The sequence below is a fragment of the Nocardioides sp. genome (assembly GCA_037045645.1).
GTDB lineage: Bacteria > Actinomycetota > Actinomycetes > Propionibacteriales > Nocardioidaceae > Nocardioides.
In genome coordinates, this window is record JBAOIH010000001.1 from 170,687 (window position 1) to 401,372 (window position 230,686).

Annotated in this window: 200 protein-coding genes, 4 tRNA genes, 9 pseudogenes and 1 riboswitch; of the genes and pseudogenes, 156 read left to right on the plus strand and 57 right to left on the minus strand. The window is 67.7% G+C overall.

Annotation, left to right across the window (positions count from 1 at the left end; translation table 11 throughout):
* Positions 1-720 precede the first annotated feature (720 nt).
* From V9G04_00890 to V9G04_00910, 5 genes and pseudogenes are all read left to right on the plus strand, one after another.
* A pseudogene (locus V9G04_00890) lies at positions 721-1,161 on the plus strand (type ISP restriction/modification enzyme).
* 161 nt (positions 1,162-1,322) lie between these two features.
* A complete protein-coding gene (locus V9G04_00895; protein MEI2711871.1) occupies positions 1,323-2,039 on the plus strand; it encodes a type ISP restriction/modification enzyme in 717 nt (238 codons plus the stop codon).
* Positions 2,040-2,215: 176 nt separating this feature from the next.
* Positions 2,216-2,809 carry a hypothetical protein gene (locus V9G04_00900; GenBank protein MEI2711872.1) on the plus strand — a complete coding sequence of 198 codons (594 nt, stop codon included), beginning with the start codon at positions 2,216-2,218 and terminating at the stop codon, positions 2,807-2,809.
* A gap of 89 nt (positions 2,810-2,898) precedes the next feature.
* Positions 2,899-4,335, plus strand: coding sequence for a hypothetical protein (locus tag V9G04_00905; GenBank protein ID MEI2711873.1), 1,437 nt, complete (start codon positions 2,899-2,901; stop codon positions 4,333-4,335).
* Between the two features lie 75 nt (positions 4,336-4,410).
* On the plus strand, positions 4,411-5,070 hold the full coding sequence (locus tag V9G04_00910) for a class I SAM-dependent methyltransferase (protein MEI2711874.1): 660 nt from the start codon (positions 4,411-4,413) through the stop codon (positions 5,068-5,070).
* Positions 5,071-5,111: 41 nt separating this feature from the next.
* On the opposite strand, the gene V9G04_00915 is transcribed toward V9G04_00910, so the two are convergent.
* The 3 genes and pseudogenes from V9G04_00915 to V9G04_00925 all read right to left on the minus strand — a co-directional run bounded on the left by V9G04_00915 (position 5,112) and on the right by V9G04_00925 (position 7,579).
* Positions 5,112-5,243: a methionine/alanine import family NSS transporter small subunit gene (locus V9G04_00915; GenBank protein ID MEI2711875.1), complete on the minus strand. Its 132-nt coding sequence runs from the start codon at positions 5,241-5,243 to the stop codon at positions 5,112-5,114.
* Positions 5,240-6,802: a sodium-dependent transporter gene (locus V9G04_00920; GenBank protein MEI2711876.1), complete on the minus strand. Its 1,563-nt coding sequence runs from the start codon at positions 6,800-6,802 to the stop codon at positions 5,240-5,242. The genes V9G04_00915 and V9G04_00920 overlap by 4 nt, the downstream gene beginning before the upstream one ends.
* A 60-nt stretch (positions 6,803-6,862) precedes the next feature.
* Positions 6,863-7,579: pseudogene (locus tag V9G04_00925) on the minus strand (PIG-L family deacetylase).
* A gap of 98 nt (positions 7,580-7,677) precedes the next feature.
* Here V9G04_00925 and V9G04_00930 point away from each other — a divergent pair.
* Both V9G04_00930 and V9G04_00935 read left to right on the plus strand, forming a co-directional pair.
* Entirely contained in the window at positions 7,678-7,926 is a 249-nt protein-coding gene (locus tag V9G04_00930; GenBank protein ID MEI2711877.1) for a hypothetical protein, read from the plus strand.
* Positions 7,927-7,973: 47 nt separating this feature from the next.
* Positions 7,974-8,567, plus strand: a pseudogene (locus tag V9G04_00935) (phosphatase PAP2 family protein).
* A gap of 123 nt (positions 8,568-8,690) precedes the next feature.
* Here the strand turns inward: V9G04_00935 and V9G04_00940 are convergent.
* On the minus strand, positions 8,691-9,644 hold the full coding sequence (locus V9G04_00940; GenBank protein ID MEI2711878.1) for a diacylglycerol kinase family protein: 954 nt from the start codon (positions 9,642-9,644) through the stop codon (positions 8,691-8,693).
* Entirely contained in the window at positions 9,641-11,182 is a 1,542-nt protein-coding gene (locus tag V9G04_00945) for an FAD-binding oxidoreductase (GenBank protein MEI2711879.1), read from the minus strand. The genes V9G04_00940 and V9G04_00945 overlap by 4 nt, the downstream gene beginning before the upstream one ends.
* 17 nt (positions 11,183-11,199) lie before the next feature.
* Between V9G04_00945 and V9G04_00950 the strand changes: the two genes are divergently transcribed.
* The 3 genes from V9G04_00950 to V9G04_00960 all read left to right on the plus strand — a co-directional run bounded on the left by V9G04_00950 (position 11,200) and on the right by V9G04_00960 (position 14,798).
* A complete protein-coding gene (locus V9G04_00950; GenBank protein ID MEI2711880.1) occupies positions 11,200-11,802 on the plus strand; it encodes a TetR/AcrR family transcriptional regulator in 603 nt (200 codons plus the stop codon).
* The gene (locus V9G04_00955; GenBank protein MEI2711881.1) at positions 11,799-13,313 is read left to right on the plus strand and encodes a glycerol-3-phosphate dehydrogenase/oxidase; all 1,515 of its coding nucleotides are present in this window, start codon (positions 11,799-11,801) and stop codon (positions 13,311-13,313) included. The genes V9G04_00950 and V9G04_00955 overlap by 4 nt, the downstream gene beginning before the upstream one ends.
* A gap of 96 nt (positions 13,314-13,409) precedes the next feature.
* Complete coding sequence (locus tag V9G04_00960) at positions 13,410-14,798, plus strand: wax ester/triacylglycerol synthase family O-acyltransferase (protein ID MEI2711882.1); 1,389 nt, start codon at positions 13,410-13,412, stop codon at positions 14,796-14,798.
* Here the strand turns inward: V9G04_00960 and V9G04_00965 are convergent, their stop codons facing one another.
* The 7 genes and pseudogenes from V9G04_00965 to V9G04_00995 form a co-directional block, all read right to left on the minus strand.
* Positions 14,799-15,635 carry a patatin-like phospholipase family protein gene (locus V9G04_00965; GenBank protein ID MEI2711883.1) on the minus strand — a complete coding sequence of 279 codons (837 nt, stop codon included), beginning with the start codon at positions 15,633-15,635 and terminating at the stop codon, positions 14,799-14,801.
* A gap of 21 nt (positions 15,636-15,656) precedes the next feature.
* Complete coding sequence (locus V9G04_00970; protein MEI2711884.1) at positions 15,657-16,349, minus strand: helical backbone metal receptor; 693 nt, start codon at positions 16,347-16,349, stop codon at positions 15,657-15,659.
* A gap of 113 nt (positions 16,350-16,462) precedes the next feature.
* The gene (locus V9G04_00975; protein ID MEI2711885.1) at positions 16,463-16,750 is read right to left on the minus strand and encodes a hypothetical protein; all 288 of its coding nucleotides are present in this window, start codon (positions 16,748-16,750) and stop codon (positions 16,463-16,465) included.
* Positions 16,751-17,005: 255 nt separating this feature from the next.
* The gene (locus tag V9G04_00980; protein ID MEI2711886.1) at positions 17,006-17,497 is read right to left on the minus strand and encodes a methylmalonyl-CoA mutase family protein; all 492 of its coding nucleotides are present in this window, start codon (positions 17,495-17,497) and stop codon (positions 17,006-17,008) included.
* A gap of 232 nt (positions 17,498-17,729) precedes the next feature.
* Positions 17,730-17,891: pseudogene (locus V9G04_00985) on the minus strand (hypothetical protein).
* Positions 17,892-18,638: 747 nt separating this feature from the next.
* Complete coding sequence (locus V9G04_00990; protein MEI2711887.1) at positions 18,639-19,694, minus strand: cobalamin-dependent protein; 1,056 nt, start codon at positions 19,692-19,694, stop codon at positions 18,639-18,641.
* A 49-nt stretch (positions 19,695-19,743) separates the two neighbouring features.
* Positions 19,744-20,253, minus strand: a complete 510-nt coding sequence (locus V9G04_00995; protein ID MEI2711888.1) for a MarR family transcriptional regulator — start codon at positions 20,251-20,253, stop codon at positions 19,744-19,746.
* Between the two features lie 100 nt (positions 20,254-20,353).
* On the opposite strand from V9G04_00995, the gene V9G04_01000 reads away from it, so the two are divergent.
* Positions 20,354-21,778: a WS/DGAT domain-containing protein gene (locus V9G04_01000; protein ID MEI2711889.1), complete on the plus strand. Its 1,425-nt coding sequence runs from the start codon at positions 20,354-20,356 to the stop codon at positions 21,776-21,778.
* Positions 21,779-21,801: 23 nt separating this feature from the next.
* On the opposite strand, the gene V9G04_01005 is transcribed toward V9G04_01000, so the two are convergent.
* The 4 genes from V9G04_01005 to V9G04_01020 form a co-directional block, all read right to left on the minus strand.
* Positions 21,802-24,114, minus strand: coding sequence for a PQQ-binding-like beta-propeller repeat protein (locus V9G04_01005; GenBank protein ID MEI2711890.1), 2,313 nt, complete (start codon positions 24,112-24,114; stop codon positions 21,802-21,804).
* 1 nt (position 24,115) lies between these two features.
* On the minus strand, positions 24,116-26,206 hold the full coding sequence (locus tag V9G04_01010; GenBank protein ID MEI2711891.1) for an Ig domain-containing protein: 2,091 nt from the start codon (positions 26,204-26,206) through the stop codon (positions 24,116-24,118).
* A gap of 176 nt (positions 26,207-26,382) precedes the next feature.
* Positions 26,383-26,745 carry a hypothetical protein gene (locus V9G04_01015; GenBank protein ID MEI2711892.1) on the minus strand — a complete coding sequence of 121 codons (363 nt, stop codon included), beginning with the start codon at positions 26,743-26,745 and terminating at the stop codon, positions 26,383-26,385.
* A 95-nt stretch (positions 26,746-26,840) separates the two neighbouring features.
* Positions 26,841-31,319 carry a putative Ig domain-containing protein gene (locus V9G04_01020; protein ID MEI2711893.1) on the minus strand — a complete coding sequence of 1,493 codons (4,479 nt, stop codon included), beginning with the start codon at positions 31,317-31,319 and terminating at the stop codon, positions 26,841-26,843.
* 193 nt (positions 31,320-31,512) lie between these two features.
* On the opposite strand from V9G04_01020, the gene V9G04_01025 reads away from it, so the two are divergent.
* From V9G04_01025 to V9G04_01045, 5 genes are read left to right on the plus strand one after another with little or no spacing between them, the layout of a single operon-like run.
* Complete coding sequence (locus V9G04_01025) at positions 31,513-34,914, plus strand: pyruvate carboxylase (GenBank protein ID MEI2711894.1); 3,402 nt, start codon at positions 31,513-31,515, stop codon at positions 34,912-34,914.
* Positions 34,911-36,077, plus strand: a complete 1,167-nt coding sequence (locus tag V9G04_01030; GenBank protein ID MEI2711895.1) for an NADH:flavin oxidoreductase — start codon at positions 34,911-34,913, stop codon at positions 36,075-36,077. Before V9G04_01025 ends, V9G04_01030 begins: the two co-directional genes overlap by 4 nt.
* Before the next feature lie 39 nt (positions 36,078-36,116).
* Positions 36,117-37,214, plus strand: coding sequence for a diacylglycerol kinase (locus tag V9G04_01035; protein MEI2711896.1), 1,098 nt, complete (start codon positions 36,117-36,119; stop codon positions 37,212-37,214).
* Positions 37,211-38,059 carry an SDR family oxidoreductase gene (locus tag V9G04_01040; GenBank protein MEI2711897.1) on the plus strand — a complete coding sequence of 283 codons (849 nt, stop codon included), beginning with the start codon at positions 37,211-37,213 and terminating at the stop codon, positions 38,057-38,059. The genes V9G04_01035 and V9G04_01040 overlap by 4 nt, the downstream gene beginning before the upstream one ends.
* A 12-nt stretch (positions 38,060-38,071) precedes the next feature.
* Positions 38,072-39,184 carry an MBL fold metallo-hydrolase gene (locus V9G04_01045; protein ID MEI2711898.1) on the plus strand — a complete coding sequence of 371 codons (1,113 nt, stop codon included), beginning with the start codon at positions 38,072-38,074 and terminating at the stop codon, positions 39,182-39,184.
* Here V9G04_01045 and V9G04_01050 read toward each other — a convergent pair.
* Positions 39,181-40,092 (minus strand): alpha/beta hydrolase, encoded by a 912-nt coding sequence (locus V9G04_01050; GenBank protein MEI2711899.1) that lies wholly within the window; start codon positions 40,090-40,092, stop codon positions 39,181-39,183. The genes V9G04_01045 and V9G04_01050 overlap by 4 nt on opposite strands.
* 196 nt (positions 40,093-40,288) lie before the next feature.
* Positions 40,289-40,395, plus strand: a riboswitch (TPP riboswitch).
* Between V9G04_01050 and V9G04_01055 the strand changes: the two genes are divergently transcribed.
* The 3 genes from V9G04_01055 (at position 40,386) to V9G04_01065 (ending at position 45,147) form a co-directional block, all read left to right on the plus strand.
* Entirely contained in the window at positions 40,386-43,064 is a 2,679-nt protein-coding gene (locus tag V9G04_01055; protein MEI2711900.1) for a thiamine ABC transporter substrate-binding protein, read from the plus strand. (Overlaps the previous riboswitch by 10 nt.)
* Positions 43,065-43,066: 2 nt before the next feature.
* Positions 43,067-44,071 carry an ABC transporter ATP-binding protein gene (locus V9G04_01060; protein MEI2711901.1) on the plus strand — a complete coding sequence of 335 codons (1,005 nt, stop codon included), beginning with the start codon at positions 43,067-43,069 and terminating at the stop codon, positions 44,069-44,071.
* 32 nt (positions 44,072-44,103) lie between these two features.
* Positions 44,104-45,147 (plus strand): phosphatase PAP2 family protein, encoded by a 1,044-nt coding sequence (locus V9G04_01065; protein ID MEI2711902.1) that lies wholly within the window; start codon positions 44,104-44,106, stop codon positions 45,145-45,147.
* Positions 45,148-45,382: 235 nt separating this feature from the next.
* Here the strand turns inward: V9G04_01065 and V9G04_01070 are convergent, their stop codons facing one another.
* Positions 45,383-45,631 carry a hypothetical protein gene (locus V9G04_01070; protein ID MEI2711903.1) on the minus strand — a complete coding sequence of 83 codons (249 nt, stop codon included), beginning with the start codon at positions 45,629-45,631 and terminating at the stop codon, positions 45,383-45,385.
* Between V9G04_01070 and V9G04_01075 the strand changes: the two genes are divergently transcribed.
* The 3 genes from V9G04_01075 to V9G04_01085 are packed head-to-tail and all read left to right on the plus strand — an operon-like array spanning position 45,621 to position 49,419.
* Positions 45,621-46,796: a C40 family peptidase gene (locus tag V9G04_01075; protein ID MEI2711904.1), complete on the plus strand. Its 1,176-nt coding sequence runs from the start codon at positions 45,621-45,623 to the stop codon at positions 46,794-46,796. The genes V9G04_01070 and V9G04_01075 overlap by 11 nt on opposite strands.
* 30 nt (positions 46,797-46,826) lie before the next feature.
* Positions 46,827-48,818, plus strand: a complete 1,992-nt coding sequence (locus tag V9G04_01080) for an acyl-CoA dehydrogenase (GenBank protein ID MEI2711905.1) — start codon at positions 46,827-46,829, stop codon at positions 48,816-48,818.
* Positions 48,819-48,876: 58 nt separating this feature from the next.
* Entirely contained in the window at positions 48,877-49,419 is a 543-nt protein-coding gene (locus tag V9G04_01085) for a hypothetical protein (GenBank protein MEI2711906.1), read from the plus strand.
* A 3-nt stretch (positions 49,420-49,422) separates the two neighbouring features.
* Here V9G04_01085 and V9G04_01090 read toward each other — a convergent pair whose 3' ends face one another.
* On the minus strand, positions 49,423-49,968 hold the full coding sequence (locus tag V9G04_01090; protein ID MEI2711907.1) for an inorganic diphosphatase: 546 nt from the start codon (positions 49,966-49,968) through the stop codon (positions 49,423-49,425).
* Between the two features lie 103 nt (positions 49,969-50,071).
* Here V9G04_01090 and dacB point away from each other — a divergent pair, with 103 nt between their 5' ends.
* The 13 genes from dacB to V9G04_01155 all read left to right on the plus strand — a co-directional run bounded on the left by dacB (position 50,072) and on the right by V9G04_01155 (position 62,823).
* Complete coding sequence (gene dacB / locus V9G04_01095) at positions 50,072-51,484, plus strand: D-alanyl-D-alanine carboxypeptidase/D-alanyl-D-alanine-endopeptidase (GenBank protein MEI2711908.1); 1,413 nt, start codon at positions 50,072-50,074, stop codon at positions 51,482-51,484.
* Between the two features lie 9 nt (positions 51,485-51,493).
* Entirely contained in the window at positions 51,494-52,516 is a 1,023-nt protein-coding gene (locus tag V9G04_01100) for a zinc-dependent metalloprotease (protein MEI2711909.1), read from the plus strand.
* Positions 52,489-53,478, plus strand: a complete 990-nt coding sequence (tilS, locus tag V9G04_01105) for a tRNA lysidine(34) synthetase TilS (protein ID MEI2711910.1) — start codon at positions 52,489-52,491, stop codon at positions 53,476-53,478. Before V9G04_01100 ends, tilS begins: the two co-directional genes overlap by 28 nt.
* Before the next feature lie 221 nt (positions 53,479-53,699).
* The gene (locus V9G04_01110) at positions 53,700-54,629 is read left to right on the plus strand and encodes a hypothetical protein (protein ID MEI2711911.1); all 930 of its coding nucleotides are present in this window, start codon (positions 53,700-53,702) and stop codon (positions 54,627-54,629) included.
* 172 nt (positions 54,630-54,801) lie between these two features.
* Positions 54,802-55,353, plus strand: a complete 552-nt coding sequence (hpt, locus tag V9G04_01115) for a hypoxanthine phosphoribosyltransferase (protein ID MEI2711912.1) — start codon at positions 54,802-54,804, stop codon at positions 55,351-55,353.
* A 47-nt stretch (positions 55,354-55,400) separates the two neighbouring features.
* Positions 55,401-57,452 (plus strand): ATP-dependent zinc metalloprotease FtsH, encoded by a 2,052-nt coding sequence (ftsH, locus tag V9G04_01120; GenBank protein MEI2711913.1) that lies wholly within the window; start codon positions 55,401-55,403, stop codon positions 57,450-57,452.
* Positions 57,449-58,057, plus strand: a complete 609-nt coding sequence (gene folE, locus V9G04_01125; protein ID MEI2711914.1) for a GTP cyclohydrolase I FolE — start codon at positions 57,449-57,451, stop codon at positions 58,055-58,057. Before ftsH ends, folE begins: the two co-directional genes overlap by 4 nt.
* 99 nt (positions 58,058-58,156) lie before the next feature.
* Positions 58,157-58,945, plus strand: coding sequence for a dihydropteroate synthase (folP, locus tag V9G04_01130; protein MEI2711915.1), 789 nt, complete (start codon positions 58,157-58,159; stop codon positions 58,943-58,945).
* A complete protein-coding gene (folB, locus tag V9G04_01135) occupies positions 58,942-59,316 on the plus strand; it encodes a dihydroneopterin aldolase (protein ID MEI2711916.1) in 375 nt (124 codons plus the stop codon). Before folP ends, folB begins: the two co-directional genes overlap by 4 nt.
* Positions 59,313-59,882 carry a 2-amino-4-hydroxy-6-hydroxymethyldihydropteridine diphosphokinase gene (folK, locus tag V9G04_01140; GenBank protein ID MEI2711917.1) on the plus strand — a complete coding sequence of 190 codons (570 nt, stop codon included), beginning with the start codon at positions 59,313-59,315 and terminating at the stop codon, positions 59,880-59,882. The genes folB and folK overlap by 4 nt, the downstream gene beginning before the upstream one ends.
* A complete protein-coding gene (locus tag V9G04_01145) occupies positions 59,879-60,349 on the plus strand; it encodes a DUF3180 domain-containing protein (protein MEI2711918.1) in 471 nt (156 codons plus the stop codon). Before folK ends, V9G04_01145 begins: the two co-directional genes overlap by 4 nt.
* Positions 60,350-60,358: 9 nt before the next feature.
* Positions 60,359-60,928 carry a hypothetical protein gene (locus V9G04_01150; GenBank protein MEI2711919.1) on the plus strand — a complete coding sequence of 190 codons (570 nt, stop codon included), beginning with the start codon at positions 60,359-60,361 and terminating at the stop codon, positions 60,926-60,928.
* 101 nt (positions 60,929-61,029) lie between these two features.
* Positions 61,030-62,823, plus strand: coding sequence for a carboxypeptidase-like regulatory domain-containing protein (locus tag V9G04_01155; GenBank protein MEI2711920.1), 1,794 nt, complete (start codon positions 61,030-61,032; stop codon positions 62,821-62,823).
* 72 nt (positions 62,824-62,895) lie between these two features.
* Here V9G04_01155 and V9G04_01160 read toward each other — a convergent pair whose 3' ends face one another.
* The gene (locus V9G04_01160; GenBank protein ID MEI2711921.1) at positions 62,896-63,060 is read right to left on the minus strand and encodes a hypothetical protein; all 165 of its coding nucleotides are present in this window, start codon (positions 63,058-63,060) and stop codon (positions 62,896-62,898) included.
* On the opposite strand from V9G04_01160, the gene V9G04_01165 reads away from it, so the two are divergent.
* Complete coding sequence (locus V9G04_01165) at positions 63,050-63,355, plus strand: hypothetical protein (GenBank protein ID MEI2711922.1); 306 nt, start codon at positions 63,050-63,052, stop codon at positions 63,353-63,355. The two genes, V9G04_01160 and V9G04_01165, sit on opposite strands and share 11 nt — an antisense overlap.
* A gap of 90 nt (positions 63,356-63,445) precedes the next feature.
* Here V9G04_01165 and V9G04_01170 read toward each other — a convergent pair whose 3' ends face one another.
* Positions 63,446-64,426 (minus strand): ATP-binding cassette domain-containing protein, encoded by a 981-nt coding sequence (locus V9G04_01170; protein ID MEI2711923.1) that lies wholly within the window; start codon positions 64,424-64,426, stop codon positions 63,446-63,448.
* A gap of 31 nt (positions 64,427-64,457) precedes the next feature.
* On the opposite strand from V9G04_01170, the gene V9G04_01175 reads away from it, so the two are divergent.
* The 10 genes from V9G04_01175 (at position 64,458) to V9G04_01220 (ending at position 80,008) form a co-directional block, all read left to right on the plus strand.
* On the plus strand, positions 64,458-65,936 hold the full coding sequence (locus V9G04_01175; GenBank protein ID MEI2711924.1) for an ABC transporter permease subunit: 1,479 nt from the start codon (positions 64,458-64,460) through the stop codon (positions 65,934-65,936).
* Positions 65,923-66,807, plus strand: a complete 885-nt coding sequence (gene ppk2, locus V9G04_01180; GenBank protein ID MEI2711925.1) for a polyphosphate kinase 2 — start codon at positions 65,923-65,925, stop codon at positions 66,805-66,807. The genes V9G04_01175 and ppk2 overlap by 14 nt, the downstream gene beginning before the upstream one ends.
* A gap of 149 nt (positions 66,808-66,956) precedes the next feature.
* Entirely contained in the window at positions 66,957-67,889 is a 933-nt protein-coding gene (locus tag V9G04_01185) for an ABC transporter substrate-binding protein (protein ID MEI2711926.1), read from the plus strand.
* 184 nt (positions 67,890-68,073) lie between these two features.
* A complete protein-coding gene (locus V9G04_01190; protein MEI2711927.1) occupies positions 68,074-71,529 on the plus strand; it encodes a CDP-glycerol glycerophosphotransferase family protein in 3,456 nt (1,151 codons plus the stop codon).
* A gap of 42 nt (positions 71,530-71,571) precedes the next feature.
* Positions 71,572-71,913 (plus strand): hypothetical protein, encoded by a 342-nt coding sequence (locus V9G04_01195; GenBank protein ID MEI2711928.1) that lies wholly within the window; start codon positions 71,572-71,574, stop codon positions 71,911-71,913.
* Complete coding sequence (locus V9G04_01200) at positions 71,910-73,160, plus strand: hypothetical protein (GenBank protein ID MEI2711929.1); 1,251 nt, start codon at positions 71,910-71,912, stop codon at positions 73,158-73,160. Before V9G04_01195 ends, V9G04_01200 begins: the two co-directional genes overlap by 4 nt.
* Entirely contained in the window at positions 73,160-74,875 is a 1,716-nt protein-coding gene (locus V9G04_01205) for a hypothetical protein (protein MEI2711930.1), read from the plus strand. Before V9G04_01200 ends, V9G04_01205 begins: the two co-directional genes overlap by 1 nt.
* Entirely contained in the window at positions 74,863-77,931 is a 3,069-nt protein-coding gene (locus tag V9G04_01210) for a glycosyltransferase (protein ID MEI2711931.1), read from the plus strand. The genes V9G04_01205 and V9G04_01210 overlap by 13 nt, the downstream gene beginning before the upstream one ends.
* Before the next feature lie 13 nt (positions 77,932-77,944).
* Positions 77,945-78,871 carry a hypothetical protein gene (locus V9G04_01215; GenBank protein MEI2711932.1) on the plus strand — a complete coding sequence of 309 codons (927 nt, stop codon included), beginning with the start codon at positions 77,945-77,947 and terminating at the stop codon, positions 78,869-78,871.
* Positions 78,872-78,934: 63 nt separating this feature from the next.
* Complete coding sequence (locus tag V9G04_01220) at positions 78,935-80,008, plus strand: sulfotransferase (protein ID MEI2711933.1); 1,074 nt, start codon at positions 78,935-78,937, stop codon at positions 80,006-80,008.
* Between the two features lie 176 nt (positions 80,009-80,184).
* Here V9G04_01220 and V9G04_01225 read toward each other — a convergent pair whose 3' ends face one another.
* The 3 genes from V9G04_01225 to ispD form a co-directional block, all read right to left on the minus strand.
* On the minus strand, positions 80,185-81,201 hold the full coding sequence (locus V9G04_01225) for a hypothetical protein (GenBank protein ID MEI2711934.1): 1,017 nt from the start codon (positions 81,199-81,201) through the stop codon (positions 80,185-80,187).
* Between the two features lie 114 nt (positions 81,202-81,315).
* On the minus strand, positions 81,316-83,040 hold the full coding sequence (locus tag V9G04_01230) for a stealth family protein (protein ID MEI2711935.1): 1,725 nt from the start codon (positions 83,038-83,040) through the stop codon (positions 81,316-81,318).
* A gap of 5 nt (positions 83,041-83,045) precedes the next feature.
* A complete protein-coding gene (ispD, locus tag V9G04_01235; protein ID MEI2711936.1) occupies positions 83,046-84,476 on the minus strand; it encodes a 2-C-methyl-D-erythritol 4-phosphate cytidylyltransferase in 1,431 nt (476 codons plus the stop codon).
* Positions 84,477-84,525: 49 nt separating this feature from the next.
* Between ispD and V9G04_01240 the strand changes: the two genes are divergently transcribed.
* The 16 genes from V9G04_01240 to V9G04_01315 all read left to right on the plus strand — a co-directional run bounded on the left by V9G04_01240 (position 84,526) and on the right by V9G04_01315 (position 100,602).
* On the plus strand, positions 84,526-85,602 hold the full coding sequence (locus V9G04_01240; GenBank protein MEI2711937.1) for a hypothetical protein: 1,077 nt from the start codon (positions 84,526-84,528) through the stop codon (positions 85,600-85,602).
* 126 nt (positions 85,603-85,728) lie between these two features.
* Positions 85,729-86,652 carry a DUF2520 domain-containing protein gene (locus V9G04_01245; protein ID MEI2711938.1) on the plus strand — a complete coding sequence of 308 codons (924 nt, stop codon included), beginning with the start codon at positions 85,729-85,731 and terminating at the stop codon, positions 86,650-86,652.
* 1 nt (position 86,653) lies between these two features.
* Positions 86,654-87,517 carry a pantoate--beta-alanine ligase gene (gene panC, locus V9G04_01250; GenBank protein MEI2711939.1) on the plus strand — a complete coding sequence of 288 codons (864 nt, stop codon included), beginning with the start codon at positions 86,654-86,656 and terminating at the stop codon, positions 87,515-87,517.
* Positions 87,518-87,572: 55 nt separating this feature from the next.
* The gene (gene panD, locus V9G04_01255) at positions 87,573-87,989 is read left to right on the plus strand and encodes an aspartate 1-decarboxylase (protein MEI2711940.1); all 417 of its coding nucleotides are present in this window, start codon (positions 87,573-87,575) and stop codon (positions 87,987-87,989) included.
* Between the two features lie 14 nt (positions 87,990-88,003).
* Positions 88,004-89,683, plus strand: coding sequence for an L-aspartate oxidase (locus V9G04_01260; protein MEI2711941.1), 1,680 nt, complete (start codon positions 88,004-88,006; stop codon positions 89,681-89,683).
* Positions 89,680-90,579, plus strand: a complete 900-nt coding sequence (gene nadC / locus V9G04_01265; protein ID MEI2711942.1) for a carboxylating nicotinate-nucleotide diphosphorylase — start codon at positions 89,680-89,682, stop codon at positions 90,577-90,579. The genes V9G04_01260 and nadC overlap by 4 nt, the downstream gene beginning before the upstream one ends.
* On the plus strand, positions 90,579-91,367 hold the full coding sequence (locus V9G04_01270; protein ID MEI2711943.1) for a type III pantothenate kinase: 789 nt from the start codon (positions 90,579-90,581) through the stop codon (positions 91,365-91,367). Before nadC ends, V9G04_01270 begins: the two co-directional genes overlap by 1 nt.
* Positions 91,368-91,433: 66 nt before the next feature.
* On the plus strand, positions 91,434-91,763 hold the full coding sequence (locus V9G04_01275; GenBank protein ID MEI2711944.1) for an Lsr2 family protein: 330 nt from the start codon (positions 91,434-91,436) through the stop codon (positions 91,761-91,763).
* Positions 91,764-91,956: 193 nt separating this feature from the next.
* Positions 91,957-93,282 (plus strand): histidine kinase, encoded by a 1,326-nt coding sequence (locus V9G04_01280; protein ID MEI2711945.1) that lies wholly within the window; start codon positions 91,957-91,959, stop codon positions 93,280-93,282.
* A complete protein-coding gene (locus tag V9G04_01285) occupies positions 93,279-93,920 on the plus strand; it encodes a response regulator transcription factor (protein MEI2711946.1) in 642 nt (213 codons plus the stop codon). Before V9G04_01280 ends, V9G04_01285 begins: the two co-directional genes overlap by 4 nt.
* Positions 93,917-94,321 carry a hypothetical protein gene (locus V9G04_01290; GenBank protein ID MEI2711947.1) on the plus strand — a complete coding sequence of 135 codons (405 nt, stop codon included), beginning with the start codon at positions 93,917-93,919 and terminating at the stop codon, positions 94,319-94,321. Before V9G04_01285 ends, V9G04_01290 begins: the two co-directional genes overlap by 4 nt.
* Positions 94,322-94,512: 191 nt before the next feature.
* Positions 94,513-94,974 (plus strand): hypothetical protein, encoded by a 462-nt coding sequence (locus V9G04_01295; GenBank protein MEI2711948.1) that lies wholly within the window; start codon positions 94,513-94,515, stop codon positions 94,972-94,974.
* A complete protein-coding gene (locus tag V9G04_01300) occupies positions 94,971-95,921 on the plus strand; it encodes a hypothetical protein (protein MEI2711949.1) in 951 nt (316 codons plus the stop codon). Before V9G04_01295 ends, V9G04_01300 begins: the two co-directional genes overlap by 4 nt.
* Positions 95,918-97,375, plus strand: coding sequence for a hypothetical protein (locus V9G04_01305; GenBank protein MEI2711950.1), 1,458 nt, complete (start codon positions 95,918-95,920; stop codon positions 97,373-97,375). Before V9G04_01300 ends, V9G04_01305 begins: the two co-directional genes overlap by 4 nt.
* Positions 97,372-97,809 (plus strand): hypothetical protein, encoded by a 438-nt coding sequence (locus V9G04_01310; protein ID MEI2711951.1) that lies wholly within the window; start codon positions 97,372-97,374, stop codon positions 97,807-97,809. Before V9G04_01305 ends, V9G04_01310 begins: the two co-directional genes overlap by 4 nt.
* Before the next feature lie 141 nt (positions 97,810-97,950).
* Positions 97,951-100,602 (plus strand): ATP-dependent Clp protease ATP-binding subunit, encoded by a 2,652-nt coding sequence (locus V9G04_01315; protein MEI2711952.1) that lies wholly within the window; start codon positions 97,951-97,953, stop codon positions 100,600-100,602.
* A 39-nt stretch (positions 100,603-100,641) separates the two neighbouring features.
* Here the strand turns inward: V9G04_01315 and V9G04_01320 are convergent, their stop codons facing one another.
* Positions 100,642-101,529, minus strand: a complete 888-nt coding sequence (locus V9G04_01320; GenBank protein ID MEI2711953.1) for an A/G-specific adenine glycosylase — start codon at positions 101,527-101,529, stop codon at positions 100,642-100,644.
* Positions 101,530-101,640: 111 nt separating this feature from the next.
* A complete protein-coding gene (locus tag V9G04_01325; protein ID MEI2711954.1) occupies positions 101,641-102,201 on the minus strand; it encodes a hypothetical protein in 561 nt (186 codons plus the stop codon).
* A 20-nt stretch (positions 102,202-102,221) separates the two neighbouring features.
* On the opposite strand from V9G04_01325, the gene V9G04_01330 reads away from it, so the two are divergent.
* Positions 102,222-102,362 carry a hypothetical protein gene (locus tag V9G04_01330; protein MEI2711955.1) on the plus strand — a complete coding sequence of 47 codons (141 nt, stop codon included), beginning with the start codon at positions 102,222-102,224 and terminating at the stop codon, positions 102,360-102,362.
* Between the two features lie 7 nt (positions 102,363-102,369).
* On the opposite strand, the gene V9G04_01335 is transcribed toward V9G04_01330, so the two are convergent.
* From V9G04_01335 to radA, 3 genes and pseudogenes are all read right to left on the minus strand, one after another.
* On the minus strand, positions 102,370-103,245 hold the full coding sequence (locus tag V9G04_01335; protein MEI2711956.1) for a hypothetical protein: 876 nt from the start codon (positions 103,243-103,245) through the stop codon (positions 102,370-102,372).
* A 107-nt stretch (positions 103,246-103,352) separates the two neighbouring features.
* Positions 103,353-104,435: pseudogene (gene disA, locus V9G04_01340) on the minus strand (DNA integrity scanning diadenylate cyclase DisA).
* 76 nt (positions 104,436-104,511) lie between these two features.
* Positions 104,512-105,882, minus strand: coding sequence for a DNA repair protein RadA (radA, locus tag V9G04_01345; protein MEI2711957.1), 1,371 nt, complete (start codon positions 105,880-105,882; stop codon positions 104,512-104,514).
* Positions 105,883-105,999: 117 nt separating this feature from the next.
* Here radA and V9G04_01350 point away from each other — a divergent pair, with 117 nt between their 5' ends.
* Positions 106,000-107,025: a LacI family DNA-binding transcriptional regulator gene (locus V9G04_01350; GenBank protein ID MEI2711958.1), complete on the plus strand. Its 1,026-nt coding sequence runs from the start codon at positions 106,000-106,002 to the stop codon at positions 107,023-107,025.
* Between the two features lie 85 nt (positions 107,026-107,110).
* Here V9G04_01350 and V9G04_01355 read toward each other — a convergent pair whose 3' ends face one another.
* The 3 genes from V9G04_01355 to V9G04_01365 all read right to left on the minus strand — a co-directional run bounded on the left by V9G04_01355 (position 107,111) and on the right by V9G04_01365 (position 109,387).
* Positions 107,111-107,818: a class I SAM-dependent methyltransferase gene (locus V9G04_01355; GenBank protein ID MEI2711959.1), complete on the minus strand. Its 708-nt coding sequence runs from the start codon at positions 107,816-107,818 to the stop codon at positions 107,111-107,113.
* An 86-nt stretch (positions 107,819-107,904) separates the two neighbouring features.
* The gene (locus tag V9G04_01360; GenBank protein MEI2711960.1) at positions 107,905-108,543 is read right to left on the minus strand and encodes a VOC family protein; all 639 of its coding nucleotides are present in this window, start codon (positions 108,541-108,543) and stop codon (positions 107,905-107,907) included.
* A gap of 85 nt (positions 108,544-108,628) precedes the next feature.
* The gene (locus V9G04_01365; protein ID MEI2711961.1) at positions 108,629-109,387 is read right to left on the minus strand and encodes a hypothetical protein; all 759 of its coding nucleotides are present in this window, start codon (positions 109,385-109,387) and stop codon (positions 108,629-108,631) included.
* A gap of 24 nt (positions 109,388-109,411) precedes the next feature.
* Here V9G04_01365 and V9G04_01370 point away from each other — a divergent pair, with 24 nt between their 5' ends.
* From V9G04_01370 to proC, 8 genes and pseudogenes are all read left to right on the plus strand, one after another.
* The gene (locus V9G04_01370; GenBank protein MEI2711962.1) at positions 109,412-110,356 is read left to right on the plus strand and encodes a Ppx/GppA phosphatase family protein; all 945 of its coding nucleotides are present in this window, start codon (positions 109,412-109,414) and stop codon (positions 110,354-110,356) included.
* Positions 110,353-111,174 carry a sugar phosphate isomerase/epimerase family protein gene (locus tag V9G04_01375; protein MEI2711963.1) on the plus strand — a complete coding sequence of 274 codons (822 nt, stop codon included), beginning with the start codon at positions 110,353-110,355 and terminating at the stop codon, positions 111,172-111,174. Before V9G04_01370 ends, V9G04_01375 begins: the two co-directional genes overlap by 4 nt.
* Positions 111,171-111,308, plus strand: a pseudogene (locus V9G04_01380) (TetR family transcriptional regulator). Before V9G04_01375 ends, V9G04_01380 begins: the two are co-directional and overlap by 4 nt.
* Positions 111,309-111,564: 256 nt before the next feature.
* The gene (locus tag V9G04_01385) at positions 111,565-111,762 is read left to right on the plus strand and encodes a hypothetical protein (protein MEI2711964.1); all 198 of its coding nucleotides are present in this window, start codon (positions 111,565-111,567) and stop codon (positions 111,760-111,762) included.
* A 163-nt stretch (positions 111,763-111,925) separates the two neighbouring features.
* Positions 111,926-112,636 (plus strand): ABC transporter ATP-binding protein, encoded by a 711-nt coding sequence (locus tag V9G04_01390; protein ID MEI2711965.1) that lies wholly within the window; start codon positions 111,926-111,928, stop codon positions 112,634-112,636.
* A gap of 23 nt (positions 112,637-112,659) precedes the next feature.
* Positions 112,660-113,388, plus strand: a complete 729-nt coding sequence (locus tag V9G04_01395; protein ID MEI2711966.1) for an ABC transporter permease — start codon at positions 112,660-112,662, stop codon at positions 113,386-113,388.
* Positions 113,389-113,398: 10 nt separating this feature from the next.
* Complete coding sequence (locus tag V9G04_01400) at positions 113,399-114,334, plus strand: proline dehydrogenase family protein (GenBank protein ID MEI2711967.1); 936 nt, start codon at positions 113,399-113,401, stop codon at positions 114,332-114,334.
* Between the two features lie 21 nt (positions 114,335-114,355).
* On the plus strand, positions 114,356-115,156 hold the full coding sequence (proC, locus tag V9G04_01405; GenBank protein MEI2711968.1) for a pyrroline-5-carboxylate reductase: 801 nt from the start codon (positions 114,356-114,358) through the stop codon (positions 115,154-115,156).
* Positions 115,157-115,165: 9 nt separating this feature from the next.
* Here proC and trpS read toward each other — a convergent pair whose 3' ends face one another.
* Positions 115,166-116,113 carry a tryptophan--tRNA ligase gene (trpS, locus tag V9G04_01410; GenBank protein MEI2711969.1) on the minus strand — a complete coding sequence of 316 codons (948 nt, stop codon included), beginning with the start codon at positions 116,111-116,113 and terminating at the stop codon, positions 115,166-115,168.
* 205 nt (positions 116,114-116,318) lie between these two features.
* Here trpS and V9G04_01415 point away from each other — a divergent pair, with 205 nt between their 5' ends.
* The 6 genes from V9G04_01415 to V9G04_01440 all read left to right on the plus strand — a co-directional run bounded on the left by V9G04_01415 (position 116,319) and on the right by V9G04_01440 (position 122,241).
* The gene (locus V9G04_01415; protein MEI2711970.1) at positions 116,319-117,503 is read left to right on the plus strand and encodes an acetoin utilization protein AcuC; all 1,185 of its coding nucleotides are present in this window, start codon (positions 116,319-116,321) and stop codon (positions 117,501-117,503) included.
* 168 nt (positions 117,504-117,671) lie between these two features.
* Entirely contained in the window at positions 117,672-117,884 is a 213-nt protein-coding gene (locus V9G04_01420; protein MEI2711971.1) for a helix-turn-helix domain-containing protein, read from the plus strand.
* Between the two features lie 474 nt (positions 117,885-118,358).
* A complete protein-coding gene (locus V9G04_01425) occupies positions 118,359-118,460 on the plus strand; it encodes an AURKAIP1/COX24 domain-containing protein (protein MEI2711972.1) in 102 nt (33 codons plus the stop codon).
* A gap of 27 nt (positions 118,461-118,487) precedes the next feature.
* Positions 118,488-119,537, plus strand: a complete 1,050-nt coding sequence (locus tag V9G04_01430; GenBank protein ID MEI2711973.1) for an NAD-dependent epimerase/dehydratase family protein — start codon at positions 118,488-118,490, stop codon at positions 119,535-119,537.
* Positions 119,534-120,814, plus strand: coding sequence for a lysophospholipid acyltransferase family protein (locus tag V9G04_01435; GenBank protein MEI2711974.1), 1,281 nt, complete (start codon positions 119,534-119,536; stop codon positions 120,812-120,814). The genes V9G04_01430 and V9G04_01435 overlap by 4 nt, the downstream gene beginning before the upstream one ends.
* A gap of 41 nt (positions 120,815-120,855) precedes the next feature.
* Positions 120,856-122,241 (plus strand): aldehyde dehydrogenase family protein, encoded by a 1,386-nt coding sequence (locus tag V9G04_01440; protein MEI2711975.1) that lies wholly within the window; start codon positions 120,856-120,858, stop codon positions 122,239-122,241.
* Here the strand turns inward: V9G04_01440 and V9G04_01445 are convergent, their stop codons facing one another.
* The 3 genes from V9G04_01445 to V9G04_01455 form a co-directional block, all read right to left on the minus strand.
* Positions 122,242-123,486, minus strand: a complete 1,245-nt coding sequence (locus V9G04_01445) for a DUF5667 domain-containing protein (protein MEI2711976.1) — start codon at positions 123,484-123,486, stop codon at positions 122,242-122,244.
* 127 nt (positions 123,487-123,613) lie between these two features.
* Positions 123,614-124,366: a sigma-70 family RNA polymerase sigma factor gene (locus tag V9G04_01450; protein MEI2711977.1), complete on the minus strand. Its 753-nt coding sequence runs from the start codon at positions 124,364-124,366 to the stop codon at positions 123,614-123,616.
* A 79-nt stretch (positions 124,367-124,445) separates the two neighbouring features.
* Entirely contained in the window at positions 124,446-125,375 is a 930-nt protein-coding gene (locus V9G04_01455) for an HAD-IB family hydrolase (GenBank protein ID MEI2711978.1), read from the minus strand.
* A 715-nt stretch (positions 125,376-126,090) separates the two neighbouring features.
* Between V9G04_01455 and V9G04_01460 the strand changes: the two genes are divergently transcribed.
* The 8 genes from V9G04_01460 (at position 126,091) to hemB (ending at position 133,847) form a co-directional block, all read left to right on the plus strand.
* The gene (locus V9G04_01460; GenBank protein ID MEI2711979.1) at positions 126,091-126,303 is read left to right on the plus strand and encodes an ATP-binding cassette domain-containing protein; all 213 of its coding nucleotides are present in this window, start codon (positions 126,091-126,093) and stop codon (positions 126,301-126,303) included.
* Between the two features lie 11 nt (positions 126,304-126,314).
* The gene (locus V9G04_01465) at positions 126,315-127,841 is read left to right on the plus strand and encodes an AMP-binding protein (GenBank protein ID MEI2711980.1); all 1,527 of its coding nucleotides are present in this window, start codon (positions 126,315-126,317) and stop codon (positions 127,839-127,841) included.
* The gene (locus V9G04_01470; protein ID MEI2711981.1) at positions 127,831-128,076 is read left to right on the plus strand and encodes a glutaredoxin family protein; all 246 of its coding nucleotides are present in this window, start codon (positions 127,831-127,833) and stop codon (positions 128,074-128,076) included. Before V9G04_01465 ends, V9G04_01470 begins: the two co-directional genes overlap by 11 nt.
* Positions 128,077-128,260: 184 nt before the next feature.
* A complete protein-coding gene (locus V9G04_01475; GenBank protein ID MEI2711982.1) occupies positions 128,261-128,962 on the plus strand; it encodes a redox-sensing transcriptional repressor Rex in 702 nt (233 codons plus the stop codon).
* Positions 128,959-130,251, plus strand: a complete 1,293-nt coding sequence (locus V9G04_01480; protein MEI2711983.1) for a glutamyl-tRNA reductase — start codon at positions 128,959-128,961, stop codon at positions 130,249-130,251. The genes V9G04_01475 and V9G04_01480 overlap by 4 nt, the downstream gene beginning before the upstream one ends.
* The gene (gene hemC / locus V9G04_01485) at positions 130,248-131,186 is read left to right on the plus strand and encodes a hydroxymethylbilane synthase (protein ID MEI2711984.1); all 939 of its coding nucleotides are present in this window, start codon (positions 130,248-130,250) and stop codon (positions 131,184-131,186) included. The genes V9G04_01480 and hemC overlap by 4 nt, the downstream gene beginning before the upstream one ends.
* A complete protein-coding gene (locus V9G04_01490) occupies positions 131,183-132,844 on the plus strand; it encodes a uroporphyrinogen-III synthase (GenBank protein ID MEI2711985.1) in 1,662 nt (553 codons plus the stop codon). The genes hemC and V9G04_01490 overlap by 4 nt, the downstream gene beginning before the upstream one ends.
* A complete protein-coding gene (gene hemB, locus V9G04_01495; protein MEI2711986.1) occupies positions 132,837-133,847 on the plus strand; it encodes a porphobilinogen synthase in 1,011 nt (336 codons plus the stop codon). The genes V9G04_01490 and hemB overlap by 8 nt, the downstream gene beginning before the upstream one ends.
* A gap of 78 nt (positions 133,848-133,925) precedes the next feature.
* Here the strand turns inward: hemB and V9G04_01500 are convergent, their stop codons facing one another.
* Together V9G04_01500 and V9G04_01505 are read right to left on the minus strand one after the other, a co-directional pair.
* Entirely contained in the window at positions 133,926-134,894 is a 969-nt protein-coding gene (locus V9G04_01500; protein MEI2711987.1) for a type IV toxin-antitoxin system AbiEi family antitoxin domain-containing protein, read from the minus strand.
* Between the two features lie 142 nt (positions 134,895-135,036).
* On the minus strand, positions 135,037-136,254 hold the full coding sequence (locus tag V9G04_01505; GenBank protein ID MEI2711988.1) for a lytic murein transglycosylase: 1,218 nt from the start codon (positions 136,252-136,254) through the stop codon (positions 135,037-135,039).
* A 121-nt stretch (positions 136,255-136,375) separates the two neighbouring features.
* Here V9G04_01505 and hemL point away from each other — a divergent pair, with 121 nt between their 5' ends.
* The 7 genes from hemL to ccsB are packed head-to-tail and all read left to right on the plus strand — an operon-like array spanning position 136,376 to position 142,368.
* Entirely contained in the window at positions 136,376-137,695 is a 1,320-nt protein-coding gene (gene hemL, locus V9G04_01510; protein ID MEI2711989.1) for a glutamate-1-semialdehyde 2,1-aminomutase, read from the plus strand.
* A complete protein-coding gene (locus V9G04_01515; protein ID MEI2711990.1) occupies positions 137,692-138,366 on the plus strand; it encodes a histidine phosphatase family protein in 675 nt (224 codons plus the stop codon). The genes hemL and V9G04_01515 overlap by 4 nt, the downstream gene beginning before the upstream one ends.
* Positions 138,367-138,368: 2 nt before the next feature.
* Positions 138,369-138,926 carry a TlpA disulfide reductase family protein gene (locus V9G04_01520; GenBank protein MEI2711991.1) on the plus strand — a complete coding sequence of 186 codons (558 nt, stop codon included), beginning with the start codon at positions 138,369-138,371 and terminating at the stop codon, positions 138,924-138,926.
* Entirely contained in the window at positions 138,923-139,684 is a 762-nt protein-coding gene (locus V9G04_01525; GenBank protein MEI2711992.1) for a cytochrome c biogenesis protein CcdA, read from the plus strand. The genes V9G04_01520 and V9G04_01525 overlap by 4 nt, the downstream gene beginning before the upstream one ends.
* Entirely contained in the window at positions 139,681-140,631 is a 951-nt protein-coding gene (locus V9G04_01530; protein ID MEI2711993.1) for a cytochrome c biogenesis protein ResB, read from the plus strand. Before V9G04_01525 ends, V9G04_01530 begins: the two co-directional genes overlap by 4 nt.
* A complete protein-coding gene (locus V9G04_01535) occupies positions 140,612-141,346 on the plus strand; it encodes a cytochrome c biogenesis protein ResB (protein ID MEI2711994.1) in 735 nt (244 codons plus the stop codon). Before V9G04_01530 ends, V9G04_01535 begins: the two co-directional genes overlap by 20 nt.
* On the plus strand, positions 141,343-142,368 hold the full coding sequence (gene ccsB, locus V9G04_01540) for a c-type cytochrome biogenesis protein CcsB (protein MEI2711995.1): 1,026 nt from the start codon (positions 141,343-141,345) through the stop codon (positions 142,366-142,368). The genes V9G04_01535 and ccsB overlap by 4 nt, the downstream gene beginning before the upstream one ends.
* Here ccsB and V9G04_01545 read toward each other — a convergent pair.
* On the minus strand, positions 142,344-142,544 hold the full coding sequence (locus V9G04_01545; protein MEI2711996.1) for a hypothetical protein: 201 nt from the start codon (positions 142,542-142,544) through the stop codon (positions 142,344-142,346). The genes ccsB and V9G04_01545 overlap by 25 nt on opposite strands.
* Positions 142,545-142,604: 60 nt before the next feature.
* Here V9G04_01545 and V9G04_01550 point away from each other — a divergent pair, with 60 nt between their 5' ends.
* Positions 142,605-142,871: a DUF4229 domain-containing protein gene (locus V9G04_01550; GenBank protein ID MEI2711997.1), complete on the plus strand. Its 267-nt coding sequence runs from the start codon at positions 142,605-142,607 to the stop codon at positions 142,869-142,871.
* Here the strand turns inward: V9G04_01550 and V9G04_01555 are convergent.
* The 4 genes from V9G04_01555 to V9G04_01570 all read right to left on the minus strand — a co-directional run bounded on the left by V9G04_01555 (position 142,868) and on the right by V9G04_01570 (position 147,064).
* Positions 142,868-144,229 (minus strand): TrpB-like pyridoxal phosphate-dependent enzyme, encoded by a 1,362-nt coding sequence (locus tag V9G04_01555; protein MEI2711998.1) that lies wholly within the window; start codon positions 144,227-144,229, stop codon positions 142,868-142,870. The two genes, V9G04_01550 and V9G04_01555, sit on opposite strands and share 4 nt — an antisense overlap.
* 66 nt (positions 144,230-144,295) lie before the next feature.
* Positions 144,296-144,430 (minus strand): hypothetical protein, encoded by a 135-nt coding sequence (locus V9G04_01560; protein MEI2711999.1) that lies wholly within the window; start codon positions 144,428-144,430, stop codon positions 144,296-144,298.
* Between the two features lie 20 nt (positions 144,431-144,450).
* Positions 144,451-145,323, minus strand: coding sequence for a 1,4-dihydroxy-2-naphthoate polyprenyltransferase (locus V9G04_01565; GenBank protein MEI2712000.1), 873 nt, complete (start codon positions 145,321-145,323; stop codon positions 144,451-144,453).
* A 394-nt stretch (positions 145,324-145,717) separates the two neighbouring features.
* Positions 145,718-147,064, minus strand: a complete 1,347-nt coding sequence (locus V9G04_01570) for an MFS transporter (GenBank protein ID MEI2712001.1) — start codon at positions 147,062-147,064, stop codon at positions 145,718-145,720.
* A gap of 68 nt (positions 147,065-147,132) precedes the next feature.
* Between V9G04_01570 and V9G04_01575 the strand changes: the two genes are divergently transcribed.
* The 6 genes from V9G04_01575 (at position 147,133) to V9G04_01600 (ending at position 154,306) form a co-directional block, all read left to right on the plus strand.
* Positions 147,133-148,194 carry an AMP-binding protein gene (locus V9G04_01575; protein ID MEI2712002.1) on the plus strand — a complete coding sequence of 354 codons (1,062 nt, stop codon included), beginning with the start codon at positions 147,133-147,135 and terminating at the stop codon, positions 148,192-148,194.
* Positions 148,195-148,220: 26 nt separating this feature from the next.
* A complete protein-coding gene (locus tag V9G04_01580; protein ID MEI2712003.1) occupies positions 148,221-149,162 on the plus strand; it encodes an o-succinylbenzoate synthase in 942 nt (313 codons plus the stop codon).
* Positions 149,162-150,772 (plus strand): 2-succinyl-5-enolpyruvyl-6-hydroxy-3-cyclohexene-1-carboxylic-acid synthase, encoded by a 1,611-nt coding sequence (gene menD / locus V9G04_01585; protein ID MEI2712004.1) that lies wholly within the window; start codon positions 149,162-149,164, stop codon positions 150,770-150,772. Before V9G04_01580 ends, menD begins: the two co-directional genes overlap by 1 nt.
* 63 nt (positions 150,773-150,835) lie before the next feature.
* Positions 150,836-151,756 carry an AraC family transcriptional regulator gene (locus tag V9G04_01590; protein MEI2712005.1) on the plus strand — a complete coding sequence of 307 codons (921 nt, stop codon included), beginning with the start codon at positions 150,836-150,838 and terminating at the stop codon, positions 151,754-151,756.
* 12 nt (positions 151,757-151,768) lie between these two features.
* On the plus strand, positions 151,769-153,613 hold the full coding sequence (locus V9G04_01595) for a cation:proton antiporter (protein ID MEI2712006.1): 1,845 nt from the start codon (positions 151,769-151,771) through the stop codon (positions 153,611-153,613).
* Positions 153,614-153,667: 54 nt separating this feature from the next.
* A complete protein-coding gene (locus V9G04_01600) occupies positions 153,668-154,306 on the plus strand; it encodes an MBL fold metallo-hydrolase (GenBank protein MEI2712007.1) in 639 nt (212 codons plus the stop codon).
* 52 nt (positions 154,307-154,358) lie between these two features.
* Here V9G04_01600 and V9G04_01605 read toward each other — a convergent pair whose 3' ends face one another.
* A complete protein-coding gene (locus tag V9G04_01605) occupies positions 154,359-155,618 on the minus strand; it encodes an isochorismate synthase (GenBank protein ID MEI2712008.1) in 1,260 nt (419 codons plus the stop codon).
* A 64-nt stretch (positions 155,619-155,682) separates the two neighbouring features.
* Here V9G04_01605 and V9G04_01610 point away from each other — a divergent pair, with 64 nt between their 5' ends.
* From V9G04_01610 to V9G04_01685, 16 genes and pseudogenes are all read left to right on the plus strand, one after another.
* On the plus strand, positions 155,683-156,372 hold the full coding sequence (locus V9G04_01610) for a demethylmenaquinone methyltransferase (protein MEI2712009.1): 690 nt from the start codon (positions 155,683-155,685) through the stop codon (positions 156,370-156,372).
* A 184-nt stretch (positions 156,373-156,556) separates the two neighbouring features.
* Positions 156,557-156,916, plus strand: coding sequence for an NADH-quinone oxidoreductase subunit A (locus V9G04_01615; protein ID MEI2712010.1), 360 nt, complete (start codon positions 156,557-156,559; stop codon positions 156,914-156,916).
* Positions 156,917-156,987: 71 nt separating this feature from the next.
* Positions 156,988-157,542: an NADH-quinone oxidoreductase subunit B family protein gene (locus V9G04_01620; protein ID MEI2712011.1), complete on the plus strand. Its 555-nt coding sequence runs from the start codon at positions 156,988-156,990 to the stop codon at positions 157,540-157,542.
* A gap of 17 nt (positions 157,543-157,559) precedes the next feature.
* Positions 157,560-158,306, plus strand: a complete 747-nt coding sequence (locus tag V9G04_01625; protein ID MEI2712012.1) for an NADH-quinone oxidoreductase subunit C — start codon at positions 157,560-157,562, stop codon at positions 158,304-158,306.
* The gene (locus tag V9G04_01630; protein MEI2712013.1) at positions 158,306-159,646 is read left to right on the plus strand and encodes an NADH-quinone oxidoreductase subunit D; all 1,341 of its coding nucleotides are present in this window, start codon (positions 158,306-158,308) and stop codon (positions 159,644-159,646) included. The genes V9G04_01625 and V9G04_01630 overlap by 1 nt, the downstream gene beginning before the upstream one ends.
* Entirely contained in the window at positions 159,646-160,380 is a 735-nt protein-coding gene (gene nuoE, locus V9G04_01635) for an NADH-quinone oxidoreductase subunit NuoE (protein ID MEI2712014.1), read from the plus strand. The genes V9G04_01630 and nuoE overlap by 1 nt, the downstream gene beginning before the upstream one ends.
* Positions 160,377-161,693, plus strand: a complete 1,317-nt coding sequence (nuoF, locus tag V9G04_01640) for an NADH-quinone oxidoreductase subunit NuoF (GenBank protein ID MEI2712015.1) — start codon at positions 160,377-160,379, stop codon at positions 161,691-161,693. Before nuoE ends, nuoF begins: the two co-directional genes overlap by 4 nt.
* A complete protein-coding gene (locus V9G04_01645; GenBank protein ID MEI2712016.1) occupies positions 161,690-164,098 on the plus strand; it encodes an NADH-quinone oxidoreductase subunit G in 2,409 nt (802 codons plus the stop codon). The genes nuoF and V9G04_01645 overlap by 4 nt, the downstream gene beginning before the upstream one ends.
* Positions 164,098-165,471 carry an NADH-quinone oxidoreductase subunit NuoH gene (nuoH, locus tag V9G04_01650; protein MEI2712017.1) on the plus strand — a complete coding sequence of 458 codons (1,374 nt, stop codon included), beginning with the start codon at positions 164,098-164,100 and terminating at the stop codon, positions 165,469-165,471. The genes V9G04_01645 and nuoH overlap by 1 nt, the downstream gene beginning before the upstream one ends.
* Positions 165,471-166,037: an NADH-quinone oxidoreductase subunit NuoI gene (gene nuoI / locus V9G04_01655; GenBank protein MEI2712018.1), complete on the plus strand. Its 567-nt coding sequence runs from the start codon at positions 165,471-165,473 to the stop codon at positions 166,035-166,037. The genes nuoH and nuoI overlap by 1 nt, the downstream gene beginning before the upstream one ends.
* Positions 166,038-166,060: 23 nt before the next feature.
* The gene (locus V9G04_01660) at positions 166,061-166,846 is read left to right on the plus strand and encodes an NADH-quinone oxidoreductase subunit J (GenBank protein MEI2712019.1); all 786 of its coding nucleotides are present in this window, start codon (positions 166,061-166,063) and stop codon (positions 166,844-166,846) included.
* A gap of 2 nt (positions 166,847-166,848) precedes the next feature.
* Entirely contained in the window at positions 166,849-167,139 is a 291-nt protein-coding gene (nuoK, locus tag V9G04_01665; GenBank protein ID MEI2712020.1) for an NADH-quinone oxidoreductase subunit NuoK, read from the plus strand.
* Positions 167,140-167,150: 11 nt separating this feature from the next.
* Entirely contained in the window at positions 167,151-169,103 is a 1,953-nt protein-coding gene (gene nuoL, locus V9G04_01670) for an NADH-quinone oxidoreductase subunit L (protein ID MEI2712021.1), read from the plus strand.
* A complete protein-coding gene (locus tag V9G04_01675; protein ID MEI2712022.1) occupies positions 169,100-170,635 on the plus strand; it encodes an NADH-quinone oxidoreductase subunit M in 1,536 nt (511 codons plus the stop codon). Before nuoL ends, V9G04_01675 begins: the two co-directional genes overlap by 4 nt.
* A 68-nt stretch (positions 170,636-170,703) precedes the next feature.
* Positions 170,704-172,286: pseudogene (gene nuoN / locus V9G04_01680) on the plus strand (NADH-quinone oxidoreductase subunit NuoN).
* Between the two features lie 74 nt (positions 172,287-172,360).
* A complete protein-coding gene (locus V9G04_01685) occupies positions 172,361-173,305 on the plus strand; it encodes a polyprenyl synthetase family protein (GenBank protein ID MEI2712023.1) in 945 nt (314 codons plus the stop codon).
* Positions 173,306-173,463: 158 nt separating this feature from the next.
* On the opposite strand, the gene V9G04_01690 is transcribed toward V9G04_01685, so the two are convergent.
* The 4 genes from V9G04_01690 to V9G04_01705 form a co-directional block, all read right to left on the minus strand.
* Positions 173,464-174,432 (minus strand): alkaline phosphatase PhoX, encoded by a 969-nt coding sequence (locus V9G04_01690; GenBank protein MEI2712024.1) that lies wholly within the window; start codon positions 174,430-174,432, stop codon positions 173,464-173,466.
* Positions 174,433-174,493: 61 nt separating this feature from the next.
* Entirely contained in the window at positions 174,494-175,402 is a 909-nt protein-coding gene (gene rarD, locus V9G04_01695) for an EamA family transporter RarD (GenBank protein MEI2712025.1), read from the minus strand.
* Positions 175,403-175,468: 66 nt separating this feature from the next.
* On the minus strand, positions 175,469-176,551 hold the full coding sequence (locus V9G04_01700; protein MEI2712026.1) for a 2-oxoacid:ferredoxin oxidoreductase subunit beta: 1,083 nt from the start codon (positions 176,549-176,551) through the stop codon (positions 175,469-175,471).
* Positions 176,548-178,497: a 2-oxoacid:acceptor oxidoreductase subunit alpha gene (locus V9G04_01705; GenBank protein MEI2712027.1), complete on the minus strand. Its 1,950-nt coding sequence runs from the start codon at positions 178,495-178,497 to the stop codon at positions 176,548-176,550. Before V9G04_01705 ends, V9G04_01700 begins: the two co-directional genes overlap by 4 nt.
* Positions 178,498-178,886: 389 nt before the next feature.
* Here V9G04_01705 and V9G04_01710 point away from each other — a divergent pair, with 389 nt between their 5' ends.
* Entirely contained in the window at positions 178,887-179,750 is an 864-nt protein-coding gene (locus V9G04_01710) for a hypothetical protein (protein MEI2712028.1), read from the plus strand.
* Positions 179,751-179,815: 65 nt separating this feature from the next.
* On the opposite strand, the gene V9G04_01715 is transcribed toward V9G04_01710, so the two are convergent.
* Complete coding sequence (locus tag V9G04_01715; protein ID MEI2712029.1) at positions 179,816-180,307, minus strand: YajQ family cyclic di-GMP-binding protein; 492 nt, start codon at positions 180,305-180,307, stop codon at positions 179,816-179,818.
* Between the two features lie 79 nt (positions 180,308-180,386).
* On the opposite strand from V9G04_01715, the gene V9G04_01720 reads away from it, so the two are divergent.
* Both V9G04_01720 and V9G04_01725 read left to right on the plus strand, forming a co-directional pair.
* A tRNA-Tyr gene (locus V9G04_01720) sits at positions 180,387-180,471 on the plus strand.
* Positions 180,472-180,539: 68 nt separating this feature from the next.
* Positions 180,540-181,880 carry an MFS transporter gene (locus V9G04_01725; protein MEI2712030.1) on the plus strand — a complete coding sequence of 447 codons (1,341 nt, stop codon included), beginning with the start codon at positions 180,540-180,542 and terminating at the stop codon, positions 181,878-181,880.
* A gap of 3 nt (positions 181,881-181,883) precedes the next feature.
* Here V9G04_01725 and V9G04_01730 read toward each other — a convergent pair whose 3' ends face one another.
* The 5 genes from V9G04_01730 to V9G04_01750 all read right to left on the minus strand — a co-directional run bounded on the left by V9G04_01730 (position 181,884) and on the right by V9G04_01750 (position 188,762).
* A complete protein-coding gene (locus V9G04_01730; GenBank protein ID MEI2712031.1) occupies positions 181,884-182,801 on the minus strand; it encodes a metallophosphoesterase in 918 nt (305 codons plus the stop codon).
* Complete coding sequence (fahA, locus tag V9G04_01735) at positions 182,798-184,006, minus strand: fumarylacetoacetase (GenBank protein MEI2712032.1); 1,209 nt, start codon at positions 184,004-184,006, stop codon at positions 182,798-182,800. Before fahA ends, V9G04_01730 begins: the two co-directional genes overlap by 4 nt.
* A complete protein-coding gene (locus tag V9G04_01740; GenBank protein MEI2712033.1) occupies positions 184,003-184,824 on the minus strand; it encodes a hypothetical protein in 822 nt (273 codons plus the stop codon). Before V9G04_01740 ends, fahA begins: the two co-directional genes overlap by 4 nt.
* Before the next feature lie 96 nt (positions 184,825-184,920).
* Positions 184,921-186,843 carry an ABC transporter ATP-binding protein gene (locus V9G04_01745; protein MEI2712034.1) on the minus strand — a complete coding sequence of 641 codons (1,923 nt, stop codon included), beginning with the start codon at positions 186,841-186,843 and terminating at the stop codon, positions 184,921-184,923.
* The gene (locus tag V9G04_01750; GenBank protein MEI2712035.1) at positions 186,840-188,762 is read right to left on the minus strand and encodes an ABC transporter ATP-binding protein; all 1,923 of its coding nucleotides are present in this window, start codon (positions 188,760-188,762) and stop codon (positions 186,840-186,842) included. Before V9G04_01750 ends, V9G04_01745 begins: the two co-directional genes overlap by 4 nt.
* Positions 188,763-188,811: 49 nt before the next feature.
* Here V9G04_01750 and V9G04_01755 point away from each other — a divergent pair, with 49 nt between their 5' ends.
* Entirely contained in the window at positions 188,812-190,047 is a 1,236-nt protein-coding gene (locus V9G04_01755; GenBank protein ID MEI2712036.1) for a homogentisate 1,2-dioxygenase domain-containing protein, read from the plus strand.
* On the opposite strand, the gene nemA is transcribed toward V9G04_01755, so the two are convergent.
* Positions 190,044-191,138, minus strand: coding sequence for an N-ethylmaleimide reductase (nemA, locus tag V9G04_01760; GenBank protein ID MEI2712037.1), 1,095 nt, complete (start codon positions 191,136-191,138; stop codon positions 190,044-190,046). The two genes, V9G04_01755 and nemA, sit on opposite strands and share 4 nt — an antisense overlap.
* A gap of 34 nt (positions 191,139-191,172) precedes the next feature.
* Here nemA and V9G04_01765 point away from each other — a divergent pair, with 34 nt between their 5' ends.
* The 8 genes from V9G04_01765 (at position 191,173) to V9G04_01800 (ending at position 195,642) form a co-directional block, all read left to right on the plus strand.
* Positions 191,173-191,742 carry a DNA-3-methyladenine glycosylase I gene (locus V9G04_01765; GenBank protein ID MEI2712038.1) on the plus strand — a complete coding sequence of 190 codons (570 nt, stop codon included), beginning with the start codon at positions 191,173-191,175 and terminating at the stop codon, positions 191,740-191,742.
* A gap of 32 nt (positions 191,743-191,774) precedes the next feature.
* Positions 191,775-193,199, plus strand: coding sequence for an amidase (locus tag V9G04_01770; GenBank protein MEI2712039.1), 1,425 nt, complete (start codon positions 191,775-191,777; stop codon positions 193,197-193,199).
* 51 nt (positions 193,200-193,250) lie between these two features.
* Positions 193,251-193,323, plus strand: a tRNA-Thr gene (locus V9G04_01775).
* A 35-nt stretch (positions 193,324-193,358) separates the two neighbouring features.
* Positions 193,359-193,432 (plus strand) — tRNA-Met (locus tag V9G04_01780).
* Positions 193,433-193,470: 38 nt separating this feature from the next.
* The gene (gene rpmG, locus V9G04_01785; GenBank protein MEI2712040.1) at positions 193,471-193,641 is read left to right on the plus strand and encodes a 50S ribosomal protein L33; all 171 of its coding nucleotides are present in this window, start codon (positions 193,471-193,473) and stop codon (positions 193,639-193,641) included.
* 144 nt (positions 193,642-193,785) lie between these two features.
* Positions 193,786-194,187, plus strand: coding sequence for a MaoC family dehydratase N-terminal domain-containing protein (locus V9G04_01790; protein MEI2712041.1), 402 nt, complete (start codon positions 193,786-193,788; stop codon positions 194,185-194,187).
* On the plus strand, positions 194,184-194,588 hold the full coding sequence (locus V9G04_01795) for a MaoC/PaaZ C-terminal domain-containing protein (protein ID MEI2712042.1): 405 nt from the start codon (positions 194,184-194,186) through the stop codon (positions 194,586-194,588). Before V9G04_01790 ends, V9G04_01795 begins: the two co-directional genes overlap by 4 nt.
* A complete protein-coding gene (locus tag V9G04_01800; GenBank protein MEI2712043.1) occupies positions 194,581-195,642 on the plus strand; it encodes a UDP-N-acetylmuramate dehydrogenase in 1,062 nt (353 codons plus the stop codon). The genes V9G04_01795 and V9G04_01800 overlap by 8 nt, the downstream gene beginning before the upstream one ends.
* A gap of 39 nt (positions 195,643-195,681) precedes the next feature.
* Here V9G04_01800 and V9G04_01805 read toward each other — a convergent pair whose 3' ends face one another.
* Positions 195,682-196,710, minus strand: coding sequence for an adenosine deaminase (locus V9G04_01805; protein ID MEI2712044.1), 1,029 nt, complete (start codon positions 196,708-196,710; stop codon positions 195,682-195,684).
* Positions 196,711-196,859: 149 nt separating this feature from the next.
* Here V9G04_01805 and V9G04_01810 point away from each other — a divergent pair.
* From V9G04_01810 to V9G04_01910, 21 genes and pseudogenes are all read left to right on the plus strand, one after another.
* Positions 196,860-196,932, plus strand: a tRNA-Trp gene (locus V9G04_01810).
* Between the two features lie 51 nt (positions 196,933-196,983).
* Positions 196,984-197,214, plus strand: coding sequence for a preprotein translocase subunit SecE (secE, locus tag V9G04_01815; GenBank protein MEI2712045.1), 231 nt, complete (start codon positions 196,984-196,986; stop codon positions 197,212-197,214).
* Between the two features lie 54 nt (positions 197,215-197,268).
* Positions 197,269-198,075 carry a transcription termination/antitermination protein NusG gene (gene nusG / locus V9G04_01820; protein ID MEI2712046.1) on the plus strand — a complete coding sequence of 269 codons (807 nt, stop codon included), beginning with the start codon at positions 197,269-197,271 and terminating at the stop codon, positions 198,073-198,075.
* A gap of 205 nt (positions 198,076-198,280) precedes the next feature.
* Positions 198,281-198,709: a 50S ribosomal protein L11 gene (gene rplK, locus V9G04_01825; protein MEI2712047.1), complete on the plus strand. Its 429-nt coding sequence runs from the start codon at positions 198,281-198,283 to the stop codon at positions 198,707-198,709.
* Between the two features lie 69 nt (positions 198,710-198,778).
* Positions 198,779-199,500: pseudogene (gene rplA, locus V9G04_01830) on the plus strand (50S ribosomal protein L1).
* 290 nt (positions 199,501-199,790) lie between these two features.
* Positions 199,791-200,480: a 50S ribosomal protein L10 gene (gene rplJ / locus V9G04_01835; protein MEI2712048.1), complete on the plus strand. Its 690-nt coding sequence runs from the start codon at positions 199,791-199,793 to the stop codon at positions 200,478-200,480.
* 72 nt (positions 200,481-200,552) lie between these two features.
* Positions 200,553-200,945: a 50S ribosomal protein L7/L12 gene (gene rplL, locus V9G04_01840; GenBank protein MEI2712049.1), complete on the plus strand. Its 393-nt coding sequence runs from the start codon at positions 200,553-200,555 to the stop codon at positions 200,943-200,945.
* Positions 200,946-201,309: 364 nt separating this feature from the next.
* Entirely contained in the window at positions 201,310-202,266 is a 957-nt protein-coding gene (locus V9G04_01845) for an ABC transporter ATP-binding protein (protein MEI2712050.1), read from the plus strand.
* 6 nt (positions 202,267-202,272) lie between these two features.
* Positions 202,273-203,055, plus strand: a complete 783-nt coding sequence (locus V9G04_01850; GenBank protein ID MEI2712051.1) for an ABC transporter permease — start codon at positions 202,273-202,275, stop codon at positions 203,053-203,055.
* Positions 203,056-203,058: 3 nt separating this feature from the next.
* Entirely contained in the window at positions 203,059-203,880 is an 822-nt protein-coding gene (locus V9G04_01855; protein ID MEI2712052.1) for an ABC transporter permease, read from the plus strand.
* Positions 203,877-205,142 carry an MCE family protein gene (locus tag V9G04_01860; protein ID MEI2712053.1) on the plus strand — a complete coding sequence of 422 codons (1,266 nt, stop codon included), beginning with the start codon at positions 203,877-203,879 and terminating at the stop codon, positions 205,140-205,142. The genes V9G04_01855 and V9G04_01860 overlap by 4 nt, the downstream gene beginning before the upstream one ends.
* Positions 205,139-206,167 carry an MlaD family protein gene (locus V9G04_01865; GenBank protein ID MEI2712054.1) on the plus strand — a complete coding sequence of 343 codons (1,029 nt, stop codon included), beginning with the start codon at positions 205,139-205,141 and terminating at the stop codon, positions 206,165-206,167. The genes V9G04_01860 and V9G04_01865 overlap by 4 nt, the downstream gene beginning before the upstream one ends.
* Positions 206,164-207,129 carry an MCE family protein gene (locus V9G04_01870; protein MEI2712055.1) on the plus strand — a complete coding sequence of 322 codons (966 nt, stop codon included), beginning with the start codon at positions 206,164-206,166 and terminating at the stop codon, positions 207,127-207,129. The genes V9G04_01865 and V9G04_01870 overlap by 4 nt, the downstream gene beginning before the upstream one ends.
* A gap of 1 nt (position 207,130) precedes the next feature.
* Positions 207,131-208,264, plus strand: a complete 1,134-nt coding sequence (locus V9G04_01875) for an MCE family protein (protein ID MEI2712056.1) — start codon at positions 207,131-207,133, stop codon at positions 208,262-208,264.
* Entirely contained in the window at positions 208,261-209,598 is a 1,338-nt protein-coding gene (locus tag V9G04_01880; GenBank protein ID MEI2712057.1) for an MCE family protein, read from the plus strand. Before V9G04_01875 ends, V9G04_01880 begins: the two co-directional genes overlap by 4 nt.
* Positions 209,595-210,872 carry an MlaD family protein gene (locus tag V9G04_01885; protein ID MEI2712058.1) on the plus strand — a complete coding sequence of 426 codons (1,278 nt, stop codon included), beginning with the start codon at positions 209,595-209,597 and terminating at the stop codon, positions 210,870-210,872. The genes V9G04_01880 and V9G04_01885 overlap by 4 nt, the downstream gene beginning before the upstream one ends.
* Positions 210,830-211,390, plus strand: coding sequence for a hypothetical protein (locus tag V9G04_01890; protein ID MEI2712059.1), 561 nt, complete (start codon positions 210,830-210,832; stop codon positions 211,388-211,390). The genes V9G04_01885 and V9G04_01890 overlap by 43 nt, the downstream gene beginning before the upstream one ends.
* Positions 211,387-212,169 carry a hypothetical protein gene (locus V9G04_01895; GenBank protein MEI2712060.1) on the plus strand — a complete coding sequence of 261 codons (783 nt, stop codon included), beginning with the start codon at positions 211,387-211,389 and terminating at the stop codon, positions 212,167-212,169. Before V9G04_01890 ends, V9G04_01895 begins: the two co-directional genes overlap by 4 nt.
* A 446-nt stretch (positions 212,170-212,615) precedes the next feature.
* Entirely contained in the window at positions 212,616-216,119 is a 3,504-nt protein-coding gene (rpoB, locus tag V9G04_01900) for a DNA-directed RNA polymerase subunit beta (protein MEI2712061.1), read from the plus strand.
* Between the two features lie 14 nt (positions 216,120-216,133).
* Positions 216,134-220,038 (plus strand): annotated as a pseudogene (locus tag V9G04_01905) (DNA-directed RNA polymerase subunit beta').
* A 209-nt stretch (positions 220,039-220,247) separates the two neighbouring features.
* Entirely contained in the window at positions 220,248-221,489 is a 1,242-nt protein-coding gene (locus tag V9G04_01910; protein ID MEI2712062.1) for a geranylgeranyl reductase family protein, read from the plus strand.
* A gap of 37 nt (positions 221,490-221,526) precedes the next feature.
* On the opposite strand, the gene V9G04_01915 is transcribed toward V9G04_01910, so the two are convergent.
* The gene (locus V9G04_01915; protein MEI2712063.1) at positions 221,527-222,540 is read right to left on the minus strand and encodes an acyltransferase family protein; all 1,014 of its coding nucleotides are present in this window, start codon (positions 222,538-222,540) and stop codon (positions 221,527-221,529) included.
* Between the two features lie 34 nt (positions 222,541-222,574).
* Here V9G04_01915 and V9G04_01920 point away from each other — a divergent pair, with 34 nt between their 5' ends.
* The 7 genes from V9G04_01920 to V9G04_01950 all read left to right on the plus strand — a co-directional run bounded on the left by V9G04_01920 (position 222,575) and on the right by V9G04_01950 (position 230,563).
* Positions 222,575-223,453 carry an NUDIX domain-containing protein gene (locus V9G04_01920; protein MEI2712064.1) on the plus strand — a complete coding sequence of 293 codons (879 nt, stop codon included), beginning with the start codon at positions 222,575-222,577 and terminating at the stop codon, positions 223,451-223,453.
* Entirely contained in the window at positions 223,453-224,727 is a 1,275-nt protein-coding gene (locus tag V9G04_01925) for a hydroxyacid-oxoacid transhydrogenase (GenBank protein MEI2712065.1), read from the plus strand. Before V9G04_01920 ends, V9G04_01925 begins: the two co-directional genes overlap by 1 nt.
* 15 nt (positions 224,728-224,742) lie before the next feature.
* On the plus strand, positions 224,743-227,511 hold the full coding sequence (locus tag V9G04_01930) for an FAD-binding and (Fe-S)-binding domain-containing protein (GenBank protein ID MEI2712066.1): 2,769 nt from the start codon (positions 224,743-224,745) through the stop codon (positions 227,509-227,511).
* Complete coding sequence (locus V9G04_01935) at positions 227,483-227,608, plus strand: hypothetical protein (protein ID MEI2712067.1); 126 nt, start codon at positions 227,483-227,485, stop codon at positions 227,606-227,608. The genes V9G04_01930 and V9G04_01935 overlap by 29 nt, the downstream gene beginning before the upstream one ends.
* Positions 227,605-228,810, plus strand: a complete 1,206-nt coding sequence (locus V9G04_01940; protein ID MEI2712068.1) for an SAM-dependent methyltransferase — start codon at positions 227,605-227,607, stop codon at positions 228,808-228,810. Before V9G04_01935 ends, V9G04_01940 begins: the two co-directional genes overlap by 4 nt.
* Before the next feature lie 13 nt (positions 228,811-228,823).
* Positions 228,824-229,849: a hypothetical protein gene (locus tag V9G04_01945; GenBank protein MEI2712069.1), complete on the plus strand. Its 1,026-nt coding sequence runs from the start codon at positions 228,824-228,826 to the stop codon at positions 229,847-229,849.
* A 108-nt stretch (positions 229,850-229,957) separates the two neighbouring features.
* Positions 229,958-230,563: a hypothetical protein gene (locus V9G04_01950; protein MEI2712070.1), complete on the plus strand. Its 606-nt coding sequence runs from the start codon at positions 229,958-229,960 to the stop codon at positions 230,561-230,563.
* Positions 230,564-230,686: the final 123 nt, after the last annotated feature.

A 230,686-nucleotide genomic window follows, 5' to 3' on the forward strand; every position in this document is an offset into this window, starting at 1 on the left:
ACCGACACCTTCCAGTCCTACGAAGACGGCGACCGCGACGACCTGGACATCTTCCCGGAGAACAACGAACGCATCACCCGCCAGCGGGCGCTGCCGATCACCGTGATCGTCGGAAATCCGCCGTATTCGGTCGGGCAAGACTCCGCCAACGACGACAACGCCAACGCGTCGTATCCCACCATCGACAACGCGATCCGGGAGACCTACGCCGCCCGCTCGACGGCGACCAACAAGAACTCGCTCTATGACTCCTACATCCGCGCCATCAAATGGGCATCTCTGCGGATCAAGGACCGTGGCGTCGTCGCCTTCGTCACCAACGGCGGCTGGCTGGACGCCAACACCGCCGACGGGATGCGGCTCTCACTGGCTGACGAGTTCTCGACCATCCACATCTACAACTTGCGCGGCAATCAGCGCACCGCTGGCGAGCAGTCCCGCAAGGAAGGCGGCAAGGTATTCGGTGCGGGCTCGCGCAACACCGTCGCCATCACCATCCTCGTCAAGAACCAACAATCGGTGGTTGAGGAGGGCGCGCAGCGCCCGTCTCGAAACCACGCCACGATCCACTACACCGACATCGGCGACTACCTCACCCGCGAGGAGAAGCTCGCGAAGGTCGTAGTGGCGGTTGGAGTATCGGGACTTGAACCCGTTGCTCTCACCACCAACGAACACGGCGACTGGCTCAACCAGCGGGCCGAAGACTTCGATTCGTTCATGCGCCTTGGGGACAAGCTCGAGTCGTCCGTGTTCGCGGTCTACTCGGGTGGACTCAAGACCAACCGTGACGCTTGGTGCTACAACTCTTCTCGCGAAGCCGTTGAGGCCAACATGCGCCGTTTGATCGGCGCTTACAACAACAGCGTGCTGAGCGGTGAGAGAAGTCCGGACAATCGATCCATCAGTTGGAACCGGGGGTTGATCGCTGACTTCGAGCGAGGGGCTGAACATGACTACCGACCGGAGAGCCTCCGAGAGAGTCAGTACCGGCCGTTCACCAAGCAGATCGCCTACTTCGATCGTCCTCTGAACGACATGGTCTACCGGATGCCTACCTTCTTCCCGGGCGCACCGCACCAGAATGTCGGCATCGACCTGACCGGTGCGGCGTCGCATTACGACTTCTGCCTCATTGCATCCAATCGACTACCTGACCTCCATCTCCTTGACACGGGTCAGTTCTTCCCCCGCTGGACCTGGGAGCCCGTCGACGCCGAGTCTCTCTCTCTCTCTCTCTCTCCTCTGCTGATCCCGCAGGATCTGGCGACGGCGAAATCGTCGACGGCTACCGCCGCATCGACAACATCACCGACACAGCCCTGGCCAAGTGGCGGGCGGCGTACCCTTCGACGGGCTCAGGAACCGATGGGCAGTGGAGCAAGGACGACGTCTTCTTCTATGTCTATGGCCTGCTGCACTCACCCGACTACCGCGAGCGCTATGCCGCGGACCTCAAGAAGATGCTGCCGCGCATCCCGCTTGTCGCGACTGGCGACGACGCCCGCGCCTTCGCCGAGGCAGGTCGCAGGCTCAGCGAGCTGCACATCGGCTACGAGTCTGTGGAGCCTTACCCCCTCGAAGGCCTCGACGCGCAGCCTGGTTTCGAGACGGGACTTCGTCCCTCCTCAACCAGCGAGAGGGACGAGGCGGCGTACGACTTCTATGCCGTCGGCGACAAGAAGATGCGCTTCGGGGTTTCGACAGGCTCAACCGGCGGAGGGCGCTCAGGCAGCGGAGGTCGGGAGAAGGACCGAAGCGTCATCCACTACAACTCCTCGATCACGGTGAGCGGAATCCCGGAGGCGGCCTATCGCTACCAACTCGGCTCGCGCTCGGCGGTGGAGTGGATCATCGATCGGTACTACATCAAGACCGACAAGGCGTCGGGGATCGTCAACGACCCCAACGACTGGTCGCGTGAGGTGGGCGATCCGAGATACATCCTCGACCTGCTCGCCCGCGTCGTGACGGTGTCGGTGGAGACGATGAAGATCGTGGATGCGCTGCCGGCGTTGACGATCAGGGAGGAACAGTGAGCGATCGAGTGGAGGTCCCAACATGGGACCGGACCGCAGAGGTGGAAGCCCTTCTCGCAGAGGACGAGAGCGTGCTTGGCCGACTGTGGGGTTATGAGCAGCGGGGTTTGACACCTCAGGAGATGTCCGAGGAGGAGGGCACGCTGTCGACCGGGTGGGTGTCAAACGCGCGAGCCATGGTTCGGGTGCTTCACGATGGCGAGGTCCCGAACGCGCCCACGGTGGCGCAAGCAGCGGGACGCAAGGTCCGCGCCTGGCTGAAGAACAAGGACTTGAGCCCAGAGCTTCGTGCCGCGCTGATCGAGCAAGAGGCACTCATCGACTCGCGTGCGGCCGATCGCCAGGCCCAGGCCGATGAAGTCGAAGAAGCAGTCGAGGCGTCGAAGAAGGCCGAGGCATCGGGCGTCCCGGGCATCTATGTCTACACACTTCCGCACTACCTGCGACATCCCTATGACCCCGCCAGCGGCAGAACCCTTCTCAAGGTCGGACACTCCGCAGTCGACGCCTATTACCGCGCCAACTCGCAGGGCCGCATTACCGCTCTGCCCGAGGATCCGATCCTGTTGCGGATCTATCCCGTCGATGCGTCGGCCGCAGTCGAGCGCGAGTTTCACGGCTGGCTCCGCGACGCCGACCACCCGGGCTCGCGGACCCGGCGAGGTGGGTCGGAGTGGTTCGTCACCTCCACGAAGTTCTTGGACCGCGTCGCTCGTGCCCTGCAGTTGACCGTGCACGAGGTCAACAACTTCGAGGCAGGGGACGAATAGTTCCATCCTGGCGATGGTTCAGCCGGGGTGCCTGTGGACCAGGACCTCAGTCGAATCTAAATGTCGGTGGTCCCTGGTTGACTCCTTTCATGGAGTTGATCACCGATCTGGAGGCGCTGGCTGATGGCCAGTTGTTGGACCATGCCGGTGATGTCTCGACGCTGCGACAGCGGGTCGAGGTGCAGGAGATCCGGGTCGCGGTCTCGCATGCGATCCGGCACAACAAGGACACGCTGGATCCCGAGATCAGTGCGTTGCCGGGGCGTGAGCGGGCCCGCAGGTTCGGTGGTGTGGGGACTGATGAGGTCGCGGAGTTCTGTTGCGGTGAGCTGGGTGCTCGCATGGGGATCACTTCGTACGCTGCGGCAGCTCTGATCGCCGACGGGCTGGATCTGCTGATCCGGCTGCCACGGTTGTGGGCGCGGGTGCAGACGCTGGAGGTCAAGGCCTCCTATGCCCGCTACGTCGCGAAGAAGACGCGTGACCTTGATGTCGAGCAGGCCGCGTTCGTGGACGCGCGGGTGGTGGAGTCGGCTGATGGGCGGATCCCGTGGTCGCGGTTCGAGGAGTTGGTCGCGGCGGCGATCGTGGCGGCCGATCCCGAGACCGCGGCGGCCAAGGAGGAGGCGGCGGCGCGTGAGGCGTACGCTCGGGCGACTCGTCGTGATGCGCATGGGATGCGCGGGATGTTCATCCGGGCGCAGTTCTTTGTGATCACCAAGTTGGACGCGACCTTGCAGTTGGTCGCCGATGCACTGCTGCTTCAGGGGGTCGGCGACAGCAATGATGAGCGGCGGGTGTTGGCGCTGCTGGTGTTGTGTGACCCGGCGCAGGCTCATGCGTTGCTGCGGGCGTACGCCAACGCGGCTAAGCGGCCCGAGGATGCGCCGGTCGGGGAGTCGGTCGTCCATGACCGGCCCGAGGACACGGTGTGTGCGCTGGACTGGGCTCGGCTGCTGCCGAGTGTGATGGTGACGGTGCACTGCTATCGCAATCAAGCAGAGGGTGAAGGTGTGGCCCGCGTCGAGGGCCAGGGGCCGGTCAGTTCCGATTGGGTGCGCCGATTCCTGGGCGACAAGGCGGCGTTCAAGGTGCTGCCGGTGCTCGACATCGAAGGCCAGGCGCCGGTGGATGCGTACGAGATCCCTGATCGACATAGACGGGCCGTGCATCTGATGACGCCGGCCGATGTCTTCGCGTGGGGGTCGTGCAAGACCCGTTCCCAACAGATCGATCACACCGAGGCCTACCAACCCGGCGCGCCGCCCGGAGCGGGGCAATCGAGGATCGGGAATTACGGACCGATGACCGCGACCCATCACCGCATGAAGACGCATGGTGGGTGGGATGTGAAACAGCCGTTCCCCGGCATCTATCTGTGGCGCGACAAGTACGGCGCGACCTACCTGGTCGACCACACCGGCACCCGACGGGTTGCCAAGCCGTCCGGTGCAGCGGCTCGACCGACTGCTAACCCCGCATCCCGCCTGGAGATCCAATTCGCCGAACTCCTCCTGAGCGCCTGAGAATTCTTCCCAGGTGAGCGCAGCCAGTTGGGCGGCGTGGGTGCGTTGATATGCCGCACGGCCTAGGGTCGCGGCATGGCGCACGACCACCACGACCACAAGCACGATCACGGGCAACGGCACGAACGGTTCGACGATGCGGCTCAAACCTGGGACGACGATCCCAGCCACGAGGCCCGACAGCAGGTGGTGGCGGAACTGATCGCGCACACGGTCGACCTCACGCCGGAGACGAAGGCGCTCGACATCGGCGGCGGCACCGGGCGACTCAGCATCCTGTTGGCCGACCAGGTGGGCAGCGTGCTGATCACCGATCCCTCGGCTGGCATGGTAGCGGTGGCGGTGCAACGGATCGCCGAGTCCGGTGTGGCGGACAGACTCCACGCACGCCAGGCCGACCTGACGCACGACCAACTCGACGAGACGTTCGACGTCGCGTGGAGCTCGCTGGCCTTCCACCACGTCCTCGACCTCGACGCGTTGCTTGCGAACGTCGCGGGTTCGCTGGTCAGTGGTGGCAGGCTCGCCATCGCCGACCTCGAGCGCGATCCGGACGGGGCCTTCCACGCTGACAAGGTCGACTTCGACGGACACCACGGCTTCGACCGGGCGGCACTGGCCGAGCAACTGCAGAGCGCAGGGTTCGAAGACGTACGGTTCGCCGACGCCACCTCGATCGAGAAGCAAGGCCGCGACTTCGGCGTCTTCTTGTGTACGGCGGTCAAGCGCGCCTAGACGGCGCGATCAACAACGCCTTGCCGGAGACCCCCGTCTGATCACAAGTCGCGGTGCATGTCGTCAGCATGCGCGGTGTCGGGACTGCGACGCAGATTGATGATCGCGGCGACCAGGCCGCCCCAGATCACCAGCATCGCCAACAACATCATGAAGATCGCGCTGGCACTCATCGCGCGGACTCCTCTCGCTCGTCGCGTCGATCCGTCGGTGCGGGATGGTCAAGGTCAGGGTCGGCCAGCGAGGTGGTCTCGCGCCACGGCGTGGGCGCGAGCAGGTAGCCCACCAGCGCGACCAACGCGGCCATGCCCCACCCGAAGGTGGCCAGCATCCAGGAGGGGTAGCCCTCGTACGGCGCCTTCACGTCGGTCCAGAAGGCCTGCCCGAGGACATACATCAGCGCGACCGGTGTGAGGAAACCAATCAGCACCTTCCACCAGGTGCCGATCGGGATCGACGAGTTGCGGTTGAGGTGATCGCTCAGCAGCGGCAGCGCGCGGATCGCCCAGGCCACGACGATCATCGAGACGACCGCGACCAGGAGGATGCCGAACTGGTTGATGAAGTGGTCGACGATGTCGAGGACGTAGATGCCACTGGTGCTGGAGAAGAAGACCAGACTCAAGATGGCGCACGGGACGGTGACCACGAGGGTCGCGGCCACGCGGGACAGTTCGAGCTTGTCGCGCACCGCCGAGATCACGACTTCGAGGACCGAGATCAGTGACGTGAAGCCCGCCATCACGAGCGAGGCGAAGAAGAGTACGCCGATCAGCGCGCCCAACGGCGCCTCGCTGATGATCGCTGGGAAGGCCACGAAGGCCAGGCCGATGCCGCCCGTGGCGACCTCGCTGACCTCGACGCCTTGGGCCTGCGCCATGAAGCCGAGGGCCGCGAAGACGCCGATACCGGCAAGCAGTTCGAAGCCGGAGTTCGAGAAGCCGACGACCGCTGCCGAGCCGGGCATGTCGGTCTTCTTTCCGACATAGGAGGCGTACGTGATCATGATGCCGAAGCCGATCGAGAGCGAGAAGAAGATCTGGCCGAACGCCGCGCCCCACACACCGGGATCACCCAGTGACCCCCAGTTGGGGGTGAAGAAGGCATTCAGGCCGTCGATCGCGCCGGGCAGGAAGAGCGAATAGACCACCAGGAAGCCGAAGGCGACCACGAGCACCGGGATGAAGATGACCGACGTCGCGCCGACGCCCTTCTGTACGCCCAGCGCCATCACGACCACGAGTGCGGCCCAGACCAGGATCAGCGGGATCAGCACTCCCCAGACGACCTCCATCTGCAGCCCGGGGTCCCCGGCCTTGAGGTATTCGCCGAAGAAGAACCCGTCGGGCTTGTCGCCCCACTTCTTGCTGACCGAGAAGATCGTGTAGCTCACTGCCCACGCAATGACGGCGGCGTAATAGACCGCGATCATGAAACAGATCGCGACCTGCCACCAGCCGAGCGTCTCCGTCGCGCGGTTGAGCCGTGCGAAGGACAGCGGTGCCGATCCGCGAAAGCGGTGCCCGATGGCGTAGTCGAGCAGCAGGAACGGGATGCCTGCGGTCAGCAGTGCGACGAGATAGGGCAGCATGAACGCGCCGCCGCCGTGCTCGTACGCGACGTAGGGGAAACGCCAGATGTTGCCCAGCCCGACGGCAGAGCCGATCGCAGCCAGGATGAAGACTCGGCGCGAGGTGAACGCCCCGCGATTGTCGGCTTCCACGGAACTCATCGGCACTCCCTCGCCCGGACGATAAAGAGTCCATACTGCCCTACTTTGTCGTGACGCGGGTCACCGGACGCGGGTGAACCACTCCGTGCCGAGCACGAGCGTGGAGAAGGGGCGTGGCAGACGAGCCAGGAGCCCCACCGTCCGGACCGATGCGCCGGTCGCCTGTGACGCATGCGCTCTCAGCGCGCGCTGCTTGTGTCGGACCTGCCTGCGCACGTCGATGCGATGAGTGATCCGGCTGTGCTCGGTGAAGGCGGAGGCGAAGCCATCCGCGGGGACGAGTCGGCGTACTCCTGGGACGAAGCCGAGGATCTTCGCCAGCCGCAGCAGCAGCCGTCGATCGATCGTCGCTTCGAAGACGGCGGGTGTGCCGGCGAGATCTGCGGCGAGAGCGCCGGTGCGGTGGACCTGAAGGTGGTCGGGATGCCCGTAGCCTCCGTGGCTGTCGTACGTCAGCAGGATGTCAGCCTGCTCCTCGCGCAGTACGTCCGCCAGGCGTGCGCTGATCTCAGTAGGCGAGGCGTCGCAGAATCGTGCAGCCCTCGCCTGAAGATCGGGAGACGCATCACCTCGCAGACCCGAGTCCGCGTACCCCAGACGCACCACTCGTGCGACGCCCAACGCCCTGGCCGCGCGCTCGAGTTCGCCGCGGCGGGTCTCTCCGAGGGCACCGGGCTCGGCCGACAATCCCGCTTCGCCATCCGTGGCGACCACCAGCACGACACGCAGTCCGTCGGCCGACGCCTTGGCCAGGGTGCCACCTGTCAGCAGGGATTCGTCGTCTGGATGGACGTCGCCCGTCGTTCTATCGCCCGCCCTATGGAATCACCACGGTCGCGGCTCGACGAGCCGCTCGCGACGTCGGCCTTCGTACGATGTTGTGGTCTGCCTGGGGACGCGACTGGTCGCGTTTCGCGACCCCCGGCACCATCGACGCCATGGTGCGGCGCACCCTTCGCCCCGGTGGGACGGTGCTGCTGCACGACGCCGACACCTACAGCGCACCCGGTTCCTGGCGGCGCACCTACGCCGCCACCGAGCGTCTGCTGGAGCGTTGGGGCCAGGCCGGCGTCGAGGTCGGCACCGTCACCGCACACGAGAGCACTCGAGCCAGGATCGCCTGATGGCCGGCTCGACCACCCCCGACGCGGGCCGCGCCTGGTGGTGGCGAATGTGGGCGCTCGTGGGCGTCTTCTGGGCGGTGGCATTGCTCAGGTCCCGTCACGTCGGCATCCCCGTCCGCGACCCACACGGTGCCTATCTGTGGGGCCGATTGGGGCTGGACATAGCAGTCGTGGTCGCTTTCGCCGTGGTGGTGGCGGCGGTGTCGGCCCGGCGTACGGGATCACCGTGGAGGCAGACCCTGCGAGCACGGTGGACTCGTGAGCGGATCGCGTACGCGGCCAGTGCGCTGCTGGCCTATCAACTGACCTACCTGGCCTATCACAACCTCAAGAGCTGGGACGTGCTCAACGCCCCTCGTGATGAACTGCTGCTGCGCTGGGATCGCTGGTTGTTCTTCGGCCACAGCCCCTACCTGCTGCTGCACGACCTGCTCGGCGTGCATACCTCGATGTTCGTGCTGACCTTCCTCTACGAGGCGTTCAGCACCCTGCTGATCGTCGGCGTGTGCGCCGCCGTCGCGGTATCGCCCGACATCCGCCGCGGGCATGTATTCGTCGTGTCCGGCATCAACGTGTGGATCCTCGGGGTGGCTTGCTATTACCTGATTCCGTCGCTGGGTCCGTTCTGGTCCGCGCCGGAGGAGTTCCGCGGAATGGCGCCCACGGTGGTGCAACGCACCCAGGTGCTGTATCTGGAGCAGCGGGCCCAGTGGCTGGGGGTCTGGTTGGTGGATCCGCGCGGCGATTTCGACGGGCCGCGGTGGCTATCGCCCGGCCGGTGGCGGGGCTGGCAGCAGAACCCGCAGAGCGCCGGCGCGTACGTCCACCCGAGCCGGCTGCCGGCCAGCATCCGGCAGTCGCCCCAACGGCTCCCCGTCGCCGCCGATGTCGAGGGCGGGGCGGCCCGTGAACTCGACTGAGGTCCCGCGCAGGACGTGCACCTCCGGCAGCCGCACGTGGGATCCGTCGTACACCTTGGGGAGCGACCGGATCAGTGCGCGCCGCGACGCCGCCTCGATCACGACCACGTCGAGCAGGCCGTCGCTTACCGAGGCACTGGGCGCGATCCTCATGCCGGAGCCGTAGTAGGCGGAGTTGGCGACGACCACGTTGGCCGCGGTGTAGTCGTACCGCTCGCCGTCGATGACGAGCCGCAGGTCGAGGGGGCGGTAGGTGGCCAGGGCGTGGACTGCTGCGTACGGGTACTGGGCGCGCCGAGGCAGGCGTCGTACCTTGTCGACGATGCGTCCCGCGACGGCGTCGACGCCGCAATAAACCGAGCCGGCTACGACGTGCTCACGCCCGTCGAGGTGCAGGCCCAGGAGGTCGATCGGCGCCGACGGTGCCTGCAGCAACACGTCGGCGACCGCGGCCGGTGAGGTGGGCAGGCCGAGCATCCGCGCGAAGTCGTTGCCACGTCCGGCGGGGACGATGCCGAGGGTGCCGTCGAGGGCGGCTACTCGCCCGGCGATCGACGACAGCATGCCGTCCCCGCCGACTGCGACCACGACATCGCCTCGGTCGACCGCATCCTCGACGAGACCGCGAGACTCGCGCGGACCGGGGGAGTACGTCACGTCGACCCGCGCGCCGGCCTCGCGCAGGATGCGGGCGACCGGCACGACCGCGCCCGGTGCGGCGCCGCCACCCGAGAGCGGGTTGACCAGGAACGCGTACGACCTCACGGTGCGCGCGCCGCGCTCGTCTCCGTCGCTCACGGGATCAACACACCGGGATTGAGTACGCCCGCCGGGTCGACCGCCGCCTTCAATGCGCGCAGCATCGCCACCCCGACGGGTCCGATCTCCTGCGCCAGCCAGGGACGGTGATCTGTGCCCACGGCGTGGTGGTGGGTGATCGTGGCGCCGTGCTCCATCAGCACGTCGTTGACCTTCGCTTTGGCCTGCTCCCACTGCGTCAGTGGGTCGTCACCTTGGCGAGCCGCGATCGTGAAGTAGAGCGAGCACCCGGTCTCGTACACGTGCGAGATGTGGCACAGCACGAGTGTGCCCTCGCCCAAGGAGGTCTCCAGGCAGGCACGGACCGCCAGATAGACCTCGTCGCGACGCGACCAGAACGTGGCGGTCTCTAAGGTCTCCACGAGCACCCCGACGTCGAGCAGCGAGTCGCGCAGGTAGGGCGCATGGAAGCGGCCGTGCTTCCAGCCCGCGGCGCGTTCGGGTCCGAGGCAGGTGCCACCGGCGTCCGTCAGCAGGGCAGCCAACGCGTCCTGCGTGATCGTGCCTTCGTGTCCCACGATCATCAGACAGCCGGTCACACTCTCGCCGCCGATGTCGCTCTGGCTGGCCAGGTTGACCATCGTCTCGGGCTCGTCGGAGAGCCGGAAGACGGTCGGCAGCAGACCAGCCTGCGCCGCCCGGCGCATCGCGTCGGATCCCTCGGAGAAGCTCGGGAAGGTCCAGGCGTCGTACGACTCCTCGGTCGCGAGCGACCGAATCCGTACCGTCACCTCGGTAATGACGCCGAGCGTGCCCTCGGAGCCGAGCACGACCTCGCGCAGATCCGGACCGGCGGCGTTCGCCGGCGACGTCCCGAGTGCCAGATCGCCGATCGGGGTCGCGACCCGCAGGCCCACCACCATGTCGTCGAAACGTCCGAATCCCGCCGAAGCCTGCCCGCTCGATCGGGTCGCGGCGAAGCCGCCGATCGAGGCATGTTCGAACGACTGCGGGAAGTGCCCCAGGGTGAATCCGTGCTGCGCCAACGCGACTTCCGCATCCGGCGCGCGCATGCCGGGCTGGAGTGTCGCGGTCATCGAGATCGAGTCGACGTCCAGGAGTCGGTCGAGCCTCATCAGGTCGAGGGAGACGAGTCCGGCGAAGCCGTCCCGACGCGCGGCCAGGCCGCCAGTGACGCAGGTGCCGCCACCGAACGGCACCACCGCGACGTGGTGCGCCACGGCCCAGGCGAGCACCGTGGTCACCTGAGCGTGGGAGGCGGGGCGCAGCACCGCGTCCGGTGCATCGCACAGATCGCCCGCGCGCGCACGCAGCAGGTCGGGGGTGGACTTCCCGCGAGTACGCAGGCGTCGGGTCTCGTCGTCGGTCATGACCTCGATGCCTGCCGCGCGCAACTCGTCTAGTGGCAGCTCGTGAGCGACAGGCAGGGTGGCAGCCGACGAGGCCGGGGTGTCGCGTACGCCCACGAAGGCGTCCACGAGTGCGCGGGTGGCCTCGGGCAGAGCCTCGGCCTTGGCGGGATCGCCCCAGCGTTGCGGGTGCATCTCAATCGTCATGGGATACAGTGTGACACATGGCGTCACTTCGTAACATCGAGTCGGCCGAGCGCACCACGGCCGACCGACTTCTCGACGCGGCCCGGGAGTCGATCCTCACGGTCGGCTGGAAGCGCGCGACCGTCACCGACGTGGCCCGTCGCGCAGGGGTCTCCCGGATGACCGTCTATCGGACCTATCCCGACATGCCCAGCCTCTTCGGTGACCTGATGACCCGCGAATGGGCCCAGGTCGGACAGCGGGTGATCGGAGTCGAGGACGAGTCGTTGCCCTGGCCCGAACGGATCGCGGTCGGAGTCGTCGATGCGGTGCGGATCTTTCGCGAGGACGGGCTCTTCACGCGCATCCTCGACGTCGATCCTGAACTGGTGCTGCCCTATCTACTCGATCGCCGGGGTCGCTCCCAAGACCTCCTGCTGGAGTTCCTGACCGCGCGGATCAAGCAGGGCCAGGCCGCCCAGGGAGTGCGCAGCGGCAAGCCGGTCGTACTCGCGCGGGCGCTGATCCTCGCGGTGCACGGGTTCGTGCTGTCCGCGCACACCATGGTCGACGACGACGTCTCCCAAGCGCGCCTCGATCGCGAACTGCGCGAGTTCGTCAGCAGGTATCTCGCGCCATGACCATCCGAGCGGGATTGCACGAGATTCCCACGCACGTCGATGTCGTGGTGGTCGGTCTCGGCATCACGGGCGCCGGTGTGGCCCTCGATGCGGCCGCACGCGGACTCAGCGTGCTGGCCGTCGACGCGCACGATCTGGCGTACGGCACCTCGCGCTGGTCGAGCAAACTCGTCCACGGGGGGCTGCGCTATCTCGCGTCCGGGCAGGTCGCGATCGCCAGGGAGAGTGCGATCGAACGCGGCATCCTGATGGAGACCACCGCACCTCATCTGACGCGGGCGATGCCGTGGCTGCTGCCCCTGATGTCGAGTGTCACGCCTGCCCAGGCGGCGCTGGCCCAGGTCGGCTTCCGAGCAGGCGATGCGTTGCGGATATCCGCCGGCACGCATCGCGACACCTTGCCCGCTCCGCGCAAGATCGGGCGTACCGAAGCCCTCGCCTTGGCGCCCGCGCTGCGATCCGCGGGCCTGCGCGGCGGTCTGATCACCTGGGACGGCCAACTCGAGGACGACGCGCGACTGGTCACCTGTGTCGCGCGGACCGCCGTGGCGCACGGCGCGTTCGTACGCACGCGGGCGCGGGTCCTGTCCGCGACGGCGACGGCCGCCAGAATGCGCGATGAACTCACCGGCGAGTCGGTCGAGGTAGCCGCGCGGGCGGTGATCAACGCGACCGGGGTCTGGGCCGGAGACCTGGTCGACGAGGTCAAACTGCGCCCGAGTCGCGGCACCCATGTCGTGCTACGCACCGAGGCGATCCCTGGGCTGAGGTCGGTACTCACCGTGCCGTTGCCGGGCAGCACGAGTCGCTATGTCTTCGCGATGCCACAGCCCGAGGGCCTGATCTATCTGGGCCTCACCGACGAACCCGTCGACGGACCCGTGCCCGACGTGCCCGAACCCACCGAGAGCGAGATCGGCTTCCTGCTCGATGTGGTGGGAGCCGCCCTGGAGCGGCCGTTGCGTCGCAGTGATGTCGTGGGTGCGTACGCCGGGCTCCGGCCGCTGCTCGAAGCGGACGGTTCGACCGCGGACCTCTCGCGCGAGCACGCGGTGCTCACCTCGGCGTCAGGTGTGATCACGGTGGTCGGCGGCAAGCTCACCACCTATCGCAAGATGGCCGAGGACGCGCTCGACGCCACCGAGTTGACCCGCGAGCCCTGCCGGACTCGGGAGCTCCCCCTGTTGGGAGCCGCCTCGCGTGCGGAGCTGGCCGCGCTGGAGGAGCCTGCTCGGCTGGTCCGGCGCTTCGGGACCGAGGCCCGGACGGTGCTCGACAACGCGGTGAGCAGGACTGGACTCTCGGAGGCTGAACTGGCCGCGTCGGGACCCGGTGGTGTCACCCTCGCCGAGCTGATCTTCGGGCTGACTCATGAGGGCGCCCACGACGTCGACGACCTCCTCGACCGGCGTACGAGGGTCGGTCTGGTGCCTGCCGATCGTGCGGCTGCTCTGCCGCTGGCACGCCGTGCGCTGGACCTCGTACGCCGAAATGTGGTGGTCGCCCCTTAACGGAGGCAGACACCGGTGAGCGGCTTGTGCCACATTCGCTGGACGCGACCCTGCGCCGCGTCGATCATATTCACGACCAGCGAAGGGGAGCTCCCGATGGAACGGCTCAGCGGGGCGGACGCCACGTTCATCTACACACAGACTCGGCGTACGCCTGCGGAGATCGGCACCTGCCTGATCCTCGACACCAGCGACGACCCGGACGGCCTCGAGCGGCTGGCCACCTTGCGTGCCCGGATGCTCGCCAAGATGCATCAGGTGCCGAGGATGCGGATGCGCTATCAGCGGGTGCCGTTCGACGTGCATCACCCGGCCTGGGTGGACGACGACCGTTTCGACATCGACTATCACGTGCGCCAGGCGCAACTGCCCGGCCCGGGGACCCGCGAGCAGTTGCTCGAACTGCTCGACCGGCTGCTGTCGTCACCTCTCGACAACTCGCGCCCGCTGTGGGAGATGTACCTGATCAGCGGGCTGGAGCACGGTCGCAGCGTGCTGTTCATCAAGACCCACCACGCCTCGGTCGACGGCATGTCCGGGTTCCAATTGCTGACCACACTGGTCGACTTGGCCCCGGAGCCCGAAGACATCGGCGCACCTGAGCCGTGGACCCCGGCGCGCCGACCCGGCTCGATCGGCATGCTCTGGAATGCCGGCATCGACCACCTCAAGGATCCGCTCGCGGTGCCGCGCGGCGTTGCCCGGCTCACGACCGACCTCGCGTCCACGTTGTTCAGCACCCGCTCTGCCAGCGAGGTGCTCGGGGCCTCCATGGCGCCGCAGAGCCCCTTCAACCGCAAGCTCTCGTCACGTCGCTTCGTACGTTTCTTCGAACTCGACCTCGCGGGCGTACTCGCCGTCAAGAACGCCGCCGGAGTGAAGGTCAACGACGTGGCGATCGGCCTGATCGGCGGTGGACTGCGTCGCCACCTGGAGCGCATCGGCCACCCGACCGATCCGTCGCTGGTGACCTATCTGCCGGTGACGCTGGGCACCGGAGCAGAGACTGCCGGGAACAAGACGACCGTCGTGTCGGCGCGCGTCGGCACCGACGAGCCGGACGCCGCCGCTCGGATCGCGTCCGTCGCGGCGCAGACCAAGGAGGCCAAGGAGCGTGCGGCTGTCAACAATCCGCCGCTGATCCTCGACGTGGCGTCCGTCGCCGGTCCGGCATTCGGGGCGGCCTTGGAGCGTCTGGCCGTGGCGACTCGGGTGACGGAGATATTCCGGCTCGCCGGCAACCTGGCGATCTCGAACGTCGCCAGCATCGCGTTCCCGCTTTTCTCCCTCGGTGCGCCCGTCGAGGAGATTTATCCCATCGGACCGATCTCGGATGGGATGGGGCTCAACTTCACCCTGCTCACCTATCGGGACAAGGTCAGGTTCTCGATGGTGACCGATCCCACCGTGATCGCCGACCCCGACTCCGTGATCGAGGACTGCCTGACGGAGTGGGAGTCGATGCGCGCGAAGGTGCTCGGCTGATCAGGAGGGCCACACCGCGCGTACGCGGGTCGCGAAGAGCCGACCCTGACGCAGCCCGGCTCGTGCTGCTGCGGACTGGCGCGCGGGATTGAGGACGTTGCGCCCGATCGCGTCGCGCGCCTCCTTGTCGGGCCAGATCACCGCTCGTCGCGAGACACCGGCGCGGTCAAGTTGGGCCTTGATGTTGTGGTGGCGCCGGATGTTCATCGGGATCGGCGCGATGACGACGGCCACATCCGGCTGCTGCACCTTGTCGGCATTCGTGGTCGAGCGGACTCCGCCGTCGAAGTAGGGGTGGCCCTGGATCATCACCGCGGGCCACACGAAGGGGACCGCACAACTGGCGGCGATCGCCTCGATGACGTCGACGCCACTCTCCCGATCGAAGATCTTCAAGGCGCCGGTCATGGCACTCATGGCGGTGACCCGCAGGTTGGCATCGCTGGGCCAGTCCTCGATCTCGACCCGCTCGCGGATCACCGCGACCCGGTCCTCGCTGCCGATCGGCACCGCCTGCATCGCCGCACGTCCTACGCGGGCGCGCCGAGCCACGATCGACCCGCCGGGCAGGCCGACCGTAGGCAATGCGCGCGCCATCTTGGAAAGGGAGAAGCGTCCCCCGACCGCAGCATCGGGCGGTTCGAGCTGAGCGTCGTAGAGGTCGTCGATCGGGTGGCTGGAGATCAGCCCTCCCACCACCGACCCGGCGGACGTCCCGAGGATCTCGTCCGCCCCGCCCAACTTGAGCCCGGCCTCGTGGAAGGCCTTCAACATCCCGATCTCCCAGGCGATGCCGGTGATGCCACCGCCGCCGAGTACCAGCGCCGTACGTGTCATGTCTTCAAATGTAGACCCGGGTCATGAAGAGGCGTGCGTCCGCCATGCGTCAACCAGTGACGGGCCGTACCAGGTAAGCAGGCGACCGCTCACCAACTCCGTCTCCAGCGCGAACGCCTCCGGCCCGTCGGCGTCGGTGAAGACGTACGGCTCATCGGGCAGCAGCACGACATCGGGCCCGGCGCCCTCGATGTCGGCGACCTCGACCGTCGGGTAGCGGCTGCGGTCGGCGAAGACATTGGCCCAGCCAAGGCGCCGCATCAAGTCGGAGGTGAAGGTGTCGCCGCCGACGACCATCCACGGGTCGCGCCAGATCGGCACCGCGACGGTGCGGGTCACCGGGGGCAAGGACCCGGTCCACAACTCGCGGGCCTGCTCCAGCCACTCGGGTCGCGGCCAGCCCAGGACGGTGTCGAAGAGTTCGTCGTACGCCGCGATCGCCTGCGGGACGTCGTCGATCTCGCTCACCCACACACGTACGCCCGCCTCTCGCAGACGGCGTACGTCGAGTTCGCGGTTCTCCTCCTTGTTGCACACCACCAGGTCGGGCTGGAGGTCGACGATGGCGGCGACGTCGGGGTTCTTGGTGCCGCGGACCCGAGTGACGTCCAGGTCGGCCGGGTGGGTGCACCAATCGGTCGCCCCCACGACTGCGTCAGGCCGGGCGCTCGCCAGTGCCTCGGTGATCGACGGGACGAGCGAGACGATGCGCATGCTCTCGTTCTACCCCAGCGGACAGGTGGGCTAGACGTTGCGGCGGTACTGCCCGCCGACCTCGAAGAAGGCCTCGGTCACCTGCTGCAGCGAGCAGACCCGAGCCGCATCCATCAGCACCGCGAACACGTTGCTCCCCCTCGACGGCCGCCTGCTTGAGGCGTACCAGCGCAGCCTCGGCCTCGTCGGAGTGCGGAGTCTGGAACGCACGCACCCGAGTCAGTTGGGACTCCTTCTCCATCCTCGGTCGCGCGCGCCAACTCGATCTCGACCGGCTCACGCTCGGAGTCGGGCCGCAGGAACGTGTTGACGCCGATGATCGGCAGCGAGCCGTCGTGCTTGCGGTGCTCATAGAGCAGCGACTCGTCCTGGATCCGGCCGCGCTGATAGCCGGTCTCCATCGCGCCGAGCACGCCGCCGCGTTCGGCTGATCCGGTCGAACTCGGCGAGCACCGCCTCCTCGACCAGGTCGGTGAGTTCGTCGATGATGAACGAGCCCTGGTAGGGGGTTCTCGTTCATCGCCAGGCCCCACTCGCTGGTCGATGATCAGCTGGATCGCCAGCGCCCGGCGCACGGACTGCGCTCGGTCGGCGTGGTGATCGGCCTCGTCGTAGGCGTTGGTGTGCAGCGAGTTGGCGTTGTCGTAGATCGCGCATCAGCGCCTGCAGCGTCGTGCGGATGTCGTTGAAGTCCATCTCCTGCGCGTGCAGTGAACGGCCGCTCGGTCTGGACGTGGTACTTCAGCTTCTGCGACGCGCTCGCCGGCGCCGTACTTCTCCTGCATCGCCACCGCCCAGATGCGGCGCGCGACCCGGCCGAGCACGCGAGTATTCCGGGTCCATGCCGTTGGAGAAGAAGAAACGACAGGTTGGGCGCGAAGTCGTCGATCTTCATCCCGCGTGCGAGATAGGCCTCGACGTAGGTGAACCCGTTGGCCAGCGTGAACGCGAGCTGGCTGATCGGGTTCGCCCCGGCCTCGGCGATGTGATAGCCGCGAGATCGAGACCGAGTAGAAGTTGCGCACGCCGTGCTGGATGAACCATTCCTGGATGTCGGCCATCATCCGCAGCGAGAACTCGGTGGAGAACAGGCAGGTGTTCTGGCCCTGGTCCTCCTTGAGGATGTCGGCCTGGACGGTGCCGCGCACGTTGGCCAGAGCGCCCGGGCCGTGAGTGTCGCGCGCTCCGCCTCGTCGGGCTCGCGGCCGTGCTCGTCGCGGAAGTCGTCGACCTGCTGATCGATCGCGGTGTTGAGGAAGAACGCCAGCACCGTCGGGTGCGGGGCCGTTGATCGTCATCGAGACGCTGGTCGTGGGCGCGACACAGGTCGAAGCCGCCATAGAGCACCTTCATGTCATCCAGCGTCGCCACCGAGACGCCCGAGGTGCCGACCTTGCCGTAGACGTCGGGTCGCGGGTCGGGGTCGCGGCCATAGAGGGTGACCGAGTCGAAGGCGGTGGAGAGCCGGGTGGCCGGCTGGCCTTCGGAGAGCACCTTGAAGCGCCGGTTGGTACGCGCCGGGTCGCCCTCGCCGGCGAACATTCGCGCCGGGTCCTCGTCGTCGCGCTTGAACGGGAAAACGCCGGCGGTGAAGGGGAAGATAGCCCGGCAGGTTCTCGCGGCGCCAGGAAGCGCGACGAGTTCGCCGTGGTCGCTGAAGCGGGGCAGCGCGACTCGCGGGATCTTGTTGCCGCTGAGCGAGTTCCTTGGTCAGCTGGGTGTGGAGTTCTCTGTCGCGCACGACACACGACCTGCTCGTCGCCGGAGTAGGACTCGACGACACTCGGCCAACGCTCGATCTGAGTCGCAATCTCGTCCGGGATGTCCGCACGGGCGGAGGTGAGCAGCGCGTCGAGGGTGGTTTCGAGACGGGCTGCGCCCTCCTCAACCAGCGAGCCACTTCCGGTGGTTGAGGAGCCCGCGGCAGCGGGCGTCTCGAAACCACTCAGTTCGCCCGCCACCAACTCGATCCGCTGCACCCGCGAAGCGGCGGCGGCCAACCGCTCGGTCTCGGCGTGATAACGGCGTACGGTCTCGGTGACCTCGGCCAGGTAGCGCACCCGCTCGGCCGGCACGACCTGACGGATCATGGAGGAGTGGCGTACGTCCACCGGCGCCAGCGTGCCCTCGGCCAGCGGCAACCCGAGCTCGCCCAACGCGTCGCGCAGATGCTGATAGAGCGCAGTGACCCCGTCGTCGTTGAAGGTGGCCGCCGAGGTGCCGAAGACCGGCATGTCGTGGGGCTGCTTGCCGAACGCATCCCGGTTGCGGACCAACTGTCGGCCGACGTCACGCAACGCGTCGGCTGCGCCACGACGCTCGAACTTGTTGATCGCCACGGTGTCGGCGAAGTCGAGCATGTCGATCTTCTCCAGTTGCGACTGCGCGCCGAACTCCGGCGTCATCACATACAGCGAGTGGTCGACCAGCGGCACGATGCCCGGCGTCGCCTTGTCCGATGCCGGGCGTCTCGATGATCACCAGGTCGAAACCCGCTGCCTTGACCACGTCGACCACATCGCCGAGGTGGTCCGGCACCTCGTGCGCGCCGCGGGTCGCCACGGAGCGGAAGAAGATCCGGTCGCCGTCGAGGGCGTTTGCCCGGATCCGGTCGCCCAGCAGGGCGCCGCCGCCCTTGCGCCGGGTCGGGTCGACCGCGAGCACGGCGACTCGCAGTTTGTCCTGCTGGTCCACGCGCAGGCGGCGTACGAGTTCGTCGGTCAGCGACGACTTGCCCGAGCCTCCGGTGCCGGTGATGCCGAGCACGGGAACCGTACGACGGGCCGCCGCCGATCGGATCTCGGCCAGCATCGCGTCGTCGAGTCGACCTGTCTCGGCGCCGGTGATGGCCCGTGCGATCGCAGGGCGGTCGCCGGCGAGGACGGCGTCGAGTGCGGCGGGCGCCACGTCGTAGGGGTCGAAGTCGCACGACTTCACGACGGAGTTGATCATCCCGACCAGGCCGAGCCGCTGGCCGTCTTCGGGGGAGAAGATCGTGACGCCCGACTCACGCAGACGGGCGATCTCGGCGGGCACGATCACCCCGCCGCCACCGCCGACGACCTTGACGTGATCGGCCCCGGCCGCACGCAGGCGCTCGACGAGGTATTCGAAGTATTCGACGTGTCCGCCCTGATAGGAACTGACCGCGACCCCTTGGACGTCCTCCTCCAACGCCGCGTCGACGACCTCCTGGACCGACCGGTTGTGACCCAGATGGATCACCTCGCAACCCTGGCTCTGCAGGATCCGGCGCATGATGTTGATCGAGGCGTCATGACCGTCGAACAGGCTCGACGCGGTGACCAGACGTACGGGGTGCTCGGGGACGTGCAGTTCGGACACGAGTGCTCCTCAGGGTGCGGAATGACGCAATACTAGGACATCCAACTATCTACTTGGAAGTAACAACGTGATCGCCCGCGCTCGACCGCAGCTCGCTGAGCAGTTCGGTTAGTCGTACGACGTCCGTCCCTGACAATCCAGGGTGGGAGAAGACTGCCTCGTTGAGTGCGGCGGTCGCGGCCTCCACGGCCGCCAGGCCGTCGTGGGTCAACGAGGCCAGCACGATGCGACGGTCGCCGTCGGGGCGCAGTCGCTCTACGAAACCCTGCCTGACCAGGCGATCGACGGCGCTTGTGACGCTCGTGGGATGCACCTGCAAGAGCGACCCGAGGCGGGTCATCGGCATCGACTGCGAACGGGTGAACGACAGCAGGCGAAGCACTTCATAGCGCGCGAAGGTGAGCCCATAGGGCCGCAGCACCGACTCGATCCGCTCCATCTGCAACTGGTGGGCGCGCGCCAGAGAGGTCACCATCGCCATCCCGTCGGCGGCCTCGTCCCAGCCGTGTGCACGCCATTGGGCGTGCGCTTCCCGAATGGGATCTCGCTCTGGCGTCATAGCGTTGATCCTAGGCACTTGGACATCCAAGTTCATCTCGAAGCCAGGTCCTTGTCGCGATTCCGGGCCGAGAACTCCCCCCGTACGGCACGATGTGACGATGACCGCCACGCGCATCCCGATCCCCGCCGCAGACCAAACGTGGCTGCACATGGATCGGCCCAACAACCTGATGTACGTCCACTCCGTGGTCTGGTTCGCGCAAGCGCCCGAGTGGTCGGCCTTCGTGGCCGTCCTGGAAGAACGCCTGCTCGCGCGCTTTCCGGTCTTCTCACGGCGCGCCGTTGCGATCGGAGGCGAGTGGTGCTGGGAGAGCGTTCCGGATTTCGATCTGACCAGGCACGTCCGAGCGGTCACCTTGTCCGGCGACGAGACCGACCTGAAGGCCTACATCTCCGGTCGCTTCTCCGACCCGTTCGACGACGACCACCCGCTGTGGGAGGTCGAGTTGATCTCGGGAATCGACGGGCTCCCCGCGGTGATGCTCGCGCGCTTCCACCACGCGCTTGCCGACGGAATCAGGCTGACGCAGTTGATGCTCAGTTTGTGTGACCTGGACAGCGATGCGCTGCCACCGCGCGTGGGCCGCTCGGGTTCTGGACTGCTGAGCGCGACGACGGCACTCGTACGACGCTCGGTCACGGATGGTCTGGACGTGGCTCGCGGAATGGTGGCACTGCCGGCGCGGATGCTCGGAGCGGGTTTCGGTCCCGGCTGGGAACTGCTGACTCGTCCGCGCAGCGTGATCGACGTGCTGGAGCGGCTTGGTTCCGAAGGCAACGCGACGGTGAACACGCTGGCCGAGATCACCCGAGTGCTGACGGCTGCGCGCAGCGTCGAGACCTCGTGGAGTGGGGAGCCCGGCGTGACCAAGACCGTCTCGTGGATTACCGACCTCGACCTGGACCTGATCAAGGCCTTGGGCAGACTCCACGGCGGCACCGTCAACGACGTACTGCTCGCGGTCGTGTCACGCGCTGTGTCGGCGTACCTGGCGGAGAAGGGCGGCGCGGTCGACGAGATCCATTGGATGGTGCCCGTGTCCTTGCAGCCGCTGGATGCCGAGTTGCCCAAGGACCTGGGCAATCACTTCTCGTTGGTGTTCTTGCCGATGCCGCTGACTATCGACGACACCGCCTCCCTGATCGGGGCGATCCGTGAGCGGATGCAGCGGATCAAGAGCAGTGCCGAGCCGGTGATCACTTTCGGAGTGCAGTGGGTGATCGCCGAGTCGCCGAAGTCGGTGGCGGTCGCGCTGACCAACCTCTTCGCCAACAAGGGCGTCGGCGTGCTCACCAACGTCCCCGGTCCACGAGGACCGATGAGTCTGGCGGGGGCACCGGTGGCAGGCACGTTGGGCTGGGCTCCCACCAGTGGTGACCAGCCGTTGAGTCTGTGCCTGTTCAGCTATCACGGCTCGGTGAACATCGGCATCGCCGCCGACGCGGGGCTGATCCCCGACCCGGACCGGATCGCCGAGTTGCTGCGCGACTCGTTCGTGGAGATGATCGCCGACTTGGACTAGTCCCCGAGTGATCAGGGCAGCGGCTATGACGTGCCGAAGGAGATCAGGCGATTGCCGCCGTCCTGCACCCGCCAATAGACGCGCCCCTCGCTGACCTGCGTGTGGATGATCTGGTCGGCGAATCCGTAGTAATGGCTGCTCCAGAGTTCCTCGCCCGTGAGGATGTCCACGGCCGACAAGGTGCCGCCAGCCACGTTCACCAGGGCGGTGTCACCGACCAGAGTCACTGACCCGGCCGTTTGTGAGTCGATGTCTTCTCGCACGACCTCGCCGGTGAGGCGATCGAGCACTTGGAGGGAGAACCAGCAGGAAGTGACGACGCACTGCTCGTTGACCGCGAGGGTATGCCTGGGTTCTCCGCTGACGCCCTCGCAACCCTGGCGGCTCCACAGTTGCTGACCCGTGCTCGGGTTGAAAGCTCGATAGCGACTGCCGTCGAGGAGATAGACGCCGCCGTCGTGGACCACCGGTGGCTCGAGCCCCACGTTGCAGTCGGCCAGAGTCTGGCCCCAGAGCTTGACTCCATCTGATGCTCGACGAGCTTGCAGTTCGCAACCCTCGATCGAGAGCAGGGTGGCGCCGTCGCTGCTGACGCCTCGCGCCTGGCCCGCTGGCACCGACCACGCCACCGCGTGAGTGCTCAGGTCGTACGCCGTGAGTGCCCCGGCACTTCGTACGACCAGTCGGCCACCGGCCAGGATCGGCGCGGTCTGCCAGAACTGGCCGTTCGTGCCTGCGGTCGTACGCCAAAGGATCGCGCCGGTGCTCGGATTGAGTGCCGCCGCGGAGCCATCGCTGAGCAGCGCATAGAGAGTCGCGCCACTGCCGGTGCCCGACAAGGTGGTGCCGCCCATCCACGTGACGCCCGATGGCGCAGGCGTACTCCACGCTGTCGTGCCGGACGTCCCGGCCGTCGTGTAGGCGGCGAGCGCGTTGCCGCCGTCGACGATGACGTACGCACGGCCGCCACCGATCGCGAACCCTTCGGAGGGTGTGGCGCCGGCTGGCAGCGCGGCAGACCAACGTTGGGAGAAACCGGTGAACTCCGGCTTGCCGAGCGGCATCGTCAGTACAGTCGGGTTGTGGCCGTCGGTGCCGAACGGTCGCAGCCATTGCGCTGGAGCGATCGCTCGCACGGTGATCGCAGTCCGAGCTGTCGCGGTGAGTCCGAACGAATCGGTGACCTTGACGGTGAAGTAGGACGTTGCGGCTGCCGTCGGTGTCCCCGAGAGGGTCCCGTCCGCCGCCATCGTCACTCCGGTCGGGAGCGCACCCGCCGTCACCTGCCATGTGAAGGGGCCTTCCCGCCGTCGGCCTTGAGGGACGCCGAATAGTCCCGCCCGGTGAAGGTGCTGGGCAACGCCGGACGAGGCAAGGACAATTGCCGCGGACCGACACCGAGCACGTACGTGCGGTACGCGGTCGGCGCGATCACGTGTCCTGCGCTCGCCAGCGTCCGACTGGCGCCGGGATAGGGCAACTCCACCTGCGTGAGCTTTCCCGGTCGCGGCGTCGAGTCCCACGAACCCGGACTTGCCGCCATAGCGGATCAGGCCGCTGGAGTACCCCCAGACCATCCCGTTGGTGACCGCCGGCTTGGCCCAGACCCGTTCGTTCAGCCTGGTCGTCCACAACTGTTGGGCGTCGCTGTGCCGGATCGCGAAGATCCCGCCGACGCCCCTCCCGCTGTAACACTGGCTGGACATCGAGACGTACGCCCGCTGGTCGTCGGCCGAGACGGCCATCGTGGACCAGGCGGCATCGCCCCAACCGCGCAACTGTGCGCCGGTGGAGGTCGAGCGCCAACTCACGCCGTTGGCCGAACCGAGGAGCAACTCGTTGCGGTTGGGAAGGATGACGATGTTGCCTACAGAGACCGCTTGGCTCCACGAGATCGCCCCGCCGGCCAGGGCTCGCGCGACGAGCTTGCCGCCCTCGGCGAGGTACACCCGAGTTGCGTCGGCGGCCCAGTCGGCGACGTCGCCGGAGAGGGCCACCTTCCACTGCAATGCGCCGTCGCTGAGGCGATAGCTGATCAGTTCGCCACCGGATCGGACGAGGACGTTGCTGCCGGCGATCAAGAACGCCTGCACGGAATGACCGGGGTGGGACGTCGCGGTGTCCCAGGCCACGGCGCCGTCTCCTCGGGCGCGGGCCCGGAGGCCCGAGGTGCCAGCTCGCAGCACCAGGCTCGGGGTCAGCCGCACCTGGGTATAGCACTCGTCGTCGGCACGACTCCAGGACTGCGCGCCGGTGCCGAGGCTCGACAGCCGGACCACTTGCTGTCCGTCGACTCGTAGGCACTCCACCAGGGAATTGCCTCGGACATCGATCACATCACCGGCTGAGGCGCGTTCCTGCTCGATCCCGAACAGGTCGAGGTTGTCCTTGGTGATGGTCTGTTCGTACGGTGCCCAGTTGCGCTGGGTGGCGTCGGTGATCCACTCGCTGGTCGTGTTGGGCGCGGTCACCGCGAGCGTGAGGTTGCCCGTAGAGCTCTTGCCGGTCGCGTCCGTCACCTTGACGGTGAAGTTGGTGGTTCCCGCAACGGAAGGTGTGCCGGTGATCAGCCCACGGGCGGTGAGGGAGAGGCCGGCGGGGGGCGTTCCTGTCGTCACACTCCAGGTGTACGGCGCGGTGCCCCCGGCAGCCTTGATCCCGTACGCGTAGTTCCATCCCCACCTGTCCACTGGGCAACGTGGTGTCGAGCACCACCGGGTCCGTTGGCCGGGTGATCTTGATGTTGATTTCGGCGAACACAGTGACGAAACGGCCGCGCGCCGTAAAGGTGGCCAGGAAGGTGCCGGTCTTGGTCGGGCGACCCTTGAGCCGACCATCTGGTGTGAAACTCAACCCCGGGGGGAGTCCGAAGGCGCCCCACGACTCCACGGTGATGGCCCCGACCGTGGTGAGTTGGGCGGCGTACGGCACATCCTGGAGACCATCGGGCGGCGGCAGGATCGCCATCCCGCCATCGGCGCCGCTCTCGACGACTTGGAGCGGGGCTTCCAGACTTGCGTAGTGGGTGCCGTCAGTCGCCATCACCGTGAATCTGGTGGTCCCGACGACGGTCGGTGTGCCCGAGAAGATCCCGTCGGGTCGCAACGTCATCCCAGCGGGCAGGTTGCCGAAGGAACTGAACGTGGCCTCGCGACCGTCGTGGGTGCTGAACCGCGCCCCGAAAACCTCGTTGACGTTCGCGGTGCGCATGTCGGTGGTGATGTAGAGCATCTCGGCTCCGGCAGGGAGCACCTGGAGTCGATAGGCCACCTCGGCCGTACGCGAGCCGTCGGCCGCTCTGAGCGTGAACGTGAAATCCCCCGCGGCAGTCGGGGTGCCGTTGATCCACGCGGAACCGCTGCCGGGGCTGAACGTCAGCCCGGCCGGAATCGTGCCGCTGACGACGGACCAGGTCAGGTTGCTGCTTGGCTCACTGGACGCGATCGTGTAGTTGGAGACCTGACCGACCTGTGCGTCGGCCAGCCGTGCGGGCGTGATCAGGGTCAGCGGCACGTACGCCACTACCTGCAGCGGCAGTGTCCGCGAGGCCTTGCGCCCCCCGGCGTCGGTGACCTCGAACGTCGGGTTGCTGGTGCCTGGCGTGGTGGCGGTGCCGGTGATCTGTCCGGCAGCAGAGATGGACAGTCCCGGAGGCAGTCCGACCGCGGTCCAGACCAACGGCGCCGTCGCGCCGGCCGCGGCCAGGCTCGCGGCGTACGGCTGGCCCACCGAGGCTGGCGACAGCGCCGTGGTGGTGATGCTCATGGCCCCCCGAATGGTGAGTCCGAACGTCGCGGAGTCTGCCCCATAACTGTTGAGGGCCCGGACCGTGATCTCGCCGTCGAACTGCGATCCGGTCCTCCCCGAGATCCGCCCGTCGCTATCGAGAGTGAAGTTCCTCGGGAGTTCGCCCGAGGCCAACTCCCAGGTGATCGGCTTGGTGCCGGTCGCCTGCAAGGTCGTGGAGTAGAAGACCCCCACGGTGCCGAGGGGCAGCGACCGGGTCGTGATCTCGGGAGGAGTTGGTGTGCCGGTCGAAACGGTCAATCTGACTGGCTTAGAGACGCTGGGCTTGTAGCCCGGCGAGCCTTTGAACTTGGCGCGGAAGTCAGCGGTCTTCTTCTGGCCCGATTGCCGGAACTTCCATTTGCCTTTCTTGTTGGTCTTGACCTTGCCTACGGTGACGAATTTCCTGCTGCCCGCGACCTTGCGCTGCACGAGCACCTTTCGCTTGGCCAGTGGCGACTTGCCGGCCTTCAACGTGCCTTTCAGCCGTGCTTCGCCGCCGCTGGGCACGGTCGTGCTCACCAGCTTGGCCACCAGTTTCGTACGCACGGCAGCCTGCGCGGCCTGGCCCGCCACGGGTGCCACCAACGCTGTGGGAAGCAGCAGGGCCAGCAGTGCGAGCAGCAGTCGGCGCACAGTCATCAACACTCCCCATCGGGTGACGGGCAGCAGGTGCGCCCGGGCCTCTCGGCAGGCTAAGTCGCGGGCGTCGGGGCTCGGAGGCGAATCCGTGATTTTGCTATCCGGTCTAGACCAGGGCTCGGTGCGGCAGATGGCACATGCAGGCACTCACGCCACGTCCACGGTCGCGGTCCAGGCTAGTTCTTGGACTTGGCCTTCGGGCTCTGCTTGTTCTTCTTGCGCTTGCCCAACTTGCCGTCGGCCTTGTTCTTCTTCTTCTTCTTCTTGGCCTTGGTCTTCTTGCTCTCCTTCTCGGCAGCAGGAGCCTCGGCTTCGGCGAGCAGCGGAGCGAGGGCTCGGGCCACCGCGCCGTCGACCAGACTACGCAACTCACGTACGACCGACGCCACCGCCTGCTCGGCGGCTTCGCGCGCGATCGCGGTCGTGTCCACGGGAGCCGCGGGGGCTGACGCTGCCTGCTTGGCGGGCGCCTTCTTGGCCGGCGCCTTCTTCGCAGGCGCCTTCTTGGCGGGCGTCGTGCTGGATGCAGGTGTACTCATGGAGGGTCCTTCGAGGCCGTGAATCTGGATGCGCCAGTCTTTCACCCGGCCCACCCGCTCGCCTGACCCGAAGGTAGGGGTCGAATCCCGTGCGGCTACGGCGGCCCGAACGCGAGCAATCGACCTGTGGTGCCGTCACCCTGCTCGCGGTAATACAGCCGACCTCCGCTCACCTGGACGTGCTGCATGGAGTAGCCCAGAGCGGGGCTCTCCCACAGCTTGGTCCCGCTCACGATGTCCGTGGCGACGATCGTGTTGGCGCTCGTGGTCAGCGCCGTGTCGCCGACCAGTGTGAGGGTGCCAGCAGTGACGTTCTCCACGAAGTTGGCGAGTTCGCCCGTGCGCCGGTCGAGCACGTCGAAACCGCCGTAGTTCCCGAAGCCCGGAGCGACAAGGTATTGCTCGTTCACCGCAAACTTCGCGGATGCAGTGAGGTAGCCGCGACGACTCCACAATGGTGTACCGGTGGTCGCGTTGAAGGCCCGATAGAGGTAACCGTCGTGCAAGTAGACCGCGTCGCCAAAGACAACTGGCGGATCCTCGCCCAGATAACACTGGCCCAGCGACTGCGACCACACCTTCACACCGTCGGCGGCGCGTCTGGCTTGGAGTTCGCAACCCTCATAGGTGAACACCCGGGTGCCATCGCTGCTGGCGCCTCGGTCATCGGTCATCGGGATCGACCACGCGGGGGCGTGGGTGCTCAGGTCGTACCCCGTCAGTGCCGCCCTGGTACGCGTGATCAGGCGCCCTCCGGCCAGCAGCGGAGCGGTGTTCTCGGACAACCGGTTATCACCGACTGCGGGTCGGGTGCGCCACAGGATCGTGCCATTGGTGGGGTCCAATGCCGCCACCGTGCCATCGGTCAGTTGCGCATACAGTCGCGCTCCGACTCCTGTGCCGGATAGCACCGTGCCGCCGATCCAATACTGGCCGTCTGGACCAGGCGTGCTCCATGCGGCGGTGGCGGTGCTGCCCGCCGTCGGGTACGCCTCGAGACGACTGAAATTGTCCGTGATCACGTACGCCCGCCCGTCGCCGATGGCGAATCCTTTGGACGAATAGGAGTAGGGCGTCGTGGCCGACCAGCGCTGCGAGAAGGTCGCGAGTTCACCGTCCCCCAGGCGCATCGTCAGGGTGGACGGATTCTGAGCGTCGGTGCCATAAGGACGCAGCCACTGCGCGGGTGCGACCGAACGCACTGTGACGGTCGTCGACACCGTCTTGGACAGTCCGAGCGCGTCGGTCACCTTCGCGGTGAAGTCGTAGACCCCGGCAGTGGTTGCCGTGCCCCCGAGTGTGCCGTCGGCCGCGAGCGTCACGCCGGGCGGGAGTGTGCCTGCCGTACGCACCCAGGTGAGAGGTGCTTTCCCGCCTGACGCGGACAGCGACGCGGCGTACGGCTGACCGGTGAATGTGCCGGGCAGATTCTGACGCGGCACGACCAGCTGACTCGGCCCGGTGCCGAGCACGAACGTCTTGTAATAGGTGGGCGCGACGAGGTGGCCCGCCCCCGCCAGCGTGCGGTTGGCACCCGGGTGGGGAAGTTCGACGTGCGCCAACTCGGCACCGGTGGCGGTGTCCCAGCCGTAGAACTGACTGGTGCCGCCGTTGCGGATGAGACCGCTGACCGAACCCCAGACGATGCCGTCGGTGACTGCGGGCTTGCCCCAGATCCGCTCGCCGAGATCATGACTCCAAGCCTTGGTGGCATCAGCATGTCGGATCGCGAAGATCGCACCGGAACAAACGCCCCACGAGCAGTCGGTGTACGTCGCCACATAGGCCCGCTGATCGTCGGCCGACAGCGCGTTGGCGCCTTCGTCGTTGTTGGTCCACGAGCGCACCTCGGCGCCGGTCGAAACGGACCGCCAACTCAGGCCTGCCCCGGCAGTCACGACCACCTCGTCGCGGTTGGGCAGTGCCACGATGTTGCCGAGGCCGGCGAGCGGCCGACTCCACGCGACTGCGCCGTTCCCGGCCAAGGAGCGGGCAACGAGGTTGTCCTCCTCCTTCAGATAGACCCGTGCAGCGTCGGCGGCCCAGTCGCCGATGCTTCCCGTGAGTGTGCGTTTCCACTGGAACGCGCCGTCGGAGAGGCGATAACTGACGAGAGCATCTCCATATTGGGTCAGGACGCTGGTGCCGGTGATCAGCAGGCGGCCGGCGGCCTGCCCGGAGTTGGTGGTGGCGGTGTCCCAGACCAAGGAACCGTCGCTGAGCGCGCGCGCTTGGATTCCGTTGTAGTTCGAGATCACGACCAGGCTCGGCGTCATCTTGATCTCGGTGCACTCGGCGTCATTGCGACGCCACACCTGCGCCCCGGAGTTCAGTTTGGCGACGCGCACGCTCGGCAGGCCGTCGAGGGAGACACATTCGGCGAGGTTGTTGCCTCGCACGTCGAGGCGATCGCCCGACGCCTCCCTGTCGTACTCAATGCCGAGGAGTTCGACGTTGTCGCCGGTGATGGTCTTCTCGTAGGGCGCCCAGTTGCGTTGGGTGCCGTCGGTGACCCACTGCGTGGTGGTGCTCGGCGCGGTGACGGTCAGGGTCACGGTCGCGGTGCCGGTCGCGGCGCTCGCGTCGGTGACCTTGACGGTGAAGGTCGCCGTGCCGGTGGCGGTGGGCGTGCCGGACAGGAGACCCTGCGCATTGAGCGTCAGCCCTGCCGGTGGCGCACCGCTCGTGATCGACCAGGTGTGAGGGGCGGTGCCGCCCGCGACCTTGAGGACGTACGCGTACTCGACCCCGACCTGGGCTCCGGGAAGGGTGCTGTCGACAGCCAACGGAGTGGGCGACTCGGTGATCTTGATGGTGAAGGTGGCATTGGCGTACGCGTTCTGGCCGTCGTTGACGAAGACCCTGCTCTCGTAGGTGCCCGTGGTGGAGGGGCGACCGAAGATCCGCCCGGTCGAACTGAGCGTGAGACCTGGTGGGAGTGCTTCGCCCGACCAGTTGAGCGTGCCACCGCCCCCCACAGCGCCGAGTTGAGCCGAGTAGGGCGCCCCCCGCAACCCGTCGGGCGGGGTGCCGGTGATGGCGATGCTGCCCGAGCCCCCATCCGCGACGACGAAGGTCACCTCCTGCTGGGCCAAGCGATCGGCCGTCGTTGCGGTGACCGCGAAGGTGGTGTTGCCAGTCGTGGTGGGCGTGCCGCGCAGAATGCCGTCGACGCCCAGGCTCATGCCGGGAGGAAGCGCGCCGACGGAGCCGAAAGTGACCGGCGTGGTGGCGTTGGTGGTGAAGCGGAATCCGTACGGCTGGTTGGTCTTGGCCAAGGGCAGGTTGGTGTCGATGGTCAGCATGTCCCCGGCCGGGAGCACGCGCAGTTTGAAGGTGCGCGACGCGGTGCGTACGCCATCGGTGGCGGTGACGGTGAAGGTGAAGTCGCCAGCAGTGGTGGCGTACCCCCTCATCACGGCGTTCTCGCTGATGGTGTCCAGCCTGAGGCCTGGAGGCAGGGTGTCGCTGGAAGTCCACGTGAGTTTGGAGTCGGGTTCGTTCGACTCGATCGTGATGTAGGGGGTGGCGTCGACCGCGAGGTCGGGCAAGCGTTCGGCGGTGATGATGGTGAGCGGGCCAGTGCCCGCGACCGAGAGTCCGAAGAGTTTCCCAGCGAGGTCGCCGTCGCTGCTACTGACGATGATGCGCAACGGGTAGATGGTGACCTTCGTCGGGGTGCCGGTGATGCGCCCTGCCGAACTCAGGCTGAGCCCGGCCGGCATCTCCTCCGCTGACCACTGCAGCGGCGCCACCCCACCGGTCGCCGTGAGGGTGAAGTCGTAGGGCTGGCCCTTCGTGGCAGGGGGCAGGGCAGTAGTGGTGATGACAAGGTCACCCGGCTCGACCGTCGGTGTGGTGGTCGGCGTGGCGGTCGCGGACGTTGTCGGCGATGCCGTGGACGTGGGGCTTGTGCCTTGCAGGATCGTGAGTTTGAGGGTGGCGGACGCGCTGCCCGCGGAGTTGCTGACGGAGACACCGAACGTGTTGGAGAACGTCTGAGTGGGAGTGCCCGAGATGACACCAGCAGAACTGAGCGTCAGTCCGCGCGGAAGGCTCCCCGACGTCAGCAGCCACGTCAGCGGCGCCGTGCCCTCGGCCTTCAGAGTGGCTGAGTAGGCCGCTCCCACCATGCCGTTGAGCAAGGTGCTGGTGGTGATGGTCGGGGCAGTGCCGGTGCCTTGCACGGTGAGGGTGACCTGCTTCGACCGGCTCGGTTTGTACCCGCCTCCACCCTTGAACTTGGCCCGGAAGGTCGCGGTCCTCTGCTGGTTGGTCTGCTTGAACTTCCACTTGCCCTTGCGGTTGGTCTTGACCACGCCGACCTTGCGGAACTTCGTGGTGCCGTCGAGCCGGCGCTGCACGATGACCTTGCGTCGTGCCAGCGGCTTCCTGCCTGCTTTGAGGGTGCCCTGGATGCGGGCCTCGCCCCCGGGCGCCACCGATGAGGTGATCAGTTTGGCGACGAGTTTCGTACGAATTGCCGCGGCCGCGGGTTCACCGGAGACCGGTGCGATCAAGGCGACCGGTAGCAGCAACGACAGCAAAGCGAGTACGAGGCGGCGCAGACTCATCGATTCCCCTGGCAAGCGGGCCGAGAGCCGGGTGCTCCCGGGCCTCTCGGCAGGCTAAGTCGCGGCGTCGGGAGCCGGAGGCGAATCCGTGATTTTGCCGTCCGGTCTAGACCGGGTTGACCGCGTCGGCCCGTGCCTGACCGATCTGTGATCGACCAGGGGTGAGCGTGGCCACCCGTGGAAGTCTGGACCCATGACGTTCCGCAAGATCCTGGTCGCCAACCGTGGCGAGATCGCGATCCGTGCTTTCCGTGCAGCGGCCGAGGTCGGTGCGAAGACGGTCGCGGTCTTCCCGCACGAGGATCGCGGCAGCGAGCACCGACTGCGCGCCGACGAGGCGTACGAGATCGGCGAGGTTGGCCACCCCGTGCGTGCCTACCTCGATCCCGGGGAGATCGTGGCCGCGGCCAAGAAGGCCGGTGCGGACGCGATCTATCCGGGCTATGGCTTCCTCTCGGAGAACCCGCAGCTGGCCGCTGCGTGCGCCGAGGCCGGCATCACCTTCGTCGGACCGCCGCCCAGTGTCCTCTCCCTGACCGGGAACAAGGCACGTGCCATCGCCGCGGCCAAGGCGGCCGGTGTCCCGACGCTGAGGTCGGTCGACCCCGGCACCGACGTGGACGCACTCATGGACCAGGCCGCCGAGATCCCGTACCCCCTCTTCGTCAAAGCTGTCGCGGGCGGTGGCGGTCGCGGCATGCGCCGCGTCGAACGTCGGGGCGATCTGCGCGACGCCATCGAAACCTGCATGCGCGAAGCAGAGGGGGCGTTCGGCGACCCGACCGTCTTCATCGAGCAGGCCGTCGTCGAACCGCGCCATATCGAGGTGCAGATTCTCGGGGACCTCGAGGGCAACGTCATCCACCTGTACGAGCGGGACTGCTCCCTGCAGCGACGCCACCAGAAGGTCATCGAGATCGCGCCCGCGCAGAATCTCGATCCCGAACTGCGCGATCGGATGTGCGCCAGCGCAGTGGCCTTCGCCCAGGAGATCGGCTACCAGAACGCCGGCACCGTCGAGTTCCTGGTCTGGAACACCGACGGTGCGCCCGGTGCCAAGGGAAGTGACTACGTCTTCATCGAGATGAACCCGCGCATCCAGGTCGAGCACACGGTGACCGAAGAGGTCACCGACGTCGACCTCGTGCAGTCGCAGCTGCGCATCGCGGCGGGGGAGACCCTGGCCGACCTCGGGCTGAGCCAGGACAGGATCGCGACCAAGGGCGCGGCTTTGCAGTGCCGCATCACCACCGAGGACCCTGCGAACGGCTTCCGGCCCGACACCGGCAAGATCACCACCTACCGTTCGCCCGGCGGGCCCGGCGTACGCCTCGACGGCGGCACCACCTACACCGGCGCCGAGGTCAACGCCCACTTCGACTCGATGCTGGCCAAGCTGACCTGTCGGGGCCGGACCTTCGAGATGGCCGTGGAACGAGCCCGCCGGGCGGTGGGTGAGTTTCGCATTCGCGGCGTGGCCACCAACATCCCCTTCCTCGAAGCAGTGCTCCACGACCCCGACTTCGTCGAGGGACGGGTGACGACGAGCTTTATCGAGACCCACCCGCAATTGCTCCAGGTGCGCAGCGGCGGCGACCCGGCCACGAAGTTGATGAGCTTCCTGGGCGACGTCACGGTCAACAAGCCTCATGGTGCGCGGCCCGTCACGCTCGACCCCGTTACCAAACTGCCCAGGCTCACCACCGACACGCCGCCCGAGGGCAGTCGCGACCGCTTGCGCGCTCTTGGACCCGAAGCGTTCGCCCGCGCGCTGCGCGAGCAGACCCAGGTCGCCGTCACCGACACCACCTTCCGAGACGCCCACCAGTCGCTGCTCGCGACCCGCGTACGCACCCGCGACCTGCTTCAGGTCGCCGGGCATGTCGCGCACACGCTCCCGCAGTTGTGGTCGGTGGAGTGCTGGGGCGGGGCGACGTACGACGTGGCGCTGCGCTTCCTCAGCGAGGATCCGTGGGAGCGGCTCGCCGCACTGCGTCAGGCGATGCCCAACCAATGCCTGCAGATGCTGCTGCGCGGTCGCAACACGGTCGGCTACACGCCCTACCCGACCGAGGTCACCGACGCGTTCGTCGCCGAGGCCGCCGCCACCGGCATCGACGTCTTCCGGATCTTCGACGCCCTCAACGATGTCGACCAGATGCGGCCCGCGATCGAAGCCGTACGCTCCACCGGCTCGACGGTCGCCGAGGTCGCGCTGTGCTACACCGGCGATCTCAGCGATCCGCGCGAGCAGCTCTACACCCTCGACTACTACCTCAGGCTCGCCGAACGGATCGTCGACGCGGGCGCACACGTGCTGGCGATCAAGGACATGGCCGGGCTGCTGCGCGCGCCCGCCGCTCGTACGCTCGTGACCGCGCTGCGCAGCGAGTTCGCGCTGCCCGTGCACCTGCACACGCACGACACCCCCGGTGGCCAGTTGGCCACCTTGCTCGCGGCGATCGAAGCGGGCGTCGACGCGGTGGATGCGGCGTGCGCCGCGATGGCGGGGACGACCTCCCAGCCACCGCTCTCGGCGCTGGTCTCCGCGACCGACCACACCGAGCGCTCGACCGGCCTTGACCTCGACGCGGTGTGCGCGTTGGAGCCCTACTGGGAGGCGACGCGACGCGTCTATGCGCCCTTCGAGTCCGGGCTGGACTCCCCGACTGGTCGCGTCTATGTCCACGAGATCCCCGGCGGGCAGTTGTCCAACCTGCGCCAGCAGGCGATCGGGCTCGGTCTGGGTGAGAAGTTCGAGCAGGTCGAGGACATGTACGCCGCGGCCGACCGCATCCTCGGCCGTCTCGTCAAGGTCACGCCGTCGTCCAAGGTCGTCGGTGACCTGGCTCTGGCTCTGGTCGCGGCGGGCGCGGACCCACTGGAGTTCGAGGAGGACCCGCAGCGCTTCGACATCCCCGACTCGGTGATCGGCTTCCTGTCCGGCGAACTCGGGGATCCGCCCGGCGGTTGGCCCGAACCGTTCCGGACCAAAGCCCTCGGGGGTCGGGTGGCCAAGCCGCGGATCACCGAACTCACCGACGAGCAGCGTGCCGGTCTCGCGCACGATCGGCGTCACACCCTCAACCACCTGCTCTTCCCCGGCCCGGCACGCGAGTTCGACGAGGCCCGCGAAACCTGGGGTGACGTGTCGATCTTGCCGACCTCGGCCTATCTCTATGGTCTCCAGCCAGGTGAGGAGGTCGTCGTACGCTGGGACGCCGGCAAGGCGATGCATGTCGAGATCGAGGCGGTCAGTCCTGCCGACGAGCGTGGTTTCCGCACCGTGATGGCCAAGCTCAACGGTCAGTTGCGACCACTCAGCGTGCGCGACCGCCACGAGTCGGCCGCCGTCGCTGCAGCGGAGAAGGCCGACCCCAAGACCCCCGGCCAGGTTGCCGCGCCTTTCCAGGGCTCGGTCACCGTCTCAATCGCCGAGGGTGACAGCGTCGAGGCGGGCCAGGTCATCGCTACCATCGAGGCGATGAAGATGGAAGCCGCGATCACGGCACCCCTCGCGGGCACGGTCCAGCGCCTGGCCTTCACCGGCACCAAGCCGGTCGAGGGCGGCGACCTCGTGGTGGTGATCGCGTGATCTTCGAGCAGGCCGCGTTCGGGCCGATCACCTTGCGCAACCGGATCATCAAGGCGGCGACCTTCGAAGGGCGTACGCCGCACGGTCTGGTCACCGACGAACTGATCGACTACCACCTGGCTCCTGCGCGCGGCGGCGTCGCGATGACGACCGTGGCCTACCTCGCGGTCGCACCCGAGGGGCGTACGCACCGCGAAGTCATCGTGGTCGGCCCCGACACCGCGCCAGGGCTGCAACGGCTCACCGACGCGGTCCACGAGACCGGCGCGAAAGTGTCGGGTCAACTCGGACACGCAGGGCCGGTGGCCAATGGTCGTTCCAACGGCGTGCATGCTCTCGCGTCGTCGCGAATGCCGAGCCCGTTGTCGATGCAGATGATCCACGCCGCGACCGAGCTCGACCTGGCGCGCATCACCAAGCAGTACGCCGCTGCTGCCCGCACCATGGTCGACGTCGGCTTCGATGCTCTGGAGATCCACCTCGCCCACGGTTATCTGATCTCGTCGTTCCTCGCGCCGGGCCTCAACCGCCGCCGCGACAAGTGGGGCGGGCCGCTGGAGAACCGTGCCCGGTTGGCTCGCCAGGTCGTACGCGCCGTACGTGACGAGGTCGGGGACGAGGTTGCGGTCTATGCCAAGACGTCGGTGTCGGACGGTTTCAAGGGTGGGCTGACCACGGAGGAGGCCCTGGAGTTCGCTCTGCTGCTGGAGGCGGACGGCTGCCTCGATGCGCTGGAGTTGTCGGGTGGATCGTCGTTGATGAACCCGATGTATCTGTTCCGCGGCGAGGCTCCGCGCAGGGAGTTCGCCGACGCGATGGCGATGCCGTTGCGGCTGTTGCTCAAGGCGGGCGGCGCGCGCTTCCTGAAGGCGTACCCCTATGCAGAGGCCTACTTCCGCGACAAGGCCCTGCGATTCCGAGCCGAACTGAAGATGCCGCTGATCGCGCTGGGTGGCTACACCGAGCGGGCCACGCTCGATCAGGCGATGGACGACGGGTTCGAGTTCGTGGCGATGGCGCGCGCACTGCTGCGCGAGCCCGACCTCGTCGATCGGTATGCCCGCGAGGAGGCGCGCACCGGGATCTGCATCCACTGCAACCGCTGCATGCCGACCATCTATGACCAAACCCGCGGAACGCACTGTCCCCTCGTGGAGCTCTAGCCCTCGAAGAAATTTAGAACCTGTTCTAGATTGGCCCGCATGGGCAAGCCTCTGCGCGTCATCGTCTGGTCCACCGGCACCGTCGGTCGCCACGCCATCGCCGGCATCGACCGCCACCCTGATCTCGAACTCGTCGGAGTCTGGGTCTCCAGCGCCGACAAGGTCGGCCAAGACGTCGGCCGGCTGGCAGGTCTCGACCGCGACCTCGGCATCGCTGCGACCGACGATCGTGACGCGCTGCTCGCGCTCGGACCAGACGCGATCGTGCACTGCGCGATGGCCGACGACCGGATCTTCGAGTGCATCGAGGACCTCTTCGGCTTCGTCGAGGCCGGCGTCAACGTGGTGTCGTCGGGACCGGTGCTGTTGCAGTGGCCCGAGCGGATCCTGCCGCCCGAGATGCTGACTCGTCTGGCAGACGCAGGGGAGCGTACGGGCGCCAGCCTGCACGTCAACGGCATCGACCCGGGCTGGGCCAACGACGTGCTCCCGTTGCAGTTGACCTCGTTGTCGCAGCGCATCGACGAGGTGCGGGTCATGGAGATCGCCGACTACTCGACCTACTTCCAGCCCGTGGTGATGCGCGACATCTTCGGATTCGGCAAGCCGCTGAGCGAGAAGCCGCTGCTCTGGGAGCCGGGCATCCTCTCGACCGCGTGGGGCAGTGTCGTACGCCAACTCGCCGCGGGGCTCGGCGTCACGCTCGACGAACCCCTGACCGAGGAGATCGAGCGTCGCCCGGCAGCCAAGTCGATCAGCACCGTGTCCCTCGACATCGAGGAGGGCACGATGGGCGCGGTCCGGTTCGCCGTGATCGGCAAGGTCGACGGCGTCACCCGGATCGTGCTGGAACACTTCACCCGCACCGATCCGGCCGAGCATGACGACTGGCCTCGTCCGGCGACCGGCGACGGCTGTTATCGCGTCGAGGTCAAGGGCGAGCCGATGATGCAGGTCGAGTTCACCCACCACGGCGAGCACGGCGACCACAACATCAGCGGGATGATCGTCACCGCCCAGCGGCTGGTCAACGCGGTGCCTGCGGTGGTCGCCGCCAGGGGCGGCCTGGTCACCGCCCTCGACCTGCCGTTGGTCACCGGGCGCGGGCTGGTCTCCCAAGGTCCGGTGGCGTCGTGATTCTCGACCGCTTCCGACTCACCGACCACGTCGCGATCGTCACCGGCGCCGGCCGCGGGATCGGCGCAGCGTGTGCGATCGCGCTTGCCGAGGCGGGCGCCGACGTCGTGATCAGCGCCCGAAATGTCGAGCAGTTGCAGGAGATCTCCCGGCAGGTGGAGTCGCTCGGACGGCGCACCCTGGTGGTGCCCTCCGACCTGTCTGACCCGGCTGCGGCAGCTGCGCTGGCCGACGCGGCGTACGACGAGTTCGGTCGTATCGACACGGTGATCAACAACGTCGGCGGCACCATCCCCAACGCTTTCCTCGACACCGACGTCGAGTATCTGGAGGAGTCGTTCCGGTTCAACGTCGCCACCGCGCACGCGCTCACCCGCGCCGCCGTGCCGATCATGCTCGGCAACGACCCGGCGCGGCCGGTGCGAGATGCGGATGCCGAGCCGCTGCCGCAGAAGTCGATCGTGTCGATCTCGTCCATGCTGGGACGCACCGCCGGGCGGGGCTACCTGGCGTACGGCACGGCCAAAGCCGCGCTCTCGCACTGGACCCGGCTGGCGGCAACCGACCTCGCGCCACACGTACGCGTCAACGCGGTGGCGGTCGGCTCGGTGCTCACCAGTGCACTCGAGTTTGTCGCGGGCGTGCCGGAGATGCGCGCTCAGTTGGAGGGGCGTACGCCTCTGGGCCGCATCGGTGACCCCGAAGACGTCGCGGCTGCCGTGGTCTACCTGGCCTCGCCGGCCAGTCGGTTCGTGACCGGCAAGGTGCTGGAGGTCGACGGCGGCATCCAGGAGCCCAACCTCGACCTGGGACTGCCCGACCTCACTCCAGGACCCCCGGCCTAGAGTCCGTTCTCGATGTCTGTCTCCACCGCGCGCGCGATCTCACCCGACTCCGGCACCCACTGGACCGAACCCGGAGCCTGGCAGGTCGCACCTGGCATCCACCGGATCCCGTTGCCGCTGCCCATGGACGGGCTGCGGGCGGTCAACGTCTATGCGATCGAGACCGATTCGGGCCTGACGCTGATCGACGGCGGTTGGGCGATCGAGGTGTCGCGCAACCTGCTGGACGAGGCGCTGGGATCGCTGGGCCGTTCCGTACGCGACATCGACCGCTTCCTGGTCACCCACGTGCACCGCGACCACTACACCCAGGCGATCACGATCCGCAGCGAGGTGGGCTCGCACGTCTCACTGGGGTTGGGCGACAAGCCGACCCTCGATCTGATCTTCGACGAGACGCTGACCGATGATCCGCACATCGCGATGTTCGAGGCGTGCGGTGCCCACGACATCGCCAAGTTGTGGGGCGACTTCACCCGCGAGGCGACGCCGGACCTGTCGATCTGGGGTTATCCCGACACCTGGCTCGACGCCGACGTCGAGATCGCCGTCGGGGACCGTACGTTGTCCGCGATCCACACTCCCGGTCACACGCAGGGGCACTTCGTCTTCGCCGACCAACCCGCCGGGCTGCTCTTCGCGGGTGACCACGTGCTGCCCACGATCACCCCGTCCATCGGCTTCGAACCCAATCTGGCCGAGCAGCCGCTGGGCGACTTCCTGGGCTCGCTGACCAAGGTCCGGGCGCTGCCCGACCACTTGTTGCTGCCCGCCCACGGCCCGGTCGCGCCCTCGTCGCATGCCCGGATCGACGAACTGCTGGTCCACCACGAGCAGCGACTTCGCCAATGCCGCGCCGCCTTGTCGAGCGGTGCGCGCACTGCGTACGACGTCGCCCACGACCTCGGCTGGACCCGCCACGAGACGCCGTTCGTGCGCCTGGACGTCTTCAACCAGGCGCTGGCGACGCTGGAGACCCGGGCACACCTCGAACTGCTGGTCGCGCGCGGTGAGGCCACCTCCCGCGACGAGTCGGAGTATGACGGCGCCAGTCTCCGCCTCTACGCCGAGGGGTCACCAACTCACGCCGAGGGGTCACAAACTCACGACGGTGCTGACCGCTAGCGCAAGAATTCGAGCGTACGAACCCGCGCGCGCCGCGCCTCGGGCAGCGTCGGCAGGATCCCATAGACGTGGAGCAGGTCGGGTTCCTCGACGACTTCTAGCGGCCAACCGGACTCACGAGCCCGCGTCGCCAGCAGTCGGCAGCCGGGCGAGAGCAGGTCGCGGGTGCCATAGAACATCAGCGCGGGTGGCAGCCCCGCCAGGCCGGCCAACGCGGGAGACACCTCGGGGCGGCTTGGATCGGCACCAGACCACCAACCCGCGTACGCGCGCAGTTTGCCGATGAACAGCCACGGATCGATCGCATCCATTGCGTCGGTCTCGGGCGTCGAGGTCGTCAGATCCACCCAAGGCGCGTGCAGCAGCAGGTGGGTGGGTTGCGGGAGACCCCGATCTCGCAGTGCGATCGCGACTGCGAGTGCGAGTCCACCTCCCGCGGAGTCGCCCGCCAGCACGATCCCTCCCGGTAGGGCGGCCCAGCGGGCGGCGGCTTCCACCAGCGCGTCGAACGAGTCGCGCCAGGTGTGCTCGGGAGTGAGCGGGTAGTCGGGCAGCACGATCCGCGCACCTAAGGCGTGGGCCAGACGCGAGGCGTACCTCACGTGGAAGGGGTCGATCGGCGCGACGAATCCACCGCCGTGCACATAGAACAGCGTGCGGGTCGCGGCGCTGCGCCGCGGCGCGAAGACGTACGCCGGGAACTCCGGCCCGCCAGGCACTTGCCAGTTCTCCTGCGAGATCGACCAGCGGCGCCGCCAGCCGGGTGTGGCTGCCAACGGCAGGGATCGGTCGAGACTTGCGTGCCAGCGCTCGAGCCGACGGCGCTCGGTCTCGACGTCGTCGAGGTCGCGCGACTTGCGCAACCTGGGCAGGGCGTACGCGAGGAACTCATGGCGGCGGCTCGGCATGAGTCGCAGCGTAGAGGCGCCGCACCCATCCGGAGAACTGCGGCCATGGGGCGGCTTCGCCGTCAGCCGAACCCTTTCCAGCCGCAGTTCTTTGCAGGGTTTGGAGGGTCAGTCGGTCTCCGCATGCGCCGCGAACGTACGCCCGCCACCGGCCAGCCAACGCGGATCGGGCGGTGTGTAACCTCGACGTCAACCGAATACAAGACAGGGGAGCCCCACGCGGGCTGAGAGTGCGTACGAAACGCAGACCCTTAAGCACCTGCTCCGGTTAGCACCGGCGAAGGGAGTCCACAATGAAACGCCTCATCACGCTCGCGATCGCAGGATCGCTGCTGGCCGGTTGCAGCCTGATCGGCTCGGACAGCGAGCCACGCGAGAGTTCCGAGCAACCCGCGCCCGAAGCGGTCACACTGCTCACTCACGACTCGTGGGCGCTGCCGAAGAAGTTGGTCCGACAGTTCGAGAAACAAAGTGGCTTCGACCTGACCATCCGTTCGGCAGGGGATGTCGGCACGCTGACCAATCGCCTCGTGCTTTCCCAGGGCCACCCCGAGGGCGATGTGGCATTCGGCGTCGACAACACCTTCGCGAGCCGCGCCCTCGAAGAGGGGGTCTTCGCCGAGACCGACGTCGAGTTGCCTGACGGAGCCGACGCGTACGCCCTCGACGACTCGTCACTGACCCCGATCGACACCGGCAACGTCTGCCTCAACTACGACAAGCGCTGGTTCCAGACACACGACCAGGCACCGCCGAGTTCCCTGGCCGATCTGACCAAGCCCGCGTTCAGGGACCTCGCCGTGATCCCGGCCGCCACCACGAGCAGCCCCGGCCTGGCCTTCCTGCTGGCGACGATCGACGAGTACGGCGACGGCTGGCAAGACTATTGGCGCGACCTCATGGCCAACGGGACCAAGATCACCAGCGGCTGGTCGGATGCGTATTACGTCGACTTCACCGCCGGAGGCGAGAAGGGGACCCGGCCGATCGTGTTGTCGTACGACTCCAGTCCGGCGTTCACGCTGAGCGACGACAAGTCCCGCACCACGACCGCGATCGTCGAGGACAGTTGCGTACAGCAAGTGGAGTACGCCGGGGTGCTCGCCAACGCCGACAACCCCGAGGGGGCGAAGGCGGTCGTCGAGTGGCTGCTCAGCAAACCCGTGCAGGCGGCTTTGCCGGGAGGGATGTACGTCTTCCCGGTGCGTGACGGGGTCGAGCCTGCCGCCCGACTGGGAACGCTTCGCCAAGCGCCCGGCGACGACCCGCACGCTCGACCCGGCCGAGATCGCCAGCAACCGACAGCAGTGGCTCACCGAGTGGCAAGACATCACTTCCCAGTGACGTCACGCGTCGTACGGCTCCTGGCCCTGGCGGCGATCCCGCTGGCGGTGCTCGGAGTCTTCTTCCTGCTGCCGGTCGGCGGCATGGTGGGGCGCGGCTTCGTGATCGACGGCCGCTTCGATCCCGGCGCGGTGCTGGAGGTCCTCACCCGTCCGCGCACTCGACGCGTGCTGTGGTTCACCCTCTGGACCGCGTCGGTGGGCACGTTCTTGTCGCTGGCCTTCGGGCTGCCCGCGGCGTACGCCCTGCATCGCCTCGACCTGCCACTGCGAGGGGTCCTCCGGGCGCTGCTGCTGGTGCCCTTCACCCTGCCGACCGTCGTGGTCGGCGTGGCTTTTCGTCAGTTGCTCGCCGACAACGGGCCCCTTGGTTTCCTCCACCTCGACGGCACCCCGATCGCCATTCTGGCAGGGCTCACCTTCTTCAACGCCGCCGTGGTGATTCGCAGTGTCGGTGCGGCGTGGGAGGGGCTGGACCCACGACCTGGGGAGGCGGCGGCGGCGCTCGGCGCGAGCCCGCGGCGGGTGCTACGCGACGTCACGCTGCCCGCGCTGCGTCCGTCGATCATCAGTGCGGCCAGCGTGGTCTTCCTCTTCTGCGCGACCGCGTTCGGCGTCGTACTCACCCTCGGCGGCGTGCGGTACGCGACGCTGGAGACCGAGATCTATCTGCTGACCGCGAACCTGCTCGATCTGCAGGCCGCCGCCGCGATCTCGGTGCTGCAACTGCTCGTCATCACGGTCCTCCTGCTGATCGCCCAGCGCACACGGCGGGTTGCGGATCCGACCACCGCTCGTCGCGCGGTGTCGCCACGCAGCATCAGGGCGTACGACGTCCCGGCCGTCCTGGCCACCGTGCTGCTCTTGGCCTTCGTGGCCGCGCCGCTGCTCGCCCTCGTGGCCGGATCGCTGCACGGCGACGACGGTGGCTGGACGTTCGACCACTATCGGGCGCTGTCGAAGCAGGGAGACCTGTCCGTGCCCGTGCTGACGGCACTGGGTGTTTCCTTGCGTACGGCTGTCGACGCCACCTGGATGTCAGTCGGTCTCGGCCTGCTGATCGCGTTGCTGATCACCCGGCGCTCGCACAGCCCAGCCGAGAGACGGGTCCGCTCCACCCTCGACGCCCTGTTCATGCTGCCGCTCGGCGTCTCGGCCGTCACGCTGGGCTTCGGCTTCCTGATCACCCTTGACGAACCCCCTCTCGATCTTCGTGAGTCGCCGTTGTTGGTGCCGATCGCGCAGGCACTTGTCGCGCTGCCGTTGGTCGTACGCACGCTCGCGCCCGTGCTCGGCGGCATCGATGATCGGCAACGGCAGGCGGCGGCCTCCCTCGGCGCCTCTCCCATGCGCGCGATGGTCACCGTCGATCTGGCTGTGCTGGCCCGTCCACTGGTGGCCGCCGCCGGGTTTGCGTTCGCGGTGTCGCTGGGTGAGTTCGGCGCCACCTCCTTCCTGGCGCGGGAGACCTCACCCACCCTGCCGGTGGTGATCTATCGACTGCTCGGACACCCGGGCGCGGACAACTTCGAGATGGCCCTCGCGGCCTCGGTGATCCTCGCTGGCGTCACCGCTTTGGTGGTGCTGGTGCTCGAACGCCTACGGGTGCCGTCTGTGGGAGCCTTCTGACGATGCTCGACCTCGACCGCGTGACCGTGCGTTACGGCACAACGCTTGCTCTCGACGACGTCTCGGTGCAACTGCCCGACGACACCATCCTCGCGGTGCTCGGCCCCTCTGGCTGCGGCAAGTCGACCTTGCTGCGGGTGATCGCCGGCCTCGAACCCGCCGCGACCGGTCGGGTCCTCGAAGACGGGCGCGACATCACCAGACTGCCTACCCACAAACGCGGCTTCGCGCTGATGTTCCAAGACGGCCAACTCTTCCCTCAGCAGAGCGTGGCGCAGAACGTGTCGTACGCCCTGCGGTTGCGCCGCACTCCGCGCGAGGAGCTGCGGCGACGCGTGGGGGAGTTGCTCGATCTGGTCGGGCTGACCGGCTATGCGGATCGACTACCCGCGACGCTGTCGGGTGGGGAGCGCCAGCGGGTCGCCCTGGCGCGGGCGCTGGCCGTCGAGCCGAAGTTGTTGCTGCTTGACGAGCCCCTCTCGGCACTGGATGCCTCCTTGCGGTTGCGACTGGCTGCCGACCTGCGCGAGATCCTCAAGTCCGCCGGCACGAGTGCGTTGATGGTCACCCACGACCAGGAGGAGGCGTTCGCCGTCGCGGACCGGATCGCGGTGATGCGGGCCGGCCGGATCGTCCAAGAGGGCACGCCCCACGAGGTCTGGTCGAGCCCCGTCGACGCCGACACCGCGCTCTTCCTCGGCTACGCCCGGGTCCTGCGCGACGAGGCGGCCGAGAGGGTGACCGCTGCCGCGGGCGTGGCACCCGCGAGCGCGGTTGCCGTACGTCGCTCCGCGTTCCAGGTCGTGGCGCACGACGCGGATTTCGAGGGGGTCGTACGCACTTCGCAAGCCACGCCCGAGCAGTGGCGGCTCACGGTCGAGGTGTCGAAGTTGGGCACGATCGACGCTGTTGCGCGGCTCGGTGCGGCCGGGGATGCGGTTCCGGAGCCCGGCCAGCGAGTGCGATTGCGCGTGGACGTGGCGAGGATCGCGTCTCTTTCGATCTGACGCGGCTGGGTCGCGATCCCTAGACTCCCAGCATGTATCGCCGCGCCTATGCCTTGCTCATCGGCGTGGCGACCACCATGGGCGTCCTGGCGATCGTCACGTCGATCGCGCTGGATAAGAAACTCGCCGACCCCGAAGGCTTCCTCGGCCCGGCCTGGGTACGCCTGCCGATGCTGCTGCTTGGCGCGTTCCTGCTCGACATGCTTCCGCGAACGCTGTGGATGGCGAAGTTCAAACCGTCGGCGATGCTGCCGGTCGTACGAGAACGCCTGCGCGAGCACTGGACGCGCGAACGCATCACCTTGATGGTGATGGGCGTGGTGTGCTTCTACGTCACCTATGTGTCCTACCGCAATCTGAAGTCCTTTCTGCCGTTCGTGATCGAACGCAAGTACGACTACGAGCTGCACATGCTCGATCGCACCCTGATGCTCGGTCACGAGCCGGCGATCGTGCTGCACAACCTGCTCGGCGAGGGGATCGTCGCGCACCTGCTGTCGACGATCTATCTGTGGTTCCTGCCGCTGGTGCCGCTGGCCTTGACGGCGTGGCTGATCTGGTCGCGCAACATCACCTTCGGCTATTGGTTCGCGACGTCCCAGGTGCTTGCCTGGACGCTCGGCACGGCCTCCTACTACGCGCTGCCCACGCTCGGCCCGGGCTTCCAATACCCCCACCTCTACGAAGATCTCGCCAACACCGGCTCGGGCACCCTGATGGACTCGCTGTCGTACGGGCGCGCAAACGTGCTGTGGTGGGGTGTCGAGGGCGCCGTGCAATCGGTCGCGGGCTTCGCCAGCCTGCACACCGCGATCACCCTGCTCGTGGCGCTGATGGTGCAATACACGCTGAAATCGCGGATCCTGCACGTGATCTTCTGGGCCAACTTCGTGATCACCATCGTGGCGACGCTCTACTTCGGCTGGCACTACATCGCCGACGACATCGCCGGTGTCGTGATCGCACTCTTCTCGTTCTATCTGGGCGGCATCGCGTCGGGCCAGAAGTTCGACCGCGCCGGACTGGGCTCGCGCCCCACCTCGGACTCGTCGAAGGTCCCCGTCGACCCCGCCTGACCTGTCGCGTCTGCTCAGCGAAAGTGGCTCGACCTGTCGCGTCTGCTCAGCGCAACCCCCTCGACCTGTCGCGTCTGCTCAGCGCGGCAACGGAACTAGAACTACATGGATGTAGTTTGCAAGCCGACACGCCGCGATTTTGCAAAAAGTTTGAAACTGCTGTTCCGTTTGTGACGAAAGCGCACTAACGTGCCGCGAGTTGCCTCGTGGGATGGGGAAGTCCCGCGAGGCATCTTCACGACTGGAAGGGCCGCGAATGCTGGCGAAGAGACGCCGTACGACGACCGTGCTGGGGATGATCGGCACGCTGCTCGTCGGAACCGCCGGAACCGCCGTAACCGCCGCGTACGCCGCAGAGGAGCAGGACTCCGTCACCTCGGCGCAGGTCGAGCAGGCCGAGCGCGCCGCCGATGCCCAGCGGCGCACGGTGGAGGAGGTCCAGGCTCAACTTGCCGACTCGCGCCGCCGCCTCGATGACTCGCACGTCAGCGTCGCCGAAGCGGAGGAGTCCTTCCTGGCGGCTCGCTGGGAAGCTCAAGCAGGCCCGGGTCAAGGCGCGCGAGACGCAGGCGGTCGCGAAGGCAGCCGAACGAGCCGTACGACGCCAGCAAGCGACCTACTCCGAGACGCTGGTCGCGACCTACGAGATGGCGCCGCAACTCACCGCATTGGCGGCGATCACCGACTCCGACGGCATCGAGTCGGTCGTCGAACGCGCCACCACCCTGGACCACACCGAGGCAGCGCTGACGGAGCAGTACGCCGCGTACGATGCCGCCGCCACGGCAGCCAAGATCGCCACCAGCCAGGCGCTGCAAGCAAGATCCGAGGCGCAACGGTGGGCCGACGAGGCGACCCGGACCCGCGCCGCGGCGATGGATGCGCAAAGCGCGGCCGTGGCGGACGAATACGCGATCGCCACGGAGCGCGACCAGTTGCTGGGCGAACTGGCCGACCTGCAAGGCATCTCCGTACGCCTGGCGGCCAAGCGGCAGCGGCAACTGGAGAACCAACAGCAGACTCAGACACCCACGCCCACTCCCACGCCGACGCCGACGCCCACGCGCAAGCCGACCACCCAGGCCCCGACGCCGACCACCGCGAGCGTGAAACCGACTCCGACCACCGTCGCGCCCACGCCCACGCCGACCACAAAAACCCCGACCCCGACGCCGACAACCGCGACCCCAACGCCGACCCCGACGCCGACGGTCGAGGCCCCGACCCCGACCCCGACTCCCACCCCCACCATCCAGCCCACCGTCACACCGACGGTCCCGCCGCCCGCGAGCAGCGGCGCCCAGGCAGCGATCGCCTTCGCCCGCTCGCAGATCGGCAAGCCCTACCGCTGGGCTGCGGCAGGCCCGGGTTCGTACGACTGCAGCGGTCTGACGATGCGGGCGTGGGAGGCCGGCGGCATCGCGCTCCCGCACTCCTCACGCCTGCAGTACTCCACGAGCACCGCCATCACCGAGGCCGATCTGCAGCCAGGGGACCTGGTGTTCTGGGGGAGTTCGCCGGGCTCGATCTATCACGTCGGTCTCTACACCGGCGACGGCATGATGGTGCACGCCCCGCGTACGGGCGATGTGGTCAAGGAGGTCTCGATCCACTCGTGGACCTCGCCGAGCTTCTTCGCCAGGCCCTGACCCGCTCGCCAGGTCGGTAGTTTGAAACATATGAGCACCGACCGCGACGGAGAGACTCAGCCCGGCTACACCCAGCCCACGATCGACGTCGACGAGTTGCAACGGCTTCTCGACGGCCCGTACGCCGAGGTCCGCGACCTGGTCCGCAGCAACCTGGTCGCCCACGCGGGCGTACTTGAGGACGCCGAGACGATGACGCGACCGGAGTTCCGCGAGCGCGTCAAGGATCTCGTCGTCGAGATCGCCAAGACCGGCCAGACCGGGATGGGTTTCCCGACGGAGTACGGCGGGGGCGGCGACATCGGCGCCTCGATCGCCGCGTTCGAGACGTTGGCGTACGGCGACCTCTCCGTGCTGGTCAAGGTCGGGGTGCAGTTCGGGCTCTTCGGCGGGGCGATCCTGCAGTTGGGCACCAACTCGCACCACGACGCGTACCTCGCCAAACTCATCACCGGCGAGCTGATGGGCTGCTTCGCGATGACGGAGAGCGGCCACGGCTCCAACGTGCAGCGCCTCGGAACGGTGGCGACGTTCGACAAGGAGACCGGCGAGTTCGTCATCACGACTCCCAAGGACACCTCGCTCCAAGCGAGCGCGCGCAAGGACTACATCGGCAACGCCGCTTTGCATGCCGAACTCGCCGTCGTCTTCGCCCAACTCCACCTCGGTGAGGACGACGAGGAGGGTCAGGGAGTCCACGCGTTCGTGGTGCCGATCCGCGCGAACGGCGAGGTCGTCGAGGGCGTACGCCTCGAGGACTGCGGCGCCAAGATGGGTCTCAACGGAGTCGACAACGGGCGGATCTGGTTCGACGGCGTACGCATCCCGCGCACCAACCTGCTCAACCGCTTCGCCGACGTGACGCCCGAGGGCGCGTACGAGAGCCCGATCGAAAACCCGAACCGACGCTTCTTCACCATGCTCGGCACGCTCGTGCAGGGCCGTGTGAGTGTCGGTGGTGCGGGCATCAACGCAGCCAAGGTCGCGCTCACGATCGCTACGACGTACGCCACCCGCCGCCGCCAGTTCGAGGCGACCGACCCGCCCGCCGAGGACCTGTTGCTCGACTACGGCATGCACCAGCGACGGCTCTTCCCGCTGCTCGCGAAGACGTACGCACTGCACTTCGCCCAGGACGTGTTGCGTGAGCAACTCCATGACGTCTTCTCAGGTCACGCGGATGACGAGCACACCCGCCGTGAGCTCGAAGCCCGGGCGGCGGGCACCAAAGCGCTCGGCACCTGGCACGCGACCCGCACGATTCAGGAGTGTCGCGAGGCCTGCGGTGGCGCGGGCTATATGAGCGTCAATCGCTTCGCCGCTTTGAAGGCGGATACGGATGTCTTCACCACCTTCGAGGGTGACAACCACGTCTTGTTGCAGTTGGTCGCCAAGGGGCTGCTCACCGACTACGCCAGTGATTTCCAAGACCTCGACCAGTTCGGGATGGTGCGGTTCGTGGCCGCGATGGCGGTCGACACCATCATCGAGCGGACCCGGGTGCACTCGCTCGTCACCCGGATCAAGGATGTGCTGCCCGGCGGCGACGAGTGGGATCAGGAGGCCGGTCTGCTCGACCCCAACTACCACCTGGCGATGCTGAGGTTCCGCGAGGAACACATGCTCGCGGGCGTCGCGCGCCGCCTCAAGCGCGGCGTCGACGACAAGCAGAATCCCGGTGCGGTGTTCTCGCGCGTCCAAGACCACGTGATCGCGGCCGCGACGGCGCACATGGAGCGGCTCGTACTCGAAGCGTTCGTGGACAAGGCGCGCGAACTCGGCCAGGACGGCGATCTCAAGGTCGCCCTCGGACTGCTGTGCGATCTCTACGCGCTGTCCACCATCGAGGCGGACCGTGGCTGGTTCCAAGAGCACGGTCGGCTCAGTGCCGCGCGCTCGAAGGCGATCAGCCGCGAGATCAACGACCTGTGCGCCAAGATCCGGCCACTGGCGCTGGACTTCGTCGACGCCTTCGGGGTGCCGCGGGAGATGTTGCGCTCGCCCGACCTGATCGGTGACTGACCTGAGCAAAACTTGCAAAGCGGGCACGACCAGGTGCCCGCACACCTAATCTGCAGCCATGGCGCCCCACATGTCCGGTGACCCCGTCAGACGCCGCTCGGTTGTCCGCGCGGCCACCTGGGCAGTTCCGGGTGTGACTGCGGTGGCGATAGCGCCGGCGTACGCGGCATTCTCCGGGCAATGTCCCGCCGACGGTGAGCAGTCGCCTTGGGTCGAGGCGCGACTCACGCAAGACCCCGACTACTGTGACGACCCCCCTGCGCACACCACTTTCGCTGGCCCCTTCTCGTTCTTCCTTCAAGGCGATCTGAGCATGAGCCATGTGGCAGACGTGGTCGCGATCGAGCTAAGCCGGTTCGACACCTCCAACGGCAACTATGATCCCTTCACCGCACTCAATGGGTGGACCGCCAGTCAGGCCTCCACCACGACCCAGGGCTATGGGGACCTCAATACGACGGTGTCCTCGGCGCAGACGACTGAGAACGGCGTGACGTACGTTCCGATAGTCCGCATGACCTATCGGATCAGCGGCGGTGACGCGCCGGCCGGGGGATGCGTCTACACGACCGAGTTCGTTTTTGGGATGGGATGCGCGTGAGGCTCAGTGAGCTTCGCCGAGTGAGTCGTCGGCGGAGTTTTTCAGGTCGTCCTGGTGGCCCTCGGTCTTGAAGCGCTCGAATGAGGCGCGCACCTCGGCCTCGGCTTCCGTACGCCCGACCCAGTTGGCGCCCTCGACGGACTTGCCGGGCTCCAGGTCCTTGTAGACGGTGAAGAAGTGCTCGATCTCCAGCCGGTCGAACTTCGGCAGGTGGTTGATGTCGCGCATGTGCTCTTGGCGCGGGTCTGTCGCGGGCACGCACAGCACCTTGTCGTCGCCGCCGGCCTCGTCGGTCATCCGATACATGCCGATCGCACGGCAGCGGATCAGACAACCGGGGAAGGTCGGCTCGCCGGTCAGCAGCACCAGCGCGTCGAGCGGGTCGCCGTCCTGCCCGAGCGTGTCCTCGATGTAGCCGTAGTCCGCGGGGTACTGCGTCGCGGTGAACAGGGTGCGGTCGAGTCGGATGCGGCCCGTCTCGTGGTCGACCTCGTACTTGTTGCGGCTCCCCTTGGGGATCTCGACCAGGACATCGAACTCGAGCGACACGGTTTCTCCTCCGGCGTTGGCTACGTGGCACAGTGTCGCGCAATCGAGCGCCGCGCGCGAACCGAGCACGCGTCTAATTGCTCACGGTCGATCAGGAGGTCCGATGCGTCGCGTGCTCGCGCTGCTGCTCGTCCTTCTGGCTGTCGGCATCGGCGTGGAGGAGTACGCCCTGGGCTACGGCCGCGCGTACGTCCAGGATCGCTGGCTGGGGCCCGACCCCCTCAGCGAGCCTGCCGCGGTGCCTGCCCCCGAAGGGCTCTCCCTGTCGCCGGTCCCGACACCCAGCGTGGTGGCTGCGGCGGTGGACCTGACGGCGGTGCCCCAGAAGCGCCGGGTGCGGCGGGCGGTGACCCCACTGCTGGGTGATGAGGATCTCGGTGAGCGGGTGAGCGTCGCCGTCGAGGGGCTGGACGGGACCCCTCTGCTGCGCTCGGGCGTACGTGCTTTCATCCCGGCCTCGACCACCAAACTCGTCACTTCCGCCGCGGCGCTGCAGGTGCTCGGCGGCGACCACACGTTCACCACCCGGGTGGTGCTGCGTGGCAAGAGGCTGTTCCTGGTCGGTGGCGGCGACCCGTTCCTGGCCTCGCGCCCGCCCAAGCCCAGCGACGAGGCGTATCCCGCGCGGGCCGACCTGCGTACGCTCGCCCGTTCGGTCGCCGAGGCCCTCGCTGCACGCGGGGTCGGCGCGGTCCGGCTTTCGTACGACGACTCTCTGTTCTCGGGCCCGGCCGGGTCCGCGGGCTGGGAGCCCGACTACCTGACCGACGACATCGTCACGCCGATCAGCGCGCTCTGGGTGGATCAAGGACTTGAGGACGACGGGTGGCATCGGGCGGACGACCCGGCCGCCCAGGCGGGCGATGTCTTCGCGCGACACCTGCGCAAGTCCGGCATCGCCATTCGCGGGGACGTCTCGGCGCGCGCAGCGCCAGGCGAGGCGGAGGAGTTGGCGGTGGCCACCAGCGCACCGCTGGACGAGATCGTGGAGCGGGTGCTCGACGTCAGCAACAACGAGGGCGCCGAGGTGTTGTTGCACCACGTGGGGCTCGTGGTCGCCGGCGAGGGTTCGTTCGCCGCAGGCGTCGCGTCGGTGAAGTCGACCCTGAAAGAGATGGGCGTACGCACGTCCGGTCTTCGGTTGTGGGACGGCTCCGGGTTGGCTCGCAAGAACCGGATGCAGGCCGAGACTCTGTTGGACGTGTTGCGCCTGGGCATCAGCGATGACAGCCTCCGGCCCCTGATTACGGGCCTGCCGGTCGCGGGCTTTACCGGGTCCCTGACCGACCGGTTCGCCGAGGCGCCGCTGGGTGGCCGAGGCACCGTACGCGCCAAGACCGGCACCCTGACCGGCGTCTCGGCGTTGGCTGGCATCGCGACGGATGCGGACGGATCCTCGATGATCTTCGTCGCGGCAGCGGACCGGGTTGCCGTCGAGGACACCCTCGATGCGCGTGCGGCGCTCGATGATCTGGTGGGGGCGCTCGGCGCCTGCGCATGCGGACGCGCTGGCTAATCTCGCACCATGAGTGAGTTGATCGACTGGTCCACTGCGGTGGAGGTCGGCGCGCGGATCGCCGGGGACGGGCCCGAGGTCAGTGCCGCGGAGGCGACCGCGGTGGTCGCGCAGTTGCGCGAGGGCGCAGCGAGGTCGACCGGACTCGTACGCGACTTCACCGGCCTGGTGGCCCAGAACCACGACGCGCCGCTGCTCGTGGTCGACCGCCGCGGCTGGATCCAGGCCAACGCCGAGTCCTTCTCCGTCCTGATGGACCCGGTCGTGGAGAAGATGCTGGCCACCAAAAGTGCCCCCTCCGGGATCGGCGCCAAGATCGGCTCCAAGGTCACCGGCGCCGAGTTCGGCCTGATCATGGGCTTCTTGTCGGGCAAGGTGCTGGGTCAGTTCGATCCCTTCACCAGGGCCGGTCGGCTCCTGCTCGTCGCACCCAACATCGTGCACGTCGAAAGAGAACTCGATGTCGATCCGGACGACTTCAGGCTCTGGGTGTGTCTGCACGAAGAGACCCACCGGGTGCAGTTCACGGCCGTACCGTGGATGCGCGATCACCTGCATGACCTGATCGGCGAGGTCATCGGGGCGCTCGAACCTTCGGCCATGCTCGACGATCTGGTCAAGCGGGTCTCCGAGGGCGTACGCGAGGGCAAACCGATCAGCGACCTCTTCCGCACCCCCGAGCAGCAGGCCGTGATCGACAAGATCACCGGCGTGATGAGTCTGCTGGAGGGCCATGCCGACGTGGTCATGGACGGCGTCGGTCCGAGCGTGATCCCGTCGGTGGCCGAGATCCGCCGCAAGTTCACCGCCCGTCGCAGTGGCGTCGGCCTGCTGGACAAACTGTTGCGCCGAGTGCTCGGCCTCGACGCCAAGATGGCGCAATACCGCGACGGCGCGAAGTTCGTCCGCCGTGTCGTCGACAAGGCGGGGATGGCCGAGTTCAACGCCGTATTCGCCGGGCCGGAGAGCCTGCCGTCCAAGGAAGAAATCCACGATCCGGACGCGTGGATCTCTCGAGTCTTGTCCACCTGATGGGTCCGCATCCCTCGATCGCGGCGATCCGCGTCGGCGTACGCCGTGCTCTGGTCGCGCTCGGGCCCACACCACGGGTGGTCGTCGCGGTCTCCGGCGGTGCGGACTCGCTGGCGTTGTTGGCGGCGACGATCTTCGAGGGCCGTCGGCTGGGCGCGTACGTGATCGGCGCGACCGTGGACCACGGTCTGCAGCCCGCGTCGGGGTCCGTGGCCGTCCGGGTGGTCGACCAGATGGCGGCCCTCGGGGCCCACGAGACGGTGTCCTCGCGCGTGGTCGTGGATGCGGGCGGGCTGGGTATGGAAGCCGCTGCGCGTCAGGCACGCTTCGCGGTGCTCGAACAGATCGCGTCACATTTCTCCGCGTCGGCCGTGCTGCTCGGGCACACCAGGGACGACCAAGCCGAGACCGTACTTCTCGGCCTGGCCCGCGGTTCGGGCGCGCGCTCCCTGGCTGGGATGCGCCGGTCGTACGACATCTTTGTCCGACCGCTGCTCGACGTCAGCCGCACCGACACCGAGACCGCTTGCCTGCTGGAGGACATCGAGTGGTGGGACGACCCACACAACTCGGATCCCGGGTTCGCGCGGGTGCGCGTACGCCAGTCGGTGCTGCCTGCCATGGAGGATGCGCTCGGGCCGGGTGTGGCCGCGACCTTGGCGCGTACGGCCGACCAACTGCGTGACGACGTGACGCTGCTCGACGACCTGGCGGCCGAGGCTTATGCGGCACCTGAGGCGCTGAGCGTGGCGGCGCTCGCCTCCTTGGCGCCAGCCTTGCGGACTCGCGTGCTGCACCGCGCGATCGTCGACGCTGGCTCCCCGGCCGACGAGGTGACGTTCGAGCACGTACGCGCCGTCGAGGCCCTGGTGACCCAGTGGCGCGGCCAGAAGTGGATCGACCTCCCCGGCCCGGTGCGAGCCCAGCGGGTGGAGGGGCGGTTGGAGTTCGCTGGGGGGTAGGGCTGCTCGTGGGTGCTGTTGCGTGGCGTGGCCTGGGGCGTGCTTGTTCGGACGTACGTCCGACCCGGCCCGGTTTGAGCCGGCTCGGGGGTGCTTGTTCGGACGTACGTCCGACCCGGCCCGAGGACTTCCGCGCCCCATTCGGGCCAGAGAACACGGCCCGCTGATCAGCCCTGTGGATAACCAAATCACGAGCCGCAGCAAGTGGGCAGGGTGGTTGTATGCGCAGCTTCGACCCCGCTCGACCCTTCACCCGCAAACGCGGCTTCGCAGCCGGCATCACCAGGCGCGAGCTGGAAGGCCCGAGCTATCGCCGTCTTCTGTTCGGCATCTATGTCCTTGCCTCGGTCCCGGACACTCCCGCACTCCGGGCTGAAGCCGCCTTGCTCGTCGCCGGGCCTCGCGCTCGCACGAGCCACCTGACCGCAGCGCGGCTGCGCGGCGTACCCATTCCGACCCTGCCGGGCGAACACGTCACGGTCCCCGATCACGACGCGCGGGTGAAGCGCACAGGCATCCGCTGCCATGTCGGCGAGTGCGAAAGCCCAGCGCTGATCGAGGGTCTGGCGACTTCGAGGCCTGAGCAGTTGTTCCTGGAACTGGCTGAATCCCTGTCGTTGATTGATCTCGTCGTCGCCGGCGATCATCTCGTACGTGTCACAAGCCTGAGCGTCAACCGCCTGCGCAGCTTCCTGCGCAGCGCTGGTGGCGTTTCCGCCACGCATGCCCGAGCGGCAGCCGCCTTCGTACGCGAGCGAGTCGACTCGCCCATGGAATCCCGGCTGCGAATGCTTCTGGTCCTCGCGGGAATCCCCGAGCCCGAAATCAATCTGACCCTCCACGACGAGGACGGCGTGCCCAAGCGCCGCTATGACCTGAGCTGGCCGGGGATCAAGGTGATCGTGGAGTACGACGGGCGCCACCACGTCGAGCGCGTGGAGCAGTGGGAGGCTGATCTTGAAAGGCGTGAAGCTATCGACGACGACGGGTGGCGCATCCTGGTCGTGGTGGCGACGGGGATCTATCGCACTCCGAGCCAGACCCTGAAACGAGTCGAGCGGCTCCTTCGCGCTCGCGGCCTGCCGGGAATGCCCGTGTGCCTGCGCGATGACTGGCGCCAGCACTTCCCCGGCCAGGAGCGCGCCGCCTGAGTGGCTCCGGGGGTGCTTGTTCGGACGTACGTCCGACCCGGCGCGGTTTGAGCGGCTCTGGGGGTGCTTGTTCGGACGTACGTCCGACCCGGCCCGGTGCGAGCCGCCCCCACGCCACCCCCGCGAAACCCCAGCCGTCGCCAACGCTGCGCGCGCACCGTAGGCTCCGGCCATGGACTCCGCCCACGTGGAAAGCGACCTTCTGCACGTCCTCTTCACCGAGGCGCAGATCCAAGAGCGGCTGCGTGAGATGGCCGAGGAGATCCACGCCGACTACGAGGGGCAGGATCTGTTGCTGGTCGGCATCCTGCGCGGTGCCGTCATGGTGATGAGCGACCTGGCTCGCTCGCTGCCGCGGCACTGCGAGATGGACTGGATGGCGATCTCCTCCTACGGCTCGGGCACCAAGAGCAGTGGGGTCGTACGCCTCCTCAAGGACCTCGACACCGATATCACCAACCGTCATGTGCTGATCGTCGACGAGATCATCGACACCGGTCTCACGCTGAGTTGGCTCACCAACAACCTCGCGACGCGCAACCCCGCGAGCGTCGAGATCGCCACGTTGCTGCGCAAGCCGGAGGCGCTGACCATGCCCGTGGAGCCGAGATATGTCGGCTGGGACATCCCCAACGAATTCGTCGTCGGGTACGGCCTGGACTACAAGGAGCGCTACCGCAACCTGCGTGACATCGGCACTCTCGCCCCGCACGTCTATTCGTGACCTTGTAAATTCGCAAGGTCCGTTCCAAAGAAGTGGAAAGCAGCTCGTTGAAGCGAATTCTCAAGGGCCCCTGGCTGTGGATCGTGCTCGCGGTCCTCGGCGTCCTCCTCGCCCTGCAATTCCTCGGTGGCAGCGGTGGCGGCAAGGAGATCGAAACCTCCACGCTGCAGACCCACATCGCCAAGGGCGAGATCAAGGAGATCACGTTCAACGGCACCGATCAGGAGATCACCGCCACCCTCGACAACGGGGACGAAGTGATCTCGCACTACATCGACGGCCAGCAGCAGACGCTGCTCGAGCAGGTCGATGAGCAGGTCGCCGAGGGCACGATCGAGTCGTCCAACTCCGAATACCCGCAACCCAGCCTGCTGGGGTCGATCCTGGCGACGCTGCTGCCGTTCGCGCTGATCATCTTGTTGTTCATCTTCTTGATGAACAACGTGCAAGGCGGTGGCGGTCGCGGTGTCATGCAGTTCGCCAAGAGCCGCGCCAAGCTGATCTCCAAGGACATGCCGAAGACGACGTTCGCCGACGTCGCCGGCTGCGAGGAGGCCATCGAGGAGCTCGAGGAGATCAAGGAGTTCCTGCAAGACCCTGCCAAGTTCCAGGCGGTCGGCGCCAAGATTCCCAAGGGCGTGCTGCTCTACGGCCAGCCGGGTACGGGCAAGACACTGCTGGCCCGCGCCGTCGCGGGTGAGGCGGGCGTGCCGTTCTATTCGATCTCCGGTTCCGACTTCGTCGAGATGTTCGTCGGCGTCGGCGCCAGCCGGGTGCGCGACCTGTTCGAGCAGGCCAAGGAGAACCCGCCCGCGATCGTCTTCATCGACGAGATCGACGCTGTGGGGCGCCACCGCGGCGCCGGCATGGGCGGCGGTCACGACGAGCGCGAGCAGACTCTCAACCAGTTGCTGGTGGAGATGGACGGCTTCGACGTACGCGGCGGAGTCATCCTGATCGCGGCCACCAACCGGCCCGACGTACTCGATCCCGCTCTGCTGCGTCCGGGCCGCTTCGACCGCCAGATCCAGGTCGACGCCCCTGACCTCAACGGGCGCCACCAGATTCTCAAGGTGCACTCACGCGGCAAGCCGATGGCCGCCGACGTCGACCTGCAGAGCGTGGCGAGGCGTACGCCCGGCTTCACCGGCGCCGACCTGGCCAATGTGCTCAACGAAGCCGCGCTGCTCACCGCGCGCAACAACGAGAAGTTGATCACCAACGACTCCCTCGACGAGGCCATCGACCGCGTGATTGCCGGCCCGCAGCGGCGTACGCGCCTGATGAACGAGAAGGAGAAGCTCATCACCGCCTATCACGAGGGCGGCCACGCTCTCGTCGCGGCGGCGCTGCCGGGCACCGACCCCGTGCACAAGGTGACGATCCTGCCGCGTGGGCGCGCGCTGGGCTACACGATGGTGCTGCCCGATCAGGACAAGTACAGCCAGACCCGCAGCGAGATGCTCGACAAGCTCGCGTACATGCTCGGCGGGATGGCGTCTGAGGCGCTGATCTTCCACGATGTGACGTCGGGTGCCGGCAACGACATCGAGAAGGCGACCAGCCTGGCCCGCGCGATGGTGACCCAGTACGGCATGACCGAGCGTCTGGGTGCGGTCAAACTCGGTGAGAGCAACTCCGAGCCCTTCTTGGGCCGCGACATGGGCCACTCGCGCAACTACTCCGAAGAGACCGCAGCCGCGGTCGACGAGGAGGTCAAGAACTTGCTGGGCCACGCGCACCAGGAGGCGTACGAGATCCTCGAAGAGAACCGTGACGTCCTCGACTCGCTGGTCTTGGCGTTGCTCGACCGCGAGACTCTCGACAAGGCCGAGGTCGCCGAGATCTTCGAGCCGCTGCGCAAACGGCCGACGCGCCCGGCCTGGACGGGTTCGCCCGATCGAGTGCCGTCCACGATCCCGCCCGTCGAGATCCCCCAAGAGATCCTCGACCGAGCCGCGGCCAACGCGGCCCCCAAGGAGCCCGAGGCCGGCCCGATCCTGACGCCCCCGTCCAGTGACGGTGACGTCTTCGGCGACCCGGGCATCGGCGGCGACACCCCGACACCGCCGGCTCCCGGATCGGCGGGTCCGTCATGACCGACCCGATCTCATTGGGAGAGCACGAGCCCGGTCCCTTCGATCACGCGCGCGCCGAGGCGGCCGTTCGCGAGTTGCTCTTCGCGATCGGGGAGGACCCGGACCGTGAGGGCTTGCAGGACACTCCCGGCCGGGTTGCGAGGGCGTACGAGGAACTCACCGCAGGCCTGCGCCAGACCCCCGAGGACGTGCTGACGACGACCTTCGACCTGGGTCACGACGAGATGGTGCTGGTCCGCGACATCGAGTTGTGGTCGATGTGTGAGCACCATCTGGTGCCGTTCACCGGTGTCGCTCACGTCGGCTATATCCCGGCCGTGACCGGCAAGATCACCGGGCTCTCCAAGCTCGCCCGGCTCGTCGACGTCTATGCCAAGCGCCCCCAGGTCCAGGAGCGGCTGACCACGCAGATCGCCGACTCGTTGATGGAGATCCTCGAGGCGCGCGGCGTGATCGTGGTGATCGAGGCCGAGCACCTGTGCATGACGATGCGCGGCGTACGCAAGACCGGCGCTCGTACGATCACCTCGGCCGTGCGCGGCAGCATGCTCAAGAATCAAGCGACCCGTGCCGAAGCCATGGCCCTGATCAACCGCAGCCGGTGATTCCTCGTGGCGGGCCCGGAGCGCGGTAGTCCAGTGCGAAATGGTCGTCCAGGCGGCGAAAACACGACCATTTCGCACTGGACTACCCCGCCGCAGGTGATGGGGATCGTCAACGTCACCCCCGACTCCTTCTCCGACGGCGGACTATGGGCCGACCCGGAGACGGCGATCGCGCACGGCTTCCAACTGCTGGACGAGGGCGCCGACATCGTCGACGTGGGTGGTGAGTCGACCCGCCCGGGCGCGACCCGGCCGCTGGTCGAGGAGGAGCTAGACCGGGTGCTGCCCGTGATCACGGCGCTGGCCCAAGGTGGCGCCACGGTCAGCGTCGACACCATGCGCGCCGAGGTGGCCGCGGCAGCGGTCGGGGCCGGGGCCACCATCGTCAACGACGTCTCGGGCGGACTTGCCGACCCCGACATCCTTCGAGTGGTCGCGGACTCCGGCGTCACCTATGTCGCGATGCACTGGCGCGCTCACAGCGATCGGATGCAGGACCTGGCGACGTACGACGACGTGGTCGCCGAGGTGAGGAGCGAACTGTCCGAGAGGCTCGACGCCCTGGCCGGCGCCGGCGTCGATCCCGACCGGGTGATCCTCGATCCGGGGTTGGGCTTCGCGAAGACGGCCGACCACAATTGGGAGCTCATCGCCGGGCTCGACCGTTTGCGCGACCTGGGTAGGCCGTTGCTCGTCGGGGCCAGTCGGAAGAGTTTTCTCGGCGTGCTGCTCGGGGACGAGCGTGGCGCACCGCGACCCCCGACCGAGCGCGAGCACGCGCACAGTGCGATGGTTCCTCTGCTGGCCGACATGGGAGTCTGGGGCCTGCGTGTCCATGACGTACGAGCCACGCGCGACGCGCTCGCGGTGTGGGAGAGGCTGCGATGACCACCGACACCATCACCATCACCGGCATCGAGGTCTATGCCCGTCACGGGGTCTTCGACTTCGAACGCCGGGAGGGTCAGACCTTCGTGATCGACCTGAGCATCGGGGTGGACACCCGCCCCGCGGCGGCCAGCGATGACTTGCAAGACACCGTCGACTACGGGAGTCTCGTGACGGCGGCGAAAGCCGCCGTGGAGCGAGATCCGGTCGACCTGATCGAGACGCTCGCCGAGCGCATCTCGGCGGTATGTCTCACCAACGATCGTGTTGAATGGACTCGTATCACGGTGCATAAGCCGTCCGCGCCGATCAACGCCACGTTCACTGACGTGACGCTCACCATCACCAGAACCCGCGAGGAAGTGTCGTGACCGAGACTCCCAACCCGCACATCATCGACGCCGACACGATCACCGGCGAGATGCGCCCGATCCGGCGCGTAGTCATCTGTCTGGGTTCCAACCTCGGTGAACGGATGGCGACGCTGCAAGGGGCCGTAGATGCCCTCAAGGACACCCCGGATGTCTGGGTTACGTCGATCTCGCCGGTCTACGAGACCGCCCCCGTCGACTCGCCCGAAGAAGCGGCGGACTTCCTCAACGCAGTGGTGCTTTTCGACACCACCATGCCGGCCGCCCGGCTGCTCGACCGCGCGCTGGCGATCGAGGACGCGTTCGATCGTGAGCGTTCCGAGGTCAAGAACGCGCCCCGCACGCTCGACGTCGACCTGATCGTCGTGGGGGACCGGCGCAGCGACACCGAGACCCTGGTCCTGCCACATCCGCGGGCGGCGTCGCGCGCGTTCGTCCTCCAGCCCTGGTACGACGTCGAGCCCGACGCGATCTTCCCAGGCCTGGGTCCGATCTCGGAGTTGCTCGAAGACCTCGACAAGTCTGGTATCACCAAGCGTGAAGACCTCGAGCTCGAGTTGAATTGAGCGAGGAGCCCCAGGGGAGCCTGCGGCCGACCTCGCCCGCCGCGCTGACTGCCTTCGCGGTCGTCGGCCTGGTCTGCGGGTGGTTGGTGCGACGGATCTTCGCCGCGGTTGATCTGGTCGCACCCCTGGTCACCTGGACCCAGGGGCTCGTGCTGCTGGTGGCCGCCGCTGCGTTGGCCGGCACGGCGTACGTCACCACCCGCCAGGTCGCCGAACCCGTGCGCCGCCCGCAGAGTCACCAACTGGTCAACCGCCTGGTTCTGGCGCGCGCGAGTGCCCTGGTGGGCGCGTTGCTGGCAGGGGCGTACGCCGGGTACGCCGTCTCGTGGCTGGGCTCGCTGGCCGAGTTGGCTGAGCAAAGAGCCCTCCGTTCGGCGGTCGCGGCGATCGCGGGTGTGACGGTCACCGCCGCGGCGCTCTGGCTCGAACGCGCGTGTCGGGTCAGTTCCGACGACGAATCGGCCTAGCCTGCCCTCATGGCCCCTTCGCGCTCCGCTTCCCGCCGTCTCCAGCGCAGCACCCGGATCACCGTCGCGATCGCGCTGCTCGCACTCGCTGCGGTCGTCGTCGCCTGGGGTGTGTTGGACAACGTCGCCTGGTTCACCGCGGCCTCCGCAGTTATCGCCCTGGTGCTGGGCGCCGCCGCGACCCGGATCATGCATCGCGAACTCCTTCAGTCGCGCCGGGACGCGGCAGCCGACCGCGCAATCCTTGCCCAGGACTACGCCGAGCTCGCCGAGACCCGCGGTGCCGAGCACCGCGCCGAGGTCGTGGCCTTGCGCGGCGATATTGCGGGGCTGACCACACAGAGCAACGAGCGGGCAACCCAGATCACCAAGCTCGAGCAGTCGTTGGTGGCCGCCGAAGCGAAGGTGCAGCAGGCCGAGCGCGAGATCCAGCGTCTTGGCAGCCGCGTCGACGACGCGGAGTCCCGTGCGGCCGAGGCGATCGTGCACCTGGCAGAGCTGGAGCAAGAGGCCGAGACGTTGCGCGCCGAGTTGTTGACCTGGCAGTCGTACGAGCCGCAGACTCGCCAGCACGCCTGATTCCAGGCTGAGGACTGTTCGGACTTGCCGATTCTGCCTTGACCTAGAGTGCATCCGTCCTACAACTACCTCGACGACTGTGAGGTTTGTAGGAGGACCGGATGCGAGATCGTACGCACGCCCGCGCGGGGCTGTTGGGAGCACTGGCGGCTGCTCTGTTGGCGCTGTTCGCCGGGTTGCTGGTGGCGCCACCGACGGCAACCGCAGCCGGGACCGCGTCGATCAGCGGGAAGGTGACTGACTCGGCTGGCACACCACTCGGGGGCGTCAGGGTCTACCTCTACCCCCACCCGAGCGGTTCGATGGTGGCGAACGCAACGACGGACAGCCAGGGCCGCTACACCCTCAGCGACCTGGAGGCTGGGTCCTACAGCGTCTACTACAACACCTATTCCAGCGCGCCCGACTTTCCTAGCCAGTACTGGTCGTCGAGCGGCCCGACCACCGACGACGATGCACTCACGCCCGTCACGGTTGGTGCAGGGGAGGCCAGGACGGGGATCGACGCAGCGCTCAAACGCTACCCCCGCCTCCGGGGAAAGGTGCTCGACGGCAGCGGTGTTCCGGTGGCTGGGGCACCGGTGATCGTGGCCGAGAAAGAGTCGGGTGGCTACTACGACTGGCGCTATGCCAAGAGGGCGACTACCGCTGCGGACGGGACTTACGACGTGCGGGTCGACGTCGGGACGCACAAAGTGAGGTTCGAAGGCACCGTCAGTACCCTCGCGGAGTACTACGACGACACGCAGGTCGAGGCCGCTGCCACGGAAATCACCGCAACGCTCGATCAGGTCGTGACGGGGATCAACGCGACATTGGCCAAGGCGGCGCAGATCCAGGGTCGTGTGGTGGACACCAACGGAGTCGGGTTGGCGGGGATCAGCGTCAGCGTCAACAACCCAGGCGGTGGCCCCGGCGCATCCGCGACCACCGCCGCAGATGGAACGTACGTGGCTGGTGGACTGCGGGCTGGGACCTATGAGGTGTGCTTCTCCGATCCTCTGCGCGCAAGCGTCAGCCGTTGTTGGCAGGACCGACACCGCTACGAATCGGCGACACCGGTCGTCGTGGGCGCGGGTGCCACCGTCAGCGGCATCAACGCCACGCTGCGCAAGGCTGGCGCCATCACTGGACGCATCACCGTGCCCGCACAGTTCAGCGTCCGCAAGATCGAGGTGACCACATTCTTGTGGGATGCGGCGACCTCGACCTGGCTTCGCGACGGCTACTACGACGATGTCGACTCGGCAGGCAACTACTCGCTGACCGGATTGACCCCGGGTGAGCACATCATCTTGTTCAAGAACAGTTGGGGCGATGGTCCGGTCGGTCAGTACTGGGGTGGTGCCGGTCAACCCACCAAGGCAACCGCACAACGCATCACGGTGGCATCCGGAGGCAACATCACCGGCATCGACACCACGATGCGGGCGGGTGCCTCGATCAGCGGAACGATCAGGTCGGCGGCTGGCATGCCTTTGACGGAGGGCCGGATCGCTTCGCTGATCCGCACGGACGGACTGGAGAATCTCAGTTCGGGAGCCGGGTACGCCATGGCGGCCAGCGACGAGTCCTACAAACTCACCGGTATTGCGCCGGGCACCTACAAGGTGTGTTTCGAGGACCTCGACGAACAGTTGTTGAGTCAGTGCTGGAACGGCAAGTCGGATCCTCAATTCGACCCGATTGTGGTCTCGTCCACAGACCAGGTGATTACAGGCATCGACGCGTCCCTTGCAACTGATCCGACGAAGAGCTTCTACGGCAGCGGCGTTGCTGTCACCGGGACCGCATCCGTAGGTTCGACCCTCACCGTCAGTCCGGGCACGTGGTACCCCAGCCCGGTGAGCTTATGGCTACCAGTGGCTCGCCGACGGCGTGACTTTGGCCGGTGAGACCGCATCCACGTACGTGCCCAAGAAGGAGACGGTGGGCAAGAAGGTGTCGGTACGTGTGACGGTCACGGGCTACGGCTTGAGGGACACTTCCGCGACGAGCCCCGAGACGACCCCGGTGACGGACGGGACCGTGCCCACCACCTCGCCCAGCCCCACCACCAGCCCGACGGTGTCGCCCAGCCCGACGAGCAGTCCCACGACCAGCCCGACGGTGTCGCCGACGTTGTCTCCCACGACCAGCCCGACGGCAACCGTCACCCCGCTGACGCTGGTCACCAAGCCGAAGGTCAAGGGCAAGCCGCGGATCGGCAAGCGCCTCAAGGTGGTGGGTGGAGTCTGGTCGCGTACGGATGTAAAGCTGGCCTATCGCTGGAAGGCCAACGGCAAGACCATCAAGAAGGCTCGCAAGCGGGCCTGGAAGGTGTTGGCCAAGTATCGGGGCAAGCGGATCTCGGTCCTGGTCACTGCGTCGGCCCCAGGAGCCACGTCGGTCAAGGTGTTGCTGAAGGTCCGCCGCAAGGTGGCGTGACGCGATCCGGGGGCTGCTTCGACCCGACTCAGCCCCCGGTGTGGCCGCTAAGCACCCGGATCTCCGGGGGTTGAGCGGACCGGAGTCCGCTCAACCCCGGGAGGAGCGCAGCGACTCTCGCAGCGCCTGATGCACCCCGTTCGGAGTCAGCACGCCGAGGAAGGTCGGCCCACGACGCACTCCGATCACCGATTTGTCGTCGCGCATCAGCGCCGCGAGCGCCTGCTCCAGGGTGGAGTCGATGTCGATCGCTCCCGCCAGATCGCCGGTCGAGACGCCGTCGAGAGGCTCCAACAGCGACTCCGACAACGGCGTCACCGAGAGCCGGCGCAGACCGCGGGTCGCGCCGACGAAGTCCGCGACGAAGTCGTTGGCCGGGCGCGCCAGCAGTTCGAACGGCCGGGCGTACTGCGCCATATAGCCACCGGTCCCGTCGACACCGAAGACGGCGACCCGGTCGCCGAGCTTCACCGCCTCGTCGATGTCGTGGGTGACCAGCACGACCGTCTTGTGCAGCGAACGTTGCAATTCCAAGAGGTCGTCTTGCAGCCGTTCGCGGATCAGGGGGTCGACCGCGCCGAAGGGCTCGTCCATCAACAGAACCGGCGGATCCGCCGCCAGCGCACGCGCCACCCCGATCCGTTGCCGCTGGCCACCGGAGAGTTGGTGCGGATAGCGCGACGCGAAAACGGCCGGATCCAGGCCCACCAACGACAGCAGTTCGTGCGCACGGGCGCGCGCGGTCGACCGGGACTCACCCAGCAACGAGGGCACCGTCATCACGTTGCGCTCAATCGTCTGATGAGGGAAGAGCCCGACCTGCTGGATGACGTACCCGATGCCGCGACGCAGTTTCACCGGATCCGACGAGGTCACGTCGATCCCGTCGATCTCGATGCTCCCCGACGTGGGTTCGATCAGCCGATTGATCATCTTCAACGTCGTGGATTTGCCGCAGCCCGACGGCCCGACCAGGCACACCATCTCGCCGGCGGACACGCCCAGATCCAGTGAACGTACGGCGACCGTGCCGTCGTCGTAGGTCTTCCCGACACCGCTCAGTCGGATCATCTGGTCCGGTTCGGCGGTAGCGTCCATGTCCGTGACCCTACTGCCGGCGTACGTCTCCCGGGCCGATGCGCCGACGTGCTACTCCCGCACGGTCAACGACTGGCTATGTGCCGACTACCTGCGAGATCGCAGCAGCGAGATCGCGGAGGCGACCGGTCAACACCTGGCTATCACCCTCGTTGCTGTGCTGGCCGGGCTCCTGATCGCCTTCCCGATCGCGCTGCTCGCCAGACGCTTTCCCCGGTTCGAAGCCGCGATCCTGGGCGTCACCACGGGCCTCTACACGATCCCGTCGCTGGCGCTCTTTCCGCTGCTGGTGCCCTTCACCGGGCTGACGCCGACGACGGTGGTGATCGGTCTGGCGCTCTACGCGCTCACGATCCTGGTGCGCTCGATGCTCGAAGGGCTTCGAAGCGTGCCATCCGATGTCGTGGAGGCCGCCCGCGGGTTGGGCTATTCGCCCGGACGACTGTTGACCAGGATCGAGCTTCCCGCTGGCGATCCCGGTCATGATGGCCGGTCTGCGGGTCGCGACCGTCTCGACGGTGGCGCTGACCACGATCGGGTCGCTGGTGTCGTACGGCGGGCTCGGCAACCTGATCAAGGACGGCGTGGACACCAGATTCCGCGCCGAACTCTTGACCGCGTCGGTGCTCTGCGTGGTGCTCGCGGTGGTCCTCGACCTGATCATCGTGCTCGCGCAGCGACTGCTCACTCCGTGGACGCACCGGGGGAGGACCGCATGAAGATCTTCGCGGACACCTGGACCTACCTGACCGAGTCGAGCAACTGGACCGGTGACGGCGGGATGCTGGCGCTGCTGACCCAGCAGTTGTTGCTGACCTTCACCGCGCTGCTGGTGGCGATCGCGCTCGGCCTGCCGCTGGCGCTGTGGCTGGGACACCTCGGTCGTGGCGGCCTGCTCGCGATCAACATCTCCAACGTCGGCCGCGCGATCCCGACCTTCGCGCTGCTCGCGCTGCTCGTCACCGCGGACTGGCCCGGCACCGACACGCTCGGGCCTTATGGCCGAGCGGGCCTGGCCACGCTGATCGCGCTCGCCCTCTTCGCGCTGCCGCCGATCATCACGAACGGGTACGTCGCGATCCGTGAGGTCGCGCCCGAGGTGAAGGAGGCGGCGCGTGGGATGGGGATGACCGGCCCGCAACGCTTCTGGCGCGTGGAGTTGCCGCTCGCACTCCCGCTGGTCGCCAGCGGCGTACGACTCGCCCTCGTGCAGGTGTGGGCGACCGCCACGATCGCGGCTCTGGTGGCCGGGCCAGGACTCGGCCGAGTGATCACCGACGGCTTCTATCGGTCCAACTACGCCAAGGGCATCGCGGGCGCGGTCGTGATCGCGGTGGTGGCGCTCGTACTCGAAATCGCCGCCGCCGGAGTCCAGCGCGCCGCCGTGTGGCAAACGACGCACGGTAGTAGACGAGATCGGACGGGACTAATTCATCTCGGTGCGCTAGACAAGGGTCGTGGTGCAGCGGATGAACCTTCGTGAGTACATCGACAAGCTCCGGGTCGAGGGCTACCGAGTCGAGGACGCCTCGGGCGAGGACCCCGTCCTGATCGCTCCGGACGGTTCGGCGGTCGAGACCTGGCGGCAGGGTTACCCGTACGACGAGTTGCTCGATCGCGAACACTACGAGCAGGAGAAGTACGACCTCCAGGTCGAGTTGCTCAAGTTCCAGTACTGGACCCAAGACGTCGGTGCCAAGCACGTCATCGTCTTCGAGGGCCGCGACGCCGCCGGCAAGGGCGGCACCATCAAACGCTTCACCGAGCACCTCAACCCTCGTGCCGCGCGCGTGGTGGCGCTGAACAAGCCGTCCTCCACCGAGAAGGGGCAGTGGTACTTCCAGCGCTACATCCAGCACCTGCCCACCGAGGGCGAGATCGTGCTCTTCGACCGCAGTTGGTACAACCGCGCCGGCGTCGAGCGGGTGATGGGTTTTTGCACCGACGAGGAGTACGACACCTTCATGCGGCAGGCGCCCCGCTTCGAGCAGATGCTCGTGGAGAGCGGCTGCACGGTGACGAAGTTCTGGTTCTCGGTGACCCAGGATGAGCAGCGCACCCGCTTCGCCCTGCGCCAGATCGACCCCGTACGCCAGTGGAAACTGTCGCCGATGGACTTGGAGAGCCTTGACCGCTGGGAGGACTACACCGCGGCGAAAGAGGCGAACTTCAACCTCACGGACAAGAAGTACGCCCCCTGGATCGTGGTGAAGTCCAACGACAAGAAGCGGGCCAGGATCAACGCCATCCGCGCCTTCCTGGACCAGTTCGACTACGAAGGCAAGGACCCCCGCGTCATCTATCCGGCCGATCCCGACATCGTGTCGCGCGCCAAGCACACCGAGGGCGACTGACCCCAGCCGGTCGACGGCGTCCAGGCCCCGCAGGGGTGTGGGCCTGACAACGCCGAACCGGCATGATGTGTCGGGGCTCGACCGAGCTTGCACAACCGGACACGCGTGGTCTGCCAAGAAGTAGCCACGGGACACAGAAGGTGACCACGATGCATATCCGCCGAGCGGCCACAGCCACGCTGGCCACGCTCACGCTCTTCGCCGCGACCTCCTGTGCGAGCGACGACCTGGCCGACGACGGCGGTGACAGCGGCGACAAGGGCGCGGTCACGATCTCGGGCCAGAGCTTTCCCGAGGCCACCCTGGTCGCCTCGATGTACGAGCAACTGCTCGCCGATGCCGGCTACGACCCCACGGTCAAACTGGTCGACACCCGCGACGTGTACATGAAGATCTTCCCCGGCGACGTCGACATCGTGCCGGAGTACGTCGGCGGCATCGTCGACTTCCTCAACACCACCGAGAACGGTGCGGACGCCGAGGCCCTGACCACCAGCGATGCCGAAGAGTCGATCGAGGCGGCCGAGTCGCTGCTGGACGACAAGTTGATCACCCTGCTCGATCCGAGCGAGGCCACCGACACCAACGCCTTCTTCGTGACGAAGGAGTACTCCGAGTCCGAGGGGGTCACCAAGCTCTCGGACCTCAAGGGCAAGACCATCACCTTGGCCGCAGCGCCCGACTGCGAGGAGCGGGTCGACTGTGCCAAGGGCCTGACCGACACGTACGGCGTGAAGATCAAGGAGGTGCTCAAACTCGGTTTCGCCTCCGACCAGACCTATCAGTCGGTGCTCGACGGTGAGTCGCAGTTGGGTCTGACCTCCACGACGGACGGCACCTTGGACAGCCAAGGACTGGTGCTGCTCGACGACGACCAGCAGATCCAGACCGCGCAGAATCTCGTCCCGGCGGTCTCGTCGGACTTCCTCGCCGACAACGAAGAGGTCGAAGACCTGCTCGACGAGCTGATGGGCAAACTCACCACCGAGAACCTCACCGAACTCAACGGTCAGGTCGCGGTGGATCGCAAGAAGCCCGAGGACGTCGCCAAGGAGTTCCTGGAGTCGCAGGGACTGCTCTGAGCCGCGACCCGGGATCGCGACGAGGTGGGGGATACTGACCCCCGTGCCGTTGAGAGATCGGGTCGGGTCCGTCCTGCGAGTCACCGGACGCGCACTCCCCCCGGGTACGCGTAGTTGGGCCGGCAGGGCGTCGCGACGTTTCCGCAAGGAGTTCCGCGGACCGCTGGTAAGCGTCGTCCTCGCCGTGAGCGACGACGAGACCACCAAGATCGGCCCGATGCTGGCGGACCTCCGCGCGTCGGGGCACCGCAATCTCGAAGTGCTCGTCGTGCCGTACGGGCGCGCGAACGAGGTGACCGCGTCGGCTGCGGAGCAGGAGCAGGCCGACTGGCGGATCCGGCTGCTCGACCCGGTGGCGGGTGATCGCGGCGCCGCGCGCAACGCCGGCGCCGGTCAGGCCCGGGGTCGTTATCTGCAGTTCGTCAACGGTGGTGACAACCTGCCGCCGCACGCGATCCCCACCCTGGTGGCCGCCCTCGAACGGACCGGCTCAGACCAGGCGGTAGGCGCTATCGGGCAGGTCGCCTCGGCCTCGGTGACCGGTGACGCGGCCGTACGCGTGGGGCGCCGCGAGCGCAGCTTCGGTGCGACTCTGGCAACCGTTCCGAGTGCGGTGCTCGACCTCGGGGTGGGCAACCGACTTCTGCGGCGCGACCTGTGGCAGCGCGCCGGGCTGGCGTTCACCGGTGACGCCAAGCAGGATCGTGACCTCGCCCTGGCTTCCTACAAGGCGGCGCGAACCTTCGACTTCCTCGACCGGATGGTCTATCTACCGACCGGTCGCAAGGACGGCGCCTCGGTCGGCAGGATGGAACGCTTCCTCGCCGAGTTGCCGCAGTTCGCCCGAGATCAGCGCAGGCTGGCCGACGAAGTGGCGGAGTTGGGCGTACCCCAGGCTCAGGATGCCTGGCTGGTGGGTGTCCTCGACATCTCGATTCAGCCCTTCCTCGATGATGTCGAGCGCGCCGACGACACCGAATGGGAGTCGCTGCGTGCCCTTGCGATCGAACTGCTCGAACAGGCCGGAGCGTCCGTCTGGCCGCAACTGCGCGCCAGTTCCAAGGTCAAACTCTGGCTGTTGCGAGAAGGCCGTCGTACCGACCTGGAGGACTACAACCAAGCGCGCTGGTTCCAACGCGGCGAGACGCCGACTCACCTGGTCGGCGACACGGTCATCGCGCAACTGCCGTTCGTCGAAGACCCCACGGTGCCGCGTAGTTGCTTCGAGATGTCCGAGGGTGAGGTCACCCTGCAGGTCATCGTCCGCGGCGCGGCGTGGCGCGGTGACCTGATCGAGCTCGATCTGCTGACTCGGATCGACTTCGTACACCTGGACGAGCGCCCCGAGATCGAGGCGTTCCTCGTGCAGGTGGGCGGGGATGCCAGGGTGCCCTTGACGGTGACCCCGCTCGACGATCCGGATGCGAACGAGCAGAGTCGCCGGCGGTTCCAGGACTCCCACCCGGGCGCCTGCCGGGTCACGGTCGATCCGCGAGCGGTTGCCGCCGTCGCCCGCCCTGGTGACGTGACCGGCTTCGACCTGGAGATCCGACTCACGATCACGACGCCCGAGGGACAGATCTCCCGGGTTGGTGGCATCGCCCGAGTCGACGACCGCAGTGCGGCCGGGCTGCTCGCGGGAGAGCAGTTGGCTCCGCGGCCGGTGCGCGGGCAGGAGTCCGGTGGTGTGCTCATCGGCATCCTGCGCCGAGGCCAGGTGCCCGCACTCGACGAGGCGGGTCTGGTCACGATTGCGGCTCTGCCCGATCCAGGTGTGCGGTTGACCCAGGCCCGCCTCGACGGTCGCCGATTCACCGGCACGGTGGCGGTAGACGACCGCGCCATCACCGAACTGCGCCTCACCCAACTCGATCGAGTGGTCAAGGTGGCGTTGAACGGGACCGGCGGCCAGCGCTCGTTCGAGGTCACCGTCCCCGCATCCGCCCGTGGTCAGAGTCACTGGATCCTGGAGGACTGCGTGCCGGAGACCACCACGCAGCCAGGACCGCTCATACTGCGTCGTTCCCCACTGGGTGCGGGTGCGCTGGTCGAGACCCGGGACCTGCTCGAGGTCGAACGCTTCGTCTTCGCAGAGACCGAGATCGTGATCGAGGGCCGCTGGCCGATGGGCCACGCGCCCGCGGGAGTCGAGGTGACCCTGGTCGACGGCGCCCACACGCTCGCCGCGGAGCCGGTCGAGTCGACCGACGACGGTTGGCGAGCGCGAGTCTCCTTGCTGCGCACCCCGTGGGGCAGGGAGGTCTTCGCCCCACCTGGTCGCTACCTGGTGACCGTACGCACGACTGCCGGTCGTGGTCGGGCGGCGTTGCTGCCTTCGGCGTACGAGCCGGCGTACGCGACCTGGAGCAGCGAGCGGATCCGACTGTCGGTCAACTGCCTGGGCAACGCCGAGGCGGGCGTACGGATCCAGCAGCCGATCGCGGTCGAGGACTTCGGGCCCTACGGCCAGGAGCGGCTGCGCGAATGGGCGCTCTCGTCCGACCTCGCGATCGATCCCCGCCGGGTCTATCTGCAGGCCTATCAGGGACAGAGCGCCACTGACAGCCAACTGGCGATCCACGAGGAACTGCGGCACAGCCACCCCGAACTCGAACTCGTCTGGGGGATCGCCGACTACTCCTCGTGGGTGCCCGAGGGTGCCCGTCCGGTCGTGCTGCACAGCCGCGACTGGTACGAGGCGATCGGCTCGGCCGCCCACCTGGTGATGAACGTCGACTTCGAGCGCTGGTTCTCACCCAAGCCGGGCCAGCGTGTGCTCCAGACCTTCCACGGCTATCCCGCCAAGTCGATGGGCATCGGCATGTGGGAGGGCAAGGACTACACCCCGCGCCGCCTCGCGCTGGAGTTGGCGCGTACGTCGGGCGACTGGGACCTGATCCTCACCCCCAGCCCGGAGATGGACCAGTACTACCGGCGCGAATATCGCTACGAGGGGGAGATCCACAACCAGGGATATCCGCGCGCCGACGCACTGGTGGGCGAGCGAGCCGTACGCCGTCGGGCCGAGGCGCGCAAGGCGCTGGGCATCGCCGACCACCAGAAGGTGGTGCTCTATGCCCCGACGTGGCGCGACGACGCGACGTCGCGCTGGCTGACCGCCGAGCTGGTGACTCACCTGGATCTGGGCAAGGCCAGTGCCGCGCTCGGTGACGACTATGTGCTGCTGCTGCGCGGTCACCGGTTCCACCAGGAGGCCGCCCGTCCGGCGGGCAATGCCCGACTGATCGACGTCACGACCTATCCCGAGATCAACGACCTGATCCTGGCCTCCGATGCCGCCGTGCTCGACTACTCCTCGCTTCGCTTCGACTTCGCACTGACGATGCGCCCGATGGTCTTCCTGGTGCCCGACCTCAAGATCTACACCTCAGACGTACGCGGCTTCCTCTATCCGTTCACGGAGTCGGCTCCCGGGCCGCTGCTCGACACCACCGACCAGGTGATCGCCGCCCTGCGCGACCTGCCCGCGCTGGAGGCGAAGTATCGAGATGATCTCGCGGCCTTCCAGGAGCGCTACAACTACCTGATGGACGGCCACGCCGCACAGCGGGTGGTGGCTGCCTTCTTCGGGCCGGGACGACCGGGCGGCCCGGCGTTCGAGCACGACCAGGCGGGCTAGGATGCCAGCGATGGCGACCCGTCACGACGAGAGGCGTTGGTGGTGACCGACCCAGCCGACCGGCGACTTGACGACGGCCACCTGGCCGACCTGATCCGAGCCCAACTCGTGGGCGTTCCCGGCCTGGAGCAGGGCCTGGTCGATGACCTGATCGAGGGTCTTCGTGGCTGGCTCGACGCGCAGCCCGGGGATGCCCGGCGTACGCACTGGACAGCCGCCGAAGGGGGCGCCGCAGTGGCCGCGGTGCTCGATCTGGTGGAGCAGTGGGGGGCCGAGCAGGTGGGCGAGACGCCACTGGAGCCCGGCCGACCGCTCGCCGACACCTCCAGCCGTGGGCTGGCCAAGGCCCTGCTCACCCGCGCGACGGGGAGGCGGTCGTCATGACCCGTCCCGAGCTGGCACTGCCTGACGGCAGCGTGCTGCTGCACATCGGTCCGCACAAGACCGGCACCACCACCGTGCAAGGGGCGATGCATGCCTCGCGGGAGTCGCTGAAGGCGTACGGCGTGCACTACGCGGGCGAGAAGGCACACTCGATGGCCGCTGCCATGGCCGCCTCGACCGGACACCACCTGCCGACCACCACGCAGGGCACCGGCGACGACAAGTGGCGTGCTCTGGTCGAGGAGGTGCGCACCGAGAACGCCCGGATCAGTGTGCTCAGCAGCGAGTTCTATTCCGAGACGCCACCCGACCGGATCCCGACGCTGCTTGCCGACCTGGGCGGCGACAACGTGCACGTCGTGATCACGCTGCGCCCGCTCGTACGCATCCTGGGGTCGCAGTGGCAGCAATACATGCAGAACCGGCGGTCGCTGGCCTACGACGACGACCTGGGGTACGCCGGGTGGCTCGACCAGATCCTCAACCACGCGGACACCACCGACCAGACGCCGAGCTTCTGGCACCGGCACCGCCATGACGAGTTGGTGCAACGCTGGGTCGACGCGATCGGTGCCGACCGGATCACCGTCGTCGCGGTCGACGACCGCGACCACTCCGGCATCGTCAACGCCTTCGCCCAACTCCTCGGTGTCGAGCCGGGCACGATCACCTCGCCGCAACTGGGCGCCAATCGGTCGCTCACCTGGCCCGAGATCGAGTTGCTGGTCGCGTTCAATCGGGAGTTTCTGTCTCGTGACTGGTCGGCGACCGACTACACCCGGTTCGTACGCTTCGGGTCGGTCCGCTTCCTGCAAGAGCGCCGCCCCGAACCCGGCGAACTCAAACTGACCACGCCGCAGTGGGCCGTCGACCGGGCCGCCGAGCTCGGCGCGTCGATGGTCGAGCGGATCCGTACGACCGGCGTCGGCGTCATCGGTGACCTCGACATCCTGGGCGATCCGGCACTGGCCAAGGACGTCGGCGACCTGCCCGCCGACGTGGCCGTGCCCGCCGACGTGGTGGCCCGATTGGCGGCCGGCCTGGTCAAGATCGCCGCCGAGACGCCTGCCCGGAAGGCGCCCGCCGACCGGCGCATCGGCGACCTGGAGGCAGGCCTTCGCCACCGCCTGGTCGCGGAGCGCGAGCGTCGGCGGATCGCGGAGGTGCCGACTGTCGAGGATGCCTCCGTCGGTGACCTCGTCCGCCACCTCGGCGCCCGCCTGGCGCGCCGGATCCGGGTTCGTTGATGTCCGCGGCCGACCTGCTGCTGCCCGAGGGCACCCGGTTGCTGCACATCGGGCCTCCGAAGACCGGATCCAGTGCGCTGCAGGTCGCGATGCATCAGTTGCGGTCGGAGTTGGCGGCTCACGGCGTCCATTACGCGGGTGAGACACGACAGGCGTACGAACCCGCGATCGCGGTGACGGAGAAGTCGGGGCAACCCGGACGGCCCACGCCGTCGATCGCGGCGTGGGAGGCGCTGGTGGCCGAAGTCCGCGCGGTCGACGACTCGATGCGTACGGTGATCAGTTCGGAATACTTCGCGGCTGCGACGCCTGCGCAGATCGCGCGAATCGCCCGAGACCTCGATCCCGAACGCGTGCATGTGGTGCGGATGCTGCGCAGGTACGACCGCCAACTGCCTTCCTATTGGCAGCAGATCGTCTCGTCCGGGATCCACGAGACGCCCTATGGCCCGTGGCTGGACGAGATCCTCTCGCGCGAGCGGATGGGCTTTTGGCGTCGGCAGTCCTATGGTGCGGCGACGCAGCGATGGGTCGAGCACTTCGGTGCCGACCGCGTCACGGCGGTGGTCGTGGACGAGACCGACCACGACTGGCTGCTGCGGGTGATGGAGCGACTTGTCGGCCTTCCGGTTGGTCTGCTGACGGCCTCTGCCGACGCGGACAGCCGATCCTTGGGCTACGGCGAGGCCGAGATGCTGCGTTTGGTCTGCGCACACGTGCGAGACAACGGGTGGCGGCGCAAGATCCTGCCGCGCTACCTGCGGTGGGGCGTGGTGCCAGCGATCCGGCACCTGCCGAAGGATCCGCTGAGCGGGCGGATGGCGATGCTCTCGCAGCATCAAGATCAGGTGGACGAGATCGCCGAGCGCGAGATCGCCGATCTCACCGACTTGGGCGTGCGGGTGGTCGGCGAACTCGACTGGCTGCGCCCGGATCGGACCGGACCTGCTCCACTCGATGCCAGCCGGCCGACGGTGCGCGTACAGACGCCGGTCATCGCGGTGACCAGCATCGCGGACAAGGTCGCCCGTCCCAAGGTTCGCCTGCTGTATCTACGGTCGAAGAAGCGACCGATGCCGCGCATCCCCCCCGGACCGACGGTGCCCGCGGAGACCGTGCGGGTGCAGGTGCTCGCGCCCTGGCAGCTCCTCGTCGAGAGCTGGCAGCAGCATCTGTTGGAGCGTGGCGAGACACCGTGGGCGCAGTGGCTCGAGCAGCACCCACGAACCGCCCTGGCGGAGCAGACGCAACGCGTCGAGAACGCGCTGTCGAAGCGTGGGTGGCGACGCGTCCTGGGGAAGGCGGTCGAGATCGAGGTCGTCGATCTCTTCGCTGTCGGCGACGGGCGCACCTTGCTGACCTGGCCGGAAGCAGAAGGCGTACGACAACTCAACCGTGCCTCGCAGGACTGGCCTGATGAGCGCTGGGCGCGTCACGTACGCGACGGCGTCGTCGGGCACCTGCTGAGCGTCGACGCCGATCGCAGCCAGGGCGACCACCCCTTCCCGGCCGATCTGGCGGACGAACTCGCGACAGCAGGAGCACGCCTGGCCGCGCTGCTGGCAGCCAGGCGGGCGGATGTTTCGGGGAACATCCAGGCACTGTCGGCGCTCACCCACGGCGATGCTGCCGACGAGCCCCGGCTGTCCTCGGCTGCCGCTGCCGAGTTCCTGGTGGGTGCCCTGATCAGCACCGACGCCGGGTGGGACTTGTGAGTCTGGTCGGGCGGTTGCGTGACCGGTTGGCGCGTGGTCACGACGAGCCCCCGCCGTCGCAGCCACCCCCGGCGTTGAGCGTGATCGTGCCGTTCTACGGCGTAGAGGACTACCTGGCCGACTGCCTCGACTCGCTGCTGGCGCAGACCTTCACCGACCTGGAGATCCTGCTCGTCGACGACGGCTCGCGCGACGGCTCGCGTGCGATCGCGGATCGCTACGCCGCCGAGCACCCACACGTCCGCGTCATCGACCGCCCCAACGGCGGTCTCGGAGCGGCGCGCAATACCGGCATCCGGGAGGCGGTGGGAGAGTGGCTCACCTTCGTGGACTCCGACGATGTGCTGCCACCGAAGGCCTTCGAGCGCCTGCTGGAGACGGCGCGTCGAACCGGCTCGGACCTGGTGGTCGGTGCTCCCGAACGCTTCGACAGCGACGGAGCCTGGACCCCTACCTGGGTTGAAGGGGTCCACGACATCCCCCGTCTGCGCACGACCGCGCGCGACTTCCCGGCGGTGCTGCGCAATCTCTACACCTGGAACAAGGTCTACCACCGCGATTTCTGGCAGGCCCAGGATCTGTGGTTCCGCGAGGGGGTCGCGTACGAGGATCAGCCGATCGTTACGCAACTGCTGGCGCGAGCACGCACCCTCGACGTCATCCCCGACCTGGTCTATCGCTGGCGTCGCCGCGAAGACCGTTCGTCGATCAGCCAGCAGCGCGGCACGCTGCGCGACCTCCAGCACCGCATCGAGGCGTGGGACGTGTCGCGAGAGGTGCTGCTCGCCGAGCACCCCGAGCTCTATCAGGACTGGCTGGCGACTCTCTTCGAGGCGCACTTCATCTGGTATGTCGGCGATCCCGCGGTCGCCGACGACGACTTCTGGGAGTTGCTCCAGCCGACGGTGCAACGACTGGCCGCCGAGGCCACCGACGACGTCTGGCGAGCCACGTCCCCCGGGCAACGGGTGCTCGTACGCCTGACCATGCTCGGGCGCCGAGACGACCTCCTCGCGCTCACTGCGACCGACCCGACGGTCCCTGGTCCTTGGCCGACCGAGACGCGAGAGGACGGGCTGTTGGTGCGCCTTCCCGGGCTCGACGACCCCGATCTCGCCGAGTCGTTGTTCGTACGCCGCCCCGAACAGCTCACCGTCGCGCAGTCGGTCGACCGGTTGCGTTTCGTCGCGAACACCCTGGAGGTCGGGGGCTGGGCGTACCTGCGCACACTCGACCTCGGCAGCGGCGCCCCGCATCGGGTCGTCGTCGAAGCCGTCGACCAGACCGGTGCGGTGGTGGCCGAAGTGGCGGCTCCGGCCGTACGCCTGGCACCGACACCGGCACCGTACGAAGACCCGATCCGCGACTATGCGCGGGGCCGGTTCGATGCCCACTTGCCTTTGGACGGTCTCACCGAGACCGACTCGTGGACGTTGTGGGTACGCGTCGAGTCGGGCGCGCTCCGTGCCCGTCACCCGCTGAGCGCGGGTGAGGCGAGGTTCACGTGGCCACGTGAGGTCGCCCACGGTGGCGGGCGGTTCGTGACCGAGTGGCGCGAGAGGTGGCCGTTGGAGGTGCGATTCGATCCGGAGCCGGTTCCGGAGTCGGAGACCGGCGACGGCCCCCAGGTGCTGGTGCACGATGTCGAGCGCAGCGGGGCTCGCGCCGTGGTCGTACGCGGTCGTCTCGTCGGCGGGCAGGGCGCCACCCTCTTGATCGGCAGCAGGCACGGCACCGGCTGGGGCGAACTCGTCCCGGCACCCGTTGTCGGCGACCGGTTCGAGGTCACGATCCCGCTGGTGTGGCGCTCGGATCTCGGCGGCGAGCTGGCGCTCCCGACCGGCATGCACGGCCTGCGGGCCGTCCTGCACGGTGAAGGGGTCGAGCCGATCGAGGTGATGGCCCTGCCCGACAAGTCGTACGCCGACTCGCTCCCGCTCGCGCTGCCTGATGTGCCCGACCGTACGCAGGACGTCATCGTCAGCTGGAAGAGCGGCGGCGCGCTGCGCCTCAACCTGCGCCGACCGCTCGGTGATCTGCGCAGCAGGTTCCACCAACTCCGCCAGGCCCAGCCGGGGGAGCGTCCGGTCGACGGCGTCCTGATCAGCAACGCGCACGGCGCGCATACGGGTGACGCCGCCGCCCTCGCCCCGGTGATGCGCGGACTCGACGCCGACCTGCCCGTCTACGCGGGCATCCGTGACCTGTCGGCGCCCGTTCCCAGCGGCGTCACCGGGGTGCTGATCAACTCGCCACAGTGGCACCGGCTGCGGGGATCGATCCGCTGTCTCGTGGTCGATCGACCCCAGCCGCGTGTCCAGGCATCGCCGCCGTGGCAGCAGGTGATCCAGCTGCTCGACGACTACCCATTGCTCGACGTCGGCGCCCCCGAATGGAGCGCCGGCGTAATGGCGGACGACGATTCCGCCGCGGTCCTGGAAGCGGCCAGTCGATGGGATCAGGTGATCACCCCCGGAGATTGGGCCGACGAGGTGCTGCATCGCGATCTCGGTGTGACCTCGCGCGCTCTGGGCTGGCCGCGACACGATCGAGCAGGCGACGCGGACCTTCGGACGCAGGTGCGTACGGCTCTGGGCATCTCCGCCGATCAGCGGGTGGTGCTCGCGATCGCGAGGGAGGGTGACGAGCCGTTGCCGTACGCCCGCCTGGCAGCCCGGCTGCCAGCCGATCACGTGTTGATGACCACCGCGCCGGTCGCGCACCTGCCGTTGTGCTGCCTGGCACGCACGCCAGACCCGGCGCTGGCGATCGCCGCAGCCGACCTCGCCCTCGTGGGCCGCACCGACGTCCGCCTCGATGCTGCGGCGGCCGGGCTGCCGATCCTGCTGTTCGGGCAAGGACACGCGGCGACGCTGCCAGGGCCGCGCTTGTCGACCGCCGACCTCCTCGACTCCGTGGCTGACCTCTGGGCTCCGGCGCAGCGTGCCGCTGGTGACTGGCAGCGATTCCGCACGACCCGACTCCCACACGTCGACGGTGGGGCGGCACGCAGGCTGGCCGAGTTGGTCCTGGCCGCCCAGCAGGTGCACGCGTGAGAGGCTTGCCCGCGTGGGCGACGCAGTGACTTCGCAGGGACGTGAACTGGTCCTCGTCCTCGGACCTGGCCGCAGCGGTACGAGCACGATGGCGGGCGCGCTGGCGCGCACCGGCTTCCAGGTGCCGGACGCCCTCGACGGCGACGACTCCAACCCGACCGGCTTCTACGAGCCCGCCTGGGCGGTCGACTTCCACACCCGACTGCTGGAGCGGGTCTGCGTACACACTCTCGACGGTGACCCCGCCGCGTACGACGAACTCGCCAAGGTGCTCGCCGACCCCGAACCTGGTGCCGAACTGACCGACTGGTTGGCGACCGAGCTGGCCGCGCACCCGCGGCTGGTGATCAAGGACCCGCGGCTGGTGTGGTTTCGCGACCTGTGGGTGACGGCGGCCCAGAGTGCCGGAGTCAGCCCCGCCTTCGTGGTGATGTTGCGACATCCGGCAGAGGTCTCGTCGAGCCGCAGCGAGTTCTACGACGCACCCCAGGGCACGGCCGTCGCCGGGTGGATCAACGTCGTGCTGCTCACCGAGCGGTTGACGCGGGGGAGTCGTCGCGCGTTCGTGACGTATGCCGACCTGCTCACCGACTGGCGGCCCGTGCTGTCGACCATGAGTGCGCGTCTCGATCTCCATCTCGATCCTGCGCCGGACGTGTCAACGCATCCGATCGACGAGTTCATCGACCCGGGAGCTGCGTCGACGCGAACCCGACTGGTCGGCGCTCGCCGTGCCCGCCTCGCTGCAGGATCTGGGCGATCGGACGTACGCGACCATCACCGAGTTGGCGTCGGCTGGGGACCAGGACTCGACCCGGGCCGCTCTGGACGCACTCGCCGAGGAGTACGCCCACGTGCACGCCGACGCGGTCGCGATCGCGCACGCGCACTGGCGGCGCAAGGTTCGGCGCGCCCGACGAGCAGGCGTACGCGCGGGTGAGGAACGCGCCGCCTCCGAGGCGCCGGCCGCGTCGAAATGGTCCTGGCGCCGAGGCCGCTCGCGATGACGCGGCTGGTCCTGATCACCGGCACCGGCCGCAGTGGCACCAGCACGATGTCGGGCACTCTGCACCACCTGGGACTCACGGTGCCCGGCCCGTTCCTGGGTGCCAACGACTCCAACCCCAAAGGTTTCTTCGAATCCAAGTGGGCCGTCCGCTTCCACAAGCGGATCATCAAGGCCGCGGGTCTGCACGACATGGACGGCCGTCCCGATGCGTTCGAGTCCGCGCAGTCGCAGATCCGCCCGGCCGACCGGCGCAAGCTGGTCGAGTTCCTGGGCAAGCACGCGGCGGGAGTCGACCAGGTTGTGGTCAAGGATCCGCGGTCGGTGTGGGCCCAGCAGTTGTGGAAGGGCGCAGCCGAGGATGCCGGGCTCGACATCGTGTTCATCACGATGCTGCGGCACCCGGCCGAGGTGATCGGCTCTCGCGCCACCTATTACGCCTCCTCGCTGGAGGCTCGGCAGCGGCGCAGCTATGAGATCTTCAACCTGGTCCGCTGGATCAACCACTCGTTGCTCAGCGAACGCCAGACGCGCGGCGAGTCGCGCGCTTTCGTGCGTTACACCGACATGTTGGACGACTGGCGTCCGGTGCTGTCAGGTCTGCGTGAGGGCCTGGGCCTGTCGTACGCCGTCGACATCGCCCAGGATCACACCGCGGTCGACGACTTCATCGACCCCGACCTGCGCCGGTTGCGCGTCACCTGGGACGACCTCGACGTGCCCGAGTCCGTACGCACTCTCGCCGACGAGATCTGGACCGCACTCAACACGCTGGCCGATCACGGCGGCGACGACGCGGGCGCGTCCACCCGGCTGGATGCGTGCCAGGCACGGTTCGAGGAACTCTTCGACGATGCCGCGTCGATCGCCCACGACGCCGTGCAGGAAGCGCGCATCGAGGGACGTCGGTTGGGAGCGGCCGAGGCGCGCGCCGAGATCGAGGCCGAGATGCGCGCCGAGGCCGCCGCCGCCGAGCGGCGTGACGGGCTCGACGGATTCGGCGGTCGTGAGTTGCTCAGTGCCCTGATGAGCCGCGTAACCCGTCGGGTCCGCCGCCGGCCCGGTGGCTGAGGAGGCCGGGGAGCGGCCGTTGGTGGTTTCGAGACGCTCACGGGCGTTCGCTCCTCAACCACCGAGAGGACGGCCCACCGGTCGTGGCCCGATTCCGAGTGGGCACACGGAGACGCTCGTGGTCTCGTTCACCGTCTCCTAGTGACCACTCGCGCACCTTGGCTGGTGCGACCTGACTAGTGCCGGTGCCAGGCCGCGTGGATCACGCGCCCGGTGACCTCGGGCGGCAACTGCGCGGGCCCACGCGGGCCGGTGCGTACGTCGAGCAGTGCCGAGAGATCCCCGACTACCCGATAGCCGGGTGCCTGCAACCCGGCGACGATCTCGGCGGCGAGTTCGCCGACGCGGGGCGCGTACTCCTCCGGCAGCGCGATCTTGTGCTCGCTCGGTCCGGGAGTGGTGCGCTTGAGTCGCACCCACGTACGCAATCGGTCGAGCGCGGGCCACACCGTGCGGGCCTCGCCGGCCGCATCGGCGGCCTCGTTGTCGGCGCGGAAGAGCAGGTTGAACTGCCGGATCGCCTCGATCTCCTCCCACGTCATCGACCGGTTGGCGCCGTCGTGGATCGGCTGCAACAGCCCGGGCGGGAGGTCGAGCATGTCGAGGAACGCCTCGGTCAACTGGGTGGGTTCGCGCGGATCGACTACCAGCAGCGTCAGTCGTTCCGGACCCACCACTCGTGCCCAACGGGCGGCCAGCACGTCGTGGCGGTGGCGCTGCCAGAAGCGCGCGCCGTACGCCCCGCTCGGCTCGTCGAGCACCGACGTGAGCCACTCGTCGAGGGTGTGTCCGGCGCCGGTCTGCACGTGTTGTTGCCACTGGGAGGTCATCACGTTGGCCAGCGGTCGCAAGGTGACGACGACGCGGCAGTCGTCGACACCGAGGTCGGCCAGGATCGACGCGGCGGCGGCATCGTCGGCCTCGCACAGGAACTCACTCGACAAGAGCACCTTGTCGTGCGCGGCGGCTTTGCGCACCAGTCGGCGCCACTTCTTCAGTCCCGCGTCGCGCTCGGGACCCTCGGGCGTACGACCGGTCGCTGCCTTGACGGCGGCCGTGGGCTGCAACGAGGCACCCATGTAGTGGATCCCGTGCTCGTCCAGCACTTCGCGGTTGCGGTGCATCACAGTCTGGATCGCCGTGGTGCCCGTCTTGAACGGTCCGATGTGGACGAGGACGGAGCGGTCGGTCACCGGGACAGGCTAGCCGCGCGGCTCCTCAACCGCCGGGGCGAGCCCATCGACAACAACGGGGAAGTTCGCAGTCACCCGGTGACAGTAAACTTCCCCCTAGACCCGGCAGACGAGTCAAGCCCGCTCCCAGGGCGCACGCACGGGGTAGTAGGCAGTCAAGAAGTCGGCCAGCATCTCGTCGACCCGCTCGATCGGCAGGGCGTACGCGTGGTGGTCGCCCAGGCAGAGGAAGTCGAAGTCGCGAGCCCGAAGTGCCGCGAGACGCGGCTTCACGTTGGCCTCACTCAGATCCACGAACTCGTCGACCGCGTCCCCGACCACGGCAAGACCCGACAGCAGTCCGTAGTGCTGAGCCAGTGACGACAGCAGTGACACGTCGGTGGTCGCCCTGAACGGCGCGGCGGCCGTCCGCGCGATCGCGTCGGGGAACTCCGCCTCGATCAACTCCAACGTCGAACGCCGGTGCGGATGCGGGGTGTGCCGCATCGTGTGGGTGATCGCGACGCCGAAGCGCTCCAGCAGCAGGCGCCGGTTGTGGAAGGCGGCCATCGCGTACGGCCGGTCGTCGCTGCCCTCCAGGTCGAGCGTGAGATGCGAGACGTACGCCGCGGGCAGCCCGCCGGGGGAGAAGAACAGGTCGGGCGTCACCGGCCGCCCGAGCAGCACATCGTCGTTGAAGTAGACGAAGTGCTCGCTCAGCCCCTCGATGCGATGCAACGCGGTCTCGATCGCGTGTGAGTTGAAGGTCGGCAACACCGACTCGTCGAGGATGTCGCGGTGGTCGACCACGTTGACCCGCTCGTCGGCCGCCAGCCAGGACGGCACCTGCTGATCGGTGACCAGATGGATGCGACGCACCCACGGCGCGAACAGGTGCACGCTGCGCATCGAATAACGCAGTTCGTCCCGACTGCGATAGCGCGCCTCGCCGGCGCTGCGCTCGTCGCTGGTCACCCCGAGCCGTGGGGCGCGGCGCGCCAGCCACTCGGGGTCCTCGCCGTCCACCCAGGTATAGACGACATCGATCTCGAAGCGACTCGCGTCCGGCGCGGGCGTGGCCAGCAGCGGCAGCGTCTCGACGGGCAGCCCTGACACGACCGAGTCGACGAGGCGTTCGCCCGTCGGCACCTTGCGAGTGACGTGGTTGACCGAAGGGGCGAGCAGCGTGCCGTCGAGCCCGCGCGGCCAGAGCTCCAGGCGTACGTCCGCCCCCGCGCTCAGGTGGTCGGGCGAGTCGGCGGCACGAGGTGGGGTGAGCAGGACGCCTGCCGCGTCCGCGACGCCGAACTGGAAGAGCACGGGCGCACCAGACTCCGCTGGCACGACCACGATCGGCGGGGCGTCGCCGCGCGCGGGCACCACGAACGCAACGGCTGAGTCAGCGGCGGCCAACGCGCGCTGGAGCAGCTCTGCCCGCGCCATCGCGGGCGTCGTCTCGGCGGCAGGTCGTGCTGTCGCGATCTCCACAGTGACGACCCCCGGCGCCTCGACGAGGACTAAGGAGACGGGTCCGCCCGCTGCCGCGAGACTGAGCAACTCGCTCGCGATCGCCTCGACCGGCCACCCGAACACCCCCGCCCGCAACGTTGAGTTGCCCCTCCCGGGGCGTTGAGTTGGCCCTCCCGGGCCGTTGAGTTGGCCCTCCCGGGGCGCTGAGTCCCGCACGGCGACCCGATCGAGCACCCCCGTCTTGCGCGCAACCGCCCGAATCCGACCGGCCTGTTTCCCGACGTCGACGAACTCCATCCGCCAGTTCGGCAACTGCGCAGCGATCAGCGCGAACCCTCGTACGACCCGGGCCGGCTGGAAGGCCCCCGAGACGACGAAGACCTCGCCCACGACAATCAGCCCTCGTCGAGCACGGCGCGGAAGGGATCGTCCTTGCGCAGGTCGATGATGTGGCCGGTCTGAGAGGACAACAAGACGTCCAGCGAGGACGAGGCCACGAATTCGGAACCCAACAGCGAGCCTTCCGGCTCGACGCCGAAGGCATTCGTACGCATGGGGGTCGCGGTGCGTTCGGGGTTCACGCAGTTGATGCGTACGCCGTCGGCTGCCCACTCGTCGGCCAGTGCCTGCGTCAGGTTGACCGTTGCGGCCTTGGCCGACGAATACAACGAATAGCCCGAGCGTCCCCGGGTGTAGGACGACGAGGTGTAGAGCAGCATCGATCCCTGGGTCTCGCGCAGGTGCGGGAAGAAGGTCTGGGCGATGAAGACCGGTCCGAGATAGTTGATCTCGGTGGCGGCATAGATCGACTCCTCCGACGTCTCGACCAGCGTCGAGCGCGGCAGTACGCCTGCGGTGTTGACCACGAAATCGACCCGGCCGGCCTCGGCGATCACGGTCTCGGCCGCCCTGACGATGTCCGCGCGCCGCGCGACGTCGGTGTTGGTCGTGGAGCGGGAGAAGCGGAAGACCCGCGCACCGTGCTTCTCGGCCAGATCGGCCAGGTCGCCGCCGATGCCATAACTGCCGCCGAAGACCACCATCGTCTTGCCCGCGAGCAGCTCGCGATAACCGGCCTCGTCGTGGGTCTCGGGACGGTCGTGGACGGTGAGTTGAAAGAGCTTGTCGACCAGATAGACGTCGATCGGCTCCGACACTTTCATGTTGCGCTCGTCGCCGTGGACGACCGTGATCGGCACGGCGGGCAGATAACGCAAGACCACGGTGCAGTCGTCGGTCGCTTGGAATTCGGGATCGCGCATACCCAGGTCGTACGCCCGCTTCAACACGCTGGCCTTGAACGCCTGCGGTGTCTGGCCGCGCCGCAACCGGGCCCGCGGAGGGATGTCGGTGATCTGGTCCTGCTCGTCCACCTCGATGATCGTGTCGGCCGACGGGATCGCGACATCGACCGCCTGATAGGTCTCCAAGGCGTCGAAGCACTCCTGGATGATCCGCGGCGACACCAGCGGGCGTACGGCGTCGTGGAAGAGCACGTTGGCCTCGTCCGACCCCAGAGCGTCCAGGGCGCGCAGCGTGGTCTCGTTGCGAGTCGAGCCACCCTCGAGGATCCGGGTGACCTTGTCGTACGCCCCGCCGTTGACGATCGCGCGCACCGCATCGAGGTGGCCCGGCGTCATCATGATGATGATCTCGTCGACCGACGGGTGCGCCTGGATCGTCGCCAGCGTGTGCTCCAGGATCGGCTTGCCTGCGATCTTGAGCAGTTGCTTGGGGGTGGAGAGCCCGATCCGGGCGCCGACGCCACCGGCGAGGATCACGGCGACATTGGGCAGGCGGGACTCGCCAGCGGGTTGCTCGGCCATGGGCTCACTCTGTCAGATCGGCACCGCAGTCGGCGGTATCGTCCCCGTCATGCAGCCCGGTCTCCTCCTCCCGCCTGGGACCAGGCTGATCCACATCGGCCCGCACAAGACCGGCAGCACCGTCCTCCAGGCCGCGATGCACGAGCGCCGCGACGCCCTCGCCGCTGCCGGAGTGGCGTACGCAGGTCGCGGCGCGCGCGCTCGCAAGGCCGGCTGGGCGCTCGGGCTGCGTCGGCTCAACCGCGACACCCGTGGCAACGGGATGGAGCATTGGCAGGCATTGGTCGCCGACGTCGAGAACGCGGGCGATCGACGCGTCTGCATCAGCAACGAGGCCTTCGGCAGCGCCGAACCCGACCAGATCCGCACCATCGTGACCGACCTCGGAGGCGCCGCGCCCCACGTGGTCGCCGTGGCGCGCGGGTTGAGCGGCTATCTCCCGTCGCAGTGGCAGGAGCGGGTCAAGGCTGGGCTCGCGATGCCGTACGACGAGTGGTTGCAGGAGGTGCTCGCCGATCCGGACCGCGACGTCTGCCTGGATCCGCACGCGCCGGAGTTCAGCCGCGAGCGTTACAACGTCTGGTACGCCCACGACACGGGAGCGCTGGTCCGGCGGTGGACGCAGATCGTGGGAGCCGACAACTTCACGCTGATCATCAGCGATGACGCGGACCGCGGCCTGCTGCCGCGCACCTTCGAGACCATGCTCGGCCTGCCCGCGGACACGCTCACCCCGCCGCCGACGCGCAGCAACACCAGTCTGCCGTGGGAGCAGGTCGAGTTGATCCGGGCCGTCAACCAGGCCCTGGTCGACGCCGGTCTGGACGACAGCACCCGTCGTGACCTCGTCGCACGAGGAGCCGTACCCGCGCTCACCTCGCTCGAGCGCACCGCTTCGAGCCACGCGCCGCAGCCCGAGTGGGCCTCCCCGCTGCTCGCCACCTGGGGACAGCGCCGCGTCGAGGGGCTGCGCGAGAGCGGCATCCGGATCGTCGGTGAGGTCGAGCGACTCTGTGCGAACGCACCCGCACACGAAGCGCCGGCCCCGGATCGAGTCGAGACTCCAGGCCGCCGCCGCCGCGATCGCGGCTGTCGTACGCAAGGCTGCTTCGTCCAGAGCTTGTGACCCAGGCTTGTGATTCAGCCCACTGCCGCGGGCGGTTCCCGCGCGGGACGAGTCAGACGTACGCTGGCGTTGCTCCAGCAAGTAGTCCGGTACCCCTCGTGGACTGGAACGAAAGGTCTGACCGCAATGAACTCTTCCGCGACCCCGTTGCGCATCGGCGCAGTCGGTGCCGGCCGTGTGGGTGCCGTGTTGGCTGCCGCCTTCGCCAGCGCCGGGCACGAGATCGTCGCCGTCGCGGGTGAGTCCGATGCCTCGCGCGCCCGCGCGGAGGCGTTGCTGCCGGGCGTACCTCTCGACAAGCCCAGTGCCGTCGCCAAGGCCTGCGACCTGCTGCTGCTCACGGTGCCCGATGACATGTTGGGCAACGTCGTCACGATGCTCGCCGCCAGTGGCGCGTTGCGAGAGGGGCAGTACGTCGCCCACACCTCGGGCGCGCACGGCCTGGCAGTCCTCGCCCCAGCGGTGGCAGTCGGCGCCAAGCCGATCGCGTTGCACCCCGCGATGACGTTCACCGGCACCGAAGTGGACCTGCCCCGACTCGACGGCTGCGTCTTCGGCGTGACCGCCGAGCCGGGCGAGCGCGCACTGGTCGACCGGCTGGTCAAAGACCTGCGTGGTCGGCCGATGTGGGTGCCCGAGGCCAACCGGACGCTCTATCACGCATCGCTGGCCCACGGCGCCAACCACCTGGTCACCCTCGTGGCCCAGGCGATGGAACTGCTCTCGGCCGCCGGTGCCGAAGACTCCGAGATCACCCCGGCCGACACCCTGCGTCCCCTGCTCACCGCGGCTCTCGACAACGCGCTGCGCGACGGCGACTCGGCGCTGACCGGACCGATCGTGCGCGGGGATGCCAACACCGTGTCGGCGCACCTGGACGCGATCTCACAGGCCGCCCCGCACACACTGGAGTCGTACGTCAGCCTCGCCGACAACACCCTCGACCGCGTCGTCACAGACGGACGCGTGCTGCCGATCCGCGCGGCCAAGATCCGCAGCATGTTGCGCGCCTCGGTCGCGACCCTGCGGACGCGCCTCGGGGTCCGCTGAAGTGTCGGAGTTCGCGTCCACCCGGGCTGAGCTCTCGGCGCTGCTGACCCGTCCCGGGCGTCTCGGTTTCGTCCCCACCATGGGCGCCCTCCACGAGGGCCACGCCAGCCTGATCCGACGCGCACGTGACGAGGTCGGCGATGGTCCGGTGGTGGTCTCGATCTTCGTCAATCCGCTCCAGTTCGGCGAGGGCGAAGACCTCGATCGCTACCCGCGTACGCTCGAGGCCGACCTGGCCCTGTGCGCCGACAACGGCGCCGACATCGTCTTCGCACCGAGTGTCGACGAGGTCTATCCCGGCGGCGAACCCCAGGTCACCGTCGAGCCCGGCCCCGTCGCCGAGATCTTGGAAGGGGAGTCGCGGCCTGGTCACTTCCGCGGCGTGCTGACCGTCGTCGCCAAGTTGTTCGGCCTGGTCCAGCCCGACGTGGCGGTCTTCGGCCAGAAGGACTACCAACAACTTGCGCTGATCCGTCGGATGACCCAAGACCTGTGCCTGGCCGGTCGCAGCGGCCCGATCCAGATCGTGGGTGCCGAGACCATGCGCGAGGACGACGGTCTCGCGATGAGCAGCCGCAACCGTTATCTGGACGCCGAGCAGCGTCAGGTCGCGGTCACGTTGTCGCGCGCGCTCAAGGCCGCGCAGGCGCGGGCGCCGTACGGTCTGCCTGCCGCCCGCTGGGCAGCCATGGCCGTGCTTCAAGCCGAGCCCCGTCTCGAACTGGACTACCTCGCGCTGCGTGCCACCGACCTGTCGGAACTGCCCGACTACCTCGACCAGCCCACCGTGGGCAGGATCCTGGTCGCAGCCAAGGTCGGCTCCACCCGGTTGATCGACAACATGGCGCTGCACTTCGGCAGCTGAGGTGGTGTCGAGCCTCCGCGCCCACCGTCACATCCACTCGGGAAAGAGGAACCAGATGTTGCGCACGATGATGAAGAGCAAGATCCACCGCGCCACGGTCACCCAGGCCGACCTGCACTACGTCGGCTCGGTGACCGTCGACGAGGATCTGCTCGACGCCGCCGACCTGCTGCCCGGCGAATTGGTGCACATCGTCGATGTCACCAACGGTGCCCGGCTGGAGACGTACACGATCGCCGGTGAGCGCGGCACCGGCGTGCTGGGCATCAACGGCGCCGCGGCGCGGCTCGTACATCCAGGTGACTGCGTGATCCTGATCGCGTACGCCCAGATGGAGACCGAGGAGGCCAAGGCATTCCAGCCCCACGTCGTCTTCGTCGATCACGACAACAAGGTCATGGCCACGGGTTATGACCCGGCCGAGACCTTCGGTGACCCGAAGCTCAGTCGGGGCGACAAGATCCAACTCTGAGTAGTGTGCCCCGAATGGACACACTGCAGATCCCGCAACGCCTCCACGCTCCCGAACCGGGGTGGACCGTCGATGCGGACGTGGTGGTCGTGGGTTCGGGCATCGCCGGGCTCACCGCGGCGCTGCGTCTGGACGCCGCGATGCCTGAGGCCAAGATCCTGGTCGTCACCAAGGACGCACTCAACGCCGGCTCCACTCAATGGGCCCAGGGCGGGATCGCCGCAGCACTCGGTCCTGGAGACACCCCCGATCAGCACGAACACGACACGCTCGTCGCGGGCGCAGGCGCCTGCGATGTCGAGGCCGTACGCGCGCTGGTCACCGAAGGCCCCGATGCCGTCCGGGAACTCATCGCCCTGGGCGCCAACTTCGACCACAACCCTGACGGCGAACTCTCCCTGACCCGTGAGGGCGGCCATCACCGCGACCGGATCGCGCACGCCGGGGGAGACGCGACCGGAGCCGAGATCCAGCGCGCGTTGATCGCCGCGGTCGAACGCGCCCCCGAGATCGAGGTGATCTCGCACGCCCTGGTGATCGATCTGCTGCTCGCCGAGGACGGAGGCGTTGCCGGGGTCACGCTGCACGTGATGGGCGAGGGCCAGCCGCACGGCGTCGGCGCGATCCACGCCCGGGCCGTCGTGCTGGCCAGCGGAGGACTCGGCCAGGTCTTCGCACAGACCACCAACCCGCGCGTGGCGACAGGTGACGGCATGGCGGTGGCCTATCGAGCCGGTGCGGTGCTGCGTGACCTGGAGTTCGTCCAGTTCCACCCGACAGTGATGTATCTAGGGCCCGACTCGCAAGGTCAACAGCCGCTGATCTCCGAGGCGGTGCGAGGCGAGGGCGCGTTCCTGGTCGACTGGGACGGGGATCGCTTCATGCAAGGCCAGCACGAACTCGCCGACCTCGCCCCGCGCGACGTGGTCGCCAAGGCGATCACGCGTCGCATGTTGGAGACCGACAAGCCGCACATGTGGCTCGATGCGCGCCACCTCGGCAAGGAGTTCTGGGAGAAGCGGTTCCCGACGATCCTCAGCGTCTGCTTGGAGCACGGTGTCGACCCGGCGACCGACCTGATCCCCGTGGCGCCCGCGCAGCACTACGCCTCAGGTGGGGTCGCGACCGACCTGTGGGGGCGTACGTCCGTCCCCGGTCTCTACGCCACCGGTGAGGTCGCCTGCTCGGGTGTGCACGGCGCCAACCGACTCGCCTCCAACTCGTTGCTCGAAGGGCTGGTCTTCTCCCGGCGGATCGCCGACGCGCTGCCCGACGAGATCCGCCCCGCCTCACCACCGGCGGTCGATGCGCGTCCACAGTCGATTGTCGGCTGGACCGTACGTACGGCGATCTCGCAGGAGATGACGCTGTATTCAGGCGTACTGCGATCCGCCGAATCCCTGGCCGCGACAGTCGACTCATTGCCCAAGCTCGCTCAGGTGAGTGGCCCCGCAGTCACCGCGAGTTGGGAGGCGTCCAACCTGATCACGGTGTCGCTGGCTTTGACCGAGGCGGCGCGAATGCGTGAGGAGACTCGTGGCTCGCACTGGCGCGAGGACTTCCCCGAACGTGACGATGCGCGCTTCGCCGGCCACGTCGACGTGGTGATGGGCGACGCCGGTCGGCCCCGGCTCACGTTCCAGCCGGCACCCAGTACGGACCCCTCCACCGAAGCGCTCAAGGAGCCCCGATGACCCCGTTTGCCGACCTGCCGCGGCCCCTGATCGCAGAACTCGCCGACGCGGGCCTGGACCCGCGCGCGGTCTACGAGCACATCGCGTACGCCCTCAGCGAGGACCTGCCCGGCGGCTCCGTCGACGTCACCAGCACCGCGACGATCCCGGCCGATCAGCGGACCGTCGGACACTTCAACGCGCGCGGCCCCGGTGTGGTCGCGGGTCTCGGGGTCGCCGAACTGGTCTTTCGAGTCGTTCTCGGTGACGACGTCGAGATCACCGAACGCGTCGCCGACGGCACTCACGTGGCGGCGGGCGACCGCGTCCTCAGCGTCACCGGCCCGACGCGCGGGCTGCTGACAGCCGAGCGTACGGCTCTCAACTTCGCCTGCCATCTCTCCGGCGTCGCCACCGCGACGTCGCACTGGGTGGCCGCCCTGGAGGGCACCCACGCCAAGGTGCTCGACACCCGCAAGACACTGCCGGGCTGGCGGGCCCTGCAGAAGTACGCCGTGCGGTGCGGCGGAGGCGTCAACCACCGCTTCTCCCTGTCCGACATGGCGATGGTCAAGGACAACCATGTGATCGCTGCCGGGGGAGTCGTGCCCGCCTTGGAGGCCGTACGCCGAGAGTTCCCGGGCGTGCCGGTCGAGGTCGAGGTCACCGATCTCGACCAACTGCGCGAGTTGTTGGACGCCGGGTGCGAACGGATCCTGCTCGACAACATGGATTCAGCCACGATGACCGAGGCGGTCGAGATCACTGCGGGGCGAGCGCTTCTGGAGGCCTCGGGTGGTCTGACCTTGGAGCGTGCTCGGGAGGTCGCGCAGACCGGCGTCGATTTCATCTCCGTCGGAGCGCTGACGCATTCGGTGATCGTGTTCGACCTCGGTATGGATCTTGTGGAGGGCTGATGGCTCTCTTCTGCGCCGATATCGGCAATAGCCACACGGTGGCGGGACTTCTCGATGGCGGCGAAGTGCTGGCGCATTGGCGGGTGGCGACCGACGAGCGGCGTACGGCCGACGAGTGGGCGTTGCTGTTGCGAGGTCTTTTCGATACCCTGAAGGGTGAAGCCGCGTCCGGATTCGCGGTTTGTAGCGCCGTGCCTTCCGTATTGGCCGAATGGCGCGAAATGGCCGCATCGCATTTTGCTGATATGGCCCACGTCTTCGTCGAGCCCGGCATCCGCACCGGGATTCCCATCCAGATGGACAATCCGCGCGAAGTGGGCTCTGATCGCATCGTCAACGCGCTGGCGGCGGCGAGTTTGTATACGGGTCCTGCCATCGTGGTCGATTTCGGCACCGCGACGACGTTCGACGTGGTGAGCGTGGACGGCAAATTCGTCGGTGGCGCGATCGCTCCGGGGATCGAGATCTCTGCGGAGGCATTGGGGCGACGCGGTGCCCAACTTCGCCGGGTCGAGTTGGTGCGGCCCCGGTCGGTCATTGCCAAGAACACGGTGGAAGCACTCCAATCAGGAATGCTTTTCGGAACTGCGGCACAAGTGGACGGGTTGGTCACACGGATGATCGCCGAACTTGGCGTGCCCCGTGAAACGGTGACGGTGATCGCCACCGGCTATCTGGCGCCACTGGTGGTCAGTGAATGTAGAAGTTTCGACGAGCACGACCCTTGGTTGACATTGCGTGGCCTCGAACTCGTCTTCGAAAAGAACGCGGATCAGCGCACTATTTGATGATGCGCCGCACAGGGTCTAGTTTGGCAATACCGATTTCCTGTCTACGTCTGGAGCAACCACCCAATGGCACAGCGTGTGAACATCATCTTCGTCGACGATATCGATGGCTCCGAAGGTGCGGAGAACATCACCTTCGGCCTCGACGGCGTCACCTATGAGATCGACTTGAGCGAGGCCAACGCCTCCCGTTTGCGTGAGGCGCTGGCGCCGTACGTCGGCGCGGCTCGCAAGGTCTCGCGGGCCGCTGGCGGTCGTGCTCGTCGTACGACAACTGCCGGCACCGGTCCCAACCCGCGCCAGGTGCGCGACTGGGCCCGCTCCAACGGCATCGAGGTCTCCGACCGTGGTCGGGTCTCGGCTGACGTGATCGCGGCCTTCGAAGCAGCGAACTGATCTGACCCCACTTCGGTGAAGAACTGCGGCCGCGGAGCCTCTGCGTCAGCGCGACGCCCTAGCCGCGGCCGCAGTTCTTCGCAGATGGAGCCTCGTCACCACGTCCGCCTCCCCCGCGAGAGGGAGGACGCCGTCTAGCATTTCACTCGCCAGCGGGTGACGGGAGAGGGTCGTGCAGCAGCAGCCTGAAGCCATGACCACCTACTCCGCTCCGGTGCCCGTCCAACTCGCGTCGACGCCGCTCGTCGCGGCACCCCGTCGCCGAATCCCGGCTCCGTTCTGGGGCATCGCCATCGTGGGCAGCGTGGTCGGCACGCTGTTCTGGCTGCCTGTCGCCCCGAGGCTCGCAGGGTTGATTCCCCTGGGGCCATTCACAAGCGAAGCGCATCCCTTCCTCCCCTTCTGGCTCCTCTCTTTGGCGATGACTCCGCTGGCGCTGCTGATGAGTGTGTGGCCCGCAACTGCCTTGGCGGCTCCGCGGACCGCAGCCATCGCGTCCAGTCTCGGCCTGCTTCCGTTGTTGTTTCACCAGGTCTTCCTCGCTGCTGTGGTGACCACGGTTGCGACGGCGATGGTGCTGATGTGGCGTGAGCCGCGCTGGGCGATCGTGCCCGCCGGCCTCACCGTCGTGTCCATGGCGTACGCCATCGGTGGCCGAGCGACCCTCGCGATCTCCCAGTGGCGTGACATTGATTTCGTCAAGCTGCTCTGCGAGGGCGCTTCGTGCCGCAACGACTATTCGGGCACGCCCGGCTATGCGCTGCTGTGGAGTCTCGGACTCGCGATCCCGCTCGCCCTCGCCTGGTGGCTGGCCCGGCAGGCCGAGACGGCGGAAGCGACTCGTCTGGAGCGACAGGCACTCACCGTCCAGACCGCACAGGTCGATGCCGACGCGGCGGTCGTGGCCGAACGCGCCCGGCTGGCCCGAGACCTGCACGACGTGGTCGCGCACCACGTCTCGCTGATCGCCGTACGCGCCGAGACCGCGCCCTACACCCTGCCCGACACCGACGCGCAGACTCGGGCCGCGTTCACCGAGATCGCCGCAGACGCCCGCCTGGCTCTCGACGAACTCCGAGGCGTACTCGGCATCCTGCAACGCGCCGACTCCGACGACCGGGCACCGCAGCCGACGCTTGGTGACATCGCGGCGTTGGTGGAACGCGCCCGCGCGGCGGGGGCCGACGTCACCCTCCACGGCGATGTCGACATCCCGATCGGCTTGGGCACCGGCTATGTCGCCTATCGCCTCGTCCAAGAGTCGCTGACCAACGCGCGTCGGCACGCGCCGGGTGCGCCCGTACGCGTCGAGGTCACCGCCGACGGCGACCTGGTCGTACGCGTCACCCACCCGCTCACCGGTTCCCCGGCTGGCACCCCGGGGCGTGGGCTCGTCGGGATGCGTGAGCGCGTCGAGGCCCTCGGCGGGCTGCTCATCGCCGGTCCGGTGGGCGACGAGTTCGTGGTCAGCGCACGGCTGCCGCTGCGCCAAAGCGCACTGGGAGACTCAGCCCGATGAGCATCCGAGTCGTGGTCGCCGACGACCAGGGCGTGATCAGGGACGGCTTCGCCGCCCTGCTCGACGCGCAGGAGGGGATGAGCGTGGTCGGCACCGCGGCTGACGGGGTCGAGCTCGTCGAGTTGGTCGAGCGTACGCACCCCGACGTGGCCCTGGTCGACATTCGGATGCCCCGGATGGACGGGATCGCCGCGACCGCGAAGATCACGGCTGCCGGCGGCACCCGGGTCCTGATCCTCACCACCTTCGACCTCGACGCTTACGTCTATGACGCGTTGCGCGCCGGGGCGAGCGGCTTCCTGCTCAAGGATGTGACGGCAGCGCGGTTGGTGGAGGGCGTACGCATCGTGGCCGAGGGCGCCATGCTGCTCGGCCCAGCCGCCTCGCAGCGACTGATCGGCGAGCTGGCCAGCGCAGCCGCGACTCCGGCAGGCCCCGATCCGACGAGTGATCTCAGTCCGCGCGAACGCGAGGTGCTGCTCCAACTCGGGGCCGGTCGCTCCAACGCCGAGATCGCCGCCGAACTCGTCATCGGCATCGAGACGGTCAAGAGCCACGTGGCCGAGGTCTTGCGCAAGCTCCAGCTGCGCGATCGGATCCAGGCGGTCGTGTTCTGCTATCAGCAGGGTCTGTTGTGACGCGCGCACTCGCCCTCGTGGCGCTCCTTCTGCTCAGCGGATGCGCGGATTCCTCGGACCGTGAGGCGCCGACGCCCCCGACCTCCTCCGCGACGATCGACGCGTCGCCACTGCCGCAGTTCGACGACGCGATCGCCGCGCCGGAGGCGCTGACCCTCGACACCTGCGGTCGTACGGCCGGTCCTCAGCGCGTCGAGGGCGTCGTCACGGGTGTCGTCGAGCGCGCCGACTATCTGGTCACCGTCACCTGGGTCGACGCCGCCGACGAACCGGTCGCCACCGGCTGGGCGGTCGTACGCGACCTCGCCGACAAGGACCGCGCCGACATCACGATCACCGCCGACGTGGGCGAGGGTGCGAAGCGCTGCATCGCCAGTGCCCTCCGCGGCACCCTCCCCTGACCTGTCGCGTCTGCTCGGCGATTGTGGCTCGACCTGTCGCGTCTGCTCGGCGATCGGGCCATCTGGCCCTTCGAGTGGCCCAGTCGCTGGAGGCGCCGACGCCACCCACCGGGGGGATTAATGCGCCGCCGTGCCGGGCATGAGTCATGAATCGCACGACTTCTGACAAGCATTCTCGGCGAAGGGCAGTCATGTACGGCGAACCAAGCAAGATCCGCGAGGTCGCGGACCGGCTCGATCACCGCGCGGACCTGTTGCGTGATCGCGCGCGCGAACTCCACACCCGCAGCGAGACGGTGGCCTGGAAGTCGGCCGCCGCGGACCGGATGAAGCAGCAGGCATGTGATCGTCGCGACGAGCTGATGGCGGTTGCGAAGGACTATGACGAGGCAGCGGAGAAGGTACGCAAGCACGCCGACGAGGTGCAGCGCCTCCTCGATCTGATCGCCTCTATCGAACGACAGGCGCGGCGCATCCTCAGCGCCGCCTTGGACCGCGCGAAGGCCGCGATCGACTCGGTGGTCGGCGGGATCAAGGACGCGCTGACGCCAGGAGACGAGGCGGACAAGAAGCTCGCCGAGACGGCCACCCCGCCACCGGGCCACAAGGACTGGCTCGAGATGCCCGAGGTCATCCCGGGGATCCGCACATGACCGTGATTCGCGTACGCGCCGGTGCCGAACCCCAGGCCCCCGTCCTCGACCATCCTGAGCTGCCCCGTCGGCTCACCCTGACGTTGTCCCAACTCCTCGCAGCCGCCCGGCTGGCCCAGGTGCCACTGCCGCTCACTCTGGATGGCACCCCTGAACGAATCACCACGCGACTCGCGACCGCCGACACCACGGCCGCGTCGGCGCAACTCGACGCCGCCAAGAGCCAAGCAGCCGACGGCGGCCCTGCCGAGCAGTCGTTGAGAAGCAGCGGTTTGCTCGACGACGACGGACTCGATGCCGGGCTCACGCTGGCCCTCCAAGTGGTTGCGGGTGGTCGCGGCTTCCTCCAGATCGACATGTCGGCACACCGGCGAGCCGGACTCTCCGGGCTGCGCTGCTGGCTCGGCATCCAGGATCGCCTGGTGGCCCAACTAGCCACGAGTGGCGGGGAGTCGTACGAAATCTCGTGGTGGGACGCCGCGCTCTGGCACTCACAGATCACCCGGATCGCACAGGTGCAGCCGTGGACCCCCGAGGAGCCGCGCCCGCTCGCGAGTTTCGTACGCCTGCCCACCGAACTCATGCTCGGCTCCCACAAGGCTCTCAAGGAGCAGCGTCTCGACCTGCTGGAACCCATGGCCGCCGACCACGTCGGACAGGTGCTCTTCGGTGATCAGGACGAGGTGATCGAGGCCAGGCAGGACGAGATCGTCGGCCTGCTTGCCGTACTCGCTCAGGAGACTCGCGGGCGGTTGCGCGTACTCGCCCGAAGGCGCGACGACGAGGCGGCGCCCAAGGTGCTGAGTTGGTTGCTCTTCGACAGCGGCTGGCACGAACTCGCGCCTGGTCCGGAGGCGACGACCGAGTTCCGACACCGAGCCCCGGGCGACCTCAGCGTGTTGCTGGAGCCGTTCGCCGCCGCGACGATTCGAGCGGGTGCGCGATGACTGATCTAGGCATCAGCGTCTCCGGGGGCGCCAACGGCATCGACGCCAAGTTCGACGACATCAGACAACTCGGCGACCTCTACGGCTCGATCGGCCCCACGCTGGTGGGCTACGCCTGGGACGACAAACTCGAAGCCGCCGACGGCGACCTGCTCGCCTCGGCGATCTTGAGTCCGGGCACATTCGCCGAGGCCGAGGGGGCGATCGTCGAGGCGACGTACGGCCCCCACGGACTGGCCGTGAAAGCGGCCGTCATCGAAGGACAGGCGATCTGTTTCGTCGCCGTCGTGGAGTTCTACGAAGACGCCGACGAGGCGATCCACCAGGCCTTCGAGGCGCTGTCGTACGGCGTGGGCTTCGCTGCGGGGTTCGTGCTGCCGGGCGCGGTCATCGCCGGTGGCGTCGGGCTGGTGGGCCTGGCGCTGACCAATCCGCTCGCGCTCGCCGGGCTCGGGCTCGGGCTCACGGCCTACACCTCCCGAGACGAACTCATCGCGTTCCTCGAGGACAACCCCTGGGTGATCCAGACGCTGGCCAACGGCGGGGGAGGACTGCTCGACGGGCTCGGCACCAACCCGATCACCTCGCCGCTGATGCAACTGCTGGGACTCGGCGGCTTCCATGCCGACACGGCCTCGGCGGCAGACGATCTGGGCGAGTTGCTGTTCACCGACTATGAGGGCGAGCTCAACCCGGACTATGACGGCGCGCTCTTCGCCCATGACGCGCCTCGTGACTTCTCCGACCTGATGGAGGACCTCAACGCGGTCGCGACCGGCACGCAGAACGGCGTGTTCACGGTGCAGACGCTCACCGACGAGGACGGCGAGGTCAGGCACATCGTGCAACTGCCCGGCACCGACGACTTCCTCTCCGACACCGAGATCCGCAACATGGGGTCCAACCTCAACCTGATCGCCGGAGACCAGACGGCGTACGCCCAGGCCGTCCAGCAGGCGATGGCCCAAGCAGGCGTACGACCCGGCGAGCCGGTCATGCTCGTGGGTCACAGCCAAGGCGGCATGCAGGCTGCCGCGCTGGCTGCCGATCCGACGTTCCCCTATCAGGTCACCCACGTCGTGACGGCCGGCTCACCGGTGGCGACCTCGGGCATCCCGGACGACGTGACCGTGGTGTCGCTGGAGAACACCGGCGATGTGGTGCCACTGCTCGACGGCGAGAACAACCCCGGCACTGCCAACCACATCACCGTGACCGCCGACCTCCACTCGGGCAGTTTCGGTGCGGCACCGGGGCAGAACCACTCCATGAGCACCTACGAGACGATGGCCAACGCCGTCGACGACAGCGACGATCCCTCGCTCACCCACGCCATCGAGTCGATGCAGGAGGCGGGTTACCTCACCGAGAACGGCGAGTCGCCGGCGAGTCAGACGCACACCTATCAGGCCCAGGTCGGGCAGGTCGTACGCCCGTCCGACATTCCGCGATGATCGCCCGGATCCTCGTTGCGACGGGACTGTTGCTGCTGTCGGGCTGTGCCTCGGGCTCGTCGACCTGCCCAGGCGAGGCCTGTGAACCGGACACCCAGGCTCGCTTCGACGCGATCGCGGCGCTGGACGGCGTGGTCGAGGTCGACGAGGTCCAGCGTGCCGACAGCCCCGACCGCGGACCGCGACGCAGCGCGAAGGTCACCACCGACCTGCCCGAGAAGCCCGCGGTGCTCAGGCTCGGTGTCGACGTCATTCGCGAACTGCAGGACTGGGAGGGCGTCGAGCCGTCCGACGCCCAGGTGATCTTGCGCTGGCAGGACGAGATCGTCATCGTCGACCAGCAGGGCGAGTTGATCTGCGAACTCGTCGATCGGGTCCAGCGCGACTGTCGGCCCGAGGACTCCTGGCGCCTGGACGGCACCCCGGCCGGTTGAACCGCGCGGTGTGTTCGCCCTCGGCGGACAGCCAGCAGGCTGTCGGAGGGAACACGTAGGCTGGCTCGATAGTTGGGAAGTGCGTACGCCTGTGGCCTGACGGCTGCCGTGACGTACCCCCGAATCTTGCAAGGAGTGAAGATGTTCGAACGGTTCACCGACCGAGCCCGTCGCGTGGTGGTGCTGGCCCAAGAAGAGGCCCGCATGCTCTCGCACAACTACATCGGCACCGAGCACATCCTGCTGGGCCTGATCCACGAGGGTGAGGGAGTCGCGGCGAAGGCGCTGGAATCCCTCGACATCTCGCTGGAGGCCGTTCGCGCCCAGGTCGAGGAGATCATCGGCCAGGGGCAGCAGGCGCCGTCGGGACATATTCCCTTCACCCCGCGCGCCAAGAAGGTGCTCGAACTGTCCTTGCGTGAGGCCCTGCAGTTGGGGCACTCCTACATCGGCACCGAGCACATCCTGCTCGGTCTGATCCGCGAGGGCGAGGGCGTGGCGGCCCAGGTGCTGCAGAAGCTCGGAGCCGACCTCAACCGCGTACGCCAGCAGGTCATCCAGTTGCTCAGCGGCTTCCAGGGCAAGGAATCCTCGTCCGGAGGCGGCTCGTCGAGTTCGTCCAGCGCCGACGCGCCCGCGTCGTCCACCGTGCTGGACCAGTTCGGGCAGAACCTCACCCAGGCTGCTCGCGAGGGCAAGCTCGACCCGGTGATCGGTCGCGAGCCCGAGATCGAGCGGGTGATGCAGATCCTGAGCCGGCGTACGAAGAACAACCCCGTCCTGATCGGTGAGCCGGGCGTCGGCAAGACCACGATCGTCGCCGGCCTGGCCCAAGACATCGTCAAGGGCAACGTGCCCGAGACGCTGAAGGACAAGCAGATCTACACCCTCGACCTCGGCGCGTTGGTGGCTGGTTCGCGCTACCGCGGCGACTTCGAGGAGCGCCTCAAGAAGGTGCTCAAGGAGATCCGTACGCGCGGCGACATCGTGCTGTTCATCGACGAGATCCACACGCTCGTCGGAGCCGGTGCGGCCGAGGGTGCGATCGACGCAGCCAGCATCCTGAAGCCGATGCTGGCCCGAGGCGAACTGCAGACCATCGGCGCCACCACCCTCGACGAATACCGCAAGTACCTCGAGAAGGACGCCGCGCTGGAGCGCCGCTTCCAGCCGATCCAGGTGGCCGAGCCGTCCATCGCGCACACCATCGAGATGCTCAAGGGCCTGCGCGACCGCTATGAGGCCCACCACCGCGTCACCATCACCGACGAGGCACTGGTGAGCGCAGCGACGCTGGCCGATCGCTACATCTCCGACCGCTTCCTGCCCGACAAGGCGATCGACCTGATCGACGAGGCCGGATCGCGCCTGCGGATCCGCCGGATGACGGCGCCGGCCGACCTGCGCGAGTTCGACGACAAGATCGGTGAGGTGCGGGCGCGCAAGGAGGCCGCCATCGACGGCCAGGATTTCGAGGCGGCCGCCCGACTGCGCGACGAGGAGAAGCAACTCATCCTGAAGAAGTCCGAGCGTGAGAAGCAGTGGCGCGCGGGCGACATGGACGAGGTCGCCGAGGTCGACGAGGAACTGATCGCCGAGGTGCTCGCCGTGGCGACCGGCATCCCGATCGTGAAGTTGTCCGAGGAGGAGTCCTCGCGGCTGCTCAAGATGGAGGACGAACTGCACAAGCGGGTCATTGGTCAGGAAGAGGCCGTCAAGGCGCTCTCGCGCGCCATCCGGCGTACGCGGGCCGGACTCAAGGACCCCAAGCGTCCGGGAGGCTCGTTCATCTTCGCGGGCCCGTCCGGTGTCGGAAAGACCTGGCTGTCCAAGACGCTCGCGGAGTTCCTCTTCGGCGACGAGGATGCACTGATCCAACTCGACATGAGCGAGTTCAGCGAGAAGCACACCGTCTCGCGGCTCTTCGGCTCGCCTCCGGGCTACGTCGGGTACGAAGAGGGCGGCCAGCTCACCGAGAAGGTGCGCCGCAAGCCGTTCTCCGTCGTGCTCTTCGACGAGGTCGAGAAGGCGCACCCCGACATCTTCAACTCGCTGCTGCAGATCCTGGAGGAAGGTCGCCTGACCGACTCCCAGGGCCGAGTGGTCGACTTCAAGAACACCGTGATCATCATGACCACCAACCTGGGCACCAAGGACATCGCCAAGGGCGTCAATCTCGGCTTCGCCCAGACCGGTGACGCGGCCGGCTCCTACGAGCGGATGAAGACCAAGGTGCAAGAGGAGCTCAAGCAGCACTTCCGGCCCGAGTTCCTCAACCGTGTCGACGAGATCATCGTGTTCCCGCCGCTGTCGCAGGAGCAGATCATCTCGATGGTCGACAACATGATCGCCGCGGTGGAAACACGCTTGAAGGACCGCGACATGAGTCTCGAACTCACCGAGGGTGCCAAGCACCTGCTCGCCAAGCGTGGCTTCGACCCCGTGCTCGGTGCTCGACCGCTGCGTCGCACCGTGCAGCGTGAGATCGAAGACGTGCTGGCCGAGAAGATGCTCTATGGCGAAGTCGGCGCCGGCCAGATCGTGCTCGTGGATATCGAGGGTGAGGAGCCCAACCAGACCTTCACGTTCAAGGGCGAGAAGGTGTCCACGCTCCCGGACATGCCGCCTTTCGAGACCGCGGATCTGGGCACCGACCCCTTGGCCGAGTTGGCTGCCGACGGCAGCGAGGACGGCCCCCGTGACGTCCCGCGCGCCGGCGGGGAGTCCTCACCGTTCGGCGACGTCCCCTTCGACGACGGAACGGGCGAGGGACCGACCACCGCCACCTCCTAGCCGAGGGGTCACCAAGATCGGCCGAGGGGTCACAAACTCTCACGGGAGGGCGTAGCGCGCAGGCGCTGCGCCCTCTTCCGGTTGGTCCACCTCGACCACCAGCCCATCGCTGATCAGGCTGGCGAGCGCGCGTTCACGCTGCTCGGCCGCAGGCCAGGCCACGTCGAGCAGTGGCTTGGCCACGCTGCCGGGCGCTTCTCGCAGCACGGCCAGGAGCCGACCGCGGCACTGACGGTCGGTCCCGGCGTAGGTCTGGCCGCGCCGCGGCGGGCCGTCGTACGCCGGGTACCCGTCGCCGCGCCAGACGCACCACTGCGCGACCGGGCAGCTGTCGCAGGACGGCGAGCGGGCCGTGCAGACGAGCGCGCCGAGTTCCATCACGGCGACCGACCAGGTCGCGGCAATGCCCGGATCAGCCGGCAGCAACCGCCACGCGTCCTCACGCTCGTGCGAATAGACCACGTCCGGGGGATATTGCAGGCCGCGGAAGAGTCGCCAGTGCACCCGGCGGACGTTGGTGTCCAGGACCGCGATCCGTTGTCCGTACGCGAACGCGGCGATGGCCGAAGCGGTGTAGTCGCCGACGCCGGGCAGTGCGCGCAGGTCGTCGTACGCGCTTGGCACCTGGCCGTCGAAGTGGTCACGAATCATGGTCGCCGCCCGATGCAGCCGCAGCGCCCGGCGTGGATAGCCGAGACGGCCCCAGGCTCGTACGGCTTCTCCCGCGGACTCGGCGGCCAGGTCACCGGGCGTCGGCCAGCGAGCCAGCCACTCGGTGTGCTTGGGCAACACGCGACTCACAGGAGTCTGCTGGAGCATGAACTCCGACACCATGACCGACCACCCCGTTGCCTCGGGTCGGCGCCACGGCAGGTCGCGTTGATGCTCGTCGTACCACCCGAGCACCGCCGCCTGGACCTCATCCACCTGCCGGATCGTACGTCGTGCGGTGTGGCAGCGAGACTCAGCGCGTGGGAACTTCTAGCGTTCGCCTATGGCCGCTGTCGCTCGACCTCGTGGACCCTTGCCGGCCCGCGTCTATTGGGTACGCCGCGCCGCGTTCTTGACGGTACTCCTGCTCTTCGTCGGCGGGATCTTCCGGCTGGTCGGCGTCGGCGGTGACGAGGCTGCTTCGCCCACGGCGCAACGCGCCGCATCCCAACCGAGCCCCACGACGACGCCTACGACCAAGGTCAAGCGCAAGAAGAAGCGCAAGCCGAAAGGCCCCGTGCTCGGGCCAACGGTGCCTGCGCCGGTGCTGGCCCAGCCCGAAGGCACCTGCGCTGCCTCGGACATCACCGTCGTGCCCTCGGTGCCCAAGCCGATCGGGGGCTCGGACATCAAGGTGATGCTCAACCTCAAGACGAAGACCAGCGACGCCTGCAACTGGAAGTTGTCGGCGAGTTCGGTGACCGTCGCGATCCGCTCGGGTGGGGACGACATCTGGTCGACCCAGCAGTGCCGCAACGCGATCCCGACCCAGAACCTCGTCGTGCGTGACAACGCCAACACCCAGGTTGCGATCACCTGGTCGGCCAAGCGTTCGGACGAGACCTGCTCGCGGCTGACCCAGTGGGCCATGCCCGGGTGGTACTTCATCAAGGCCGCCGCCCTCGGTGGTGACCCCGCCGAGGCTCACTTCGAGCTCGAAGCTTCCGACCGCCGGGACGATCACGCGTACGGTCACGCCCACGGCGACGGCGACGCCCACCCCCAAGACGAAGAAGAACAAGAAGAAGCGCAACCGCAACAACGGTTGAGGCGACGTCAGGCGTACGACCCGAACAGTCGCTTCGGCAGCGCCGACAGCCGCCGCAGTTCGGATTCCAGCGCCTCGACCTGGTCGCGATTCAATGGTGAGGTGTGGCTCGACGGGGTCCACACGTCGATCGATTCCAGCACCCCGTGGCGACGCAGGCCCTCGGCGTCCTCCACGACGTACTCCTCGTAGAGTTCGCGCTGTCGCGAGGTCGGATCCGCGTCCCCGCGCAGGGCCTGGAAGCCCGCCAGGATCGCGGAGCGGCGATGGCGTACGGCCGGCATCGGCCCGGCCGAGGCCATCGAGGTCCACTTGCGAACGAACTCGTCGAAGGTCGGCGACTCGAAGTGCAGGTGTCGCAACCGCGGGTGCTGGTAGCCGACCAACTTGTTGCCCTGCGCATCGTCGGCGGCGTGCAGGCGGAACTTCAGGTCCGTCGCCGGCCGGATGCCGACCTTGCCCGCCACGTGACCATGGAAATAGCTGCGGTTGCTGGCCTTGCGGACCAGACCGGCGCGCGCCAGCGCCTCGAGTTCGGTGTCGCTCAGCAGCCGTTTGAAGAGGCGATCAGCATCGGGGGAGCCTTCGCTGGCCACCGACTCCAGGGGCGAGAGCCGCACCATCCGCTCGCCGGCGGGCACCGCGGCCAGGACGTTGCGGTCGAGCTGCGCGACTTCGTCTCCGTCGAGGAAGAAGAGCCAGTCCACGAAGCCGAGTTCGACCGCGGCCGTATTGACCAGGTTGGCCGCCCGCCGTTGCCGTGCGCTCAGCGCGTCGATGAAGTCCTCGCCCCACCAGGCCGCGTCGGCCAGGATCCAGGAGGCCTGCGGGTGGGCGTCGAGGAAGGCGTACGTCTCCGCATCGTGCGGGCCGTCGAGGACCACGACGACGTGGTCGATGCCGTGACCCAGGTTCCCGTCGACGAAGCGGTGCAGGTTCGCGAGTTTGTCCTTGACCAGCGAGACGGCGAGTTGCACGGCAGGAGACCTCTGACGAACCGGTCGCCGGTGATGCTCGACTCCGCCAGTCGCGACAGACCTTCTCGTACGGACCGCGCCCGCAACTCGCCGACACCCTCGACCACCTGGAGGTCGTCGATGCCCGCAGCCAGGAGTTGCTGCAGGGTGCCGAAGTGCTCGATCAGCCGGTCGACCACGGAGGCGGGAAGCCGCGGCACCTTGGCCAGCAGTCGGTAGCCGCGTGGGGTCACGCTCCCGTCGAGGTGGTCCGACGTGCCCAGGCCCAGCGACCTCGCGACCGAGGCGGGGTCGACCAGGTCGGTCGCCGACAGGGCGGCCAGTGCCTGCAAGGAGTCTTCTGGGCCCTGCTTCTTGCGCCCGCCGGGGAAGTAGTCGCGGATCACCAGCTCGCGTTCGGCGTCGACGCCGGTGACGAGCTCTTCGAGCTGCAGCGCAAGCAGCCGGCCGTCGGTGCCCAGTTCGACGACGTAGTCCTCGATCTCGCGGGCGATGCGGGTGACCATCTCCAATCGCTGGGCGACCACGGCGACGTCGCGTACGGTCACCAGGTCCTCGATCTCCAGTGCGGAAAGCGTGGAGGCGACCTCGTCCAGACGCAACTTGTAGCGTTCCAGCGTCGCCAGCGCCTGGTTGGCTCGCGACAGGATCTGACCGGAGTCCTCCAGGACGTGGCGTGATTCGCCGACATAGATCGCGATGATCTGCATCGACTGGCTGACGCTGATCACCGGGTGACCCGTCTGTTTGGCGACGCGATCGGCCGTACGGTGCCGGGTGCCGGTCTCGTCCGAGGGGATGCTCGGGTCGGGCATCAGGTGTACGGCGGCCCGGTTGATCCGAGTCAGGTCGCGGTCGACGGTGATGGCGCCGTCCATCTTGGCCAGCTCACGCAGGCCGGTCGCGGTGAAGGGCACGTCGAGCGTGAAGCCCCCGGTAGCGATCGAATCGACCACTCGATCCTGGCCGACCACGATCAGTGCGCCCGTACGTCCGCGCAGGATGCGTTCCAGCCCGTCGCGCAATGCGGTGCCGGGAGCCACCAGCGCCAGCGCCGCACGCATGCGGGTGGCTTCGTCCGAGCGGTCGGCAGGCAAGGGGCGCCCTTTCTGAGGTTTCGGGTCAGCTGGTCGCGGCCCCGGGCGCCGTCAGTCTAGGGGCTCACGGGTCCACTCACCCGCGAGTCAGTCCCAGCACCGTCAATGCGCCGATGATGTCGGCGGCCTCCACCACGTCGATGCCGTCTTGGCGTACGGATCGGATGCGGCCCTGCTCGGGACGACCGGGTACGACGACCATCGCGAACCCCAGCCGCGCCGCCTCCGCGACCCGCTGCCGCAGGTCGCGTACGCGGCGCAGCTCGCCAGCCAACCCGATCTCGCCGACGGCCACGACGCCGGTCGGCGCCGGGATGCTCAGCACGGCCGATGACAACGCCACCGCAAGCGCCAGGTCGCTGGCCGGCTCGGTCAGTTTGGCCCCGCCGACGGTGGCCGCGAAGACATCCTGGTTGTGCAGCCGAAGACCGCAGTGGCGTTGCAGCACGGCCTGCACCATCGCCACTCGCTGGCTCGACAATCCAGAGACCGTGCGCGCCGGTCGCTCGGCGGCGGACTTGGTGACCAACGCCTGCACTTCGGCCAACAACGGTCGTCGACCCTCCATGGTCACCGCGACGCAGGTGCCCGGCACCTGCCTCGCGTGCTGCTCGACGAAGAGTCCGGTCGGATCGGCGACTCCGTTGATGCCATCGGCCGACAGGTCGAAGCAGCCGACCTCGTCGACCGGGCCGAACCGGTTCTTCATCGCGCGCACCATCCGGAATCGCGAGTTGCGATCGCCCTCGAAGTGCAGCACCACGTCGACCAGGTGCTCCAGAACCCGTGGTCCTGCGATGGAACCGTCCTTGGTGACATGGCCGACCATCACCGTCGTGATGTTGCGCAGTTTGGCTTGGCGGATCAGGGCGGCGGCCACCTCCTTGACCTGGGTGACCCCACCGGGCACGCCTTCGACGCCGGTCGCGGTGATCGTCTGCACGGAATCGATCACCAGCAACTCGGGGCGTACGGCCTCCAGGTGCGTGAGCACCGCGCCCAGATCGGTCTCAGCCGCCAGATAGAGCTCGTCGTGGATCCCGCCGGTGCGGTCGGCTCGCAGCCGCACCTGGGAGGCGGACTCCTCGCCGGTCACATACAGCGTGCGTCGTCCGGTGCGCGAGGTCTGTGCGGCCACCTCCAACAACAGGGTGCTCTTCCCGACGCCCGGCTCTCCGGCGAGCAGGATGGCGGCACCCGGAACGAGCCCGCCGCCGAGGACCCGGTCGAGTTCGGGCACCCCCGACCCCCGGAAGGCAGACGTGCTCACGTCGACCTGCCCGATGGGCACGGCGGCACTGGTCACCGGTGAGGCCGCGACCCGCGGACCGCGGGTGGTCTTCTCCGCCACCGTGCCCCACGCCTGGCACTCACCGCAGCGGCCGACCCACTTGGCGGCCTCCCAGCCACACTCGGTGCAGCGATAGACCGTGCTCTGCCTCTTCACCCGCGCAACGCTAGACGCAGCGACCGACAACGGGCGTTGCGCATCGGTCGCGGCCGCCGGCAGCGGGAGCGACCACGAGTAGTAACCTGGCTTGGAAGGATCCACCAGGGAGTAACCGTGGCCGTCAGCACCGAGTCCCACGAGGGTCCTCCGACCCTCCAGATCGTCGCCGAACTCGCTGGCGTCTCCCGCCAGACGGTGTCCAATGCGGTCAACAACCCCGACCTGCTGCGCCCCGAGACACTGGAACGGGTCCAGCAGGCGATCCGTACGCTCGGCTACTCGCCCAACCGGGCCGCCCGAAGCCTGCGCACGCGTCAGTCGGGCCTGATCGGATTGCGATTCAGCAGGGCAGAAGAGGGCACCGCCAACGCGATGATGGACCGCTTCGTGCACTCGCTCGTGGAGGCCGCCGCCGAGTCCGGCCATCACGTGCTGCTGATCGCGGGTGAGGATCCGGTCGCGGGATACGACGAGGTGTTGCGGGCGACCGCCGTCGACGCCCTCGTCGTGACCGACACCTACCTCGGCAACCCTCAGGCCGCCTGGCTGACCGAACGTGGCGCGCCGTTCGTGGCGTTCGGGCGGCCGTGGGACAGCCCCGAGGCCACCCATCCCTGGGTCGACGTCGACGGGGCGGCAGGCACCGGCCTGGCGACCAACCATCTGCTCCAGCGCGACCACCAGCGGATCGCCTGGCTCGGCTGGACCGATGACAGCGTGATCAACGTCGACCGGCGCTCGGGCTGGGAGCGGGCGATGTATTTCGCCAGCCTCGACACGGCCGGACTCGAACGCCAGTCGGAGGATTCGGTCGAGGGTGGACGCGCTGCCGCAGCCGAGCTGCTGGAGGCCGGCGCCACCGGCATCGTCTGTGCGTCGGACACCTTGGCTATCGGGGTGCTGCACGAACTCGCCTCGCGCGGCCTGCGCCCGGGCGCGGACATCGGCGTGGTCGGCTTCGACGATTCCCAGGCTGCACAGGTCTTCCCGGGTGGGCTGACGTCCGTACGCCAACCGCTCGAGGACGTGGCGGTCGAGATCGTGCACGCCGTCGAACGGCTCCTCAGCTCCGATGCGCCCGGCGAGTTGGGGCGGTTGCTGTCCCCGACGTTGGCGGTGCGCGGCTCGACCGAGCGCTGACGCGCTCGCGGCGGTCGAGCGGACTCCGGTCCGCTCAACCCCCGGCGAACCGGGGGCTTAGCGGCCCGAACGGGTGTCCAGTCGCTCAAAAACGCCGCCACCACAGGTTCACCGCGTAGTCGACCTCGACTCCGTCATGTGAGGCCAGGATCCGCTCGGCCGCCTCGGGGGCGAACTCGATGCGTACGACCGCCTCCAGGTCTGCACGCGATTCGAAGAGCCAGCGCATCGTCACCGACTTGCGAGTCCAGCCCTGCACAGACCAGAAGCGTTCGATCGTCGGCGCCGAAGGCAGCCACGGGTAGCCCTCGCGAAACCAGCGGCCGAAGGTCGAGGTCGACTTGTCGTTGTCGAGGATGTACGCCACCCCGCCTCGCCGCATCACCCGGGACAACTCCAACAGGCCCGGCTCACACCCCGGACCGAAGAAGTACGCCCAGCGCGCATGCGCGACATCCACCGACGATGCAGCCACCGGCAACTCCTGCGCCGTCCCGTCCAGCACGCGCACCGCATCGAGTCGGCGCACCCGCCGACGAGCCAGCGTCGCCAACGACGGATGCGGTTCCACGCCGACCACCGAGCGCGCGGTCGCGGCGAACAGCGGCAGGTGAAACCCGGTGCCGCACCCGATATCGAGCACGTCGCGGTCGGCCCAGTCGCCGATCTCACGCATCGCGGCGGTCAGCAGCCCGTCGGGGTCGACGGCGCGGTTCTCGATTTCGTACGTTGCGGGCGTGCGCCAGATGTTGGGGCTCTCGATGGCGCCGGGTGGGGTGCTGAGTTTCGACACGCCTAGCACGACCTCGTTCCTCGGTCGTGGGCTCGCTCAACCTGGCGCACGTCACGCGCCGCGACTTCGTCGCGCACGTGGTGCGCTCAAATACGCACGAGCCCGTTGGGCGTCATGAACTGGGCGGCCAGGATGCCGGGGGTGCCGTTGGGGGCGACCCACTCGACCTTGAAGTCCTCCAGGGCGGCCTCCACCGGTTCGCCGAGCCACTCCGAGACGCGTGCCGGGTCGCCAGCGATCTCCAGTGCGGCCAGTGAATAGTCGTCATCGCCCGCGTGGCCCGGACGCAACTCGCCTTCGGTCTCCCATTCGATGAAGAACGGCAACTGTGGGTCGGCGATCAGGCCGTTCACGCCGATCTGCTTCCAGCGCAACTCGGTGCCGTCGTTGCGATAACGGTTGCCCTGGACGGCTTCTCGCTCCAGACGCGCCTCCGTCTTGGAGATGTCGCGTACGCGGACCACCCAGCCCAGCCAGCCGCCGCCGAGCGCGGAGCGGGCACGCACGGCCTGCCCGAACGGTGCCTTGTCGGACGCCGGATGGTCGAGCACCTCGACGATCTCGAGGTACGTCTTGTTGGCCAGCGGCAGGGTCAGGTTGCGGGTGCCGAAGCGTGGATGCACGCCGCCATCGACGAATTTCTTGCCGAGCAGGTCCCCGAGTCGCGCCGCGGTGGCCACGAGTCCATCCGGACCGGCCGCGAACGAAAGATGGTCTAGGCGCATGACTTGATTGTGAACTGCGGCACGGCCCGCGAAACAATCGGGGTCGCTCTCTCGACGTCGAGATTGTCGGAGTGGAGCGACAACTTCAGTCGGCTGGATGCAACGCCAGGGCCGAGCGGGACCGCACGTGCGCCTCGCAGTGGCGGGCGAGTTCGTCGTACGCCGCGTGTCCCATCAGTTCGACCAATTCGGGCCGGTTCGTCACGAACACCGGCTCCACGGCGACGTGCGCCTCGGTGTTGCCCGAGCAGTACCAGTCCAGGTCGTGACCTCCCGGCCCCCAGCCCCGCCGGTCGTACTCTCCGATGGAGATCTCCAGGTAGGAGGTGTCGTCGGCGCGCTCGACGGTGCGGTACGTACGCCGGATCGGCAACTGCCAGCACACGTCCGGCTTGGTCTCCAGTGGTTCGCGCCCTTGTTGCAGGGCCAGCAGGTGCAGCGCACAACCGGCGCCCTCCGCGAAGTCCGGACGGTTGTGCAGGACGCACGCCGACTGCCCCAGATGCGAGTGCGTACGAGTCTTGCGGTCGCCGTCCTCGTCGACCTCGGTCCAATCGCTGCGCTTGACCCGCTTGCGGCCGGGATGGAACTGCCACACCTCGGGGGTGAGTTCGGCGACGTACGCCGCGACTCGCCTCTCGTCGTCCTTGTCGGCGAAGTGGGCGCCCAGCGTGCAGCAGCCCGTGTCCGGGGATGACGCATAGATGCCCTGGCAGCCCTGTCCGAAGATGCAGGTGAACGACGAGGTCAGCCAGGTCAGGTCGCAGCGGAAGACCTGCGCGTCGTCGGCCGGATCGACGAACTCGACGTACGCACGTGGAAACACCAGATCAACCTCGGGCACCTGCGCAACCTATAACCTCGCACCATGCGGTTGGGCGTACTCGACATCGGTTCCAACACCGGGCACCTGTTGGTGGTGGATGCCCGCGGTGGCGCCGCGCCGCTTCCGGCGTACTCCCACAAGGAGCCGCTGCGCCTGGCCGAGCATCTCGATGGCCAGGGCGCGGTCTCGCGTTCGGGGATCGAGGCGCTGACGAAGTTCACCTTGTCGTCGATCGATGTCGCCGAGGACCGCGGCTGCGAGGAGATGATGGCGTTCGCCACCTCCGCGGTGCGCGACGCGATCAACACCGAAGAGGTGCTGGACGAGGTCGCCGAACGCACGGGCGTACGCATCAAGGTGCTCTCCGGGGAGGACGAGGCACGACTGACCTTCCTGGCCGTACGCCGTTGGTTCGGCTGGTCGGCGGGGCGTCTCGCGCTGTTCGACATCGGTGGCGGTTCGTTGGAGATCGCGAGCGGATCGCGGGAGGCGCCTTCGGTCGCGTGGTCGTTGCCGCTGGGTGCAGCGCGATTGGCGAAGGCCTGGTTCGTCGACGGCAAGGCGGACGAGGATGCCGTACGCCGGATGCGCAAGGAGATCAGGGCCGAGATCGCGCGCGACGCGGGCGAGTTGTTGCGCACCGGCAAGGCCGACAAGGCGACGGCGACGTCGAAGACGTTCCGGTCGCTGGCCCGGGTGTGCGGCGCGGCGCCGTCGGGTGAAGGGCCGCTGGTGAGCCGCACCCTGGCGCTGAGCGACCTCAAGGGCTGGATCCCGAAACTGCTCGAACTCTCGCCCGACGAACTCGCCTCGCTGCCCGGGGTCTCGCCCAGTCGTACGCATCAGATCGTGCCGGGCGCGATGGTCGCCGAAGCCTGCATGGAGATCTTCGAACTTCCCGAGTTGGAGATCTGCCCGTGGGCGCTGCGCGAGGGCGTGATCTTGGAACGCATCGACCAGATCAGCGTGCTCGGGAACGGCGCATGACCGTCGCGCTGTCCACCGCCTCGGTCTACCCCGAGTCGACCGCGCACGCCTTCGCGCATGCCGCGGCGCTCGGGTACGACGCGGTGGAAGTGATGGTCGGGATCGACGCGCTGAGCCAGCAGGTCGCGGCCGTGCAACAACTCTCCGACCACCACGAGATGCCGGTCTGCGCGATCCATGCGCCCTGTCTGCTGATCACCCAGCGCGTCTGGGGCACCGACCACTGGGTCAAGCTGCAGCGCTCGGCCGAGATGGCCCACGCGCTGGGAGCGAGCGTGGTTGTCGTACACCCGCCATTTCGGTGGCAACGCGAGTACGCCACCGGCTTCGTGGACGGGATCGCCGCCCTCGAAGCCTCGACGGGGATGCGGTTCGCCGTCGAGAACATGTACCCGTGGCGGGCCTCGGGCAAGGGCCGTCGCGGTCGCGCGAAGATGGAGATGTACGTCCCCGGCTGGGATCCGTCCGCGCACGACTTCGCGCACACGACGATCGATCTCTCACATGCCGCGATCGCGCGTGACGACGTGGTCGAGATGGCCCAGCGGATGGGGGACCGCCTCACCCACATCCACCTGACCGATGGCACCGGGTCGGCCAAGGACGAACACCTCGTCCCCGGTCGTGGCGCGATGGATGCGGCGGGGTTCTTGGCGCACCTGGTCGCCCTCGACTTCGCCGGCAGTGTCGTGCTGGAGATCAACACCCGGCGTTGCAACACCTCGGCCGAACGCGTTCGTGATCTGCGCGAATCGTTGGAGTTCGCCCGCGAGCACTTCACCGCGCCACTGGTGCGGCAGAGTCGAGAACCCAGATGAGTCCGGCCGCCCGTCGCGGTCGCCGCCGGGGTGCCCCCGACACGAAGGCGGCCATTCTCACGGCTGCGCGCGAAGCATTCGGCGAGCATGGCTTCACGCGTACGACGATCCGCGGCGTCGCGGCGGCAGCCGGCGTCGACGCGGCGCTGGTCCACCACTACTTCGGCAGCAAGGACGAACTCTTCGTCGCCGCGTTGGCGTTGCCGGTCGACCCGCGCGAGGTGCTCGCGCCCGTGGTCGCGGCCGGACCTGACGGCGCGGGGGAGCGACTGATGCGGGCGTTCTTGTCGGTATGGGACGACCCCGAGCTGCAACCCGCGTTGCTCGCCTTGGCCCGAACCATCGTCGAGCCGTCGGGCGCGGAGCTTCGCGCGGACCGGCTTCCTGCCGGTGGTCATCGGCCCGGCATTGCGCGGGTTGGTGCGCGATCAGCCGGACGTACGCATCCCGCTGATCGCCAGCCAGTTGATCGGCCTGATCGTGACGCGTTATCTCGTCGCCCTCGAACCGATGGTCGCCTTGTCGAGCGAGGAAGTCGTCGCACTGATCGGCCCCACGGTGCAGCGATATCTCACCGACGACCTCTAGCCGACCTGTCGCGTCTGCTCCGCGCAACTGCCTCGACCTGTCGCATCTGCTCAGCGCAACTGCCTCGACCTGTCGCGTCTGCTCGGCGCAAACCCCCCGACCTGTCGCGTCTGCACACTGGCGAACTTGCGCGGCGCCCCGACACAGGAGCAGTATTCAACGCATGATGAAAAACTCGGTCGAGATCAAGGATCTCGTCGTGAAGCGAGGGTCGCGTACGGTCCTCGACGGGCTCGACCTCTCCATCGGCGGCGGGGTGACCGGCCTGCTCGGCCCATCGGGCTGCGGCAAGACCACGCTGATGCGCTGCCTGGTCGGGGTCCAGAAGATCGTCGGCGGTGACGTCACCGTCTTCGGTGAGGAGGCCGGGTCGGCGCCGCTGCGCGACCGGATCGGCTACCACACCCAGGCGGCCAGCGTGTACGACGACCTGAGCGTCGCCGAGAATCTGAAGTTCTTCGCCCAGGTGCGTGGCCTGGACCAGGAGTCAGTCCACAAGGCCATCGCCGCCGTCGATCTGCACGGTCACGAGGACCAGGTCGTACGCTCCCTGTCCGGCGGTGAGCGCAGTCGCGCCAGCCTGGCCGTCGCGCTGCTCGGCGACCCTGACCTGCTCGTCCTCGACGAGCCGACCGTCGGCCTCGACCCACTCCTGCGCCAGGACCTGTGGGCGCTGTTCCACCGACTCGCGGATGCGGGATCGGCGGTCTTCGTCTCCAGCCACGTGATGGATGAGGCCGACCGTTGCGATCGACTCCTGCTCATGCGAGACGGCGCGATCATCGCCGACGGATCGCCACAGCAGATCCGCCAAGACACCGGTCAAGGCGACATCGAGCACGCGTTTCTCGCCCTGGTGAAGGAGTCGAAATGACACCCCGGATCACCCTTGCTGTCATGCGCCGAGTCCTGGCCCAGTTGCGCCGCGATCACCGTACGCTCGCGATGCTGCTGCTCCTCCCCACCCTGCTGATGTCGCTGCTGTGGTGGATGTTCAAGGACGTCCCCGTCAACCCGATGACCGGACGCGACGTGTTCGACGGGATCGCGCCGGGCCTGTTGGCGCTCTTCCCGATGTTCATCATGTTCCTGGTCACCAGCGTGACCACGCTGCGTGAACGTTCGAGCGGGACTTTGGAACGCCTGCTGGCGATGCCGATGGGCAAACTCGACTTCCTCTTCGGGTACGCCCTCGCCTTCGGCCTGGTCGCCGCGGTCCAGTCCGCGCTCGCGGTAGCCGTCAGCGTCGGCCTGCTCGGGATGGAGATGTCTGGCCCGGTGTGGCTCCTCACGGCGGTGGCCGTGGTCGATGCGATCCTCGGCACGGCGCTCGGCCTCTTCGTCAGCGCCTTCGCCCAGACCGAGTTCCAGGCCGTCCAGTTCATGCCCGCGGTCGTCGTACCGCAGATGTTGCTGTGCGGCCTGCTGGTCGCGCGTGACCGACTCCCGGATGTGCTCCGGCAGATCAGCGACGTGCTGCCCCTGTCGTACGCCGTGGACGCCATGAAGCACCTGCAGACGTCCACGACGACCGGGCCGGTGTGGACCGACTTGGCGATCGTCAGCGCGTTCGCGATCGCGGGGCTCGCGCTCGGTGCCGTGACCCTCGAACGCCGGACCAACTAACCTGCTGGATATGGGTCTGCTGCGCGAGTCACTGCTGATGCTGAGTCGCAGCAAGCAGGTGGAGCAGTTGGTCGAGACCATGCCGGTGTCGGCGGGAATCGTACGCTCGCACGTCCCGGGAACGACCACTGCCGACGCGGTTCAGGCTGCCGAGGCCTTGGTCGAAAGAGGCCTCGCCGTGACGCTGGACTATCTGGGTGAGGACACCCTCGACGAGCACCAGGCACAGGCCACGGTCGAGGCTTACATCGCGTTGTTGTCGGAGCTGAGCAACCGCGGCTGGTCTCGCCGCGCCGAGGTCTCCGTCAAGCTGTCGGCGATCGGTCAGGCCCTGCCTCAGGGCGGCAATCGGATCGCGTTGGAACACGCGCGCACCATCTGCCGCGCCGCGCGCAACGCCGGCACCACGGTCACCCTCGACATGGAGGACCACACCACCACGGACTCGACGCTGCTGATCCTGCGCGACCTGCGCAAGGACTTCCCCGAGACCGGCGCGGTGCTCCAGGCATACCTGCATCGCACCGAAGCCGACTGCCGTCATCTCGCGTACGAGGGCTCGCGGGTGCGGTTGTGCAAGGGCGCGTACGACGAACCCGAGTCGGTCACCTTCCAGGACAAACTCGACGTCGACCGGTCGTACGTGCGTTGCCTCAAGGTGCTGCTCGAAGGTCGCGGCTATCCGATGATCGCGACCCACGACCCACGGATGATCAAGATCGCCACCTCCTTGATCGGGCGCTTCGGCCGCGAGAAGGGGTCGTACGAATTCCAGATGCTCTATGGCATCCGTCCCGACGAGCAGCAACGCCTGGCCGACGACGGCGAGACCGTGCGGGTGTATGTGCCCTATGGCGAACAGTGGTACGGCTACCTGATGCGCCGCCTGGCCGAGCGTCCGCAGAACCTCGGCTTCTTCCTGCGCTCGCTGGTCTCCAAGAGTTGAGCGCGTGTCACCATTAGCGCCATGAGCACAGCGATCATCGGCGCCGGCGTGATGGGGGAGACCCTGCTGTCGGGGCTCGTCCGGGCCGGTCGCCGCGTCGACCACCTCCTCGTGGGGGAGAAGCGCAGCGAGCGGGCCACCGAACTCGAGGAGAGGTACGGCGTGGCCGTCGTCTCCAACAAGGAGGCCGCCGCCAAGGCCGACACCGTGGCGCTGGTCGTGAAACCGCAGGACATGGAGGCGGTGCTGGAGGAGATCGCGCCCGAGTTGCGCGCGGGTCAGTTGCTCGTCTCGCTCGCAGCCGGCATCACGACGAGTTTCATCGAGTCCCGGGTGCCTTCTGGGGTGGCCGTCGTACGCGTCATGCCCAACACGCCCGCGCTGGTCGACGAGGGAATGGCGGCGGTCTCACCGGGCTCGCACTGCAGCGAGGAGCACCTCGCCGAGGCCGAGTCGCTGATGTCGTCGGTGGGTCGAGTCGTACGCATTCCCGAGCGGCAGCAGGACGCGGTCACCGCGATCTCGGGTTCGGGACCGGCCTACATCTTCTTCGTGGTCGAGTCGATGATCGAGGCGGGCGTACATCTCGGCCTGCCGCGCGCCACCGCCACCGATCTGGTCGTGCAGACCCTGGTCGGTTCGGCCAAGATGCTGCGCGAGACCGGGACGCACCCGGTCGTTCTCCGCGAGCAGGTCACCTCGCCTGGCGGCACGACGGCTTCGGCTCTGCGCGAACTCGAGATCCACAAGGTGCGCGCGGCGTTCCTGGCCGCGATGGAGGCGGCGCGGAACCGTTCGCGCGCGCTCGCCGAAGGCGAGTGACATTAAGCCTCACAACCCCATCGCCCGACCCGCCTCGGCCAGCACCGGCTCGGTGACCTGCCGACAGCGTGCGGCGCCGCGCTCGAACACCGAATGCACGTACGCCGGGTCGGCCGCCAGTTCGTCGTACGCTTTTCGAATCGGCGCCAACGTCTGGACCACACACTCGGTCACCGCAGCCTTGAGTGCGCCATAGGTCTCGATCCCGGCTGCGCTGCCACCGCACGCCGTGAGGATGTCGAGCAGATTCGTGACGCCCGGCTTCGCCTCACGGTCCGCGCGTACGGCCGGCGGTCCGACGTCGGAATCGGTCACCGCGCGCGAGACCTTCCGGCGTACGACATCGGGCGGATCCAACAGGAAGATCGTCCCCGGGCCGTCGACCGACTTCGACATCTTGCGCGTCGGCTCCGCCAGATCCATGACTCGTGCACCCGCGACCGGCGTCGCGATCTCGGGCACCGTGAAGACCGGCCCGTACGCCGCGTTGAAACGCATCGCCAGATCGCGGGTGAGTTCGACGTGTTGGCGCTGGTCGTCGCCCACCGGGACGACAGTCGGTCGGTAGAGCAGGATGTCGGCGGCCATCAGCACCGGATAGGTGAACAGCGACGCGCGTACGGATCGGTCCCGCCCCTTCTCCTTGAACTGGATCATCCGCCCCAGTTCGCCGGTCGTCGCGGTGCATTCGAGCAGATACGCGAGTTGTGCGTGCGCCGGCACGGCGCTCTGTCGGAACAGGCACGCGTCGTCGAGGCCGACGGCCAGCAGCAGCGCTGCCATCTCGTCGCTGCGGGCGCGCAAGAGAGCCGGGTCGTGCCGCGTCGTCATCGCATGCAGGTCGGAGAGGCCATAGAAGGCGTCGTCTTGCCGGGCGGCCATCGGACGCAAGGCTCCGAGCAGATTGCCCAGCGTCAGTCGGCCCGAAGGGGTGAGAAGGGAGAGGGAGCGGGTCATGGAGTGCCTTTCGATGACGGCGCCTGTCGCGGCGGCAAGGGCATCGAAATGACGAAAGCCGCCCGAAGGCGGCCTGGGTGCGTGGGATGCGCGCGTACGAGGTCCGCCGGTCAGGCGGCCCACCACAGGTTGGAAGTCGTACGCACGAGGGCAAGTCTCGCATGCCGCTCGGCGTCGGACGAACGCGAGCGGTAACGTGCGAAGCATGGAGACGTGCCCGGGTCCCGCAACGGTGGTGTTCGATCCACGACTGACGGGATACAACTTCGGGCCAACGCACCCGATGTCGCCCGTCCGGGTCGACCTGACGATGCGGTTGGCCGAGTCACTGGGGCTGCTCAACGAACGGCTGCGCCGCGTGGACGCGCCGGTCGCCAGTGATGACCTGATCGCGACCGTGCACGACGAGGCGTTCATGGACTCGGTCAAGCGGGTCGGCGCGAGCGGTGCGGTCGATCTCGCGCACGGCCTCGGCAGTGACGACAACCCGGTCTTCTCCGGCATGCACGAAGCCTCCGCGCATGTCGTCGGCGCCTCGGTCGAGGCGTTTCGTCAGGTGTGGGAACGCGAGAGTCTGCACAGCGTCAACATCACCGGCGGGCTGCACCACTCGATGCGCAGCGCGGCGAGCGGCTTCTGCGTCTACAACGACATCGCCGTAGGCATCCAGTGGCTGCTCGACAACGGCGCGCAGCGGGTGGCGTACGTCGACGTCGATGCCCACCATGGTGACGGCGTCGAGCGGATCTTCTACGACGACCCGCGCGTGCTCACGATCTCGTTGCACGAGACCGGCCAGATGCTGTTCCCCGGCACGGGGTTCCCTGGCGACACCGGGGGTGAGGGCGCGGAGGGGTCGGCGGTCAACGTCGCACTGCCGCCCGGCACCTCTGATGCGGGCTGGTTGCGCGCGTTCCATGCGGTCGTACCCGCGATCCTGACCGAGTTCGCGCCTGACGTCCTGGTCACCCAACACGGCTGCGACTCGCATATGGAGGACCCGCTGACGCACCTCATGCTCAGCGTTGATGGACAGCGCGCGAGTTATCAGGCACTGCACGAGTTGGCCCACCAGATCTGCGACGGCCGCTGGGTCGCGACGGGTGGCGGCGGGTATGCCGTCGTCGAGGTGGTCCCGCGCGCCTGGACCCACCTCCTGGCGATCGCATCGGGGCAGGAACTCGATCCCCGCGGCGCGATCCCCGCCGAATGGCGCTCGTACGTCGACTCCGCCCTCGGCCGCACCGCGCCGTCGCGGCTCACCGACGGTCGTACGCCCGCCTGGCGCGACTGGGCTGCGGGCTATGACCCCGACACGTGGCTCGACCGCGCTATCCACGCGACCCGGGAGGCGGTATTCCCGCTGCACGGGCTCGATCCGATGCCGTGAATGAGGCGAAACTGGACCAAATCAACTCGACACGCCGGATCCCATAAGTTTCTTGGGTCAATCTCTTCCCCATAAGTCACACCTGGCCCTATTGTCACTCTGGCTTGACATGCATGGTCACCGGTGGGGAAGCCGGTGGCATGTCGACTAGAAGGATTTGGTGCGCCAATGCCCAGTTCACCCGACCACGCGAGCGACATCTCGGAGGTCAAGTTCCTGACGGTCGCGGAGGTCGCCGCGATGATGCGGGTGTCGAAGATGACCGTGTATCGCCTCGTCCACGGTGGTGAACTGCCCGCTGTCCGCGTCGGCCGTTCCTTCCGCGTCGACGAGAAGGACGTCCAGGCGTACCTGGAGAAGAGCTTCTACTCCGCAGGATGAGGAGTGAGCCGGAGTCGAGGCCTAGGCCTCGGCGGAGGCGAGCCCCGCAATGCCTGCGGCATTCAGGACCGCAGGATGAGGAGTGAGCCGGAGTCGAGGCCTAGGCCTAGGCGGAGGCGAGCCAGGCTGACGCCGACCTGTCGCGTCTGCTCCGCGCAGACCCCTCGACCTGTCGCGTCTGCTCCGCGCAGACCCCTCGACCTGTCGCGTCTGCTCCGCGCAGACCCCTCGACCTGTCGCATCTGCTCCGCGCAGACCCCTCGACCTGTCGCATCTGCTCCGCGCAGACCCCTCGACCTGTCGCATCTGCTCGAGTTCTCCACAACCGCGAGTGCAAACGCGACAACTCGACGGGTCCTGAAAATGCAGACGCGACAGGTGGGCGGATTATTGGCGCAAGCCGACGGCCGGTACGCTGACTTGGTCCTACCGGACCGGGGAGACCCCGGGTCTGGTCAGTTGGAAAGGTATTCCGTGGGTTCTGTCATCAAGAAGCGCCGCAAGCGCATGGCCAAGAAGAAGCACCGCAAGCTGCTGAAGAAGACGCGCGTGCAGCGTCGCAAGCTCGGCAAGTGACCGCACGACCCGAGTGATCGCGTAGCCATGGGCAGGACGGTTCTCGTCACGGGGGTGTCGCGCGATGTGGGTCGCCGCTACGCGCGCGCCGTCGCCGACCACCCTGACGTAGACCGTGTGATCGGCGTCGACGTCGTGCCTCCCCGTGGTGACATCGGCGCGGTCTCCTTCCACCGCGCCGACATCCGCAACCCGGTCATCGCCAAGGTCCTGGTCAAAGAGGACGTCGACACGGTCGTCCATGCCAGCGTGATCGCCACCCCCGGCAGCGCCGGGGGGCGGATGACGATGAAGGAACTCAACGTCATCGGCACGATGCAGTTGCTGGCTGCCGTGCAGAAGACGGCGAGCGTACGCAACCTGATCGTCAAGTCGACCGCGACGGTCTATGGCGCCGGCCCGCGCGATCCTGCTATGTTCACCGAGGACATGACGCCCAAGCGGTTGCCGCGGTCGGGCTATGCCAAGGACATCTTCGAGATCGAGGGGTACGTCCGGGGGTTCGCGCGCCGTCGCCCCGACGTACGCGTGACACTGCTGCGCCCGGCCAACGTCATCGGCCCGCATGTGGTGAGTCCGATGACCTCGTACTTCCGGCTGCCGGTGATCCCCACCGTCCTCGGCTTCGATCCGCGGCTGCAGTTCCTGCACGAGCAGGACATGATCGCCGCGCTGACCCATGCGGTCGTGACCGACGTGTCGGGCACGTTCAACCTTGCCGGCGACGGCGTGATGTTGATGTCGCAAGCCGTACGCCGCCTCAAGCGACCCAGCCTGTCCCTGCCCAGTTTCGCGGTCGGCCAGCTCAGCAGTGTGCTGCGACAGGCCGGGGTGGCTGACTTCTCGCCCGAGCAGGTGGGGTTCCTGACGTACGGTCGCGGGCTCGACACGACCCGGATGCGCACCGAGTTCGACTTCGAACCACGCTTCTCCACGGCCGAGGCCTTCGCGGACTTCGGTCGTGACCTGACCGCGAGCAGCGGCATCCGCGAGCGGGTGCTCGACGAGTTGGCCGACGTCCTGCCCGCTCCTCGTACGAAGACTCGACTCACGGCCGTAGCGGGAGAGCGAAGATGAGCACTCATGAACCCATCCGCGATAACGACAACGTGATCCCGATCGGCACCGGCGGTCGCCCTGGTCGCGGATCGGGCCGCAAGCGCCCCTCGTCTGCCGCGCGCGGGCTGGCGGGCAACCGAGCAGCCGACCGCAAGTCGGCCCAGCAGCAGGAGACAGGGCAGCCGAAGGCGGGCAAGCTCAAGACCGGCCGACCGAAGGCACCCAAGGCGGCATCAGCCTCCGCAAAAGCAACGAAGACACCGGTCCCAGCCAACACGGCCCCAGCCAGTACGGGCACTGCCAAGACGGCCACCAAACGCGTACGCAAGGCACCTCCTCCCAAGCAGGCCTCCAGCACCGCCAGAGCCGCCGCGACCACCCACGACCGCGGGGCCGTCCCGGGAGTCGGGGCGGCCGAGTGGCGCCGTGCGATCGAGACCGGCGCGTTCGAGGTGTTCGGCCCCGACTGGGAACGCCAACTGGCGCACGCCGTGGCTTACCTGCGGCGCCGGGTGACTGGTGACTATGCGGTGGACGAGTTCGGGTTCGACCCCGAGCTCACCGAGCGCTTCCTGATGGCGGTGCTGCGCCCGATCGCGCAGAAGTGGTTCCGCATCGAGGTTCGCGGTCTGGAGAACATCCCGATCGAGGGCGGGGCCCTGGTCGTGTCCAACCACTCCGGCACGGTCCCGGTCGACGGGATGATGACGATGTCGGCGATCTTCGATGCCACCGGTCGCCACCTGCGCCCCCTCGGTGCCGACCTGGTCTTCAAGATGCCGGTGGTCAGCGCCGTGGCCCGCGCGACGGGCGCCACGTTGGCCTGCAACGAGGACGCCGAGCGGATGCTGCGCGGTGGTGAATTAGTCGGGGTCTGGCCGGAGGGGTTCAAGGGCATCGGCAAGCCGTTCTCCGAGCGCTACAAGTTGCAGCGTTTCGGCCGCGGTGGATTCGTGTCCGCGGCGCTGCGTACGAAGGTCCCGATCATCCCGCTGTCGGTGGTCGGCGCAGAAGAGATCTATCCGCTCGTCGCCAATCTGCCGACCTTGGCGCGCTTGCTGGGGATCCCCTACGTCCCGATCACGCCGTTCTTCCCGCTGCTCGGCCCGCTCGGGTTGGTGCCGTTGCCGTCGAAGTGGCTGATGGAGTTCGGTGAACCCATCCGTACGGATGCCTTCGACGACGTCGCGGCCGACGACCCGATGCTGGTCTTCGACGTGACCGACCAGGTGCGAGAGACGATCCAGCAGACGCTCTTCGAACTGCTCAAAGATCGCACCTCGGTGTTCGGCTGACGCGAGGAGTGACTCTTGCACGCACAGGGCGGTAACGACCGATGACGCTGGACCAGGCTCCCTCAGACCTGGCCGCGCAGGCGTTGGCCCGGACACGTGCGGCGTACGGCACCGGGCGCACCCGGTCACGTGCCTGGCGCCTGACCCAGCTCGCGGGGCTGGAACGCTTCTGTGCCGAACGCGAGACCGAGATCGTGGCGGCCCTGGAGGCCGACCTGCGCCGCCCCGGATTCGAGACCTGGCTGAGCGAGATCGCCGGCGTCGTGGCTGAAGCCGGACATGCGCGTCGACACCTCCGGCGTTGGATGCGCGCGTCACCTCGCCGGGTGCCTTTGACCCAGTTGCCCGGGTGGGCGATGAGTCGACCTGAGCCGAAGGGCACCGTGCTGGTCATCGGCGCCTGGAACTATCCGGTCCTGCTGACGCTGGGTCCCGTGGTCTCGGCCCTGGCGGCTGGGAACAGCGTGGTCCTCAAGCCGTCGGAGCTGGCCCCCGCCACGTCGCGCCTGCTTGCGACCTGGATTCCGCACTACCTCGACCCGGAGGCGGTGGCGGTGGTCGAGGGAGACGGCGACCTGACGCAGGCTCTCCTCGCGCAGGGCGTGGACCACGTCGTGTTCACCGGGGGCGGCGCCGTGGGCAGGCATGTCCTTACCGGGGCTGCGCAGCACCTCACGCCGGCGACCCTGGAGCTCGGAGGCAAATGTCCGGCGATCGTGGACGAGAGCGCCGACCTGGAGATCACGGCCCGGCGACTGGCCTGGGTGAAACTCTTGAACTCGGGACAGACCTGCATCGCACCCGACTACGTGCTCGCGCACGAGGCCGTACGCGACGAGCTGGTCGAGCGCATCGCGGCGACCATCGTCGAGATGCGTGGAGCCGACCCCTCGGATCAGCCGATCGTCAACCCACGCCACTTCGAGCGACTCGCGAGTGCGCTCGACGCCACGCGGGGGCGCATCCACCTCGGAGGTACGGCAGACCCGGTCGAGTGCCGCATCGCGCCCACTGTGGTCGTCGACGCCGACCCGGACGAACCCCTGATGACCGAGGAGATCTTCGGACCCATTCTGCCCGTCCTCACGGTGAAGTCGCTGGGCGAAGCCATCGAGTTCGTCAACGAGCGCGACAAGCCCCTGGCCGCGTACCTCTTCAGCCGCTCCAGAACGTCGCGTCGACGCATGGTCGCAGAAGTCTCGGCCGGAGGCATCGTGGTGAATCACGCGGCCATGCACTTCCTGGTGCCGTCACTGCCCTTCGGTGGGATCGGCCAGAGCGGCATGGGCGCCTACCACGGGCGCACCGGCTTCCTGGAGCTGAGCCATCAGAAGGCGGTGCTGGTACGCAGCTTCCGGCCGGACCCCACCGTCGTGTATCCCCCTTATTCGGCGACGGCGATGAAGTTCATCCGCAGGATCCGCTAGTCAGCCGGCTTCGGGGCTGGGGCGCGCGTTGGGACGCTCGTCCGGCAGTCCGGTGATGACGGGCAGCGAGACCGACGGCAAGATCGTGGTGATCTCGGACGGCAGGACTGTCGGCAGCGCGCTGGTGATCGACGGGATGATCGCGGTCACCGACGGGAGGATGGTCGGGAGGGTCGGCAGCACCGAGGTCACCGAGATCGTCGGCAGGGTCACGGTGGGCAGCGACGGCGTGACGGAGACGGTCGCCTTGGTGGTGGGGGTGTTCCCGACCGTGGGTTGCTGCGTCGTGGTGGGGGGAGCGAGTGTCGGTTGCTGGGTGGGCATGAACGTAGACGTGGACGTGGGTGCCGCCGTGGCTGTGGTGGTGCCCACCGTGCCGGGGGGCGTAAAGCGGTGCTTCCTGCCCGGCTTGTGCCCAGCGGTGGAGGCGTCGAGGGAGGACTCTGCGCGGTTGAGTTTGCCGGCCAACACGGCGGGGATCTCGACTATGCCGGGGCCACCGCACTTCTTGCACGCCTCGTCGGCCAGGCGGTCGATGTCGAGCACGGTCTCGACCGCCGTACGCAACTCGTCGTCTGCTTCGGCCGGCGTGCTGTGCGCGAGTGCGGCGAGAGAGTCCAGGCTGGTCGCGGCGAACGACTTCAGGTCGGCGATGGCCTCGTCGTCTGCACCGGCCGAATAGGCCGCGAGCAGGTCGTTGGCTCCGCCACGAGCCTGTTCGCTGAAGTCCGCCAGCGCGGTCTCGCTGTCGGCCGGGTCCGCGTCGGAGCGCTCGGCCAACTCGGCCGCCTCGTCGAGACGCTCGGTGGCGTACGCCAACAGCTGCCGACCGCTCGCCTCGTCGCCGAACGTGAACACCGACCGACCGGATTCGATGGTGCGCTTGATCGGATAAAGCAGGTCGCCAGGCACGGCGGCTTGAGCCAGCGCACCGACGCTGCCGACGCCGCCGACCAGCGCGAGCCCGGCGACGGCGAGACGGAAGCGACGAGTCCGCGACGGCGCCGCTGGTGATCGGGTCGGGCGCGGTTGGACGAGCAGCGCCGTGTCCGCCTCGGCGAGCAACGATGCACGCAGGGACGCGCTGAACTCCGGGCGCGGCGACGGTTGCTCGATCGAATGCAGCGCGCCGACGAGTTTGAGGAGTTCGTCGTACGCCGGGTCGTGCGGCGCCGACGGATCCTCGAGCAGTCGCTCGAACTCCTCCGATTCACGCCCTGAGCCGAACCGCGATCCCATCAGCATGTTCCGTTTCTGTGCGCGCGGGGGTTCGGTCCTTGCCGGGTCGGCTCAGCCTCTGACATCTGGCCCAACGACCGGCAACCGGCCGGGGTTATGGGCGCGACCGCGAAAATCTTCTCGATCATCGACATCAGTCACGCAACCCTTCCGGCAGGGCCTTCGCCAGGTTGCGTACGGCGCGCAACTGCAACTGCTTGACGGCGCCTTGCGACTTCGCCAACGCGTCCGCGGTCTCCGCGATGGAGAGCCCCTGCAGGAAGCGCATCACCAGACAGTCGCGCTGGTCCTCGGACAGTTCGGCCAACGCTTTGAGCAGCACCTCGTTGGTCAACGAGGCGATCACTTCGGTCTCGGGGCCTTCGGCGACATCGTCGTGGACCGACATGTCCTCGGTCACCGACTCGAGACGGTTGCGGCCAGACTTGAAGTGGTCGGTCGCCAGGTTGCGGGCGATGGTCATCAGCCAGGCGCCGAAGTCCTTGCCCTGCCAGGTGAACGAGTTCATCCGCCGCAGCGCGCGGAAGAACGTCTCCGAGGTCAGATCCTCTGCGAGGGTCTGCGAGCGAGTGCGGTAGAGCAGGAAGCGATAGACCGCGACGTGGTAGTGGTCGTACAACTGCCCGAATGCCTCCTTGTCCCCGTCGCGGGCCAGTTCGACGAGGGCGATCAGGCGGGTCTGCTCGAGTTCGGAGTCCTCCGACGAGGCGGCGTACGCCCGGTCGTCGCGACGCCCCCCGGGACTCGCGGTGGACGACGCCGCTTCGGAGAGCAGCCAGCCGGGACCATGAGCCGGCGCAGACGCGGGCTCGGCGAGCAACACCTGTGCCACGGCGGCGCGCAACGCATCGAGACCGCGCACGAGTTCGCGCATCGGTGCAGTCATGCGGTGCCCTCCCGGAGGACCTGCCGCCCGTCCGGATCGGGCCGCAAATCCCCCCGACCCTACCCGCGAGTCACCCCGATCACACCTGACCGGCAGAACCTTTGCCGGCGCGCCACGCAGCGATGCCCGCGGCCACCCCACCGGCGACCCCGCCGACCACCGCGGTTGCGAGACCGGCCCGCGCTGCCTTGCGGCCGGTGCGGTAGTCCCGGATCCGCCAACCCTGACCGCGGGCGTACGCACGCAGTTTCGCGTCGGGATTGACCGCGCACGGGTCGCCGACCATCGCCAGCATGGGCAGGTCGTTGAACGAGTCGGAGTACGCGCTGCAGCGAGCCAGGTCGAGACCTTCGCGGGCGGCCAACGCCTTTACTGCCTCCGCCTTGGCCGGGCCGTGCAGCAGATCGCCGACCAGTCGGCCGGTGTAGACACCGTCCTCGCGCTCGGCGACGGTGCCCAAAGCCCCGGTCAGTCCCAGCCGCCGCGCGATGACGACGGCGATCTCGATCGGCGCTGCGGTCACCAGCCAGACTCGTTGGCCCTGGTCGAGATGGAGTTGCGCCAGGGCGCGAGTGCCCGGCCAGACCTTCGCCGACAGGGTCTCGTCGAAGATCTCCTCGCCGAGTTGCTCCAACTCACGCCCGGTATGGCCCTTGATGATGCTCAGCGCGGAGTTGCGCGCGTCCGCCACGTGATCGGGGTCCTCGACGCCGACGAGGCGGAAATAGAGCTGCTTGTAGACGGCGTCGGCGATGGTGCGAGTGGTGAGGAAGCCGCGCCGGTGCAGTCCCTTGGCGAAGTAGAAGATGCTGGCGCCCTGGATGATGGTGTTGTCGACGTCGAAGAAGGCCGCGGAGGTCGGGTCCGGCGGAAGGCGCAACGCGAACTCGACCTCGGCGTCGGCAGCGGCTGCTTCACCGGCCAGCACCGAACGCTGCTGCAGGTTGCGCCGAGTCGGTGCGACGGTGGCAGGCTCGCGTACACCCTCGTCGTCCGCACTTTCCCGCACGGTCTCAGCCTAGCCAGGACTGTGTTGCGTAGGATTCGACGCCATGTCGCACACTGATCGCCAAGCCGTGAATGATCCGGGCTATTCAGGCTGTTCTTGGGTCGGCGCCATGGAGCAAGCCGTACGTTGACGGTCCTCCCAGCTGACTGCTAATTTTCGCTCGCCTGTCTCGGGTTTTCGGCTCGTGGATAGGAGTTCGCGGTAATCAAGTTTCGAATGTTATGGCTCAGCGTCCTTGCGTCGGTGGTGACTGCCTCGGTCGTCGCGCCGGCATCTGGGGTGGCCTGGGGGAGCAAAAGCAGCCCGCTCGTGGCGATCAGCGGGTGGGCCAAAGTGGCCCAAGGATATGGCGACTTTGTCAACAGCGGCTCTGTTGCAGCAAAGACGTCATCCTATCAAATGGATTCCTACGCGAATAGTTATTCTGTGCCTATCAACACGCATTACTATTTCTACGAGTCGTGCGGAGACGGCACTGTGGGATATTGTGATTATGGCTGGAAAGACACCTCGGCCACCAGTTCAAATGCCTGGTCATATGACAGCACATCGTGGAAGTTGTCAGCTAAGGCTACGAAGGCACGCGCAACGCCGCGAGCTTGCGAAGTGCTCGCTTGGGCGACAGACCCATGCTCCGCGGCGGCAGTATGTCGTTCAGTTACTGATGTCGCTGGGGGAATCGGTTGTGCCGTCCGCTGTTGTTCGGAGCACGGAGATGTCGGTTCGTTATACCCGACGTGCACCAAACGTGCTGGACAAGTTAAGTCTCGAAATCTCAGTCGGTGTCACTGGACTCATCGGCGCGAACGGGGCGGGAAAGAGCGCCCTGATGCGGGTGATCGCGGGCAACCTTGATCCGATCGCGGGCCAGGCTCGAGGACAACTATCACTAATCCGTGAGCCTGCACGCACGGGCACCACCGCGTAGGATTCGACGCCATGTCGCACACCGATCTTGCGGACCTCCTCGCGGACGCAGCCGCGCAGTCGCCCGACAAGACCGCCGTCGTCGAGTCCGAGGGGCGCTCCGTGACGTGGGCGCAACTCGACGATCAGGCCTCACGGGTGGCCTGCGGGCTGGCCGATCGCGGCGTCATCGCCGGCCAGCGCGTGCTGTTGGCGCTGACCAACCGGATCGAGTTCATCTCCGCCTACTTCGCCGTCCTGCGGTTGCAGGCGGTGGCGGTGCCGGTCAACCCGCGCGCCAATGGGGACGAGATCGCGCGGATCGCCGCCGACTGTGGTGCTCGGCTGGCGATCGGTGAGGCGCGTACGCTCCCCGCGCTGCGCACCGTGGCGGAGTTGAAGATCGTTTGTGTCGACGCCACCGCGGGCACCGTGTCGTACGCCGACCTGCTCGTTACGGCCCCCCGCCCGCTGCCGCCCCTGCTCGACCCCGAGCGGATCGCGGTGCTGCTCTATACCTCCGGAACCTCGGGTGAGCCACGCGCGGCGATGCTCAGCCACCGCGCGCTCCTGGCCAACCTGGAGCAGACGGCTGCCGTCGAGCCGCCGATGATGCACGCCGACGACGTGGTGCTGGGCGTACTCCCGCTCTTCCACGTCTACGGACTCAACGCGGTCCTCGGAGGTGTCGTCAGCCGCCGCGCCAAACTGGTGCTGGCCCCACGCTTCGAGCCCAACGAGACCCTCGACCTGATCGAGGACGAGGCGTGCAGCGTGCTGCCGCTGGCGCCGGCAGTCTTCCCGCACTGGCTGGCGGTCGACGACCTGGAGGACTGCCTGGGGTCCGTACGGCTGGTGCTCTCCGGCTCCGCGCAACTAGCCGGCGACGTGGTGGAGGAGTTCACCGCACGCACCGGTGTGCCGGTGCATCAAGGCTTCGGGCTCACCGAGGCCGCACCGGTGGTGACCACGACGCTGCGCAGCGAGTCGTTCACGCCGGGCTCGCTCGGCGCCGCGATCCCCGGCGTCGAAGTGCGTTTGGTCGACGAGCAGGGGGATCTGCTCGAACGCGACGACCCGGGCTCGATCCAGATCAAGGGCGACAATCTCTTCAGCGGCTATTGGCCCGACGGGTCGGACGGTCCCGGTGCCGACGGCTGGTGGTCGACCGGCGATCTGGGTTTCCTCGACGAGCATGGCAACCTCACGCTCGTCGACCGCGTCAGCGAGTTGATCACCGTCTCCGGTTTCACCGTCTATCCGCACGAGGTCGAGCGCGCCGTGCTGTCGGCGCCCGGCGTACGCGGCGCCGCCGTGATCGGGGTGGCGGACGACAGCACCGGCCAGGCCGTGGTGGCGTACGTGCTCGCGCCGGGGCAGGACCCCGACGAGATCGAGGCAGCCGTGCGCGCACGCACCGCCGGCCTTGCCGGTTTCAAACGACCAAGTCGCATCGAGGTGGTCGACACGTTGCCGACCTCGATGACCGGGCGGGTGCAGAAGGGGACCCTGCGTGGTCTGGAGCGGCGACGCGCGTTGGAGTTGCTAGATGAGTCCTGAAGCCAGGATCACGTTGATCGGGCGGCCGGGTTGTCACCTGTGCGACGCGGCCCGTGAGGTCATCGAGAGAGTCTGCGCCGACACCGGCGAGGCGTTCGTCGAGCTTGACCTGGACGAGCACGACGACCTGCCGGCGTCGTACGCCGACGAGATCCCCGTGACGCTCGTAGACGGCCGACAGCACGACTTCTGGCGTGTCGACGAGGCACGTCTGCGCGCCGCGTTGGCTCGGTGACCAGGCGACTGTGAGGCCGTCCCGATCCCACAGGGCACCCCGGCGCGTCAAGTCCGGACCTGCTGTGATATTCGCCCGGTCGGCTCGTTTTGTTCCCCCGTTCACAAACTGCATATGGTGGCCCCGCCTTCGTCGGCCGCACGGGGAGTGAAGTCCCCAGCCGGCGACGGCTGGAAAGCGAACTGTGACCGCACGGAGAACCGCTGTCAGCGCCCGGGACGTACCCGAGGCTACTGTCGCGCGACTGCCCGTGTATCTGCGGGCCCTGACGACGCTGGCGGACGGCGGCACGACCACGTGTTCGAGTGCGGACCTTGCCGCTGCGGCGGGGGTCAACTCGGCGAAACTTCGCAAGGATCTGTCCTACCTGGGTTCCTACGGCACCCGCGGTGTCGGCTACGACGTCGAATACCTGCGGTTCCAGATCGCGCGGCAGATCGGGGTCACGCAGGACTGGACGGTCGTCATCGTCGGGATCGGCCACCTCGGGCACGCGCTGGCCAACTACTCCGGGTTCCGTAGTCGGGGCTTTCGGGTCGTGGCCCTGCTGGACGAGGACCCCGATGTGCAACACGAGTCGGTGGCGGGGCTGGACGTACGCCCACTGTCGGACCTGGAGTCCATCGCCGGGGCGGACAACGTGTCGATCGGCGTGATCGCCACTCCGCCCGAGTCCGCGCAAGCCGTCGCCGACCGACTCGTACGCGCCGGGATCCGCTCGATCCTCAACTTCGCGCCGACCATGCTCGTCGTGCCCGACGGCGTCGACGTACGCAAGGTCGACCTGTCGCTTGAGTTGCAGATTCTCGCCTACCACGAGCAACGCAAAGCCAATCTGCACGGTCCGGGTCTTCCTGCGGCCGACCTCGAAGGGGCCGCCTCGTGAGCGTCCTGATCGTCGGCATCTCTCACAAGACCGCGCCCGTCGCCTTGCTCGAACGGCTCGCGCTCGATCGTGACGGCCTGGTCAAACTGATCACCGATGTGCGCCACTCGTCGCACGTCGGTGAGGCCACCGTGATCGCCACCTGCAACCGGCTGGAGGTCTATGCGGAGGTCGACCGTTTCCACGGCTCGGTCGAAGAACTCTCCAGCCTGCTCGTCGAACGGTCCGGCGAACCCACCGACGCGTTGCTGCCCCATCTCTACGTCCACTATGACGAGGCCGCGGTCGCGCACCTGTTCCAGGTGACGGCGGGGCTCGACTCGATGGTCGTCGGTGAGGCCCAGATCCTCGGCCAGACCCGAGAAGCGTTGCGCGTCGGCCAGGAACTCGGCACCGCCGGCGCCGCTTTGAACACGCTGTTCCAGCAGGCGCTGCGTGTGGGCAAACGGGTGCACGCCGAGACCGATCTCGACCGTGCCGCGCCTTCCCTGGTGACGGCTGCACTGGAACACGCTTCCCCCGACGGCGCTGCCATCACGGGCAAGCGAGTGGTGATCCTGGGCGCGGGCTCGATGGCCGGCGTCGCGACCGCGACGGTCTCGCGGCTGGGAGCCGGCGACATCGTGATCAGCAACCGCACGGTCGGCAACGCAGACCGTCTCGCTGCCGACTACGCCGCCCGGTCGGTGCCGTTCGACGCGCTGGACGACGAACTCGCCCGCGCCGACGTGCTCATCGCCTGCACCGGTGCCCTGGGCCACGTGATCTCGCGTGACCAACTCGCTCCTGCCTTGGCAGACGGGCGGTCCTTCTTGGCGATCGACCTGGCGATGCCGCACGACATCGACCCCACGGTCGCCGACCTCCCGGGCGTACGCCTCGTGGGTCTGGCTTCCCTGGCCGAGACCCTCGAAGACGACGACGACCTGCCCTACGACCTGGAGGACGTACGCAGCATCGTCGGCGACGAGGTCGCCGCGTTCATGACCGCCCGCCGGGTCGCCAGTGTCACCCCGACCGTCGTGGCACTTCGGACCATGGCGACGTCAGTGGTCGAAGCCGAGGCCGCGCGCCTCGACAACCGCCTGCCCGACCTGGACCCCAAGGTGCGCGCGGAGGTCGTCGCCACCCTGCGCCGCGTGTCTGAGAAGTTGCTGCACCAGCCGACCGTACGCGTGCGTGAACTCGAAGCCGAGGGCGAGGCGGTCTCCTATGCCGCCGCACTCGCCGAACTGTTCGCGCTCGACCCCGAGGCCGTGCAGGCCGTGACCCGGGTGGAGGGACTATGACCGCGCTGCGCCTCGGTACGCGAGCCTCGACGCTGGCGACCACCCAGAGCCGCTGGGTCGCCGACCTGCTCACGTCGCGGATCGGCCGGCCGGTCGACTTGGTGACGATCTCGACCGAGGGCGACCGCTCGACAGCACCGCTGGCCTCGATGGGTGGCACGGGCGTCTTCGTGAGCGCGTTGCGCGAAGCCCTCCTCGACGGGCAGGTCGACTTCGCGGTGCACTCGCTCAAGGACATCCCCACGGCCGCAGCGGAGGGCATCACCCTCGCGGCAGTGCCCACCCGCGAGGACCCGCGCGACGTACTCGTCGCCCGCGACGGCCTGACGCTGGGTGAGTTGCCCGTCGGCAGCCGGATCGGCACGGGCTCGCCACGTCGTGCCTCGCAGTTGGAAGCGCTCGGCCTCGGTCTCGAAGTCTGCGAGCTGCGCGGCAACGTCGAGACCCGGCTCGGCAAGGTCACCTCGGGCGACCTCGACGCCATCGTGCTGGCTCGCGCCGGCCTTGCCCGGATCGACCGGCTCGAGGTGGTGACCGAGACCCTCGATCCGCTGCAGATGCTGCCCGCGCCCGGACAGGGCGCTTTGGCGGTCGAATGCCGGACCGCCGACACCGACCTCGTCCAGGCCCTCGCCGTGCTCGACGACGCAGGCAGCCGGGCGTGCATCACCGCCGAACGCGCGGTCCTGGCCACCCTGGAAGCCGGCTGTTCGGCCCCGCTCGGTGCCCTGGCCGAAGTGGTCGAGGGCGAACACGGCGACGAACTCTGGATCCGGGCCGTCGCGCTCTCGCCCGACGGCGCGCTGTCCGTACGACACTCAGCTTCAGGTCCCCTCGGCGACGCCGCAGGCGTGGGGACCCGTCTCGCCGAGCTCATGCTCGACGAAGGCGCCGCCGACCTCATGGAGACAACCGCAAGGAAACCGCACGCATGACGCCTCGCAAGACCACGGAGTCCAATGCCTCCGAGTCCAAGACCGTGACCGTTCCCACCACCGCCAAGGGGTGGGTCTCCTTCGTGGGCAGTGGCCCCGGGGACCCCGGTCTGCTCACCGTGCGCGCTGTCGAACTGCTGCGCCAGGCCGCGGTCGTGATCACCGAGACACCCGATCACGAGGGCCTCGTACGCTCGCTGCTCCTCGACGGCGACGAGCCGGCCTTCGTCGACGGGGGCTTCGGTGAGGACGGTCAGCCGCTGACGCACGCCGCGCGCGCCAAGGTCGTGGTGCGTGAGGCCAAGAAGGGTGTGGCAGTCGTACGCCTGATGGCCGGTGACCCCTTCGTGTTCGCCTCGGCGCCGGAGGAGGCGCAGGCCTGCGCCAAGGCCGGGATCGGCTTCGAGATCGTGCCGGGCGTCTCGTCGATGAGTGCCGTGCCCGCGTACGCCGGTGTGCCCCTGACGGCGAAGAACGCCCGCGAGATCGCGGTCGTGACCTGCACCGACAAGGTGGACTGGTCGCGCTACACCCACGCCTGCACGCTGGTCCTGCTCTCCGGCTTGGGCACACTGGCGGCCAGCGCCAAGGACCTGATCGCGGCCGGCCGCGCCGCGGACACCCCGGTTGCCGTGACGTCTGTCGGCACGTCGGCCGAACAGCGTACGGTCGTCGGCACCTTGGAGACCATCGCCGCAGAGGTCCGGGCTGCGCGCCTGGAGCCGCCTGCCGTGATCGTGGTCGGCGAGGTCGTGGAGCACCGTGAGGTGCTGTCGTGGTTCGAGACCAAGCCGCTCTTCGGCTGGCGCGTGTTGGTGCCGCGTACCAAGGAACAGGCCGGCGTGGTCTCGGCTCGGCTGCGCGGCTATGGCGCGGTGCCGGAGGAGGTCCCCACGATCTCGGTCGAGCCGCCGCGCAACCCCGTACAGATGGACAAGGCCGTGCGCGGTCTGGTCGAGGGCCGCTATGAGTGGATCGCGTTCACCTCGGTCAACGCCGTCAAGGCGGTGCGCGAGAAGTTCGAGGAGTATGGCCTGGACGCCCGCGCGTTCTCCGGCCTCAAGCTCGCCGCGGTCGGTGACAAGACCGCCGAGGCGATCGCGGCCTGGGGCCTGCGCGCCGACCTGATGCCGACCGGTGAACAGAGTGCCGCCGGCCTGCTTGAGGTGTGGCCCGAATACGACGAGGTGCTCGACCCGATCAACCGCGTCTTCTTGCCCCGCGCCGATATCGCCACCGAGAACCTGGTGGCCGGTCTGATCGACCTCGGCTGGGAATGCGACGACGTGACCGCCTACCGGACCGTACGCGCGGCGCCCCCGGCGCCCGAGATCCGCGACTCGATCAAGACGGGCAAGTTCGACGCGGTCGTCTTCACGTCGTCGTCGACCGTACGCAACCTGGTCGGCATCGCGGGCAAGCCGCACGCCACCACGATCATCGCCGCCATCGGCCCCCAGACCGCCAAGACGGTCGAGGAGCACGGGTTGCGCGTGGACGTGCTGGCTCCGACGCCCAACGTAGACGTGCTCGTGGACGCGCTCGCCGATTTCGGCGCGGCCCGTCGCGCTGCGTTGGTCGAGCAGGGTCAGCCGGTCACCAAGCCGTCGGATCGCAAGCCGTCGGGTCGTCGTCGAGCGTCGGCGAAGAATGCCTGACTCCTCGCTCGTTCCTGAGCAGCCGCACCTGGTCAGGCCACTCGTGCGGCCACGTCGGCTGCGGCGTACGCCCGGCTTGCGTCGGCTCGTCGCCGAGACATCGGTGCAACCGCGTCAATTGGTGTTGCCGCTGTTCATCCGCGAAGGGCTCAGCGAGCCGCGACCGATCTCGTCGATGCCGGGCGTCGTGCAGCACACGCGTGACTCGTTGCTGCGCGCATGCTCCGAGGCTGCCTCCTTGGGTCTGGGCGGCGTGATGCTCTTCGGAGTGCCGTCGACAAAAGATGCGACCGGCTCCGGCGCGATCGATCCCGGCGGCGTACTCAATCTCGCGATCACCGACGTCGTCGCCGAGGTCGGCGATGCGCTGACCGTGATGTCCGACCTGTGTCTTGACGAGTTCACCGATCACGGCCACTGCGGCGTCCTCACCGCCGACGGGCGGGTCGACAACGACCGTACGCTCGAGGTCTACGCCCAGATGGCGCTCGCGCAGGCCGATGCGGGCGTCGATCTGGTCGGGCCGAGCGGGATGATGGACGGCCAGGTCCGGGTGATCAGGGATGCGCTGGACGCGTCCGAGCACACCGAGGTCGGGATCTTGGCCTATTCGGCCAAGTACGCCTCGGCGTTCTACGGGCCGTTCCGTGAGGCTGTGGACTCCTCGCTGGACGGCGACCGTCGGACCTATCAGCAGGATCCCGCGAACGCCGTCGAGGGCGTACGCGAGGCGTTGCTCGACATCTCCGAAGGCGCCGACATCGTGATGGTCAAGCCCGCACTGGCCTACCTCGACGTGATCCGCCGGGTGCGCGATGCGGTCGACGTGCCGGTCGCGGCGTACAACATCTCCGGTGAGTACTCGATGGTCGAAGCAGCCGCCGCTCGTGGGTGGATCGACCGCGAGGCGGTGATCGTGGAGACGCTGACCTCGATCGGCCGCGCTGGTGCGGACGTGATCTTGACGTACTGGGCCGCGGAGGCGGCCACCCTCCTGCGCTGACCTGTCGCGTCTGCTCCGAGCGAGGGCGCTGACCTGTCGCGTCTGCTCCGGGCGGGGGCGCTGACCTGTCGCGTCTGCTCAGCTCGCGCGTCGATCTCGCTCTCGCGCTTGGCAGAACACCGACATGATGGCCGACTCGACACGAGCGTTGTGACCGTAGATGTCGTGTGGCCACAACTCCTCGATGACCCAGCCTTTTGCCTCGCGGAGCCATTTCAGGCGGTTGGCGTCGGCCGCGACTTTCGCATCGCCGGTATGCCAGGCCCTGCTCTGCACCTCGATGCCGGCCAGGCGTTCTTCATTGGCAACGTCGATGAAGGCCTCGCGATGACCGTGCACAACGTGAACTTGGAGTTCGGGAGGTGGCACGTCCGTCATGTGCAGCCACCGCCAACGTACGACCGACTCGCCGCCCGACATCGAGCGCCCATCAGTGTGAGCCGCCACCCGCCGCAAAGTCGTGACCCAGCGCATGCCAGCGAATCTCGGCACCTCAGCCACGAGTTCCTCGACGCTGAAAGTGCCGAGGCGATGCAACGCGTCGAGCGCGGAGATTGCCGCCTCGGGCCATCGTTGGCGCCCGAGGTCGAGTGCCGTACGCAGGGGCGTCGTGACGCGCAGCCCGTGCATCTGCGTGATGTCCTCGTCCTGAAAAGTCCGTTCACCGCTGTCTGCCAGGCTTGCGCGCAATCGCCTCCCGGACGCGGCAGGCAGATACATCGTGACTGGCATCGCTTCAAGATGCTCGTTCGGCAGCAGGAGCATGTTGGCTCCTTGGAGCCATCCCGCATGCCGATCGACGATCACGGCATCGGCCGGCGCCACCAGTTTGAGGCATTCGGCCCTCGTACGCGTGTCATCTGGGGCTTGCGCTGCGATATAGCAGCCTTTAATCGGATGACGCAGCAGTCCCTCGTCGACGAGTCGCTTCAACCACCTCCGGGGGACCCCCGCGGACCTCGCCATGCTGACCGTGAACGGAGCATCGAGGGCCAGCGGGAAGTCGTCGTCAAGATGCGGCAGCAGGGTCCATGCGTTCAGTGTCATCCCATACTCATGGCCGCCATGCGCGAAGTCATGCCCACGAGTTGAGTGCCTGTGGATAACTCGAGCAGACGCGACAGGTCGGCACCCGCGCGCGGAGCAGACGCGACAGGTCGGCACCCGCGCGCGGAGCAGATGCGACAGGTCAGTGGGTGTAGGCGTACACGCACTGATCGAACGCGTCGTTGCTGTCGAGCAGGTTGTCGACCTTGCCCTCGGCCAGGCACTTCGCGGTCGCTTCGACGAGGGTCAGCACACCGGTCACGATCGTCGGGACGCTGGTCACGGTGGGCACCACCGTGGGGATCACGGTCGGCACCGACGTCGGCAGCTTGGTGGGCAACTTGGTGGGGGGAGTGCTGGGCACGTGCGTCGGCGGGGGGCTGGGCGGCGTGCTCGGTGCGCTGGTCGTCGGCGCGGTCGGAGGCGCGCTGGTCGGCCCGCTGGTCGGCCCGGTGGTCGGACCGGTGCTCGTCGTCCCCGTGGGCGTCGACGAAGTCCGTTTGATCCGCTTGCCCGTGCTCGTGATCTCGTACGGCCGGGGCGCCGCGAACGGCGCGGCATCGCCTGCCGCGACCACTCCGGTCGGCAGCGACTCGAAGTCGCCGGACTGATAGGAGTGCATGATCGAGAGGACCAGATCGACGTACGACTCGCTGTGGTTGTAGCGCAGGACCGCGCCGCGCAGGCCGCTGGGCGACGACAGATCCGTCTTGCCCGAACACAGGTAGACGGCCGTCGACAGCGCCGCATCGTCGATGTCCTGCGGGTCTCGGGTGCCGTCCTCGTCCGCGTCGACGCCGACCACCTGCCAGGTCGTCGGGATGAACTGCATCGGCCCGACCGCCCGGTCGTACGTCGTGTCGTTGTCGAGTTCGCCCCCGTCGGTGTCGCGGATGACGCGGGTCTTGTTCTTGCCGTTGAGTGCGATGCCATAGATCCCGGGTACGACCCGCCCGTCCTGGCCCAGCGTACTGCCGCCGTAGCGACCGTGGTCGGACTCAACCCGCCCGATCGCGGCGATCAACTGCCAGGGCAGGTTGCACGCCGGCGCTGCGGCGTTGATGACCGTCTCGGCGCGTTGGTACGCCCGCAGCGCAGCGCTCGGGATGCCGCTGGCGGACGCTGTGGCGACGGCCTCGTCGGCCTCCGCGCGCGAGATGCCGGGCGTACGAGAAACGCTGGCTGGCGCCTGCACCGCGACAGCGGGCACAGCCCCGCCGCCTGGCAACGGTCGGGGCTTGTCGGCGCTCGTGGCGGTGCCTCCCGATCCGACGGCGAGCAGGCCCGCAGCCACCAGGACCGATGTGGCCGTGAGCGGCACCAGGGTCAGGGTCTTCTTTGATGGCTGCAAGCGCGACATGACTGGACTCCGTTCCGGGCCGAGCTCCCTCCGGCTCGGTCATGAAGGCTCAACGCGCCACTCACGTCGGGGGTTATGGCCCGGGCTACGACGGATTAGGTCGCTCGGTCACAATGAGTCGGTGACCAATACTGATGTGCCCGCCTCGGCCGGCCTGATGGAGCGGGCTCGCACGGTGACCCCCGGAGGGGTCAACAGTCCTGTGCGCTCTTTCGCCAGCGTCGGCGGCACGCCTCGCTTCATCGCGAGCGCGAAGGGCGCCTACCTCACCGACGTCGACGGCTTCGAGTATGTCGACCTGGTCTGCTCCTGGGGGCCGATGCTGCTCGGGCACGCGCACCCCTACGTCGAGGCCGCCGTGGTGGCTGCCGTGGCGCGCGGGACGTCGTACGGCACTCCCACCGAGCCCGAGGTGCTGCTGGCCGAGGAGATCGTGCGACGTACGCCGGTCGACAAGGTCCGCTTCGTCTCCTCCGGCACCGAAGCCACCATGTCCGCGATCCGGCTCGCGCGCGGTTTCACCGGTCGCGACCTGGTCGTGAAGTTCGCCGGTTGCTACCACGGCCACGTCGACTCGCTGCTCGCCTCGGCCGGCTCCGGCCTGGCGACGCTGAGCGTGCCGGGCACTCCGGGCGTCAGTGCGGCAGCGGCTGCCGAGACGATCGTGCTGCCCTACAACGATTTCGATGCGGTCGCGGCTGCGTTCGAGGCGTACGGAGACCGCATCGCGTGCGTGATCACCGAGGCCACCCCCGGCAATATGGGTGTCGTCCCGCCCGCCGCGGGTTTCAACGGGTTCCTGGCTCGGATCTGTACGGCCAACGGCGCGCTGTTCATCTCTGACGAGGTGATGACCGGCTTCCGCGCCACCCCGATGGGCGGCTTCGGGCTCGACGGCGCGCACGAGGGCTGGGTGCCCGACCTGATGACCTTCGGCAAGGTGATGGGCGGCGGGTTCCCGGCGGCGGCATTCGGTGGCCGCGCCGACGTGATGGGCATGCTGGCGCCCGAGGGTCCGGTCTATCAGGCCGGGACCCTGAGCGGGAACCCGGTCGCCACCACGGCCGGCCTCACCACGCTGCAACTCGCCACGGACGAGGTGTACGACACCCTCAACCGCGCCGCCGACACGATCACGTCCGAGGTCGGCGCGGCGTTGTCCGCGGTCGGCGTACCTCACCGGATCCAGCGGGCGGGCACGATGTTCTCGGTGTTCTTCACCGACACGGACGTACGCGACTTCGCCGGTGCACAGGCCCAGCATGTCGCGGCGTTCACCGCGTTCTTCCACGCGATGCTCGACGGCGGCGTCTATCTGCCCCCCTCGGCCTTCGAATCGTGGTTCGTGTCCGCCGCCCACGATGATGAGGCTCTGGAGCGCATCGTCGCGGCCTTGCCGGCTGCTGCGCGGGCCGCGGCCGGCGTCGAAAGGGATTCATGAGCGACAAGACCGTCGTACACCTGTTGCGGCACGGCGAGGTGCACAACCCCGAGGGCGTGCTCTATGGCCGACGACCCGGTTTTCACCTGTCTGATCTCGGTCGACAGATGGCGCAACGGGTCGCGGACATGATCGGCGATCGCGACATCGTGCACTTGCGTGTCTCGCCGTTGGAGCGCGCCCAAGAAACCGCTGCCCCGCTCGCGGCAGCTCGTGGTCTGACCCCGGTCCTTGACGACCGGGTGATCGAGTCGACCAACCACTTCGAGGGAGTGAACTTCGGCGGTGGCCCCAAGACGCTGCTCGACCCGAAGCTGTGGCGCTATCTCTACAACCCCTTCAAGCCGTCGTGGGGCGAGCCGTACAAGGAGATCGCCGCGCGAATGCGCGCCGCGGTGTTCGACGCGCGCGATGCCGCGCGTGGGCAGGAGGCCGTGGTGGTGTCTCACCAACTGCCCATCTGGGTGGCGCGCCTGTCGGCGGAGGGGCGCTCGTTCCTGCACGATCCACGCTCGCGCCAGTGCACGTTGTGTTCGCTGACGTCGCTGCACTTCGACGGCACCCGCCTGACCAAGGTGTCGTACTCCGAGCCGGCCGGCGACCTGATCCCCGTCGGTGATCGCACAGCGCCGTTCTCGGCCGGTGGCGCGCCGGAGGAGAAGCGGCCCTGACCTTGAGAAAGACACTCCTCGCGCTGCTGCTGGCGGCGCTCACGTTGACCGGCTGCACCGAGATCGAAGGCACTGGCGGCAAGGGCTATGTCACGTCGGACGGCCAACTCACCGTTGTCGCGGCCGACGATCGCGGCGAGCCGGTGACCCTTTCCGGCGAGACCCTCGACGGGGAGCCGCTCGACATCGCCGACTTTCGCGGCAAGCCGGTGGTGGTCAATATCTGGTGGTCCGGCTGCGCGCCTTGCCGCACCGAAGCGCCGCTGCTGAAGACCGCGCAGTCCGAGCTGGGCGACACCGCAGCCTTCCTCGGACTCAACATCCGCGACTCGTCGCCGGAGAACGGCAAGGCCTTCGAGCGCTCGTTCGATATCGACTACCCCTCGCTCTATGCCCCCGACGGCAGCGGTCTGCTGGCGTTTCGAGGTGAGGTGCCCCCCAATCGCGTGCCCAGCACGATCGTGCTCGATGCCGAAGGTCGGGTCGCGGCCAAGATCATCGGGGAAGTACGCACCTCGCGCACCCTGATCGATGTCGTGGCGGACGTGGCGGCACCATGACCGACTGGGTGCAGAACACAGCGCTGTCCGGATCGTTGCTCCTGGCGGTCCCGGTCGCGTTGTTGGCGGGGTTGGTGTCGTTCTTCTCGCCCTGCGTGATCCCGTTGCTGCCCGGCTACCTGTCGTACGCCACCGGCATCTCCGGCGCCGACCTGGCGGAGGGCCGCGCCCAGTCGCGTCGGGGCCGGATGCTGCTGGGCTCGCTGCTCTTCGTCCTTGGCTTCTCGGTCGTGTTCGTGATCCTCGGCACCGCGTCGGGTGCGCTGGGGGAGACGCTCGTACGCCACGAGCGGGCGTTCGCGATCGCCGCGGGTGCGCTCTCTATTGTGCTCGGACTGGCCTTTCTCGGCATGGTGCCAGCACTGCAACGCGAATGGCGCTTGCATCGCGTGCCGGCGGTCGGACTGGCCGCGGCGCCGGTGCTCGGCTTCCTCTTCGGCATCGGCTGGACGCCATGCATGGGACCGACCCTCGGCGTGATCGGGGCGCTGGCCTTCAACGAGGGCACCGCCGGTCGGGGTGCGTTCTTGTCGGCCTGTTATGCGCTCGGGCTCGGCATCCCGTTCATCGTGGCCGGGGTGGCGTACGAACGCATGCTCGGCGCGGTGCGGTTCGTACGCCGTCATCAGGCCTGGGTGACTCGGATCGGTGGCGCGATGATGATCCTGGTCGGGATCCTGCTCGTGACCGGCTGGTGGGCCGAGGCGGTCACCTGGTTGCAGGTGCAGTTGGCGGACTATTGGCGGGTCGCGATATGAGCGAGAGGCGTGAGCGGCGGAGCGAACAATCCAGCACCGGCGCCACCAGCGAACTCGGGGTTCGCGAACTCCTCCGCTGGGCCTGGCGCCAGCTCACCTCGATGCGCACGGCGCTGATCCTGCTGCTTCTGCTCGCGATCGCGTCGGTGCCGGGATCGGTGATCCCCCAGGAGGCCGTTGATTCGCTGAAGACGTCGGATTGGAAGGACGCGCATCCGACGCTGACGCCGATCTATGAACGGCTGGGGCTCTTCGCGGTCTATCAGACACCCTGGTTCGCGGCGATCTACCTGCTCCTGATGGTGTCGTTGGTCGGCTGCATCGTGCCGCGGTTGGCCGTCTATTGGCGTGCCTGGCGGGCACAGCCACCGGCGGCCCCGCGTCGCCTCGATCGGATGCCCGAGAGCGGCACGTACACCGACGACGGCGATGTCCTCGACCGTGCGGCGGCAGTTTTGAAACAGCGTCGCTATCGGGTACGTCGAGGCAGCGACGAGCAAGGCGACTGGGTCGCAGCCGAGCGTGGCTACCTTCGCGAGGCGGGCAACCTGCTCTTCCACCTGTCTGTGCTCATCGTGCTGGTCGGCTTCGCGATGGGATCGCTGCTCGGCTATCGCGGCGGGGTCCTGGTGCTCGTGGGCGGCGGTTTCACCAACGACGTGACCCAGTACGACGACTTCGTCCCCGGCTCGCTCTTCGACCCCGACGACATGGAGCCGTTCAACTTCAAGGTCGACGACTTCACTCTCCAGTGGATCACCAAGGGCCCCTCGCGCGGCCAGGCTCGCAAGTTCGTCTCACATTTGACCTACCGCGACACGCCCACGGGCGACGAGCAGTCGTACGACTTGCGGGTCAACCACCCGCTGGCGATCGGCGGCACCGAGCTTCTTCTTGATCGGCCACGGTTATGCGCCGGTCATCACCGTGCGCGATGGCAATGGTGACATCGCGATCTCCGGACCGACCGTGTTCTTGCCGATCAACCAGGGGACCTTCGAGTCGATCGGCGTTGTGAAGGCGGCCGACGCCAAGCCGGATCAGATCGGGCTGGAGGGCAACTTCTATCCGACGTACGCCCGCTTCGAGGGCCAGGAACTCCCCGTGTCGGTCTTCGGCGATGCGCTGAACCCCGCGATCTCGATGTTGGTCTACACCGGCGACCTCGGGATGGATGACGGTCGGCCACAGTCGGTCTACGCACTGGACAAGTCGAAGGCCAAGATGGTGCGCAACGCCAAAGGTGCCCCCTTCCGCGTCGATCTGAGGCCGGGTGAGACCAAGAAACTGCCCGATGGTCTCGGTTCGGTCACCTTCGAGCGTCTCGACGAGTGGAATCGGATCCAGATCAGTCGTACGCCCGGCAAGTTCATCGCGCTTGGTGGGGTCTGCCTGGCGCTGCTCGGCTTGATGGGCTCGCTGTTCATCCGACCGCGCCGCGTGTGGGTGCGGCGTCGGACGCCGACTGCCGCGACCGTGGGCGGGAGTGACACACTGGCGACGATCCAGGTCGCCGTGCTGGACCGCTCCGGTGGGGGCGAGCCGGCCGAGGAGTTGGAGCAGATCGTGGCTGACTTGGGACTGCGTACGCGTGACCTGCCCTTTGAGTCCGCAGAAGACTCAAAGGGCAGCGGAGCCGAAAATGGAGGTGGATCGGCGTGACCGATGCAGGCTGGGAGACCCTGAGCGACCAGGCGGTCGCAGTGGCGGGGGTCGTGTATTTCCTTGCGTTGCTGTCGCACCTGGTCGAGTGGTCTGCGCTGCGGCATGTGCCGGTGGGGCGCAAGGAACGCGCTCGTACGGCCGTGGGCGTCGGCCCCGGCAGCGACACGACACACATCGATGCCGGGCCGGTCGAGCAGAGCCCTGACCACGCCTCTGAGCGTCACCGCGCAGCGCTCTTCGGTCGACTCGGCCTCCTCCTCACCGTGATCGCCGCCGGCGTGCACCTCGTCTCGCTCGTCGGCCGTGGCATGGCCGCGGACCCCAACCGGGTGCCGTGGGGCAACATGTATGAGTTCACCCTCGCGGGGACCTTTTTCGTCACGCTCGGCTATCTGGTGCTGCTGCGCCGCAACAAGTGGGAATGGCTGGCTCCGATCGTCGTCGGCTTCGTGCTGGCCTGCTTGATGATCGACGTGGTCTGGCTGCACACGTCGGTGGCCCCGCTGCGCGAAGCGCTACTCTCACCGTGGCTGGTGATCCACGTCGTCTCCGCAGTGATCGCCACAGGTGGATTCACCCTCGGCGGGATGTTGTCGATCCTCTACCTGGTCAAGACCCGTCGCGGTGACCAGGGCACGTACCTCGCCCGTGTCCCCGACCTGGCGACCCTCGACCGGATGTCCTACCGCGTGCACGCCTTCGCGTTCCCGGTGTGGACCTTCGCGGTGTTGATCACCGGCCCGATCTGGGCACACGAGGCATGGGCGCGGTATTGGAACTGGGACCCCAAGGAGGTCTGGGCGTTCATTACCTGGGTCGTCTACGCGGCGTACCTGCATGCCCGCGCCACCGCGGGTTGGAAGGGTTCTCGGGCGGCCTGGGTGTCGATCGTGGGACTGCTGACGCTGTGGTTCAACTTCATCGGCATCAACTACTTCTCGACCACGTCGATGCACTCGTACGCCGCGCCCACGGTGCAGGTGCTCCCGCTCGATCAGGCGGGTGGCGGGTCGGACTGACCGCGACGACGCTTGCGGTCCAGTTCGCGTAGGAACTCGTCGTCGTCGTCCGGCGCGATCATCCGCGGCAGCTCCTGGGGCGCGTGGTGCGTACGCGTGCCCATCCGCTCGAGCAGGGTGCGCGTGACCAGGTAGGTCAGCGCGGCCACGAGCAGCACGAAGAGCAGGAACTTCACACCATCCAGAGTAGGTCGGCCCCGGTGAGCGGGTGTACGCCCCCCAACTAGGCTGGCCCGGTGAAGGAGTTCTGGGTTTATACCGGGCTGCGCGCCCTGCTCTTCTTGGCGTCTCTGGGGATCGTCGGTGGCGCGTGGGCGGTGATCTCGGGCAGGGAACAGGTGCCGGCGCTGTGGGTGCTGGTGATCGCGTTCCTGATCTCGGGGATCGCGAGCATGTTCATGCTCAACGCGCAGCGCGAAGCCCTCGCGCGCCGTGTGCAGGCCAGGGCCGCCGCGGCGTCGGCGAACCTGGAGGAGCGCCGCGCCGCGGAGGACGTGGACTAGAGCTGCGGCACTCCCGCCAGTGCGGCGGTGAGGTCCTCGTCGGACAACGGGTCGTCGGCGAGGTTGCCTTCGAGATATTCGGCGTACGCCCCGAGCTCCAGCAGGCCGTGACCGGAGACGCCGATCACGATCACCTTCTCTTCGCCCGATTCCTTGCACGCCAACGCCTCTCGGCGGGCCTGGGCCAGGGCGTGCGACGACTCGGGCGCCGCGACCAGCCCCTCCGTACGCGCGAACTCCAGCGCGGCGTCGAAACACTCACGCTGGTGCAGCGCGCGCCCCTCGATGTAGCCCTGGTCGACGGCGTGCGAGACCAGCGGCGCCATGCCGTGGTAGCGCAGACCGCCCGCGTGGATGGTCGACGGTACGAAGTCGTGGCCGAGGGTGTACATCTTCATCAGGGGCGTGAGTCCGGCGGTGTCGCCGAAGTCGTAGCGGTATTCGCCGCGGGTGATCGTCGGGCACGACGACGGCTCGACGGCCAAGATCGTCGGGTCCTGGTTGCCGTGCAGCTTCTCGCGCAGGAACGGAAAGGCCAGCCCGGCGAAGTTCGAACCACCACCGGCACAGCCGATCACGAGGTCGGCCTTGGTTTCGCCCGCCTTCTCCAGTTGGCGCAGGGCCTCCTCGCCGATGATCGTCTGGTGCAGCAACACGTGGTTGAGCACGGAGCCCAGGCTGTACTTGATCGCGTCGTCCTGCGCCGCGACCTCGACCGCCTCGGAGATCGCGATGCCCAGTGAGCCTGGGTGACCCTCCGGGAAGGCGCGCCCGGACTCGGTGCCTTGGCTCGGTGAGCGGTGCACCTTCCCACCGAAGACCTCGATCAGGGTGCGGCGTTGCGGCTTGGTGTCGTACGACGTGCCGACCTGCCACACGTCACACTCCATGCCGAAGAGGGCGCAGGCGTACGCAAGCGCGGTGCCCCACTGTCCGGCGCCGGTCTCGGTCGTCAGCCGCTTCGTCCCGTGCAGGGAGTTGTAGTAGACCTGCGGAATCGAGGTGTTGGTCTTGTGTGAGCCGGCCGGGGAGACGCCCTCGTACTTGTAGTAGATGCGCGCGGGCGTCTCGAGCTTCTGCTCCAGACGGTGCGCGCGGTAGAGCGGCGACGGGCGGTACTGCTTGTAGACGTCGAGAACCGGCTGCGGGATGTCGACGTACTGCTCCTGCGAGACCTCCTGCAGGATCAACTCCATCGGGAACAGTGCCGACAGGTCGTCCGGCCCGACCGGCTCGTGGGTCCCGGGGTGAAGTGGCGGGGGAGGCGGGATGGGCAGGTCCGCCACGATGTTGTACCAACGCGTCGGCATCTCCGACTCGTCGAGGGTGAACTTGTGCTGATGAGGGAGTGCAGACATGCCCCGAAGTGTGGTGGAGACACCTCACCAAATGCGAGATATCGGGCAAACTCGCGGCAAATGTGGCTACTTCTTGGGGCCGTTGAGTCGGCGCTCGATGCGCCGCTCGGGCTGCCCCAGGATCTTGGCGAGGAGTTGGACGCGGTTGACGTAGGCGAACACGGCCAGGCCGACGATCGCCAGAAGGATCAGGAAGACCATGCGAGCGAGCGTACGTCTGCCTACCTGACGAACAACGCCGCCGCGACCAGCACCGACCAGATCAGCTCTGCCATCCCTGTTGCCCCGAGGGCGGGGATCAGGGCCGGCCCGGTGGCGCCCTTGAGCACGTCTCGGGCCGGGCCGGCAAGACGAAGCAGGAAGCCGAGTCCGAACAGGGCCCACCAGGTGGTGGCTGCGGCCACCGCGACGACTGCGGCGGCTGCGGCGAGGACGAGCAGCGCATAGAGGCCGCGAGTGCGGTCTTCACCCAGGCGTACGGCCAGGGTGCGCTTGCCCGCGAGCGTGTCGGTGGGGATGTCGCGCAGGTTGTTGAGCACCAAGATCGCGCAGGCGAGCGCGCCGATCCCGACTCCGGCATAGAGCGCAGCCCACTCCCAGGTGCGGGTCTGGACGTACGTCGTGCCGATCACCGCGACCAGGCCGAAGAAGACGAAGACCATCACCTCGCCTAGACCGAGATAGCCGTACGGCTTCTTGCCCCCGGTGTAGAACCAGGCCGCGATCACACACACCGCGCCGACCGCGACCAACCACCAGGCCGTCGTCGCGGCGAGCACCAACCCGGCGATCGCGGCTACGCCGAACGAGGCGAACGCGGCGTACTTCACCGCTTTCGGCGTCGCGCGGCCCGAGCCGACCAGGCGCATCGGGCCGAGTCGGTCGTCGTCGGTGCCCCGGATGCCGTCGGAGTAGTCGTTGGCGTAGTTCACGCCGACCTGCAAGGCAAGGCTGACGATCAGTGCGAGCGCGGCCTTCCACCACACGGCGTGCTCGGCGAAGGCGGCCACGCCCGTGCCGGCGAGGACCGGCGCGACCGCAGCGGGCAGCGTACGAGGACGCGCTCCGGCGATCCAGTCAGATGCAGTAGCCACGAGGGGGGATTCTCGCAGGTGAGGAGTCACGAAAATCCGCCGAGGGGTCACGAACGCGGCCGTCTCGAAACCATGGTGATGAGGGGGGTGTGGTTTCGAGACGCTCGCTTCGCTCGCTCCTCAACCACCGGCAGACTCGCGTACCGCCCCGGAGGGTGTGGTTTCGAGACGCTCGCTTCGCTCGCTCCTCAACCACCGGCTGACTCGCGCCCCGCCCCGGAGGGTGTGGTTTCGAGACGCTCGCTTCGCTCGCTCCTCAACCACCGGCAGACTCGCGTACCGCCCCGGAGGGTGTGGTTTCGAGACGCTCGCTTCGCTCGCTCCTCAACCACCGGCAGACTCGCGTACCGCCCGGTGGTTGAGGAGGCCGCGGAGCGGCCGTCTCGAAACCACGTCACCGTACGGGCGAATCTCCACCCGGCTCGGCCGGCTGCTCGACGATCGGCGGCCCCACCGGCGCCACCTCGACGGCCGCGTCGCTGGAAGCATCCGCGAGTACGTCGGGCGGCACGTGGGCCTCCAGGAAGCGCCGGGCCATCCGGGTCGACGGATGCAGACCGGCGGCGGCAACCGTGATCGCTCCCGCGATCAGCAACCACCCGGTCGCGCCCCAGTTCATCGCCAGGAACGTGAACGCCGCCGGCGCCCACACGCGGCCGAGCGTGCTGGTGAGTTCGGCGGCGCCCTGGTATTCGGCCCGGCGACGCGGATCCATCAGGTCGGCCTCGAAGGTCCAACTGGCCGCCGAGAGATATAGCTCGGCACCGGTCAGCGTCACGTGACCGAGGAAGAACAGCACGATCGTCCAGATGCCCACGGAGTGATGAGTGGACAACGTGATGACGCACGAGATGATGAAGAAGACGGTCGAGACCCTGATCGCGCGCAGCGCGGTCGGCAGGTTCTTGACCCCGCGCGCCGCCGCGAGTGGCAAGAAGATGCACATCACCGTGTTGGTGCCGAAGAGCAACGACAGCACCACCCAGGGGGCATCGGTCTTCTCGACCAGCCACAGCGGGATGACCAGGTTGAGGATCACCTGGTTGGTCCACAGCACGCCGCCGAAGAAGGTGGTGGCCAGCCAGCCGACGTTCTTCAATGGGCCCGGCCCGGCGATCTTGACCTTGCGCTCCTCAGGAGTCTTCAGGTCGTGCGGCGCGCTTGGCAGTCGGGTGATGTTGAACGCGTTGATCAAGAAGATGCAGGCGGTGAACCACGGAATCGCCATCAGCAGGGTCAGCGACTCGAAGCCCAGCGCGATACCCGCGACCAGCGAGCCCATCGTGAAGCCCACGTTGAGCGCGGAATACATGTACGCCCGCGACTTCACCCGCTCGCCCGGAGGCAGGACGTCGATCGTGTACGCCCCGTGCGAAGCCCCACCGAGCGAGCCGATCACCTCCATCGCGACGGCCATCGCGACGTACCCCGCGAACGAATCGATGAACGGCCACGCGGTGAACATCAGCCCCTGCCCGCACGAACTGATCGCCCAGCCGCGCTTGGGGCCGATCCGGTCCGCGAGCAGTCCGGCTGGATAGGCAGCGAAGAAGGAGGCGATGCCGGCGATGGTCAGACCGAGGCCGACCTGGGCTGCGGTCAGGCCCACGACCTGGGTGAAGAACACCGCCGATCCGGCCATGAACGTGCCCTCGCCCAGCGCGAACATCAGCGACTGAGTCGCCAACCGCCCCGCCAACGGTGTGGGTGGGGTGAGGTAGTTCTTCAGGGCGGTGAACATGGCCGCAGAAGTCTGTCAGCGGGAACCGACATCTGTCGCATCGTTATTTGCGGTCTAGCGTTCGTCTTGTGACCTTCCTGCGACCCACCGACGACGCGCTGGCGACGACCGCCGCACTGCGACGTTGGCTCGATGCCGCCAGGCCGGATCCACTGCTGATCGAGACCTCCGGCTCGACGGCTGCGCCCAAACGTGTCCTGCTCTCGCGAGACGCCGTGCTCGCCTCGGCCGCCGCCACGACCAACCGCTTAGGAGGCGAAGGGGCGTGGGCGGTGCGGCTGCCGACGTCGTACGTGGCGGGGGTGCAGACCCTCGTACGCTCGCTGGTCGCGGGGGCGGAGCCGATCTCGGACGGATGGCAGGGCGCGCGGTTCACCTCGTTGGTGCCCACGCAGTTGCTGCGCCTGTTGGAGTCGCCCGACGATGTGGCGGCTCTGCGCGATCTCGACGCCGTCCTCCTGGGCGGTGGGCCGATCGACGCGTCGCTGCGCGAGCGCGCGGAGGATGCCGGGATTCGGATCGTGGCGACGTACGGGTCGAGCGAGACCGCCGGCGGCTGCGTCTATGACGGCTATCCCCTCGACGGGGTCGGATTGATCATCGGGGCGGACGGGCGGATTCGGCTCGGGGGTCCCACGCTCTTCGACGGCTATGAAGGCGACCCGGAAATGACCGCATCGTCGCTGGTGGACGGCTGGTTTCTGACCTCGGATCACGGCCGTCTCGACGAGGACGGACGCATCCAGGTGCTCGGTCGGCTCGACGACGTGATCGTGAGCGGGGGCGTCAATATCCCCGCGGGCGTGGTGGCGTCACGCCTGCGAGAGCACCCGTCCGTACGCGCTGCCGAGGTCGTCGGTGCCGACGACCCCGAGTGGGGCCGCATCGTGGTCGCCGTCGTCTCGCTGAGCAGGCACAAAAGCACGCGAGAATCCCGCCCACCGGGCACAAACGCACGCGGAATCGACGCTGACCGGGCACAAATGCCTGCCTTGGACGAGCTTCGCGCCTGGGTGGCTGAGACGCACCCCCGCTCGTGGGCGCCACGCAAACTCCTCGTGCTAGACGAGATCCCGCTGCTGCCCAACGGCAAGCCCGACCGCCGGACGCTGGAGGAGATGGCCCAGTGAGATCGAGCCCCGTGAGATCGAACCCAGTGAGAGTGCTGTCGATCCCGATGCGTACGAAGTTTCGCGGCATCACCGTCCGCGAGGTCGCCCTGCTCGAAGGCGCGTCAGGCTGGGGCGAGTGGTCGCCATTCCTGGAGTACGACGCCCAGGTTGCTGAGCCCTGGCTGCGTTGCGCGGAGGAAGCGTTGGCGGGGGACTGGCCTGCCCCGGTGCGGGACTCGATTCCGGTCAATTGCACGGTCCCGGTGACGTCGCCGGATTGGGCCTTCGAGCACGTACGAAAGTCCGGGTGTGCGACCGCCAAGGTCAAAGTCGCCGAGTCGACGCTGGCCGAAGATGCGTCGCGGTTGGAGGCGGTCCGCGACGCGCTCGGGCCGTCCGGCCGGATCCGGATCGACGTCAACGGACTGTGGGATGTGGCCCAGGCGGTTGCCAACATCAAGGTTCTCGATCGGGCGGCTGGGGGACTGGAGTACGTCGAGCAGCCGTGCGCGGCGGTCGAGGAACTGGCCCTCGTACGCCGCCGGGTCGACGTCCCGATCGCAGCGGACGAGTCCATCAGAAGGGCCGAGGACCCCTATCGCGTCAGAGATCTCGAAGCCGCGGACGTCGCCGTGCTCAAGGTGCAGCCATTGGGTGGTGTACGCAATTGTCTCCGCATCGCCGAGGACATCGGGCTGCCGGTCGTGGTGTCCAGCGCGCTGGAGACCAGCGTCGGGATCGCCGCGGGTGTGGCACTCGCAGCGGCCTTGCCGCAGTTGCCGTACGCCTGCGGGCTCGCGACCGTCTCACTGCTGCGCGATGACGTGGCGCTCGATCCGCTGGTCCCGGTCGACGGAGCGCTGCCAGTGACGAAACCTCGGGTCGACGTCGCAGCGTTCGACCGACTTGCGGCGCCCGCCGATCGCGTCGCCCACTGGGAGGCGCGCCTCGCCGAGGTTCGAGCGTTGCGGCAGGATCGACCTTGATGAACGACTCGACCCGGCTGGCCCGCTCCGTCCTGCGCGACCTTGTCGAGCACGGCGTACACGAGATCGTGCTGTGCCCCGGCTCGCGCAACGCGCCCCTGGCGTTCGCGGCGTACGACCTGGCGGATGGCGGCATCGTCAGGCTGCACACGCGCATCGACGAGCGTACGGCCGGCTTCCTCGCGCTCGGGCTCGGGCGCAACGGCTCGACGGCCGCGGTGATCTGCACCAGTGGAACTGCGGTGGCGAACCTGCACCCGGCCGTGCTGGAGGCCGCGCACGCCGCAGTTCCCTTGTTCGTGGTGACCGCCGACCGACCGCTTCGGTTGCGCGGGACGAGTGCCAACCAGACGACGACCCAGCCCGGGATTTTCGGACCAGACGTCCCCTGTCGAGACCTCACGAGTCAGCACATCTTCCCGGCCGAGTCAGCAGAAAATGACGGCCCAGTCAGCAGAAGTTCCGCGCTTCGTCGCGGGCCGGTGCATCTCAACGTCCAGTTCGACGAGCCGCTGCTGCCGGACGACCGCTGGAGCGACCTTCCCGAGACCACCGCGCGCCAGCGCACCGACTGGCGTCGCTCCGGCGAGACGATCGAGGTGCCGCACGACAGACGTACGGTCGTCATCGCGGGCGACGACGCGGGCCCTCCAGCGCGACAACTGGCCGAGCGCGCCGGGTGGCCACTCTTCGCCGAGCCGAGCAGCGGGAGTCGTACGGGCGCCAACGCGATCCGCACCTATCGGCTGCTCCTCGGCGGGCCACTCCAAGACCAGATCGAACGCGTCATCGTGTTCGGGCATCCGACCCTGAGCCGTCCGATCACGAGACTTCTCAACAGCGGCGTGGAGGTGTGGGCCCGTCGCGAGCCCGGCGTGTCCGCGCAACGCCCGTTCGCCACGGCCCACGAGTTCGACGTCGCACAGGCGGACGAGAACGCTGATCACACCTGGCTGGATCGGTGGCGAGATGCCGACCGCGAGACCGGCCAGAAGCTCGACACCCTGCTCCGAGACCAGCCCGATCTCACCCCACACGAGGCCGCCGGAGCCGTGGCCCGGGCGCTCCCGGAGGGGGGACTTCTGATCGTGGGTGCCTCCAGCCCGATCCGCGACCTCGACCTGATGGTGCCGCGCTATCGGGTCGGCGCGCGTCGCAAGGTGATCGCGAATCGCGGTCTCGCCGGCATCGACGGCACCGTCTCCACGGCGATCGGCGCCGCGCTCGCCCGGGAATCGACTCGCACGCTCGCCCTGATGGGCAACGTCACGTTCCTGCACGACGCGACCGGTCTGGTCCTCGGCCCGGACGAGCCTCGGCCCGACCTGACCCTCGTGGTGATCAACGACGACGGCGGCTCGATCTTCTCGATGCTGGAGCAGGGTGCTCCTGCGTACGCCGATCGCTATGACCGACTCTTCGGACTGCCGCACGGCGTCGACATCGCGAGTCTGTGTGCGGCCACCCGTACACCACACCTCAAAGTCACCAGCCTGCCCGAACTCGACCAGGCGCTGGCGTCCCCCAACGGGGGGATCGAGGTCGTGGAGGTGCGCGTACGCCGCGACAATCGCCGCGAGTTGGACGCCCGCATCCGCGCCCTCGGCTGAGACCAACCCCGACCAGCAACGCAGATCAAGCACGCGAACCCCTGCGCGGGGCATGCTCGAACCATGACATCGACCGACGTGTTCGCCGAGTTCGTCGAACTGCTCACCGCGGCACTCGACGATCCTGACCTGGCGCAGGCGAGTGGCCGGAGCGTGGCCGGACGATTTCACTTCTCCCGCTTCCACTTCGACCGGATGATCACGGCCGTCGCCGGAGAGTCGCCCGCCGCGTTCCGGCGCCGCATCCTGCTGGAGCGCGCCGCCTATCGGATGCTCAGCACGCAGGCGCCCCTGGTCGACATCGCCACCGAGGCGGGGTACGGGTCGCACGCGGCGTTCACGCGCGCGTTCAGGCAGGCGTACGACGTCTCGCCCAGCCAATGGCGCCGCCAGCCCACACACCTCCAGATCGACGCGCCGTCCGGCGTGCACTTCCACCCGCCCGGCGGCCTCCGGCTGCCCGCACGAGACAAGGTGACCGCAATGGAACTGCTGACCAAGATGGTCGAACACCACATCTGGCTCACCGGCGAGATGGTCCGCCTGGCCGAACGCCTCGACGCCGAGCAACTCGACCAGCCGATCGAGCTCGACGTGGATGACGACCGGCAATCCATCCGTACGCTGTTGAGCCGCCTGATCGGCCAGATGGGGATGTGGAACGCGGCGATGGCGACTCGTGACTACGACTGGTCGGTCGAGACGCACGAGTCGCTGACCAGCATGCGCGAGCGGCTTGCCGCCGAGGCGCCGACCTTCCTGGCGCACGTACGCGAGGTCGTCGACACCGACCGGCTCGACGACACGTTCGTCGATGCGCTGTGTGAGCCTGCGGAGGTGTTCACGTACGGCGGGATGATCGCCCACGTCCTCACCTTCGCCGCGCACCGTCGCACCTTGGTCGCGCTGGCGTTCACCAGGCACGGCATCGACGAACTCGGCTGGGGCGATCCGATGCTGTGGGTGGCAGCCCGAGCGGGCTGACACAATCCGCTGGTGGAGATCGCCTTCGCGCTGGTTGCGCTCGCCGTCGTCGTCCTCTTCTTTACCGGCGTCTCTGAGCGGCTCGGCTTCCCGGCGCCGCTGGCCCTCACGGTCGTGGGCATCGTCGGTGCCTATCTGCCCGGCGTACCCGAGATCCATCTTGGCCACGATGTCGTGCTGTTCGGCCTGCTGCCGCCGCTGTTGTACGCCGCGGCGATGCAGACGAGTCTGGTCGACTTCCGGGCCAACGTACGCCCGATCCTGCTGTTGTCGGTCGGCCTCGTGATCGCGACAACACTCGGAGTCGCCGTCGTCGTCCATGCCCTGCTGCCCGGTCTGGGCTGGCCTGCCGCGTTCGCGATCGGTGCGGTCGTAGCGCCCCCGGACGCGGTCGCGGCAACCGCCATCGGGCGTCGGATCGGACTGCCGCGCCAACTGGTCTCGATCCTGGAGGGCGAGTCGCTCTTCAACGACGCGACCGCGCTGGTGGCGTTGCGTACGGCCATCGCGGCGACCGCGGGCGTCACGGCGTTGCACGTGGGAGAGGATTTCCTGATCGCCGCCGGGGGCGGTGCGCTGGTCGGATTCGTCGTGTTCTTGATCGTGGCGTGGATCCGGCGGCACCTCACCGATCCGCTGATGGATGTCGGGTTGTCGTTCGTGGTGCCGTTCGCGGCCTACGTCGCCGCCGAACGCTTCCATGGTTCCGGCGTGATCGCCGTCGTGATCGCCGGTCTGCTGCTCGGCCACAAGGCGCCGATCATCCAGACGGCCCAGTCCCGCATCGCCGAACGGATCAACTGGCGCACGATCGCGTTCCTGCTGGAGAACACCGTCTTCCTGCTCATCGGTCTGCAGGCGAAGTGGATCCTCGAAGATGTTGCCGACAGTGACGTCGCCTGGGGCCGGGTCCTGGCGATCTGTGTGGCCGCGCTGACCGCCGCGATCGTGATCCGTCTGGTCTGGGTGTTCGCGACCCAGATACTGTTGATGCGACGCGGTGGACCCCGCAAGCCTGCGGCGTACTCGTTCATTCTCGGGTGGGCAGGCATGCGGGGCGTGGTGACGTTGGCTGCCGGGTTCGTGATCCCGGAGGACACCGAGCACCGCGAGATCCTGCTGCTGATCGCGTTCACGGTCGTGGCCGGAACCCTGTTCCTGCAAGGCCTGAGCCTGCCGTGGTTCGTACGCCGTCTCGACGTGCCCTCGCCCGACCCGGCCGCGGATGCGCTGGCGCGAGCCAGCCTGTTGCAGCAGGCATCCAAGGCCGGGTTCGACCGGCTCGAGGCGGTCAAGCACGACGATCCGCACGACGTGATCGGCCTGATCAAGCAGCGGGTCGAGCAGCGCAACTTCGCCGCGTGGGAGCAACTGGGCACGAAGCCGGGCGTCGAGACGCCCAGCGACCTTTATGCGCGCGTACGCCTGGAGATGATCGAGGCCGAGCGTGAGCGGGTGCTCGAAGTACGCAGCGAGCGCACCATCCCGTCCGAGGTCGTCAGCCAGGTCCTGACGATGCTCGACGTCGAGGAATCGATGCTCGATCGCGCCACCGAGACGCAGGAGGGCGTACGCACCGCCAACGCCTTCCGTCTCGCCGGCACCGGCTGTCCCGAGATCGACAGCCACCCGGCCGTCACGCCGGTAGAGAATCCGGTCTGTCAGGGCTGCCTCGATGACGGTACGACCTGGGTCGCGCTGCGACAGTGCCTCGACTGCGGCCACATCGGGTGCTGCGACTCCTCGCCGGGTCGGCATGCCACGGGACACTTCCACGACACGGGCCACCCGGTCATGGAGTCGGCCGAACCCGGCGAGACCTGGCGTTGGTGCTATCTGCACCAGATCACCGCCTGACGCGTTGAGTTGGCCCTCCCTGGGCGTTGAGTTGGCCCTCGCTAGTCTCGAACTATGCGCCTGACCAAGTTCGGACATGCCTGCATCCGCATCGAGCACGACGACGCGACTGTCGTAGTCGACCCCGGTGTCTTCACCGAGCCAGACGCACTTGACGGCGCGACCGCCATCTTGATCACCCACGAGCACGCCGACCACTTCTTCCCTGATCTGCTCAAGCGCAGCGATGCGCCGATCTTCACCATCGACGGCGTAACCCAAGCGGCCCGCGACCAGGCTCCCGAGGTCGCCGAGCGGATCACGGTCGTACGCCCCGGTGAGGACTTCGATGCGGGAGTCCCCGTACGAGCGGTCGGCGAACTTCACGCGGTGATCCACCCCGACCTGCCGCGCGTACACAACAGCGGCTATCTGATCTCGGCGGGAGACCAGAAGATCTTCCACCCCGGCGATGCGCTGACCCCGCCCGACGAACGACCGGACATCTTGTGCTGTGTCGTGTCGGCGCCGTGGACGAAGGCCAGCGAGGCGATCGACTTCGCGCGACTGGTCGGTGCTCCTCGCAACGTCGCGATCCACGACCGGGTCTATTCCGACGCAGGCCTCGGCATCATCGACGGCCACCTCGAGCGACTGCTCGGCGAGGATCAGTCGTACGTCCGGCTCGCCGACGGCGCGGACCTGCCTGACTGAGGCCCAACTCAACGCCTAGACAGGCCCAACTCAACGCGTGGCGAGGCCCAACTCAACCGAGCAGCGAGTCTCGCACCGGCACGAACTTCGCCTGCGACTCGGCCAACTCCGCCTCCGGATCCGACGACGCCACGATCCCGCAGCCGGCGAAGAGCCGCACCGTGTCACCAGAAACCTCGGCGGATCGCAACGCGATGCCCCATTCGCCGTCGCCCGCAGCATCGATCCAGCCGACCGGTCCGGCATAACGGCCGCGGTCCATGCCCTCGATCTCGCTGATCAACGCGGTCGCGTCGGGAGTCGGGGTGCCACCCACGGCCGCAGACGGATGCAGTGCCGAGGCCAGTTGCAGCGAGGACACCGTCGCCGCGTCGTGTACGACGCCCGCGACATCGCTGGCCAGGTGCATCACGTTGGGCAGATGCAGTACGAAGGGCGCCTCGGGCACGTTCATCGACGAGCAGTGCGGTTCCAACGCGTCGGCGACCGACCGCACGGCGTACTCGTGCTCCTCCAGGTCCTTCGACGACCGCGCCAACGCAGCCGCCAGACCCAGGTCGTGCGCGTCGTCGCCCGTACGCCGGATCGTGCCGGCCAGCACCCGCGAGGTCACCAGCCCGCGCTCGCGGCGGACCAGCATCTCCGGCGTCGCGCCGAAGAGTCCGTCGACGTGGAAGGTCCAGCACATCGGGTACGACGTCGCGAGCTGTGCGAGCGGCCACCGGACGTCGATCGGGGCCGACGCGGTCGCGATCAGGTCGCGCGCCAGCACCACCTTCTCCAGTGAGCCGGCCTGGATCCGGGCCACGCCTTCCGCGACGGCCGACATCCACTGCTCGCCGTTGAGCGAGCCGTCGGCGAAGGCGACGTCGCGGGGCGCTTCGGGCGTCGAGACCGGGACGGGCTCGTAGGACGCATCCACCGTCGTGACCCAGGCAAGGTCACCTCGTCGGCCGATCACCACGCGAGGCACGACCAGCACCGAGTCGCCGGGGGAGTCCGCGAAGCCGAAGGATCCGAACGCGACCAGTCCACTGCCCGGCTCGCCCACGGTGTCGTCCACGGAGGCCCGCGCGACGGTCTCGGCCCACCACTTGTCGGCGTCGGAGAAGCGGGTGACGCCCCGCGTACGCACCATCGCGGCAACACCCCACCCGACCAGGCCCTCGCCGCGTCGGACCCAACTCACGGGCGCTTCCTGAGGAAGCATCGCGATCAGGTCAGCGGGCACAGCGGCCAGCGCCTGGGTGCGGACGACCAGCGCCGGTCCGGCAGCACCGGTGTCCGGGCCGGTCGCGGCGGTCTCAGTCACAAGGGGTCAGCCTAGCCCCGACCGGGCTTCGCAGCCCCTTCGTCGCCACCCGTAGGCTGCTCCGGTGGCCCGCGCAGATCTCGACAAGCAGCCGACCGATGTACGTCGCATGTTCGACACAGTGGCGCGCCGCTACGACCTCACCAACGACGTCCTCACTGCGGGCATCCAGCGTTCGTGGCGCCGCGCGATGGTCGAGGCGGTGGGCGCCGAGCCCGGCGACAGGGTGCTCGATCTGGCCGCGGGGACGGGGTGCTCGACCGAGCCGTTCAACCAACTCGGCGCCTTCGGTGTCGCGTGCGACTTCTCTCTCGGCATGCTGCAGCAAGGGCACAAGGACCGTCCGCGCGTGAGTTTCGTGGCCGGCGACGGTACCCAGTTGCCCTTCGCCGACGACACCTTCGACGCCGTGACGATCTCCTACGGCCTGCGCAACTTCGTGGACCCGCTGGCGGGACTTCAGGAGATGCGCCGGGTGACCCGGCCTGGCGGACGCCTGGTGGTGTGCGAGTTCAGCCGCCCGACCTGGACGCCCTTCCGCACCGCGTACGTCGAATACCTGATGCGAGCCCTGCCCTCGGTCGCCCGCGCGGTCTCCAGCGCTCCCGATGCGTACGTCTATCTGGCCGAATCGATTCGTGCCTGGCCCGACCAGGAGGGGCTCGCCCACGTGATCAAGGAAGCCGGCTGGCAGCAGCCGCAGTGGCGCAATCTGACCGGCGGGATCGTCGCGCTGCACCGCGCCACCGCCTAGCCAATTAGCCAATCTCCGAGTGACCTAAATGCCCAGGTCAGCGACCCGCTGCCCTCAACGTGACGTGCCGCGCGGACAGTCCTAGACTGTCGCGCGCGACTTCGTGAAGGATTTCACAAGGTCACAAGTGAGACCCGCGTCACAACGCTTTCCGGGCGTGGGCACCGAGGAAGAAGGGATGAGAGTGGAGCTCTATACGCCGGTCCTCGCGCTGGCCCTCTTGGCCGCCGGATTCGCAGTCTTCTCGATCATCATGAGCGCGGTCGTCGGACCCAAGCGCTACAACCGAGCGAAACTCGACTCGTACGAATGTGGCATCGAGCCCACCCCGCAACCGCTGGGCGGTGGCCGATTCCCGATCAAGTACTTCATCACCGCGATGCTCTTCATCGTCTTCGACATCGAGATCATCTTCCTCTACCCGTGGGCGGTGCACTTCGACGCGATGCACGTCTTCGGGCTCATCGAGATGGTGCTGTTCATCGCCACGGTCTTCATCGCCTATGCGTACGTGTGGCGGCGCGGCGGCCTCGACTGGGATTGATCACCGACATGTACGCACGCTGCCCGCGTTCTCGCACGACCTGCTGCAACAGCTGAAAGGACCTGTCCTAGATGGGTATCGAAGAAAAGCTCCCGGCCGGCGTCCTGCTCGGCACGGTCGAGGGCGTGGCCGGCTACTTCCGCAAGGCCAGCTTCTGGCCGGCGACGTTCGGTCTGGCCTGTTGTGCCATCGAGATGATGACGACCGGTGCGCCGCGCTATGACCTTTCGCGCTTCGGCATGGAGGTCTTCCGGGCCAGCCCCCGTCAGGCCGACCTGATGATCGTGGCGGGTCGGGTGAGTCAGAAGATGGCCCCCGTGCTGCGCCAGATCTACGACCAGATGGCCGAGCCCAAGTGGGTGCTCGCCATGGGGGTGTGCGCGAGCAGCGGCGGCATGTTCAACAACTACGCGATCGTCCAGGGCGTCGACCACGTCGTGCCCGTCGACCTCTATCTGCCCGGCTGCCCGCCGCGGCCCGAGATGCTGATCGACGCGATCCTCAAGCTCCACGACCAGGTCCAGACCCGCAAGATGGGCGCCAACCGCGCCGACCAGATCGCGGAGGTTGAGGCCGCCGCCCTCAAGGCGCTGCCGACGAGTGAGATGCGGGGTCTGCTCAGGTGAGTGGGGACGAGAAGAAGATGGACGACAAGCTCGAAGTTGCCGCGGACGACACCGCTCGCGAGATCATCGCCGGCGACGCGGAGGTCAACAAGGCCGTCGGCGCTCGTCACGGCATGTTCGGCGTCAAGGGTTCCGGTGACACCAGTGGGTACGGCGGTCTGGTCGCCCCGATCGTCTTCCCTGCTGCGGCGCAGCGGCCGTACGGTCCCGCGAGCGACGCGGGAGAGTCCGGCTGGTACGACGACGTCGCCGACGCTCTGGAAGCTCGCCTCAAGTCGACCGACCTCGACCATGCGCTCGAGAGCGTCGTGGTCGACCGCGGTGAGATCACCTTCCACGTCCGCCGCGAGGATCTCGCCTTCGTGATGCAGATGCTGCGCGACGACGAGTTGCTCCGCTTCGAGTTCTGCGCGGGTGTTAGCGGCGTGCACTACCCCAACGACGCCGGGCGGGAGTTGCACGCGGTCTATCACCTGCTCTCGATGACCCACAACCGTCGCATCCGTGTCGAGACCACGGCCCCGGACGCCGACCCGCACATCCCCAGCGTGGTCAGCATCTACCCGACCAACGACTGGCACGAGCGGGAGACGTACGACATGTTCGGCATCATCTTCGACGGCCACCCGGCGCTGACCCGGATCCTGATGCCCGACGACTGGCCGGGTCACCCGCAGCGCAAGGACTATCCCCTCGGCGGCATCCCCGTCGAATACAAGGGCGGCACCGTGCCGCCGCCGGACCAGCGGAGGTCCTACAACTAATGAGCACCGAGCAGGATTACTACGCTCCCAGCAGCGAGACCAGCGACGGCAAGGTCTTCACCGTCTCCGGTCAGGACTGGGACACGATCACCGAGGGCCTGGACCCCCACGAGGCCGAGCGCGTCGTGGTCAACATGGGCCCCCAGCACCCCTCGACCCACGGCGTGCTCCGGCTGATCCTCGAACTCGAGGGCGAGACCGTGACCGAGGCCCGTTGCGGCATCGGGTACCTGCACACCGGCATCGAGAAGAACATGGAGTACCGCTCCTGGGTCCAGGGCGTCACGTTCTGCACCCGGATGGACTACCTCTCGCCGTTCTACAACGAGATGACGTACGTGCTGGGCGTCGAGCGGCTGCTCGGCATCGAGGCCGACGTGCCTGAGAAGGCCCAGGTCATGCGGGTCCTCCTGATGGAGCTCAACCGCATCTCCTCGCACCTGGTCGCCATCGCGACCGGCGGTATGGAGATCGGCGCGCTGACGGTCATGACGATCGGTTTCCGTGAGCGCGAGGAGATCCTGCACCTGTTCGAACTCATCACCGGTCTGCGGATGAACCACGCGTTCATCCGTCCCGGCGGTGTCGCCCAGGACCTGCCGCCGGGGGCACTCGACGAGATCCGCCGCGTCGTGAAGGTGATGAAGCAGCGCCTTCCCGAGTACGCCGACCTGTGCAACGCCAACCCGATCTTCAAGGGCCGCCTCGAAGGCGTGGGCTACCTCGACCTCTCTGGCTGTCTGGCGCTGGGTCTCAGTGGTCCGGTGCTGCGCTCGACCGGCTACCCCTGGGACCTGCGCAAGTCCGAGCCGTACAGCGGTTATCAGGACTACGAGTTCGACGTCCAGACCTGGGACACCTGCGACTCCTACGGCCGCTTCCGCATCCGCCTCAACGAGATGTGGGAGTCGCTGCGGATCATCGAGCAGGCCGCCGACCGCCTCGCCGGACTCGAGGGCGCGCCGGTCATGGTCGGCGACAAGAAGATCGCGTGGCCCAGCCAGCTCGCGATCGGTGCCGACGGCATGGGCAACAGCCTCGACCACATTCGCCACATCATGGGCGAGTCGATGGAGGCACTGATCCACCACTTCAAGCTGGTGACCGAGGGCTTCCGGGTGCCGCCCGGCCAGGCGTACGTCCCGGTCGAGTCGCCGCGCGGCGAACTCGGTGCGCACGTGGTCTCCGACGGTGGTACGCGTCCCTTCCGGGCGCACTTCCGCGATCCCAGCTTCACCAACCTGCAAGCGACGAGCGTGATGAGCGAAGGCGGCATGGTCGCCGACGTCATCGTCGCGATCGCCTCGATCGACCCCGTCATGGGAGGCGTTGACCGCTGATGAGCAACCCACAACCCCCGCAGCGCTTCGCCGAGGTGGAAGGCAACCTCAGCGAGGAGACGTACGCCGAACTGCGTGAGATCGCCGCGCGTTATCCGCAGCCGCGCTCGGGCCTGCTGCCGATGCTGCACCTGATCCAGTCCGCCGAGGGCCAGGTCACCGAAGAGGGCATCGAGGCGTGCGCCGAGATCATCGGCATCACGCCCGCGGAGGTCAGCGGTGTCGCGACCTTCTACACGATGTACAAGCGCCGCCCGGTGGGTGACTTCCATGTCGGCGTGTGCACCAACACGTTGTGTGCGGTGATGGGCGGCGACGAGATCTTCGCCAAGCTCAAGGACCACCTCGGTGTCGGCAACGACGAACTCGCGCCCCAGCGTGACGGCGACCAGGCGACGGTGTCGCTGGAGCACGTCGAATGCAACGCGGCCTGCGACTACGCGCCGGTGATGATGGTCAACTGGGAGTTCATGGACAACCAGACACCCGAGTCGGCGACCAAGTTGGTCGACGACCTGCGTGCCGGCGAGGAGGTCCACTCCACTCGCGGCCCGAAGTTGTGCTCGTGGCGTCAGGTCGAGCGCGTGCTCGCCGGGTTCCCCGACGGTCTCGCCGACGAAGGCCCGAGCGCCGGTCCGGCCTCCGTTGCCGGCCTCAAGTTGGCGCGTGAGAACGACTGGACGGCGCCCGAAGGCGCCGCGCCCAAGCAGGTTGAGGGAGGTAGCGAGAAGTGACCGACATCGACACGCTGACTCCCGTCTTGACCGACAACTGGGATCAGGACCGCTCCTGGACGCTCGCGGCGTACGAATCTCGCGGCGGCTACGGCGCGATGAAGAAGGCGCTCACGATGGAGCCCGACACGATCATCTCGGCCGTGAAGGACTCCGGTCTGCGCGGTCGTGGCGGCGCCGGCTTCCCGACCGGCATGAAGTGGGGCTTCATCCCGCAGGACAACCCGAAGCCGAAGTACCTCGTGGTCAACGCGGACGAGTCCGAGCCGGGCACCTGCAAGGACATCCCGCTGATGATGGCCAACCCGCACGTGCTGGTCGAAGGCGTGATCATCTCGTCGTACGCCATCCGCGCCAACAAGGCGTTCATCTACATCCGCGGCGAGGTCGTCCACGTGATCCGTCGCGTGCAGCGCGCGGTGCAGGAGGCGTATCTCGCCGGACACCTCGGCAAGGACATCAACGGCTCGGGCTATGACCTCGACGTGATCGTGCATGCGGGTGCGGGTGCGTACATCTGTGGTGAGGAGACCGCGCTGCTGGAGGGCCTGGAGGGTCGACGCGGTCAACCGCGGCTGCGGCCCCCGTTCCCCGCGGTCGCCGGTCTCTACGCCAGCCCGACCGTGATCAACAACGTCGAGTCGATCGCGTCGGTGCCCAGCATCATCGAGCACGGCGCCGACTGGTTCGCCTCGATGGGCACCGAGAAATCCAAGGGGTACGGCATCTTCAGCCTCTCGGGCCACGTCAACACTCCCGGGCAGTACGAAGCCCCGCTCGGCATCACGTTGCGCGAGCTGATCGACCTGGCCGGTGGCATGCGCCACGGGCACGAGTTGAAGTTCTGGACCCCTGGTGGTTCCAGCACCCCGCTGCTGACCGCCGACCACCTCGACGTACCCCTGGACTTCGAGGGCGTCGCCGCAGCCGGCTCGATGCTGGGCACGCGGGCGTTGCAGATCTTCGACGAGACCGTGTGTGTCGTACGCGCGACGTTGCGCTGGATCGAGTTCTACAAGCACGAGTCCTGCGGCAAGTGCACCCCGTGCCGTGAAGGCACCTGGTGGCTGGTGCAGGTGCTGGCGAAGCTGGAGAAGGGCGAGGGCCGGCCCGAAGACCTCGACAAGCTTCTCGACCAGTGCGACAACATCCTGGGTCGCTCGTTCTGCGCACTCGCGGACGGAGCGACCAGCCCGGTGATGAGTTCGATCCAATACTTCCGCGACGAGTTCATCCGCCACCTCGACGAGGGCGGCTGCCCGTTCGACCCGGCAGCCTCCACCCTCTTCGCACCCGCTGGAGCGAATGCATGAGCAGCAACACCCCTGACAAGCAGGTCAACCTGACCATCGACGGCGTCTCCGTCACCGTCGACCCCGGCACCTTGGTGATCCGGGCGGCCGAGCAGGTCGGCATCCAGATCCCGCGTTTTTGCGACCACCCGCTGCTCGCGCCGATGGGCGCTTGTCGTCAGTGTCTGGTCGAGGTCGCGCTGCCCGGTCCCGACGGGTCGCTGCGCCAGATGCAGGGCCCCCCGGGTCGAATGAAGCCGCAGACCTCCTGCACGCTGCCGGTGTCGGAGGGCATGGAGGTCAAGACCCAGTTCACCTCCGAGGGCGCCAAGAAGTCCCAGGAAGGGGTGATGGAGCAACTGCTCATCAACCACCCCCTCGACTGCCCCGTGTGCGACAAGGGCGGCGAGTGCCCGCTGCAGAACCAGGCGATGACCAACGGTTATGGCGAGTCGCGCTTCTCTGCTGGTGGCGGCATCAAGCGGACGTTCCCCAAGCCGATCAACATCAGTGCGCAGGTGCTGCTCGACCGCGAGCGCTGCGTGCTGTGCGCGCGCTGCACCCGCTTCTCCAACGAGATCGCCGGTGACCCGTTCATCGCGCTCGTCGAGCGCGGTGCCCTCCAGCAGGTCGGCATCTACGAGAACCAGCCCTTCGAGAGCTATTTCTCGGGCAACACCATCCAGATCTGTCCGGTCGGTGCGCTCACCAGCGCCGACTACCGCTTCCGCTCGCGTCCCTTCGACCTCGTCAGCACCCCAGGTGTGGCCGAGCACGACGCGTGTGGGGCCGCGATCCGCATCGACCACCGCCGCGGCAAGGTGATGCGTCGTCTCTCGGGCAACGACCCTGAGGTCAACGAGGAGTGGATCAGCGACAAGGACCGCTTCGCCTTCACGTACGCCCGTGGTGACGACCGGCTGACCTACCCGCAGGTGCGCGACGAGGACGGCGAGCTGCGGCCCGCATCCTGGCCCGAAGCCTTCGCTGTCGCGGCACGTGGGCTGGCTGCGGCCGGTGCCACCGGCGTGCTCACCGGTGGCCGGTTGACGGCCGAGGATGCGTACGCGTACGCCAAGTTCGCCCGCGTCGTGCTCGACACCAACGACGTCGACTTCCGTTCCCGGCCGCTTTCGGCCGAGGAGACCGACTTCCTGGGGGCGCACGTCGTGCTCAACCGGCCGGTCGAGTACGCCGATCTCGACTCCGCCAGCGTCGTCGTCCTCGCCGGTCTGGAGCCCGAGGACGAGGCGGGCACGCTCTTCCTGCGTCTGCGCAAGGCAGCGACCAAGGGCAAGACCCGCGTCGTCACCGTCGCGCCGTACGCCTCGCGTGGCACGACCAAGATGAACGCCACGCTGATCGCGACCGCGCCGGGCGCCGAAGCGGGTGCCCTGACCGAGTTGGCCAACAACGGCGAGGTCGCCCTCGACGCCGGGGGCGTGATCCTGGTCGGTGAGCGCCTGGCGCAATCGCCGGGTGCGCTGAGCGCTGCGGCCGATCTGGCCAAGACCACCGGCGCTCGCCTGGCCTGGGTGCCTCGTCGCGCCGGGGATCGTGGTGCGATCGAAGCGGGCTGTCTGCCGACCCTGCTGCCGGGTGGTCGCCCCGTCGCCGACGCGGCCGCACGGGTGGACCTGGCCGCTGCCTGGGGTGTCGAGCACCTGCCCGAAACCACCGGTCGCGATGCCGATCAGATCGTGGCTGCCCTCAATGCCGGCGACCTGGGTGGACTCGTGATCGCAGGCGTCGACCCGGGCGACACCACCGACCCGGTCGCTACGCAAGCCGCGATCGAAGCCGCATCCTTCGTGGTGGCTCTGGAGTTGCGTGAGTCGCCGGTGACCCGCGCGGCAGACGTCGTCTTCCCGGTGGCTCCGATGACCGACAAGGCCGGGACGTACGTCACCTGGGAGGGTCGCCCGCGGCCCTTCGACGCGACGTTCCACAACCCCGCGAGCCTGCCCGAGTTGCGTGCGCTGGCTGGTGTTGCCGAGGAGATGGGCCGCCCGCTCGGCTTCCGTACGGTCGGCGAGGTGCGCGCGGAGATGGAGCAGCTCGGTCCCTGGGACGGCGCTCGTGCCGCGGCCGGCAAGCCGTCCGAGGGCGCGCAGGTCGGCGACGGCGACTACACCCTCGCCTCGTGGAAGCAGATGCTCGACCTGGGCCGGATGCAAGACGGCGAGGAGCACCTGCGCGCCACCGCCCGCACGGCCGTCGCGCGGCTCAACGACGCAGCCGCCCAGCAGTTCGGGGACACGGTCACGATCACCGGCGAGCGCGGCAGCGTCACGCTTCCGGTCGAGGTGACCGCGGATCTGCCCGACGGAGTCGTCTGGGTCCCCGCCAACTCGTTCGGCGGCGGAGTTCTGCGTGACCTGGGTCGCCCCAACTCGCGCGTCAGCCTGTCAGGAGGAGACCGGTGATGATCCACGCACTGCTCGCGGGGCGCGACCTCGACGTCCCTCAACTCAGCGACTTCGGCCAGGACCCCTGGTGGGTGATCCTGCTCAAGGCCCTGTTCATCTTCGTGATCCTGGTCGTGTTGACGCTGTTCAACATCTGGCTGGAGCGCAAGGTCGTCGCCCGGATGCAGCACCGCTCGGGTCCCAACGTGCACGGTCCGATGGACGTCGTACGCGCGATCCGCGGCAAGAAGGCGTCCGAGAGCCCGGGCAAGGGCACCGCAGCCCTGCAGTCGCTGGCCGACGGCGTCAAGCTCGCGCTCAAGGAGGACATCACGCCGGTCGCGGCCGACAAGATCGTCTTCATCCTGGCGCCGGTGATCGCGACCGTGCCGGCCTTCGTCACGTTCTCGGTGATCCCGTTCGGCCCCGAGGTGAACTTCTTCGGGCACCTGACCCCGCTGCAGTTGACCGACATGCCGGTCGCGGTGCTGTTCGTGATGGCCATCGCCTCGATCGGCATCTACGGCATCGTGCTCGGCGGCTGGTCGAGCGGTTCGACCTACTCGTTGCTCGGTGGTCTGCGCTCGAGTGCCCAGATGATCTCGTACGAGGTCGCGATGGGACTCGCGCTCGTCGCGGTCTTCCTCTATGCCGGCTCGATGTCCACCTCGGAGATCGTCGCGGCGCAGGACAAGTTCTGGTTCGGTCTGCTGCTGATCCCGTCGTTCGTGATCTATGTGATCTCGATGGTCGGCGAGACCAACCGTGCGCCCTTCGACCTTCCCGAAGCCGAGGGTGAGCTGGTCGGTGGCTTCCACACCGAGTACTCCAGCCTGAAGTTCGCGCTGTTCTTCCTGGCCGAATACATCAACATGGCCACCGTGTCCGCGATCGCGACCACACTGTTCCTGGGTGGTTGGGCCGCGCCGTGGGGCGTCGAGCACATCTGGGCCGGTGCCAACGAGGGCTATTGGCCGCTGCTGTGGTTCTTCGGCAAGGTCTTCCTCTTCGTCTTCATGTTCATCTGGCTGCGCGGTTCGCTGCCCCGCATGCGTTATGACCAGTTCATGCACTTCGGCTGGAAGCGCCTGATCCCGATCTCCCTGGTCTGGATCGTCGGCGTGGCCACGATGCGCGCCTTCCGCGACGACATCAACCTGGCCGAGCGGCCCACGCAGATCGCTCTCGCGGTCCTGCTGCTGATCATCCTGGGCCTCTTCTTCCTGCCCGAAGGCAAGAAGAAGGAGGAGGTCGAGGACGAGGCCGACCCGACCGACGCGTTCGCCGGTGGCTTCCCGGTGCCGCCGATGCCCGTGGGAGGTGCCGTACGCGGTGCCGCCGCCCCGCTGACCTTTGCCACTCGCACCACTGATGAGGGGGAGGCCGACTGATGGCCAACGACCCGCAGAATCCGAGCCTCAAGGAGCAGCTCTGGGATCCGATCGCCGGTTTCGGCGTGACGTTCCGGACGATGTTCCGCAAGGTCGTCACCGAGCAGTACCCGTTCGTCAAGGAGCCCACCGCTCCGCGCTTCCACGGCCGCCACCAGCTCAACCGCTGGCCCGACGGTCTGGAGAAGTGCATCGGCTGCGAGTTGTGCGCCTGGGCCTGCCCGGCGGACGCGATCTACGTCGAGGGCGGCAACAACACCGAGGACGAGCGGTTCAGTCCTGGTGAGCGGTACGGCCGCGTTTACCAGATCAACTACCTGCGCTGCATCCTGTGCGGTCTGTGCATCGAGGCCTGCCCCACGCGTGCGCTCACGATGACCAACGAGTACGAACTGGCCGACACCACGCGCGAAAGCCTGATCTACGAGAAGAACGACCTGCTCGCGCCGCTGTTGCCCGGCATGGAGCAGCCGCCGCACCCGATGCGTCTTGGTGACGACGAGGGCGACTACTACCGCGGTGACTTCAAGGCCGCAGCGAGCCCCGAAGCAGGTGAGGCGAAGTGACCTTCTGGATCCTGGCACCGCTGATGGTGGCCGCCGCCCTGGGCATCTTGTTCGTACGCAAGGCCGTGCACGCGGCCCTGCTCCTGGCCGTGGTGATGATCAGCCTGGCCGTGCTGTACGCCTCGCTGGAGGCGCCCTTCCTGTTCGCCGTGCAGATCATCGTCTACACCGGTGCGATCTTGATGCTGTTCCTCTTCGTGCTGATGCTCGTCGGCGTGGACGCGTCCGACTCGGTTATCGAGACGATCCCCGGCCAACGGGTGCTGTCGATCATCGGTGGCCTGCTGCTGGGCATCCTGTTGATCCTGGGGCTGGCTCAGGTCACGCTCGGCGCCGCGACCGGCCTCACCGACGCCAACGCAGGGGGCAACGTCCAAGAGATCGCCAACGTGCTGTTCTCGAAGTGGATCTTCGCCTTCGAAGTCACCTCGGCCCTGCTGATCACCGCCGCGCTCGGCGCCATGGTGCTCGCACACCGTGAGCGCCTGGAGTCCAAACTCGGCCAGCGCGAGCTCGCGATGGGCCGGATGCGCGACTACGCCGAGTCCGGCAAGCCGCTCGGACCGCTGCCCTCGCCCGGCGTCTTCGCCCGCCACAACGCGGTCGACACACCGGCGCTGCTGCCCGACGGCACCGCAGCACCCACCTCGGTGTCCCGGGTCCTGGCCGCGCGCGGCACCGTCCGTTCGGCGCCCGCCATGGCCGAGGACATCGAGGAGATCAGCGAGCAGATCGGCGAGGACGGCTCCTACCCGAGCCCGTCAGGTCGTACGAGTGCCCCGGCAACCACGGAGGAGGACGTCCAGTGACGATGCACTGTGTGATCCTCTCGGCGATCCTGTTCACGATCGGCAGCGTGGGTGTGCTCACCCGACGCAACGCGATCGTCGTCTTCATGAGCGTCGAGCTGATGCTCAACGCGTGCAACCTCGCGCTGGTGACCTTCGCCCGCCAGCACGGCAACCTCGACGGACAGATCGCGGCCTTCTTCGTGATGGTCGTCGCCGCCGCTGAGGTCGTGGTCGGTCTGGCGATCATCATGACCATCTTCCGGACCCGTCGTACGGCTTCTGTCGACGACGTGAGCCTGTTGAAGTTCTGAGGGGTCCAAAGATGACAAACCTGTTCTTGGAAGGCGGCGCGCACGAGGTGCCCGTCGTCCACCCCGCCGGCGCTGACGGCATCTTCGCGCTGCTGTGGCTGATCATCGCGCTGCCCGCGCTGGGTGCGCTGATCCTGCTGGTCGGCGGTGCCTTCGCCAAGGGTGCGCTCGACAAGGTCGGGCACTGGATCGGCACTGCTATGGCGGCCGGCTCGTTCGTACTCTCGCTGGCGTTGTTCTTCGCGCTCCTCGGCCGTGACGCAGGCGACCGGCAGATCGGCCAGCACCTGTTCACCTGGTTCGAGACGCCGAGCTTCACCGTCGGCATGGACCTGTTGTACGACCCGCTGGCCGCGCTGTTCCTGCTGCTGATCACCGGTGTCGGCTCCCTGATCCACCTCTATTCGGTGGGCTACATGGAGCACGACCCGCGTCGGCGCCGGTTCTTCGGCTACCTCAACCTCTTCGTCGCCGCCATGCTCACCTTGGTGTTGTCGGCCAACTACCTCGGCCTGTTCCTGGGCTGGGAGGGTGTCGGCCTGGCGTCCTACCTGTTGATCGGCTTCTGGCAGCACAAGGACTCCGCCGCAGCGGCGGCCAAGAAGGCGTTCGTGATCAACCGTGTCGGTGACATCGGGCTGGTGCTGGCGATCTCGCTGATGTTCGTGACGTTCGGGACCACGTCGTTCGAGGGCGTGTCGGCGGTCGCGGGAGAGGCGTCGCACAACACGCTGAACGCGATCGGCCTGCTGCTCCTGCTCGGCGCCTGCGGCAAGTCCGCCCAGGTCCCGTTGCAGGCCTGGCTGCTCGACGCGATGGAGGGCCCGACCCCGGTGTCGGCGCTGATCCACGCGGCGACCATGGTCACCGCGGGTGTCTACCTCGTGACGCGCTCGAACTTCATCTTCGAGAACGCGTCGACCGCGCAGACCGCCGTCGTCATCGTCGGTACGGTCACCCTGCTGTGGGGTGCGGTGATCGGTTGCGCCAAGGACGACATCAAGAAGGTGCTGGCAGGCTCCACGATGAGCCAGATCGGCTACATGATGCTGGCCGCGGGCCTCGGGGTCTATGGCTATGCCTTCGCGATCTTCCACCTGCTGACGCACGGCTTCTTCAAGGCCAACATGTTCCTGGGCGCCGGCTCGGTGATGCACGGGATGAACGACGACGTCGACATGCGTCATTACGGGGCTTTGCAAAAGGCGATGCCGGTCACGTTCTTGACGTTCGCGATGGGGTATCTCGCGATCATCGGATTCCCCGGCTTCTCCGGCTTCTGGTCCAAGGACAAGATCATCGAGACCGCTCTGGCCGACAACTGGATCATTGGCCTGTGCGCACTTTTGGGTGCGGGCATCACCGGCTTCTACATGACCCGGCTGATGCTGATGACCTTCTTCACCGAGAAGCGTTGGGAGAAGGACGTGCACCCGCACGAGTCGCCCAAGGTGATGACGATCCCGCTGATCGTGCTTGCGGCGTTGTCGGTGCTCGGCGGTCTGATGCTGATGGGCAACTGGATCGTGGAGTTCCTGGCCCCCGTGGTCGGCACCGCGCCGCACCACGAGCCCCCGCTCGCTCCGATCGTGGTCACGCTGCTGGCCGTCGCGGTGGTCGCCGTGGGAGTCACCCTCGCGTGGTTCCTGGTCGGCAAGCGTGACGTACCGCGCGTCGCTCCGCAGAACGTCTCGGTGCTCACCCGCGCCGCACGTGCCGACCTGTTCGGCGACGCGATCAACGAAGGTGTCGTCGTCGGTCCTGGCCGGGTTACCGTCGCGACCCTGACCGGGATGGACAACCACGTGATCGACGGCGTGGTCGAGAAGAGCGCCGGCACGCTCGGCGGGTTGTCGCACTTCGTACGCCGGGTCCAGAACGGCTACGTACGCTCCTATGCCCTTTCCGTGCTCAGCGGCGTGCTGCTGCTGCTCGTGGCTGTTTTGGCGGTGAACTTCGCATGACCGACTTTCCCTGGCTGACCGTGCTGATCCTGGTGCCGCTCGTCGGCGCCGTGGTCACTGCGTTCGCGCCGCGCAACAGCGCCAAGGCCATCGGCTTGGGCGCTTCCGTGCTGACCCTGGTGCTGGCCGTCGTCGCGGCGACCCAGTTCAAGACCGGAGGTGAGGGCCTGCAACTGGTCGAGGACGTCGACTGGATCGCTCCGCTCGGCATCCACTACGCGCTCGGCCTCGACGGCCTCGGGCTGCTGATGGTGCTGCTGACCGTCGTACTCATCCCGCTCGTGCTGCTCGCAGCCTGGCCGGACGCCGAGGAGGACGGGTCTGCCGGTCCTAGGTCCTTCGTGGCGTGGACCCTGGCGCTCGAAGCGATGTCGCTGGCGGTCTTCACCGCGACTGACGTGTTCCTCTTCTACGTCGTCTTCGAGGCGACGCTGATCCCGGCGTACTTCCTGATCGCGGGCTTCGGCCGCGAAGGCCGCTCGCGGGCCGCGGTGAAGTTCCTGATCTATCAGCTCGCCGGCGGTCTGATCATGCTGCTGTCGGTGATCGGGCTGTACGTCCAGGCGAGCAAGACCGGGTCGGCGTCCTATCTGCTCACCGATCTCTCGCAGCTCACCCTCGACCCGACGGTCGAGAAGTGGCTCTTCGCCGGGTTCTTCATCGCGTTCGCGATCAAGGCGCCGATGTTCCCGGTGCACACCTGGCTGGCCGACACCACTCAGAAGGCGTCGACCGGAGTGTCGGTGCTGCTGGTCTGCATCCTCGACAAGATCGGCACCTTCGGGATGCTGCGCTTCTGCCTGGGGCTCTTCCCCGAGGCGTCGAAGTGGGCCACCCCGGTGGTCGTCGTGCTCGCCTTGATCTCGATCATCTATGGCGCGCTCGTCGCGATCGGCCAGGACGACGTACTGCGCCTGATCGGTCTGACCTCGCTGTCGCACTTCGGTTTCATCGTGCTGGGCATCTTCGTCTTCAACGCCAACGGCGGCGCGGGCGCGATCTTGTACATGGTCAACCACGGCATCGGCACTGCGGCTCTGTTCCTGCTGGCAGGCTTCCTGATCCGGCGTACGGGCACCGCGTCGATCAAGCAGATGGCGGGCCTGGAGAAGTCGGTGCCGATCCTGGCCGGCTTCATGCTGGTCGCCGGTCTGGCTGCCTGTGGCCTGCCGGGCCTCTCGCCGTTCGTGTCCGAGGTGCTCGTCGTGATCGCGGCCTTCGACCACGCGTGGTGGGCCGGCGCGGTGGCCGTAGTGGCGATCGTGTTGGCGGCGATCTACATTCTGTGGCTCTATCAGCGCACCTTCACGGGCCCGCGCGAGTTCGAGCCAGTGAGTCACGACCTCGGCGGTCGCGAGATCGGTGCGGTCGCACCCCTGCTGATCGGGTTGCTGGTGTTCGGGTTCTATCCGATGCCGCTGCTCAACGTGATCAATCCCTACGTCGAAAGCACGCTCACCCACGTCGGCGTGGCCGAACCCGGCCCCACCGTGCCCGCGGGTGAGGCAGCACAGGAAGGGGCGCACCAGTGACCGCGCTCGTCAGCCTCGCCTCGGTCTTCGCCGCCGAAGGTGACGGCCCCACGTTCGTCAAGCCGACGCTGGAGTACGGCAAGCTCTGGCCGCTGTTCGTCGTCTTCGGCGTCGCCTGCCTGGGCGTGCTCCTGGAGGCGTTCCTCCCGCGAGCCCAGCGCTATCTCGCGCAGTCGGTGTTGGCGGTGGGCGGCCTGCTCGTCGCACTCGTCGGCACCGTCCAGGTGGGCCTGGACCTCGAGCCGCTCAAGAACGCCGACGACGCGGTCGTCGCGCGCGGCGTGATCGGCTCGATGGGCACGATCGCCATCGACGGTCCGGGCGTATTCGTGTGGGGCCTGATTCTGATCCTGGCGCTGATGGGCGCGCTGTTGTTCGCCGAGCGTCACCTGGAGGGCGGCGTGTCCGCCTTCGCGGGCCAAGCAGCGGCCCTTCCCGGCACCGAGGCCGAACGCAAGGCGTCGACGTCCGGCCTGGAGCACACCGAGGTCTACCCGCTGATGCTCTTCGCCGTCGGCGGCATGATGCTCTTCCCCGCAGCCAATGACCTGCTGACGATGTTCGTCGCGCTCGAGGTGCTCTCCCTGCCGCTCTACCTGCTCACCGGTCTGGCGCGTCGTCGGCGCCTGCTGAGCCAGGAAGCCGCCCTGAAGTACTTCCTGCTCGGTGCGTTCTCGTCTGGGTTCTTCCTCTACGGCGCGGCGCTGATCTACGGCTTCGCGGGCTCCATGGAGTTCGGTCAGATCGCCGTGGCGATCGAGAACAACCTCGACGACCGGGCGCTGCTGGTGATGGGTCTGGCGCTGCTGCTCGTCGGTCTGCTGTTCAAGGTCGGCGCGGTGCCGTTCCACGTCGTGGACGCCGGACGTCTACCAGGGTGCGCCGACTGCCGGTGACCGCCTTCATGTCGGCGGCCACCAAGGTCTCGGCGTTCGGCGCGATGTTGCGCCTGCTCTACGTCGCCTTCGGCGCCGACCGGTGGGCCTGGCAGCCGTTGCTGTGGATCGTGGCGATCCTGTCGATGGTGGTCGGCACCATCTTGGCGCTGACCCAAAGCGACGTGAAGCGGCTGCTGGCGTACTCCTCGGTGGCGCACACCGGGTTCATCCTCACCGGTGTCCTCGGCTTGCGGGCCGCGAGCCAGACCACCCCGGGCTCGCTGACCTCGTTGCAGGCGGTGCTGTTCTATCTGACGACGTACGGCTTCGCGACGCTGGGCGCGTTCGCGCTGGTCTCGATGGTGCGCGACGGCAGTGGCGAGATCACCTCGCTGAAGCGTTGGGCCGGCCTGGGCAAGGTCTCGCCGATCATCGCCGGCGTGATGGCGTTCTTCCTGCTCGCGATGGCGGGCATCCCGTTGACGTCCGGCTTCATCGGCAAGTGGGCGGTCTTCGCGTCGGCCTTGTCGGCCGGAGCCTGGCCGGTCGTGCTCGTCGCGATCGTGGCGAGTATGGCGGCGGCGTACTTCTATGTGCGCGTCATCGTGCTGATGTTCTTCTCCGAGCCCGAGGGTGACGGCCCGGTCGTCACCTACCCGAGTGTGCTGACCTCCACCACGGTCGCGACCTGTGCGGCGCTGACGCTCGTGCTGGGCGTCGTACCGGGTCCGCTGCTCGACCTCGCCGGCCGTGCTGGAGAGTTCCTGCGGTGACGGCTGATGTTCCTTCCGCTGGGCTCGCGTTGCCGATCGGCGACGCGAGCCTTGCTCAGCGCCTGAACGACCGGATGGCGTTGGTCGAGAAGATGCTGCTCGGCCACGTGCAGGGGCGTACGCAATACGTCACCGACGCGGCCTCGCACCTGTTGCAGGCAGGGGGCAAGCGGTTCCGTCCGTTGCTGGTGTTGCTGGCTGCCGAGGCCGGGCCGTCTGCCGACAATCCCGAGGTGCTCGATGCGGCCTGCGTGGTCGAGCTGACGCACATCGGCTCGCTCTATCACGACGACGTGATGGACGAGGCGGAGTTGCGTCGTGGCGCCGACTCGGCCAACGCGCGCTGGGACAACCACGTGGCGATCCTGACCGGCGACTTCCTCTTTGCGAAGTCGTCGGAGTTGACTGCCGGCCTGGGGCCGGAGGCCGTACGCATCCAGGCCGAGACGTTCGCGCGACTGGTCGAGGGCCAGATCCTGGAGACGGTGCCGCCGTCGTCCGAGGAGACCGCATTGGCGCACTACCTCGAGGTGGTGGATGGCAAGACCGGCTCGCTGATCGCGACCTCGGCGCACTATGGCGCTTTGTTCGGTGGTGCCTCGCGCGAGGTGGTCGAGGCGTTGACGGCGTACGGCGACATCGTCGGCGCGGCCTTCCAACTCAGCGACGACATTCTCGATATCGCCTCGGAGTCGGACGAGTCGGGCAAGACGCCGGGCACCGATCTGCGCGAGGGCGTCCCCACCCTGCCGACCCTGATGGTGCAGCAGGCCACGCGCGAGTCTGGTGACCCCGCCGACGCGCGCCTGGTGTCGCTGCTGTCCGGCCCGATCACCGACGACGCCGAGCACGCCGAAGCGCTGGGTCTCTTGCGAGCTCACCCCGCCATGGCGCAGGCGCGGTCGTACGTCGTCGGCCAGGCGGAGAAGGCCAAGGCGCTGCTCTCGGTGCTCGACGAAGGCCCCGTGCGTACGGCGCTGGAAGACTTCGCCGACCTGGTCGCCACCCGCACCGCCTGACCTGTCGCGTCTGCTCCGCGCGAGGGCGTCGACCTGTCGCGTCTGCACCGCGCAACCCCGCCCACCTGTCGCAAGTGCACCACGCGAGGCTTGGACCTGTGCATAAAGTCGAGCACTTGCGACAGGTCAGGGCCGTCTGCGGGAGCACTTGCGACAGGTCAGGCGGAGGCGGAGAGGGGTGCGGCGAGCGCCAGCCGCGCGGCGGCGCTGAGGTCGAGCAGGACGTCGGCTACCCGCAGACCGGGGACGGCGGAGACGCGGTCGGTCGTGAGAGGCACCCACGAACCGTCCTTGGCACGCACTGAGACGGTCCCGGCGCTGAGCAGTCGCCGGTTGTACGACGCGGCCAACGGGCCGGACGAGTCGTCGAAGCGCTGCTTGGACACGAATCGGAACCACTGACCGTCCGAGGCGACCATGGTGACGACCACGCGGTCGTCGTCGTTGAGGGTGGTCGCCGACTCGGCGTGGTCCATCCGGCCGAGCATGGTGAGCTTGCGTGGGCGTGAGTGGGGGCGTACGGGGTCGATCTCGACCATCCAGCCAAAGCGCTGCGATTCGCGTTCTCCACCGAAACGCCCGTCAGCCGTTGCCCAGGAGGCGGGCGGTTCGAGCAGCCGCTCGCCCGCGATCACGGTCGACCACGGGGTCGTGCCGCCGCGGGTCAGCCCGATAACACCGAGGATCCGACGCCCTCCCGGGTCGGCCTTCGTACGAATCTCGGCGTGACCATAGAGCGGCCCGGTGACCTTGCAGACCGTACTGCCGGTGACGCGACGGTTGTACGGAGCCTTGCGCGGGCTGAGCTGGCGCCACACCCCGTCTTCTGAGCGCACGGTGACGAGAGAGAGACCCTGCGACGCGATCTCCACCTTCGCGCGGGTGCGCACGTCGAGTTCGCCTTCGACGAACATCGACGCACCCGGCACCGGGACGTGGCGCAGCACCAGGATCCGCTTGTGCTCGTTGAGCGGCACCTCCGCGAGCCGGTCGAAGCGCGGTCCGATCTGTCCAGCGGCAGCTGTGGGCGTCTGACGGTGGATGTCGAAGGCCGGTGCCTCGGGCAGGACGCGGTCACCCCACGCAAGTTCGATCTCGACAGGACTGAGTGCGGCTCTGATTGCCATGGCGCCAGCGTCACGAGCGCCGATGAGCACTTGGCGGATCAGGAGTGGCCTGCAGATGAATTCACAGCGCCGAAGCGTCGGCCGCCAGCCGCAACTGCCGTCGTCGATGCCGGATCGCCTCGAAGGTGAAGAGGATCAGCGCGATCCACACCAAGACGAACCCGATCCATCGCCCGGCGGGCATGTCTTCGCGAAACCACAACACGCCGAGCGCGAACTGCAGCACCGGCGCGAGGTATTGCAACAACCCGATCGTGACCATCGGGACGCGGACGGCTGCCGCGCCGAAGCACAGCAGCGGCACGGCGGTGACGATGCCGGTCGACATCAGCAACAGCACGTGGCCGGTGCCCTCCGCGGCGAAATGCGACTGATCTCGCGAGGCCAGCCAGGCCAGATACCCCGCGGCGAACGGCGCGACCAGCAGCGTCTCCAGCGCCATCGACTCGATGGCGTCCACGCCTGCCAGCTTCTTGGCCAGCCCGTACGTCCCGAACGAGCACGCCAGCACCAGCGCCACCCAGGGCGGGTGGCCGTACTCGATCGTCAGCACCACGACCGCTGACGCCGCGATCGCCATCGCGAGCCACTGACCGCGCCGCAGCCGTTCCCCGAGCACGACGATGCCCATCAGCACTGTCACCAGCGGGTTGATGAAGTAGCCCAAGGACGACTCGACCACGCGGTCGTTGTTGACCGCCCAGATGTAGGTGCCCCAGTTCAGGCTCACCACGCACGCCGCGAGCGCGAGCAGCAGGAAGGTACGCCGGTCGCTGAGGATCGCCCGGAACTGGCGTACGCGTCGGAACGCGAAGACCAGCACCGCGAGTGTCAGGCAGGACCAGAAGATCCGGTGGGCCAGGATCTCGCCAGCCCCGGCGGGTTCGAGCAGCGGCCAATAGAGCGGGAACAGCCCCCACAAGACGTACGCCGTGACGCCGAAGAAGAACCCGGCCCTACTGTTTGACACCGGCAAAATCTAGCGCCGATTCTCACGGCCGTCCGAACCGGTCCGTGAAGGGTGCATCCCTAGGTGCTAGACGACCGTCCAGGTGTCGCTGCCGGTGATCAGCGCCGACAACCGCGCCTCGTCGTCGCCCTCGACTCCACCGCGAGCGGTGGTGATCTGTGCGCGCGCCTGGTCGTCGTACGCCGGGCGCTCCACCTGCCGGAAGATGCCGATCGGCGCCTGGCTGAGTACGCCGCCATCGGTGAGCCGCGAGATCGCGAACGCCGTCGTCGGGTCGGGGTTGTGCGCGTCGTGGACCAGGATCGCGTCCTCGCCGACGGAGGCCACGTCGACGACTTCGACGCCACCGGAGGCCGAGCGTACGAGACCCCGAGCCCCGTCGACGCCGAAGCGGATCGGCTGGCCGTGTTCGAGCGAGATGATCGCGTCGGCCTTGGTGTCCGGGGACTTCACGGCCGCGAAGGCGTCGTCGTTGAAGATCGGGCAGTTCTGATAGATCTCCACGAACGACGTGCCCCGGTGCGCGGCAGCGGCCGACAGCACCGACGTGAGGTGCTTGCGGTCGGAGTCGATCGTACGAGCGACAAAGGAACCCTCGGCACCCAGCGCCAGCGAGATGGGGTTGAACGGGTTGTCCAGCGAACCCATCGGTGTCGACTTGGTGACCTTGCCCGGCTCGGAGGTGGGGGAGTACTGACCCTTGGTGAGTCCGTAGATCCGGTTGTTGAAGAGCAGGATCGTCATGTTGACGTTGCGGCGCAGCGCGTGGATCAGGTGATTGCCCCCGATCGACAACGCGTCGCCGTCACCGGTGACGACCCACACCGACAGGTCCTCGCGCGCGGTCGCGATGCCGGTCGCGATCGTCGGAGCGCGGCCGTGGATCGAGTGCATGCCGTAGGTGTCGAGGTAGTAGGGGAACCGCGACGAGCAGCCGATACCGGAGATGAACACAATGTTCTCTCGGCGCAGTCCGAGGTCGGGCAGGAACGACTGCACGGCCTTGAGGACGGCGTAGTCACCGCAGCCTGGGCACCAGCGCACCTCTTGGTCGGAGGTGAACTCCTTGGCGGTCTGGGGGCCGTCGGCGGCAGGGATCTTTTCGGTGCCCGTACGAAGCCCAGGCAGGTTCAGGTCGGTCGTCGTCATCGCGACGAGGCCTCCTTCGTGCTCGTGATCGTCACCGCGTCCTCGACGGACTCGGTGTCGGGGTGGATGACGTCGGAGAGATCGACGGGCATGCCCTCAACCTCCGAGACCAGGTCGCCGATGGTGCGGGCGAGTTCGTGACTCTTCAGGGGCAGGCCGCGCACCTGGTTGTAGCCGACCGCGTCGACGAGATATTCGGCGCGCAGCAGCATCCGCAACTGGCCGAGGTTCATCTCGGGCACCAGCACCTTGTCATAGCGGCGCAGGATGTGGCCCAGGTCCTTGGGCAGCGGGTTGAGGTGGCGCAGGTGGATCTGCGCGACGTCGTAGCCGGCCCGGCGTACGCGTCGGACGCCACCACCGATCGGGCCGTATGTCGAACCCCACCCGATCACCAGCACCCGGGCCTTGCCCGACGGGTCGTCGATCTCGGTCGGCGGCAGCGACTCCGCGATGCGCGCGACCTTGGACTGGCGCAAGCGCACCATCCGGTCGTGGTTGGCAGGGTCGTACGAAATATTGCCGGTGCGGTCGGCCTTCTCCAGTCCACCGATGCGGTGCTCCAGACCGGTCGTGCCGGGCACCGCCCAAGGGCGTGCGAGGGTGTCGGGGTCGCGGCGGTAGGGCTCGAACTCTCCGTCCCCGAAGTCCTCGGCCTTGGCCTGGGCCGGGTTGATCGTCGGCAGCGTGCCCTGCTCCGGCACCCGCCACGGCTCGGAGCCGTTGGCCAGATAACCGTCCGAGAGCAACATGACCGGCGTGCGGTAGGTGACCGCGATGCGCGCCGCCTCCAGCGCCGCGTCGAAGCAGTCGCCGGGCGAGCGGGGCGCCACGATGGGTACGGGTGCCTCCCCGTTGCGTCCGAACATCGCCTGCAACAGGTCGGACTGCTCGGTCTTGGTCGGGAGGCCGGTGGAGGGACCGCCACGCTGCACGTCGACGATCAGCAGCGGGAGTTCGGTCATCACGGCCAGGCCGATGGTCTCGGACTTCAGTGCGATGCCGGGGCCGGAGGTGGTGGTGACACCGAGGTGCCCGGCGAACGAGGCACCCAGCGCGGCACCGATGCCGGCGATCTCGTCCTCGGCCTGGAAGGTGGTGATGCCGAACGACTTGTGCTTGCTGAGTTCGTGCAGGATGTCGGAGGCCGGGGTGATCGGGTAGGAGCCGAGGAAGACCGGCAGGCCCGACTGCACGCCGGCGGCGACCAGGCCGTACGCCAACGCGAGGTTGCCGGTGATGTTGCGATAGGTACCGGGGTCCATCGGCGCGGACTTCACTTCGTACTGCACCGCGAAGGTCTCGGTGGTCTCGCCGAAGTAGTAGCCGGCCTTGAATGCGGTGATGTTGGCATCGCGGATGTCGGGCACCTTCGCGAACCGCTTGGCCAAGAACTCCTCGGTCGTCTCGACCGGGCGACCGTACAACCAGGACACGAGGCCGAGGGCGAACATGTTCTTCGCGCGCGAGGCGTCCTTGCGCGAGAGGCCGAACTCCTTGACCGCCTCGATGGTCATGCCGGTGAGGTCGAACGTATGGACCGAGTAGCCCTTGAGCGAGTCGTCCTCAAGAGGGTTGGAGGTGTAACCGGCCTTGGTGAGGTTGCGCGTGGTGAAGTCGGCGGTGTCGACGATGATCGTGCCGGCGGGTCGCAGGTCTTGCAGGTTGGCCTTCAGAGCTGCCGGGTTCATCGCGACCAGCACCTCGGGAGCGTCGCCGGGAGTGAGTACGTCGTAGTTTGCGAAGTGCACCTGGAAGCTGGAGACACCGGGCAGGGTGCCCTGGGGTGCACGGATCTCGGCGGGGAAGTTGGGGAAGGTCGCCAGGTCGTTGCCGAACGCCGCCGACTCGGCCGTGAACCGATCACCGGTCAACTGCATGCCGTCGCCGGAGTCTCCGGCGAAGCGGATGATCACACGATCGAGTTGTTGGACCTGCTTGCTCACGCCAGAACGCTTCTTCCTGATGGGGTCGGTGCAGCGACGTCCCAGGATAGTCCGCGAACTCGAGGGTTGGACAGGTGTCCAGCGTGACGCGAGACACGCCTCGCGGCTGCCCGTTGTCGCCAGGGGGGCGAAAGTTGTCCACGAGGTGAACGGCAGCGGTCGGGGAAGTGAGCAAACTCACTGAAGAGCTGACGCGTGTTTACACAGCCAACTTTCACGCCTACTGTGTAAAGGAGTGCGCGATGTGGGATCCCGTTCAAAATCTGGGGGTGGGTCCTACGTCGCGGCTGAGGGGCGCAACGCCCCTCACTGAAAATGGGTGCCGACGCCGATGGCGAGCGGTGAGATTCGCGGCGGGGGCCGCATCTAAGAATGGGTGGATCAAGAAGATGAGTATGAACGTTTCTCGACGCAGCGTCGCAAAGGGGGCGGCCTGGTCCGTGCCAGTCGTGACGCTGGCAACCGCAGCGCCTGCGATCGCGTCGACACCGGCCGACTGCATGCTGGTCACGCAGGCCACCGACATCTGTACCGCGATCGGATCGAACGGCGAAAAGCCTTGGCTGGCCGTCAACGGTGGCCCGACCGTTGCTCCGACCTACTCCGCGCCGTACGGCAACAACACTGCTTGGGACCCGACCAAGGGCCTCACCAGTTGGCTCTACTTCAACGGGCGTCTGTTCAACAACGCCACGAACATGGATCCCGGTGGCGGCTATCGCAACATGCTCGGGGTGACGTTGTGGTGGGAGTTCACGATGACCGTCCCGACGGCAAACACAGCCAACTACCAAACGCTCACCTTGGGCAAGGCGGGGGACTCGTGCGGCCGCTCGGTTGCGGGAGACGGCATGTTCGGCAATCCAGTGCTCTCCGGACCGACCTGGGTGAACAACGGGGACGGCACCTCGACCGGCACCTTCAACGTGGTGATGAACGGGACGAATTCCTCGATGAACCCCCAATCCGACATTTATCTCTCCGTCACATTGCAGTTCCGGTTGCCGGTGCTGCCGGGCCAGACCGTGCAGGTCGGCGTGATGGAGCCGAAGGTCAACTGCGAGGACAAGACTGCGCCGCAGCAGTACGGCGCTGACGTCACCTGGTTCGCCGACAACGACCCCGCGAAGTACCGTTACGGGGCCTGGTTCCGCGGTTCGGAGCTCGGCACTGATCCGTTGCCCAACAGTATCGACTACATCGACAACGCCAGCGCGCCTTACAGCACGACCATTATCGGCTACACCAACTGATCCACGGCTGAGAACACGGCCGGGCGGAACCCTTCGGGTCCGCCCGGCCGTTGTCGTTGCGGAGGTCAACGATAATTCGTGAACTGCACCGCGAAGTCGAGATCCTGCTCTTTCACCAGTCGCTGCACTGCCTGCAGGTCGTCGCGCTTCTTCGACGAGACGCGCAACTCGTCACCTTGCACCTGGACCTTGACCCCCTTAGGACCTTCGTCGCGGATCAGTTTGCCGACCTTCTTGGCGTCTTCGGAGGTGATGCCCTCCTTGAGCGCGATGGCGATCTTGGACTGCTGGCCCGACTGACGCGGCTCGGAGGCGTCGAGGATCTTCAGGCTCTGGCCGCGCTTGATCAGTTTGTCCTTGAAGACATCGAGGACGGCGTTGGCGCGGTCGTCGGCGGATGCCGAGATCTCGATCGCCTTCTCGCCCTGCCACTCGATCGTGGCGCCGGTGCCTTTGAAATCGAACCTGGTCGCGATCTCTCGGGCGCACTGCCCGAGCGCATTGTCGACCTCCTGGCGGTCGAGCTTGCTCACGATGTCGAACGACGAGTCGGCCATGGGTTCCTCCGGTTTCGTACTCTGCAAAGCCAGAGGCTATCCTTCCACTCGCACCTGAACCCAACGGCTCAGTTGCACTGGCAGATTGCCCGAGTGGCCAAAGGGAGCTGACTGTAAATCAGCCGCGCGAAGCTTCGTAGGTTCGAATCCTGCATCTGCCACCACAGGCCCTCACCTCGTGTGAGGGCCTCGTTGCGTTCCGGCCCGTCCGACCGGCTGGAAGGGAGCACCGGTGAGCGAGCAGATCCACGACATCGGCCGCCGCCGAGCCTGGGTGATCTGGGTGGTCGCCTTGAGTGTCTACGGCCTCGCCGTCTTCCACCGGTCGTCGCTCGGCGTGGCCGGGTTGCTCGCCGCTGACCGCTTCGGCATCGCCGCCACCGAACTCTCGCTCTTCACGGTGGTGCAGTTGACGGTGTACGCCGGGATGCAGGTGCCGGTCGGCGTACTGCTGGATCGTTACGGCTCCAAGAAACTGCTCATCGCCGGACTGGTGCTGATGACGGCCGGGCAGTTGGCGTTCGCGTACGTCACGTCATTCCCCGCCGCCGTGGGCGCGCGGGCGTTGATGGGTGCGGGCGACTCGATGGTGTTCGTCAGCGTGATCCGCCTCGTGGTGATCTGGTTCACGCCGAAACAGTCCGCGCTGGTGACGCAGATGACCGGCCAGATCGGCCAACTCGGCGGCATCGCGGCGGCCGCGCCACTGTCCTGGGCGCTGCACGAACTCGGCTGGACGCGTACGTTCGCCTTCGCCTCCACACTGGGCCTGTTCCTGCTCGCCGGAGTGCTCCTGGTGGTCAAGGACTCGCCTTTCCGCGCCGACGAGATCGTCAAGGTGCGATTGCGAGCGCTCGCGGCGTCGGTGCGTACGGTCTGGGGCAACCCCGGCACCCGACTAGGGATGTGGAGCCACTTCACCGCCCCCTTCGCCGTCTCGTCGTTCGCGATGCTGTGGGGATTCCCGTTTCTCGTGCGAGGTCAGGAGTGGTCACAGCAGGCGGCGGCGACGTTGCTGATGGCGATGATCTTGTGGGCGGCCGTGAGCGGCTTCCTGCTCGGAGTGGCTGTCGGGCGGTTCCCGTTCTGGCGTTCGTGGATCGTGATCACCGTCGTCACGTCGATGGCGTTGGCGTGGGCGGCGGTGCTGCTGCGGACGACCCCTGCACCGGCGTGGCTGATGGTATTGACGGTGTTCCTCACCGCCACTGGCGGACCGGCGTCGATGGTGGCCTTCGATCTGGCGCGCACCTTCACCCCGGTGCAGCAGACCGGGCGAGCCAACGGGATCGTCAACGTCGGAGGCTTCGTGGCCGCACTGGCCTGCATGGCGGCCATCGGGATCGTGCTCGACCTGCGCGAGCCCGCCGGGATGGAGGCGTACGACCTCGCGGACTTCCGGGTGGCGATGAGCGTGCAGTACGTGTTCTGGGCCTTCGGCGTCGCGCAGATCCTGCGTTATCGCCGCAAGGGGCTAGATCACCTGCGCCGGATGCACCCCGGCGCGATCGAGCAGATGCGGCGCGGCGAGGCGTTCGTACATCCGGGGTTCAACGAGCGCGAGGGCGTCTGAGGCTCACTCGCCCACATGCAGTGGCGAGTCCTTGCGTGACGCCAGCTCGCGCAGCTCGTCGACCGGGATGGTCTCCGCGAGGGCGCGCATCGCCATCTCGGTCTGCGTCACGATCGGGCCGGACGCGACGGGCACGATCGTGTGCACGACGCGGTCGTCGTACACATGCACCATCGAGAAGCTCTGATTCGCCTCCACGCCTGCGAAGAGCAGATCGGGCCCGGGCGCGAGATCAGCGGTGTAGCAACTAGCCGACGCGACAGTTATCGGGATCCCCGCGAACGTCGAGTGCGAGTCGAAGTGGAAGTGCCCGGCGAGGATCGCGCGTACGTCGGTGCCTGCCAACACATCGGCCAGTCGGTCCTGGCTGCGCAACTCCATCAGCACCGCCACCTCACACATCGGCACCGGGATCGGCGGGTGGTGCATCGCCAGGATCGTCCCGTGCCCGGCCGGGGTGGCGAGTACGTCGGCCAGCCACGCGAGCTGATCGGTCGAGAGGTCGCCATGGTGATATCCCGGCACGCTCGTGTCCAGCGCGACGATCCGTAGGCCCTCGACGTCGTAGACGCGGTCTTGGGCGGCGTCGCTGGCTTCGCCGAACAGCGCCAGCGAATAGGCCGGCCTCTCGTCGTGATTGCCCATCGTCCACACGACCTGCGCGCCGAAGTCTGCGGCGAGAGGTTCGACCAGCGCGCGCAACCGGGCGTACGCCTCGGGCTCGCCGAGGTCGGCCAGGTCGCCGGTGAAGACGAGTACGTCGGGCGTCGGCGTGACCAGCCGCAGCCGGTCGAGCGTGCGGCGCAGGTGCGCCTCGGAGTCGATCGCGCCGTATTGCAACCGCCCTGGGGAGAGCAGATGCGGATCGCTGAGATGCGCGATCGTGAACAAGGGCGCCGGATAGTGCCCGAACTGCGTCATGCTCTTGCCGGCTCGATCGTGCCCGAGACCTCGCCGAGCGTCAGTCGACCACCGGCCACACCGGGCGCCGAATAGCGCAGCACGACGGTGTCACCGTCCTCGAGGAAGGTGCGGCCGTCGCCGAACGGCTCGCTGCCGCCCCAGGAGAGTTCCAGGAACGAGCCCCGCTGGTCGCGTTCGGGGCCGCTGATCGTGCCGGAGGCGAAGAGGTCGCCGGGCCGTGTGGAGGCGCCGTTGACGGTGAGGTGGGCGAGCATCTGGGCGGGCGACCAGTACATGGAGGCGTACGGCGGGCGTGCGACCACCTCGCCGTTGAGTTCGACCTCGACGTCGATGTCGAGCCCCTTGGTCTGGCCCGGAGCGAGATAGGGCAGCGGCTGTGGGTCCTGACCCGGCAGGTCGGTCCACGCTGCCTCCAACGCGGATAGCGGCGTCACCCACGCGGAGATCGAGGTGGCGAAGGACTTGCCCAAGAAGGGGCCGAGGGGGACGTACTCCCACGCCTGGATGTCGCGTGCGCTCCAGTCGTTGAGGCCGACAACTCCGAAGATGTGGTCGAGCGCTTCGTCGGCTTTGACCGGGATGCCGAGGGCTGAGTGCTGGCCGATCACGAAGCCGAGCTCGGCCTCGATGTCGAGGCGGCGGCTCGGGCCGAACGTGGGGGCTTCGTCGGTCGGCGCCTTGCGTTGTCCGTTCGGGCGTACGACCGGCATCCCGCTCGGCACGATCGTGCCCGCACGGCCGTGATAGCCGACGGGCAGGTGGCGCCAGTTGGGCAGCAGTGGCTCCTGGTCGGGGCGGAACATCCGCCCGACGTTGGTGGCGTGGTCGAGTGAGGCGTAGAAGTCGACGTAGTCACCGACGTGGAACGGCATCAGCATGCGTACGTCCGCTACCGGCGAAAGTGCGGGCTCGGCGATGTCGCGCTCGGTCTCGTCGCTGAGCAGCCCGACGATCCACGCGCGCGTGGACTCCCACACGGCAGGACCGGCAGCAAGGAAGCGGTCGAGGCTCGGCTCGTCGAAAAGGTCCTGGGTGTCGAGCATGTCGGCCGCCGCCACGACCGTGAGATCGAGCAGCTGGTCGCCGATGCGGACGGCGACTCGCGGACGCTCGCCACTGCGCGCGAACACGCCGTACGGCAGGTGGTCGATGTCGAACCCGGAGCCGGCGGCTCCGGAGACCCAGGTGGTCATCGCGTTCATTGAGGAGCCTCCAACAGTCCGAGGGTGAGCAGTGAGTCGAGCGGCTCGAGGATCGAGCAGGACCCGAACGAGGTGAACCAGCGACGACCTCGGGCGAGGGCATCGGCGTCAAGGGTCGGGTCTGGTGCGTCGAGAAGCTGGGCGGCATCACCGGCGCTGCCGCCCTCGAAGAGTGCGTCGGTGGCGAGCAGTACGTTGAGGAAGCCGTGGTGCTCGAAACCGGTCTCGGGGTCGCGATGGCGCAACCCGTCGTGCAGCCCGGCCGTGCACTTGAACGACGTCTCCCGATCGAGCGCGGCGTCGATCCAGCCGGCGAGCGTCGCGGCGGTCGGGAAGGCCTCGGGTGAGGTGCCGCCGGTGCGGAATTTCAATCGCAACTCGGCCCCCGCAACCTCGTCGGCTGCCGCCAGCCAGCCGTGCTCAGTCGAAGTCTGGGGGAGCTCGACGAAGACCTGGGTGGCGTCGGCCAGCAGCGAATCCGCACGTGCGGCGTCGACGGCAGTGGTGACTCTGTGCGCGTTGCCGGGCAGGTCGTCGAGGTCGCGCAACGCGATCTCGACGGCTCGTACGTCCATCCCGTGCTTGCTGGCGAGAGTGAGGGCTGGGCTGATCGCCCCCGCGCCACCGGTGATCACAATCGAGAGCGGGAGGTTCTTGTGCTTGATCTCGCCCAGACGCGTGTCGGTGATGACGAACGAGCCGACGAGATCGGCGTACCACTCCTGCGTGCGCGCCGACCATGCCTTGACCGCGCTGGGTAGGTCCGCGTTGCCCGGTGGGAAGATCGCCGCGTCGTCGAGGAGGTGGGTCCAGGTCACGTTCGTCACGTTAGCGCCGCGCCAATCCGGTGGTCGAGCGGACTCCGGTCCGCTCAACCCCTGGCGAGCCGGGGGCTTAGCGGACAAATCGGGGGCTCAGCTCGTCCAGGCCCGCCACAACGCCGCGTACTCGCCACCCTCGCGGTCGACCAACTCGTCGTGCGAGCCCAACTCCGCGATCCGGCCGTCGAGCACGACCGCGATCCGGTCGGCGTCGTGTGCGGTGTGCAGCCGGTGCGCGATCGCGACGACCGTACGACCCGACAGCAGGGCGTTCATCGAGCCCTCCAAAGTCCGAGCCGTACGCGGGTCGATCAACGAGGTTGCCTCGTCGAGCACCAGGGTGTGCGGGTCGGCGATGATCAGCCGCGCCAGTGCGATCTGCTGGGCCTGAGCCGGTGTCAACGACTGCTGTCCCGAACCGATCTTCGTCAACAACGACTCCGGCAGCCGCGACACCCAATCCGCCGCACCGACCGCTCGCAGGGCCGCCCATACGTCCTCGTCGGTCGAGTCCTCGCGCGCGAGGACGATGTTGTCGCGCACCGACCCGATGAAGACGTGGTGTTCCTGGGTGACCAGCGCGACCTCGGTACGCAGGGTCTCCAGCGGCAGGTCGACGAGCTCGACACCGCCGACGGTCACCGATCCCGTACGCGGTCGGTTGATCCCGGACAGCAGGCGACCCAGAGTCGACTTGCCCGATCCCGAGGGCCCGACGATCGCCAACCGCTCGCCGTCGCGCAACTCGAGATCGACGCCGTGCAATACGTCGTGGTCGGCACGATAAGCAAAGCGCAAATCCGACCCCACGAGGTGAGGTGACGACGGCTTCGCCGACCCGGCGATCCGGTCCGGCGGCACCTCGGCGATACCCAGCAGACGCGACGTGGAGGCCGCACCGACCTGCAAGCGATCGAGCTCGCCGACGAGTCGGTCCAGGGGCCCGCTGAGTGCCTCGACATAGAGCATGGCTGCGGTGATCTGGCCGATCGAGACCCACCCGTTTGCGTACCCCCAGGCGCCGAACCCGAGCGTCAACACTCGCGGAGTGTTGAACGCGAAGTCGATCATCGCGAAGAGCAGATTGCGCAGGCTCATCGTGTAACGCTCGGCCTGCGCCGAGACCGCGATGTCGTCCTCGCCTTGCCGCACCCGACGATCTGCAAGACCGAGGGCCTCGACCGTACGCGCGCCCTCCACCGTCTCGGTCAGGGTGGTGTTGATCCGCGAATAGGTGGCGCCCTCGGTGATGTAACCCTTCGGCGCGCGCTGCAGGTAGGACCGTACGGCGAACCCGCTCGACGCGATCATCACGATGGCGGGCGCGGCCAGGAACCACGAGTTCAGCACCATCGCCACGACACTGAGCGAGACCGTCAGCAGCGAGATCACCAGCGCAGGCAGTCCCCACTGCACCGAGCGGCTCATCGTGCCGACATCGCGGGTGACGCGGGTGACGAGGTCGCCGGTGCTGGCACCCTCGACCTGACCCAGAGGCAGGCGCAGCACCGTGCGTACGACGTATTCCCGCGCGGTCGCCAGCAGATCCTGGCCGAAGAGCGTCGAGGAGCGTTGACCCAGGAAGCGGAAGAGCGCCTGGGCGCAGACGACGCCGACGACGACGAACGCGAGGGTGTCCACCGACGCGGCCTTGCCCGCGATCGTCTCGTCGACCAGAGTGCCGAGCAGGTTAGGTACGACCAGTGAGGCCGCGGCGGCGAGCAGGTTGAAGACGAAGAGTTCGGTGAAGCGCCACCTCCGCTGACCGATCAACTCGCGGAAGAACGCGAAGACCACCGGGTCCTCGGCGACCGGCCAGCCGCGGACGGGATTGCGCGACTCGGCGTACACCTTCTCGGCATTCTCGCGGCGCAGATGGTGGCGCACCCGCCACGCGGACCAGCGGCCCGCCCAGGAGGCGCGCGTCGGCGGGATCAGACGCGGGTCGATGGGCGGGTCGAGCTGAGTCGCGACCTCTCGCCACGTCGCCGCAGAGTCCTCCCGGATGTCGATCACGAGTCCTCCAGATCCCGCGCGACGACGGATCGGTAGGCCGCGTCGTGCTCCAGCAGCTCGTGGTGGCTGCCGTCGGCCACAATGCGCCCCTCGGACAGCAGCACGACCCGGTCCGCGTGGTGCAGCCACAGCGGCGAGACGGTGCACACCACGGTCGTACGCCCCTGACGAGCTGCAGCGACTCGTTGCGCGATCCGGGCCTCGGTATGCGCGTCCACGGCCGACGTCGGCTCGACGAGTACGAGGATCGGCGCGTCTACAGCCAGCGCCCGCGCAAGCACCACCCGCTGGCGCTGGCCTCCGGAGAGCCCTCGGCCGCGCTCGTCGAGCTGGCCCTGCCAGCCCTCGGGCAACGCGTCGAAGACGTCCTCGGCGCTGGCCACTTCCAGCACGTCCTCGGCTTGCTGTCGGGTCAGCCGATGATGCGGATCGATCGCCTGCTGCAGCGTGCCCGCGAAGAGCTGGGAGGTGGTGTCGGACACGAGGATCGTGCGGCGTACGTCCTCCAGTGAGGCGTCACGCAGGTCGACGTCACCCAGGCGTACGCCCCACGGCTCGCGGCTGCGCTCGGCGTCTCGCTGGGCGATCTCGGCTCGCCGGGCGGCTCGGTCCTTGCGTTCGCGTCGCGCGGCGGCGCCCTTGAGGGTGTCGTCGATCTCCTCGCTGACCGGATCGGTGTCCGGCGGCAGGAAGCGGCCCAGCCGGTCAGCCAGCGCGGCGGACTCTTCCGGCACGGCACACACGACGATGGTGAGTTCGCCCGGGCGGATCTTGAGGCCGCTCGCCTCGTCGCTCAGGGCAGCGGCGCCGTCGAGCGGCGTCGAGTCCCCGTCTGGAGTCGAGACTCCCCACGGCGGCACCTGCTCATAGATGGCGATCGCCTTGCGCGCCGATACCAGCGCGCGGGTGATCTTCTGCGCGAACTCGAAGAAGGTCTGGATCGGCGTGACCATGAACAGCGCGTACCCCAAGAACGCGACCAGGTCGCCGACCGTGAGTCGCCCGTCGAGCACCTCGTGAGCGCCGACCCATAACAACAGCACCAGGAAGACGCCCGAGAAGAGCACCCCTAGCGCATCGATCAGCGCCTGCCAGATCCCGGCGGAGATGCCGGCCTCCTTGGCCTTTTGCGACTGGGTGGCGTAGTTGTCGCCGAACGTACGCTCGCCGCCGATCCCGCGCAGGATCCGCAGCCCGGCGACGATGTCGGTCGCCATCGAGGTGAGCTCGGAGTTGCGGGTGCGCTCCAGGGACTGGCGGCGGTGCAGCGGCTTCATGAAGGGCATCGCGACGCCGGCCAGGAGCGGGGCGGCGATCAGGACGAGCAGGCCCAACTTCGGTGACGTCGACAACACGATGCTCGCGACCAGGCCGAAGGCGATCAGCTGACCGCCGGCTCGCGCGACGATCTCGGTCATCGCGCCGATCTCGTCGGAATCGCTCGCGGCCACGCTGAGCACTTCGCCCGTCGGAGAGCGGCGCGGCAGCACGTGGCCCATCTGCGCGGTCTTGCGCGTGACCAGTTCGGTGGTGCCATAGAGCGCGATCAGCCAACTGCGTACGACCAGCGTGTGGTTGAGGATGCCGAACCCGTTCGCCACCAGGGTCAAGGCGAACAGCAGCAGGGTCCAGCCGACCACGTTGCTCGCGTCGCCCGCCAAGATGCCGTCGTCGATCGCGCGACCGAAGATCCACGGACCGAGCGCGAGCGGGAGATACCAGAACAGGCCGCACACCAAGGACAGCGCGATCACGCCCGGTTGGCGTCGCATCATCCAGGCCAGCAACCGCCACGGGCTGCGCGTGTCGGGGTCGTCGCCGGTTCTGCCATCTTCGGCCCAGAACTGTGTGACGGTGGGCGGGAAGTCGTTCATGGCGTCCCGCAGCGTACGTCCGGCGCGGGTCCGTACGCGATTCATTAAACGGGTGCTGTGGCGGGGGCCACATGCGAGGGGCATGATCGGGTGTATGGCTTACTACCGCAGTGTCGGCTCCGTCCCCCCGCACCGCCACACCCAGCATCGCGATGGCGACGGCAACCTCTATCGCGAGGAGTTGATGGGAGAGGAGGGGTTCTCGTCGGACTCCTCGCTGCTCTATCACCGCGGTGTGCCGTCGGCGATCCGCGCGAGTGAGGTCTGGGAGCTGCCTGACTCGGCCACGACGCCCAATCACCCGCTGAAGCCGCGGCACCTCAAACTGCACGATCTCCAGACGGGTACGGACGCGGTCCTCGACCGGCGGCTGATCCTGGGCAACCACGACGTGCGAATCGCGTACGTCATCACAAGTACGGAACCGAGCGTCCTCTATCGCAACGCCATCGGGGACGAGTGTGTGTACGTCGAGTCGGGCTCGGGCACGGTCGAGACGGTCTTCGGGGTGCTGGCCTACCGCAGCGGCGACTATGTGCTGATCCCGCGTGCGACCGACCACCGCTGGGTGCCTGCCGAGCAGTCCCGGCTCTATGCGATCGAGGCCAACAGCCATATTGCGCCGCCGAAGCGCTACCTGTCGCGCTATGGCCAACTCCTGGAGCACGCCCCGTTCTGCGAGCGCGACCTGCACGGGCCGACTTCGGTCCACGTCGTGGAGGGCTCGGACGTCGACGTCTACGTCAAGCACCGCACCTCACGCGGCATCGTCGGGACGCGGATGACGTACGCCACCCACCCCTTCGACGTCGTCGGCTGGGACGGCTGCCTCTACCCGTACACCTTCAACATCGACGACTACATGCCGATCACCGGCAAGGTGCATCAGCCGCCGCCGGTGCACCAGGTGTTCGAGGGCCACAACTTCGTGATCTGCAATTTCCTGCCGCGCAAGGTCGACTATCACGAGCTGGCGATCCCGGTGCCCTACTACCACTCCAACGTCGACTCCGACGAGGTGATGTTCTACGTCGCGGGCGACTACGAGGCGCGCAAGGGCTCGGGCATCGGGCTCGGGTCGATCTCACTGCACCCCGGCGGGCATGCGCACGGTCCGCTGGCGGCGGCCATCGAGGCGTCGTTGGGGGTTGACTACTTCGACGAGTCGGCCGTCATGGTCGACACGTTCGCGCCGCTGGAGTTGGGCGAGGGCGGGCTGGCGGTGGAGGACGAGGCGTACGCCTGGACCTGGGCGGGGGTTGAGCGCACTGTAGTCCGCTCGACCCCCGGAGAATCGGGGGCTGAGCGGACAAAACGGGGGCTGAGTTAGGCGTCGTACGCCGGGTAGTCGGTGTACCCCGTGCCGTCCCCGCCGTAGAACCGCTCGACCCGCTGCGGATTGAGCGGCAGACCGTCGCGCAGCCGCCGGGGGAGATCCGGGTTGGCGATGAACGTACGCCCGAACGCCGCCGCGTCGATGAAGCCCGCGTCGAGCAACCGTTGCGCCTTGGCGACGTCGTAATTGCCGGCTCCGATGATGACGCCGTCGTACGCCTCGCGCAGCGCGCCGCGATAGTCATCGTCGAGCACCGGTCCGCCGGCCCAGTCCGGCTCGGAGAGATGTAGGAAGGCCAGGTCGCGAGCGCGCAACGCGCGGGCGACCGCAAGTCCGGTGGCCGCACCGTCTGGATCCTCCAAGCCGTTGAACGAGCCGACGGGGGAGAAGCGCACCCCGACCCGGTCGGCTGACCATGCCGCCACACTCGCGTCCACGACCTCGGACAGCAGGCGCAGTCGGTTGTCCAGCGATCCGCCGTACGCATCGGTGCGGTGGTTGCTGTCGGCCGACAGGAACTGGTGCAGCAAGTAGCCGTGCGCGGCGTGGATCTCGACCAGGTCGAAGCCGGCCTCGCGCGCACAGGCTGTCGCGTGGGCATAGTCGGCCACCACGCGCGCAATCTCGTCCGTCGCCAAGGCGCGCGGCACCGGTACGTTGGCTCGCGCGAGACCGCCTTGGCCGTCGCTGATGGTCGTACGCGTACGCACCGCGACAGCCGACGCGGACACCGGCCACTCGCCCTCGGCATGCAACGACTCGTGGTTGACCCGCCCGGTGTGCCACAACTGCGCCGCGATCAGGCCGCCCTCGGCGTGCACCGCGTCGGTGATCAACCGCCACCGGGCGATCTGCTCGATCGAGTGGATGCCCGGCGTGTCGAGATAACCCTTGCCCTCGGTCGAGATCTGCGTGCCCTCACTGATGATCAGCCCGGCGGAGGCGCGCTGTCGGTAGTACTGCGTCATCAGATCGTTGGGCAGATCGCCGGGCTGGCTGGCGCGCATCCGGGTCAGCGGCGCCATCAGCACGCGGTTGGCCAGGCGTACGGCACCCACGTCGAGTGGATCGAAGAGCGAAGTCACGAGGACGAATCGTGGCACGTGCCACGATGTGGCGATGAGCGCGGTAGTGATCGGAGAGGACCAGTTGGCGCGCTGCCCGTGGGCGGCGACGCACCCGGTCAATGCGCAATATCACGACGCCGAGTGGGGCCGACCGATCGTCGGCGAGAGTGCCTACTTCGAGAGGTTGACCCTGGAGGCGTTCCAGTCCGGGCTTAGCTGGTTGACGATCCTCAACAAGCGCGACAACTTCCGCGCTGCCTTCTCCGGGTTCGATGCCCAGGCCGTCGCTGCGTACGACGACTCCGATCGGGCGCGGCTCCTCGCAGACGCAGGCATCGTGCGCAACCGACTCAAGATCGACGCCGCGATCACCAATGCACGTGCCACGATCGCGCTGCGTGACGCCGGCGGTCTCCAGGGTTTCCTGGAAGGGTTCCGACCCGTTCGCGGTCCGGCTCCGAAGGTGTCGGGGGAGATTCCCACGATCAGCGCCGAGTCGATCGCGATGTCCAAGGCGTTGAAGAAGCAGGGGTTCGCGTTCGTGGGCCCGACGACGATGTACGCGCTGATGCAGGCGGTCGGGCTCGTCAACGACCACCTCGCAGACTGCCACGCGCGCTGAGCCCAGGGTTACTGCGCGGTAACCTTGAGTGCATGCGCCCGATCCATGCGTACGCCGACGACGCCCTCGCCGACCACGATGCGACCGGTCTGGTCGAGATGTTGCATCGCGGCCAGGTCTCCAGCGCCGAACTCGTCGAGGCCGCCCTGGCTCGTACCGAACGCGTCGACGCCGACCTCGGCGCGGTGGCGTATCTGGACGCCGACCGAGCCCGCCGCGAGGCGCGGTCACCAAACCCCGGCTACTTCTCCGGCGTGCCGACCTTCATCAAGGACAACTGCGATGTCGAGGGCCAACCGACCCAGCAGGGCACGGACGCGTACGTCGCGAAGCCCGCTCGGCGGGACGGTGACCTCGCGCGTCTGGTGCACGCGACCGGGGCGATCACCCTGGGCAAGACTCGATTGAGCGAGTTCGGCTTCAACGGGGCGGTGGATCACCCGCGACTTGGGCCCGTACGCACGCCGTGGCATCCGGGTCACTACGCGGGCGCATCGTCGGCGGGGAGCGCGGCGTTAGTCGCAGCCGGGGCCGTCCCGTTCGCGCACGCCAACGACGGCGGCGGCTCGATCCGGATCCCCGCGAGCGTCAACGGCCTGGTGGGTCTGAAGACGACGCGAGATCGCATCCCCCAGGACGCGATGTTTGGCGAGATGCCCGTACGCATCTGCTCAGACGGCGTGCTCACCCGCTCGGTGCGCGACACGGCCGCGTTCCTGCGCGAGGCCGAGCGGATCTATCGCAACCCGAAACTGCCACGCATCGGCGACGTGTCGGGTCCGTCGCGGCGACGGCTGCGGATCGGCTTCACCAGTGACGGCATCGGCCGCAGTGCCACCGGCGAGGTCCGCGACCTTACGACGGAGACCGCGGCCATGCTCGAAAGCCTCGGCCATCGCGTCGAGGAGATCGCGCCACCGGTGCCCGACGGGTTCGTCGAGGACTTCCTGATCTATTGGTCGATGCTGGCGCTGGTGTTGCGGCGCACCGGCAAGGTGCGCTTCGGCCGGACCTTCGACGCCTCCAAACTCGACAACCTCACGCACGGACTGGCGCACTTCTGCGCCCGACGCCTGCATCGGCTGCCGAAGGCCGTCGCGTCGCTGGCGCGCTCGGGACGCCACACCGCGCCGCTGTGGCGCTCGTACGATCTGGTCCTCACCCCCACGCTCGCGACCTCGACTCCGGCGCTCGGGCACCTCGACCCGATGGCCGACTACGACCAGGTGATGGGGCGGCTGCTCGACTGGGTCGCGTTCACCCCGCTGGCCAACGCGACCGGTGAGCCGTCTCTGAGTCTGCCGCTCGCGACCACCGCCTCGGGCCTGCCGCAAGGGATGATGTTCGGGGCGCCGAAGGGGCGCGAACGCGTGCTGCTCGAATTGGCGTACGAACTGGAGGAGGCGCGTCCCTGGGCGCGCATCCAGGACGCGACGATCGCGGCGTACGACGGTTGAGTGGCGGCAATTTCTCGCCGCTGCCGACGCTGTGTATCGTTCTGCGTCGTTGCCCCTTTAGCTCAGTCGGCAGAGCGTCTCCATGGTAAGGAGAAGGTCTACGGTTCGATTCCGTAAAGGGGCTCTGGGTCGGATCGTTTCGGCGGTCCGAGTCCCGGTGGCGGGGTAGCTCAGGTGGTTAGAGCACACGGCTCATAATCGTGGTGTCGCGGGTTCGAGTCCCGCCCCCGCTACTAGCCAGACCAAAGCAGATTTCGACAAAGGACTTCCCGTGGCCAGCAAGAGCTCCGACGTTCGCCCCAAGATCACGCTCGCCTGCACCGAGTGCAAGGAGCGCAACTACATCAGCAAGAAGAACCGGCGCAACGACCCCGACCGCCTCGAGCTGAACAAGTTCTGCCCGCGCTGTCGCAAGCACACCGCGCACCGCGAGACCCGCTGACGTTCTCGTAGACCCCCGAACCCGCCCCGGGCTCCCCGGCGGCGGGTTCGACCCATTTCACCGACCTGTCGCGTCTGCTTCGCGAGATGGCGCCGACCTGTCGCGTCTGCACAGCCCCGAAGCGCGGGCACTACCGTGGGAGTCATGCCACTGGACGCAGACATCGTCGGCAGGACCTATCCGCCGACCGGCCCCGTTGCGGTGACCGCCGAGTCGATCGCGGCCTTCGATGCCGCCACCGGCGGAGACGGCCGTACGACGACCGCGCCCGCGACGTACCCGATCGTGCTTGCGTTCGAGGCGATGCAGACCTTCCTGGCGACCGAGGAACTCGCGCTACACCACATCGTGCATGGTGAGCAGCGGTTCGCGTACGAGCGCCCGATCGTCGTGGGGGACACCCTGACGGCCACGCTCGAGGTCGCGTCGCTGCGCAGCATCGGCGGCAACGACATCATCGGCACCTCCTCGCGCATCACCGACGCGACCGGCGCCTTGGTCTGCACCGGCACCGCCACGCTCGTACACACCGGAGGTGCCGCGTGAGCGCAACCCAGTTCAGCGCCGGTGACGTGCTGGAGACCCAGACCTTCGAGATCACCCGAGCGGACCTGGTGGCGTACGCCAGTGCCAGCGGCGACCAGAACCCGATTCACCAGGACGAGGAGATTGCGGAGTCCGTGGGACTGCCCGGTGTGATCGCGCACGGGATGCTCACTCTCGGTCTGGTCGCGCGTGCGGTTTCGCAATGGACCGGTGGTGCCGAGGTCGTGTCGCTGGGCGCGAAGTTCACCTCGCCGGTCGTCGTACCCGCCGAGGGCGCGGCGGTCCTCGAGGTCGCCGCAACGGTGAAAGCCGTCACCGACGGTGTGGCTGATCTGGTGCTCAGCGTCACCTGCGACGGCACCAAGGTCCTCGGCATGCCCAAGGCGGCCGTACGTGTCTGAGGTGCTCGCCGATCACACCACGTTGCGGCTGGGGGGACCGGCCGGCCGCTGGGTCGAGGCCACCACCGAATCCGAACTGATCGCAGCCGTGGCCGAGGCCGACGCGTCCGGCACCCCGGCGCTGCTCGTCAGCGGCGGCTCCAACCTCGTCGTGGCCGACGAGGGTTTCGACGGCACCGTGATCCACGTGGCGACGTCGGGAGTCGTGGCCGACGTGGACTGCCCCGATGACATCGCCTGCCTCGGTGCCGTGACCCTGACTGCAGCGGCCGGGGAGAACTGGGACGACCTCGTGGCGCGTGCGGTCGAGTCGGGTTGGGCGGGCATCGAGTCGCTCTCGGGCATCCCGGGCGCGGTGGGTTCGACCCCGATCCAGAACGTCGGTGCGTACGGCCAGGAGGTCTCGCAGACGATCGCGCGCGTACGCACCTGGGATCGGGTCGACCGCACTCAGCGCACCTTCACGGCCGCCGAGTGCGACTTCTCCTACCGCCACTCGCGCTTCAAGGCCGACCCGACGCGCTATGTCGTGCTGGAGGTGTCGTTCCTGCTCAAGCAAGGATCGCTCGGGATGCCGGTGACGTACGCCGAACTCGCCCGCACGCTCGACGTGCCGTTGGACGAAGGCCCGCGTTCACGCGCGCCGATGACGGACGTACGCCAGGCCGTGCTCGGCCTGCGCCGCGGCAAGGGCATGGTGTTGGACGCGAGCGATCACGACACCTGGAGTGCCGGCTCGTTCTTCACCAACCCGATCTTGACCGCCGCGGTCGCCGACGCGTTGCCGAGCGCCGCGCCGCGGTGGTCCCAGCCGGACGGCACGGTGAAGACGAGCGCTGCCTGGTTGATCGACCACGCGGGTTTCGGCAAGGGCTTCGCGCTGCCCGGCTCAGGCGTCTCGCTCTCGACCAAACACGCGCTCGCGTTGACCAACCGCGGCTCCGGGACGACCGCCGAACTCCTCGACCTCGCTCGTCACATCCGGGCCGGTGTCGAGACGGCGTACGGCATCACTTTGGTCAACGAACCAGTCGTTGTCGGCGCCACCCTCTGACCTGCCGCGTCTGCTTCGCCGAAAGACGCGACAGGTCGATCAGGCGGGGGGTGCCGCCAGCCACGCATCGACTTCCCCGATAAAGCCGGCCTTCACCGACTCCGGCGCCCTTGAGGCCCGAAACGACATTCGCGCCAGTTCGGCCAAGGTCGAGTCCGACAGATCGTGCGCGGCCCGCATGGTGGCGTACTGCCCGGCGAGTTGCGAGCCGAAGAGCAGCGGGTCGTCGGCGCCGAGCGCCACCGTTGCGCCCGCCTCCAACAGGGTCGGCAGGGGCACCGAGGACAGATCCGAATAGACACCCAACGCCACGTTGGAGACCGGACACACTTCGAGCGCGATGCCGGCGGACACGATCTGTTCCAGCAGGTACGGATCCTCGACCGAACGCACCCCGTGCCCCAGTCGGTCGGCGTGCAACGAATCGAGACACGTGCGTACGTGCTCGGGCCCGCGCAGTTCGCCGCCGTGTGGCACCAACGCCAACCCTGCTCGTTCGGCGATCGCGAAGGCCGGCCCGAAGTCGGGGGTCGAACCTCGCCGCTCGTCGTTGGAGAGCCCGAAGCCCACGACGCCGCGATCGGCGTACTGCCCGGCGAGCCGGGCGAGCGTACGCGCGTCCAGCGGGTGCCGCGTCCGGTTGGCGGCGATCACCACCGCCATCGCGAGGCCGGTGCTGCGCGACGCACTGGCCACCGCATCCAGCACCAGGTCGGTGAACGCGGTGATCCCGCCGAAGCGCGCGGCATATCCCGACGGGTCGACCTGGATCTCCAGCCAGCGCCCGCCATCGCGAACGTCGTCCTCTGCGGCCTCCAGCACAAGTCGCCGTACGTCACCTTCCGTGCGCAGCACCGAGCGCGCCACGTCGTACAACCTCTGGAACCGGAACCAGCCCTTCTCGTCTGCCGCGGACAACTGAGGCGGCCATTCGGAGACCAGCGAGTCGGGCAGCGCGATGCCGTCGCGGTCGGCCAGTTCGAGCAGCGTGTCGTGGCGCATGGAGCCGGTGAAGTGCAGGTGCAGATGCGCCTTGGGCAGCGTCTCCAGGGATCGGCGCCGCGTCATGGCGGACATGCTAGGCGTACGCCCTGGGCCCCTTGGACGCACGCCGGTTCGACTCCCGACCACTCGGCCCGTAGACTCCTGCTCGGTTGATCAACCCCATGCTTCGGCCTGCCCTCAGAGCGAAGCGCGGATGAGGTGGATCAATACGGAGGGCACTAGCTCAACTGGCAGAGCATCGGTCTCCAAAACCGAAGGTTGGGGGTTCAAGTCCCTCGTGCCCTGCACTGCACCACCGGCACCCGCCGGAGGTGTCTACGAGGAAGAAGGGGAGTCGTGAGCGACAGCAGCGCGGTCCGCAAGACCGATGACGAGGCCAAGCGCACGAGCCCGGTCACCTTCCTGCGACAGGTCATGGCAGAGCTGCGCAAGGTCGTGTGGCCCACGCAGGAGCAACTGATCACGTACTTCATCGTGATCATGGTCTTCGTGATCTTCGTGATGGCGTTGGTCTCCTTGCTCGACATCGGCTTCGGCCGGTTGGCGTTCGAACTCTTCGGCGTCTGACCTTCGGACCGACTTCTCCCGACCTTTTCGACGTACGTACGGAGCAACGCAATCGTGACTGAGCAGTTCGACCAGAACGCCGACTCGGCGACCGCCGAGGAGTCGGCACCGACCGAGACCGAGCAGGCAGAGACCGAGCAGGCAGAGACCGGGTCGGTCGAGACCGAGTCGGCGGAGACCGCTGACGAGGCTGCCCAGGACGAATCTGGCGCTGACGAATCTGGCGCTGACGAGGACCCCCTGGAGGCGTTCCGTCGCGAACTGCGCGAGAAGTTCGGCGACTGGTACGTCGTGCACACCTACTCCGGCATGGAGAAGCGGGTCAAGGCGAACCTGGAGAACCGCATCTCCTCGCTCAACATGGAGGACTACATCCACGAGGTGGTCGTCCCCACCGAGGATGTCGCGGAGATCAAGAACGGCCAGCGCAAGATGGTCAACCGCACCCGCTACGCCGGTTATGTGCTCGTACGCATGGACCTCACCGACGAGTCGTGGAGCGCCGTACGCCACACCCCGTCGGTCACCGGATTCGTCGGGCACAGCCACCAGCCGGTGCCGCTGAGCCTCGACGAGGTCGAGAACTGGCTCGCCCCGACTGTCGCAGTGGAGGCGGCGTCGACCGAGAAGGGTGGTGCCACCACGAAGGCTGCCCCCGGTTCGACCGCGGCCAAGAAGCCTGTCGAGGTCGCCGACTTCGCGGTCTCCGACTCGGTCATGGTCGTTGACGGACCGTTCGCCACCTTGCACGCCACGATCACCGAGATCAACGCCGAGTCCCAGCGGGTCAAGGCGCTGGTGGAGATCTTCGGTCGCGAGACCCCGGTCGAGTTGAGTTTCAGCCAGATTCAGCGCGTCTGATCGCGCGCAGCGCTCAGAACTGCGCGAGGTTGAGGCGAGCGCACGACTTCGCCAAGCGAAGGCGTGACCGCGGGTCGAAACCCAGCGCGTCTGAGCGGCTCGTACGCCTCGATTTCGCGCCGCACGATCGGTCGCGCGACACTAGGACAGCAACACCCAGTGGCAGGGGACGCCCCCGTCATGACCACGAAAGAGAGAGAAAGCAATGCCTCCCAAGAAGAAGATCGCAGCGGTCGTCAAGATCCAGATCGCTGCTGGCGCTGCCAGCCCCGCCCCGCCGGTCGGTACGGCCCTGGGCCCGCACGGCGTCAACATGATGGAGTTCGTCAAGGCGTACAACGCCGCGACCGAGTCCATGCGCGGCAACATCGTGCCGGTCGAGATCACGATCTACGAAGACCGCAGCTTCACCTTCATCACCAAGACCCCTCCGGCCGCTGAGCTGATCAAGAAGGCCGCCGGCCTGTCGAAGGGTTCGGGCACCCCGCACAAGGACAAGGTCGGCAAGCTGACCAAGGACCAGGTGCGCGAGATCGCCCAGACCAAGCTGCCCGACCTCAACGCCAACGACATTGAGGCCGCCATGAAGATCGTCGAAGGCACCGCCCGCTCCATGGGTGTGACCACCAACTGATCCCTGTGTGGGAGGGCCGCGCTGGCCCGCTGACCACATCCTTTTCAAGACTTAAGAAACGAGAAGAACATGCAGCGCAGCAAGACCTATCGCGCAGCGTCGGAGACGTTCGACAAGAACGAGATCTACGCCCCGCTCGCCGCGATCAAGATCGCCAAGGACACCAGCAAGACGAAGTTCGACGAGACCGTCGACGTCGTGATGCGCCTGGGTGTCGACCCCCGCAAGGCCGACCAGATGGTGCGCGGCACCGTCAACCTGCCGCACGGCACGGGCAAGACCGCCCGCGTCCTCGTGTTCGCCAACGCCGACAAGGCTGAGGCTGCCCGCGAGGCCGGCGCCGAGCACGTCGGTGGCGACGAGCTGATCGACAAGGTGGCCGGTGGCTGGCTCGACTTCGACGCCGTCGTCGCGACCCCCGACATGATGGGCAAGGTCGGTCGCCTCGGTCGCGTCCTGGGCCCCCGTGGCCTGATGCCGAACCCGAAGACCGGCACCGTGACCCCCGACCCGGCCAAGGCCGTGTCCGACATCATGGGCGGCAAGATCGAGTTCCGCGTCGACCGGCACGCCAACCTGCACTTCATCATCGGCAAGGCGTCCTTCAACGACGATCCAGCTCGCGGAGAACTACGCCGCGGCGCTCGACGAGGTGCTGCGGTTGAAGCCCGCCAGCCTCCAAGGGCCGCTACGTCAAGAAGATCACCGTCTCGACGACCATGGGCCCCGGCATCCAGGTCGACCCCAACCGCACCCGCAACATCACCGAAGCGGACGTGTCCGAGGCCTGATCTCACGCCTTGGTCGGCCCGGCAGTCACACGTACGCGTGTGTTGTCGGGCCGTTGCCATTTCGCCCCGCGTCGATTTGGTCCAGCCCCTGCGCGCTCGTACAGTTCTTCTCGAAACCAGAGACCGCCGGTCAATGCCGTGCCCAGCACGTCAGCCGAAGGTTCCGCGGAAGCGGACGGCCAGCGCAGGTGTCAGAGGCTAGAGAAGTTTCTCCACGCCCTGGGCCTGCGCCCGGGGCGTTCGTCATTTCGGGAGCTGCCGGAGTCTCGAACCGATGAAGAGGAGACCACATGGCGCGGCCGGACAAGACTGCCGCCGTTGCGGAGATCGTTGACTCGTTCAACGACGCCGCCGGTGCGGTGCTCACCGAATACCGCGGTCTCACCGTGAAGCAGCTGCAGGAACTGCGGCGCTCGCTCGGCGAGAACGCCAACTACGCCGTGGTCAAGAACACGCTGACCAAGATCGCCGCCAAGGAGGCGGGGGTCGACGGTCTCGACGACCTGCTCACCGGTCCGACCGCGATCGCGTTCCTCAACGGGGACGTCGTCGAGGCGGCCAAGGGTCTGCGTGACTTTGCCAAGGCGAACCCCGCTCTTGTGATCAAGGGCGGATTCCTCGACGGCAAGCCGATCGACGCGGCAGAGGTGGCCAAGCTGGCTGACCTCGAGTCGCGCGAAGTGCTGCTGGGCAAGCTGGCGGGCGCGATGCTCGCGAGCCTTTCTCAGGCCGTCTACCTCCTCAACGCCCCGCTCGCCCAGGCTGCCCGGCTCGCCGGCGCCCTGGAGGCGAAGGCTCAGGAGGACCCCTCGATCCTCGCAGGTGGTGCCGGTACGCCGGCCGCCGAGGCCCCGGCTGATGCCGAGCCTGCTGCCGAGGACACCCCGGTAGCCGTTGAGGCTCCCGCCGACGAGACCGAGGCTGCGGCCGAGGCTCCCGCCGACGAGGCCGCTGCGGAGACCGAGTCCACCGAGGCCTGACCAGGCCGACGTACACCACCTGTAAAGAACCCGGTCCGCCTCGGCGGGCCACAAAAGGAAGGAACCGCCATCATGGCGAAGCTCACCACCGACGAGCTGCTCGACGCGTTCAAGGAGATGACCCTCATCGAGCTGAGCGAGTTCGTGAAGCAGTTCGAAGAGACCTTCGGCGTCACCGCCGCCGCCCCGGTTGCCGTTGCCGCCGCCCCCGCCGCCGCTGGTGGCGACGCCGGTGCCGCTGCTGCCGAGGAGAAGGACGAGTTCGAGGTTGTCCTCGAGTCGGCCGGCGACAAGAAGATCAACGTCATCAAGGAGGTGCGCGCCCTGACCTCGCTCGGCCTGAAGGAGGCCAAGGACCTCGTCGAGGCCGCCCCCAAGACGGTTATCGAGAACGCCAACAAGGAGACCGCGGAGAAGGCGAAGGAGGCCCTGGAGGCCGCCGGCGCCACCGTCACCCTCAAGTGACCTCTCGCTGATCCGTCAACGGCGGCGATCACCCCACGCGGGTGGTCGCCGCCGTTGCGCATTTCGGCCCCCCGTACGACCGGAAGAACTGCGGCCGGAGTGGGGGCCGCCGCGCGAGAGACTGTCCTCCCGGCCGCAGTTCTTGCGTCACCGGGCAGGACAGTCGCTCCGGCAAGAACTGCGGCCCCCGTACGGGTTCTTCGCGAGCGGATGGCCCCAAGGCCGCAGTTCTTCGAGTGCGTGGGAGCGGCACCAACCCATCCCGTAACCCGGCCACCACCACACGCGTTGTACCCCCATCAAGGCTCCTTGGGAGGGAGCGACGGACAACCGGGCGAGCCCGGGGCAAGTCGGAGGGCACACGATGGGTGTCGAGATCAAGATCGACGGGCTGACCAAGTCGTTCGGCAGCCAACTGATCTGGCGTGACGTCACGCTGGATATCCCCGCAGGCGAGATCTGCGTGATGCTCGGGCCGTCCGGCACCGGCAAGTCGGTGCTGTTGAAGACCCTGATCGGGCTGATCAAGCCTGACAGTGGCTCGGTCGTGATCGAGGGCGTCGATATCGCCAGCTGCCCCGAGCGTGAGCTCTATGAGATCCGCAAGCTCTTCGGCGTTCTCTTCCAAGACGGCGCGATGTTCGGCTCGATGAACTTGTACGACAACGTGGCGTTCCCGTTGCGCGAGCACACCAAGAAGTCCGAGTCCGAGATCCGCAACGTCGTGATGGAGAAGATGGATCTCGTCGGGCTGCTCGGTGCCGAGGACAAGCTGCCCGGCGAGATCTCGGGCGGCATGCGCAAACGCGCCGGCCTGGCGCGAGCACTCGTACTCGACCCCGAGATCGTGCTCTTCGACGAGCCCGACTCAGGCCTCGACCCGGTCAGGACGGCCTTCCTCAACCAGTTGATCGTCGACCTCAACGCCCAGATCGACGCGACCTTCCTGATCGTCACCCACGACATCAACACCGCGCGTACGGTGCCCGACAACATCGGACTGCTCTATCACAAGCACCTGGCGATGTTCGGCCCCCGCGAAGCGTTGCTCAGTTCCGAGGAGCCGGTCGTACGCCAGTTCCTCAACGCGCAGAAAGTCGGCCCGATCGGCATGTCCGAGGAGAAGGACGCCGACGAACTCGAGGCGGAGAAGGACCAGGAACTCCCGCCGCTGCCGCCGATCCCGCATCAGCTCGAGCCGTCCAACGGCATCGCGCGCCGCAGCCAGCGACCGCCGGGGGAGTGGTGCCGTCAGAACGGGGTGACCCCGCCTCCGGGCTCCTTCGGGTCCGCGAACGCGGGCCTCGCGCCGGGGGCGTGAGCCCCCATGTCCACGGTCCTGCACAAGGCGACCGCGCCGATCGGCGCGGCAGGCAATCTCTTTGCCTTCGCCCTCGACGTGCTGCGCGGGCTGTTCCGTCGGCCGTTCCAGCTCAAGGAGTTCATCCAACAGGCGTGGTTCATCGCGTCGGTCACGATCATCCCGACCGCGCTGGTGGCGATCCCGTTCGGCGCGGTGATCGCGCTGCAGGTCGGCAGTCTGATCAAGCAGTTCGGGGCCCAGTCGTTCACGGGTTCGGCGAGCGTGCTCGCGGTGATCCAGCAGGCCGCCCCGATCGGCACCGCGCTGCTGATCGCGGGAGCCGGTGGCTCCGCGATCGCCGCCGATCTGGGCGCCCGCAAGATCCGCGAAGAACTCGACGCGATGATGGTGCTGGGAATCGACCCTATCCAAAGACTCGTCGTGCCCCGGGTGCTGGCCTGCATGCTGGTCGCGGTCTTCCTCAACGGCATGGTCAGCGTCGTCGGCGTCGCGGGCGGCTACGTCTTCAACGTGATCCTGCAAGACGGCACGCCTGGTGCCTACCTGGCCAGCTTCACCGCACTCGCCCAGCTTCCCGACCTCTGGATCGGCCTGATCAAGGCCTGCACGTTCGGCTTGATCGCGGCGATCGTGGCGTCGTACAAAGGCATGAGCGCCGGTGGCGGCCCCAAAGGCGTCGGCGACGCGGTCAACGAGTCGGTCGTGATCACCTTCTTGCTGCTGTTCGTCGTCAACTTCGTCCTGAGCGCGATCTATCTCCAGGTCGTCCCCCCGAAGGCCGGTTGAGCGATGGCCACCAGCATCGCGACCAGCCCGCTGAAAGGGCTCGACACCCTCGGCGGTCAACTCGCCTTCTATCTCGGCGTGCTCAAGGCGGTGCCCCGTTCCATCACCCGCTACCCGCGCGAGATCATGCGGATCCTGGCCGAGGTCACCCTCGGGTCCGGTGCACTGGCCGTCATCGGTGGCACGGTCGGCGTGATCCTCGGCATGACGTTCTTCACCGGCGCCCAGGTCGGCTTGTCGGGGTACGCCGCCCTCAACCAACTCGGCACCTCAGCCTTCTCCGGTTTCATCTCGGCCTACTTCAACACCCGAGAGATCGCGCCCCTGGTCGCGGGCATCGCGCTGGCCGCCACGGTCGGCTGCGGCTTCACGGCCCAACTCGGCGCGATGCGGATCTCCGAGGAGGTCGACGCGCTGGAGGTGATGGCGATCCCCTCGATGCCGTTCCTGGTCGCCACGCGCGTCGTCGGCGGCCTGATCGCGATCGTGCCGCTCTACGTCGTCGGCCTGCTCTCGTCCTACTTCGCCAGCCGCCTGGTCGTCACGCAGTTCTACGGCCAATCCCCGGGGACGTACGACCACTACTTCCACCAGTTCCTGCCTCCCGGCGACGTGCTCTGGTCCTTCGGCAAGGTGCTCGTCTTCGCCGTCGTGGTGATCCTGATCCACTGCTACCACGGCTTCACCGCTTCCGGCGGACCCGCCGGTGTCGGCGTCGCGGTGGGCCGCGCCGTGCGTACGTCCATCGTCGCCGTCAACGTGATCGACCTGTTCCTCTCGATGGCGATCTGGGGTGCCACGACGACGGTGAGGTTGGCGGGATGAACCACAGGGTCCTCGGTGCCGTCTTCCTCGCGCTGCTGCTCACCGGCGTCTACCTGACGTACGGCGTGTTCACCAAGAAGTTCACCTCCTATGACGAGGTGACACTCAAGGCGGGCAAGATCGGGCTGCAGTTGCCCGCCCGCGCGGATGTGAAAGTACGCGGCGTGCTCGTGGGCGAGGTGCTCGACTACGAACCGCACGAAGGCGGCGTCGACATCACGCTCGGCCTCTACCAAGACCAGCGCGAGCAGGTGCCGGCCAACGTGACCGGTCTGATCCTGCCCAAGACCCTCTTCGGTGAGAAGTACGTCTCGCTGATCATCCCCGACGGCGGTCCCAGCGGCGAGATCAAACCCGGTGCCACGATCGCCAAGGGCGCGGTGTCCATCGAGGTCGAGCAAGTGCTGGCCGACCTCTACCCGCTGCTTCGTGCCGTACGCCCCGCGGATCTCAACGCCACCCTCAACGCGCTCGCCACGGCGCTGGAGGGTCGCGGCGACGACATCGGGGAGAACCTGGAGACGCTCGACGGCTATCTCAAGCGGCTCAATCCCCAGATCCCCGACATCGTCGAGGACCTCAAACTGACGACCGACGTCGCGCACCTCTACTCCGACGTGCTGCCCGAGGTCGCGGGGATCCTGCGCGACACCATCGTCACGACCGGCACGCTCAAGGGCCGTGCCAAGAAGCTCAACACGCTCTTCCAGGATGTGTCCGCGTTCTCCGCGACCACCGAAAGGTTCCTCGACGCCAACGGCGACAACATCGTCAGGGTCGGCGAACTCGGTGCCGCACAACTGCGCGTGCTGGCCAAGTACGCCCCCGAATACCCCTGCCTGACCAAGGGGATCGTCGCCGCCGGCAAGTTGCAGGCGGCAACGTTTCGCGACTTCACCCTGCACATCGTGCTGGAGACGATCCCGAATCAACCGCGAGCGTACGGACCTGCCGATCGGCCCCGCTACGGCGAGAAGTCAGGGCCGAAGTGTCTGCACCTGCCGAACCCGCCCTTCACGCAGTCCAACCCCGCGACCCAGCCGAACTTCGCCGACGGCGTCGACTCGCCCACCGGCAAAGGCACCATGCGTACGACCCCCGGATTCGCGCGTACGCCAGACCCCGCCGGCACCCAGGACGAGACTGCACTGCTCAAGGGCCTGCTGGGTCCGGCCCTGGGCAGCGCCCCTGACGCGGTCGATGACCTGGCCGTGCTCATGGTCGCGCCGATGGCGCGCGGAGCCGAGGTGAGTTATCGATGATCCTCGACAAGAAGACCAGCGTCGACCTGGTCCGGCTCGCCATCTTCATGCTGGTCACCTCGCTGGCCACCGGCCTGCTCGTGATCCTGGTCGGCAACCTGACCTTCGGCAGCAGCCGCGAATACCGGGCCGTCTTCAGTGATGCGACAGGTGTGGTGAAAGGTGACGACGTCCGGGTAGCCGGGGTCAAGGTCGGCTCTGTCAAGGAGATCGAGGTCTTCGAGCGCACCCGCGCCCTGATCACCTTCGACGTCGCCGACACGACCACGATCAGCCGCGCGACGACCGCGCAACTGAGGTTTCGCAACCTGGTCGGACAGCGCTATCTGTCGTTGTCCGACGGCATCGGGGACGTGACCCGCCTCCAGGCGGGCGCGACGATCCCGCTCGCGCAGACCGAGCCCGCACTCGACCTGACGGTGCTGTTCAACGGGTTCAAGCCACTCTTCCAGGCGCTGTCGCCCAAGGACGTGAACACGCTGTCCTACGAGATCATCCAGGTCTTCCAGGGTGAGGGCGGCACGCTCGAAGACTTGCTCCAGCACACGGCCTCGGTCACCCAGACGCTCGCGAGCCGCGACCAGATCATCGGTGACCTGATCCGCAACCTGAACAAGGTGCTGGTCCGCGTGGGGCGGCGCGACAAGGAACTAGGGCAACTGATCGCGAGTTTCCGCCGCCTGGTGGGCGGGCTGAAGAAGGATCGGTACGCCATCCTCGACTCGCTCGACGGCATCTCCTCCCTCTCGGTCGAGACCGCCCAACTGGTGGCCGGAATCCGTGAGCCCTTCACCCGCGACATCAAGCAACTGCGCGTCACCGCGGCCAACCTCGACAAGAACAAGGGCGAGATCGACCGCGCGCTGCAGGTGCTGCCGATCAAACTGGAGAAGGTTGGGCGTACGGCCACCTACGGCTCCTGGTTCAACTTCTATCTGTGCCAGTTCCAGGGCCGGGTCACACTGCCGACCGGGCAGGCGTTGCCGGTCAGCTACAACACCGGATCGGACAGGTGTTCGCTGTGATTCCCTTCCGCGAGCGCAACCCCGTCGTCGTGGGGGCCGTCTCGATCGCCGTCCTGCTCGGTCTGCTCTTCGCTGCGTTCCGCGCCCAGGACCTGCCGATCATCGGCGGGGGAGACACCTACTACGCGGCCTTCTCCGAAGCGGGTGGGTTGAAGCAGAACGACGAGGTCCGCATCGCCGGTGTCCGGGTCGGGAAGGTGCAGGCGGTCGAGATCGACGGCGACCACGTACGCGTGGAGTTCCGGGTGCAAGGTGATGCGGCCTTCGGCCCGCAGACCGTGGCGGCCATCAAGATCAAGACCCTGCTCGGCTCGATGTTCTTGTCCCTCGACCCCGTGGGTGAGGGCCAGATGAAAAAAGGTGCTGAGATCCCGCTGGAGCGGACCACGTCGCCCTACGACGTCGTGGAGGCCTTCGCCGGTTTGGCAGACACGGCCGAGGAGATCGACACCGACCAGTTGGCGCGCTCCCTCACCACGGTCGCCGACCTGACCCGCAACACCCCCGAAGAGTTCCGCGGCGCTTTGACCGGTCTGTCGTCGCTGTCGCGCAACGTCGCAAAACGCGACGACCAGATCAACAGCCTGCTCAAGAACCTCGGCAACGTCTCCACGATCCTCGACAAGCGCGATGACGACATCATCGCGCTGATGAGCGACGCCGATGTGCTCTTCAGCGCACTGGTCGACCGACGTGAGCAGATCCACCGGTTGCTCACCTCGACCTCGAAGCTCTCGCGAGAACTGCGACGCCTCGTACGGGAGAGCCGCGCCGATCTCAAGCCGGCCCTGACCCATCTGGAGAACGTCGTGGCCGTCCTCAACAAGAACGAGGACAACCTCGACAACTCGCTGCGATTGATGGCGCCCTTCTATCGCGTGTTCGCCAACACGCTGGGCACCGGACCGTGGTTCGACACCTACATCCAGAACATGCCGCCCGCACCGCAGGTAGGAGGCTGACATGGACCTCAGGAAGTACGCGCTCCCCGCGGCGCTGCTCGCGCTGGTGGCCGTGATGGCGTTCACGGTGTTGGGCCGAGGGGAGGACGCCAAGACGTTGACCGCGCACTTCCCGCGCGCGATCTCGGTCTTCGAGGGCAGTGACGTACGCGTGCTCGGCGTCTCGGTCGGCAAGGTCGACTCGGTGACGCCGTCCGGTACGGAGGTCATCGTCAAGATGCACTACTCCGGCGTGACGCTGCCCGAGGACGCCCAGGCGATCATCGTGGCGCCGAGCATCGTCGGCGATCGCTTCGTGCAGTTGACCCCGGTCTTCGGCAAGGGCGACACCGCGATGGAAGACGGCGCTGTGCTCCGCGCCGATCGCACCTCGGTTCCGCTCGAACTCGACCAGGTCTATGCCAGCCTCGACGACCTCAACGTCGCGCTCGGTCCGACGGGGGCCAACAAACACGGCGCGCTCTCGGATCTGCTCGCTGTCACGGCCGACAACTTCGACGGCCAGGGCAAGGGCTTCCGGCAGACGATCGCCGACTTCTCGACGCTCACCGGCACTCTGGATCGCAATCGCGACGACCTGTTCGGCACCGCCGCCAAGTTGCAGCGGTTCCTGCGCACGCTGGCCGAGAACGACCAGACCGTACGCCAGTTCAACGGCTCGCTGGCCCGCGTCTCCGAGATGCTCGCCGGCGAACGCAAGGCGCTCACATCGTCCTTGCGAAACCTGGGCCTGGCCATGCGTACGGTCTCGAAGTTCGTCAAGGACAACCGCGCGAGCCTGGGGCGCAACATCACGGGCCTCAACCGAGTCTCCAAGGTGTTGGTCAAGCAGCGCGACGCCCTCGACGAGGTGCTGCGGGTCGGGCCGCTGGCGCTGAACAACCTGGCCCTGACCTACAACCCGCAGGCGGGCACGCTGGACACCCGCGCCAACCTGGGCGAGATCGTCAGCCAACTGGAGAGCAATCCCGCCCTGCTGCTGTGCAGCTTCGTCGGGCAACTGCCGCAAGGCGAAGAGACCTGCGACACGATCAAGGGCATCTTGCCGCGCCCCGGCGCGTTCACGGGCGGGGCGCGCGGCCAGGACGTCTTCGATCCCACCCTGGGTGGCCTGGTGCAGGAGGACGACCGATGAGGAGAGTGGTGCGTACGATCGCCGCTGTCATCAGCGCCTGCCTGTTGTTGAGCGGCTGCGACTTCGACGTCTACAAGTTGCCGTTGCCCGGTGGTGCGGACACCGGGGCGCGGCCGATGACCGTGACCGCCCAGTTCCGCGACGTGCTCGACCTGGTGCCCAACAGCACGGTGAAGTTCAACGACGTCACGGTCGGCAAGGTCAAGGACATCGAGTTGGAGGCCGACACGGCCGTGGCGACACTCGAACTCAGACGCGGCCTCGAACTGCCCGACAACGTCACCGCTCAACTGCGCCAGACCAGTCTGCTCGGCGAGAAGTTCGTCTCGCTCGATATTCCGGCCGACGGTGGCCGCGGAAGACTCGGCGACGGCGACGTGATCACCTTGGCGCAGACAGGTCGCAATCCCGAGGTCGAAGAGGTGCTCGGAGCTCTCAGCCTGCTGCTCAACGGCGGCGGCGTGGGACAGCTCAAGACCATCTCCACCGAACTGAACGAGGTCTTGAAGGGCCGTGAAGGCTCCGCGCGCTCGGTGCTGCGCCAACTGCGTACGTTCATGGGCCAACTCGACTCCCACAAGGGTGACATCGTCACCGCGCTCGAAGCACTCAACCGTTTGTCCGTGACGGCCAATCGGCACATGGACGACATCGAGGCGGCCCTCGACGAACTCCCGTCAGCCGTGGACTCGATCCACGAGCAACGCGGTGATCTGGTCAAGATGCTCAAGTCGCTCAACAAGCTCAGCGGAGTCGGCACCCGGGTGATCCGGCTGTCCAAGACGTCCACCATCGACGCGCTGACCCAACTGGATCCCGTGCTGACGCAACTGGCCAAGACCGGGGACGATTTCGCGAACTCGTTCCACGTCTTCTTGACCTATCCGTTCGTGGACGAGGTCGTGGGCCGCGACCCGCAGGTGGCACGCAACCTGCACATGGGCGACTACACCAACCTGTCGATCACCCTGGACGTCGACCTCGGAGCACTGCCGACGACGCTGCCGAGTCTGCCGACGGGGTTGCCGACGATCCTGCCCACCCTGCCGACCCTTCCGACCGGGCTCCCGACCGGACTTCCGACGTTGCCGAGCATCCCGACCACGATGCTTCCCACCGAACTCCCGAGCGTGAACACCTCGTTGCCGACGGCACTGCCGACCCTGCCCACCGGGCTGCCCACCCTGCCGCGCGCGGAGCCGGTGTCGTGGCGCAAGCCGCGGGCTTCGTACGACTCCCGTGGTCCCACGATGCGCCAGCTTGCAAGGGCCTTCGATCCCGCGTTGGTGTCACTGCTGGTGCCGGCCATGGTCCCGGGGGAGGCCCGGCGATGATCACCAAACGCACCAGGATGCAGTTGATCGCCTTCGTGATCATCACCTTGCTCGGCGTCAGCTATGTCGGCGCGAAGTACGCCCGGCTCGACCGGCTCTTCACTGATGACACCTATACGGTCGTGGCGCACTTCGCCGACTCCGGCGGTGCGTTCGTCGGCGCGCTAGTGACCTATCGCGGCGTGACGGTCGGGCGGATCGAGGACATGGAGGTCACCCGGGGCGGCGTCGACGTCGCCTTGGGCATCGAGCGGTCGTACGACCAGATCCCCGCCGATGCCCGCGCCCTGGTGGGCAACCGGTCGGCGGTGGGGGAGCAGTACGTCGAACTGCAACCGCAGACCGACGCCAAGCCCTATCTGCGCGAGGGTGCCGAGATCGCGCAGGCCGACACCGCGCTGCCGATCAGCACCACCCAATTGCTGGGCAACCTCAGTGAGACGGTTGAGTCGGTCGACCAGCGCGACCTGCGTACGGTCGTCGGCGAACTCGGTCTCGCCTTCGGGGGCGCGGGTCGCGACCTCAGCACGATCATCGACTCGTCGAACCGGTTCATCGGCACGGCCAACGAGAACTTCGACGTGACCACCGCACTGATCCGCGACGGCAACACGGTCTTGCGGGGGCAGATCGCCTCGGCGCGCAACATCCGTGTCTTCGCCAAACGCTTCCGTCAGTTCTCCGGCGCGATGGTCGGGGCCGACCAGGATCTGCGTCGTGTGATCGACAACGGCAGCGCCACGGCCAACCAGTTGCGTCGCTTCCTCGAAGACAACGAGGTGGATCTGGCCGAATTGCTCAACAACCTGGTCACCACCGGCGAGGTCGTCGTACGCCGACTCGACGGGGTCGAGCAGATCCTCGCGCTCTATCCCTATGTCGTCGAGGGCGGGTTCACGGTCGTGGCCAAGACTGCGTCGACCGGTCAGTACGACGCCCACTTCGGCCTGGTGCTGACCGAACACAAGCTGTGCCACCGTGGCTATGAAGGCACCGACCGGCGCCCGCCCCAAGACGGCTCCAACCGGCCGATGGCCGTGAACGCGCGCTGCACCGAACCGGCGAGCGCGACCAATGCGCGCGGCGCGCAGCATGCGCCCAACCGGGCGGGCGCGCTGACGCCGGTGGCTGCATATGACCCCGCCACGCGTGACCTCACCTGGGGTGACTCGTTGAGTGCAGCAGGGGCTGATCGGCCGGCTCCGGCCACTCTTGGGGAGGAGACGTGGAAATGGCTCTACTTGCAGCCCTTGACCGCCGCAACCGTTCGCTGATCACCCGACCCCTGATCGCCGCTGCGCTGGCGCTCGTGGTCGCCCTCGGCGTCCTGGCCTGGGTGGCCTCCACCCGACTCGGTGGTGATGACGACGTCCAACGTCAGCGGGAAGCGGCGATGAGCCAGGCACGGCAGTTCATGCTGCGCATCGGGACGTACGGCCCCGACAAACTCGATGCCCAAGGCCGGATGCCCGCGTACGCCGAGCAGGTCCGCGAGGTGATCACGCCGAAGTTCGCGGCCGAGTTCGACAAGGAGGGTGGCCGGCTCGCCGAGCAGTTGGTGGCCCAAGGCGGCGTCTCGCGTGACGCCGAAGTGTTCGCGACCGGCATCAGCGACCTGGACGCGGACTCCGCCGTCGCGCTGGTGTCGGGCACGTTCACCGACTCCTATCCCGACGGCAAGTCTCGCCTGGTCGCGCAGGAGCCGGTGCCCGTACGCCTGAGCGTGCAACTTGTGAAGGTCGACGGCGACTGGCTCGTCGATGACTTCGGTCCTGCGGGAGGTGCGCGATGAAGCCCGGAAGTGTGCCCGGAAGTGTGCCCGGAAGTGTGCCCAGCAGTGTGGCAGTCGATCTCTATGACCTGCTCGACCTGGACCAGTCGGCCTCCGACACCCAGATCCGCGCCGCCTGGAAGGCCGCCATCGCCGACCTCGACCCGGGAGACCGGCGTTTCCGGGCCTACAACCAAGCCGCAGAGACGCTGTTGGATGGGGACGCGCGGCGGGCGTACGACACGACGCTCGCGCCGTCAGCAGAGCCGGAGCCGGAATCCGAGCCCGAGCCGTTGACTGGTCCCGCGAAGTCGAGACCAGCCAGACTCGTGGCCCTCATCTCCCTTCTCGCCGTGCTCGCCTTGGCCGCTGCCGCCTGGCTGTGGACCACCGTGCCCACCGCGCAGCAACGCGCGGCCGAGACCCGCGCCGCAGTCGCGGCCGCGGAGAGCGCCATCGTGCCCGTGCTGTCGTACGACCACCAGGACCTCGACGCCAGCCAGCAGGCGGCCAAGGAGGTGCTGACCCCGTCGTACGCCAAGGAGTACGCCAAGATCTTCCAGGTCATCCGCGACAACGCGCCCGCGACCCGGGCCACAGTGACCGCGAGGGTGATCAGCTCGGGTGTCGTACGCACCGGGGACGACCGCGTCGAAGTCTTGGTCTTCGTCGACCGCCCGACGACCAACAAGGCCCACCGCAAGCCGATCGTCTACCGCGACCAGGTCACCGTGACGATGGCGCGCAGAGGCGCCTCCTGGCTGGTGGACGGCCTGAAGACGTCGCCCGCGCCCCGTTGACCCGCGGGTGTGGTTTCGAGACGCCGCTGCGCGGCTCCTCAACCACCGGTGCGGATGGTGTGGTTTCGAGACGCCGCTGCGCGGCTCCTCAACCACCGGTGCGGATGGTGTGGTTTCGAGACGCCGCTGCGCGGCTCCTCAACCACCGGTGCGGATGGTGTGGTTTCGAGACGCCGCTGCGCGGCTCCTCAACCACCGGTGCGGATGGTGTGGTTTCGAGACGCCGCTGCGCGGCTCCTCAACCACCGGTGGAGACGACGGTGCTTGACTCTTTGCCTGTGCTCACGCATGATTCAGCAATCGGTTTGACCCGGGGGTTGAGTCATGCCCTGATCTGGGTTACCCTACAGGTTCGCCCTCTCTCAGATGCCTATCCGCCTGCCCGGTGGCCGATCGGTGGTGAGGGGCGCAACTCAAAACTCGCGTATCCGTGAGAAGGACGAATCTTGGCCGCTCGCACCAACTCTGGCAGCAATTCCCACCGCATCTCCTTCGCAAAGATCACCGAGCCTCTCGAGCTTCCTCAGCTCCTCTCCCTCCAGACCGCCAGTTTCGACTGGCTGGTCGGCAACGACGCATGGACCGCCGAGGTCGAGCGCCGTCGTGCCCAGGGTGACGACGTGTCTGAGAAGTCGGGGCTGCAGGAGATCTTCGAGGAGATCTCTCCGATCGAGGACTTCAACGAGACCATGTCGTTGTCGTTCGACGACCCGGTCTTCTACGAGCCGAAGTACTCCGTGGAGGACTGCAAGGAGAAGGACTTCACCTACTCCGCTCCGCTCTACGTCTCCGCCGAATTCACCAACAACGAGACCGGTGAGATCAAGGGCCAGACGGTCTTCATGGGTGAGTTCCCCCTGATGAGCCCGAAGGGCACCTTCATCATCAACGGCACCGAGCGTGTCGTCGTCTCGCAGCTGGTCCGATCGCCCGGCGTCTACTTCGAGCGCACGGCCGACAAGACGTCCGACAAGGACATCTTCACCGCCAAGCTCATCCCGAGCCGTGGCGCCTGGCTGGAGTTCGAGATCGACAAGCGCGACATGGTCGGCGTACGCCTCGACCGCAAGCGCAAGCAGAACGTCACGGTCCTGCTCAAGGCTCTCGGCTGGTCCAACGACCAGATCCGTGAGGAGTTCGGGCAGTACGAGTCGATGATGCTGACGCTGGAGAAGGACAACACCGCCGACCAGCGTGAGGCGCTTCTCGACATCTACCGCAAGCTCCGTCCGGGCGAGCCGCCCACGGAGGAGGCGGCCCAGACGCTGCTGAACAACTACTACTTCAACAAGAAGCGCTATGACCTGGCCAAGGTCGGTCGCTACAAGTTGAACAAGAAGCTCGGCCTGCACGAGGCGTTCGACCAGCAGACGCTGACCATCGACGACATCGTGGCCGCGATCCGCTACATCGTGCAGTTGCACGCCAACACCTCCGACGACGCGGTCGACCTGGTCGACGCCGCCGGCACGGTCGTGCACGGTCAGGATGAGAAGCCGGTCAAGGTCGAGGCCGACGACATCGACCACTTCGGCAACCGCCGCATGCGTACGGTCGGCGAGCTGATCCAGAACCAGCTGCGCACCGGCCTGGCTCGGATGGAGCGGGTCGTACGCGAGCGGATGACGACTCAGGACGTCGAGGCCATCACGCCGCAGTCCCTGATCAACATCCGTCCCGTGGTCGCGGCGCTGAAGGAGTTCTTCGGCACCTCGCAGCTCTCGCAGTTCATGGACCAGACCAACCCGATCTCGGGTCTGACCCACAAGCGTCGTCTGTCGGCGCTAGGCCCCGGCGGTCTGTCGCGTGATCGTGCGGGCATGGAGGTGCGCGACGTGCACCACAGCCACTACGGCCGCATGTGCCCGATCGAGACTCCTGAAGGCCCCAACATCGGTCTGATCGGCTCGCTCGCGTCCTACGGTCGGATCAACCCGTTCGGGTTCGTCGAGACGCCTTACCGCAAGGTGGTCAAGGGCAAGGTCACCGACCAGGTCGACTACCTGACCGCTGACGACGAGGACCGCTACGTCATCGCGCAGGCCAACGCCAAGCTCGACGCTGACGGCCGCTTCGCCGAGGAGCGGGTGCTCGTACGCCAGCGTCACGGTGACGTGTCCGAGATCCTGCCTGAGGACGTGGACTACATGGACGTCTCGCCGCGCCAGATGGTGTCGGTCGCGACGGCCCTGATCCCGTTCCTCGAGCACGACGACGCCAACCGCGCGCTGATGGGTGCCAACATGCAGCGCCAGGCGGTGCCGCTGATCACCAGCGACAGCCCCCTGGTCGGCACCGGCATCGAATACCGCGCCGCGGTCGACGCCGGCGATGTGGTCGTGGCCGAGAAGGCCGGCGTGGTCAAGAGCGTGTCGGCCGACGCGGTCGAGACTCTCAACGACGACGGCACCTACTCCACCTACAAGTTGGCGAAGTTCCGCCGGTCCAACCAGGGCACCTGCATCAACCAGCGTCCGCTGGTCGACGACGGTGACCGCCTGGAGATCGGCAGCCCGATCGCCGACGGTCCGTGCACCGACAAGGCCGAGATGGCGCTGGGCACCAACCTCCTCGTCGCGTTCATGCCGTGGCAGGGACACAACTACGAGGACGCCATCATCCTCAGCCAGCGCCTGGTGCAGGAGGACATCCTCACCTCGATCCACATCGAGGAGCACGAGGTCGACGCTCGCGACACCAAGCTCGGTGCCGAGGAGATCACCCGCGACATCCCCAACATCTCCGACGAGATGCTGGCCGACCTCGACGAGCGCGGCATCATCCGCATCGGCGCCGAGGTCACCACGGGCGACATCCTGGTCGGCAAGGTCACGCCCAAGGGTGAGACCGAGCTGACGCCGGAGGAGCGGCTGCTGCGCGCGATCTTCGGTGAGAAGGCGCGCGAGGTGCGCGACACCTCGATGAAGGTGCCGCACGGTGAGTCCGGCACGGTCATCGGCGTACGCGTGTTCGACCGTGAGGACGGCGACGAGCTCCCGCCAGGTGTCAACCAGCTGGTGCGCGTGTACGTGGCGCAGAAGCGCAAGATCTCGGTGGGCGACAAACTCGCCGGACGCCACGGCAACAAGGGCGTCATCGCCAAGATCCTGCCGATCGAGGACATGCCGTTCATGGAGGACGGCACCCCCGTCGACGTGATCCTCAACCCGCTGGGCGTGCCGCGACGCATGAACATCGGTCAGATCCTCGAGCTCCACCTGGGTTGGCTTGCCAAGCAGGGCTGGGACCTCGACCTGTACGAGGGTGACCGGGGAGAGTGGGCCGAGCGGCTGATGTCGATCCACGCCGACAAGGCGGCACCGGACACCAAGGTGGCCACGCCGGTCTTCGACGGTGCGCGTGAGGACGAGATCACCGGTCTGCTCGGTGCGACGCTGCCCAACCGTGACGGCGATCGGATGATCGACCAGACCGGCAAGGCGAACCTGTTCGACGGCCGCTCCGGGGAGCCTTTCCCCGAGCCGGTCTCGGTGGGTTACATGTACATCCTCAAGCTCCACCACCTGGTCGACGACAAGATCCACGCGCGCTCGACCGGCCCCTACTCGATGATCACCCAGCAGCCGCTCGGCGGTAAGGCCCAGTTCGGTGGCCAGCGCTTCGGTGAGATGGAGGTCTGGGCGATGGAGGCGTACGGCGCTGCGTACGCCCTCCAGGAGCTGTTGACGATCAAGTCCGACGACGTGCCTGGTCGCGTCAAGGTCTACGAAGCCATCGTGAAGGGCGAGAACATCCCCGACTCCGGAATCCCCGAGTCGTTCAAGGTTCTCGTCAAGGAGATGCAGTCGCTCTGCCTCAACGTCGAGGTGCTGTCGCAAGACGGCACTCCGATCGAGATGAAGGACGCCGAGGAAGACCACTTCCGGGCGGCCGAGGAGCTTGGCATCGACCTGAGCCGGCGTGAGCCGAACTCCGTCGAAGAGGTCTGAGAGGTATTTGCTAAGTGTTGGACGTTAATTTCTTCGACCAGCTTCAGATCGGCCTGGCCACCGCGGAGAGCATCCGCGACTGGTCCCACGGTGAGGTCAAGAAGCCGGAAACCATCAACTACCGCACGCTCAAGCCTGAACGTGACGGTCTCTTCTGCGAGAAGATCTTCGGTCCCACCCGGGACTGGGAGTGCTATTGCGGAAAGTACAAGCGAGTCCGCTTCAAGGGCATCGTGTGCGAGCGCTGTGGCGTCGAGGTGACCCGCTCCAAGGTCCGCCGTGAGCGGATGGGTCACATCGAGCTCGCGGCTCCCGTGACGCACATCTGGTACTTCAAGGGCGTGCCGTCGCGGCTGGGCTACCTGCTCGACCTCGCCCCGAAGGACCTGGAGAAGGTCATCTACTTCGCGGCGTACATGATCACCGCGGTCGACGACGACGCGCGTCACCAGGACCTCTCCTCGTTGGAGAACAAGGTGGGCCTGGAGCGCGAGCGCCTCGAGAAGCGTCGCGATGGTCAGCTCGACGACCGTGCCAAGAAGCTCGAAGAGGACCTCGCGGTCCTCGAGGACGAGGGCGCCAAGGCCGACGCCAAGCGCAAGGTGCGCGACGGTGCCGAGCGTGAGATGAAGCAGGTCCGTGACCGCGCGCAGCGCGAGCTCGACCGTCTCGAGGAGGTCTGGTCGACCTTCAAGAACCTGAAGGTCCAAGACCTGATGGGTGACGAACTGCTCTATCGCGAGATGAAGAACTGGTTCGGCAAGTACTTCGAGGGCCACATGGGCGCCACGGCGATCCAGAAGCGTCTCGAGACCTTCGACATCGAGGCCGAGGTCGAGTCCCTGCGCGAGACCATCGCCACCGGCAAGGGTCAGCGCAAGGTACGCGCCCTCAAGCGCCTCAAGGTCGTCGACGCGTTCCGCAAGACCGACAACTCGCCGCTCGGCATGGTGCTCGACGCCGTCCCGGTCATCCCGCCCGACCTGCGCCCGATGGTGCAGCTCGACGGTGGCCGCTTCGCCACGTCGGACCTCAACGACCTCTACCGCCGCGTGATCAACCGCAACAACCGGTTGAAGCGTCTGCTCGATCTCGGTGCTCCCGAGATCATCGTCAACAACGAGAAGCGGATGCTGCAGGAGGCTGTGGACAGCCTCTTCGACAACGGTCGTCGTGGTCGTCCCGTGACGGGTCCGGGCAACCGGCCGTTGAAGTCGCTGTCCGACATGCTCAAGGGCAAGCAGGGACGCTTCCGTCAGAACCTGCTCGGCAAGCGCGTGGACTACTCGGGCCGTTCGGTCATCGTGTCGGGTCCGCAGCTGAAGCTGCACCAGTGTGGTCTGCCCAAGCAGATGGCACTCGAGCTCTTCAAGCCGTTCGTGATGAAGCGCCTGGTGGACCTGTCGCACGCGCAGAACATCAAGTCCGCCAAGCGGATGGTGGAGCGCGCCAACTCGGGTCTGAGCCGCTATGCGATGGTCTGGGATGTCCTCGAAGAGGTCATCATGGAGCACCCGGTGCTGCTCAACCGCGCACCGACGCTGCACCGCCTCGGCATCCAGGCCTTCGAGCCGCAGTTGATCGAGGGCAAGGCCATCCAGATCCACCCGCTCGTCTGCACGGCCTTCAACGCCGACTTCGACGGTGACCAGATGGCCGTACACCTGCCGCTGTCCGCAGAGGCGCAGGCCGAGGCTCGCATCCTGATGTTGTCGACCAACAACATCTTGAAGCCGTCCGACGGTCGCCCGGTGACGATGCCGACCCAGGACATGATCATCGGTCTGTTCTTCCTGACGACCGAGCGTGGCGAGGTGCGCGACGAGCGCGGCGAGCTTCGTTCGTTCTCGTCCCCGGCCGAGGCGATCATGGCGTTCGACCGCGGCGAGATCACGTTGCAGGACCGGATCCGGATCCGCTTCAACGACATCGTGCCGCCCCTGGATCTCGATCTGGGTGCCGACTGGGAGACCGGTCGCGATATCACCCTGGAGACCACCCTGGGCCGCGCGCTGTTCAACGACACCCTCCCCGCGGACTACCCGTTCGTGAACGAGGAGGTCGGCAAGAAGCGCCTGGGCGCGATCGTCAACGACCTGGCCGAGCGTTACACCAAGGTCGAGGTCGCGGCTTCGCTGGACGCCCTCAAGGACACCGGTTTCCACTGGGCCACGCGCTCGGGTGTCACCGTGTCCATCGACGACGTGGTCACCCCGGCCAACAAGGCCGAGATCCTCGCGTCGTACGAAGTGACGGCCGCCAAGGTGCAGTCGCAGTTCGAGAAGGGCCTGGTCACCGAGGACGAGCGTCGCCAGGAGCTGATGGACATCTGGAACGCCGCGGCCAAGGAGGTCGGGGAGGCGATGGAGGCCAACTTCGATCGCACCAACCCGATCTACATGATGGTCGACTCCGGCGCGTCTGGAAACCTGACGCAGATCCGTCAGGTCGCCGCCATGCGTGGTCTGGTGGCCAACCCGAAGGGCGAGATCATCCCGCGGCCGATCAAGGCCAACTTCCGCGAGGGTCTCTCGGTGCTCGAGTACTTCATCTCGACGCACGGTGCTCGCAAGGGTCTGGCTGACACGGCGCTTCGTACGGCCGACTCCGGCTACCTCACGCGTCGTCTCGTCGACGTGTCGCAAGACGTCATCATCCGTGAGGACGACTGTGGCACCGAGCGGGGCCTGATGAAGGTCATCGGCGTCAAGGGTGAGGACGGGGTCGTACGTCGCGACGACCACGCCGAGACCAGTGCGTACGCGCGCAGTGCCGCAGTCGAGGTGCTCGACCCGGAAAGCGGCGACGTGCTCGCCGCGGCCGGTGAGGACCTCGGCGACGTCAAGATCGGTGAGCTCGTCGCGGCCGGGATCGAGCAGGTCTCGGTCCGATCGGTGCTGACCTGTGACGCCAAGACCGGCACGTGCGCGAAGTGCTATGGCCGTTCGCTGGCCACCGGCAAGCTCGTGGACATCGGTGAGGCGGTCGGCATCATCGCGGCGCAGTCGATCGGTGAGCCCGGCACGCAGCTGACGATGCGTACGTTCCACACCGGTGGTGTGGCCGTCCGCGGATGACATCACGCAGGGTCTGCCCCGTGTGGTCGAGCTCTTCGAGGCGCGCAGCCCCAAGGGTCTGTCGCCGATCTCGGAGCACTCGGGTCGCGTGCAGATCGAGGACACCGACAAGTCGCGCAAGGTGCTCGTCACTCCGGACGACGGCTCGGAGGTCGCGGAGTACGCCGTCTCGAAGCGGTCGCGTCTGCTGGTGCACGACGGCGACCACATCGAGGTCGGTCAGCAGTTGGTGGTCGGTACGCCCGACCCCAAGGAGGTGCTGCGCATCCTCGGTGTCCGCAAGGCCCAGCAGCACCTGGTCGACGAGGTGCAGGCCGTGTACCGCTCGCAGGGCGTGTCGATCCACGACAAGCACATCGAGATCATCGTGCGCCAGATGCTGCGTCGCGTGACCGTGATCGAGTCCGGTGACACCAACCTGTTGCCGTCGGACCTGGTCGACCGGGCGATCTTCGAGACCGAGAACCGTCGCGTGGTCTCCGAGGGCGGCAAGCCGGCCTCGGGTCGTGCCGAGCTGATGGGCATCACCAAGGCGTCGCTGGCCACCGAGTCGTGGCTCTCCGCGGCCTCCTTCCAGGAGACCACGCGAGTGCTCACCGACGCGGCGATCCACGGCGCGCTCCGACAGCCTCCTGGGTCTGAAGGAGAACGTGATCATCGGCAAGCTGATCCCGGCCGGCACCGGCCTGGAGCGCTACCGCAACATTCGGGTCGAGCCCACCGAGGAGGCGCGCGCCGCGGCGTACGCCGTCACGGGGTATGACAACTTCGACTACGAGTACGGCAACCAGGCTCAGGCCGTGGCGCTGGACGACTTCGACTTCGGGTCGTACCAGGGCTGATACCTGCATGAAGGACCCGGTCCCCGTGGGGCCGGGTCCTTCCGCATTTGCCCCGGCCAGCGTGGCGTCAGAGTCCCCGGCTGGCCGGGGACTCTCACGGTGTGTAACCGATGCATTGGTTACTAACCCGGAAAGTCACCGGTCAGCCGGGGACTCCCATCCGAGGCCGGAGATTGGGTACGCCGTGCCGCGGCTGAGACAATTGAGGAGTGAACCCTGCTCCGACCAAGACTGACGTCCTCGTCGTGGGCGCTGGCCCGGCCGGGTCCGCGGCCGCCGCCTGGTGTGCCCGGCACGGTCTCGATGTCGTGCTGGCCGACGCAGCGGTCTTTCCTCGCGACAAGACCTGTGGCGATGGACTGACCCCCCGCGCGATCGGAGAACTCGGGCGACTCGGGCTGACCGACTGGGTGCGCGCGCACACGGTCAACCAAGGATTGCGCGCCCACGGCTTCGGCCAGAAGTTGCTGCTGCCTTGGCCCCAGGTCGAGGGCTTGCCTGACTGGGGCTCCGCGGTGCCGAGGCTCGAACTCGACGACCACCTTCGTACGACCGCTCTCAAGGCTGGCGCGATCGGCGTCGACGGTGCTCGCGCGGTCGACGCACGCCTAGTTGACGGTCGGGTCGCCGCCGTGATCTTCAAGGGTGCGGACGGCACTTTCGAGATCGAGTGCGAGCGGCTGATCGTGGCAGACGGCGTACGGTCTCCGCTCGGCAAGGTGCTCGGCCGCGAGTGGCATCGCGACACGGTGTACGCCGTGGCGGGGCGGTCGTACGTCGACTCCACGATGAGCGACGACCCGTGGATCTCCTCGCACCTGGAGTTGCGCGGTGAAGAGGGGCAGATCCTGTCCGGGTATGGCTGGGTCTTCCCGCTCGGGGACGGTTCGGTGAACCTGGGCGCAGGCGCGCTCGCGACGTCGAAGCGTCCGCCGGATTTCGCGGTCAAGCCATTGATGCAGGTGTACGCCGACACGATCGGCGCGGACTTCGGCCTCTCCGGGGAGTTGCGCCGGCCCACCTCGGCGCTGCTGCCGATGGGCGGCGCGGTGAGCAACGTGGCAGGCCCCAACTGGGCGCTGATCGGCGATGCCGCCGCCTGCATCAACCCGCTCAACGGTGAGGGCATCGACTACGGCCTCGAAGGCGGCCGGCTGGTCGCGGAGATGCTGGTGGCCGGAGATGACCTGGCCGCCGCGTGGCCGACGCTGCTGACCGAGCATTATGGCGAGGCGTTCTCCATCGCGCGCCGCCTGGCGGGTGTGTTCGTCGTACCCAAGATCCTGACGGCCCTCGGGCCGGTGGGGATGCGCAGCGACTGGCTGATGACGCTGGCGCTGAGGTGGATGGGCAATCTGGTCACCGACGAGGACCGCGATCGCGCGGCTCGGGTGTGGCGGTGGGCCGGGCGTCGTTCGGTGGCGCTCGACGCGCGTCCTCCGTTCAGCTGAGACGGCGGGCCCAACTCAACAGGCAGGGAGGCCCAACTCAACTTGCGGCGAGGGCCCGCTTGGCCTTCTGGGCCGCGCCCACCGGATCGACCAGGTAGTTGAGCCGCCTGGCCAGCGGCGGCCAGCCGAGCAGCAGGCCGAGACCGATCGCGAGGGCGACGGTGACGAGCAGTTGCGCTACCCCGGTCAGGGGCACCTTCTCGGCCCAGCCCCAACCCGCGAGCCAGCGGATCACGAAGCCGTGCAGCAGATAGACCACGATCGTGTACGCCCCCATCGGTGCCAAGAAGGTCCAGCGGCGCGGGATCAGCGCCAGGGCCGACAAGGCGCCGCACAGGCCGATCACGATCAGACAGAACTGCAACACCATCCCGGTCGTGGGGTCGACGTCGAGCATTTCGAAGGAGTCGCGAAAGAACATCCACGACGTGGACCAATAGCGATCGGTGCGCGGCACGATCCACAACGCCAAGAACGCGAAGAAGGCGATCGCGGGGACCCTCGACCATGGGCTGCGCAACCAGCCCATCTCACGCGCGCCCAGATGCAGGCCGATCGTGAAGAACGGCAGGAAGCCGATCGTACGGTTGATGTCGAAGAGTTCGACGCTCCAATGGCCGCCGGTGACACTGGCGGCGATCGCGATCAGGATCATCGCGGGGTGCGAGCGCAGCAGGGGCGTCAGGAGCCGCCACATGATCATCGCGCACAGGTACCACATCGGCCAGCGCGGGTTGAGCCAGATCGAGTCGAACCCGGCGACCTCGTGAGTCACGTGGATCCGCCACATCGCCATCAGCCAGGAGAAGATCACGTACGGCACCACGAACATCGTGACCAGTTGGGTCAGGTGCTTGCGGTCATAGCGGAATCCGCGAGAGAGGTAGCCGCTGACCAGCACGAATGCGGGCATGTGCCAGTAGTAGATGAAGTCGTAGAGCCGGTTGCGCTCCTCCTGTGCGGGCAACAGCACCAGCGAGTGACCGACCACGACGAGCACGACCAACACGGTTTTGGCGTTGTCGAGCCAAGGGTCCCGAGACTTCGTCACCGGGTGACCCTAACGGCGCGTTAGGTTTGGTGTCATGGCGCGTTTCCCGGAGTTCAGAAGAGTTGGGGCCTACGCCATCATCATTCGCGACGACAAGATCCTCCTGAGCCGATTGGCCCGCCGGATCGTGCGTGACGAGTTGTGGACGCTGCCCGGTGGCGGGGTCGACCACGGCGAGGATCCGACTAAGGGTGTCGTACGCGAGGTCGAGGAGGAGACCGGACTGCGAGCACACATCGATCCGCGTGCTCGCGTCTATTCGGGTCACTATCCCGCGATGCGCCGCGATGGCAAGAAGTGGGACTACCAGGCACTGCGGATCGTGTACGAGGGCTGGGTCGCTCCGGACTCGCCCGAGCCTCGGGTCGTCGAGGTCGATGGCTCGACGGTCGAGGCACGCTGGGTGCCGATCGACGACCTGCTCGCGGAGAAGGTCACTCTGGTGCCGTGGGTGGCTGAGGTGTTGGCCGACTACGAGCCTGCGCGCAGGCAGCGGATCGCTGCGTACGCCCGGATCGTGCGCGACGACTCGATTCTGCTGACGCGACTGTCCGAGCGCGGAGTCTTCCCCGGCTCGTGGACGCTGCCAGGGGGAGGGGTCGATCACGGTGAGCCGCCCGCCGTCTCGCTGGCGCGCGAGATCGGCGAGGAGTGTGGGGTCACCGCCGTGGTGGGTCGGTTGCTCGATGTCCACGACGCGCAATATCGCGCGAACGCGCCGACGGGACGCTTCGAGGACTTTCACGGCATCCACCTGCTCTTCGAAGCCAGCGTCCCGCCGGAAGCCGAGCCGTGTGTGGTGGAGCAGCACGGCACCACGGACGCTGTCGCGTGGCTGCCCATCGCCGAGGTCCGCGACGGGCGCGTCGAGGCGCTCGACGTGGTGCGGCATGCCCTGGAATTGGAGGTCTGATGGAAACCGTATTCACCTACGCCTCGCCCGCGCTGAAGTTCGGACCTGGCGCGAGTGCCGAGATCGGGTATGACCTCGCGTTGGCAGGCGTACGCAGGGTCCTGCTCGTCACCGATCCGGGGGTGGCGGCAGCGGGTCCTGCGACCACGGTCGCGCAGCAACTGCGAGCCGGTGGGCCAGATGGCGCGTGGCCGGGCATCGAGGTGGTCGTCTTCGACAGGGCACGGGTCGAACCCACCGACGAGTCGATGAACGAGGCGATCGCGTTCGGCCGCGACCAGATGCCGTTCCAGGCGATCGTCGCGGTGGGCGGTGGCTCGGCGATCGACACAGCCAAGGCGGTCAATCTGCTGGTCACCAACGACGGCGACCTGATGGACTACCTGAACGCTCCCGTCGGGAGAGCTCAGGCTCCCACCAAGGCGTTGTTGCCGCTGGTGGCGGTGCCGACGACCACGGGCACCGGCAGCGAGAGCACCACGATCTGCGTCCTCGACGTGCTGGCGCTGCGGGTGAAGACCGGCATCTCCCATGGGGCATTGCGCCCGACCCGAGCGGTCGTCGATCCGCTGCTGACGCTGACCCAGCCTGCGCTCGTGACGGCCTCCTGCGGCCTGGACATCTTGTGCCATGCGGTGGAGAGCTACACGGCGAGGTGGTACGCCGACATGGCAGCCAAGCCGCCCCAGCAGCGGGTGCCCTACTGCGGCTCGAACCCGATCTCGGACGTCTGGTCGGAGAAGGCGATGGCGCTGCTCGCCGCGTCGTTCCGCCAGGCCGTACGGCACGGTGACGACGCGGTGGCGCGCGAGCAGATGGCGCTCGCGGCCACCTTCGCCGGTCTCGGGTTCGGCAATGCGGGCGTGCACATCCCGCACGCCTGCGCGTATCCGATCGCCGGACAGGTGCGTGACTATCGACCCGAGGGGTACCCACAGGACGAGCCGCTCGTGCCGCACGGCATGGCCGTCTCACTGACCGCACCGGCCGCGTTCGCCGCGACGTACGACGCGGCGCCCGAACGCCACGAGACCGCCGCCCGACTGCTCGGCGGCACCGGGGTAGGTCGAGACGCGCTGCCGGGCGCCATCGCCGAGATCATGCGCGATGTCGCGATGCCGTCGGGGTTGGCCGAGGTCGGGTTCACCCAAGCCGATCTGCCGGATCTCGTCGCGGGTGCGCTCAAACAGCAACGGCTGCTGGCCACCGCGCCCGTCGACGTCACCGAGCAGACGTTGCACGACGTGTTCGCTGCCTCCTACGAGAACTGGTAGTCGACGTTGGATCTGGTGGCGGCGCTGCGACGCGAGGGCGTACGCGAGGTGTCGGACTCGGTGCTCGACCGGGCCCTTTTCGCCTCCGATGCCTCGCTCTATCGGGTCGAGCCACGGGCGGTGGTCCGGGCGCGACACCGCGACGACGTGCTGGCAGCGCTGAACGTCGCGCGTGAGCGGGGTGTGCCGTTGACGATGCGGGGCGCGGGCACCTCGATCGCCGGGAATGCGATCGGTCCGGGGATCATCGTGGACACGCGCGGACTCGACCGGATCGTCTCGCTCGATCCCGACTCGCGTACTGCCGTCGTGGAGCCAGGGGTCGTGCAGGCGTCGTTGCAGCAGGTGGCGGCCGCGGCGGGACTGCGTTTCGGGCCCGACCCCAGCACGCACACGCGTTGCACGATCGGCGGGATGATCGGCAACAACGCCTGCGGCTCGCGCGCCCTGGGATATGGGCGTACGTCCGACAACGTCGAGGCGCTCACCGTGGCCTTCGGCAACGGGGAGACCGGTCGGCTCGGTCCCGGCACCTCTGGCCCCACGTCGCAAGCGCTGCGTGATCTCGTGGCGGGCGAGTTGGGACACGTACGCACGAACTTCGGGCGGTTCTCCCGACAGGTCAGCGGCTATTCGCTGGAGCACCTGTTGCCCGAGCTGGGCGGGCGGGTGGAGCGGCTGCTGGTGGGTTCGGAGGGGACGCTCGGCGTGGTGCTGGACGCGACCGTACGCCTGGTGGCCGAGCCCGCTGCCCGGCTGATGGTCGTGCTCGGTTATCCGTCGATGGCCGAGGCGGCCGATGACGTGCCGGCCCTGCTGTCGGCAGCGCCGCTGGTCGCCTGCGAGGGACTGGACTCGCGCCTGACCCGCCTGGTGCGCCACGCCCCGGACCTGCCGCGTGGTGCTGGCTGGTTGCTGTGCGAGGTGGTGGGGGAGGCCGCCGCCGAGGCCACCGCGCACGCCCAGCGACTGATCACCGGAGCGAGCTGCCTGGAGGGGCGGATCGTCCCCGATCCCGTCGAGGCGGCGGCCCTGTGGCGGATCCGGGAGGACGGCGCCGGGCTCGCTGCGGTCGCGCTGGACCGACCGGCGTACGCCGGCTGGGAGGACGCCGCCGTACCACCCGAGCGGCTCGGCGACTGGCTGCGCGACTTCGACGCGATGCTGGCCGAGTTCGGGCTGAGCACCGTGCCGTACGGGCACTTCGGTGACGGCTGCGTACATGCCCGCATCGACTTCGAACTCGGACGCGAAGGTGCGCTGCGAGAGTTCCTGATCGAAGCCGCGACTCGGCTGCGGGCGTACGGCGGTTCGCTGTCCGGGGAGCACGGCGACGGTCGGGCCCGCTCGGAACTCCTCCCGCTGATGTACGACGCGGCGTCGCTCGACCTCTTCGCGCGGGTCAAACGCGTCTGCGATCCGGCCGACGTGCTGAACCCAGGGGTGCTGGTGTCTCCGGCGCCGCTCGACGCCGACCTTCGCAAGGTTCCGGACGGCTCGGATCGGGGTCGAGCCCACCTGAGACTGGCACACGACCAGGGCTCGCTCGCCGAGGCGGTGCATCGCTGCACGGGGGTTGGCCGTTGCGTCGCGGCAACCGCATCCGGCGTGATGTGTCCGTCGTTCCAGGCCACGCGAGACGAGAAGGACTCCACGCGCGGCCGAGCCCGGGTGCTGCAGGAGGCGCTCGACGGCCGACTCGTACGTGGCCTCGACGACCCGGCCGTCGACGAGGCGCTCGATCTGTGCCTGGCCTGCAAGGGGTGCGCGTCGGACTGCCCGACCGGAGTGGACATGGCGACCTACAAGTCCGAGGTGCTGTCGCGGCGCTATCAGGGCAAACGTCGACCGTTGTCGCATTACACGCTCGGCCGACTGCCTGCGTTCGTACGCCTGGCGCCGGCCGCGCGCGGACGATCCTGGCTCGCACGGGTGATGGGAAGCGGCCCGGGCGCGGCGTTGGCGCGCCGCCTCGCGGGAGCCGATCCCAGACGCTCACTGCCCGCGCTCGCGCCGACGACTCTGCGCGCTTCCTCCCGCCCCGCTCACCAGGTGTGTGCAGAGGACAAGGAGGTCGACGTGTGGCTGTGGGCCGACACCTTCACCGACCACTTCCACCCGGCGGCAGGCAGAGCAGCGCTGGCCCTGCTGGAGCACTGGGGCCTGAACGCCCAGGTGATCACCCAGGACGCCTGCTGTGGCTTGACCTGGATCACCACCGGGCAGATCGACGCCGCACGGGAGCAGATGACCGCGCTGGTCGAGACCCTGACGCCGTACGCCACCAAGCCGATCCTGGTGCTGGAACCCTCGTGCCTGGCCACCGTGCGCGGCGACCTCGCCGAGTTGGTGGACGATCCTGGCGACGTGGCCGCTTCGATGACGACGTTGGCCGAATTGATCGAGCGACTGGGTCTGGGGGTGCCCGACCTGACCGGCACCTCGGTAGTCGCCCAGCCACACTGCCACCACCACGCGGTGCTCGGGTGGGAGGCCGATCGTCGAGTGCTGACGAAGGCGGGAGCCGACCTCACCGCGGTGGGCGGCTGCTGCGGCCTCGCGGGCAACTTCGGGATGGAGGTCGGCCACTACGACCTCTCGGTCGCCGTCGCCGAGACCCAGTTGCTGCCCGCGTTGAGGGCTGCGCCCGACGCGGTCGTGTTGGCCGACGGGCTGTCGTGTCGACACCAGGTCGCGGACCTGACCGGACGCTCGGCCCGGCATCTGGCGGAACTGTTGGCGGCGGCGCTCGGCGATGACTCGCGTACGGGCGCCCGCGGTTAGGCTCGTCGGTGTGAATCCGCGGCACCGACGACTGATCATCCCCGTGTCGCTGGCCGCGATCTTGCTGATCGTCCTGCTCGCTGCGGTGCTCAAGTGAGCGTGCCGCTCCCAGACGCGCTGGAAAGGGTCCGAGCCGCGCTCGTCGACACCGACACGCTCGTCAAGGCAGTCCTGTCCGGAAGGCGCCGAGGCGAACAGCCTCCGTGGCGGCGCGTGGAGCTGCGCTGGGTCGACCTCAAGTCCGGTCGGCACCTGCAACTGGTCGCCTACGACGAGACTCAGGCGCACACCAGCAACCATGCGATCGGCGACGACGCCGCCGCGGCTGTGGCGTCGATGCTCGCCGAGCCGTTCGGGAACTGGCATGTCGAATCCGCCACCGAGACGCTGCAGGTGCGAGTGACCAAGCGTGGTGAGGCGCTGGTCCACAGCAGCCGTCGCGAGGCGGCGACGGAGGTCACGCGCAGTCACGACCGGGTGAAGGGTCGGGTCTTCGCCGAAGACGATCCGGTGTTGATCGCGCTCGGCATCTCGACCGCCGAAGGACGCGTGAAGCCGACCCGACGCGCCAAATACCGCCAGGTCGAGGAGTTCGTACGCCACCTCGACGCCACCGTGACCGAAGCGCTGGCCAGTGCCAGGCTTCGCGCACCCACGGCCGAACAGCCACTGCGGATCGTTGACCTGGGCTGCGGCAACGCGTACCTGACCTTCGCCGCACAACGCCACCTGACGGCACGTGGACTGCCCGTCGCCCTCACCGGCGTCGACGTCAAGGAGCAGTCGCGCGAGCACAACTCGGCTGTGGCAGCACAGCTGGGCATCGAGGCGGAATTCGTCGTCGGCACCATCGGGGAGGCCCGACTCGACCCGGCTCCGGAGGTCGTACTCGCCCTGCACGCCTGCGACACCGCCACCGACGACGCCCTGGCCCGCGCGATCGGCTGGCGGGCGCCGGTGATCTTGGCGGCACCGTGTTGCCACCACGACATCGCGGCCCAACTGCGACGCTCACCCACACCCGCGCCGTACGCCCAACTCACCCGGCACGGCATCCTGCGCGAACGCCTCGCAGACACGCTCACCGACGGGGTCCGTGCGACGTTGCTGCGACTGCATGGGTATCGCGTCGATGTGGTGGAGTTCGTGGGCAGCGAGCACACGCCACGCAACACCCTGCTGCGCGCCGTGCGTACCGACGCCACCCGCGACGAGACTCTGCGTCAGGAGTACGCCGAACTGGTCGCGACCTGGGCCATCTCCCCGCGCCTGGGCGTGCTGCTCGATGCGTCGCCGTAGTCTCGCGCTGCAGGTGAGCGCAGCGCTGCTGGGTGCGTCTTTTCTGGGCGCCTCTTTTCTGGGCGCACCGGCCGCCGCCGCCGCTCCCGACCAGGCGAGGTCACGGGTGGTGTGCACGATCAAGGACGACGACATCACCGAGTCGAGTGGTCTGGTCGCGCTGTCTGAGGGCGGCTTCGTGACCACCAACGACTCGGGCGATCGGTCCCGGATCTTCGTCCTCGACCAGGACTGCGAGGTGACGGACGAGATCGAGTGGGCCGACGACGATCCGCGAGACGTCGAGGCGCTGGCACCTGATGGCGACGATGCGGTCTGGGTCGGGGACATCGGCGACAACCTCGCGCGCCGCGACAGTGTCCGGCTGAGTCGGGTCCCCCTCGACGGTGGGGATGTGGAGTCGTACGACCTGCGCTTTCCCGACCACGCGCGCAACGCCGAGGCCCTGCTGGCCGTGCCCGGGTCGGGTCGCCTGCTGCTGATCTCCAAAGAGGTCTTCGGCGGCTCGGTCTTCGGCGCACCTGGGGAGTTGGGCGCGGACAGCCGTTGGGAGTTGCTGGGTCAGGTGCCGGGATTCGTCACCGATGCGGCGTTCTTCCCTGATGGCGAGCACCTTCTCGTACGCGGGTACGCAGACGCGACCGTGCTGACCTGGCCAGAGCTCGACGTGGTGGGCGAGACGTTCGCGCTGCCCCCGCAACCCCAGGGCGAGGCGGTCGCGATCGATGCAGCCGGCCGGATCTTCCTGACCTCAGAAGGCAAGAACGAACCGTTGCTGGAGATCGAGTTGCCCGCCGAGATCGCCAGTGCGCTCGTGGCTGCGACACCCAGCAGCACTGCGCCACTGGGCACAACTGCGACACCGGGCACAACTGCGACACCCGGCTCAACCCCGGGCTCAACACCGGGCTCAACCCCGGGCACCCCTGACGAATTCGAGGCGCCGAGCCAGCCGCGCGACCCGATCCCATGGGTGCTGGGCGGTGTGATTGCGGTGCTGGCGGGCGTGATCTTGGTGCGCGCACTGCGTCCGCGCTGACGTCGGGCGTACGAGAAGCCTCGCAGTTCTCCACTCGGCGGCAAGGCAACTCAACTGCTGCTCGCTGACGTGTGGGTAGGTACCCGACCCGATCGAAAGGACCCTGCGATGAAGCCCTTGCTGCTGACAGTGTTGCTGACCTTGACCCTGGCTGCCCCGGCCGCGGCGGCGCGCGACCGGCTGGAGGTCGCCAATGTGATCGGCGATCCGAGTCTCCAGGCGTTGGGGGTGAGGGGTCTCCACACGGTCGAGGTCGGGCCCGGTGACGGTCCCCGGGTGGTGTGTCAGCGCCGCGGCCTGGCGAGCCTGCCCGGAGCCCAACGAGCGTTCTTCAGCAACATCTCCACCGAGCCGGACGGCTCGGGCGCCAGCGTGCGCGAGGCGGTCGTCGAGCTCGGCACCCATGCGCAGACGCGGTCTGTCCGGCAACTGCTGGTGCGTCGCTGGGCAGCGGGCTGCACCAGTTGGGAGGGCAAGACCAACTTGTGGGGACCCAAACTGGAGCGGCGCCGGGACCTGGCGCTGACCCGCGGCAAGGCCACCGTGTGGCACGTCGGCGGCACCGATCACCAGGCCGGGACCGTGAACGGCTGGTTCGCCGTGATCAAGGTCGGGCGTCGAGTCGCGATGCTGCACTCGTTCGTGCCGCAGTTCACCAAGCGGCGCCGCGCCGACGCACTCGTACGCCGTGCCGCGACCGTGCTGGGCCGCTGACGCGCAACAGGCGCTGCCGTGGGGACTGCGTTGGTCAGCCGACTGCCAGTGTGGAATTGGTGAACTCGATCCAGTCCATTTTCTCGGATTCCCTCAGACTCTGCCCTCGCGGCGCTGTAGCGA

What these genes read in the sequence shown, in the direction of transcription:
- nadC (MEI2711942.1), top strand. Translation starts at nt 89,680, where the DNA reads ATGACCCCGTTTGCCGACCTGCCGCGGCCCCTGATCGCAGAACTCGCC.
- V9G04_00910 (MEI2711874.1), top strand. Translation starts at nt 4,411, where the DNA reads ATGGCGCACGACCACCACGACCACAAGCACGATCACGGGCAACGGCAC.
- nuoL (MEI2712021.1), top strand. Translation starts at nt 167,151, where the DNA reads ATGACAAACCTGTTCTTGGAAGGCGGCGCGCACGAGGTGCCCGTCGTC.
- V9G04_01845 (MEI2712050.1), top strand. Translation starts at nt 201,310, where the DNA reads ATGGGTGTCGAGATCAAGATCGACGGGCTGACCAAGTCGTTCGGCAGC.
- V9G04_01625 (MEI2712012.1), top strand. Translation starts at nt 157,560, where the DNA reads ATGGACGACAAGCTCGAAGTTGCCGCGGACGACACCGCTCGCGAGATC.
- V9G04_01555 (MEI2711998.1), bottom strand. Translation starts at nt 144,229, where the DNA reads ATGTCTGCACTCCCTCATCAGCACAAGTTCACCCTCGACGAGTCGGAG.
- rplK (MEI2712047.1), top strand. Translation starts at nt 198,281, where the DNA reads ATGCCTCCCAAGAAGAAGATCGCAGCGGTCGTCAAGATCCAGATCGCT.
- V9G04_01600 (MEI2712007.1), top strand. Translation starts at nt 153,668, where the DNA reads ATGCGCCTGACCAAGTTCGGACATGCCTGCATCCGCATCGAGCACGAC.
- V9G04_01675 (MEI2712022.1), top strand. Translation starts at nt 169,100, where the DNA reads ATGACCGACTTTCCCTGGCTGACCGTGCTGATCCTGGTGCCGCTCGTC.
- V9G04_01035 (MEI2711896.1), top strand. Translation starts at nt 36,117, where the DNA reads ATGGGCAAGCCTCTGCGCGTCATCGTCTGGTCCACCGGCACCGTCGGT.
- V9G04_01755 (MEI2712036.1), top strand. Translation starts at nt 188,812, where the DNA reads ATGGCTTACTACCGCAGTGTCGGCTCCGTCCCCCCGCACCGCCACACC.
- proC (MEI2711968.1), top strand. Translation starts at nt 114,356, where the DNA reads ATGAGCACAGCGATCATCGGCGCCGGCGTGATGGGGGAGACCCTGCTG.
- V9G04_00950 (MEI2711880.1), top strand. Translation starts at nt 11,200, where the DNA reads ATGGCGTCACTTCGTAACATCGAGTCGGCCGAGCGCACCACGGCCGAC.
- V9G04_00970 (MEI2711884.1), bottom strand. Translation starts at nt 16,349, where the DNA reads ATGCGCATCGTCTCGCTCGTCCCGTCGATCACCGAGGCACTGGCGAGC.
- V9G04_01000 (MEI2711889.1), top strand. Translation starts at nt 20,354, where the DNA reads ATGACCGCCACGCGCATCCCGATCCCCGCCGCAGACCAAACGTGGCTG.
- V9G04_01370 (MEI2711962.1), top strand. Translation starts at nt 109,412, where the DNA reads ATGCGGTTGGGCGTACTCGACATCGGTTCCAACACCGGGCACCTGTTG.
- V9G04_01325 (MEI2711954.1), bottom strand. Translation starts at nt 102,201, where the DNA reads ATGAAGTACCACCCGGGCATGGCCCACTGGGTCAGCCGCGAGCAGGTC.
- panD (MEI2711940.1), top strand. Translation starts at nt 87,573, where the DNA reads ATGTTGCGCACGATGATGAAGAGCAAGATCCACCGCGCCACGGTCACC.
- V9G04_00960 (MEI2711882.1), top strand. Translation starts at nt 13,410, where the DNA reads ATGGAACGGCTCAGCGGGGCGGACGCCACGTTCATCTACACACAGACT.
- V9G04_01415 (MEI2711970.1), top strand. Translation starts at nt 116,319, where the DNA reads ATGGAGACGTGCCCGGGTCCCGCAACGGTGGTGTTCGATCCACGACTG.
- V9G04_01080 (MEI2711905.1), top strand. Translation starts at nt 46,827, where the DNA reads ATGAGCACCGACCGCGACGGAGAGACTCAGCCCGGCTACACCCAGCCC.
- V9G04_01490 (MEI2711985.1), top strand. Translation starts at nt 131,183, where the DNA reads ATGACGCCTCGCAAGACCACGGAGTCCAATGCCTCCGAGTCCAAGACC.
- folE (MEI2711914.1), top strand. Translation starts at nt 57,449, where the DNA reads ATGACCGACCCGATCTCATTGGGAGAGCACGAGCCCGGTCCCTTCGAT.
- V9G04_01055 (MEI2711900.1), top strand. Translation starts at nt 40,386, where the DNA reads ATGAAACGCCTCATCACGCTCGCGATCGCAGGATCGCTGCTGGCCGGT.
- V9G04_01185 (MEI2711926.1), top strand. Translation starts at nt 66,957, where the DNA reads ATGCATATCCGCCGAGCGGCCACAGCCACGCTGGCCACGCTCACGCTC.
- dacB (MEI2711908.1), top strand. Translation starts at nt 50,072, where the DNA reads ATGCGTCGCGTGCTCGCGCTGCTGCTCGTCCTTCTGGCTGTCGGCATC.
- V9G04_01050 (MEI2711899.1), bottom strand. Translation starts at nt 40,092, where the DNA reads ATGCCGAGCCGCCGCCATGAGTTCCTCGCGTACGCCCTGCCCAGGTTG.
- V9G04_01085 (MEI2711906.1), top strand. Translation starts at nt 48,877, where the DNA reads ATGGCGCCCCACATGTCCGGTGACCCCGTCAGACGCCGCTCGGTTGTC.
- V9G04_01530 (MEI2711993.1), top strand. Translation starts at nt 139,681, where the DNA reads ATGAGCGAGAGGCGTGAGCGGCGGAGCGAACAATCCAGCACCGGCGCC.
- V9G04_01060 (MEI2711901.1), top strand. Translation starts at nt 43,067, where the DNA reads ATGCTCGACCTCGACCGCGTGACCGTGCGTTACGGCACAACGCTTGCT.
- V9G04_01850 (MEI2712051.1), top strand. Translation starts at nt 202,273, where the DNA reads ATGTCCACGGTCCTGCACAAGGCGACCGCGCCGATCGGCGCGGCAGGC.
- ppk2 (MEI2711925.1), top strand. Translation starts at nt 65,923, where the DNA reads ATGAACCTTCGTGAGTACATCGACAAGCTCCGGGTCGAGGGCTACCGA.
- V9G04_01440 (MEI2711975.1), top strand. Translation starts at nt 120,856, where the DNA reads ATGACGCTGGACCAGGCTCCCTCAGACCTGGCCGCGCAGGCGTTGGCC.
- V9G04_01515 (MEI2711990.1), top strand. Translation starts at nt 137,692, where the DNA reads ATGAGCGACAAGACCGTCGTACACCTGTTGCGGCACGGCGAGGTGCAC.
- V9G04_01885 (MEI2712058.1), top strand. Translation starts at nt 209,595, where the DNA reads ATGATCACCAAACGCACCAGGATGCAGTTGATCGCCTTCGTGATCATC.
- V9G04_01890 (MEI2712059.1), top strand. Translation starts at nt 210,830, where the DNA reads ATGGCTCTACTTGCAGCCCTTGACCGCCGCAACCGTTCGCTGATCACC.
- folB (MEI2711916.1), top strand. Translation starts at nt 58,942, where the DNA reads ATGACCACCGACACCATCACCATCACCGGCATCGAGGTCTATGCCCGT.
- V9G04_01895 (MEI2712060.1), top strand. Translation starts at nt 211,387, where the DNA reads ATGAAGCCCGGAAGTGTGCCCGGAAGTGTGCCCGGAAGTGTGCCCAGC.
- V9G04_01525 (MEI2711992.1), top strand. Translation starts at nt 138,923, where the DNA reads ATGACCGACTGGGTGCAGAACACAGCGCTGTCCGGATCGTTGCTCCTG.
- V9G04_01435 (MEI2711974.1), top strand. Translation starts at nt 119,534, where the DNA reads ATGAGCACTCATGAACCCATCCGCGATAACGACAACGTGATCCCGATC.
- V9G04_01025 (MEI2711894.1), top strand. Translation starts at nt 31,513, where the DNA reads ATGACGTTCCGCAAGATCCTGGTCGCCAACCGTGGCGAGATCGCGATC.
- fahA (MEI2712032.1), bottom strand. Translation starts at nt 184,006, where the DNA reads ATGAACGCGATGACCACCTGGGTCTCCGGAGCCGCCGGCTCCGGGTTC.
- V9G04_01730 (MEI2712031.1), bottom strand. Translation starts at nt 182,801, where the DNA reads ATGACGCAGTTCGGGCACTATCCGGCGCCCTTGTTCACGATCGCGCAT.
- nuoI (MEI2712018.1), top strand. Translation starts at nt 165,471, where the DNA reads ATGGCCAACGACCCGCAGAATCCGAGCCTCAAGGAGCAGCTCTGGGAT.
- V9G04_01935 (MEI2712067.1), top strand. Translation starts at nt 227,483, where the DNA reads ATGACTCGCGTACGGGCGCCCGCGGTTAGGCTCGTCGGTGTGAATCCG.
- hemC (MEI2711984.1), top strand. Translation starts at nt 130,248, where the DNA reads ATGACCGCGCTGCGCCTCGGTACGCGAGCCTCGACGCTGGCGACCACC.
- V9G04_01010 (MEI2711891.1), bottom strand. Translation starts at nt 26,206, where the DNA reads ATGACTGTGCGCCGACTGCTGCTCGCACTGCTGGCCCTGCTGCTTCCC.
- V9G04_00920 (MEI2711876.1), bottom strand. Translation starts at nt 6,802, where the DNA reads ATGAGTTCCGTGGAAGCCGACAATCGCGGGGCGTTCACCTCGCGCCGA.
- V9G04_01750 (MEI2712035.1), bottom strand. Translation starts at nt 188,762, where the DNA reads ATGAATCGCGTACGGACCCGCGCCGGACGTACGCTGCGGGACGCCATG.
- V9G04_00945 (MEI2711879.1), bottom strand. Translation starts at nt 11,182, where the DNA reads ATGACGATTGAGATGCACCCGCAACGCTGGGGCGATCCCGCCAAGGCC.
- V9G04_01630 (MEI2712013.1), top strand. Translation starts at nt 158,306, where the DNA reads ATGAGCACCGAGCAGGATTACTACGCTCCCAGCAGCGAGACCAGCGAC.
- V9G04_01620 (MEI2712011.1), top strand. Translation starts at nt 156,988, where the DNA reads ATGGGTATCGAAGAAAAGCTCCCGGCCGGCGTCCTGCTCGGCACGGTC.
- V9G04_01045 (MEI2711898.1), top strand. Translation starts at nt 38,072, where the DNA reads ATGTCTGTCTCCACCGCGCGCGCGATCTCACCCGACTCCGGCACCCAC.
- V9G04_01805 (MEI2712044.1), bottom strand. Translation starts at nt 196,710, where the DNA reads ATGACGCGGCGCCGATCCCTGGAGACGCTGCCCAAGGCGCATCTGCAC.
- V9G04_01865 (MEI2712054.1), top strand. Translation starts at nt 205,139, where the DNA reads ATGATCCTCGACAAGAAGACCAGCGTCGACCTGGTCCGGCTCGCCATC.
- V9G04_01110 (MEI2711911.1), top strand. Translation starts at nt 53,700, where the DNA reads ATGCGCAGCTTCGACCCCGCTCGACCCTTCACCCGCAAACGCGGCTTC.
- folP (MEI2711915.1), top strand. Translation starts at nt 58,157, where the DNA reads ATGGGGATCGTCAACGTCACCCCCGACTCCTTCTCCGACGGCGGACTA.
- V9G04_01880 (MEI2712057.1), top strand. Translation starts at nt 208,261, where the DNA reads ATGAGGAGAGTGGTGCGTACGATCGCCGCTGTCATCAGCGCCTGCCTG.
- V9G04_01395 (MEI2711966.1), top strand. Translation starts at nt 112,660, where the DNA reads ATGCGCCGAGTCCTGGCCCAGTTGCGCCGCGATCACCGTACGCTCGCG.
- V9G04_01685 (MEI2712023.1), top strand. Translation starts at nt 172,361, where the DNA reads ATGGCGTTGGTCGAGAAGATGCTGCTCGGCCACGTGCAGGGGCGTACG.
- V9G04_01790 (MEI2712041.1), top strand. Translation starts at nt 193,786, where the DNA reads ATGCCACTGGACGCAGACATCGTCGGCAGGACCTATCCGCCGACCGGC.
- V9G04_01295 (MEI2711948.1), top strand. Translation starts at nt 94,513, where the DNA reads ATGTACGGCGAACCAAGCAAGATCCGCGAGGTCGCGGACCGGCTCGAT.
- V9G04_01015 (MEI2711892.1), bottom strand. Translation starts at nt 26,745, where the DNA reads ATGAGTACACCTGCATCCAGCACGACGCCCGCCAAGAAGGCGCCTGCG.
- V9G04_01875 (MEI2712056.1), top strand. Translation starts at nt 207,131, where the DNA reads ATGGACCTCAGGAAGTACGCGCTCCCCGCGGCGCTGCTCGCGCTGGTG.
- V9G04_01950 (MEI2712070.1), top strand. Translation starts at nt 229,958, where the DNA reads ATGAAGCCCTTGCTGCTGACAGTGTTGCTGACCTTGACCCTGGCTGCC.
- V9G04_00900 (MEI2711872.1), top strand. Translation starts at nt 2,216, where the DNA reads ATGGTTCGGGTGCTTCACGATGGCGAGGTCCCGAACGCGCCCACGGTG.
- V9G04_01420 (MEI2711971.1), top strand. Translation starts at nt 117,672, where the DNA reads ATGCCCAGTTCACCCGACCACGCGAGCGACATCTCGGAGGTCAAGTTC.
- V9G04_01560 (MEI2711999.1), bottom strand. Translation starts at nt 144,430, where the DNA reads ATGGTCTTCCTGATCCTTCTGGCGATCGTCGGCCTGGCCGTGTTCGCC.
- V9G04_01690 (MEI2712024.1), bottom strand. Translation starts at nt 174,432, where the DNA reads ATGGCAATCAGAGCCGCACTCAGTCCTGTCGAGATCGAACTTGCGTGG.
- V9G04_01465 (MEI2711980.1), top strand. Translation starts at nt 126,315, where the DNA reads ATGTCGCACACCGATCTTGCGGACCTCCTCGCGGACGCAGCCGCGCAG.
- V9G04_01390 (MEI2711965.1), top strand. Translation starts at nt 111,926, where the DNA reads ATGATGAAAAACTCGGTCGAGATCAAGGATCTCGTCGTGAAGCGAGGG.
- V9G04_01170 (MEI2711923.1), bottom strand. Translation starts at nt 64,426, where the DNA reads ATGATCCGACTGAGCGGTGTCGGGAAGACCTACGACGACGGCACGGTC.
- V9G04_01220 (MEI2711933.1), top strand. Translation starts at nt 78,935, where the DNA reads ATGACGCGGCTGGTCCTGATCACCGGCACCGGCCGCAGTGGCACCAGC.
- V9G04_01450 (MEI2711977.1), bottom strand. Translation starts at nt 124,366, where the DNA reads ATGACTGCACCGATGCGCGAACTCGTGCGCGGTCTCGATGCGTTGCGC.
- V9G04_01460 (MEI2711979.1), top strand. Translation starts at nt 126,091, where the DNA reads ATGTCGGTTCGTTATACCCGACGTGCACCAAACGTGCTGGACAAGTTA.
- V9G04_01285 (MEI2711946.1), top strand. Translation starts at nt 93,279, where the DNA reads ATGAGCATCCGAGTCGTGGTCGCCGACGACCAGGGCGTGATCAGGGAC.
- V9G04_00965 (MEI2711883.1), bottom strand. Translation starts at nt 15,635, where the DNA reads ATGACACGTACGGCGCTGGTACTCGGCGGCGGTGGCATCACCGGCATC.
- rplJ (MEI2712048.1), top strand. Translation starts at nt 199,791, where the DNA reads ATGGCGCGGCCGGACAAGACTGCCGCCGTTGCGGAGATCGTTGACTCG.
- trpS (MEI2711969.1), bottom strand. Translation starts at nt 116,113, where the DNA reads ATGACCCGCTCCCTCTCCCTTCTCACCCCTTCGGGCCGACTGACGCTG.
- V9G04_01200 (MEI2711929.1), top strand. Translation starts at nt 71,910, where the DNA reads ATGACCCGTCCCGAGCTGGCACTGCCTGACGGCAGCGTGCTGCTGCAC.
- V9G04_01260 (MEI2711941.1), top strand. Translation starts at nt 88,004, where the DNA reads ATGGACACACTGCAGATCCCGCAACGCCTCCACGCTCCCGAACCGGGG.
- nuoH (MEI2712017.1), top strand. Translation starts at nt 164,098, where the DNA reads ATGATCCACGCACTGCTCGCGGGGCGCGACCTCGACGTCCCTCAACTC.
- V9G04_00995 (MEI2711888.1), bottom strand. Translation starts at nt 20,253, where the DNA reads ATGACGCCAGAGCGAGATCCCATTCGGGAAGCGCACGCCCAATGGCGT.
- V9G04_00915 (MEI2711875.1), bottom strand. Translation starts at nt 5,243, where the DNA reads ATGAGTGCCAGCGCGATCTTCATGATGTTGTTGGCGATGCTGGTGATC.
- nuoK (MEI2712020.1), top strand. Translation starts at nt 166,849, where the DNA reads ATGCACTGTGTGATCCTCTCGGCGATCCTGTTCACGATCGGCAGCGTG.
- V9G04_01305 (MEI2711950.1), top strand. Translation starts at nt 95,918, where the DNA reads ATGACTGATCTAGGCATCAGCGTCTCCGGGGGCGCCAACGGCATCGAC.
- V9G04_01065 (MEI2711902.1), top strand. Translation starts at nt 44,104, where the DNA reads ATGTATCGCCGCGCCTATGCCTTGCTCATCGGCGTGGCGACCACCATG.
- V9G04_00955 (MEI2711881.1), top strand. Translation starts at nt 11,799, where the DNA reads ATGACCATCCGAGCGGGATTGCACGAGATTCCCACGCACGTCGATGTC.
- V9G04_01300 (MEI2711949.1), top strand. Translation starts at nt 94,971, where the DNA reads ATGACCGTGATTCGCGTACGCGCCGGTGCCGAACCCCAGGCCCCCGTC.
- V9G04_01570 (MEI2712001.1), bottom strand. Translation starts at nt 147,064, where the DNA reads ATGTTCACCGCCCTGAAGAACTACCTCACCCCACCCACACCGTTGGCG.
- V9G04_01375 (MEI2711963.1), top strand. Translation starts at nt 110,353, where the DNA reads ATGACCGTCGCGCTGTCCACCGCCTCGGTCTACCCCGAGTCGACCGCG.
- V9G04_01240 (MEI2711937.1), top strand. Translation starts at nt 84,526, where the DNA reads ATGCAGCCCGGTCTCCTCCTCCCGCCTGGGACCAGGCTGATCCACATC.
- V9G04_01155 (MEI2711920.1), top strand. Translation starts at nt 61,030, where the DNA reads ATGCGAGATCGTACGCACGCCCGCGCGGGGCTGTTGGGAGCACTGGCG.
- V9G04_01270 (MEI2711943.1), top strand. Translation starts at nt 90,579, where the DNA reads ATGGCTCTCTTCTGCGCCGATATCGGCAATAGCCACACGGTGGCGGGA.
- V9G04_01590 (MEI2712005.1), top strand. Translation starts at nt 150,836, where the DNA reads ATGACATCGACCGACGTGTTCGCCGAGTTCGTCGAACTGCTCACCGCG.
- V9G04_01500 (MEI2711987.1), bottom strand. Translation starts at nt 134,894, where the DNA reads ATGACACTGAACGCATGGACCCTGCTGCCGCATCTTGACGACGACTTC.
- V9G04_01505 (MEI2711988.1), bottom strand. Translation starts at nt 136,254, where the DNA reads ATGTCGCGCTTGCAGCCATCAAAGAAGACCCTGACCCTGGTGCCGCTC.
- V9G04_00930 (MEI2711877.1), top strand. Translation starts at nt 7,678, where the DNA reads ATGTTGTGGTCTGCCTGGGGACGCGACTGGTCGCGTTTCGCGACCCCC.
- V9G04_01715 (MEI2712029.1), bottom strand. Translation starts at nt 180,307, where the DNA reads ATGGCCGACTCGTCGTTCGACATCGTGAGCAAGCTCGACCGCCAGGAG.
- menD (MEI2712004.1), top strand. Translation starts at nt 149,162, where the DNA reads ATGAACGACTCGACCCGGCTGGCCCGCTCCGTCCTGCGCGACCTTGTC.
- V9G04_01860 (MEI2712053.1), top strand. Translation starts at nt 203,877, where the DNA reads ATGAACCACAGGGTCCTCGGTGCCGTCTTCCTCGCGCTGCTGCTCACC.
- V9G04_01315 (MEI2711952.1), top strand. Translation starts at nt 97,951, where the DNA reads ATGTTCGAACGGTTCACCGACCGAGCCCGTCGCGTGGTGGTGCTGGCC.
- V9G04_01075 (MEI2711904.1), top strand. Translation starts at nt 45,621, where the DNA reads ATGACTCGCACGTCAGCGTCGCCGAAGCGGAGGAGTCCTTCCTGGCGG.
- V9G04_01445 (MEI2711976.1), bottom strand. Translation starts at nt 123,486, where the DNA reads ATGCTGATGGGATCGCGGTTCGGCTCAGGGCGTGAATCGGAGGAGTTC.
- nuoE (MEI2712014.1), top strand. Translation starts at nt 159,646, where the DNA reads ATGAGCAACCCACAACCCCCGCAGCGCTTCGCCGAGGTGGAAGGCAAC.
- V9G04_01100 (MEI2711909.1), top strand. Translation starts at nt 51,494, where the DNA reads ATGAGTGAGTTGATCGACTGGTCCACTGCGGTGGAGGTCGGCGCGCGG.
- hemB (MEI2711986.1), top strand. Translation starts at nt 132,837, where the DNA reads ATGCCTGACTCCTCGCTCGTTCCTGAGCAGCCGCACCTGGTCAGGCCA.
- ispD (MEI2711936.1), bottom strand. Translation starts at nt 84,476, where the DNA reads ATGGCCGAGCAACCCGCTGGCGAGTCCCGCCTGCCCAATGTCGCCGTG.
- V9G04_00975 (MEI2711885.1), bottom strand. Translation starts at nt 16,750, where the DNA reads ATGGAGACCGGCTATCAGCGCGGCCGGATCCAGGACGAGTCGCTGCTC.
- V9G04_01855 (MEI2712052.1), top strand. Translation starts at nt 203,059, where the DNA reads ATGGCCACCAGCATCGCGACCAGCCCGCTGAAAGGGCTCGACACCCTC.
- V9G04_01275 (MEI2711944.1), top strand. Translation starts at nt 91,434, where the DNA reads ATGGCACAGCGTGTGAACATCATCTTCGTCGACGATATCGATGGCTCC.
- V9G04_01205 (MEI2711930.1), top strand. Translation starts at nt 73,160, where the DNA reads ATGTCCGCGGCCGACCTGCTGCTGCCCGAGGGCACCCGGTTGCTGCAC.
- V9G04_01710 (MEI2712028.1), top strand. Translation starts at nt 178,887, where the DNA reads ATGAGTATGAACGTTTCTCGACGCAGCGTCGCAAAGGGGGCGGCCTGG.
- V9G04_01470 (MEI2711981.1), top strand. Translation starts at nt 127,831, where the DNA reads ATGAGTCCTGAAGCCAGGATCACGTTGATCGGGCGGCCGGGTTGTCAC.
- V9G04_01310 (MEI2711951.1), top strand. Translation starts at nt 97,372, where the DNA reads ATGATCGCCCGGATCCTCGTTGCGACGGGACTGTTGCTGCTGTCGGGC.
- hpt (MEI2711912.1), top strand. Translation starts at nt 54,802, where the DNA reads ATGGACTCCGCCCACGTGGAAAGCGACCTTCTGCACGTCCTCTTCACC.
- V9G04_01020 (MEI2711893.1), bottom strand. Translation starts at nt 31,319, where the DNA reads ATGAGTCTGCGCCGCCTCGTACTCGCTTTGCTGTCGTTGCTGCTACCG.
- V9G04_01765 (MEI2712038.1), top strand. Translation starts at nt 191,173, where the DNA reads ATGAGCGCGGTAGTGATCGGAGAGGACCAGTTGGCGCGCTGCCCGTGG.
- V9G04_01925 (MEI2712065.1), top strand. Translation starts at nt 223,453, where the DNA reads ATGGAAACCGTATTCACCTACGCCTCGCCCGCGCTGAAGTTCGGACCT.
- V9G04_01770 (MEI2712039.1), top strand. Translation starts at nt 191,775, where the DNA reads ATGCGCCCGATCCATGCGTACGCCGACGACGCCCTCGCCGACCACGAT.
- V9G04_00905 (MEI2711873.1), top strand. Translation starts at nt 2,899, where the DNA reads ATGGAGTTGATCACCGATCTGGAGGCGCTGGCTGATGGCCAGTTGTTG.
- V9G04_01660 (MEI2712019.1), top strand. Translation starts at nt 166,061, where the DNA reads ATGGTGGCCGCCGCCCTGGGCATCTTGTTCGTACGCAAGGCCGTGCAC.
- V9G04_01700 (MEI2712026.1), bottom strand. Translation starts at nt 176,551, where the DNA reads ATGACGACGACCGACCTGAACCTGCCTGGGCTTCGTACGGGCACCGAA.
- V9G04_01920 (MEI2712064.1), top strand. Translation starts at nt 222,575, where the DNA reads ATGGCGCGTTTCCCGGAGTTCAGAAGAGTTGGGGCCTACGCCATCATC.
- V9G04_01400 (MEI2711967.1), top strand. Translation starts at nt 113,399, where the DNA reads ATGGGTCTGCTGCGCGAGTCACTGCTGATGCTGAGTCGCAGCAAGCAG.
- V9G04_01245 (MEI2711938.1), top strand. Translation starts at nt 85,729, where the DNA reads ATGAACTCTTCCGCGACCCCGTTGCGCATCGGCGCAGTCGGTGCCGGC.
- V9G04_01645 (MEI2712016.1), top strand. Translation starts at nt 161,690, where the DNA reads ATGAGCAGCAACACCCCTGACAAGCAGGTCAACCTGACCATCGACGGC.
- V9G04_01430 (MEI2711973.1), top strand. Translation starts at nt 118,488, where the DNA reads ATGGGCAGGACGGTTCTCGTCACGGGGGTGTCGCGCGATGTGGGTCGC.
- V9G04_01360 (MEI2711960.1), bottom strand. Translation starts at nt 108,543, where the DNA reads ATGCGCCTAGACCATCTTTCGTTCGCGGCCGGTCCGGATGGACTCGTG.
- V9G04_01280 (MEI2711945.1), top strand. Translation starts at nt 91,957, where the DNA reads ATGACCACCTACTCCGCTCCGGTGCCCGTCCAACTCGCGTCGACGCCG.
- V9G04_01150 (MEI2711919.1), top strand. Translation starts at nt 60,359, where the DNA reads ATGGCCCCTTCGCGCTCCGCTTCCCGCCGTCTCCAGCGCAGCACCCGG.
- rplL (MEI2712049.1), top strand. Translation starts at nt 200,553, where the DNA reads ATGGCGAAGCTCACCACCGACGAGCTGCTCGACGCGTTCAAGGAGATG.